This window comes from Mitsuaria sp. BK037, assembly GCF_014193045.1.
Classification (GTDB): Bacteria; Pseudomonadota; Gammaproteobacteria; order Burkholderiales; family Burkholderiaceae_C; genus Roseateles.
In genome coordinates, this window is record NZ_JACHYS010000001.1 from 170,002 (window position 1) to 400,134 (window position 230,133).

Annotated in this window: 188 protein-coding genes, 8 tRNA genes and 1 pseudogene (2 of these 197 cut by a window edge); 131 read left to right on the forward strand and 66 right to left on the reverse strand. The window is 69.2% G+C overall.

Features of this window, described 5'->3' with window-relative positions:
• The 9 genes from FHT37_RS00750 to FHT37_RS00790 all read left to right on the forward strand — a co-directional run.
• Positions 1-963: the 3' portion of an acyl-CoA dehydrogenase gene (locus FHT37_RS00750; protein WP_183478497.1), read on the forward strand. It extends 855 nt beyond the left edge of the window; the window shows 963 of its 1,818 coding nt (coding positions 856-1,818); its start codon lies off the left edge, out of view; it ends in the stop codon at positions 961-963.
• Positions 964-1,052: 89 nt separating this feature from the next.
• Positions 1,053-1,844, forward strand: a complete 792-nt coding sequence (locus FHT37_RS00755) for an SDR family oxidoreductase (RefSeq protein WP_091722601.1) — start codon at positions 1,053-1,055, stop codon at positions 1,842-1,844.
• A gap of 47 nt (positions 1,845-1,891) precedes the next feature.
• Entirely contained in the window at positions 1,892-2,350 is a 459-nt protein-coding gene (locus FHT37_RS00760; protein ID WP_254783204.1) for a PaaI family thioesterase, read from the forward strand.
• Between the two features lie 71 nt (positions 2,351-2,421).
• The gene (locus FHT37_RS00765) at positions 2,422-3,441 is read left to right on the forward strand and encodes an NADP-dependent oxidoreductase (protein ID WP_091722604.1); all 1,020 of its coding nucleotides are present in this window, start codon (positions 2,422-2,424) and stop codon (positions 3,439-3,441) included.
• Positions 3,441-3,932, forward strand: coding sequence for a GNAT family N-acetyltransferase (locus FHT37_RS00770; protein WP_183478498.1), 492 nt, complete (start codon positions 3,441-3,443; stop codon positions 3,930-3,932). The genes FHT37_RS00765 and FHT37_RS00770 overlap by 1 nt, the downstream gene beginning before the upstream one ends.
• 43 nt (positions 3,933-3,975) lie before the next feature.
• On the forward strand, positions 3,976-4,899 hold the full coding sequence (locus FHT37_RS00775; protein WP_091722610.1) for a glutathione S-transferase family protein: 924 nt from the start codon (positions 3,976-3,978) through the stop codon (positions 4,897-4,899).
• A 51-nt stretch (positions 4,900-4,950) separates the two neighbouring features.
• Entirely contained in the window at positions 4,951-5,844 is an 894-nt protein-coding gene (locus FHT37_RS00780) for an SDR family oxidoreductase (RefSeq protein WP_183478499.1), read from the forward strand.
• Positions 5,845-5,949: 105 nt separating this feature from the next.
• Positions 5,950-7,674 carry an ATP-binding protein gene (locus FHT37_RS00785; RefSeq protein WP_183478500.1) on the forward strand — a complete coding sequence of 575 codons (1,725 nt, stop codon included), beginning with the start codon at positions 5,950-5,952 and terminating at the stop codon, positions 7,672-7,674.
• A gap of 139 nt (positions 7,675-7,813) precedes the next feature.
• Positions 7,814-9,085, forward strand: coding sequence for a TIGR03862 family flavoprotein (locus tag FHT37_RS00790; RefSeq protein ID WP_183478501.1), 1,272 nt, complete (start codon positions 7,814-7,816; stop codon positions 9,083-9,085).
• 179 nt (positions 9,086-9,264) lie between these two features.
• Here the strand turns inward: FHT37_RS00790 and FHT37_RS00795 are convergent, their stop codons facing one another.
• Positions 9,265-9,411 carry a hypothetical protein gene (locus tag FHT37_RS00795; RefSeq protein WP_175538184.1) on the reverse strand — a complete coding sequence of 49 codons (147 nt, stop codon included), beginning with the start codon at positions 9,409-9,411 and terminating at the stop codon, positions 9,265-9,267.
• Positions 9,412-9,648: 237 nt separating this feature from the next.
• On the opposite strand from FHT37_RS00795, the gene FHT37_RS00800 reads away from it, so the two are divergent.
• Entirely contained in the window at positions 9,649-10,761 is a 1,113-nt protein-coding gene (locus tag FHT37_RS00800) for an ATP-binding protein (RefSeq protein WP_183478502.1), read from the forward strand.
• A 17-nt stretch (positions 10,762-10,778) separates the two neighbouring features.
• On the opposite strand, the gene FHT37_RS00805 is transcribed toward FHT37_RS00800, so the two are convergent.
• The 3 genes from FHT37_RS00805 to FHT37_RS00815 all read right to left on the reverse strand — a co-directional run bounded on the left by FHT37_RS00805 (position 10,779) and on the right by FHT37_RS00815 (position 14,801).
• The gene (locus FHT37_RS00805) at positions 10,779-10,991 is read right to left on the reverse strand and encodes a cold-shock protein (protein WP_091722629.1); all 213 of its coding nucleotides are present in this window, start codon (positions 10,989-10,991) and stop codon (positions 10,779-10,781) included.
• A gap of 301 nt (positions 10,992-11,292) precedes the next feature.
• Positions 11,293-12,903, reverse strand: coding sequence for a M20/M25/M40 family metallo-hydrolase (locus tag FHT37_RS00810; RefSeq protein ID WP_183478503.1), 1,611 nt, complete (start codon positions 12,901-12,903; stop codon positions 11,293-11,295).
• A gap of 74 nt (positions 12,904-12,977) precedes the next feature.
• Positions 12,978-14,801, reverse strand: a complete 1,824-nt coding sequence (locus FHT37_RS00815; protein ID WP_255489461.1) for a M4 family metallopeptidase — start codon at positions 14,799-14,801, stop codon at positions 12,978-12,980.
• A gap of 407 nt (positions 14,802-15,208) precedes the next feature.
• Between FHT37_RS00815 and FHT37_RS00820 the strand changes: the two genes are divergently transcribed.
• From FHT37_RS00820 to FHT37_RS00880, 13 genes are all read left to right on the forward strand, one after another.
• Positions 15,209-16,942 (forward strand): acyl-CoA dehydrogenase family protein, encoded by a 1,734-nt coding sequence (locus FHT37_RS00820; protein WP_255489463.1) that lies wholly within the window; start codon positions 15,209-15,211, stop codon positions 16,940-16,942.
• Between the two features lie 53 nt (positions 16,943-16,995).
• Entirely contained in the window at positions 16,996-19,326 is a 2,331-nt protein-coding gene (locus FHT37_RS00825) for a Tex family protein (RefSeq protein ID WP_183478504.1), read from the forward strand.
• A gap of 246 nt (positions 19,327-19,572) precedes the next feature.
• Positions 19,573-21,768: a TonB-dependent siderophore receptor gene (locus FHT37_RS00830; RefSeq protein WP_183478505.1), complete on the forward strand. Its 2,196-nt coding sequence runs from the start codon at positions 19,573-19,575 to the stop codon at positions 21,766-21,768.
• A gap of 70 nt (positions 21,769-21,838) precedes the next feature.
• Positions 21,839-22,921 carry a patatin-like phospholipase family protein gene (locus tag FHT37_RS00835; protein WP_091722648.1) on the forward strand — a complete coding sequence of 361 codons (1,083 nt, stop codon included), beginning with the start codon at positions 21,839-21,841 and terminating at the stop codon, positions 22,919-22,921.
• A 202-nt stretch (positions 22,922-23,123) separates the two neighbouring features.
• Positions 23,124-25,049, forward strand: coding sequence for a threonine--tRNA ligase (gene thrS / locus FHT37_RS00840; RefSeq protein WP_147240695.1), 1,926 nt, complete (start codon positions 23,124-23,126; stop codon positions 25,047-25,049).
• A gap of 67 nt (positions 25,050-25,116) precedes the next feature.
• Positions 25,117-25,665, forward strand: coding sequence for a translation initiation factor IF-3 (infC, locus tag FHT37_RS00845; protein WP_217648428.1), 549 nt, complete (start codon positions 25,117-25,119; stop codon positions 25,663-25,665).
• Between the two features lie 206 nt (positions 25,666-25,871).
• A complete protein-coding gene (gene rpmI / locus FHT37_RS00850; RefSeq protein WP_091722658.1) occupies positions 25,872-26,075 on the forward strand; it encodes a 50S ribosomal protein L35 in 204 nt (67 codons plus the stop codon).
• A gap of 26 nt (positions 26,076-26,101) precedes the next feature.
• A complete protein-coding gene (gene rplT / locus FHT37_RS00855; RefSeq protein WP_058934277.1) occupies positions 26,102-26,458 on the forward strand; it encodes a 50S ribosomal protein L20 in 357 nt (118 codons plus the stop codon).
• Between the two features lie 197 nt (positions 26,459-26,655).
• On the forward strand, positions 26,656-27,693 hold the full coding sequence (gene pheS, locus FHT37_RS00860) for a phenylalanine--tRNA ligase subunit alpha (RefSeq protein ID WP_067062294.1): 1,038 nt from the start codon (positions 26,656-26,658) through the stop codon (positions 27,691-27,693).
• 39 nt (positions 27,694-27,732) lie between these two features.
• A complete protein-coding gene (gene pheT / locus FHT37_RS00865; RefSeq protein WP_183478506.1) occupies positions 27,733-30,156 on the forward strand; it encodes a phenylalanine--tRNA ligase subunit beta in 2,424 nt (807 codons plus the stop codon).
• A 19-nt stretch (positions 30,157-30,175) separates the two neighbouring features.
• Positions 30,176-30,541 (forward strand): integration host factor subunit alpha, encoded by a 366-nt coding sequence (locus tag FHT37_RS00870; RefSeq protein ID WP_091722666.1) that lies wholly within the window; start codon positions 30,176-30,178, stop codon positions 30,539-30,541.
• Positions 30,542-30,581: 40 nt separating this feature from the next.
• Positions 30,582-31,043 carry a MerR family transcriptional regulator gene (locus FHT37_RS00875; protein ID WP_091722670.1) on the forward strand — a complete coding sequence of 154 codons (462 nt, stop codon included), beginning with the start codon at positions 30,582-30,584 and terminating at the stop codon, positions 31,041-31,043.
• A 34-nt stretch (positions 31,044-31,077) separates the two neighbouring features.
• A tRNA-Pro gene (locus FHT37_RS00880) sits at positions 31,078-31,154 on the forward strand.
• Here the strand turns inward: FHT37_RS00880 and FHT37_RS00885 are convergent.
• A complete protein-coding gene (locus tag FHT37_RS00885) occupies positions 31,155-32,450 on the reverse strand; it encodes an acyltransferase family protein (RefSeq protein ID WP_183478507.1) in 1,296 nt (431 codons plus the stop codon).
• Positions 32,451-32,584: 134 nt separating this feature from the next.
• Here FHT37_RS00885 and FHT37_RS00890 point away from each other — a divergent pair, with 134 nt between their 5' ends.
• The 5 genes from FHT37_RS00890 to FHT37_RS00910 all read left to right on the forward strand — a co-directional run bounded on the left by FHT37_RS00890 (position 32,585) and on the right by FHT37_RS00910 (position 37,205).
• On the forward strand, positions 32,585-33,475 hold the full coding sequence (locus FHT37_RS00890; protein ID WP_183478508.1) for a LytTR family DNA-binding domain-containing protein: 891 nt from the start codon (positions 32,585-32,587) through the stop codon (positions 33,473-33,475).
• Between the two features lie 63 nt (positions 33,476-33,538).
• On the forward strand, positions 33,539-34,696 hold the full coding sequence (locus FHT37_RS00895) for an ABC transporter permease (RefSeq protein WP_091722681.1): 1,158 nt from the start codon (positions 33,539-33,541) through the stop codon (positions 34,694-34,696).
• The gene (locus FHT37_RS00900) at positions 34,693-35,559 is read left to right on the forward strand and encodes an ABC transporter ATP-binding protein (protein WP_091722684.1); all 867 of its coding nucleotides are present in this window, start codon (positions 34,693-34,695) and stop codon (positions 35,557-35,559) included. The genes FHT37_RS00895 and FHT37_RS00900 overlap by 4 nt, the downstream gene beginning before the upstream one ends.
• 54 nt (positions 35,560-35,613) lie before the next feature.
• Positions 35,614-36,576 carry an MlaD family protein gene (locus FHT37_RS00905; protein ID WP_183478509.1) on the forward strand — a complete coding sequence of 321 codons (963 nt, stop codon included), beginning with the start codon at positions 35,614-35,616 and terminating at the stop codon, positions 36,574-36,576.
• Positions 36,573-37,205 (forward strand): ABC-type transport auxiliary lipoprotein family protein, encoded by a 633-nt coding sequence (locus FHT37_RS00910; RefSeq protein ID WP_183478510.1) that lies wholly within the window; start codon positions 36,573-36,575, stop codon positions 37,203-37,205. Before FHT37_RS00905 ends, FHT37_RS00910 begins: the two co-directional genes overlap by 4 nt.
• Before the next feature lie 87 nt (positions 37,206-37,292).
• Here the strand turns inward: FHT37_RS00910 and FHT37_RS00915 are convergent, their stop codons facing one another.
• The 4 genes from FHT37_RS00915 to FHT37_RS00930 form a co-directional block, all read right to left on the reverse strand.
• The gene (locus FHT37_RS00915; RefSeq protein WP_183478511.1) at positions 37,293-38,147 is read right to left on the reverse strand and encodes a J domain-containing protein; all 855 of its coding nucleotides are present in this window, start codon (positions 38,145-38,147) and stop codon (positions 37,293-37,295) included.
• A 137-nt stretch (positions 38,148-38,284) separates the two neighbouring features.
• Positions 38,285-40,480, reverse strand: a complete 2,196-nt coding sequence (locus tag FHT37_RS00920; protein WP_183478512.1) for a sodium-translocating pyrophosphatase — start codon at positions 40,478-40,480, stop codon at positions 38,285-38,287.
• Positions 40,481-40,790: 310 nt separating this feature from the next.
• A complete protein-coding gene (locus FHT37_RS00925; protein ID WP_183478513.1) occupies positions 40,791-42,008 on the reverse strand; it encodes a citrate synthase family protein in 1,218 nt (405 codons plus the stop codon).
• Positions 42,005-42,184, reverse strand: a complete 180-nt coding sequence (locus FHT37_RS00930) for a hypothetical protein (protein WP_221210939.1) — start codon at positions 42,182-42,184, stop codon at positions 42,005-42,007. Before FHT37_RS00930 ends, FHT37_RS00925 begins: the two co-directional genes overlap by 4 nt.
• A gap of 65 nt (positions 42,185-42,249) precedes the next feature.
• Here FHT37_RS00930 and FHT37_RS00935 point away from each other — a divergent pair, with 65 nt between their 5' ends.
• The 5 genes from FHT37_RS00935 to FHT37_RS00955 all read left to right on the forward strand — a co-directional run bounded on the left by FHT37_RS00935 (position 42,250) and on the right by FHT37_RS00955 (position 47,044).
• Entirely contained in the window at positions 42,250-43,245 is a 996-nt protein-coding gene (locus tag FHT37_RS00935; protein WP_409072686.1) for a Bug family tripartite tricarboxylate transporter substrate binding protein, read from the forward strand.
• A gap of 61 nt (positions 43,246-43,306) precedes the next feature.
• The gene (locus FHT37_RS00940; RefSeq protein ID WP_183478515.1) at positions 43,307-44,260 is read left to right on the forward strand and encodes a 2-hydroxyacid dehydrogenase; all 954 of its coding nucleotides are present in this window, start codon (positions 43,307-43,309) and stop codon (positions 44,258-44,260) included.
• 132 nt (positions 44,261-44,392) lie between these two features.
• On the forward strand, positions 44,393-44,932 hold the full coding sequence (gene ppa / locus FHT37_RS00945; protein WP_091722714.1) for an inorganic diphosphatase: 540 nt from the start codon (positions 44,393-44,395) through the stop codon (positions 44,930-44,932).
• Positions 44,933-45,086: 154 nt separating this feature from the next.
• Positions 45,087-46,415 (forward strand): ATP/GTP-binding protein, encoded by a 1,329-nt coding sequence (locus FHT37_RS00950; protein ID WP_255489464.1) that lies wholly within the window; start codon positions 45,087-45,089, stop codon positions 46,413-46,415.
• Complete coding sequence (locus tag FHT37_RS00955) at positions 46,412-47,044, forward strand: RloB family protein (protein WP_183478516.1); 633 nt, start codon at positions 46,412-46,414, stop codon at positions 47,042-47,044. The genes FHT37_RS00950 and FHT37_RS00955 overlap by 4 nt, the downstream gene beginning before the upstream one ends.
• 5 nt (positions 47,045-47,049) lie before the next feature.
• Here FHT37_RS00955 and FHT37_RS00960 read toward each other — a convergent pair whose 3' ends face one another.
• A complete protein-coding gene (locus FHT37_RS00960; RefSeq protein WP_409072687.1) occupies positions 47,050-48,291 on the reverse strand; it encodes a GNAT family N-acetyltransferase in 1,242 nt (413 codons plus the stop codon).
• A 127-nt stretch (positions 48,292-48,418) separates the two neighbouring features.
• Here FHT37_RS00960 and FHT37_RS00965 point away from each other — a divergent pair, with 127 nt between their 5' ends.
• Positions 48,419-50,515, forward strand: coding sequence for an NAD(+) synthase (locus tag FHT37_RS00965; protein ID WP_183478518.1), 2,097 nt, complete (start codon positions 48,419-48,421; stop codon positions 50,513-50,515).
• Positions 50,516-50,623: 108 nt separating this feature from the next.
• Entirely contained in the window at positions 50,624-50,962 is a 339-nt protein-coding gene (locus FHT37_RS00970; protein WP_091722727.1) for a P-II family nitrogen regulator, read from the forward strand.
• Positions 50,963-51,057: 95 nt separating this feature from the next.
• On the opposite strand, the gene FHT37_RS00975 is transcribed toward FHT37_RS00970, so the two are convergent.
• The 5 genes from FHT37_RS00975 to FHT37_RS00995 are packed head-to-tail and all read right to left on the reverse strand — an operon-like array spanning position 51,058 to position 53,948.
• Positions 51,058-51,435 carry a diacylglycerol kinase gene (locus tag FHT37_RS00975; protein WP_099861024.1) on the reverse strand — a complete coding sequence of 126 codons (378 nt, stop codon included), beginning with the start codon at positions 51,433-51,435 and terminating at the stop codon, positions 51,058-51,060.
• Positions 51,436-51,454: 19 nt separating this feature from the next.
• Positions 51,455-52,009, reverse strand: a complete 555-nt coding sequence (locus FHT37_RS00980) for an RDD family protein (RefSeq protein WP_091722732.1) — start codon at positions 52,007-52,009, stop codon at positions 51,455-51,457.
• Positions 52,010-52,018: 9 nt separating this feature from the next.
• On the reverse strand, positions 52,019-52,858 hold the full coding sequence (locus tag FHT37_RS00985) for a DUF3106 domain-containing protein (RefSeq protein WP_141225220.1): 840 nt from the start codon (positions 52,856-52,858) through the stop codon (positions 52,019-52,021).
• An 8-nt stretch (positions 52,859-52,866) separates the two neighbouring features.
• The gene (locus FHT37_RS00990; RefSeq protein WP_091722742.1) at positions 52,867-53,385 is read right to left on the reverse strand and encodes a DUF3619 family protein; all 519 of its coding nucleotides are present in this window, start codon (positions 53,383-53,385) and stop codon (positions 52,867-52,869) included.
• Positions 53,382-53,948, reverse strand: a complete 567-nt coding sequence (locus FHT37_RS00995; protein WP_091722747.1) for an RNA polymerase sigma factor — start codon at positions 53,946-53,948, stop codon at positions 53,382-53,384. Before FHT37_RS00995 ends, FHT37_RS00990 begins: the two co-directional genes overlap by 4 nt.
• Positions 53,949-54,207: 259 nt before the next feature.
• Here FHT37_RS00995 and FHT37_RS01000 point away from each other — a divergent pair, with 259 nt between their 5' ends.
• The 7 genes from FHT37_RS01000 to pbpG all read left to right on the forward strand — a co-directional run bounded on the left by FHT37_RS01000 (position 54,208) and on the right by pbpG (position 63,591).
• Positions 54,208-56,004, forward strand: a complete 1,797-nt coding sequence (locus tag FHT37_RS01000) for an acetolactate synthase 3 catalytic subunit (RefSeq protein ID WP_183478519.1) — start codon at positions 54,208-54,210, stop codon at positions 56,002-56,004.
• Between the two features lie 175 nt (positions 56,005-56,179).
• The gene (ilvN, locus tag FHT37_RS01005) at positions 56,180-56,671 is read left to right on the forward strand and encodes an acetolactate synthase small subunit (RefSeq protein ID WP_091722753.1); all 492 of its coding nucleotides are present in this window, start codon (positions 56,180-56,182) and stop codon (positions 56,669-56,671) included.
• Between the two features lie 53 nt (positions 56,672-56,724).
• Positions 56,725-57,741 carry a ketol-acid reductoisomerase gene (gene ilvC, locus FHT37_RS01010; protein WP_091722757.1) on the forward strand — a complete coding sequence of 339 codons (1,017 nt, stop codon included), beginning with the start codon at positions 56,725-56,727 and terminating at the stop codon, positions 57,739-57,741.
• Positions 57,742-57,939: 198 nt separating this feature from the next.
• Complete coding sequence (gene pssA / locus FHT37_RS01015; RefSeq protein WP_091722762.1) at positions 57,940-58,788, forward strand: CDP-diacylglycerol--serine O-phosphatidyltransferase; 849 nt, start codon at positions 57,940-57,942, stop codon at positions 58,786-58,788.
• 276 nt (positions 58,789-59,064) lie between these two features.
• Positions 59,065-60,750, forward strand: coding sequence for a 2-isopropylmalate synthase (gene leuA, locus FHT37_RS01020; protein WP_183478520.1), 1,686 nt, complete (start codon positions 59,065-59,067; stop codon positions 60,748-60,750).
• An 85-nt stretch (positions 60,751-60,835) separates the two neighbouring features.
• Positions 60,836-62,377, forward strand: a complete 1,542-nt coding sequence (locus FHT37_RS01025) for a 2-isopropylmalate synthase (protein WP_091722769.1) — start codon at positions 60,836-60,838, stop codon at positions 62,375-62,377.
• Positions 62,378-62,559: 182 nt separating this feature from the next.
• On the forward strand, positions 62,560-63,591 hold the full coding sequence (gene pbpG, locus FHT37_RS01030) for a D-alanyl-D-alanine endopeptidase (RefSeq protein WP_183481124.1): 1,032 nt from the start codon (positions 62,560-62,562) through the stop codon (positions 63,589-63,591).
• Between the two features lie 96 nt (positions 63,592-63,687).
• On the opposite strand, the gene FHT37_RS01035 is transcribed toward pbpG, so the two are convergent.
• The 4 genes from FHT37_RS01035 to hpnC form a co-directional block, all read right to left on the reverse strand.
• Positions 63,688-64,455, reverse strand: a complete 768-nt coding sequence (locus tag FHT37_RS01035; protein ID WP_091722774.1) for an IclR family transcriptional regulator — start codon at positions 64,453-64,455, stop codon at positions 63,688-63,690.
• 120 nt (positions 64,456-64,575) lie between these two features.
• The gene (gene hpnE / locus FHT37_RS01040; RefSeq protein WP_183478521.1) at positions 64,576-65,859 is read right to left on the reverse strand and encodes a hydroxysqualene dehydroxylase HpnE; all 1,284 of its coding nucleotides are present in this window, start codon (positions 65,857-65,859) and stop codon (positions 64,576-64,578) included.
• Between the two features lies 1 nt (position 65,860).
• Positions 65,861-66,763 (reverse strand): presqualene diphosphate synthase HpnD, encoded by a 903-nt coding sequence (gene hpnD / locus FHT37_RS01045; RefSeq protein ID WP_091722780.1) that lies wholly within the window; start codon positions 66,761-66,763, stop codon positions 65,861-65,863.
• Positions 66,760-67,632 (reverse strand): squalene synthase HpnC, encoded by an 873-nt coding sequence (gene hpnC / locus FHT37_RS01050; protein WP_183478522.1) that lies wholly within the window; start codon positions 67,630-67,632, stop codon positions 66,760-66,762. Before hpnC ends, hpnD begins: the two co-directional genes overlap by 4 nt.
• Positions 67,633-67,862: 230 nt before the next feature.
• Between hpnC and FHT37_RS01055 the strand changes: the two genes are divergently transcribed.
• From FHT37_RS01055 to FHT37_RS01115, 13 genes are all read left to right on the forward strand, one after another.
• A complete protein-coding gene (locus tag FHT37_RS01055) occupies positions 67,863-69,083 on the forward strand; it encodes an efflux RND transporter periplasmic adaptor subunit (RefSeq protein WP_310739706.1) in 1,221 nt (406 codons plus the stop codon).
• A gap of 16 nt (positions 69,084-69,099) precedes the next feature.
• A complete protein-coding gene (locus tag FHT37_RS01060) occupies positions 69,100-72,240 on the forward strand; it encodes an efflux RND transporter permease subunit (protein ID WP_091722792.1) in 3,141 nt (1,046 codons plus the stop codon).
• 222 nt (positions 72,241-72,462) lie between these two features.
• Positions 72,463-72,549, forward strand: a tRNA-Leu gene (locus FHT37_RS01065).
• 26 nt (positions 72,550-72,575) lie between these two features.
• On the forward strand, positions 72,576-73,886 hold the full coding sequence (gene tig / locus FHT37_RS01070) for a trigger factor (RefSeq protein WP_183478524.1): 1,311 nt from the start codon (positions 72,576-72,578) through the stop codon (positions 73,884-73,886).
• 222 nt (positions 73,887-74,108) lie between these two features.
• Complete coding sequence (gene clpP, locus FHT37_RS01075) at positions 74,109-74,717, forward strand: ATP-dependent Clp endopeptidase proteolytic subunit ClpP (RefSeq protein ID WP_091722797.1); 609 nt, start codon at positions 74,109-74,111, stop codon at positions 74,715-74,717.
• Between the two features lie 303 nt (positions 74,718-75,020).
• Positions 75,021-76,289: an ATP-dependent Clp protease ATP-binding subunit ClpX gene (gene clpX / locus FHT37_RS01080; protein WP_091722800.1), complete on the forward strand. Its 1,269-nt coding sequence runs from the start codon at positions 75,021-75,023 to the stop codon at positions 76,287-76,289.
• A 130-nt stretch (positions 76,290-76,419) separates the two neighbouring features.
• Complete coding sequence (lon, locus tag FHT37_RS01085) at positions 76,420-78,846, forward strand: endopeptidase La (protein WP_091722803.1); 2,427 nt, start codon at positions 76,420-76,422, stop codon at positions 78,844-78,846.
• Positions 78,847-79,107: 261 nt separating this feature from the next.
• Positions 79,108-79,183: transfer RNA gene (locus FHT37_RS01090), tRNA-Gly, on the forward strand.
• A gap of 92 nt (positions 79,184-79,275) precedes the next feature.
• Positions 79,276-79,349: transfer RNA gene (locus FHT37_RS01095), tRNA-Cys, on the forward strand.
• Between the two features lie 13 nt (positions 79,350-79,362).
• Positions 79,363-79,438 (forward strand) — tRNA-Gly (locus FHT37_RS01100).
• A 47-nt stretch (positions 79,439-79,485) separates the two neighbouring features.
• Positions 79,486-79,561, forward strand: a tRNA-Gly gene (locus FHT37_RS01105).
• A 104-nt stretch (positions 79,562-79,665) separates the two neighbouring features.
• Positions 79,666-79,753 (forward strand) — tRNA-Leu (locus FHT37_RS01110).
• A 28-nt stretch (positions 79,754-79,781) separates the two neighbouring features.
• Positions 79,782-81,074: an MFS transporter gene (locus FHT37_RS01115; protein ID WP_183478525.1), complete on the forward strand. Its 1,293-nt coding sequence runs from the start codon at positions 79,782-79,784 to the stop codon at positions 81,072-81,074.
• A gap of 21 nt (positions 81,075-81,095) precedes the next feature.
• Here FHT37_RS01115 and murI read toward each other — a convergent pair whose 3' ends face one another.
• Positions 81,096-81,938 (reverse strand): glutamate racemase, encoded by an 843-nt coding sequence (murI, locus tag FHT37_RS01120; protein ID WP_255489465.1) that lies wholly within the window; start codon positions 81,936-81,938, stop codon positions 81,096-81,098.
• A gap of 269 nt (positions 81,939-82,207) precedes the next feature.
• Between murI and FHT37_RS01125 the strand changes: the two genes are divergently transcribed.
• The 5 genes from FHT37_RS01125 (at position 82,208) to FHT37_RS01145 (ending at position 89,641) form a co-directional block, all read left to right on the forward strand.
• Positions 82,208-82,957 (forward strand): electron transfer flavoprotein subunit beta/FixA family protein, encoded by a 750-nt coding sequence (locus FHT37_RS01125; RefSeq protein WP_147241667.1) that lies wholly within the window; start codon positions 82,208-82,210, stop codon positions 82,955-82,957.
• A 28-nt stretch (positions 82,958-82,985) separates the two neighbouring features.
• Entirely contained in the window at positions 82,986-83,915 is a 930-nt protein-coding gene (locus tag FHT37_RS01130; RefSeq protein WP_183478527.1) for an electron transfer flavoprotein subunit alpha/FixB family protein, read from the forward strand.
• 99 nt (positions 83,916-84,014) lie between these two features.
• Positions 84,015-85,808, forward strand: a complete 1,794-nt coding sequence (locus tag FHT37_RS01135) for an acyl-CoA dehydrogenase (RefSeq protein WP_147241665.1) — start codon at positions 84,015-84,017, stop codon at positions 85,806-85,808.
• A gap of 108 nt (positions 85,809-85,916) precedes the next feature.
• A complete protein-coding gene (locus FHT37_RS01140) occupies positions 85,917-86,870 on the forward strand; it encodes a nitronate monooxygenase family protein (RefSeq protein ID WP_091722823.1) in 954 nt (317 codons plus the stop codon).
• Between the two features lie 320 nt (positions 86,871-87,190).
• Complete coding sequence (locus FHT37_RS01145) at positions 87,191-89,641, forward strand: response regulator (protein WP_183478528.1); 2,451 nt, start codon at positions 87,191-87,193, stop codon at positions 89,639-89,641.
• A gap of 154 nt (positions 89,642-89,795) precedes the next feature.
• Here FHT37_RS01145 and FHT37_RS01150 read toward each other — a convergent pair whose 3' ends face one another.
• The 3 genes from FHT37_RS01150 to FHT37_RS01160 form a co-directional block, all read right to left on the reverse strand.
• Positions 89,796-91,418, reverse strand: a complete 1,623-nt coding sequence (locus FHT37_RS01150; protein WP_183478529.1) for an ABC transporter substrate-binding protein — start codon at positions 91,416-91,418, stop codon at positions 89,796-89,798.
• A gap of 177 nt (positions 91,419-91,595) precedes the next feature.
• Entirely contained in the window at positions 91,596-93,227 is a 1,632-nt protein-coding gene (locus FHT37_RS01155; RefSeq protein WP_183478530.1) for an ABC transporter substrate-binding protein, read from the reverse strand.
• 71 nt (positions 93,228-93,298) lie between these two features.
• Entirely contained in the window at positions 93,299-93,670 is a 372-nt protein-coding gene (locus tag FHT37_RS01160; RefSeq protein ID WP_183478531.1) for a hypothetical protein, read from the reverse strand.
• Positions 93,671-93,833: 163 nt separating this feature from the next.
• Between FHT37_RS01160 and FHT37_RS01165 the strand changes: the two genes are divergently transcribed.
• The gene (locus tag FHT37_RS01165) at positions 93,834-94,961 is read left to right on the forward strand and encodes a branched-chain amino acid ABC transporter substrate-binding protein (RefSeq protein WP_183478532.1); all 1,128 of its coding nucleotides are present in this window, start codon (positions 93,834-93,836) and stop codon (positions 94,959-94,961) included.
• 60 nt (positions 94,962-95,021) lie between these two features.
• Here FHT37_RS01165 and FHT37_RS01170 read toward each other — a convergent pair whose 3' ends face one another.
• A complete protein-coding gene (locus FHT37_RS01170) occupies positions 95,022-95,864 on the reverse strand; it encodes an isopenicillin N synthase family oxygenase (protein WP_183478533.1) in 843 nt (280 codons plus the stop codon).
• 344 nt (positions 95,865-96,208) lie between these two features.
• On the opposite strand from FHT37_RS01170, the gene FHT37_RS01175 reads away from it, so the two are divergent.
• The 5 genes from FHT37_RS01175 to FHT37_RS01195 all read left to right on the forward strand — a co-directional run bounded on the left by FHT37_RS01175 (position 96,209) and on the right by FHT37_RS01195 (position 103,957).
• Positions 96,209-99,061 carry a 2-oxoglutarate dehydrogenase E1 component gene (locus FHT37_RS01175; RefSeq protein WP_183478534.1) on the forward strand — a complete coding sequence of 951 codons (2,853 nt, stop codon included), beginning with the start codon at positions 96,209-96,211 and terminating at the stop codon, positions 99,059-99,061.
• A gap of 118 nt (positions 99,062-99,179) precedes the next feature.
• Entirely contained in the window at positions 99,180-100,445 is a 1,266-nt protein-coding gene (gene odhB / locus FHT37_RS01180) for a 2-oxoglutarate dehydrogenase complex dihydrolipoyllysine-residue succinyltransferase (protein WP_183478535.1), read from the forward strand.
• A gap of 18 nt (positions 100,446-100,463) precedes the next feature.
• On the forward strand, positions 100,464-101,891 hold the full coding sequence (gene lpdA / locus FHT37_RS01185) for a dihydrolipoyl dehydrogenase (RefSeq protein WP_183478536.1): 1,428 nt from the start codon (positions 100,464-100,466) through the stop codon (positions 101,889-101,891).
• A gap of 135 nt (positions 101,892-102,026) precedes the next feature.
• Entirely contained in the window at positions 102,027-103,127 is a 1,101-nt protein-coding gene (zapE, locus tag FHT37_RS01190; RefSeq protein ID WP_099864239.1) for a cell division protein ZapE, read from the forward strand.
• Positions 103,128-103,231: 104 nt separating this feature from the next.
• Entirely contained in the window at positions 103,232-103,957 is a 726-nt protein-coding gene (locus FHT37_RS01195) for a hypothetical protein (protein WP_141225221.1), read from the forward strand.
• A 63-nt stretch (positions 103,958-104,020) separates the two neighbouring features.
• Here FHT37_RS01195 and FHT37_RS01200 read toward each other — a convergent pair whose 3' ends face one another.
• Entirely contained in the window at positions 104,021-104,788 is a 768-nt protein-coding gene (locus FHT37_RS01200) for a PP2C family serine/threonine-protein phosphatase (protein WP_091722870.1), read from the reverse strand.
• Positions 104,789-104,840: 52 nt separating this feature from the next.
• Between FHT37_RS01200 and FHT37_RS01205 the strand changes: the two genes are divergently transcribed.
• Positions 104,841-105,095, forward strand: coding sequence for a YdcH family protein (locus tag FHT37_RS01205; RefSeq protein WP_091722875.1), 255 nt, complete (start codon positions 104,841-104,843; stop codon positions 105,093-105,095).
• Complete coding sequence (locus FHT37_RS01210) at positions 105,082-107,190, forward strand: ATP-dependent DNA helicase (RefSeq protein ID WP_254783211.1); 2,109 nt, start codon at positions 105,082-105,084, stop codon at positions 107,188-107,190. The genes FHT37_RS01205 and FHT37_RS01210 overlap by 14 nt, the downstream gene beginning before the upstream one ends.
• A gap of 197 nt (positions 107,191-107,387) precedes the next feature.
• Here FHT37_RS01210 and FHT37_RS01215 read toward each other — a convergent pair whose 3' ends face one another.
• Entirely contained in the window at positions 107,388-108,170 is a 783-nt protein-coding gene (locus tag FHT37_RS01215) for an outer membrane protein assembly factor BamD (RefSeq protein WP_091725042.1), read from the reverse strand.
• A 142-nt stretch (positions 108,171-108,312) separates the two neighbouring features.
• Between FHT37_RS01215 and FHT37_RS01220 the strand changes: the two genes are divergently transcribed.
• From FHT37_RS01220 to FHT37_RS01315, 20 genes are all read left to right on the forward strand, one after another.
• Positions 108,313-109,371, forward strand: coding sequence for an RluA family pseudouridine synthase (locus tag FHT37_RS01220; protein WP_183478537.1), 1,059 nt, complete (start codon positions 108,313-108,315; stop codon positions 109,369-109,371).
• A gap of 286 nt (positions 109,372-109,657) precedes the next feature.
• Positions 109,658-110,539, forward strand: coding sequence for an SMC-Scp complex subunit ScpB (gene scpB / locus FHT37_RS01225; protein ID WP_147241414.1), 882 nt, complete (start codon positions 109,658-109,660; stop codon positions 110,537-110,539).
• A 50-nt stretch (positions 110,540-110,589) separates the two neighbouring features.
• Positions 110,590-112,677 carry a pseudouridine synthase gene (locus FHT37_RS01230; protein WP_183478538.1) on the forward strand — a complete coding sequence of 696 codons (2,088 nt, stop codon included), beginning with the start codon at positions 110,590-110,592 and terminating at the stop codon, positions 112,675-112,677.
• A gap of 121 nt (positions 112,678-112,798) precedes the next feature.
• Positions 112,799-113,224 carry a nucleoside-diphosphate kinase gene (ndk, locus tag FHT37_RS01235; protein ID WP_091722894.1) on the forward strand — a complete coding sequence of 142 codons (426 nt, stop codon included), beginning with the start codon at positions 112,799-112,801 and terminating at the stop codon, positions 113,222-113,224.
• 57 nt (positions 113,225-113,281) lie between these two features.
• Positions 113,282-114,472: a 23S rRNA (adenine(2503)-C(2))-methyltransferase RlmN gene (gene rlmN / locus FHT37_RS01240; protein ID WP_183478539.1), complete on the forward strand. Its 1,191-nt coding sequence runs from the start codon at positions 113,282-113,284 to the stop codon at positions 114,470-114,472.
• Complete coding sequence (gene pilW / locus FHT37_RS01245) at positions 114,469-115,290, forward strand: type IV pilus biogenesis/stability protein PilW (protein WP_147240549.1); 822 nt, start codon at positions 114,469-114,471, stop codon at positions 115,288-115,290. Before rlmN ends, pilW begins: the two co-directional genes overlap by 4 nt.
• Before the next feature lie 10 nt (positions 115,291-115,300).
• Positions 115,301-116,359, forward strand: coding sequence for a RodZ domain-containing protein (locus FHT37_RS01250; RefSeq protein ID WP_183478540.1), 1,059 nt, complete (start codon positions 115,301-115,303; stop codon positions 116,357-116,359).
• Between the two features lie 55 nt (positions 116,360-116,414).
• Entirely contained in the window at positions 116,415-117,716 is a 1,302-nt protein-coding gene (ispG, locus tag FHT37_RS01255; RefSeq protein ID WP_183481127.1) for a flavodoxin-dependent (E)-4-hydroxy-3-methylbut-2-enyl-diphosphate synthase, read from the forward strand.
• Positions 117,713-119,020 (forward strand): histidine--tRNA ligase, encoded by a 1,308-nt coding sequence (hisS, locus tag FHT37_RS01260; protein WP_183478541.1) that lies wholly within the window; start codon positions 117,713-117,715, stop codon positions 119,018-119,020. Before ispG ends, hisS begins: the two co-directional genes overlap by 4 nt.
• A 121-nt stretch (positions 119,021-119,141) precedes the next feature.
• Complete coding sequence (locus FHT37_RS01265) at positions 119,142-119,816, forward strand: tetratricopeptide repeat protein (RefSeq protein ID WP_091722909.1); 675 nt, start codon at positions 119,142-119,144, stop codon at positions 119,814-119,816.
• Entirely contained in the window at positions 119,813-120,958 is a 1,146-nt protein-coding gene (gene bamB / locus FHT37_RS01270; RefSeq protein ID WP_183478542.1) for an outer membrane protein assembly factor BamB, read from the forward strand. The genes FHT37_RS01265 and bamB overlap by 4 nt, the downstream gene beginning before the upstream one ends.
• 1 nt (position 120,959) lies before the next feature.
• A complete protein-coding gene (der, locus tag FHT37_RS01275; protein WP_091722919.1) occupies positions 120,960-122,309 on the forward strand; it encodes a ribosome biogenesis GTPase Der in 1,350 nt (449 codons plus the stop codon).
• A 79-nt stretch (positions 122,310-122,388) separates the two neighbouring features.
• Positions 122,389-122,631 carry an RNA chaperone Hfq gene (gene hfq / locus FHT37_RS01280; protein ID WP_091722923.1) on the forward strand — a complete coding sequence of 81 codons (243 nt, stop codon included), beginning with the start codon at positions 122,389-122,391 and terminating at the stop codon, positions 122,629-122,631.
• A 6-nt stretch (positions 122,632-122,637) separates the two neighbouring features.
• Positions 122,638-123,978, forward strand: a complete 1,341-nt coding sequence (hflX, locus tag FHT37_RS01285) for a GTPase HflX (RefSeq protein ID WP_221210941.1) — start codon at positions 122,638-122,640, stop codon at positions 123,976-123,978.
• Between the two features lie 143 nt (positions 123,979-124,121).
• Positions 124,122-125,315 carry an FtsH protease activity modulator HflK gene (hflK, locus tag FHT37_RS01290; protein WP_254783385.1) on the forward strand — a complete coding sequence of 398 codons (1,194 nt, stop codon included), beginning with the start codon at positions 124,122-124,124 and terminating at the stop codon, positions 125,313-125,315.
• Between the two features lie 20 nt (positions 125,316-125,335).
• Positions 125,336-126,232 (forward strand): protease modulator HflC, encoded by an 897-nt coding sequence (gene hflC / locus FHT37_RS01295; protein ID WP_091722930.1) that lies wholly within the window; start codon positions 125,336-125,338, stop codon positions 126,230-126,232.
• 73 nt (positions 126,233-126,305) lie between these two features.
• A complete protein-coding gene (locus tag FHT37_RS01300; protein ID WP_099861754.1) occupies positions 126,306-126,491 on the forward strand; it encodes a DUF2065 domain-containing protein in 186 nt (61 codons plus the stop codon).
• Positions 126,492-126,653: 162 nt separating this feature from the next.
• Positions 126,654-127,817, forward strand: coding sequence for an ATP phosphoribosyltransferase regulatory subunit (locus tag FHT37_RS01305; RefSeq protein ID WP_091722937.1), 1,164 nt, complete (start codon positions 126,654-126,656; stop codon positions 127,815-127,817).
• Between the two features lie 52 nt (positions 127,818-127,869).
• Complete coding sequence (locus FHT37_RS01310) at positions 127,870-129,207, forward strand: adenylosuccinate synthase (RefSeq protein WP_183478543.1); 1,338 nt, start codon at positions 127,870-127,872, stop codon at positions 129,205-129,207.
• A 71-nt stretch (positions 129,208-129,278) separates the two neighbouring features.
• Positions 129,279-129,800 carry a phosphoribosyltransferase gene (locus tag FHT37_RS01315; protein ID WP_091722945.1) on the forward strand — a complete coding sequence of 174 codons (522 nt, stop codon included), beginning with the start codon at positions 129,279-129,281 and terminating at the stop codon, positions 129,798-129,800.
• Positions 129,801-130,016: 216 nt separating this feature from the next.
• Here FHT37_RS01315 and FHT37_RS01320 read toward each other — a convergent pair.
• Positions 130,017-130,101: transfer RNA gene (locus FHT37_RS01320), tRNA-Leu, on the reverse strand.
• Positions 130,102-130,221: 120 nt separating this feature from the next.
• Between FHT37_RS01320 and rnr the strand changes: the two genes are divergently transcribed.
• Positions 130,222-132,669, forward strand: coding sequence for a ribonuclease R (gene rnr, locus FHT37_RS01325; protein ID WP_409072700.1), 2,448 nt, complete (start codon positions 130,222-130,224; stop codon positions 132,667-132,669).
• Positions 132,670-132,743: 74 nt separating this feature from the next.
• Here rnr and FHT37_RS01330 read toward each other — a convergent pair whose 3' ends face one another.
• The 3 genes from FHT37_RS01330 to FHT37_RS01340 all read right to left on the reverse strand — a co-directional run bounded on the left by FHT37_RS01330 (position 132,744) and on the right by FHT37_RS01340 (position 136,908).
• Positions 132,744-134,270 carry an NAD(P)H-hydrate dehydratase gene (locus FHT37_RS01330; RefSeq protein WP_183478544.1) on the reverse strand — a complete coding sequence of 509 codons (1,527 nt, stop codon included), beginning with the start codon at positions 134,268-134,270 and terminating at the stop codon, positions 132,744-132,746.
• Positions 134,271-134,345: 75 nt separating this feature from the next.
• Positions 134,346-135,551 (reverse strand): FAD-dependent oxidoreductase, encoded by a 1,206-nt coding sequence (locus tag FHT37_RS01335; protein WP_183478545.1) that lies wholly within the window; start codon positions 135,549-135,551, stop codon positions 134,346-134,348.
• A 1-nt stretch (position 135,552) separates the two neighbouring features.
• Positions 135,553-136,908: an amidase gene (locus FHT37_RS01340; protein WP_183478546.1), complete on the reverse strand. Its 1,356-nt coding sequence runs from the start codon at positions 136,906-136,908 to the stop codon at positions 135,553-135,555.
• 204 nt (positions 136,909-137,112) lie between these two features.
• On the opposite strand from FHT37_RS01340, the gene rpsB reads away from it, so the two are divergent.
• The 16 genes from rpsB (at position 137,113) to FHT37_RS01420 (ending at position 152,400) form a co-directional block, all read left to right on the forward strand.
• A complete protein-coding gene (gene rpsB / locus FHT37_RS01345; protein WP_091722962.1) occupies positions 137,113-137,859 on the forward strand; it encodes a 30S ribosomal protein S2 in 747 nt (248 codons plus the stop codon).
• Between the two features lie 118 nt (positions 137,860-137,977).
• A complete protein-coding gene (tsf, locus tag FHT37_RS01350; protein ID WP_091722965.1) occupies positions 137,978-138,874 on the forward strand; it encodes a translation elongation factor Ts in 897 nt (298 codons plus the stop codon).
• Positions 138,875-138,981: 107 nt separating this feature from the next.
• Positions 138,982-139,692 carry a UMP kinase gene (gene pyrH / locus FHT37_RS01355; RefSeq protein WP_091722969.1) on the forward strand — a complete coding sequence of 237 codons (711 nt, stop codon included), beginning with the start codon at positions 138,982-138,984 and terminating at the stop codon, positions 139,690-139,692.
• A gap of 94 nt (positions 139,693-139,786) precedes the next feature.
• Complete coding sequence (gene frr / locus FHT37_RS01360; RefSeq protein ID WP_091722973.1) at positions 139,787-140,347, forward strand: ribosome recycling factor; 561 nt, start codon at positions 139,787-139,789, stop codon at positions 140,345-140,347.
• Positions 140,348-140,360: 13 nt separating this feature from the next.
• The gene (gene uppS / locus FHT37_RS01365; RefSeq protein ID WP_255511904.1) at positions 140,361-141,092 is read left to right on the forward strand and encodes a polyprenyl diphosphate synthase; all 732 of its coding nucleotides are present in this window, start codon (positions 140,361-140,363) and stop codon (positions 141,090-141,092) included.
• Between the two features lies 1 nt (position 141,093).
• Complete coding sequence (locus tag FHT37_RS01370; protein WP_147241941.1) at positions 141,094-141,927, forward strand: phosphatidate cytidylyltransferase; 834 nt, start codon at positions 141,094-141,096, stop codon at positions 141,925-141,927.
• A gap of 19 nt (positions 141,928-141,946) precedes the next feature.
• Entirely contained in the window at positions 141,947-143,155 is a 1,209-nt protein-coding gene (ispC, locus tag FHT37_RS01375; RefSeq protein ID WP_183478547.1) for a 1-deoxy-D-xylulose-5-phosphate reductoisomerase, read from the forward strand.
• A 54-nt stretch (positions 143,156-143,209) separates the two neighbouring features.
• Positions 143,210-144,580 (forward strand): RIP metalloprotease RseP, encoded by a 1,371-nt coding sequence (gene rseP, locus FHT37_RS01380; RefSeq protein WP_183478548.1) that lies wholly within the window; start codon positions 143,210-143,212, stop codon positions 144,578-144,580.
• 9 nt (positions 144,581-144,589) lie between these two features.
• Positions 144,590-146,893: an outer membrane protein assembly factor BamA gene (gene bamA / locus FHT37_RS01385; protein WP_091722986.1), complete on the forward strand. Its 2,304-nt coding sequence runs from the start codon at positions 144,590-144,592 to the stop codon at positions 146,891-146,893.
• Positions 146,893-147,402 (forward strand): OmpH family outer membrane protein, encoded by a 510-nt coding sequence (locus tag FHT37_RS01390; RefSeq protein WP_091722990.1) that lies wholly within the window; start codon positions 146,893-146,895, stop codon positions 147,400-147,402. Before bamA ends, FHT37_RS01390 begins: the two co-directional genes overlap by 1 nt.
• Positions 147,403-147,404: 2 nt before the next feature.
• On the forward strand, positions 147,405-148,466 hold the full coding sequence (lpxD, locus tag FHT37_RS01395) for a UDP-3-O-(3-hydroxymyristoyl)glucosamine N-acyltransferase (RefSeq protein ID WP_183478549.1): 1,062 nt from the start codon (positions 147,405-147,407) through the stop codon (positions 148,464-148,466).
• Positions 148,463-148,918 carry a 3-hydroxyacyl-ACP dehydratase FabZ gene (fabZ, locus tag FHT37_RS01400; RefSeq protein ID WP_091722999.1) on the forward strand — a complete coding sequence of 152 codons (456 nt, stop codon included), beginning with the start codon at positions 148,463-148,465 and terminating at the stop codon, positions 148,916-148,918. The genes lpxD and fabZ overlap by 4 nt, the downstream gene beginning before the upstream one ends.
• A 38-nt stretch (positions 148,919-148,956) precedes the next feature.
• Complete coding sequence (gene lpxA, locus FHT37_RS01405; protein WP_091723002.1) at positions 148,957-149,748, forward strand: acyl-ACP--UDP-N-acetylglucosamine O-acyltransferase; 792 nt, start codon at positions 148,957-148,959, stop codon at positions 149,746-149,748.
• 18 nt (positions 149,749-149,766) lie between these two features.
• Positions 149,767-150,912: a lipid-A-disaccharide synthase gene (gene lpxB / locus FHT37_RS01410; protein ID WP_183478550.1), complete on the forward strand. Its 1,146-nt coding sequence runs from the start codon at positions 149,767-149,769 to the stop codon at positions 150,910-150,912.
• Positions 150,884-151,549: a ribonuclease HII gene (gene rnhB / locus FHT37_RS01415; protein WP_091723010.1), complete on the forward strand. Its 666-nt coding sequence runs from the start codon at positions 150,884-150,886 to the stop codon at positions 151,547-151,549. Before lpxB ends, rnhB begins: the two co-directional genes overlap by 29 nt.
• A 77-nt stretch (positions 151,550-151,626) precedes the next feature.
• Entirely contained in the window at positions 151,627-152,400 is a 774-nt protein-coding gene (locus FHT37_RS01420) for an RNA methyltransferase (RefSeq protein ID WP_183478551.1), read from the forward strand.
• 31 nt (positions 152,401-152,431) lie between these two features.
• Here the strand turns inward: FHT37_RS01420 and FHT37_RS01425 are convergent, their stop codons facing one another.
• Complete coding sequence (locus FHT37_RS01425; protein WP_183478552.1) at positions 152,432-153,325, reverse strand: EamA family transporter; 894 nt, start codon at positions 153,323-153,325, stop codon at positions 152,432-152,434.
• A 15-nt stretch (positions 153,326-153,340) separates the two neighbouring features.
• The gene (locus tag FHT37_RS01430) at positions 153,341-154,162 is read right to left on the reverse strand and encodes a pyruvate, water dikinase regulatory protein (protein WP_091723022.1); all 822 of its coding nucleotides are present in this window, start codon (positions 154,160-154,162) and stop codon (positions 153,341-153,343) included.
• Between the two features lie 311 nt (positions 154,163-154,473).
• On the opposite strand from FHT37_RS01430, the gene ppsA reads away from it, so the two are divergent.
• The 8 genes and pseudogenes from ppsA to FHT37_RS01470 all read left to right on the forward strand — a co-directional run.
• Positions 154,474-156,885, forward strand: coding sequence for a phosphoenolpyruvate synthase (ppsA, locus tag FHT37_RS01435; RefSeq protein WP_091723027.1), 2,412 nt, complete (start codon positions 154,474-154,476; stop codon positions 156,883-156,885).
• Between the two features lie 224 nt (positions 156,886-157,109).
• Entirely contained in the window at positions 157,110-159,188 is a 2,079-nt protein-coding gene (locus FHT37_RS01440; protein WP_091723030.1) for a sodium:solute symporter family protein, read from the forward strand.
• Between the two features lie 169 nt (positions 159,189-159,357).
• Positions 159,358-159,720, forward strand: a complete 363-nt coding sequence (rpsF, locus tag FHT37_RS01445) for a 30S ribosomal protein S6 (protein ID WP_091723036.1) — start codon at positions 159,358-159,360, stop codon at positions 159,718-159,720.
• A 57-nt stretch (positions 159,721-159,777) separates the two neighbouring features.
• Positions 159,778-160,062 (forward strand): primosomal replication protein N, encoded by a 285-nt coding sequence (priB, locus tag FHT37_RS01450; protein ID WP_091723040.1) that lies wholly within the window; start codon positions 159,778-159,780, stop codon positions 160,060-160,062.
• A gap of 64 nt (positions 160,063-160,126) precedes the next feature.
• Positions 160,127-160,417, forward strand: a complete 291-nt coding sequence (rpsR, locus tag FHT37_RS01455) for a 30S ribosomal protein S18 (RefSeq protein WP_067062534.1) — start codon at positions 160,127-160,129, stop codon at positions 160,415-160,417.
• 12 nt (positions 160,418-160,429) lie between these two features.
• On the forward strand, positions 160,430-160,882 hold the full coding sequence (gene rplI, locus FHT37_RS01460; RefSeq protein WP_091723044.1) for a 50S ribosomal protein L9: 453 nt from the start codon (positions 160,430-160,432) through the stop codon (positions 160,880-160,882).
• 200 nt (positions 160,883-161,082) lie between these two features.
• Positions 161,083-162,504 carry a replicative DNA helicase gene (gene dnaB / locus FHT37_RS01465; RefSeq protein WP_091723049.1) on the forward strand — a complete coding sequence of 474 codons (1,422 nt, stop codon included), beginning with the start codon at positions 161,083-161,085 and terminating at the stop codon, positions 162,502-162,504.
• Positions 162,505-162,648: 144 nt separating this feature from the next.
• Positions 162,649-163,857 (forward strand): annotated as a pseudogene (locus FHT37_RS01470) (alpha-L-fucosidase); the annotation flags it as partial.
• A 432-nt stretch (positions 163,858-164,289) separates the two neighbouring features.
• Here the strand turns inward: FHT37_RS01470 and FHT37_RS01475 are convergent.
• The 4 genes from FHT37_RS01475 to FHT37_RS01490 form a co-directional block, all read right to left on the reverse strand.
• Positions 164,290-166,386 (reverse strand): glycoside hydrolase family 2 protein, encoded by a 2,097-nt coding sequence (locus FHT37_RS01475; RefSeq protein ID WP_183478554.1) that lies wholly within the window; start codon positions 166,384-166,386, stop codon positions 164,290-164,292.
• A gap of 71 nt (positions 166,387-166,457) precedes the next feature.
• On the reverse strand, positions 166,458-167,042 hold the full coding sequence (locus FHT37_RS01480; RefSeq protein WP_183478555.1) for a hypothetical protein: 585 nt from the start codon (positions 167,040-167,042) through the stop codon (positions 166,458-166,460).
• Positions 167,039-167,704 (reverse strand): response regulator, encoded by a 666-nt coding sequence (locus FHT37_RS01485; protein WP_183478556.1) that lies wholly within the window; start codon positions 167,702-167,704, stop codon positions 167,039-167,041. The genes FHT37_RS01480 and FHT37_RS01485 overlap by 4 nt, the downstream gene beginning before the upstream one ends.
• 214 nt (positions 167,705-167,918) lie before the next feature.
• The gene (locus FHT37_RS01490; protein ID WP_183478557.1) at positions 167,919-169,604 is read right to left on the reverse strand and encodes a UDP-N-acetylglucosamine-peptide N-acetylglucosaminyltransferase; all 1,686 of its coding nucleotides are present in this window, start codon (positions 169,602-169,604) and stop codon (positions 167,919-167,921) included.
• A 95-nt stretch (positions 169,605-169,699) separates the two neighbouring features.
• Between FHT37_RS01490 and FHT37_RS01495 the strand changes: the two genes are divergently transcribed.
• Positions 169,700-170,818: a PA0069 family radical SAM protein gene (locus FHT37_RS01495; protein WP_183478558.1), complete on the forward strand. Its 1,119-nt coding sequence runs from the start codon at positions 169,700-169,702 to the stop codon at positions 170,816-170,818.
• A gap of 46 nt (positions 170,819-170,864) precedes the next feature.
• Here FHT37_RS01495 and FHT37_RS01500 read toward each other — a convergent pair whose 3' ends face one another.
• The 8 genes from FHT37_RS01500 to FHT37_RS01535 all read right to left on the reverse strand — a co-directional run bounded on the left by FHT37_RS01500 (position 170,865) and on the right by FHT37_RS01535 (position 181,502).
• Positions 170,865-172,493 carry a phosphoethanolamine transferase gene (locus tag FHT37_RS01500; protein WP_183478559.1) on the reverse strand — a complete coding sequence of 543 codons (1,629 nt, stop codon included), beginning with the start codon at positions 172,491-172,493 and terminating at the stop codon, positions 170,865-170,867.
• A 177-nt stretch (positions 172,494-172,670) separates the two neighbouring features.
• Entirely contained in the window at positions 172,671-174,299 is a 1,629-nt protein-coding gene (locus FHT37_RS01505) for a response regulator (protein ID WP_183478560.1), read from the reverse strand.
• 211 nt (positions 174,300-174,510) lie between these two features.
• Positions 174,511-175,656, reverse strand: coding sequence for a molecular chaperone DnaJ (gene dnaJ / locus FHT37_RS01510; protein ID WP_091723150.1), 1,146 nt, complete (start codon positions 175,654-175,656; stop codon positions 174,511-174,513).
• Positions 175,657-175,772: 116 nt separating this feature from the next.
• Positions 175,773-177,755 (reverse strand): molecular chaperone DnaK, encoded by a 1,983-nt coding sequence (gene dnaK, locus FHT37_RS01515; RefSeq protein ID WP_147241582.1) that lies wholly within the window; start codon positions 177,753-177,755, stop codon positions 175,773-175,775.
• A gap of 146 nt (positions 177,756-177,901) precedes the next feature.
• Positions 177,902-178,444 (reverse strand): nucleotide exchange factor GrpE, encoded by a 543-nt coding sequence (gene grpE / locus FHT37_RS01520; protein WP_183478561.1) that lies wholly within the window; start codon positions 178,442-178,444, stop codon positions 177,902-177,904.
• Between the two features lie 311 nt (positions 178,445-178,755).
• A complete protein-coding gene (locus tag FHT37_RS01525) occupies positions 178,756-179,187 on the reverse strand; it encodes an RNA-binding S4 domain-containing protein (RefSeq protein WP_147242248.1) in 432 nt (143 codons plus the stop codon).
• Between the two features lie 16 nt (positions 179,188-179,203).
• Complete coding sequence (locus FHT37_RS01530; RefSeq protein WP_091725062.1) at positions 179,204-180,634, reverse strand: sensor histidine kinase; 1,431 nt, start codon at positions 180,632-180,634, stop codon at positions 179,204-179,206.
• Positions 180,635-180,809: 175 nt separating this feature from the next.
• Complete coding sequence (locus FHT37_RS01535; protein ID WP_183478562.1) at positions 180,810-181,502, reverse strand: response regulator transcription factor; 693 nt, start codon at positions 181,500-181,502, stop codon at positions 180,810-180,812.
• Between the two features lie 155 nt (positions 181,503-181,657).
• Here FHT37_RS01535 and FHT37_RS01540 point away from each other — a divergent pair, with 155 nt between their 5' ends.
• Genes FHT37_RS01540 through FHT37_RS01550 form a run of 3 tightly spaced genes read left to right on the forward strand, consistent with a single transcriptional unit; the run spans position 181,658 to position 184,772 of the window.
• On the forward strand, positions 181,658-182,626 hold the full coding sequence (locus FHT37_RS01540) for a tripartite tricarboxylate transporter substrate binding protein (protein WP_183478563.1): 969 nt from the start codon (positions 181,658-181,660) through the stop codon (positions 182,624-182,626).
• Positions 182,627-182,642: 16 nt separating this feature from the next.
• Positions 182,643-183,233 (forward strand): tripartite tricarboxylate transporter TctB family protein, encoded by a 591-nt coding sequence (locus FHT37_RS01545; RefSeq protein WP_183478564.1) that lies wholly within the window; start codon positions 182,643-182,645, stop codon positions 183,231-183,233.
• An 18-nt stretch (positions 183,234-183,251) separates the two neighbouring features.
• A complete protein-coding gene (locus FHT37_RS01550) occupies positions 183,252-184,772 on the forward strand; it encodes a tripartite tricarboxylate transporter permease (protein WP_091723168.1) in 1,521 nt (506 codons plus the stop codon).
• A 138-nt stretch (positions 184,773-184,910) separates the two neighbouring features.
• Here FHT37_RS01550 and hemH read toward each other — a convergent pair whose 3' ends face one another.
• The 8 genes from hemH to argA form a co-directional block, all read right to left on the reverse strand.
• On the reverse strand, positions 184,911-186,011 hold the full coding sequence (hemH, locus tag FHT37_RS01555; RefSeq protein WP_183478565.1) for a ferrochelatase: 1,101 nt from the start codon (positions 186,009-186,011) through the stop codon (positions 184,911-184,913).
• A gap of 60 nt (positions 186,012-186,071) precedes the next feature.
• Positions 186,072-187,013, reverse strand: a complete 942-nt coding sequence (locus FHT37_RS01560; RefSeq protein ID WP_183478566.1) for an adenylate/guanylate cyclase domain-containing protein — start codon at positions 187,011-187,013, stop codon at positions 186,072-186,074.
• A 268-nt stretch (positions 187,014-187,281) separates the two neighbouring features.
• On the reverse strand, positions 187,282-189,510 hold the full coding sequence (gene rpoD / locus FHT37_RS01565; RefSeq protein WP_091723176.1) for an RNA polymerase sigma factor RpoD: 2,229 nt from the start codon (positions 189,508-189,510) through the stop codon (positions 187,282-187,284).
• Between the two features lie 431 nt (positions 189,511-189,941).
• Complete coding sequence (gene dnaG / locus FHT37_RS01570; protein WP_147241534.1) at positions 189,942-192,020, reverse strand: DNA primase; 2,079 nt, start codon at positions 192,018-192,020, stop codon at positions 189,942-189,944.
• A gap of 9 nt (positions 192,021-192,029) precedes the next feature.
• A complete protein-coding gene (locus FHT37_RS01575; protein WP_183478567.1) occupies positions 192,030-194,582 on the reverse strand; it encodes a bifunctional diguanylate cyclase/phosphodiesterase in 2,553 nt (850 codons plus the stop codon).
• 339 nt (positions 194,583-194,921) lie between these two features.
• Entirely contained in the window at positions 194,922-195,224 is a 303-nt protein-coding gene (locus tag FHT37_RS01580) for an H-NS family nucleoid-associated regulatory protein (protein ID WP_091723182.1), read from the reverse strand.
• A gap of 258 nt (positions 195,225-195,482) precedes the next feature.
• A complete protein-coding gene (locus FHT37_RS01585; protein ID WP_091723184.1) occupies positions 195,483-195,755 on the reverse strand; it encodes an oxidative damage protection protein in 273 nt (90 codons plus the stop codon).
• Between the two features lie 69 nt (positions 195,756-195,824).
• Positions 195,825-197,165 (reverse strand): amino-acid N-acetyltransferase, encoded by a 1,341-nt coding sequence (gene argA / locus FHT37_RS01590; protein WP_091723187.1) that lies wholly within the window; start codon positions 197,163-197,165, stop codon positions 195,825-195,827.
• A 111-nt stretch (positions 197,166-197,276) separates the two neighbouring features.
• Between argA and FHT37_RS01595 the strand changes: the two genes are divergently transcribed.
• From FHT37_RS01595 to FHT37_RS01620, 6 genes are all read left to right on the forward strand, one after another.
• Complete coding sequence (locus FHT37_RS01595) at positions 197,277-197,687, forward strand: VOC family protein (protein ID WP_091723190.1); 411 nt, start codon at positions 197,277-197,279, stop codon at positions 197,685-197,687.
• A 42-nt stretch (positions 197,688-197,729) separates the two neighbouring features.
• Positions 197,730-201,782 carry an ATP-dependent RNA helicase HrpA gene (hrpA, locus tag FHT37_RS01600; RefSeq protein WP_183478568.1) on the forward strand — a complete coding sequence of 1,351 codons (4,053 nt, stop codon included), beginning with the start codon at positions 197,730-197,732 and terminating at the stop codon, positions 201,780-201,782.
• A 106-nt stretch (positions 201,783-201,888) separates the two neighbouring features.
• On the forward strand, positions 201,889-203,823 hold the full coding sequence (locus FHT37_RS01605; RefSeq protein ID WP_183478569.1) for a serine/threonine-protein kinase: 1,935 nt from the start codon (positions 201,889-201,891) through the stop codon (positions 203,821-203,823).
• Complete coding sequence (locus FHT37_RS01610) at positions 203,820-206,219, forward strand: serine/threonine protein kinase (protein ID WP_255489466.1); 2,400 nt, start codon at positions 203,820-203,822, stop codon at positions 206,217-206,219. The genes FHT37_RS01605 and FHT37_RS01610 overlap by 4 nt, the downstream gene beginning before the upstream one ends.
• A gap of 194 nt (positions 206,220-206,413) precedes the next feature.
• Positions 206,414-207,274 carry a hypothetical protein gene (locus FHT37_RS01615; RefSeq protein WP_183478570.1) on the forward strand — a complete coding sequence of 287 codons (861 nt, stop codon included), beginning with the start codon at positions 206,414-206,416 and terminating at the stop codon, positions 207,272-207,274.
• A 186-nt stretch (positions 207,275-207,460) separates the two neighbouring features.
• The gene (locus FHT37_RS01620) at positions 207,461-208,255 is read left to right on the forward strand and encodes a hypothetical protein (RefSeq protein WP_183478571.1); all 795 of its coding nucleotides are present in this window, start codon (positions 207,461-207,463) and stop codon (positions 208,253-208,255) included.
• A gap of 131 nt (positions 208,256-208,386) precedes the next feature.
• On the opposite strand, the gene FHT37_RS01625 is transcribed toward FHT37_RS01620, so the two are convergent.
• On the reverse strand, positions 208,387-208,611 hold the full coding sequence (locus tag FHT37_RS01625) for a YXWGXW repeat-containing protein (RefSeq protein ID WP_141225235.1): 225 nt from the start codon (positions 208,609-208,611) through the stop codon (positions 208,387-208,389).
• A gap of 121 nt (positions 208,612-208,732) precedes the next feature.
• Here FHT37_RS01625 and FHT37_RS01630 point away from each other — a divergent pair, with 121 nt between their 5' ends.
• The 3 genes from FHT37_RS01630 (at position 208,733) to FHT37_RS01640 (ending at position 212,669) form a co-directional block, all read left to right on the forward strand.
• Complete coding sequence (locus tag FHT37_RS01630) at positions 208,733-209,401, forward strand: glutathione S-transferase family protein (RefSeq protein WP_183478572.1); 669 nt, start codon at positions 208,733-208,735, stop codon at positions 209,399-209,401.
• Positions 209,402-209,490: 89 nt separating this feature from the next.
• Positions 209,491-210,429 carry a peptidoglycan-binding protein gene (locus tag FHT37_RS01635; RefSeq protein ID WP_221210942.1) on the forward strand — a complete coding sequence of 313 codons (939 nt, stop codon included), beginning with the start codon at positions 209,491-209,493 and terminating at the stop codon, positions 210,427-210,429.
• 308 nt (positions 210,430-210,737) lie between these two features.
• A complete protein-coding gene (locus FHT37_RS01640; RefSeq protein ID WP_183478573.1) occupies positions 210,738-212,669 on the forward strand; it encodes a DEAD/DEAH box helicase in 1,932 nt (643 codons plus the stop codon).
• Between the two features lie 58 nt (positions 212,670-212,727).
• Here the strand turns inward: FHT37_RS01640 and rpoZ are convergent, their stop codons facing one another.
• Both rpoZ and gmk read right to left on the reverse strand, forming a co-directional pair.
• Positions 212,728-212,931: a DNA-directed RNA polymerase subunit omega gene (gene rpoZ / locus FHT37_RS01645; protein WP_058936171.1), complete on the reverse strand. Its 204-nt coding sequence runs from the start codon at positions 212,929-212,931 to the stop codon at positions 212,728-212,730.
• A 22-nt stretch (positions 212,932-212,953) separates the two neighbouring features.
• Positions 212,954-213,577 (reverse strand): guanylate kinase, encoded by a 624-nt coding sequence (gene gmk / locus FHT37_RS01650; protein ID WP_183478574.1) that lies wholly within the window; start codon positions 213,575-213,577, stop codon positions 212,954-212,956.
• Between the two features lie 120 nt (positions 213,578-213,697).
• Between gmk and FHT37_RS01655 the strand changes: the two genes are divergently transcribed.
• Complete coding sequence (locus tag FHT37_RS01655; RefSeq protein WP_183478575.1) at positions 213,698-214,255, forward strand: DNA-3-methyladenine glycosylase; 558 nt, start codon at positions 213,698-213,700, stop codon at positions 214,253-214,255.
• Positions 214,256-214,465: 210 nt separating this feature from the next.
• Here the strand turns inward: FHT37_RS01655 and FHT37_RS01660 are convergent, their stop codons facing one another.
• A complete protein-coding gene (locus FHT37_RS01660; RefSeq protein WP_221210943.1) occupies positions 214,466-215,791 on the reverse strand; it encodes an outer membrane protein transport protein in 1,326 nt (441 codons plus the stop codon).
• A gap of 201 nt (positions 215,792-215,992) precedes the next feature.
• On the opposite strand from FHT37_RS01660, the gene FHT37_RS01665 reads away from it, so the two are divergent.
• Both FHT37_RS01665 and FHT37_RS01670 read left to right on the forward strand, forming a co-directional pair.
• The gene (locus FHT37_RS01665; RefSeq protein ID WP_183478576.1) at positions 215,993-216,577 is read left to right on the forward strand and encodes a TetR/AcrR family transcriptional regulator; all 585 of its coding nucleotides are present in this window, start codon (positions 215,993-215,995) and stop codon (positions 216,575-216,577) included.
• A gap of 305 nt (positions 216,578-216,882) precedes the next feature.
• The gene (locus FHT37_RS01670; protein WP_183478577.1) at positions 216,883-217,524 is read left to right on the forward strand and encodes a response regulator transcription factor; all 642 of its coding nucleotides are present in this window, start codon (positions 216,883-216,885) and stop codon (positions 217,522-217,524) included.
• Positions 217,525-217,528: 4 nt separating this feature from the next.
• Here the strand turns inward: FHT37_RS01670 and FHT37_RS25090 are convergent, their stop codons facing one another.
• From FHT37_RS25090 to FHT37_RS01700, 6 genes are all read right to left on the reverse strand, one after another.
• Positions 217,529-218,635: a collagen-like protein gene (locus FHT37_RS25090; RefSeq protein WP_221210944.1), complete on the reverse strand. Its 1,107-nt coding sequence runs from the start codon at positions 218,633-218,635 to the stop codon at positions 217,529-217,531.
• 19 nt (positions 218,636-218,654) lie between these two features.
• The gene (locus FHT37_RS01680) at positions 218,655-219,194 is read right to left on the reverse strand and encodes a hypothetical protein (RefSeq protein WP_183478578.1); all 540 of its coding nucleotides are present in this window, start codon (positions 219,192-219,194) and stop codon (positions 218,655-218,657) included.
• A 50-nt stretch (positions 219,195-219,244) separates the two neighbouring features.
• Positions 219,245-219,661, reverse strand: a complete 417-nt coding sequence (locus tag FHT37_RS25095) for a hypothetical protein (protein ID WP_221210945.1) — start codon at positions 219,659-219,661, stop codon at positions 219,245-219,247.
• Positions 219,662-219,733: 72 nt separating this feature from the next.
• Positions 219,734-220,345, reverse strand: a complete 612-nt coding sequence (locus FHT37_RS01690; RefSeq protein WP_183478579.1) for a DUF2589 domain-containing protein — start codon at positions 220,343-220,345, stop codon at positions 219,734-219,736.
• Positions 220,346-220,456: 111 nt separating this feature from the next.
• Positions 220,457-220,975 (reverse strand): DUF2589 domain-containing protein, encoded by a 519-nt coding sequence (locus FHT37_RS01695; protein ID WP_183478580.1) that lies wholly within the window; start codon positions 220,973-220,975, stop codon positions 220,457-220,459.
• Positions 220,976-221,056: 81 nt separating this feature from the next.
• Positions 221,057-221,587 (reverse strand): glycoside hydrolase family 108 protein, encoded by a 531-nt coding sequence (locus FHT37_RS01700; protein ID WP_183478581.1) that lies wholly within the window; start codon positions 221,585-221,587, stop codon positions 221,057-221,059.
• 278 nt (positions 221,588-221,865) lie between these two features.
• On the opposite strand from FHT37_RS01700, the gene FHT37_RS01705 reads away from it, so the two are divergent.
• Positions 221,866-222,312: a hypothetical protein gene (locus tag FHT37_RS01705; protein ID WP_183478582.1), complete on the forward strand. Its 447-nt coding sequence runs from the start codon at positions 221,866-221,868 to the stop codon at positions 222,310-222,312.
• 309 nt (positions 222,313-222,621) lie between these two features.
• The gene (locus tag FHT37_RS01710; protein WP_183478583.1) at positions 222,622-223,275 is read left to right on the forward strand and encodes a hypothetical protein; all 654 of its coding nucleotides are present in this window, start codon (positions 222,622-222,624) and stop codon (positions 223,273-223,275) included.
• Positions 223,276-223,280: 5 nt separating this feature from the next.
• Here FHT37_RS01710 and FHT37_RS01715 read toward each other — a convergent pair whose 3' ends face one another.
• The 4 genes in view from FHT37_RS01715 to FHT37_RS01730 are tightly spaced (at most 41 nt apart) and all read right to left on the reverse strand, a layout consistent with a single transcriptional unit that may run on beyond the window.
• A complete protein-coding gene (locus FHT37_RS01715; protein WP_255489467.1) occupies positions 223,281-224,402 on the reverse strand; it encodes a Wadjet anti-phage system protein JetD domain-containing protein in 1,122 nt (373 codons plus the stop codon).
• 41 nt (positions 224,403-224,443) lie between these two features.
• Positions 224,444-228,070: an SbcC/MukB-like Walker B domain-containing protein gene (locus FHT37_RS01720; protein WP_183478584.1), complete on the reverse strand. Its 3,627-nt coding sequence runs from the start codon at positions 228,068-228,070 to the stop codon at positions 224,444-224,446.
• Complete coding sequence (locus tag FHT37_RS01725) at positions 228,067-228,759, reverse strand: DUF4194 domain-containing protein (RefSeq protein WP_183478585.1); 693 nt, start codon at positions 228,757-228,759, stop codon at positions 228,067-228,069. The genes FHT37_RS01720 and FHT37_RS01725 overlap by 4 nt, the downstream gene beginning before the upstream one ends.
• Positions 228,756-230,133, reverse strand: the 3' portion of a protein-coding gene (locus FHT37_RS01730; RefSeq protein WP_183478586.1) for a Wadjet anti-phage system protein JetA family protein. The gene runs 59 nt beyond the window's last position; only the last 1,378 of its 1,437 coding nucleotides appear in the window; its start codon lies beyond the right edge, outside the window — the gene reads right to left on this strand; it ends in the stop codon at positions 228,756-228,758. The genes FHT37_RS01725 and FHT37_RS01730 overlap by 4 nt, the downstream gene beginning before the upstream one ends.

Genomic DNA, 230,133 nt, shown 5'->3' on the forward strand with positions numbered 1-230,133 from the left:
CGGCGCGGCGCGATCGGTTACCTCGTCGGCCAGCCGGGCGAGGGCCTGCGCTGCATGTTCCACATGATGAATGAGGCCCGCATCGGCGTCGGCCTCGGCGCGGTGATGCTGGGCTATGCCGGCTACGAGGCCAGCCTCGATTACGCGCGCCAGCGCCCGCAGGGCCGGCCGATGACGGCGGCCGGCAAGGACGCGGCCCAGCCGCAGCGGCCGATCATCGAGCACGCCGACGTCAAGCGCATGCTGCTGGCGCAGAAGAGCTATGTCGAGGGCGGGCTGGCGCTGGAGCTGTTCTGCGCGCGTCTCGTCGACGAGCAGCACACCGGCAGCGCCGACGAGTCCGCGGCCGCGAAGCGGCTGCTGGAGGTGCTCATCCCCATCGCCAAGAGCTGGCCCAGCGAGTGGTGCCTGGAGGCCAACTCGCTGGCGATCCAGGTGCTGGGGGGCTACGGCTACACCCGCGATTTCCCGGTGGAGCAGTACTGGCGCGACAACCGCCTGAACATGATCCACGAGGGCACGCACGGCATCCAGGCGCTGGACCTGCTGGGCCGCAAGGTGGTGATGGACGGCGGCCAGGCGCTGATGGCGCTGGCCACGCGCATCAGCGACACCGCGCAGCGCGCCGGCCAGGTGCCGGGGCTGGCGGAGGCCGCCAATGAACTCGGCGCGGCGCTGGCCGCGGTCGGCGGCGCGACGAAGAAGGCCTGGTCCACCGGGGAGCCGGAGGAGGCGCTGGCCAATGCCACGCCCTACCTGCAGGCCTTCGGGCACGCGGTGCTGGCGTGGATCTGGCTGGACGTGGTGCTCGCGCTCGAAGGGCGGGACGACGACTTCGCCCAGGGCAAGCGCGCCGCGCAGCGCTATTTCTTCGCCTACGAGTTGCCCAAGGTCACGGCCTGGCTGGGCGTGGTCGCGCGGCGCGAGGCGCTCACGCGCGAGATGCGCGACGCCTGGTTCTGAGCGCCGCCGCCGCCGACCGGCCGGGCGATCAACGACGACATCGACATCGACGACGACATCAACGACCTCAAGACATCAAGGAGACGACGATGAGCAGCAAGGTGCAGGACCTCTTCGACCTGAGCGGCCAGGTGGCGCTGGTGACCGGTGGCTCGCGCGGGCTGGGTTTGCAGATCGCCGAGGCGCTGGGCGAGGCCGGCGCGACGCTGATGCTGAGCTCGCGCAAGGCGGCCGACCTCGAGGAGGCCGCGGCGCACCTGAAGGCGCGCGGCATCGACGCGCAATGGATCGCCGCCGACGCGTCCGATGAGGCGCAGGCGCGCGGCATCGTCGAGCAGACGATGGCCAGGCTCGGCAAGATCGACATCCTCGTGAACAACGCCGGCGCCACCTGGGGCGCGCCGGCCGAGGACCATCCGGTCGAGGCCTGGGACAAGGTGATGGACCTGAACATCCGCAGCCTGTTCGTGATGAGCCAGGAAGTGGCGCGGCGCAGCATGATCCCGCGCAAGTCGGGCCGCATCATCAACGTGGCCTCGATCGCGGGCCTGGGCGGCAACAGCGGGATGATGAAGACCATCGCCTACAACACCAGCAAGGGCGCGGCGGTGAACTTCACCCGCGCGCTGGCCGGCGAGTGGGGCGTGCACGGCATCACCGTCAACGCGCTGGCGCCGGGCTTCTTCCCGAGCAAGATGACCAAGGGCCTGATGGCCGCGATCGGCGAGGACAAGCTCGCCGAGCACGCGCCGCTCAAGCGCATCGGCGATGATGAGGACCTCAAGGGCGCCGCCCTGCTGTTCGCGAGCCGCGCCGGAAAGCACATCACCGGGCAGATCCTCGCCGTCGACGGTGGCGTCTCCGCCGTCCACGGCAGCTGAATGGCTCCGCCCCCTACGCGCATCGCGCGCTGTGATTCGAGGTTGTCGTGACTGAAGAGCCGCCGCTGAAATTTCCCGTCCACATCCCCTTCGTCCAGCAGCTGGGCTTCGAGCTCGTGCGCATCGACGAGGGTGAGGCGGAGCTGCGGGTCGACATCCGCGAGCTCCACCTGAACTCGTGGGAGGTGGCGCACGGCGGCGTGCTGATGACGCTGCTGGACGTGGCCATGGCCCATGCGGCGCGCAGCGCCCACCGCGACCAGCCGGGCTTCGGCCCCGGCGTGGTGACGGTGGAGATGAAGACCAGCTTCATGCGCCCCGGCGAGGGCGCGCTGCGCGCGGTGGGCCGGCTGCTGCACCGCTCGACGACGATGGCCTTCTGCGACGGCTCGGTCTACGGCGAGGACGGCCGGCTCTGCGCCCATTCCACCGGCACCTTCAAGTACCTCAAGGCGCTGCCCGGCAAGGGCCGCAGCCTCAAGGCGCTGCAGCGCACCGAGGGCTGAGCGCCCGACGGCCCGGCGGCGATCCCCGTTCAACCGACCCCTTCCGATTTCCCGCTCACGAGGAGAAACGCATGAGCACGACGAACCGCCAGATCCTGCTGGCCTCCCGCCCCACCGGTGAACCCGGCACCGACAACTTCAAGCTGGTCAGCACGCCGGTGCCGACCGTGGCCGACGGCCAGGTGCTGGTGCGCAACCATTACCTCAGCCTGGATCCCTACATGCGCGGCCGCATGAACGAGGGCAAGAGCTACGCGACGCCGCAGCCGCTGGGCGAGGTGATGATCGGCGGCACCGTCGGCGAGGTCGTTGAATCCCGCAACGCGCACTTCGCGGTGGGCGACAAGGTCGTGGGCATGGGCGGCTGGCAGGAGTACCAGCTGGTCGACGCCAACCAGCGCGGCGTGCTGCAGAAGGTGGACACGACCCACGTGCCGCTGTCGGCCTACCTGGGCGCGGTCGGCATGCCCGGCGTGACCGGCTGGTACGGGCTGGTGAAGATCATCGATCCGAAGCCGGGCGAGACCGTCGTCGTCAGCGCCGCCAGCGGCGCGGTGGGCGGCGCGGTCGGCCAGCTGGCCAAGGTCCGCGGCGCGCGCGCGGTCGGCATCGCCGGCGGCGCGGACAAGTGCCGCTATGTCGTCGAGGAACTCGGCTTCGACGCCTGCATCGACTACAAGCAGCATGGCGACGTGAAGTCGCTGTCCGCCGCGCTGAAGGGGGAGTGCCCGGACGGCATCGACGGCTACTTCGAGAACGTCGGCGGCATGATCCTCGACGCCGTGATGCACCGCGCCAACCCGTTCAGCCGCGTCGCCATGTGCGGCATGATCGCCGGCTACAACGGCGAGCCGATCCCGATGAGCGCGCCGCAGCTGATCCTGGTGAACCGGATGAAGATCGAGGGCTTCATCGTCTCCGAGCACATGGCCGTCTGGCCCGAGGCGCTCAAGGAGCTTGGCACCCTGGTGGCCACCGGCAAGCTCAAGTACCGCGAGAGCGTCGCGCAAGGCCTGGACAGCGCGCCCGAGGCCTTCCTGGGCCTGCTCAAGGGCCGCAACTTCGGCAAGCAGCTGGTGAAGCTGATCTGATGGCCGGGCCGCGCTGGATCTGCCAGTCCTTCGACGAGCTGGGCACGCGCGGCCTGTACCGCGCGCTGCGCCTGCGCTCGGAGGTGTTCGTCATCGAGCAGCGTTGCGTCTACCTCGATCCGGACGGGCTGGACGAGCACGCCTGGCACCTGCAGGGGTTGGCCCCGGGCGCCGAGGGCGCCGATGGCATCCATGGCGCCGAGGTGCTCGTCGCCTACGCGCGCCTGCTGCCGCCTGAGATCGGCAACGGCAGCGCGCGCATCGGTCGCGTGATCACCGCGCAGGCGGCGCGCGGCGGCGGCCTGGGCCGCGCGCTGATGAGCCAGGCGGTGGCCGAGTGCCAGCGGCTGTGGCCGGGCCGGCCGATCGAGCTCGGCGCCCAGGCCCACCTGCGCGACTTCTACGGCAGCTTCGGCTTCCATGCGATCTCGGACGTCTATGACGAGGACGGGATTCCCCACGTCGACATGCGCCGCGACGCCGCCGCCTGACGCGGGCTGACGCGGCCGCACCCCCTGACCCAGGAGTGTTCCCATGAGCGATCTGATCCTGCATCACTACAGCAGCTCCCCGTTCGCCGAGAAGGCGCGCTTGATGCTGGGCCTGAAGGGCCTGGCCTGGCAGTCGGTGACGGTGCCGATGATGCTGCCCAAGCCCGACGTGGTGGCGCTGACCGGCGGCTATCGCCGCACGCCCTTCCTCCAGGTCGGCGCCGACATCTACTGCGACACGGCGCTGATCGCCGAGGTGCTGGAGGCGCGGCAGCCGTCGCCCAGTCTGTTCCCGGCCGCGGTGGCCGGCCAGGCGCGCATGCTGGCGCAGTGGGCCGACACCGACCTGTTCTGGACCGCGCTGCCCTATGCGATGCAGCCGGCTGGCGCGACGGCGCTGTTCGCCGGGGCGCCGCCGGACATGCTCAAGCTGTTCGTCGCCGACCGCAAGGCGATGAGCGAGGGCATGCCCCAGGTGCGAGGTGCCGACGCCGGCGCCGCGCTGACGCAGTACCTGGGCTGGCTGTCGCAGATGCTGGCCGACGGCCGGCCCTGGCTGCTCGGCGACGCGCCGTGCATCGCCGACCTGAGCGTCTACCACCCGCTCTGGTTCGTCACCAGGACCGGGCCGCTCGCCGACATCCTGGCGCCGCATGAGGCCCTGCGCGCCTGGATGGGCCGCGTGGCCGCGATCGGCCATGGCGAGCGGGCCGGCAAGCTCGACGGCGCGGAGGCGATCGCGCTGGCGCGGACCTCGCGGCCGCAGCCGATGCAGGTCGAGCCCGGGTTGGGCTTCGAAGCGGGCCAGCCGGTGACGGTCACGCCCTACGACTACGCCCGCGACGCGGTCGCCGGCACGCTGGTCGGCCTGAGCTGCCGCACGGTGACGGTGGCGCGCGAGGACGAGCGCGCCGGCCGCGTGCAGGTCCACTTCCCGCGCATCCGCTACACGCTGAAGCAGGCGTAGCCCGTTCGGCCCGGTCGGCGACCTCACAACGATCCAGAAGGAGACAAGCGCATGAAGGACTACCAAGGCAAGACGGCGGTGATCACCGGCGCGGGCTCGGGCTTCGGCCTGGAGGTCGCGCGGCTCGCGGCGGCCCGGGGCATGAACCTGGTGCTGTGCGACGTGCAGCAGGACGCGCTCGACAAGGCCGCGTCGGAGTTCGCGGCCCATCCGGTGCTGGCGCGGCGCGTGGACGTCGCCAAGGCCGACCAGATGGAGGCGCTGGCCGCCGCGGTGCAGGAGCGTTTCGGCGCGCCGAATTTCGTGTTCAACAACGCCGGCGTCGGCTCCGGCGGGTTGATCTGGGAGAACGCGCTGGCGGACTGGGACTGGGTCCTGGGCGTCAACCTGATGGGCGTGGTGCACGGCGTGCGCCTGTTCACGCCGATGATGCTGGCCGCCGCGGCCAAGGACCCGGCCTGGCAGGGGCACATCGTCAACACGGCGTCGATGGCCGGCATGCTGAATCCGCCCAACATGGGCGTCTACAACGTGTCCAAGCACGCGGTGGTGTCGCTCAGCGAGACGCTGTACCAGGACCTGGCGCTGGTCACCGACCAGGTACGCGCCTCGGTGCTGTGCCCCTACTTCGTGCCGACCGGCATCACGCAGAGCCACCGCAACCGGCCGGGCGAACTGGGCGCCGACAAGCCCACCCGCAGCCAGCTGATCTCGCAGGCGATGACCGACAAGGCGGTCAGCGCCGGCAAGCTGACGGCGGCGGACGTGGCGCGCATGGTGTTCGAGGCCATGGACGAGGAGCGCTTCTACATCTTCAGCCACCCGCAGGCGCTCAAGGCCGTGCAGACGCGGTTGGAGGACGTGATGCAGCTGCGCAATCCGACCGACCCGTTCCAGGACAAGCCGGAGATCGGCGCGCGGCTGCGGGAGTCGCTGCGCGGCTGAGGGCCTGGGCAGCCCGAACGGCCCCTGACAGATCTGACAGGGACCACCCCTGGATGCGGGAGCGCCGGGACCCTGCGGCGAAGAGGCCGGGCCCACAATCCGCCCGTGGTCCCGCATTTCCTTCCCCGATGCCTGCGCGCGCCGCCGCGCCTGCTGCCGATGCTGGCGGTGGTGGTCGCGGCGTGGCTGGCGCTGGCGGGGCAGGGCCATGCCGACCCGCGCGACTGGCTCACCGCCGAGGAACGCGCCTGGGTGGCGCAGCATCCGGTGCTGCGCGTGGGCGGCTCGGCGAGCTACGGCCCCTTCACCTACGTCGATGAGGACGGGCACATTACCGGCCTGTCGCTGGACTACGCGCGGCGCCTGTCGGAGCTGACCGGGCTGCGTTTCGAGTTCCAGCCGCCGCAGACCTTCGCCGAGAACCTGGACGACCTGGCCAGCGGCGAGCTCGACGTGCAGATGTCGATGCGCGAGACGCCCGAGCGGGCGCAGCGCTTCGGCTTCACGCGGCCCTACATCACGGTGCCGGCGGTGCTGATACGGCGCGCCGGCGCGAGCGGCGACCCGCTGCGGCCCGGCGAGCCGGTGGCGGTGGCGCGCGGCTACGCGGTGGCGGAGTTCCTGCGGGACCGCTACGCGACCAATCCCCTGCAGGTGGAGATCGACGACCGCACCGTGCTGCGCCGGCTGGCCGGCGGCGAGGTCGGCGCCGCGGTGATGGACCTGGCCGGCGCGACCTACCTGATGCGGCGCGACGGCATCGGCAACCTGCGGGTGGTGGAGGACATCGGCTTCGCCTACGGGCTGGGCATCGGCTACCGGCGCGACTGGCCGATGCTGGGCCGCATCCTGGACAAGGCGCTGACGCGCATCGGCGACGACGAGCGGCAGGCGATCGCGGACCGCTGGATCACGCAGGACACGGCGGCGATGCGCTGGCAGCGCCGGGCGCTGTGGGGCGGCGGGGTCGCGCTGGCGCTGGTGCTGCTGGGGCTGGGCCTCACGCTGCTCTGGAACCGGGCGTTGCAGCGCCAGGTGCGGCTGCGTGGCGAGCTGCTGCAGCGCGAGCTCGGCGAGCGCATGCGGCTGCAGGACGCCGACCGGGCCCGCGAGCTGGCCGAGGTGACCAGCCGCACCAAGAGCGAGTTCCTCTCCCAGGCCAGCCATGAGCTGCGCACGCCGCTCAACGCGGTGCTGGGCTTCAGCCAGCTGCTGGCGCACGATCCGCAGCGGCCGCTCGACGAGACGCAGCGCGCGCGCCTGCGGCACATCGACGAGGCGGCCAAGCACCTGCTGGTGCTGATCGAGGACATGATGACGCTGTCGCGGGTCGAGGCGAACACGCTGACCGTGCAGTCGCTGCCGCTGCAGGCCGGGCCGCTGCTGCGGCGGGTGGTGGAGCTGGCGCAGCCGGCGGCGCAGGCCGCGGGCGTGGACCTGCGGATCGGCCTGACGCCGGAGGAGGACAGCACGCTGCCGATGGTCCAGGCCGATCCCATCCGGCTCGAGCAGGTGCTGCACAACCTGATCTCCAACGCGATCAAGTACAACCGGCGCGGCGGCTGGGTCCAGGTGCGCGCGAGCGCGGAGCCGCGCGGCTTCCGCATCGAGGTGGAGGACAACGGCATCGGCCTGAGCGTCGAGCAGCGGGCGCAGCTCTTCCAGCCCTTCAACCGGCTCGGGCGCGAGGAGCAGCCCGGCCATGGCATCGGGCTGGTGATCTGCAAGCAGCTGATGGACCGGATGGGCGGGCGCATCCTGGTCGACAGCGAGACCGGGCAGGGGTCCCGGTTCACGCTGGAGCTGCCGGCGGTGCCGGGCGTGGCCTGACAACGCCCGCACCACCGCACCGCCGCACCGCCGCGCCACTGCGCCACCGCATCGCTGCACAGCGGCGTTGGCTCATCGCGGCATCGCCGCACCGGCGCGGTCTGGCACACTGCGCGCCCTGCGCAGTACCCTCCCGACCATGCCCAATACTTCCTCTTCCCGCCGCGCCATCGTCATCGGCGGCGGCCCCGCCGGCCTGATGGCCGCGGAACGCCTGGCGCTCGCCGGTGTGTCGGTCGACCTCTACGACGCCATGGCGTCCGTCGGGCGCAAGTTCCTGCTCGCGGGCAAGGGCGGTCTCAACCTGACCCACTCGGAAGCGCGGCCCGACTTCGATACCCGCTACTACGAACGCCAGGCCGGCGTCGCCGCCTGGCTCGACCGCTTCGACGGCGAGGCGCTGCGGGCCTGGACGCAGGGACTCGGCGTCGAGACCTTCGTCGGCAGCTCGGGGCGTGTCTTTCCCAAGGACCTGAAGGCCGCGCCGCTGCTGCGCGCCTGGCTGTCGCGGCTGCGCGGGCAGGGCGTGCGCTTCCACATGCGGCATCGCTGGCTCGGCTGGGACGAGGCCGGCGGGGTGCGCCTGCGCTCGCCGGACGGCGAATCGACCGCGACCGCCGATGCGATCGTGCTGGCGCTGGGCGGCGCCTCCTGGCCCCAGCTGGGATCGGACGGCCAATGGGCGCCGCTGCTGGCGCAGGCCGGCGCGGCGGTGGCGCCGCTGCGCGCGGCCAACTGCGGCTTCGACCTCGGCGCGCCGCGCGAGGGCGCGGCGAGCGGCTGGTCGCCGTTCTTCGCCGAGCGCTTCGCGGGCCAGCCGGTCAAGCCGGTCGCGCTGAGCGCCGAGGGTGTGGACGGCCAGCGCTTCTCGCGCCAGGGCGAGTTCGTGGTGACCGCCTCCGGCATCGAAGGCTCGCTCGTTTATGCCGCATCCGCGCTGCTGCGCGAGCGCATCGCGCGCGATGGCGAGGCGCTCGTCCACCTCGACCTGCTGCCCGGCCGCGACGCGGCCTGGGTGGCGGAGCAGGTCGCCCATCCGCGCGGATCGCGCTCGATGTCCTCGCACCTGAAGAGCCGGCTGAACATCGAGGGCCTGAAGGCCGGCCTGCTGCACGAGGTGCTGACGAAGGAGGCCTACGCCGACGCGGCGGTGCTGGCGCGCACGCTCAAGGCGCTGCCGCTGCGCCTGGTGGCCGCTCGCCCGGTGGCCGAGGCCATCAGCACCGCGGGTGGCGTGACGCTGGAGTCGCTGGACGAGCGGCTGATGCTGAAGACCCGTCCCGGCGTGTTCCTCGCCGGCGAGATGCTGGACTGGGAGGCGCCGACCGGCGGCTACCTGCTGACGGCGTCGATGGCCAGCGGCGTCGTCGCGGGCGAGGGCGCCGCCGCGTTCCTGGCTAGCGGGGCGTGATCGTCGGCGGCTGAAGGGGCGCCGAGCCCCTCTGTCCGCCGGGTTGCCGAGCGGACGGGTCAGCCACCGGGCCGCCGTGTGGCGTGGACGGCACGCGGGGAAGCGTGCTGCCCGCCCGGGTCCTGGCCCGCCAGCCGTGGGCGGGCCCGAGGTGGGCCTTGGACGGGCCCGAGGCGGCCTCAGCCCGCCTTGTTCTTCAGCTTGCCCTTGGGCATCACGGACGTGACGGGCGCGACCGGACGGTCGGAGGATGTCTCCCGGGGGGCGCCGGTGTCCTTCTTGGGCTTCTTGTTGGCCTTGTCGTTGCGTTGCTCGCCTTTTGGCATGTCGTGGGCTCCTTCTTCAGCGGTCGTTGTCGTTCTGCGATCGTCGCCGCGCACGCAGGCAGGCCGGGCTGCGGCGACCGGCGCACTCTACTACCGCCAAGGCCGGTCCGCGCAGGCCTCGCGCGCGGCGCGACGCGACGCGCCGCCGGCTGCCGAGGCGTCAGCGCTTTGCGTTACCCTCTGCGCTCGGCGCGACCCGCTGGTGCGGGCTGTCCAGGCGCCGCCAGGGAGGATGGAATGGACGCAGCACCCGCGACGGGCGGACGCACCGTCCTGCTCGTCGACGACGATCACTCGCATCGCTACGCGCTCCGGCGCCGGCTGGAGCTGGCCGGATTCGCCGTCATCGAGGCCGCCGACGGGACCGCGGCGCTGCGGCTGGCGACCGGCGTGGACGCGATCATCCTCGACGTCCTGCTGCCCGACATCAGCGGCTACGAGGTTTGTCGCCAGCTCCGCGCGGGGGAGTCCGGCGCGGGGGTGCCTATCGTGCTGGTGTCCGGCGTCTACATCGCCGAGGACGACCAGGTCCGCGGCCTGCAAGGCGGCGCGGATGCATACCTCACGCGGCCGGTCGACGACGAGGTGCTGATCGCCAACCTGCATGCGCTGCTGCGCCAGCGCGACACGCTGCGGGCGCTGTCCGAGGCGCTCGAGCAGAAGCGGCGCGACGAGGAACGGGCACGCGACCTGTTCCTCGCGATCCTGGGCCACGACCTGCGCAATCCCCTCGACGCCATCGCCATGAGCAGCGAGCTGTTGGCGCGCGCGCCGGTCTCGGCGTCGACGACCCAGAAGATGGCCGCGCGCATCACCGCCGCTGCCCGGCGCATGGCGCACATGCTGGACGACATCCAGGACTACGCGCGCAGCCAGCTCGACGCGGAACTGCTGCTGCGGCGCGCGCCGCAGCGCCTGGGCGCGCTGGCCTCGGCCGCGATCGACGAGGTGCGCGGCGCCTATCCAGGCATCACGGTTGATGCCGTGCTGGAGACGTCGGATGAAGGCTGGTGGGATGGTGACCGGTTGGCGCGGGTCATCGCCAACCTGCTCCGCAATGCGGTGGAGCATGGGGCCGTGGGGCGGCCCATCGTCGTGCGCACCGAGGCTCGGGGCGCGTGGCGCCACCTGTCGGTGCGCAATGAAGGTGCGCCGATCCCGGACGAGGTCCGGGCCGGGCTGTTCGAGCCGCTGGTGCGCGGTGGGGCGCAGGCGCCCGCCGCGGGCAACATGGGCCTGGGGCTCTTCGTGTGCCGCGTGATCGTCGAGGCACACGGCGGGCGCATCGTGGTGGAGACCGGTGCCGCGGGCACCGAGTTCCGCATCGAGCTGCCCGCGCAGCCGTCCTGAGGGACGGCGCGGTCCGCTCAGATCACGCGGATGTTGGAGGCTTGCGGGCCCTTGGGGCCGTCCTTCGGCTCGAACTCGACCTTCGCGCCTTCGGCGAGGGTGCGGAAGCCGCCGGAGCTCTGGATCTCGCTGTGGTGGGCGAACAGGTCCTTGGAGCCGTCGGTCGGGGTGATGAAGCCGAAGCCCTTGTCGTCGCTGAACCACTTCACGGTGCCGGTCTTGGTCGTCATGGTGTTTCCTTTTTTGAAGAAGATGAACGGAGATACCCGGCACGCGGGCGCGCGCCGGGACAGACACACTCAAGAACCGTCAGCGGGGGGAATGCTGGGCAGGCCACGCGCGCGGGATCCGGGAGGACCGGCGGGGCTGCGGAAGAAGACCTCTGAAGAAAGGCCTTGCGCGAATCTATCGCGGCACTCTAGCACGCGCGGCTGACGGCCGGCCGGTGCAAAGTCGCACCGGCCGGCCGCTCGTGGCGCCGCGACCGCAGCCGCGGAGCGCCGCCGGATCACCGCTGGAGCGCGTCCCGCCTCACTGCGGTCGGTAGGTCACCTTCAGTTGGTAGTTGCCCGCCGAGTAGCCGTAGACCAGCACGTAGACATCGCCGTTGGCCGTCATCGTGACGCTGCAACCTTCGGTCGAGCTGGACCCGTCCGACTTGCAGGTGTAGCTGGACGTCGTCGGCACCGCGCCCTTGCGCACGTACAGGTCGATGTCGCCGGTGCCGGTGGTGCTGGCCGCGAGCGCGCCCCCGCTGGCCACCTTGAACGGTCCGAAGCTGCGGCTCTGGCCGCGCGTCAGGCTGCCGCTGAAGTTCTCGGTCCGGTCCACCGGCGGCGGCGTGCCCGGCCCGTCGCTGCCCAGCTCCACCGCATAGGCCGCGGCCATGCGCGCGAACTTCAGCGCATGGTCGGCCTGGCTGCCCATGTTGGCGTAGGTGTCGTTGGCGGTGTGGATGTAGGGGTTGGAACTGCTCATGCCGGCCTCGAAGGGCATGCTCGCGAAGTAGCCCTTGGCATTCCACGACGCATGGTCCGAGCAGGCGTAGCCGCAGCGGTCGGTCCCCACCCGCAGCGTCGGCAGGTAGGTCGCGATCACGTTGGACAGGAAGGTGTTCTGCCCGCTGTCGGTGTAATCGCTGAACAGGTAGATGTCGTTGGCCGCGCCCTTGTAGTTGGTCATGTCCAGCTGCAGCACGCCCACCACGTTGACGCCCGCCGCGGCGAAGCTGTTGGCGATCTCCTGCGAGCCGCGCAGGCCGACCTCCTCGGCGGCGTAGGCCATGAACTTGATCGTGCGGCGCGGCTTGTAGTTGGCCTGCACCAGGGCGCGCAGCACCTCGGTCAGGCTGGCCACGCCGGAGGCGTCGTCGTCGGCGCCGGGCGCGCGCATGGTCTCGCCCGAGCCGCCGGACTGGTTGATCGAGTCCAGGTGCGCGCCCATCACGATGACCTCGCTGCCGTTGTCGGTGCCCTGGATGGTGGCGATCACCGACTTCTGCGCCCAGTTCGGATGGCTGAACTGCTCGACGCTGATGTCGGTGCGACCGCCCGCCAGCGTCGTCCACTTCTGCCGCAGCCAGTTCGAGGCGGCGACGCCGCTGCTGCTGGTGTAGTAGCGGTTGGTGTTGGCGGACAGGTCGACGATGGTCTGCCCGATGTTGCTGGCCTGCATCTGCGACAGGATGGGCGTCACGACCGACTGCTGGTCGATCACGTAGCTGGGCCGCGAGGCCACCAGCGCCGCCGCCAGGCGCTGCGCGCCCACCGGCGTGCTGTGGCGCTGCAGCGAGGCCAGGCCCGCTTCCCGCGTCGGGTGGTACATGTAGCCGCCGCAGCGCTTGAGCTCCTCGTGGATCGAGTGGCTCAGCGAGGCGAGCACGTCCTCGTCGACCTCGACCAGGTGCAGGCCCTCGTTGCGCACGGCGCGCGCGGAGGCGGAGGCGCTGGCGGCCGCGAGCGCCGAGCCGTCCTGCGCCGCATCGGCCTGGACGCTGGCGACCGCGCGCGCGGCCGGACGGTGTTTCTGCAACTGGGCCAGCGCGGCGTCGCCGAGGCTGATCCAGACCTTCTCGCCCGCATGGGCCGGCGTGAGCGCGGCCATGCCGACGCACAGCGCGCTGAGGATGAAGAACTGACGCATGGATGGTTTCTCCAGGAATGGCGAAGCCGGCGCGCCGCACGAAGGCGGCGCGCCGGAGTCGGTTCAGGCGGGGATCAGTAAGTGGCGACCAGCGAGGTGCTCGTCACCGTCGCGTACGCGCTCAGCAGCACGTAGTAGGTGCCCGCGGTCGGCGACGAGAAGGTGATGGTCTCGGCATTGGTCGAGCCGATCGAGCGCTTGTCGTAGCTGGTGGTGGTCGGCGCGGAACCGCGCTTGACGTACAGGTCGCCATCGCCCGATCCGCCCGAGAGCTTGATCGTCAGCGTCGTGCGGCCCGCCGGCACGGCGATGCTGTACAGCTTGGTCGCGCCCTTGGCCAGCGAGATGCCGGTCACCGGCACGCCGGTGGTCAGCGGCGTCGCGGTCGGCGGCGGCGTGGTGCCGCTGCAGCTCACCCCCACGGTGGCGAAAGCCGCCGTCACGTCGGCCATCGCATAGCCGCGGTCGGTGGCCGCCTTCTCCACGCCGCAGGCACCCTGGTTGAAGGTGCTGTTGGCGGTCCAGTACAGGCGGTTGGCGTCGACCATGACCTCGAAGGCCTTGCGCGTGTTCCAGCCCGGCTTGTTGGCCAGCAGGTAGAACGCGCGGTTGTAGACGCCGCTCGAGTAGTGCACGTCCATGCCGCTGCGGTAGTTGGACGCATGGCCGATGGAGCTGCCATCGCGCGTGGGATCGTCGAAGTAGCGCAGCGCGCCGCTGCCCTTGAAGATCTGCGCGCCCACCAGCCAGTCGTTGCTGCCGTTGTTGCGGTAGTACTCGGCGGCTTCGCCGGCCATGTCGGAGAAGGCCTCGTTCATGCCGCCGGACTGGCCGGAGTACACCAGGCCCGAGTTCTGCTCGGTGAAGCCGTGGCTCACCTCGTGCGCCGACACGTCCAGCGAGACCAGCGGGTAGAAGGTGGTGCGGCCGTCGCCGAAGCTCATCGCCGTGCCGTCCCAGAACGCGTTCTCGTAGTTGCTGCCGTAGTGGACCCGCATGTACAGCGTGCCGGTCAGGGGCCGCAGGTTGAACCAGTCCCGGTACATGTTGAAGATCACGTTGCCGAAGAAGTGGGCATCGTTCAGCGGCGAGTAGGCGCCGTTGATCTGCTTGTACTCGTTGCGCGAGCAGGTGAACTGGAAGGGCGTGTTGCTGGCGCTGGTGCTGCCGTTGAGGTTGACCGTGATCACGTTGCCGGAATTCATCTGGCAGGTGTCGGTGACCTGCAGCGCCGGGTAGTCGGTGCCGTATTCGTAGCGGCCGGTCTTGGTGTTGCCGCCGGGGCCGGTGGCGTCACGGTGGGCCAGGCCTTCCCAGCGCTCCAGCACCGCGCCGGTGGTGGCGTCGATCATGAAGTGCGGGCGGCTGGGCTCCTGGCGGTCATGCCGCATGAAGGACACCAGGTAGAACAGCTGCGCCTTGCCGTTGGCATTGAGCCGGACGTACAGCTTGGACTGCTCGTTCTCGGTCAGCACCGCATTGACGGCACCCTTGGCCTGGGCCAGCGCGCCCTGCGCGGTCAGGCCGGGCTGCACCGTGTTCAGGTCCTGCTGGATGTTGGTCAGCAGGCTGCCGGAGTAGCGCGAGGTGCCGGCGTTGGTGTCGCGGTGCTCCACGACGCCTTCGCCCCAGACGGGCACGCCCTGGTGGTACTGCTGGTGACGGGTGACGACCTTGCCGCTGGGGTAGGTCTGGCTGCGCACGGCCTGCAGGTCGCTGGCCGCGAGTCCCAGCGCGGTGCCCGCGTTCTGGGGAGCGCTCGACGCGCGCAGGGTGGTGTTCACCGGAGACTGGTCGTCGAGCAGGACGCGATCCGCCGCCAGGGCCTGGCAGGCGGCGGTAGCCGCGGCGGCCATGATGCTGACGCGCAGGAAACGCTGGATGAATGCCTGTGTCATATCGCCTCTTTCTTACGTGATGGATCGGTGAGATCTCCCGAAGAAATGGCCGGACTCGCTCGGGTGGGAACGGGACGGCCTCCTCTGTTCGCGGCCCGTGGTGAGGCCGTTCCAGATGTTCTTGGAGGTGCGGCAGGCGCCGCGTCCCGAGGTGTCGCCGGTTGCCTCGGAGGGCCCGAGGTCGTGGTCTTGCTGTGGCTGGTCCGGACGACTGCGCGAATGTAGGGGCTCCGGCGTCCGCGATGGCCTGTCAGGACTGACATCCGGTGTAACCCTTGCAACAAGCGGGATGGGCACGCCGGTGGCTGGCGTGCGCGCGATAGGCGAGGATGGCCCCCGCCGCGACCCCGATCCAGAGGACACGCCAGGAACCGGGGACCATTCAGCTTTTGCAGGAGACGCCCACCATGTCGCCCATGGACACGACACCCACTGCGCCCGGCGCCCCCGATGTCCCCACCGCCGCAGGTCCCGCTGCCGCCGCCGGGGCCACGGGCTGGCGCACCCACGAGGTCACCAACCAGGTCGACGAACTGGCCGGGCATTCGCCGCTGGCCATCGACCCGGCGCTGCGCGAGGCGCTCGCGCGTGCCGGCGCGGACGCCTTCGTGCCGGGCCTGGCGGAGTACGCGAGCTGGCTCGGCCGTCCCGAGACCCAGGCCATCGCCGAGCGCATCAACCGGGTGACGCCGACGCTGGAGAGCTTCGACAAGCGCGGCCGGCGCATCGACCGCGTCGAGTTCGATCCCGGCTGGCATGCGCTGCTCGCCGCCTACCGGCGGGCGGACCTGGTCGCGATGCCGCTGCGCGACGAACGCCCCGGCCGCTGGGCGGCCTGGGCCGCGGGCTTCTACCTGCACGGGCAGATCGAGGCCGGCACGCTCTGCCCGGCGACGATGACGCAGGCCAGCATCCCGGTGCTGCGGCGCGAGCCGGCGCTGTGGGCGGCGCTGCGCGAGCAGCTCCTGAGCACCGACTACGACGGCCGCGACCTGCCGCTGGCGGACAAGCGCTCGATCTGGCTGGGCATGGGCATGACGGAGAAGCAGGGCGGCTCCGACGTGCGCGCCAACACGACCCGCGCCGAGCCGGTGGGCGCCGGCGGCCGCGGCGCCGACTACCGGCTCACCGGGCACAAGTGGTTCTTCTCCGCGCCGATGTGCGACGCCCATCTGGTCGTGGCCAAGACACCGGACGGCGCGCCGGGCTGCTTCTTCGTGCCGCGCTGGCGCCCGGACGGCACGAAGAACGCGGTCCACATCCAGCGCCTCAAGGACAAGGTCGGCAACCGCAGCAATAGCAGCTCCGAGGTCGAGTTCCAGGACGCCCACGGCGTGCTGATGGGCGAGGAGGGCCGCGGCATCCCGACCATCATCGAGATGGCGACCTACACGCGGCTGAACTGCGTCGTCGGCAGCGCGGCGATGCTGCGCCAGGCGCTGGTGCAGGCGCTGCACTACGCGCGCCACCGCAGCGCCTTCGGCAGGCGCCTGGCGGCGCAGCCGCTGATGCGGGCGGTGCTGGTGGACCTGGCGCTGGAGAGCGAAGCGGCGATGCAGCTGAGCCTGCGGCTGGCGCAGGCCTTCGAGCGCCAGGACGATCCCGGCGAGCGCACCTGGATGCGGCTGGTGACGCCGGCGGCGAAGTTCTGGGTCTGCAAGCGCGCCGTCGAGCTGACCGGCGAGGCGATGGAGGTGCTCGGCGGCAACGGCTACATCGACGACGGCGTCATGGGCCGGCTCTACCGCGAGGCGCCGGTCAACTCGATCTGGGAGGGCTCGGGCAACGTGATGTGCCTGGACGTGATGCGCGCCGTCGCCCGCGACCCGCAGGCCTTCCTCGCGCTGCTGGACGGGCTGGACGAGGCGCTGCGCGACGACGCGCCGGCGCGCGCGGAGCTGGATGCGCTGCGGGCGATGCTCGCCACGCCGCCGGACCAGCTGGAGGCGCTGGGCCGCCGCTTCGCGTCGCGGCTGGTGCTGCTGGCGCAGGCGGCGCTGCTGCGGGCGCATGCGCCGGCCTTCGTTGCCGACGCCTTCATCGCGAGCCGTTTCGATCCGCATTGGGGCGCGGTGGCGGGGGCGCTCGACCTGGGCGGCCTCGATGCCGACGCGGTGCTGCACAGGGCCTTCCCGGCGTGACCTAAACTCGCGCGCTTTCGTTGCTTTCCCGGGCCTTCGGCCCCGTCGCTGTTTTGGACAAGATCCTCCTCCAGATTGCCGCCGAGCTGAAGGTTCGCCCGGCCCAGGTCAACGCCGCCGTGGAGCTGCTCGACGGCGGGGCCACCGTCCCGTTCATCGCCCGCTATCGCAAGGAAGCCACCGACGGCCTCGACGACATCCAGTTGCGCGAGCTGGAAGCCCGATTGAGCTACCTGCGCGAGCTCGAGGACCGCCGCGAGGCGGTGCTCAAGTCCATCGAGGAGCAGGGCAAGCTGACGCCGGAGCTGGCCGCCGCCATCGCCGCGGCGCCGACCAAGCAGGAGCTCGAGGACCTCTACCTCCCCTACAAGCAGAAGCGCCGCACCAAGGGCCTGATCGCCCGCGAGGCTGGCCTGGAGCCGCTGGCCGACAAGCTCTTCGCCGATCCGTCGCTGGATCCGATGACCGAGGCGGCGGCCTTCCTCAATCCCGATGCCGGCTTCGCCGATGCCTACGCGGTGCTGGACGGCGTGCGCGACCTGCTGTCCGAGCGCTGGGCCGAGGACGCCGTGCTGATCGGCAAGCTGCGCGAATGGCTGTGGGAGGAGGGCCTGTTCAAGTCGAAGCTGATGGACGGCAAGGACGAGAACAACCCCGACATCTCCAAGTTCCGCGACTACTTCGACTACGCCGAGCCGATCCGCACCGTGCCCTCGCACCGCGCGCTGGCCGTCTTCCGCGGCCGCACGCAGGAGTTCCTCGACGCCAAGCTGGCGCTCGACGAAGAGCTGGTGCCCGGTCAGCCCTCGCTGGCCGAAGGCCGCATCGCGCGCCACCTCGGCTGGAGCCACGCCAAGCGCGCCGGCGATGAGCTGATCCGCAAGACCGTCGCCTGGACCTGGAAGGTCAAGCTGTCGCTGAGCCTGGAGCGCGACCTGTTCGCCCGCCTGCGCGAGGAGGCCGAGAAGGTCGCGACCAAGGTCTTCGCCGAGAACCTGCGCGACCTGCTGCTGGCCGCACCGGCCGGCAAGCGCGTCGTGATGGGCCTGGACCCCGGCATCCGCACCGGCGTGAAGGTCGCCGTGGTCAGCGACACCGGCCGCGTGCTCGACACCTCGACCGTCTATCCGCACGAGCCCAAGCGCGACTGGGAAGGCTCGATCCACACGCTGGGCCGGCTGTGCGCCACGCACGGCGTCAACCTGATCGCGATCGGCAATGGCACCGCCTCGCGCGAGACCGACAAGCTCGCCGCCGACCTGATCAAGCGCATCCAGTCGATGTCGCCGGAGACGGTGATCGAGAAGGTCGTCGTCAGCGAGGCCGGCGCGTCGGTGTACTCGGCGTCGGAATTCGCGTCCAAGGAGCTGCCCGATCTCGACGTCTCGCTGCGCGGCGCCGTGTCGATCGCGCGCCGCCTGCAGGACCCGCTGGCGGAGCTGGTGAAGATCGATCCGAAGTCCATCGGCGTCGGCCAGTACCAGCACGACGTCAACCAGAGCGAACTCGCGCGCACGCTGGACGCGGTGGTCGAGGACTGCGTGAACTCGGTGGGCGTCGACCTGAACACCGCGTCCGCGCCGCTGCTGTCGCGCGTGTCCGGCCTCTCGGCCGGCGTGGCCGCCTCCATCGTGCGCTGGCGCGATGCCAACGGCGCGTTCCGCAACCGGCAGCAACTGCTCGACGTCACCGGCCTGGGGCCCAAGACCTTCGAGCAGGCGGCCGGCTTCCTGCGCATCCGCGACGGCGACAACCCACTGGACGTGAGCGGCGTGCACCCCGAGACCTATCCGGTGGTGGAACGCATCCTCGCCAAGGTCGAGCGCCCGATCACCGACGTGATGGGCAAGTCCGACGTGATCCGCGCGCTGAAGCCGGAGGCCTTCGCCGACGAGCGCTTCGGCGCGATCACGGTGAAGGACATCCTCGGCGAGCTGGAGAAGCCCGGCCGCGACCCGCGTCCGGACTTCAAGGTCGCGCGCTTCAACGACGGCGTCGAGGACATCAAGGACCTGAAGGAGGGCATGGTGCTGGAGGGCACGGTGTCCAACGTGGCGCAGTTCGGCGCCTTCGTCGACCTGGGCGTGCACCAGGACGGCCTGGTCCACGTCAGCCAACTGGCCAACAAGTTCGTCAACGATGCCCGCGAGGTCGTGAAGACCGGCGACATCGTCAAGGTCAAGGTGCTGGAGGTCGACCTGGCCCGCAAGCGCATCTCGCTGACGATGAAGCTGGACGCACAGGCGCCGCGCGGCGGCGCGAAGGCGGACAACAGCTTCCGCCCCGCCGGTCGCAACGAGCGCCAGGGCGGCGGTCGCCCGCAGCAGGCCGCGCAGCCGCAGGGCGGCGCCATGGCCGCGGCCTTCGCCAAGCTCAAGCGCTGATCCGCGGCGGGCGAGGAGACCGGGCGCTGTTCGCCCCGGCCCCGCCGCCGTGGCGACTCCCGCCGCGCCGGGGCCGGCCGGCCATGCCGTCCGCGGCGTCGAATCGCGTTTGATCCCACATTTTTCGCGGCCGGTCGCAGCCGAGGTGTCAGAACGGGCGGCGTGCAGCTACGCTGCGCGCCGTTTACCGTCAATGACAAAAGTCGACACATCGCCATCGTGTCGACACGAATCTCGGGAGCCCCCTTGAAGACCCACGCCATCGCCAGGGCCTGTGCCCTTGTCTGCCTGACCGTCGCCCTGCCCGCGGTGTCCGCCTGGGCCCAGGAAGCGCCCCCGGGCATGGGCAACGAGCCGGCCGCGGGCCGCCGCCTGGATCGCGTCGAGATCACCGGCCGCGCCAACGATTCGGACCTGCGCCGCCGCGCGCCGGTGGCCAAGCAGGTCTACGGGCGCGAGGAGCTGGACCGCTACGGCGACACCAGCGTGGCCGACGTGCTCAAGCGGCTGCCCGGCGTCAACGTGGCCGACGGCGCCCCCCGCATGCGCGGCCTGGGCTCGGGCTACACGCTGATCCTGATCAACGGCGATCCGGCGCCCCCGGGCTTCAAGCTGGACCAGCTGGATCCGGCGCAGGTCGAGCGCATCGAGGTCACCAAGGGCCCCAGCGCCGACCAGAGCGCACAGGCCGTGGCCGGCGCGATCAACATCATCCTGAAGGAGGCGCCGCGCGTGTCGCAGCGCGACCTGCGCATCGGCGCCGGCTACAACATCAACCATCCGGTCCCCTCGGCCACCTTCACCTTCGGCGAGCGCTTCGGGCCGGTCTCGCTGTCGGTGCCGGTGTCCGCCTTCCAGTGGCTGCAGGAGATGCGTTCCTCGACCGAGCGCAACGGCACCGACCTGAACGACCAGCCGGTCGTCGCCGCGCAGCACGGCAAGATGCGCAACTGGGGCCACGCCTTCAACTCCGCGCCGCGCGCGACCTGGAAGATCAGCGACGACGAGAGCGTGTCGCTGCAGGGCTTCGCGCAGAAGGGCTGGTGGAACAACTCGGTCCGCCTGGTGCCGGACGGCCAGTACAAGACACCGCGCCTGGATGACGACAGCGACAACCAGGGCGTCTGGCAGATGCTGCGCGCCAACCTGCAATGGAACAACCGCTTCAGCGAGACGCAGAAGTGGGAGCTCAAGGCCGGCGTGCAGGATGCGAAGAACCACATCGAGAACCACACGCTGAACGCGGCCGCGCCGGTGGACGCGGTGATCGACAGCCGCGACCGCAGCCTGACCCAGGCCGGCAAGTACAGCCAGATCCTGGGCGACGAGCACACGGTGACACTGGGCTGGGACTTCGAGTTCCGCAAGCGCGACGAGATCCGCGACACCACCGTGGCCGGCGGCGAGCAGCTGCCGGCGCTCAACGGCGAGAACTTCGGCGCGCGCATCCGCCGCCAGGCCTTCTTCATCCAGGACGAGTGGGAGATCAACCCGCAGTGGTCGACCTACTTCGGCCTGCGCCATGAGCGCATCGTCACCACCAGCCGCGGCGTCGCGACCGATGCGCGCAACAGCTCCAGCGTGCTGTCGCCGCTGTGGCACCTGACCTACAAGCTGGACCCGAAGGCGCGCGACATGATCCGCGCCAGCCTGACGCGCAGCTACAAGGCGCCGGAGCTGACGCAGATGCTGGGCCGCTACACGCTGAACAGCAAGTTCCCCGACCCCGGCCAGGCCAACGACGAACTCAATCCCGACCGCGTCGGCAATCCGGGCCTCAAGCCGGAACTCGCCACCGGCCTGGACATCGCCTACGAGAAGTACCTGAGCGGCGGCAGTCTCTTCAGCGTCGGCCTGTTCCACCGCAACATCAGCCAGTTGATCCGCAACGTCGTGACGCTGGATCCGGCCAGCGCGCTGGTGCCGGTGCCGCGCTACGTGATCCGCCCGACCAACTTCTCCAGCGCCACCACCAGCGGCATCGAGCTGGAGCTCAAGGGCCGCGCCGGCGAGCTGTTCCCGTCGCTGTTCGAGGCCAGGACGCCGCTGAACCTGCGCAGCTCGTTCAGCGTCTACCGCTCGCGGGTGAAGGCCGTGTCCGGGCCGGACAATCGCCTGGACCAGCAGCAGCCCTGGACCGCCAACCTGGGCTTCGACTACCGCTTCAGCGGCGTGCCGGTCACCACCGGCGCCAACCTGAACTACACGCCGGTCTACACGGTCCGCCAGACCGACCGCCAGCAGGTCGAGTTCTCGCGCAACCGCGGCCTGGACGTCTTCGCCCAATGGATGGTCAACCCCAAGACCTCGGTCCGCTTCTCGGCCAATAATCTCTTCCCGCTCGACGCGCGGGCCGAGACCACGCTGGCCAATGGCGACTACTACGCCACCGGCCGCAGCCTCAAGCCCTGGTTCCAGCTCAACCTGGAAATGAAGCTCTGAGCCTGACGATCAGGCGAGGAGCGACCGGCCGCGTCGGGTGTCGTTGCCCCATGAAAGGACGAACCGCCCGATGCAGGCCTTGCAGATCCTCGCCGGACCCCGTGCGCGCCAACGGCTGCGCGACCATGGCCTGCGCGCCGCCGACGTGCGCGCCGTGCCCGGCGCGGCCGGCGGCCCCAAGGGGCTGATCCTCAGCGCGCTCGACGCCCATCTGTTCGGGGAGTTCCTCCCGTCCGGCGGCCAGGAGGTGCACCTGCTGGGCGCCTCGATCGGCGCCTGGCGCATGGCCACCGCCTGCCTGAGCCGCGACGCCGCCGGTTGCCGCGCCGAGTTCGAGCGCCTCGCCCACGACTACGCCCACCAGGACTACGAGTCCGAGCCCGGCAAGCGCCCGAGCGCCGCGACCGTCACCCGCGCCTTCTCGCAGAAGCTGGCCGAGATCTTCGGCGGGCGCGAGGCCGAGGTGCTCGCCCATCCCCAGTTCCGGCTGCATGTGTTCACCTCGCGCGGGAAACATGTGCTCGGGCGGGAAGGGCGGCTGCGCACGCCGCTGGGCTACCTCGGCGCCTTCGCGGCCAATGCGATGTCGCGCCGCGCGATGGGCGCCTGGCTGGAGCGGGTGGTGTTCTCCGACAAGCGCTCGCCGCTGCCGATGCCGCTCGCCGATTACCGCAGCCATCAGGTCGCGCTGGACGCCGGCAACCTCAAGCCCAGCCTGCTGGCGAGCTGCTCCATCCCGTTCTGGCTGCAGGCCGTGCACGACATCGAAGGCGCGCCCGCCGGCGCCTACTGGGACGGCGGCATCACCGACTACCACCTGCACCTGAACTACGCGGCGATGGTGGGCGACGGCATCGCGCTCTATCCGCATTTCCAGTCGAGCGTGATTCCCGGATGGCTGGACAAGGCGCTCAAGCACCGGCACCGCACCAGCGCCTTCCTCGACAACGTCGTGCTGCTGACGCCCAACCCCGAGTGGGTGAAGACGCTGCCCAATGGCAAGCTGCCCGACCGCAACGACTTCCAGCGCTACCTGAACGACGTGCCGGGCCGCGCCCGCGACTGGCTGCGCGCGGTGCGCGAGGGCGAGCGCCTGCGCGACGAATTCCAGGAGGCCTGCAGCCGCCCGTCGCTCGACATCCAGGCGCTCTGAGCTACACTGCCGCCTTCATTTCTTTTTCCAACAAGGACCGGGAAAGGCGAATCGGTTATGACACCGCGGACTAGCACCTCCACTGCGAAGGTTTGAGCGGCCGCGGCTCGTCACGTCTTTTCCCCTGCTGTCCGGAAACAGTCAGCACCCCAGATCAAGCGCGGCAAGTGGCCGCGCTTTTTGTTTTCTGGAGTACCCGAACATGTCCCAAATTTCCATCCAACTGCCCGACGGTTCCAAGCGCGAGTTCCCGCAGCCGGTGACCGTCGCCGAGGTGGCCGCCTCGATCGGCACGGGCCTGGCCAAGGCCGCGCTGGCCGGCCGCGTCGGCGCGGGCGAGAACGCCCGGCTCGTCGACACGAGCTTCCTCATCGACCAGGACACGCAGCTGGCCATCGTCACGGACAAGGATCCGGACGGGCTGGAGGTGATCCGCCACTCGACGGCCCACCTGCTGGCCTACGCGGTCAAGGAGCTGTTCCCCGACGCCCAGGTCACGATCGGCCCGGTCATCGAACACGGCTTCTATTACGACTTCTCCTACAAGCGTCCGTTCACGCCCGAGGACCTCGCGGCGATCGAGGCCAAGATGGCCGAGCTCGCGAAAAAGGACGAGAAGGTGACGCGCTCGGTGCTGCCGCGCGACGAGGCGGTGCAGTACTTCAAGGGCATCGGCGAGGCCTACAAGGCCGAGATCATCGAGAGCATCCCGGCCGACCAGGACGTGTCGCTCTACGCCGAGGGCGGCTTCACCGACCTGTGCCGCGGCCCGCACGTCCCGTCCACCGGCAAGCTCAAGTTCTTCAAGCTGATGAAGGTGGCGGGCGCCTACTGGCGCGGCGACCACCGCAACGAGCAGCTCCAGCGCATCTACGGCACGGCCTGGGCGACGAAGGACGACCTGGCCAACTACCTGCGCATGCTCGAGGAAGCCGAGAAGCGCGACCACCGCAAGCTCGGCAAGGAGCTGGAGCTCTTCCACATCGACGAGCACGCGCCGGGCGTGGTGTTCTGGCATCCCAAGGGCTGGACGGTGTGGCAGGAAGTCGAGCAGTACATGCGCCGCGTGTACCGCGACAACGGCTACCAGGAAGTGAAGGGCCCGCAGCTGCTCGACAAGACGCTGTGGGAGGCCACGGGCCACTGGGACAAGTACCGCGACAACATGTTCACGACGGAATCGGAGAAGCGCGATTACGCGCTCAAGCCGATGAACTGTCCCGGTCACATCCTGATCTTCAAGCACGGCATCAAGAGCTACCGCGATCTGCCGCTGCGCTTCGGCGAGTTCGGCCAGTGCCATCGCAACGAGCCCACGGGCGGCCTGCACGGCATCATGCGCGTGCGCGGCTTCACGCAGGACGACGGCCACATCTTCTGCACGGAAGACCAGATCCTGGCCGAATGCGTGGCGTACACGGCACTGTTGCAGAAGGTCTACAAGGACTTCGGTTTCGAGAACATCATCTACAAGGTCGCGACGCGCCCCGAGGCGCGCATCGGCTCCGATGAGGTCTGGGACAAGGCCGAGTTCGCGCTGATGGAGTCGCTGCGCGCCTCCGGCGTGGAATTCATCATCGCCCCCGGCGATGGCGCCTTCTACGGTCCGAAGATCGAATACACGCTCAAGGACGCGATCGGCCGCCAGTGGCAGTGCGGCACGATGCAGGTCGACTTCTCGATGCCGGGCCGCCTGGGTGCCGAGTACGTCGGCGAGGACGGCGAGCGCCGCACGCCCGTGATGCTGCATCGCGCGATCGTCGGCAGCCTGGAGCGTTTCATCGGCATCCTGATCGAGCAGCACGCCGGCGCGCTGCCCGTCTGGCTGGCGCCGACGCAGGTGGTTGTCGCGAATATCACGGACGCCCAGGCGGATTACGTTTCAGACATTGTGAAATCGCTGCAAAAACAAGGGCTTAGGGTCCAGGCCGATTTGCGCAATGAAAAGATCACGTATAAAATCCGCGAGCATTCGCTGCAAAAAGTCCCGTTCATCCTCGTCGTCGGCGACAAGGAAAAGGCGAACGGCGCGGTTGCAGTGCGCGCCCGAGGCAACCAGGATCTGGGCGTGATGTCGCTGGAGGACTTCGTCTCGAAGCTCTCGACGGCCATCGCGGACAAAGCCTGAGTCGGGCGCTTTTTGCGTTTATTGATCTCTTCGGACCCTTGCCAAGGCCCGTTTAAAGGTAACCACCATCGCTACTTTTGCTGACCGTCGTGCGATTCCGGAGCGCAAGCACCGCCTGAACCGCGAAATCACCGCTTCCGAAGTCCGTCTGAATGGCCCGGAGAACGAGCCGATCGGCATCGTCTCGATCCAGGAAGCGCTCCGGATGGCCGGTGACCTGGACGTCGATCTGGTTGAGATTGCCGCGACAGCGGTCCCGCCGGTCTGCCGGTTGATGGACTACGGCAAGTTCAAGTACCAGGAGCAGAAGCGCGCGGCGGAAGCCAAGTCCAAGCAGAAGGTCATCGAGGTCAAGGAAGTCAAGTTCCGTCCGGGCACGGACGAAGGCGACTACCAGATCAAGATGCGCAACCTGCGCCGCTTCATCGCGGAGGACGGCGACAAGGGCAAAGTCACGCTGCGCTACCGCGGTCGCGAGATCACCCACCAGGACATCGGCATGCGCATGCTCGAACGCATCCGCGATGAACTGGCGGACGTGGCGGTGGTGGAGCACATGCCCAAGCTCGAAGGTCGTCAGATGATCATGGTGCTGGCGCCGAAGAAGCGCAGCTGATGCGCCGGGCCGGCCCGCGGGTCGGCCCTCACCTCGCAAGGGGTGCAAACAGAACCGGGCTGCGGCCCGGTTCTGTTTGCAAGGCGTTGTTCTTGCAGACCTGGCCTGTCGATCTGGTCGTCGACAGGCTCATTAGTCTCCTGCAGGCCAGGCAAGTACTCCGGAACCCGGGGTCGCCTGCAGGGACGCACATAGAAGGAGCAGTCATGCCCAAGATGAAGACCAAGAGCAGCGCGAAAAAGCGTTTTCGCGTTCGTCCGGGTGGCACCGTCAAGCGCGGTCAGGCGTTCAAGCGCCACATCCTGACCAAGAAGACCACGAAGAACAAGCGCCAGCTGCGTGGCGCCACGACCGTGCATGAGACCAACATGGGCCACATCGCCGCGATGCTGCCCACCGCTGGTCTGTAATCCAGCAGTAGACAAGGAGATACAACATGCCTCGCGTCAAACGTGGTGTCACCGCACGTGCTCGTCACAAGAAGGTCCTGGCTCTGGCCAAGGGCTTCCGTGGTCGTCGCAAGAACGTCTTCCGCATCGCCAAGCAGGCGGTGATGAAGGCGGGCCAGTACGCCTACCGTGACCGCCGTGCCAAGAAGCGCGTGTTCCGCCAGCTGTGGATTGCCCGTATCAACGCGGCAAGCCGTGGCCTGGGTCTGAGCTACAGCAAGTTCGTGGCCGGCCTGAAGAAGGCCCAGATCGACATCGACCGCAAGGTCCTGGCCGATCTCGCCGTCAACGATCCTGCTGGTTTTGCCAGCATCTTCGCCAAGGTGAAGGCCGCTCTGGCTTAATTGCCAAGGTCCGTTTGCGGGTGCTCGCCCGTGGACGGACTGGCAACTCCGGCGTTGCCGGAGTCGCCCTTTTCAAAGGCCGACACCCTGGTGTTCGGCCTTTTTTCATTCCGGCGCGGTGGTGCGATGTTCGCCATTTCACTGTCGCGCCCTTCGATTTCCGCCAACGACGCCAGATGCCGCATCGGCGCCCCGCGATGAACGACCTCGATCAACTGCTGCAACAGGCCACCGGCGATTTCGCCGCCGCCACGACTCCCGCTGACCTGGAGAACGCCAAGGCCCGCTTCCTGGGCAAGACCGGCCAGGTCACCGAGCTGATGAAGGGCATGGCCGCGCTGTCCGTCGAGGAGAAGAAGACCCGCGGCGCGCAGATCAACCAGCTCAAGCAGGGCATCGAGGCCGCGCTGACCGCGCGTCGCCAGGCGCTGGCGGATGCCGAACTCGAGAAGCAGCTCAAGGCCGAGGCGCTGGACGTGACGCTGCCCGGTCGCCAGCGCGGCACCGGCGGCCTGCACCCGATCACGCGGGCGATGGAGCGCATCGAGGCCATCTTCGGCTCGATGGGCTTCGACGTGGCCGACGGCCCGGAAATCGAGAACGACTGGTTCAACTTCACCGCGCTGAACACGCCCGAGGACCATCCGGCCCGCTCGATGCATGACACCTTCTACATCGAAGGGGGCCATGTCTTGCGCACGCACACCAGCCCGATGCAGATCCGCTACGCGGTGCAGCACGTCAAGAAGCATCGTGCGCTGATTGACGCCGGCCAGCCGATGCCCGAGATCCGCGTGATCGCGCCGGGCCGCACCTACCGCGTCGACAGCGACGCGACGCATTCGCCGATGTTCCACCAGGTCGAGGGCCTGTGGGTCGGCGAGAACATCAGCTTCAAGGACCTCAAGTCCGTCTACGTGAACTTCATGCAGCAGTTCTTCGAGACGACGGACATGGAGATCCGTTTCCGCCCCAGCTACTTCCCGTTCACCGAGCCCAGCGCCGAGATCGACATGATGTTCGGCTCCGGTCCGCTCAAGGGCCGCTGGCTGGAGGTGTCGGGCTCGGGCCAGGTGCACCCGCAGGTGATCCGCAACATGGGCCTCGATCCCGAGCGCTACATCGGCTTCGCCTTCGGCTCGGGCATCGACCGCCTGGCCATGCTGCGCTACGGCGTCAATGACCTGCGCCTGTTCTTCGACGGCGACCTGCGCTTCCTGTCGCAGTTCAAGTAAGCACGGCTGTCAGTCGCCTAGAGAGCAAGAGAGAAACACATGCAATTCCCTGAGAGCTGGCTGCGGGCCTTCTGCAATCCCGCGCTGAACACGCAAGAACTGGCCGAGCTGCTGACCATGTCCGGCCTGGAGGTCGAAGAGCTGCGCCCGGTGGCGCCGCCGTTCCACGGCATCGTCGTGGCGGAGATCGTCGAAGCCTTGCAGCATCCCGACGCGGACCGCCTGCGCGTGTGCAAGGTCAACGCCGGCGGCCCCGAGCTGCTGCAGATCGTCTGCGGCGCGCCGAACGCGCGCGTGGGCATCCGCGTGCCGCTGGCCACGATCGGCGCCGAGCTGCCCCCGGGCGAGGACGGCAAGCCCTTCAAGATCGGCAAGGGCAAGCTGCGCGGCGTCGAGAGCTTCGGCATGCTGTGCTCGGCCCGCGAGCTGAAGCTGTCCGAGGACCATGGCGGCCTGCTCGAGCTGGCCGCGGACGCGCCGCTGGGCGAGGACATCCGCAAGCACCTGAACCTGGACGACACGCTGTTCACGCTGAAGCTGACGCCGAACCTGGCGCACGCGCTGAGCGTCTACGGCATCGCCCGTGAAGTGGCCGCACTGACCGGCGCGCCGCTGATCGCGCCGGAGATCCAGCCCGCCGCCGTCGCCAACGACGCCAAGCTGCCGGTGCGCATCGAGGCGCCGGACCTGTGCGGACGCTTCTCGGGCCGCGTGATCCGCAACGTCGACACGAAGGCCAAGACCCCGCAGTGGATGGTCGACCGCCTGGCCCGCTGCGGCCAGCGCTCGGTGTCGCCGCTGGTGGACATCTCGAACTACGTGATGTTCGAGCTGGGCCGCCCGTCCCACATCTTCGACCTGGACAAGATCCATGGCGAACTGATCGTGCGCTGGGGCAGGAAGGGGGAGCAGCTCAAGCTGCTCAACGGCAACACCATCGAGGTCGACGAGCAGGTCGGCGTGATCGCCGATCGCGAGGAGGTCGAGTCGCTGGCCGGCATCATGGGCGGCGACGCCACCGCCGTCTCCGACGACACGAAGCACATCTATGTCGAGGCCGCGTTCTGGTGGCCGAAGGCGGTGATGGGGCGCTCGCGCCGCTACAACTTCTCGACCGACGCCGGCCATCGCTTCGAGCGCGGCGTCGATCCGGCCGGCACCGTCGATCACATCGAGCGCATCACGCAGCTGATCCTGTCCATCTGCGGCGGCCCGGAAACGACGTGCGGCCCGATGGACGACCAGACCACGCAACTGCCCGAGCGCAAGCCGGTCGCGCTGCGCGTCGAGCGCGCCGCCAAGGTCATCGGCATGCCGGTCACGCAGGCCGACTGCGAAGGCGTGTTCCAGCGCCTGGGTCTGGCGTTCACGTCGGCGCCGGGCGTGATCACGGTGACGCCGCCGTCGTTCCGCTTCGACCTGCAGATCGAGGAGGACCTGATCGAGGAAGTCATCCGCGTGCTGGGTTATCCGAAGCTGCCGTCGACGCCGCCGCTGGCGCCGGTGGTCGGCAAGGTGCGCACCGAATCGCGCCGCGCGACGCACGCGCTGCGTCACGCGATGGCCGGCCTGGGTTACTTCGAGACCATCAACTTCAGCTTCGTCGAGGCGCGCTGGGAGCAGGAGCTCGCCGGCAACGCCAACCCGATCCAGCTGCTGAACCCGATCGCCGCGCCGCTGGCGGTGATGCGCACCTCGCTCATGGGCTCCCTCGTGCAGGTGTTGCGCAACAACCTGTCGCGCAAGGCGCCGCGCGTGCGCGTGTTCGAGATCGGCCGCGTGTTCCTGCGCGACGCCTCGGTGCAGGAAAGCGACACCACGATCGCCGGCATCGCGCAGCCGATGCGCCTGGCCGGCCTGGCCTGGGGGCCGGCGGACCAGCAGCAATGGGCGCAGAAGGACCGCGCCGTCGACTTCTTCGATGTGAAGGGCGACCTGGAAGCGCTGTTCGCGCCGCGCGCGCTGAGCTTCGAAGCGGCTGCCCATCCCGCGCTGCATCCGGGCCGCAGCGCCCGTGTGCTGCTGGACGGTGTCGAGATCGGCGTGATCGGCGAGCTGCATCCGAAGTGGCGCCAGGGCTACGAACTGCCGTCGGCGCCGGTGCTGTTCGAGCTGTCGCTGGACGCGGTGCTGGCGCGCACGCTGCCGCAGGGCCAGGGCGTGCCGCGCCTGCAGGCGGTGCAACGCGATCTGGCGCTGATCGTCAATGAGCAGGTGACCTATGCCTCCCTCATGCGGGCGATCGAATCCAGCGGCGAAGCCCTGGTACGCTCGGCGCGTCTGTTCGACGTCTTCAAGCCCGCCCAGCCGACGGCGGAGCTGCAGGCGGGCGAACGCAGCCTGGCCGTGCGCCTGGAGCTGCTCGATGACGAGAACACGCTGACCGACGAACGCATCGAGCAGGCGGTGGCGAAGGTGGTGACGCAGCTGGGCGAACGCCTGGGCGCGCGCCTGCGGGGCTGAGGGGGAGGGGAGGATGTCGATGAACGATGACGATCTGAAGGAGCAGGCGCGGGTGCTGCTCGGCAGCCTGGAGACGCCCACGCTGACCAAGGCCGAGCTGGCGGAACTGCTGTTCGACAAGCTCGGCCTGAACAAGCGCGAGTCCAAGGACATGGTCGAGGCCTTCTTCGACATCATTCATCAGAGCCTGTCCAGCGGCCGCGAGGTGAAGCTGTCGGGCTTCGGCAACTTCAACATCCGGCGCAAGGCGCCCAGACCCGGCCGCAACCCGCGCACCGGCGAAGCGATCCCCATCAAGGCCCGCAACGTCGTGACGTTTCATGCGAGTCACAAATTGAAAGAAGCGGTCCAGGGCAACACGCCGACGGGCAGTGACTTCGAGTAGAGTCTGACCCTTCCCGCCGCCGCCGGAGCCGCTGATCCCCATGGACGTCCAGCTTCCCGCCATTCCCGCCAAGCGCTACTTCACCATCGGTGAGGTGAGCGAGCTGTGCGGCGTGAAGCCCTATGTCCTGCGTTACTGGGAACAGGAATTCACGCAGCTCAAGCCGATGAAGCGGCGGGGCAACCGGCGCTATTACCAGCACCATGAGGTGCTGCTCATCCGCCGCATCCGCGATCTGCTCTACGACCAGGGCTTCACGATCAGCGGCGCGCGCAATCAATTGACCGATGCCGGCAGCCATGCCGCCAACGCGCAGGAGTTCCGCGCGGAAGCGCTTGCATCGGCGCAGCTCGAGGCCTACCGCGATCACCGCGAAGCGTCGCGCGCGCTCGCCGCGGACTTCGCCGACGGCGCGGCGCACACCACGGTGTCGCTCGAGAAGCTGACGCTGGAGCAGGTGCGCGACGAGCTGTTGGCGATTCGAGAGAGTTTGCTTGCATGAGCCGCAAAATTGCGTATAGAATCTGAGGCTTCGTCGGGGTGTAGCGCAGCCTGGTAGCGCACTTGCATGGGGTGCAAGGGGTCGCGAGTTCGAATCCCGCCACCCCGACCATTAATAAGAAGAATCGGAAAGCCCGGTACCGCAAGGTGCCGGGCTTTTTGCTTTCCGGCGCTTGCGCTTTGAAGGGACCAAGGGCCCCAGACCCATCCAAGGCCGCAGCGCGTTCACGCGCATCGCCACGAGCGCGGCGAGCAGGCAGCCGAGCGCGGTGATCGCCACCAGCGCGAACGCTTCCAGCGCCAGCGGCCAGTGCAGCGGCGCCAGCAGGTGGCCCGCGATGACCGTCACCGTCTGGTGGACCAAATAGAACGGGAACACCGCCAGCGTCAGCCAGCGCAGCATTGGCGAATCGCGCTCGGCGAACCACTGCCGGCCGAAGCCCATCACTGCCACGATCGGCAGCCACTGCTTGCCGGCGTTGAGCGCGCGCAGCGCCATCAACAGCGCGTCCGGGAAATCCTCGCCATGGGCCTGGCGCCACGCGCTCCTGATCGCTTCCGAGAGCCCCTGCACGGCGATGTAGCCCAGCAGCGCCGCCCAGCGCCAGCGGCGCGCGGCGGCCCAGGCGCCGTGCCGGTCGTCGCGCGACCCGAACAGCGCAAAGCCCAGCAGGAACATCGCGGCGTACACGCCATGCTGGTAGCCGTCGTGGAGCAGGTCGTGGGTGGTGGGGAAGCGCTCGAGCAGGTGCTGGCGCAGCAGCGCGAAGACCAGCCAGGGGACCCAGAGCAGCCGGCCGCCGGCCACCAGCCGCCCCCATGCCGGATGCGCGAGCACTCGGCGCCCCCCGGGCAGCATCAGCGCCAGCAGCACCAGCACGGTGTAGGTCCAGAGGTAGGGCAGGAACCAGAGGTGGTTCCAGGTCGGCAGCGCCAGGCAGTCGTCGCCGCGGCAGAAGCCGTGATACGCCTGGAAATAGAGCTTCAGGAAATCCAGGTAGCTGCCGCTGTAATGGAGCTTCTCGACCACCTCGAGGTAGGCCTGCGGCGGCACGATCACCGCCATCCCGAACAGCAGCGGCAGCAGCAGGCGCTGGCTGCGCGTGGCGAGCAGCGCGCCGGGGCGGTCGGCGCGTTCCGCCATCAAGGCGGTCGCCGCGCCCGAGATCACGAACAGCAGCGACATCCGCCAGGGGTTGAGCCACAGCATCCAGGCCTCGAGCGCCGGGACGAGCCGCGGCGACTTCACATGCCAATCCCAGCTCACGTAGAACATGCCCGAGTGGTAGAGGATGAGCAGCGCGAAGGCGATCACGCGCAGCCAGTCCAGCTCGGTCAGGCGGGACGATCCAAGGGGCGCTCCGAGGGGCGACCCCGTTCGGGGGAGGGCGAGGGAGGGGGTGTTCATGGCGACCAGCATCGGTGCCGGGGCCGGGCGCGGCGCCGGAATGTGACGAGCCGCCCCCGCGCGGTGACGATCCGCCCCGTCCCAGGGGCGGCGATCGGCCGCCACCGCGCCGCGCCCGCCTACACTGCGCCGCCATGACCGAGGACAAGTGGCTGCGGCTGTACCTGACCCATCGGCGCTGGGCGGAGCGCGGCGCATGGGCCTTGCTGCTGCTCGGCTCCGCGATCGCCAACACGATCACCACCAACCTCGACATCCGTCGCGCCGGCCTCGCCTTCGAGGCCTGGGAGCCGGCGGTCTGGGAGTTCTCCAGCGCCATCCTCTGGCTGATCCTGATTCCCTGGATCCTGCGCGCCGCCGACACCCGGCCGCTGCGCTGGGGCCAGCTGCGCCGCCATCTGCCATGGCACCTGCTGTTCGCGCTGATCACCAGCCTGGCGCATGTCCTGGGCATGGTGGCGCTGCGCAAACTGGCCTATGCGACGCAGGACGCGCATTACGACTTCGGCGACTGGCCGCTCGAGCTGGTCTACGAGGCCCTCAAGGACGTGCGCAGCTATGCCTTCATCCTGCTGATCGCCAGCGCCTACCGCTTGTTCGTCTGGCGCTGGCAGGGGGAAGCGAGCGTGCCAGTCCCCGCCCCCGACAGCGGGCCCGCACCGGCGCCCAGCAGCGAGCCCGCGGCTGCGCCCGCCGCGCTGCCCGAGCGCCTGCTGGTGAAGAAGCTCGGCAACGAATTCCTGTTGCCGGTGGACGAGATCGAGTGGGTGCAGGCCTGCGGCAACTACGTCAACCTGCATCGCCAGTCCCACGACTATCCGCTGCGCAGCAGCCTGGGCGCGTTCGAGCAGCGCCTCGATCCGGCGGTCTTCGTGCGGGTCCATCGCAGCTACCTGGTGCGGCTGCGGCTGATCGAGGCCATCGAGCCCACCGAGTCCGGCGATGCTCACCTGCGCCTGCGCGACGGCAGCCGCGTGCCCTGCAGCCGCACCTATCTGGAGCGGCTGCGGCAGCGTCTTGTCTGACGGGGCGATCTCCTGTCCGCCGAGTTCACCGGACCGCCCCCGCGCGGCTATGCTCTGACCCCAATGGACGCCCCCCTGGATTCCCCCGCCGCCGCCGACCCGTCGCCGCGCCTGCTGCGCGAGCCCGGTGAAGGCGGCCGCGTGCGGGCGCGGCTGGAGGGCGACTGGACGCTGCTCGCGCTGCGCGAGCGGGTCGAGGCGCTGCGGGGCGAGCTTGGCGAGGTGCCGACCGCGAACGTTTCCTGGGACCTGAGCGCGGTGCGGCGGCTCGATCCGACCGGCGCGCTGCTGCTGTGGCAGGCCTGGGGGCGCCGCCAGCCCGAGGACCTGCGATGGCCGCCAGCGCCGATGAAGGACATGTTCCAGGCGCTGTTCGCGCGCCTGGGCAGCAAGCAGGGCAAGCCGGCGCGACCGCCGCGGATCCAGAACGTCCGCCAGTTCGGGCAAGGCCTGCTGAACCTGGCGAGCCACCTGCTCGACGCGGTCGCGCTGCTGGGGCAGGTGACCCGCGACCTGGGCACGCTGGCGCGCCATCCCAACCTGATCGCGTGGAAGGACATCTCCGCGCACCTGTACCGCAGCGGCGCGCAGGCGCTGGGCATCACCGCGCTGGTGGGCGTGCTGGTGGGCATCACGCTGTCCTACCTGACCGCCAAGCAGCTGCAGAGCTATGGCGCCGACATCTACGTCATCAACATCCTGGGCATCAGCGTCTGGCGCGAGCTCGGACCGCTGCTGGCGGCCATCCTGGTGGCCGGGCGCAGCGGCTCGGCGATGACCGCGCAGCTGGGCGTGATGCGGGTGACGCAGGAGCTGGACGCGCTGTCGGTGATGGGCATCTCCCACACGATCCGACTGGTGCTGCCCAAGATGGCGGCGCTGGCACTGTCCTTGCCCCTGGTGATGACCTGGACCAGCTGCATGGTGCTGCTGGGCGGCATGGTGGCCGCGCGGGCGACGCTGGGGCTGGACTACGTGCAGTTCCTGCAGGGCCTGCCCGCCGCGGTGCCGGTGGCCAACCTGTGGCTGGGGCTGTCCAAGTCCGCGGTGTTCGGGCTGATGATCGCGTTCGTCGCCTGCCACTTCGGCCTGCGGATCAAGCCCAACAGCGAAAGCCTGGGGACCGGCACCACCGATTCGGTGGTGAGCGCGATCACCGTGGTCATCATCGTGGATGCGATCTTCGCGGTGATGTTCTCCGACGTGGGACTGAAGCAATGAACGAGTGCATCGAACCCGGTCCGGCCGAAGCGGTCGACGCGCTGGAGGTCCAGGCCGGCGATCCCGTGATCGAGGTGCGCCACGTGGGCACGGTGCTCGGCGGCGTGCGCATCCACAAGGACCTGAACCTGACCGTCACGGCCGGCGAGGTGCTGGGCATCATCGGCGGCTCGGGCAGCGGCAAGACCACGCTGCTGCGCCTGATGCTGGGCCTGGAGCGCCCCAGCGAGGGCGAGGTGCTGGTCTTCGGCCAGAAGCTGGGCAAGTGCGAGGCGACCGACCTGGCGCGGGTGCGGCACCGCTGGGGCGTGCTGTTCCAGCAGGGCGCGCTGTTCTCCGCGCTGACCGTGTTCGACAACATCGCGCTGCCGCTGCGCGAGCTCAAGAGCCTGCCCAAGGACCTGATCGCGGAGCTGGTGATGACCAAGCTCCAGCAGGTCGGCCTGAAGCCGGAGGACGGCATCAAGATGCCGGCCGAGCTTTCGGGCGGCATGGTCAAGCGGGTGTCGCTGGCGCGCTCGCTGATCATGGATCCGCAGCTGCTCTTCCTGGACGAGCCGACCGCGGGCCTGGACCCGGCGAGCTCCAAGGGCTTCGTGCAGCTGATCGAGAGCCTCAAGCGCGAGATGGCGCTGACGGTGGTGATGGTCACCCACGACGTGGACACGCTGTTCGCGATCGCCGACCGCGTGGCGGTGCTCGCGGACCAGCACCTGATCGCGCACGGCCCGCTGGAGCAGGTGGTGAACCAGCCGCATCCGTTCATCCGCAACTTCTTCCTCGGGCATGCGGAGCGCTGCGCCGCGGACAACCTGCGCAGTTACCGCGACGCGCTGCATCACCGGGACGAGCTGGCCGCCTGAACGCGGGGGCGGTGGGCTTCACCAGGACAACGACAAGAGGAATCGGGCGGGCACATGGAAAACAAGGCGCATGCATTGGCCACCGGGCTGTTCGTGCTGCTGCTGGGCGCGGTGCTGGTGGTGATCGTGCTGTGGTTCCGCGGCGACCGCGGCGACACGCAGACCTTCACCGTGGTCGCCGCCTCCGGCGTGCCGGGGCTCAACGTCAAGGCGCCGGTGAAGCTGCGCGGCGTGCAGATCGGCAAGGTGGATTCGATCCGCTTCGACCCGGCGCAGCCGCGCCAGATCCTTGTCGACATCGAGGTGGACTCGGACGCGCCGATCGCGCCGGGCACGCAGGCCAAGCTCGGTTACCAGGGCATCACCGGGCTGTCCTTCATCGACCTGGACGACGGCAGGGAGCCAGCGGATCCGCGGCAGAGCGTGCTGCAGACGCGGCGCATCCCGCTGGCGCCCGGTTTCCTCGACCAGCTGCAGGACGTCGGCCCGAAGCTGGCGGCCAGCGCGCTGGCGACGATGGACCGGATCCAGAAGGTGCTCAGCGACAGCAACCAGCAGCAGCTGTCGCAGACGCTGGCCCACCTGAACGAGGCCTCGGGCGAGCTCAACGCGCTGGTCAGGGAACTGCGCCCGACCGCGCAGGCGCTGCCCGCGCTGGTGAAGAACGCCGACGGGCTGGTGGTCGCCGGGCGCAGCACCCTGGGCAGCGTGGACACGCTCGCGAAGCAGGGCGGCGCGCTGGTCGACGAATACAAGGGCAAGGCCGTCGCGATCGACCAACTGGGCGATGCGGCCGCGCAGCTGCAGCGCACGCTCCGGCGCGTGGAGCTGTCGCTGGTCGGCTCGGCGGACAAGCCGCGCCAGCGCGCGGTGCTGGACGACCTGTCGCAGGCCGCGCGGGCCCTGGAGCGCGCGGCGCAGAACATCGGCGACCAGCCGCAAAGCCTGATCCTCGGGCCCCGACCCGCGGAACCCGGCCCCGGCGAATCCGGCTTCGAGGCGGGAGCGAAGAAATGATCGAACGCGAAGAACTTCCCCGCACCGGCGGCGTGCGCCGCGCCTGGACGATCGGCGCCGCCGCGCTGGCCGTCGTGCTGATGGCCGCCTGCGGCAGTCGCGCGCCGGCGCCGACGCAGCGGGACCTCGGTCCCGTCCCCGCCTGGCCGGCGCAGGCGCCGCTGGCCAAGCGCGTCGAGCTGCAGGCGGTGACCGCGCCGGAGACCCTGCAGGGCACCGGCATCGCTTACCGGCTCGCGGACGCCGACCCGTACGCGCGGCGCGTCTATCGCGACTCGCGCTGGGCGGCGCCGCTGCCGGTGCTGGTGGCCACGCGGCTGCGCCAGCAGATCGCGCGCGCGCCGGTCGCGCCGGGCGCCGACCCGCAAGTGGTGATCGGCATCACGCTGGAGCTGGAGGAAAGCCTGCAGAGCTTCTCCAGCGCGTCGCGCAGCGAGGTGCAGGTGCGACTGATGGCGACGGCGGAGGACGGATCGCAGCGCGCGTTCGACCGCACCGAGCCGGCGGGCGGCAATGCCGAGGGCGCCGTGAAGGCGACCGCGGCGGCGGTGGATGCGCTGGCGCCGGAGATCGCGACGTGGGCGGCGAGCCTGTCGCCGCGGCCCACGCCGGCACGCGGCCGCCGCTGAGCCTCGCGCAACCCCATCCGCGGAGCGGGAGGGCGCAAGCGGAGCAAGCGCTCGCCGGCGCCCCGTTCCGCTTCGCGGGGAAAAGGCTCAGACCGCCGCGATGCCGCCGCCCAGGCGCTGCTGGCGCTGGCGCAGGAAGGCTTCGGCCATGCTGGACTCGGGCTGCAGGCGCTGCCCGATGTAGAGCTCCTGGCGGCGCTCGGTAATCTGGGCGCGCAGGCGGTTGGCCATGATGGCCAGCGGGTCGAGGCCCTTTTTCTCGGCGCGCTCGATCGATTCGCCGAGCGCATGCATCGTGTGGTTCTTGAGCAGGGCGGTATGGGCCTGCACCACGCGCAGGCGGCCTTGTACCGCGCGCTCCGCGTTGCGCAGCCATTCCATGACCGCGTCAGCGTCGCCGCCGCGCACCTTCACCAGGCTCTCGCCCGCGGCCAGCAGCAGCGCTTCCAGCCGCGCTCGATCGCCGCTCGCGTAGGCCTCGTTGACCTCGGCCATCTTGCGTTCGCGCCGGGCGCGCTCGGCATCGTCCGGCGCCAGGTCTGGATGTAGCCGCTTCGCGGCGCGGCGGTAGAGCGTCTTGAGCGGCGGCGGGCCGACCTGGACCAGGCCGCCCTCGGGCTCCGCCGGCAAGGGCGCGCCGGCGGGCAGCACCGGCAACTGCGGCATCGCGGTGGCGCGGGGGGATTCGGGCGGGCGGGTGTCCAGGCCGTTGCGGGCCAGTGCCTCGTGCAGGTAGCGCATCGCGCAGTAGAGCTGCGATTCCAGCGCGTCCAGCTCCATGTAGAGCGGCCCCAGCGCGGCGACGTAGCGGTCGACGAAACGCTGCATCCGCTGCCGGCACTCGGCGTAGTCGGCTTCCTGCGAAGCCAGGAAGCGCTGGAGCTCGACCAGTTGCTCGCGGCGGCGTTCGAATTCGCGCGGCGTGATGGCCTGGCTGAGCATGTTGAGCGGAGTCCCTGGACGATGGCGGTATGAGCGCCGATTCTGCCGCGAGCGCCTGAGCGCCGAAAGCGCAAACAGCCCCTCGCGGGGCTGTTTTTCTCAGCGTTTTCACGGGGGCGCGTGCGGCCCCCGCCCCGTCAGGGCGTGGAGGCCGCGCTGGCCGCTTCCATCGGGCCGCTGGCGACGGCTTCGGGCACTGCGGGAGGCGTCGCGGTATCCGCCGCCGGCGCGCTGGCCGCGGGCGGCACATGGGCGCCGGCCGCCGGGCCGCCGACACCGACCGCCGGCAGCAGCGGCACGATCAGCAGCGCGACGATGTTGATGATCTTGATCAACGGGTTGACCGCCGGGCCGGCCGTGTCCTTGTAGGGATCGCCGACCGTGTCGCCGGTCACCGCGGCCTTGTGGGCGTCGCTGCCCTTGCCGCCGTGGTGGCCGTCCTCGATGTACTTCTTGGCGTTGTCCCAGGCGCCGCCGCCGGTGCACATCGAGATCGCCACGAACAGCCCGGTGACGATGGTGCCCATCAGCAGGCCGCCCAGCGCGGCGGGTCCGAGCACCAGGCCGACGACGATGGGCACGACCACCGGCAGCAGCGAGGGCACGATCATCTCCTTGATCGCCGCCGCGGTGAGCATGTCCACCGCGCGGCCGTACTCGGGCTTGCCGGTGCCTTCCATGATCCCCTTGATGTCGCGGAACTGGCGCCGCACTTCCTCGACCACCGAGCCGGCCGCGCGGCCCACCGCCTCCATCGCCATCGCGCCGAAGAGGTAGGGGATCAGGCCGCCGATGAACAGCCCCACGATCACCATGTGGTTGCTCAGGTCGAAGCTGACGCTCAGGCCCTGCTGCTCCAGCGCATGGGTGTAGTCGGCGAAGAGCACCAGCGCCGCCAGGCCCGCCGAGCCGATCGCGTAGCCCTTGGTCACCGCCTTGGTCGTGTTGCCGACGGCGTCCAGCGGGTCCGTGATGTCGCGCACGCTGTCGGGCAGCTCGGCCATCTCGGCGATGCCGCCGGCGTTGTCGGTGATCGGCCCGTAGGCGTCCAGCGCCACCACGATGCCGGCCATGCTCAGCATCGCCGTTGCCGCGATCGCGATGCCGTACAGCCCCGCCAGCTTGAACGCGACCAGGATCGCGACGCAGACGAACAGCACCGGCCAGGCCGTCGAGCGCATCGACACGCCCAGCCCCGCGATGATGTTGGTGCCGTGGCCGGTGGTCGAGGCCTGGGCCACGTGCTGGACCGGCTTGTAGTCGGTGCCGGTGTAGTACTCGGTGATCCACACCATCGCCGCGGTCAGCAGCAGGCCGACCAGGCAGGAGAAGAAGAGGGCGCTCGCGCCGATGGTCTGGCCGCCCGGCAGCGTCAGGTCCTGCGGGAACAGTGCGCGGGTGATGAACCAGAACGCGATCGCCGACAGCACGCCGGCCACCACCAGGCCCTTGTAGAGCGCCGGCATCACGTTCTTCATGCCGGGGCTGGCCTTGACGAAGCCGCAGCCGATGATGGACGCGATGATCGACGCGCCGCCCAGCACCAGCGGGTAGATCAGCGCCGCGATCGACATGCCGCCGAAGGTCAGCGCGCCCAGCGCCATCGTCGCGATCAGCGTGACCGCGTAGGTCTCGAACAGGTCGGCCGCCATGCCGGCGCAGTCGCCGACGTTGTCTCCCACGTTGTCGGCGATCACGGCGGGATTGCGCGGGTCATCCTCGGGGATGCCCGCCTCGACCTTGCCCACCAGGTCGGCGCCGACGTCGGCGCCCTTGGTGAAGATGCCGCCGCCCAGCCGCGCGAAGATCGAGATCAGCGACGAGCCGAAGGCCAGGCCCAGCAGCGGCTTGAGCGTCTGGCTGTCGGCGTGGGTGCCGTTCTGGCTGACCCACATGAAGAACAGGCCCACGCCCAGCAGGCCCAGGCCGACCACCAGCATTCCGGTGATGGCACCGCCCTTGAAGGCGACATTGAGCGCCGGCGCCATGCCCTGCGTCGCCGCCTGCGCGGTGCGCACGTTGGCGCGCACCGAGACGTTCATGCCGATGAAGCCGCAGGCCCCGGACAGCACCGCGCCGACCAGGAAACCGAGGGCGGTCTTCCAGTCCAGCGCCACGCCGATCAGCACGCCCAGCACCACGCCGGCGATGGCGATGGTGCGGTACTGGCGCGCCAGGTAGGCCGCGGCGCCTTGCTGGATCGCCCCGGCGATCTCCTGCATGCGCGGGTTGCCGGCATCCTGGCTCAGGATCCAGCTGCGTTGGATAAAGCCGTAGAACACCGCCGCCAGCCCGCAGGCCAGCGCGAAGTACAGCGCCAAACTCGTCGACATGTGTGTGTCTCCTCTCGCTGATCGCCATCCTGTGAAGACGTTCCATCCAGCGGGCGCCGGGCCTGCGCGCACGCAACAGCAACAGTCCGTCGACCCATGCTAAGGCCGTGAATACCGCATGGCATGAGCGTTTACCAGCGGATCACAGGGCTTTGCAAGGCGGGTGTCAGGCTTTGCGGGATGGGCACGCCGGAGCCGGGGCAAGGACTGGCCCCGGGCACGGCCCGTGCCCTGTCGGTAGCCTTTACGCGGCCTTCATCGGTCGCGCGGTGTTGTCACCGTCGGCGACGCGCCGTCATGCCTGGCGCCGTCACCGTTTCCGGCGCGCCTTGCGCGGGTCGGGCGCCTGGGCCGCGCTCGGGCCGATGTAGCGACCGCGCGGACGGATCACCGAATCGACGGCCAGCTGCTCCATCGCATGCGCGAGCAGGCCCACGCTGCGCGCGATCGCGAAGATCGCGAACGCCGCGTCGGCGGGCAGCCGGTAGCGCGCGACCAGCGCCGCGAGCGCCACGTCCATCGACGGCGGCAGGCCGGTGAGCGTCACCACACGCTCGATCAGGCGCGCGATCGCGGCCGGCGGCTTGAACTCGTCCATCAGCGCCGCGGCGCGCGGGTCGCCGTCCGGATAGATGGGGTGGCCGAAGCCGGGCAGCGGCATCGCGGCGGCGAGGTAGCGGTCCACCACCGCGTCGGCGCCTTCGCGCTCGACCTCGTCGAACAGCGCGCGCACGCGCCCGGAAGCGTCGCCATGCAGCGGACCGGAGAAGGTGGTCAGGCCCGCGAGCAGGCAGGCCGGCAACGAGGCGCCGGTCGACGCGGTGATGCGGGCGGAAAACGCGGAGCTGGTGATCTCGTGGTCGGCGGCGAGCACCAGCGTCTTGCGCAGCAGCGCGGCAACGGGCTTCGGCAATCCCCAGCCGCGCGCGAGGCGCTCATGCAGCGGCCGGTCGTCCTCCTCCGAGGCGCCGAACGCGATCGCTAGGCGGCCCACCAGGCTGGCGGCCTCGTCGACCAGCACGCGCGGCAGGCGGCCGCGCGTCGAGTGCCCGGTCGCGGTCAGCGCGGCCAGCTCGGCGAACGCCCGGGCCCGGCCCACGGGCAGCGCGGCCACCACGTCCAGCGCCGACGCGGCCGGCGATCCCGGCACGCCCACGGGACTCGGGAAGCCGGGCGCCTCCTCGAGGTTCCACAGCAGTTGCGCGGCGTCCTCCAGCGTCGCCGTCGCTGCGAGCTCCACGACGTCGACACCGCGGTAGAAGGGCCGCCCGCCGGAGAAGGTCGAGATCGCCGTCGGCAGGCTGGGCTCGGCGCCGAACAGCGTCGTGGCCGCGAGCGTCTCGCGCGTGCGCCCGGTCTCCTTGCGCCGCAGCAGCGCCTTCACGTCCTCGGCGCGGTAGAGGCTGCGGCGCGAGTCGGCCGGATCGGGGCTGACGCCGATCCGGCCCCGGCTGACGTAGGCGTAGATCGTCTGCGCGCGCACGTCGAGGGCGTCGCGCGCTTCGTCCAGGGTCATCCAGGTGGTCATGCGGGGCTGGGGATCGCGTCGTCGATGTCGTCAATGTAATCGTCAACATCAGGCGTGTCCAAGCGCTCGCGTCGAGACACACGCCGTCTTTTCATCGGCACCAGCGATTTGAATTGATCTTGATGATCAATATTGACGATGCGGTGGCGGACCCGCAGCATGAGTCCACGCGACATCGACGAGGGTCGTTCAGAAATCCTCGCGGTGCCGACCTCATGCCCACCCCCACGGAGACAACCGCATGACCCGCATGAACCCCGCGCGCCGCCTGGCCGCGCTGACCCTCCTGAGTTCGGCCAGCCTGGCATCGCTCCCCGCCTGGGCGCAGAGCCCGGCGGCCGCTGCCAGCGCCTATCCGTCCAAGCCGATCACGATCGTGGTCGGCTCCAGTCCCGGCAGCACCACCGATGGCCTGGCCCGCGCGATCGGCGCGGAGATCACCGCCGCCACCAAGGTGCCGGTGGTCGTCGAGAACAAGGCCGGCGCCAGTGGCGGCATCGCGGCCCAGGCGGTGGCGCGGTCGGCGGCGGATGGCTACACGCTGTTCATCACCACCAACACGACCCAGGCCGCCAATCCCCACCTGTTCCGCAAGCTGGCCTACGACCCGGTGAAGGACTTCGCGCCGGTGGGCGCGCTGGTCAAGGGCTATCTGCTGCTGGTGACGCATCCGCGGGTGGCCGCCCGCAACGTCACCGAGCTCAGCGCGATCGCGAAGCAGCAGTCATTGACCTTCGGCGCGGGCAGTTCGTCGGCGCGCGTCGCGGCGGAGCTGTTCCAGCAGATGACGAAGACCCAGCTGACCTATGTGCCGTACAAGGCCAATCCGCAGGCGATGGTCGACCTGGTCGGCGGCCAGGTGGACCTGATGATCGTGGACCTCACCACTAGCCTGCCGCAGGTCAAGGCCGGCAAGCTGAAGGCGCTGGGCGTGAGCAGTCCGCGGCGCTCCCCGCTGGTGCCGGACCTGCCGACGATCGCCGAGGCCGGCCTGCCCGGCTACGAGATCAGCTACTGGAACGCGGTGTACGCGCCCGCCGGCACGCCCGCGCCGGTGGTCGAGCGCATCAACGCCTTGATGCAGAAGGCCATGACTGCCGAGCCGGTGCGACGCTTCGTCGAGCAGAACGGCATGGAGCCCTTCACCTCGACGCCGGCCGAGCTGGCGAGCTTCCAGGCGGCCGAGTACCGGCGCTGGGGCGCCGTCATCAAGGCCGCCGGCATCCAGCCCGAATGAGCCGCGCGGCCCGGCCGCCCGTCCCGCATCGCCTCCCATCCGCCATCCTGAAGAGAGCGCCATGAAGCCGCACATCCTGCAACTGAACCCCATCCTCGTGCCGTCGATCAATGCGCGGCTGGACGAGCTGTACACGATGCACCGCCTGTTCGAGCAGGCCGACCCCGATGCCTACATCGCGACGCACGGCGCCGCGATGCGCGGCGTGATCACGGGCGGCCACACCGGCATCTCGAGGTCGCTGATGGAGCGGCTGCCGGCGCTGGAGGTGGTCGCGGTGAACGGCGTCGGCACCGACGCGGTCGACCTGGCCTACGCCCGGTCGCGCGGCCTGCCGGTGACCGGCACTTTCGGCGCGCTGACCGAAGACGTCGCCGACATGGCGCTGGGCCTGCTGCTGGCGACCTGCCGCCACCTCGGCGCTGTCGACCGCTTCGTGCGCGGCGGCCTGTGGCCGAAGTTCCCGCAGCCGGGCGCGCTGCCGCTGGCACGCCGCGTCAGCGGCATGCGGGTTGGCATCGTCGGGCTGGGGCGCGTCGGCCGGGCGGTGGCGGAGCGCGTCGGCGCCTTCGGCTGCCCGGTGCGCTACACCGACCTGAAGGAGATCCCCGGCGTGGCCTGGGCCTTCGAGGCCGACCTGGTGCAGCTCGCCCGCGACAGCGACGCGCTGATCGTCTGCGCCGCCGCCGACCAGGCGCGCGACCTGATCGACGCGGCGGTGCTGGACGCACTGGGCCCGCGCGGCTTCCTGATCAACGTCGCGCGCGGCCGGCTGGTGAAGGAGGCGGACCTGGTCCGCGCGCTGCAGGAGCGGCGCATCGCCGGTGCCGGCCTGGACGTCTTCGCGGACGAGCCCAACGTGCCGCCGGCGATGCTGGACATGGACAACGTCATGCTGCAGGCCCACCGCGCCAGCGCCACCGAGGAGACGCGCGCGGCGATGGGACAGATGGTGCTGGACAGCCTGGCCCAGGCGCTGGCCGGCGAGCGGCCGGCGCACAGTCTCACCACCTGAGGTGGCGCGACGGGACGCCCCAACGGGCGACCGTCCCCGCCGTGATGGGGGAGGGCGTCAGGGCCGGTTCAGGCGACCCTCTAGAATCGCGGTTTTCCCGGATTCCTCCGGATTCACTCGCCGTCCACCACCATGAGCCTGCACAAAGTCACCCCCGGCGCGAAGGCGCCCGAGCAGTTCAACGTCGTCATCGAGATCCCGATGAACGCTGACCCGATCAAGTACGAGGTCGACAAGGAAAGCGGCGCGCTGTTCGTCGACCGCTTCATGACGACGGCCATGCATTACCCCTGCAACTACGGCTACATCCCGCAGACGCTGGCCGATGACGGCGATCCGGTGGACGTGCTGGTGATCACGCCGTTCCCGCTGACCCCCGGCGTGGTGGTGACCTGCCGCGCCATCGGCGTGCTGCAGATGGACGACGAAGCCGGCGGCGACGCCAAGCTGCTGGCCGTGCCGACGACCAAGATCCTGCCGATCTACGAGCACTGGACCAAGCCCGAGGACATCAACCAGATGCGCCTGAAGGCGATCCAGCACTTCTTCGAGCACTACAAGGACCTGGAAGCCGGCAAGTGGGTGAAGGTCAAGGGCTGGGAAGGCCCCGAGGCCGCCAAGAAGGAAATCACCGACGGCCTGGCCAACTACGCGAAGGCGCAGCAGGGCTGAGGCAAACATCGGCGACCGGACGGCTCGCTGTCCGGCCCCGCACAAGTGACAAAAGCGCCCCGAGGGGCGCTTTGTCGTTTCTGACGCGCCTTTAGCCGGCGCTGGTGTCCAATCTTGATGGCGAATTGCAGAAAAATTGCACTTTGACTCATGGTTGGCGTACATTCATCGCTGGTTCGGCGAGAAGCTGCGGGAAAACCGTATGTTGATTGAATTCACTGTCGAGAACTTTCGGTCGATCCACCAGCCGGTCACGCTCTCCATGGTGGCCGCGCCCCGGTTGCAAAAGCGGGGCAACGTGGTCCCTGCCGGAATACTCGACGAGAAGAGCTTCCCTCCCTTGCTGAAGGCCGCGGCCATCTACGGGCCGAATGCGTCGGGCAAGAGCACCTTGATGTTGGCCTTCCGGGCCTTGTTCGACATGGTCGAACGTTCGCCGTCGGCAGACCTTCGCAAATTGCCGGCCGCCCCGTTCCGGTTTGACAAGGATGCCCATTCCCGACCGTCTCGCTTCGAGATCAATTTCATCCACGAAGGGATTCGCTTCGGATATGAAGTGGCGATCTCTGCCGAACGTGTCCATCGTGAAGTGCTGACGCGATATCGCCGGGGAAAAGGCTGCAGGCTCTATGACCGCCGCCTGATGGACGGGCAAGAGGTCTACGAGTTCGGGGAGCAACTGGAGGGCGGCCACGCGCTCGCGAATGTGTGGCGTAGTCTGACGGGCCCGCAGACACTGTTTCTCGCCCAAGCGGTTGCCAACAGCAGTGCTGAACTCACGCAATTGCGCGTTCCGTTCTCCTGGCTCCGGCGCATGTATGTCTCAGGCATTGGCGGCATGCAGGCCATGGCGCACATGTCGCAGCACATGATTGCGCAGTCTTCAAAGTTCGCAGAGTTCGTGACGGGATTTCTGTCCGACGTCGACGTCCCGGTCACGGACATCTCAGCGAAGCCGGTCGTGGCCGGCTCGGCGTCCCACGACCTGACGGACCTGGATCCAAAGACTCGTCGCGATCGATTCGCGCAGATCAGTTCCCTGGATGTCGAGACCACGCTGACGCACCGCACGGCGCTGGGCACGGCCAAATTCGACTTCGAGGAAGAGTCCAGCGGGACGCAGAATCTTCTCGGCTTCGCCTTCCCGTGGCTGGTGTTTGGGGAACATCTCCATCCCGATGCGTTTGACTTCTGCTTCATCGACGAGTTCGACAGCAGCCTTCACCCCAAGGTCGTGGCGGAACTCGTAAGGCGACACATCGAGCGGGCTCATCCGACACAACTGGTGTTCACGACGCATGACACGCATCTCATGGATGCGAAGCTGCTTCGGCGAGATCAGTTCTGGCTCACGGAGCGTGATGAAACGGGCGCGACGCAATTGCGCTGCGTTCATGACTTCGAAGGGCGCGAGGGGGAAGACATCGAGAAGCGCTATTACGAAGGCCGGTACCGGTCGTTGCCATTCATCCGAGGCCAATGACGATGACGCGCGATGCAGGCTCTTTCAAGCGCGGCGGACCAAGGCTCCGGCAGGCCGTGGCGCTGGTGATTTGCGAGGACGCGCGCTCATCCCGGGAATACTTGATCGACGCGAAAGCGCACTTCCGCGCAGTCGCGGAGATCGAGGTGATTCACAGCGGCCATACCGATCCTCTCGGAATCGTCCGCACCGCGATCTCCAGGTCGAAAAAGTACGACACCGTGCTGTGCGTCATCGATAGGGACACCCACGATCAAAGGAACTTTGGCCAGGCCCAGCGGGAAGCGGCAGCTAGCGGGAAGGTCCAGGTCTTCACGTCCTACCCTTGTTGCGAGTACTGGCTGCTGCTTCACTTCCAGTACGTCCGAGCGCCCTATCAGCAGCAGGGAAAGCGCTCACCGGCTGATTGCGCACTCCGCCATTTGAGGGAGCAGCCGGAGATGGCGGACTATGCCAAGGGCAGCGTCAAAGGACTGTTCGACAAGCTGCTGCCGCGGTTGGCGGCTGCTTGCCGGCATGCCGAGCGTTCCATGGCAGATGCGGAAGCTGACGCCGAGAAGAATCCGAGTACCTCGATGCATCAAGTCATCGCGAGCTTCAAGCGGCTTGGCAAACCCCAGCCGATCTGAGGCTCTCAATCGGGGCGTTCGAGCTCCGGTGCGGCCTTGAACGGCTGATGCCGCTCCAGCTCGTCGATGTACTCGTCCATCGCCTGGCCCTCGCGCTGGAGGAAATCGGCGACCGCCTCCCGGAACTGCGGATGCGCCAGCCAGTGCGCCGAATGCGTCGCCACCGGCATCAGTCCGCGCGCCATCTTGTGCTCGCCCTGCGCGCCGCCTTCGAAGCGCCGCCAGCCGTTCTCCAGGCACCAGGCCAGCGGCTGGTAGTAGCAGGCGTCGAAATGCAGGTGGGGGATGTAGCGCGTCGAGCCCCAGTAGCGCCCATACGCGGCGCGCTGCGATTCGTCGATCGCCACCAGCGAGGCCGCGACGCGCTCGCCCTGATCGTCGCGGGCCACGAACATCAGCCAGTGCGCCGGCATGTCCGTCGCCATGCGCGCGAAGAAGTCGCGGGTCAGGTAGGGCTTGTTGCGGTGCGCCAGGTAGGTGAGCGTGTAGCACTCGTAGAAGAAGTCCCAGTCCGCCGCCGTGATCGCGGCGCCGCGCAGGGTCTCGAAGCGGATGCCGGCCTCGGCGACCCTGCGCCGTTCCTGCTGGATCTTCTTTCGCTTCTCGCGCTGCAGCGTCGCGAGGTAGTCGGCGAAGGCGCGCGGCTCGCCGTCCCCCGTCCAGTGGAACTGCACCTGCTGCCGCGCCAGCCAGTCGTCGCCGGTGAGCGCGCGCTGGTCCTGCTCGTCACCGAAGAGCACATGCACCGACGACAGTTCGGAGCGCGCCGTCAGCGCGCGCAGCGCCTTCACCAGCCAGGCGCGGGCTGCGTCGTCGCGGGCCAGCAGCCGGCTGCCGGGCACCGGCGTGAAGGGCACGGCGACCAGCAGCTTGGGGTAGTAGGGGAGGCCGTGGCGCTCGTAGGCATCGGCCCAGGCCCAGTCGAAGACGTACTCCCCATAGGAGTGCCCCTTGAGGTAGGCCGGGCAGGCGGCGATCAGCCTGTCGCCCTCCCACACGCTGAGGAACTGCGCCTGCCAGCCCTTGCTCGCCACCGCCGAGCCTGACGCCTGCATCGCCTCGAGGTACTCGAGCTTCATGAAGGGCGACGGCCAGGGGGAGGCCGCCAGCAGCGCGTTCCATTGGTCGCGCGGCAGCGCGGCGGGATCGTCGTCGACCCGGATCAGCGGCTGTGCGGCGTGTGGCGTCTCGGCAGCGGTGCGACCGACGGCCGGGCCCGGCGCGGCGTCCGCGTCCGGCGCGGCCACGGGGGAGGACCGCGGGGGACGCGCGGGCGAGGATGGGGGGAACGGGGAGGGGGGCGAGGGCGCGGTCATGCGCGGCAAATCTTAGGGGCAAGCTCAAAGCCCTCGCTTTGATGGCAGGATGAGCCCCATGCAAGCGACGACGCCTTCCACCCCAAGCGCGGCCGCCCACGCCGGCCCGTCCTTCGACAACCTCTACACCCATGACTTCGCCCGCGTCGCGGTCGGCGTGCCGCTGTGCCGCGTCGCCGATCCGGCCTTCAACGGCGAGCAGACGGCGCAGCTGCTGCGCGAGGCGGCGGCCGACGGCGCCGCGATCGCCGCGTTCCCGGAACTGGGACTGGCCGCCTACACCAGCGACGACCTCTTCCATCAGCGCCCGCTGCTCGACGGCTGCGAGGCCGCGCTGGCGCATCTGCTGGCCGTCTCGAAGGACCTGCCCACGGTGGCGATCGTCGGCCTGCCGCTGCGCGTCGAGCACCGCTTGTTCAACTGCGCCGTCGTGTTCCAGCGCGGCCGCCTGCTGGCGGTGCTGCCCAAGACCTACCTGCCGAACTACGGCGAGTTCTACGAGGCCCGCCAGTTCAACGCCGCCGACGAGGCGATCTCCGAGGAGATCACGCTGCTCGGCCAGCGGGTGGCCTTCGGGACCCGCATCGTGATCGCCGCCAGCGACCTGCCGCTGCTGCGCCTGCATGTCGAGATCTGCGAGGACGTCTGGACGCCGATCCCGCCGTCGTCCTATGCGGCGCTCGCCGGTGCGACGGTGCTGGTCAACCTGTCGGCCTCCAACATCACGGTCGGCAAGTCGGGCTATCGGCACCAACTGGTCGGTCAGCAGTCGGCCCGCTGCCTGGCGGCCTATGTCTACAGTTCGGCCGGCGCCGGCGAGTCCAGCACCGACCTGGCCTGGGACGGCCAGGCGCTGGTCTACGAGAACGGCAGCTTCCTCGCCGAGAGCGAACGCTTCCAGCGCCGCTCGCAGCTGGTGGCGGCGGATGTCGACCTCGAACGGCTGTCGCGCGAGCGCATGCGGCAGACCAGCTTCGGCGACTCGGTGCGCCACCACGCGCCGCTGCTGAAGGGCTTCCGCACCGTCGAGTTCGAACTGGGCCTGGACCGCGCGCAGCCGCTGCCGCTGCGCCGCCGCGTCGAGCGCTTCCCGTATGTGCCCGCCGATCGGCAGCGCCGCGACGAGCGCTGCAACGAGGTTTTCCATATCCAGGTCCAGGCGCTGGTGCAGCGGCTGGTCTCGAGCGGCATCCACAAGCTGGTCGTCGGCATCTCGGGCGGGCTGGACTCGACGCATGCGCTGCTGGTCGCCGCGCGCGCGATGGACCAGATGGGCTGGCCGCGGTCCAACATCCTGGGCGTCACGATGCCGGGCTTCGCGACGGGCAGCCGTACGCGGGACCAGGCGCTGCGCCTGATGCGGGAGATCGGCTGCGAGGCCCGCGAGATCGATATCCGCCCCAGCTGCGAGCAGATGCTCAAGGACCTCGGCCACCCGTATGCGAAGGGCGAGCCGGTCTACGACGTCACCTTCGAGAACGTCCAGGCCGGCGAGCGCACCAGCCATCTGTTCCGGCTGGCCAACCACACCGGCGCGCTGGTGCTGGGCACGGGCGATCTCAGCGAGCTTGCGCTGGGCTGGTGCACCTACGGCGTGGGCGACCACATGTCGCACTACAACGTGAATGCCTCGGTGCCCAAGACGCTGATCCAATACCTGGTGCGCTGGGTCGCGGAGACCGAGCAGCTCGGCCATGCCGGGCGTGATGTGCTGCTCGACATTCTCGGCACCGAGATCAGCCCGGAGCTGGTGCCGCAGGACGCGGCCGCCGAGGGGTCCGGCCTGCAGAGCACCGAGGACCGGATCGGCCGCTACGAGCTGCAGGATTTCAACCTGTTCTACACGATCCGCCATGGCTACTCGCCCACGAAGATCGCGTTCCTGGCGCGGCACGCGTGGGGCGACCGGGCGCGTGGCGACTGGCCCGACGGCGAGCATGTGCGGCGCAATGAATACCCGCTGGCGGAGATCAAGCGGGTGTTGCGGATCTTCGTGAGCCGCTTCTTCCGCGGCAGCCAGTTCAAGCGCAGCTGCGTGCCCAACGCGCCCAAGGTCGGCAGCGGCGGATCGTTGTCGCCGCGTGGGGACTGGCGAGCGCCGAGCGATTCCGAGCCGGCGGTCTGGCTCGCGGACCTGGACCGCATCCCGGATTGACGGAGCGGGCGATGTCTCCCTTCTTCAACCGAGGGGGCCATCCCAAAAGATCCGTGCTTAAATCACAGCCAGTCTTGCCTGCCAGAAACCCTCTCTCGGAGCCTCGTGATGAAACAGATCACCGCCATCATCAAACCGTTCAAGCTCGACGAAGTGCGTGAAGCGCTGGCCGAGGTCGGCGCCTCCGGCCTGACGGTCACCGAAGTGAAGGGCTTCGGCCGCCAGAAGGGACACACCGAGCTGTATCGCGGCGCCGAGTACGTGGTCGACTTCCTGCCCAAGGTGAAGGTCGAGGTGGTGGTGAAGGACGACGAGGTCGACCGCTGCATCGATGCCATCCTGAAGGCCGCCAAGACCGGCAAGATCGGCGACGGCAAGATCTTCGTCACCGCCGTCGAGCAGGTCATCCGCATCCGCACCGGCGAACAGGACGAAGCGGCGGTCTGACCGTCCGGGCCCGTCGCGGTCCCCTGAATGAAGAAAGGGCGGGGCGCCGATCGGCGTCCCGCCCTTGTTCATTTCGCGCGCTGGATCGGAGCGCCTCAGCGCAGGTGCTGCCAGATCGCCGCGAGCCAGATCCCGCCGGCCAGCACCAGCGACAGCAGCACGGCGGCGCTGGCGATGTCCTTGGCGCGCTTGCTGAGCTCGTGGAGCTCGAAGGAGACGCGGTCGATCGCCGCCTCGACCGCCGAATTGAGCAGCTCGACGATCAGCACCAGGATCAGCGACCCCAGCAGCAGCGCGACCTGCACCCAGTCCCGGCCCAGCCAGAACGCCAGCGGCGTGCCGATGATCGTCAGCCAGGTTTCCTGGCGGAAGGCGCTTTCGCCGACGTAGGCGGCGCGCAGTCCGGCCCAGGAGTAGCCGGCGGCGTGCAGGATGCGGTCCAGGCCGGTGCGGCCCTTGTGGGGATTGCTCATCGTCGGGAGGGGCAGGGGATCAGGAATCGGCCGGCTGCGGCGCGGCGCGCTTCTTTGCGCGTGGTGGCGGCAGCTGCGTGACCAGGCGCGTGCCGCAGATGACGTCGTGCAGGAACTGCCGCTGTGGATGCAGCCGCGCCAGCAGCAGGTAGCCCGCCACACCAGCGAACATCGCGCCGAAGATGGCGCCGGTGCTTCGGTCCAGTCCCAGCAGGTGGACGCTGGCCAGTGCCGGCAGGAACCACAGCCAGGCGGCAAGGTAGCGCGCCGTGGCGCGCGCCTGCGTGAGCGGTCGGCCCTGGGCGTCGACGACCCGCAGGTGCCAGGCGCGCATCGCAACCGTCTGGCCGCCGCGCGACCAGAACCAGATGAAGTAGATGCCCAGGATCAGGAACAGGAAGGCTTGCAGGCCCTGTGTGCCGACCAGCGCGTTGCGCTGCTGGGTGAGCGTCGAATACAGCCAGCCGGCGATGAAGACGACGCCGAACAGGACGACGCCTTCATAGATGAAGGACGCGAGGCGGCGCATCAGGCCGGGCGGTGCGTCGCCGCCGGCAGCGGGTGCGGAGGTCATCCGGCGAGTTTAGCGGCTGGCCCCGGTGCGGCGAGGCAGCAGCGTGTGCGGGTCGAGACCGGCTTCGCTCGGGGCGCGCAGCGGGCGGCCGGGCGCCGCGCTGGCGCCGGGCAGCGGTGGATCGGCGCGCTGCGTCATCAGCACCGTCGTCGCGCCGGGCAGCGCCTGGACGATGGTGGGGCCGGTGACGGCGGTCAGCGGCGCGCGCTGGATCGGCGCCTTGGCGCGATGAGAGACGGCGGAAGCCGGCGCCTCACGGCCGGCGGCCGAGGCCTTTTCGGCCGCGCGTTCGGCCAGGCGCTGGCGCTTCTCGGCGGGCAGGGCCTGATAGGCGTCCCACTTCTCGCGCAGCTTCGATTCCTGCTCGGGTGCGCGCAGTTCGCCGGCATGCTGGTAGCCGATGCGCGCGCGTTGGCGCTCGGCGGGCGACATGCGGGTCCACTCCACCATCCGTTCGCGCAGCCGGTGTTGCTGCTCGGTGGGGAGCGTCGGATAGCGGGCGGCGATTTCCAGCCACTTGCCCTTGCGGGCGCCGTCGAGCTGGTCCCACTCCTTCGACAGGGGTGCGAGGGCTTCCTTCTGGGAAGCGCTCAGCGACGCCCAGTTCACATTGGCGACCAGCACACCGGGAGCGGTGGCGCGCGCGGCAGCAGACGCGTGCGACGTGGGCGCGGATGCGGAAAGAGAAGTGGGGGCTGGCGCGGGGGCGGGGCCCTCCTGCGCCGATGCAGCGACACAGCCGAGCGCCGCGCAGAGCGCGATCGTCGTCAGGCGACGCATCGTCGAGAAATCAGGGAAAACGCCGAGAGGGCCGATGAGAGCCGAAGAGAGGCGGAACGATCTGGCCACGCGCCGCCTCACTGCGACGATTTCGCTTCGTCGGACTTCTCGCCTTCCTCGGGGCTGTTGGCGTTGCTCGGGTCGTTCGGCGCCTCGTTGAGGTATTCGCGGAAACCCGGATCGCTGTACGCCGCCGGCGGGAGCGGCTTGGAGAGCATCTCGGTGTCGAGTTCGGCCGCGCTGCGGATCTGCTCGTACCACTGGCTGTGCTGGATCAGCAGCAAGCCCCCCAGCAGCAGCGCCAGCGGCAGCAGCGCCGCGGCCTTGCGCCAGCGCGGGGTCTTCTCGCCACCGCCCAGCGCGAGCGTGCCGTTGCCCACATGGCGCGTTTCGGAAGCGGCCTGAGTCGGCGCGGCGGCGCGCGCGGCCATGGCCTTGGCGAGCGCCTGCTCACGCGCGAAGCGCAATCTCTCCTGGATGTCGCCGGACAGGGTCTCGCTCTGCTCGGTCAAACCCGCGGCCACCCGGAGGCCGAAACGGGTCACGCGCGCTTCCGCCTCCAGCGGCAGCGGCGTTCCTGGCGTGTTCTTCTTCATAGCGAGATTCCCTTGGCTTTCAGCGTTTTGGCCAGCGCATGCACGGCGCGGGAGCAGTGTGTCTTGACGCTGCCCTCCGAGCAACCCATGACCGCCGCCGTTTCGGCAACGTCGAGTTCTTCCCAGTAACGCAGGAGGAAGGCTTCCCGTTGACGCGCGGGCAATGCTGCAACTTCCTGTTCGATGGCGGCCAGCACTTGAACGCGCGAGACCTCGTCCGCGGCGGACAGCGCCCCCATCGAGCCTTCCTGCGTCTCCAGCATTTCCAGCAGGTCGAAGTCCTCGCCGGACTCGCCCCCCTCGAAATCCGACAGGTTGCTGAAGACGGCGTTGCGGACCTTCTGACGCCGGAACCAATCCATCGTCGCGTTCGACAGGATGCGCTGGAACAGCAGCGGCAACTCCGCCGCCGGCCGATCGAAGTATTTCTCCGCCAACCGGATCATGGCGTCCTGGACGATGTCCAGTGCGGCGTCCTCGTCTCGCACCATGTACACCGTGCGCTTGAAGGCACGCCGGTCGACGGTCTTGAGAAAGTCGTTGAGTTCTTTGTCTGTGGCCAATGGGCTGGCGCCGGAAAGGGCGGTCGGGCAGGCAAAACGGCGCGGATTATCGCACCAGCGCTACAGATCGCCACCGCCGACCGGTCGTGCGCGGGTTTGCGTGCATAATCGGCCCCTCGCACACCGCAGTTTTTGTCTCAAGTAGGCCGCCCGACCACGGCGCCCCTGTTTTTGACGCGACGTTTCAAGTCCGCTTCACAAGAGCGCGAGGAGAAGCACCGATGGTTTTTCGTCAGAGAAAATCTCAGAGGTTCGACATATGGACATGTCTGCCGCGGACATCAAACGTGCAGCGATCACGGAAGCTCGCTCACAACCGCACCCCCATTCCGTCAGTTCCGGCCAGGAACTGAATGGCTCCGAAATCCTGGTTCAGAGTCTTCAAGCCGAAGGCGTGAAGTTCCTCTGGGGCTATCCAGGCGGTGCCGTCCTCTACATCTACGACGCGCTCTACAAGCAGGACGCCATCCAGCACGTGCTGGTCCGTCATGAGCAGGCCGCCGTGCACGCGGCCGACGGCTACGCCCGGGCGACCGGCGAAGTCGGCGTCGCGCTGGTGACCTCGGGTCCCGGCGTCACGAACGCGATCACCGGCATCGCGACGGCGTACATGGACTCGATCCCGATGGTGATCATCACCGGTCAGGTCCCCACGCCCGCCATCGGCCTGGACGCCTTCCAGGAGTGCGACACCGTCGGCATCACGCGCCCGATCGTCAAGCACAACTTCCTGGTCAAGGACGTCCGCGATCTCGCCACGACGCTGAAGAAGGCCTTCCACATCGCGCGCACCGGCCGGCCCGGTCCGGTCGTGGTGGACATTCCGAAGGACGTCTCGCTCAATCGCACCGCGTTCCATTACCCGGAGCGCGTGGAGATGCGCTCCTACAACCCGGTGAAGAAGGGCCACAGCGGCCAGATCCGCAAGGCGGTCCAGCTGCTGATGGGCGCCAAGCGTCCCTATATCTATACCGGTGGCGGCGTGATCCTGGGCGAGGCCACGGCCGAACTGCGCCAGCTGGTGGAACTGCTTGGCTATCCCTGCACCAACACGCTGATGGGCCTGGGCGCGATGCCCGGCACCGATCCGCGCTTCCTCGGCATGCTGGGCATGCACGGCACCTACGAGGCCAACATGACGATGCAGCACTGCGACGTGCTGCTCGCCGTGGGTGCCCGCTTCGACGACCGCGTGATCGGCAACCCGAAGCACTTCTCGTCGGTCGACCGCAAGATCATCCACATCGACATCGATCCCTCGTCGATCTCCAAGCGCGTGCGCGTGGACATCCCGATCGTGGGCGACGTCAAGGACGTGCTGCAGGAACTGATCGCGCAGATCAAGGAAGCGCAGGCGCGGCCCGACGCGGACTCGATCAACGCCTGGTGGAGCCAGATCAACGACTGGCGCAAGCGCGACTGCCTCGCCTACAAGCAGTCCAGCGACGTCATCAAGCCACAGCAGGTCGTCGAGACGCTGTGGAAGCTGACCCGCGATCGCGACGCCTACATCACCTCCGATGTCGGCCAGCACCAGATGTGGGCCGCCCAGTTCTATCGCTTCAACGAGCCGCGCCGCTGGATCAACTCCGGTGGACTGGGCACGATGGGCGTGGGGCTGCCCTATGCGATGGGCATCAAGCTGGCCAAGCCGGAGGCGGACGTGTTCTGCATCACCGGCGAGGGCAGCATCCAGATGAACATCCAGGAGCTGTCCACCTGCCAGCAGTACAAGACGCCTGTGAAGGTGGTCTCGCTGAACAACCGCTACCTGGGCATGGTGCGGCAGTGGCAGGAGCTGGACTACGGCAAGCGCTACTCGCACAGCTACATGGATGCGCTGCCTGACTTCGTCAAGCTGGCCGAGTCCTATGGGCATGTGGGCCTGCTGGTGGAGAGACCCTCGGATGTCGAGCCCGCGCTGCGCGAGGCGATGCGCTTGAAGGACCGCACCGTCTTCCTGGACGTGCGCACCGACCCGACCGAGAACGTCTGGCCGATGGTCCAGGCGGGCAAGGGCATCTCCGAAATGCTGCTGGGGTCCGAGGACCTCTGAGACCGCTGATGGCTCGAAGCCGTCCGGCGTGACGCGCGTTACCGCGCGCGTCGCGGCCGGCGGCGGAAAGCCGGATGCGCTCGGAGCGATCCGGCCCATTCCCTGAATCGAAGAGCGTGGCCAAGGGCCGTCCGGTTACCGCCGGCGGTCTGAAGAGCGCGAAGGACGAGATTCCATGAAACACATCATTGCTTTGCTCATCGAGAACGAGCCGGGCGCGCTGTCGCGCGTCGTGGCGCTGTTCTCCGCCCGCGGCTACAACATCGAGAGCCTGACCGTGGCGCCGACCGAGGACCCCTCGCTGTCGCGCATGACCATCGTGACCAGCGGCAGCGACGACGTGATCGAGCAGATCACCAAGCACCTGAACCGGCTGATCGAGGTCGTCAAGGTCGTCGACCTGACCGAAGGCCGCTACATCGAGCGCGAGCTCATGCTGATCAAGGTGCGCGCCGTCGGCAAGGAGCGCGAGGAGCTCAAGCGCACCTCGGACATCTTCCGCGGCCACGTCATCGACGTCACCGAGAAGACCTACACCATCGAACTGACCGGCGACGCCGGCAAGCTCGACGCCTTCATCGACGCGATCGACCGCACGGCGATCCTCGAGACGGTGCGCACCGGCACCAGCGGCATCGGCCGCGGCGAACGGATCCTGCGCGTCTGAACGCGCGCTTCACTGAACCACCCCCTGTACTGATTTCCCCCGGAGAGACCACCATGAACGTGTACTACGACAAGGACGCCGACCTCAGCCTGATCAAGGGCAAGAACGTCACCATCATCGGCTACGGCTCACAAGGCCATGCCCATGCCCAGAACCTGAACGAGAGCGGCGTGAAGGTCACCGTGGGTCTGCGCCGCGGCGGCGCGTCCTGGGCCAAGGCCGAAGGCGCCGGCCTGAAGGTCGCCGAGATCGCCGAGGCGGTGAAGGCGGCCGACGTGGTCATGATCCTGCTGCCGGACGAGCAGATCGCCGACGTCTACAAGAAGGACGTGGAACCCAACATCAAGCAGGGCGCGTCGCTGGCCTTCGCCCACGGCTTCAACGTCCATTACGGCCAGGTGCAGCCGCGCGAAGACCTGGACGTGTGGATGGTCGCTCCGAAGGCGCCGGGCCACACCGTGCGCAACACCTACCGCCAGGGCGGCGGCGTGCCGCACCTGATCGCGGTCTACGCCGACAAGACCGGCAAGGCGCGCGACCTGGCCCTGAGCTATGCGGCGGCCAACGGTGGCGGCAAGGCCGGCATCATCCAGACCTCGTTCCGCGAAGAGACCGAGACCGACCTGTTTGGCGAGCAGGCCGTGCTGTGCGGCGGCGCCGTCGAGCTGATCAAGGCCGGCTTCGAGACGCTGACCGAAGCCGGTTACGCGCCCGAGATGGCCTACTTCGAGTGCCTGCATGAACTGAAGCTGATCGTCGACCTGATCTATGAAGGCGGCATCGGCAACATGAACTACTCGATCTCCAACAACGCGGAGTACGGCGAGTACGTCACCGGCCCGCGCGTGGTGACCGAGGCGACCAAGGACGCGATGCGCCAGTGCCTGAAGGACATCCAGACCGGCGAGTACGCCAAGTCCTTCATCCTGGAGAACAAGGCCGGCGCCCCGACGCTGATCAGCCGCCGCCGCCTGACCGCCGAGCACCCGATCGAGCAGGTCGGCGAACAGCTGCGCGCGATGATGCCCTGGATCAAGGCCAACAAGCTGGTCGACAAGTCCAAGAACTGATCGCCTGATCAACACCTCGACAGCCCGGCCTGCGCAAGCAGCCCGGGCTGTTTGCCTTCGGGCCGCGCACCGGCAGAGCGTTTCGCCGGCTGTTTCTCTTCCAAGCGGCACCCGTGGCGTGGCTTTGCCAGGCCACCGGGGGCGCCCCCTTGAGGGGGCCGGCGCAAGCCGGTAGGGGGTGGGTTATCCTCCCGGCCCATGAATTCGACTCAGAACAAGAACGTGGACCTGCTCGACGAGGACGAGCCCGACGTCCTCGACGCCCCGCAGCGCCCGCGCCACAAGGGCATCTACCTGCTGCCCAACCTGTTCACCCTGGCCGCGCTGTTCAGCGGTTTCTATGCCGTGGTGATGGGCATCGGCGGGCGCTTCGAGCAGTCCGTCTACGGCATCTTCGCGGCCATGGTGCTCGACAGCCTGGACGGCCGCGTCGCGCGCATGACCAACACGCAGAGCACCTTCGGCGAGCAGATGGACTCGCTGTCCGACATGGTGTCCTTCGGCGCGGCGCCGGCGCTGATCATGTATTCCTGGGCGCTGCAGGGACTGGGCAAGTGGGGCTGGTTCGCCGCCTTCGTCTACATCGCTGGCGCGGCGCTGCGGCTGGCGCGCTTCAACACCAACATCGCCGTCGTGGACCGCCGCTTCTTCCAGGGCGTGCCCAGTCCCGCCGCGGCCGCGCTGGTGATGAGCCTGATCTGGGCGCTGGACAGCGCCGGCTACAAGGACATCCACCGCGATCCGGCGCTGGCCTGGCTGGCCTTCGGCTTCACGCTCTATGCGGGCCTCACGATGGTGACCAACGCGCCGTTCTACAGCTTCAAGGACATCACCTTCAAGCGCTCGGTGCCTTTCATCGTGCTGGTGGTGATCATGCTGGCCATCGCGGCGATCAACATCGATCCGCCGCGGGTGCTGTTCGGCGTCTTCTGCGCCTATGGCATCTCGGGCTACGTCGTCTACGCGGTGCGGCGCGCCAAGGGCAAGCCGGCCAGCGTGATCGCGATGTCGACCGACGAGCCCGATGAAGCAGGCCTTCACCGATAGCGAACGCTTGCGGCGCGTGCATTCGCCCATTCGCGTTGACGCCCGCCGCGCCGCGCCCCTATATTCGACGCCCATGACGTTCGTGTCCGCCTCCACCAGTCAAGCCTTCGGGCTGTCGCTGCTACTACTAGCTGAACCTCGGGTTCGCTAGATCGCGCACGTCCGTCCATCCAGACGCTCATCCCAGATCAACGGCCCGAATGCAACTCGCAGCGGGCCGTTTCTGTTTCTGGAGAGTCTGCGAGTTGCGCCCCTGAACCCACCAGGAACGCTCCCATGCTCAAGCAACCGCAGACCAAGTACCGCGCCTTCGCCCCCATCGCCCTCCCGGACCGTCGCTGGCCCGACGCGCAGATCACGAAGGCGCCGCTGTGGCTGAGCACCGACCTGCGCGACGGCAACCAGGCGCTGATCGAGCCGATGGATCCCGAGCGCAAGCTGCGCATGTTCCAGATGCTGGTGAAGATCGGCTTCAAGGAGATCGAGGTGGGCTTCCCCTCGGCCTCGCAGACGGATTTCGATTTCGTCCGCATGCTGATCGAGGACGGCCACATTCCTGACGACGTGACCATCCAGGTCCTGACGCAGGCCCGCCAGCCGCTGATCGAGCGCACCTTCGAATCGCTGGTCGGCGTGCCGCGCGCGGTCGTCCATCTCTACAACGCGGTTGCGCCGGTGATGCGCCGCGTCGTGCTGAACATGAGCGAGGACGAGATCGTCGAGCTGGCCGTGACCCACACGGCGATGATCCGCGAACTGGCCGCGAAGCAGCCGGAGACGGACTTCCGCTTCGAGTACTCGCCGGAGATGTTCTCGGGCACCGAGCTGGCCTTCTCCAAGCGCGTCGTCGACGCCGTGACCGCGGCCTGGGGACCGACGCCCGAGCGCAAGATCATCATCAACCTGCCGACCACCGTCGAGCATTCGACGCCCAACATCTACGCCGACATGATCGAGTGGATGGGCCGGAACATCGAACGCCGCGACAGCGTGATCCTGTCGGTCCATCCGCACAACGATCGCGGCACCGGCACCGCCGCCGCCGAGCTGGCACTGATGGCCGGCGCCGACCGCGTCGAGGGCTGCCTGTTCGGTAACGGCGAGCGCACCGGCAACCTGGACCTGGTCAACGTCGCGCTCAACCTGTACACGCAGGGCGTGCATCCGGGGCTGGATTTCTCCGACATCGACGAAGTCCGCCGCTGCGTCGAGCATTGCAACCAGATTCCCGTCCATCCGCGCCATCCGTATGTGGGCGAACTGGTCTACACCTCGTTCTCGGGCTCGCACCAGGACGCGATCAAGAAGGCCTTCGCCGCCCGCAAGGACGGCGACGTCTGGGAGATCCCCTACCTGCCCATCGACCCCAAGGACCTGGGCCGTAGCTACGAGGCGGTGATCCGCGTCAACAGCCAGTCGGGCAAGGGCGGCATCTCCTACCTGCTCGAGGCCGAATACGGCATCGAGCTGCCGCGCCGCCTGCAGATCGAATTCAGCCAGATCGTCCAGGGCGTGATGGACACGAACGGCAAGGAACTCGGCGCGGCCGACCTCTGGCGCATCTTCGACCGCGAATACGGCGTCAGGCAGGCGCCGGCGCTGCATCCGCAGATCGACACCGGCGAGGATGGCCAGACCCGCGTGCAGGCGCAGGCCGACCTGTGCGTGCGCATGGTCCGGATCGACGGCCAGGGCAAGGGCCCGATCGATGCCTTCGTCGAGGGCCTGAACAAGCTGCTCAAGACCCAGGTCCGGGTGCTCGACTACCACGAGCATGCGATGGGCAGCGGCGCCGATGCGCAGGCCGTGGCCTACCTGGAGCTGCGGGTCGGCGAGGCCACGCTGTTCGGCGTCGGCATGGACGGCAACATCGCCTCGGCGTCGCTGAAGGCGATCGTCTCGGGCCTGCGCCGCGCCTCGCAGCGCGGCGTGCTCAAGCTCGCCGACCGCATCGCGGCCTGAGCCGCCGGGGCCCGCCGGCCGCCTAAACTCGCTGACCGGGACCCGGACCACCGGGTCCGCCCCCGCCACCGCAAGGAAGCCTCCCATGTCCGACCAACTGATCATCTTCGACACCACCCTGCGCGACGGTGAGCAGTCGCCCGGCGCGTCCATGACCAAGGACGAGAAGCTGCGCATCGCGCGGCAGCTGGAGCGGCTGAAGGTGGACGTGATCGAGGCCGGCTTCGCGGCCGCCAGCCATGGCGACTTCGAGGCGGTCAAGGCGATCGCCGACGCGATCCGCGACAGCACCGTCTGCTCGCTGGCGCGGGCCAACGATCGCGACATCGCCCGCGCCGCCGAGGCGCTGAAGGGCGCGGCGCGTTCGCGCATCCACACCTTCATCGCCACCAGCGAACTCCACATGGAGAAGAAGCTGCGCATGACCCGCGAGCAGGTGCTGGAGCAGGCGATCCAGGCGGTGCGCTTCGCCCGCAACCTGACCGACGACATCGAGTTCTCGCCCGAGGACGGCTACCGCTCCGATCCGGAGTTCCTGGCCCGCGTCGTCGAGGCGGTGATCCGCGAGGGTGCCCGCACGATCAACATCCCGGACACCGTCGGCTACGCGATCCCCGAGCTCTACGGCCAGTTCATCAAGACGCTGCGCGAGCGCGTGCCCAACTCGGACCAGGCGATCTGGAGCGTCCACTGCCACAACGACCTGGGCATGGCGGTGGCCAACTCGCTGGCCGGGGTGAAGATCGGCGGCGCGCGCCAAGTGGAGTGCACGATCAACGGCCTGGGTGAGCGCGCCGGCAACTGCTCGCTGGAGGAGGTCGTGATGGCGGTGAAGACCCGCCGCGACTATTTCGGCCTGGACGTGCGGGTCGATCCCTCGCAGATCGTGGCGGCGTCCCGGATGGTGTCGCAGACCACCGGCTTCGTGATCCAGCCCAACAAGGCGGTGGTCGGTGCCAATGCCTTCGCGCATGCCTCGGGCATCCACCAGGACGGCGTGCTCAAGGCCCGCGACACCTACGAGATCATGCGCGCCGAGGACGTGGGCTGGAGCGCCAACAAGATCGTGCTGGGCAAGCTCTCGGGGCGCAACGCCTTCAAGCAGCGCTTGCAGGAACTGGGCGTGGAGCTGGCGTCCGAGGCGGAGATCAATGCCGCCTTCGTTCGCTTCAAGGACCTGGCCGACCGCAAGGCCGAGATCTTCGACGAGGACATCATCGCGCTGGTGATGGACGAGTCGGTCACGCAGGACCAGGAGCACTACCGGCTGGTGGCGCTGGCGCAGCGCTCCGAAACCGGTGAACGCCCGCAGGCGCAGGTCGTTTTCGCCGCCGGCGAGACCGAGTACCGCACCGAGAGCGACGGCAACGGCCCGGTCGACGCGGTGCTCAAGGCGATCGAGAGCAAGGTCGGAAGTGGGGCGGAAATGCTGCTGTATTCGGTCAGCGCGATCACCAGCGGGAGCACAGAATCCCAGGGCGAAGTGACGGTGCGCCTGCAGCATGCCGGACGCGTGGTGAACGGCGTGGGGGCAGACCCCGATATCGTCGTCGCCTCCGCGAAAGCATATTTGAGCGCTCTGAACAAGCTTCAAAGCAAAACGGAGCGGGTCGCCGCCCAAGGTTGACAGGACAGCGCACGCCGGCCGCCCGGCCGCGTCGGATGGCACGGATTCGGGCACTTTAAGAGCCTGCGTTAAGTCATTGATCTTGCCGGTCTTTCAGCGATCCCCTAAACTCGCGCCCACTTCTGGGGACTGGATTGAAGACCATTGCGACATTGCTGTCTGGTGCCGCGCTCAGCGGCGTCATGTTGCTGACGGGCCTGACCGCCAGTCTCGTGCCGGTTCAACCGGCGCAGGCGGCCACGGCGTCGTCCTCCAAAGCCAAGGTGAAGAGCGTGCGCAAGGCCAAACCGGCCCCGCGCTCTCCCCGCAAGGTGGCCGCCCGCGCGGCGGCACCGGCCCGGGAAGTGGCCCTGTCCAAACCGTCCTTCGGGACGATGTACGGGCTGCATGACACCGAGGACCCCCTCGACCTGAAATCCAGCGTCGCCTATGTCGTCGACCAGGACACCAACGAGGTCCTGTTCTCGAAGAACCCGTCGGCCGTCCTGCCGATCGCGTCCATCACCAAGCTGATGACCGCGCTGCTGGTGGTCGAGGCCAACCAGTCGCTCGACGAGAAGCTCGAGATCACCGAGGAGGACAAGGACACCGAGAAGTTCACCGGGTCGCGCCTGGCCATCGGCACCGAACTGACCCGCGGCGAACTGCTGCACCTGGCGCTGATGTCCTCGGAGAACCGCGCGGCCCATGCGCTCGGGCGCAACTACCCGGGCGGCCTGGAGGCCTTCGTCGCGGCGATGAACGCCAAGGCGCGCGCGCTGGGCATGATGGACACCCATTACGTCGAGCCCACCGGCCTGTCCAGCCGCAACCAGTCCAGCGCGGCCGACCTCGCCAAGCTGGTCAAGGTCGCTCACGCTTTCCCGCTGATCCGCGAGCTGTCGACCTCGTCCGAATACACCGTGGCCCTGGGCCGCCGGCAGGTCCGCTTCGGCACCACCAATGGCCTCGTCCGCAAGGGCGACTGGGACATCGGCCTGCAGAAGACCGGCTTCATCAATGAAGCGGGGCAGTGCCTGGTCATGCAGGCCCAACTGGCCGGACGCAAGCTGATCATGGTGTTCCTGGACTCCGCCGGGAAATACTCCCGGATCGGCGACGCTGAACGCGTCCGCAAGTGGCTGACCGGTGCCGCCTCGCCGCTGGCGGGCGTGGCGACGGCCCCCGCCGCCGCGACGACTGCGGCCGTGATCCCGGCGGTGTCGGCGAAGTAATCGCCGGAGCGCCCCGGAGCAAGCTGCCTCCGGCTGAATGCAGAAGCGGACCCTCGGGTCCGCTTTTTCGTGGTCGCGCGCGGGGTCGCGCGGAATTCAGCCGCGGAAGCCCAGCGCGGCGGAGATCCGCGTCGCCGTCTCTTTCAGGCGCGGCAGCCAGCCTTCCTCGAGCCGGTCCGCGGGCGCGGAGATCGACAGCCCCGCCACCAGCTTGCCCTGGTCGTCGTAGATGCCGGCGGCCATGCAGCGCACGCCCAGCTCGAGCTCCTCGTCGTCGCGTGCGACGCCGCGCTGGCGGACCAGCGCCATCTCGCGCTCGAGCTGGCTGATGTCGGTCAGGCTGTTGCGGGTGTGGCCCGACAGGCCGGTGCGGGTCGCGTAGGCGCGCACCCGCTGGGGATCGTCGCTCGCCAGGAAGAGCTTGCCGACCGAGGTCAGGTGCAGCGGTGCCCGGCCGCCGACCGCGCGCACGACCTGCATGCCGCTGCGCTCGGAATAGGTCCGCTCGATGTAGACGATCTCGTCGCCCTGGCGCACCGACAGGTTGACCGGCTGATGGGTCAGCTTGTGCAGCTCGCGCATCGGGCCGATGGCCGCCTCGCGGACGTCCAGCCGCGCCTTGACCAGGTTGCCCAGTTCCAGCAGCCGCATGCCGAGCCGATAGCTGCCGGCCTCCGGGCGGTCGACGAAGCGACCCAGCGCCAGGTCGTTCAGGATGCGGTGGGCGGTGGAGGGATGCAGGCCGGTGGTTTCGCTGATCAACTTCAGCGACACCGGATCCTGGTGCTGGGCCAGGACGTCCAGCAGCGCGAAGGTGCGCTCGAGGACCTGGATCGCGGGGGTCTGGAGCTCCTTGGACTTCATGGCGGACGATTGTGAAGGATTTCGCTCAGGTTTTGCATGGCGAAACCGAGAGCCGCATCTAGCGGGCGCATTCCGTCGCTTTTGCCCATCAGCGGTGCGTGGCGCCGCGATGAATCCCCCTCAGGAGGTGGCGTCAGTCCCGGATTGCCGCATTGCGGAACGGGCTGCGGTGATCCCGCTGCGCACGGCGCCTTCCAGCGTCGCCGGATAGGGGCCGGCCAGGTAGTCACCGGCGGCCCACAGCGCCGGCGCGATCGGCGCCTCGGGACGAATGCGACCTGGCGTGCAGGCGAAGGTCGCGCGCTTCTCGCTGAGCACGCGGACCAGCCTCGGCGCACGCTGCCAGGGCAGGTGCCGGATGGCCTGTTCGAGCGCTGCGGCCCCGGTCGCTTCCAGGCCTCGTTCGACCCAGGGCGCCGCGCCGCTGATGACCAGGCTGAACAGCCCGGGATGCTGGCCCAGCTGGCCCAGGTCGAAGGCGAACTGCGCCGGCTCGGTGGCGGATTCGCGCAGCGCGACCATCGGCGCGGGCAGCGCCGAGCCGGCGCTTTCCAGGTAGACGGTCACGATGGGCTGGAACTCGAAGGCGCCGGCGATGGCGCTCCAGCGCGGCGCGAGGTCGCGGGTGAGCCGGGCCGCCTCCACCGAACTGCAGGCCACGACGACGGCATCGGCCGGCTCGCCGTCGACCAGCCAGCCGCGCCCCGATGCCTCCACCCTTTGAACGCGCTGCGTGCGGAGCTGGGCGCCTCGCGCCAGCAGCCAGTCGCGTGCCGGTGTCGGCAGCAGGGCGCTCAGGCCGCGCCGTGGCAGCAGCAGGTCCGCGCTCCCTGGGCCGCTGAACAGGGCGTCCTTCAGCACGCGCAGGAAGACCTGCGCACTCGCTTGCGACGCCGGGGTGTTCAGGGCGGCGACGCACAGCGGATCGATCAGGTCGTCGCGGACCGCGCGCGGCAGGCGGGCGCAGAGCTCGGCCACCGTGAGCGCCGGGTCGCAGCGGAAGCCGCGCATCGTCCAGCCGCTGCTCGCCATCAGGAACCGCATCCGGTCGGGCCAGGACCAGGCCGCACAGCCCAGCACCCCGCGCAGGAAGGCGAGCGTGGGCAGGCCGGCGGGCAGGGTGAGGGTTTCGCGGTCGGGATAGCGCAGCCGCAGCGGCATGCGCAGCAGGTCCGCCTCGGGGTCGGCGCCGACGCGGCGCATCAGCGCCAGCGATGCCGTGTAGGCGCCGATCAGGATGTGCTGGCCGTTGTCCAGCGCCGGCTCGCTGCCTTCGAGGCTGCGCGCCCGGCCGCCGAGCGTCGGCGCCATCTCGAACAGCGTGACGGCGGCGCCCAGCGAGACCGCCTCCACGGCTGCAGCCAAGCCGGCCCAGCCGCCGCCGATGACGGCGATGCGGGTCACCTCAGCGCCCGCGCCAGTTGGTCTTCATCGCGATCCACAGCTTGCGCAGCGGCGTCAGCGCGATGCGTTGCTGCAGGACCTGGAACTGCTCGGCCTCGATCTCGCGCAGCAGCGTGCGGTAGATGTTGGCCATCATGACGCCGGGCTTCTGCGCCTTGCGGTCGGCCTCGGGCAGCAGCGCCATGGCCTCGTCGTAGAGGCGGTGCGCGCGTTCGGCCTGGAACTTCATCAGCGCCAGGAAACGGTCGCTGTAGCCCCAGGGCGCGTCGCGCTTGAGGATCTCGTGGGCCTTGACGTCAAACTGCTGCAGCTCGCTCACCGGCAGGTAGATGCGACCGCGGCGCGCGTCGTCGCCGACGTCGCGGATGATGTTGGTCAGCTGCATCGCCAGGCCCAGCTTGTGGGCGTAGGCGATGGTCTGGGCGTCGGTGCGGCCGAAGATGCCCGACGCCACCTCGCCCACCACGCCCGCCACCAGGTGGCAATAGCGCTGCAGGCCGGCGAAGTCCAGGTAGCGCGTCTGCTCCAGGTCCATCTGGCAGCCGTCGATGACGGCCAGCAGGTGCTCGACGCGGATGTCGTAGTCCTTCACGTGCGGCAGCAGCGCCTTCATCGCCGGGTGCGAGGGCTGGCCGTTGAAGGCGCTCATGACTTCCTTGCGCCACCAGGCCAGCTTGGTCGCGGCCACGCCGGGATCCGAGACCTCGTCGACGACATCGTCGACCTCGCGGCAGAACGCGTAGAACGCGGTGATCGCCGCGCGCCGCGGCGGCGGCAGGAAGAGGAAGGCGTAATAGAAGCTCGAGCCGCTGGCGGCGGCCTTCTGCTGGACGTACTGCTCCGGCGTGGAGGCGGCGCCGGCGCTGGCCGTCGCATCGGGGGTCTTGTCGGTCTTGGTGCTCATCGCGCCGTCCCTTCGCGGCGGGTGTTGCTGGGGGTCGCATTCATCGTCAGCGCGCGCCACAGCAACAGGGGCGCGTCGGCGGCGCTGACGGTGGGGCGCCGCAGCAGGGCGGCGAAGCGCATCGCCTGCAGCCTGTCGAGAATGCGAAGGCCGCCTTGTACCACCAAGCGCAGCTCCCAGCCGGCCCGGCCCGGGATCCGGTGGACCAGCGGCGCCCCGTCCGCCATCAGCGCGCGGGCCCAGGCGCAGAGCTCGGCGATCAGCGCCCGCGCCGCCGGACTGTCGCGCAGGGACAGCAGGTCCTGTCCCTCGACGCCGTGACGCCGGCGGTCCTCCAGCGGCGCGTAGATCCGGCCGCGCGGACCGTCGACGGTGAAGTCCTGCCAGAAATTGATCAGCTGCAGCGCCGAGCAGATCGCGTCCGATTGCCTCAGCGCGTCGGCGTCGTCGATGCCGTACAGGTGCAGCAGCAGCCGCCCGACCGGGTTGGCGGAGCGCCGGCAGTAGTCCAGCAGTTCGGCGCGGGTGGCGTAGTCGGTCTTGACCAGGTCCTGCTCGAAGGCGTCGAGGAGGTCCTCCAGCAAGGGCAGCGGCAGCCGATGCTCGGCGATCGCCCGCGCCAGCGGCGCGAACACCCGCGCGGCCCAGCGCGGGGAGGGCGCCCGGCCCGCCGCCACCGCGCGCAGGTCTGCGCGGTAATCGGCGAGGTCGCGCAGTCGCTGGACGGCGCTGGCGTCGCCTTCGTCGGCGAGGTCGTCGGCGGTGCGCGCGAAGCCGTAGATCGCCATGATCGCGGGACGCAGCGCCGGCGGACACAGCCAGGAAGCGACAGGAAAGTTTTCGTAGTGCTCTATGCTCACGGCCGGCATTCTCCGCTGAGCGGCGATGCCGTTTCCGACAACCTGACGCCCCGATCCCCGCGCCGTTCCCCGGGAACGTCAAGAACCGCAGTACACGAGCAGTACCCCGGCGAACCGTACGCCGTCGGTTTGACACGTCCGGACACGCTGAATACATTACTGACCGGTCAGTCAGTTACTCCGGTGCCCCGCAGGGGCGCCGCGGCTTTGTCGAGGTGTTCATGCCCCAACGGTCTCTTGTGTCCCTGCCCGCCGCCGCGCCCGGCCTGGCGTCCCTCGCGCCGTCCGGGCGTGCCGTTTCCGGAACCTGGGTTGCCGGAACCTGGGGCCGCGCGCTGACCGGCGGCCTGGCGGCGATCGCCGTCGTGGTCCTCGCGGCCTGCGGCAAGCAGGCGCCGCCGCCGGAGCCCGACCGCTACGTGCGCACGCTGGTGCTGACGCCGCAATCGGCCGGCCTGCAGCGCGAGTTCGCCGCCGAAGTCCGTGCCCGCGTCGAGTCGCGGCTGTCCTTCCGCGTCGCCGGCAAGATCCTGGAGCGCCGCGTGGACCTGGGCTCGGTGGTGAAGCCGGGCCAGACGCTGGCGCGCATCGACAGCTCGGACCTGGTGCTCGCGCAGGAGGCGGCCAAGGCCTCGGTGCTGGCGGCCCGGGTGAACCGCGACCAGCTCGGCGCCGATTACCGGCGCTACATCGACCTGCACCGGCAGGGCTTCATCAGCGCCGCCGAACTGGACCGCCGCGATGCCGCGTTCAAGGCCGCGCAGGCGCAATATGAATCGGCGCGCGCGCAATCGGACGTGCAGCGCAACCAAGCGCAGTACTCCAGCCTGGTGGCGGACGCGCCCGGCGTCGTCACCGGCATCGATGCCGAGCCCGGCATGGTCGTGGCCGCCGGCACGCCGGTGGTGCGCGTGGCCAACGACGGCCCGCGGGACATCGTCTTCTCCGTGTCCGAGGACCAGGTCGCGCTGGTGCGCGCCGCCGCGGCGCGGCCCGACGGGCTGAAGGTGCGCCTGTGGACCGACACCAAGGCCGAACCGCAGCCGATCAAGCTGCGCGAGTTGGCCGCGGCCGCCGATCCGGTGACGCGGACCTTCCTGGTGAAGGCCGAACTCAACGACCAGAACGTCCGCCTGGGCCAGACCGCCACGGTGATCCTGACCGGCACGCCCTCGGATAACGCGATCAAGCTGCCGCTGAGCGCGGTGATGGAATCGCAAGGCAAGAGCGCCGTGCTGCTGCTGGACCCCAAGACCATGACCGTGCAGCCCCGGCCGGTGACCGTCGTCGGTGCGGAAGGCAACGAGCTGGTGGTGCAGGGCCTGGCGCCCGGTATGGAGATCGTGGCCGCCGGCGGCCATGTGCTGACGCCCGGCCAGAAGGTCAAGCGCTTCCGCCCGCCGGGCACGCCGGTCGAGGGCTCGCCTTCGCCCGCGCCGTCCGCCGCCGCGTCTCGCTGATCCTCGGGAGCGCTGAATGAGCAACCCGAGCCGCGCCGGTTTCAACCTCTCGCGCTGGGCGCTGGAGCATGCCCCGCTGACGCGCTACCTGATGGTGGTGCTGATGGTGCTGGGCTTCGCCGCCTACTTCCAGCTGGGCCAGGACGAAGACCCCCCGTTCACCTTCCGCGCGATGGTCGTGCAGGCCTACTGGCCCGGCGCGACGCCGCAGCAGATGGCCGAGCAGGTCACCGACAAGATCGAGCGCACCCTGCAGGAGGTGCCGCATGCCGACAAGATCCGCAGCTACACCAAGCCGGGGGAGTCGCTGACCATCTTCCAGGTGAAGGACAACACTTCGCCGGGCGAGGTGCCCCAGCTCTGGTACACGGTCCGCAAGAAGATCGGCGACCTCAAGCCCACCTTGCCGCAGGGCGTGCTGGGGCCGTTCTTCAACGACGAGTTCGGCGACGTCTACGGCTCCATCTTCGCGCTGTCCTCCGACGGCGGCTTCTCGATCGAGGAGTTGCGCCAGCAGGCCGAGGCGGTGCGCTCCGAGCTGCTGCGCGTGCAGGACGTGGCCAAGGTCGACCTCTTCGGCGTGCAGGCCGAGAAGCTGTTCATCGAGATCTCGCAGAAGCGCCTGGCCGAACTGGGCCTGGACTTCAACCAGGTGGTCTCGCAGCTCAACGCGCAGAACGCGGTCGAGAGCGCCGGCGTCATGGACGCCAGCAGCGCCAACGTGCAGATCCGCATCGAGGGCCAGCTCAATTCCGTCCAGGCGCTGAGCGACTTCCCGATCCGTGGCACCAACCCGACCACCGGCGCCGCCAGCAGCCTGCGCCTGGGCGACATCGCCACGGTGCGCCGCGGTTATGTCGACCCGGCCACGACGATGGTGCGCTTCAACGGCAAGCAGGTCGTGGCCCTGGGCGTGTCGATGGGCAAGGGCGGCGACATCATCGCGCTGGGCAAGGCGCTGCAGGCCACCGTCAAGCGGCTGCAGCAGCAACTGCCCGCCGGCATCACGCTGCAGCAGATCCAGGACCAGCCCGCCGCGGTGAAGACCTCCGTCGGCGAGTTTGTCCACGTGCTGATCGAGGCCGTCATCGTCGTGCTGGGCGTGAGCTTCATCAGCCTGGGCCTGCACACCAAGCCGCTGCGCATCGACGTGTGGCCGGGCCTGGTGGTCGGCATCACCATCCCGCTGGTGCTGGCCATCACCTTCGTGGTGATGCTGTATGCCGGCGTGGGGCTGCACAAGATCTCGCTCGGTTCGCTGATCATCGCGCTCGGCCTGCTGGTCGACGACGCCATCATCGCGGTCGAGATGATGGTGCGCAAGCTGGAGGAGGGCTACGACAAGATGCATGCGGCGACGTATGCCTACGACGCCACCGCCAAGCCGATGCTCACCGGCACGCTGATCACCGCGGTGGGTTTCCTGCCCATCGGCCTGGCCAAGTCCACCGTCGGGGAATACACCTTCGCGATCTTCGCGGTGACCGCCGCGGCGCTGGTGATCTCGTGGATCGTCTCGGTCTACTTCGTGCCCTACCTGGGCGCGCTGCTGCTCAAGACCCGCGCCGGCCATGAAGGCGAGGCCCACGAGGTCTTCGACACGCCGTTCTACAACCGCTTCCGCCGTTGGGTCGCGTGGTGCGTCTACCACCGCTGGAAGACCATCGGCCTGACCATCCTGGTGTTCGTGCTGGGCCTGGCCGGCATGGGCAAGGTGCAGCAGCAGTTCTTCCCGGATTCGAGCCGGCCGGAGATCCTGGTCGACCTGTGGCTGCCCGAGGGCGCCACGATCGAGCAGAGCAACGTCGTGGCCAAGCGCTTCGAGGCCCGCATGGCCAAGGAGCCGCTGGTGGGCAGCATCGCGACCTGGGTGGGCTCGGGCGTGCCGCGCTTCTACCTGCCGCTGGACCAGATCCTGCCCAACACCAACGTCAGCCAGGCCATCATCCTGCCCAAGACGCCGGCCGACCGCGAGACCCTGCGCCACAAGCTGCCGCAGATCCTGGCCGAGGAGTTCTCCGAGGTGCGCGGCCGCGTGAAGCTGCTGCCCAACGGGCCGCCGGTGCCGTATCCGGTGCAGTTCCGCATCGCCGGCGACGATCCCGCGCAGCTGCGGATCTACGCCGATCGCGCCAAGGAACAGATGCGCGCCAACCCCAACATGGTGGGCGTCAACGACAACTGGAACGAGGCCATCAAGGTCCTGCGCCTGCAAGTCGACCAGGACAAGGCGCGGGCGCTGGGCGTGACCAGCCAGAGCATCGCGCAGGCGGCGCGCATCCTGGTGTCGGGCACGACGGTGTCGCAGTACCGCGAGGCCGACCGGCTGATCGACATCGTCCTGCGCCAGCCGGTGCAGGAGCGCGACACGCTGTCGGAGCTCGCCAACGCCTACGTGCCCACCGCCTCGGGCCGCTCGGTGCCGCTGACGCAGATCGCCAAGCCGCAGTTCACCTGGGAGCCTGGCGTGATGCACCGCGAGAGCCGCCAGTTCGCGATCACCGTGCAGGGCGACGTCATCGAGGGCCTGCAGGGCGCGACGGTGACCAGCCAGCTCTGGCCCGCGCTCGACGCGATGCAGAAGGAGATGCCGCCCGGCTACTCGATCTCGATCGCCGGCGCGGTCGAGGAAAGCAGCAAGGGCACCGGCTCGATCGCCGCCGGCGTGCCGATCATGCTGTTCATCACCTTCACGCTGCTGATGCTGCAGCTGCACAGCTTCTCGCGGGCGATGCTGGCCTTCCTGACCGGCTTCCTGGGCATCGCCGGCGTGTCGGCCGCGCTGCTGCTGCTGAACCGGCCCTTCGGTTTCGTCGCGCTGCTGGGCGTCATTGCGCTGATGGGCATGATCCAGCGGAACTCCGTCATCCTGATCGACCAGATCGAGCAGGACCGCGGCCGCGGCGTGCCACCGGCGCAGGCCATCGTGGAGTCCGCCGTGCGACGGCTGCGTCCGATCGCGCTGACCGCCGCCGCCGCGGTGCTGGCGATGGTGCCGCTGTCGCGCAGCGTGTTCTGGGGGCCGATGGCGGTGGCCATCATGGGCGGCCTGATCGTCGCCACCGTGCTGACGCTGCTGGCGCTGCCGGCGATGTACGCGGCCTGGTTCCGCGTCGAGCGCGACAAGGACGCCGGCATCGCCCCGTCGACGCATTGAACCGGCGAGGCCGGAGGCCCCCAGGCCTCCGGCCTTCGGGGGTTAACCCCCGCCCGGGAGGGGCGGGGGCGGCCGTGGGAATCGGCTGAATCCTTGATTACAATCGCCGGTTTTCCGGATCGCGGACGGCAGGGCCCTGGGCTCTTCTCTCGCATCTCCGAATTACCAAGGGCCCGCCGCGCAGGACTGCGCGCAGCGATCGCGACGAGCCCCCATCACCCGGCGCGGGTGGCGAAATTGGTAGACGCACCAGGTTTAGGTCCTGACGCCTTCACGGGCGTGCCGGTTCGAGTCCGGCCCCGCGCACCACACTTCCAACTGATTCCGAGTCCACTATGGCTGTCACCGTCGAAACTCTCGAAAAGCTCGAACGCCGCATCACGCTCACGCTGGCGGCCGCTGACATCAACACCGAGGTCGAGTCCCGCCTGAAGAAGCTGGCCCGCACCGTCAAGGCCGACGGCTTCCGCCCCGGCAAGGTGCCGATGTCCTTCGTGGCGCAGCGCTACGGCGCGCAGGTGCAGTACGAGGTCGTGAACGACAAGCTGGGCGAGGCCTTCACCGTCGCCGCCAACGAAGCCAAGCTGCGCGTGGCCGGCATGCCCACCATCGCCCAGAAGGACACGGCCGCCGAAGGCGAACTGGCCTTCGACGCGACCTTCGAGATCTACCCGGAAGTGAAGATCGCCGACCTGGCCGAGGCCGAGATCGAGCGCGTCGCCGCCGACGTGACCGATGAAGCCATCGACAAGACCGTCGAGATCCTGCGCAAGCAGCGCCGCTCGTTCGCCCAGCGCGGCGCGGCGGACGTGGCCGCCGACGGCGACCGCGTGACCATCGACTTCGAAGGCAAGATCGACGGCGAGCCTTTCGCTGGCGGCAAGGCCGACGGCTTCCAGTTCCTGCTGGGCGAAGGCCAGATGCTCGAGGCCTTCGAGAAGGCCGTGCGCGGCATGAAGGCGGGCGAGTCCAAGACCTTCCCGCTGGCCTTCCCGGCCGATTACCACGGCAAGGACGTCGCCGGCAAGGAAGCCGACTTCCTGGTCACGGTCAAGAAGATCGAGGCCCAGCACCTGCCCGAAGTGAACGAGGCCTTCGCCAAGGCCCTGGGCATCAAGGAAGGCACGGTCGAAGCGCTGCGCGCCGACATCAAGAAGAACCTCGAGCGTGAAGTGAAGTTCCGCGTGCTGGCCAAGAACAAGGGCGCCGCGATGGACGCGCTGGTCGGCAAGGCCGAACTGGACGTGCCCAAGGCGCTGGTCGCCGGCGAAGCCGAGCGCATGGTCGCCAACGCCCGCGAGGACCTGAAGAAGCGCGGCATCAAGGACGCCGACAAGGCCCCGATCCCCGCCGAGCTGTTCAACGAGCAGGCCGAGAAGCGCGTGCGCCTGGGTCTGGTCGTGGCCGAGCTGGTCCGTTCGCAGAACCTGCAGGCCAAGCCCGAGCAACTGCAGGCCCACATCGAGGAAATCTCGCAGAGCTACGAGAAGCCGGCGGAAGTCGTGCGCTGGTACCTGTCGGACCGCGAGCGCATGGCCGAGGTCGAAGCCGTCGTGATCGAGAACAACGTCACCGACTTCATCCTGGGCAAGGCCAAGGTCACCGACAAGCAGCTGCCCTTCGATGAGCTGATGGCCACGGCCTGATCGGCCGGCTCGACGCCATCTGGCGCGGGCTTTCCCGGCATCGCCCTTGATTCACCGGGAACTCATCGCCAAGTAAGGCGCCTGGCCGCGAGGCCGGCGCCTTTTTCTTTCCCCGGCGCAGCCGCCGGCGCGATCCCGCTTCGACGGGGCCGCGCGGCGGCAAGGGGATGGAGCGCACGACATAATGGTTTGTCGTGATCTCGAACCAATTCAGAGGATTTCATGAGCGCGCTTGAAACCAGCAACCTGGGCATGGTGCCCATCGTCATCGAACAGTCGGGCCGCGGCGAGCGCGCCTACGACATCTACAGCCGCCTGCTGCGCGAGCGCATCGTCTTCCTGGTCGGCCCGGTGAATGACGCCGTCGCCAACCTCGTCGTCGCGCAGCTGCTGTTCCTGGAAAGCGAGAACCCGGACAAGGAGATCTCGCTGTACATCAACTCGCCGGGCGGCAGTGTCTCGGCGGGCATGTCGATCTACGACACGATGCAGTTCATCAAGCCGCAGGTCTCGACGCTGTGCATGGGCATGGCGGCCTCGATGGGCGCCTTCCTGCTGGCCGCGGGCGAGAAGGGCAAGCGCTTCGCGCTGCCGAACTCCAAGATCATGATCCACCAGCCGCTGGGCGGCGCGCAGGGCCAGGCCACGGACATCGAGATCCATGCCCGCGAGATCCTCAAGACCCGCGAACAGCTCAACCGCATCCTGGCCGAGCGCACCGGCCAGAGCCTGGAGAAGATCCAGGCCGACACCGAGCGGGACTATTTCATGTCGGCCGCCGAGGCGTCGACCTATGGCCTGATCGACCAGGTCATCGAGAAGCGTCCCTGATCGCGACGCGGGATTCAGTCCGCCGCGGTGTCCCGTGGTGGTCGTGGGCCGCGGCCCGGATCCCGCACCATGCGCTTCCTGACGCCGGCGGCGGCGTTCTCCCGTGGAATCCGCTGCCCGGCGATGCCACCGGGAACTGCCGCCGCGGTGCAGCAACTGACCGCCGGTCGAGCGCGCCAACTGACCACTCTTAGGGGCTTTTATCCCCCCAAGGGTGGTGCCGGCAATTGAACTATCATCAATGCAGGCACTTGCCTGTATTCCCCGCAGCCCTCCAGCAGCCCCAGCCCCAGCAGCACTCCCATGGCCGAGAAAAAAGGCAATTCCAGCGAAAAAGTCTTGTACTGCTCCTTCTGCGGCAAGAGCCAGCACGAGGTCAAGAAGCTGATCGCGGGCCCGTCGGTGTTCATCTGCGACGAATGCATCGAGCTGTGCAACGACATCATCCGTGACGAGGTCCCGGCCGAGGCCGCGGCCGGCGGTCGCGCGAGCAAGTCGGACCTGCCCGTGCCCAGCGAGATCAAGACGACGCTGGACCAGTACGTGATCGGCCAGGACGTCGCCAAGCGCACGCTCTCCGTCGCGGTCTACAACCATTACAAGCGGCTGCGCCACGCGGCCGACACCAAGGACGGCGTCGAGCTGTCCAAGAGCAACATCCTGCTGATCGGGCCGACCGGCTCGGGCAAGACGCTGCTGGCCCAGACCCTGGCCCGCGTGCTGAATGTGCCCTTCGTGATCGCCGATGCGACGACGCTGACCGAAGCCGGTTATGTCGGCGAGGACGTCGAGAACATCATCCAGAAGCTGCTCCAGAACTGCAATTACGACGTCGAGCGCGCCCAGCGCGGCATCGTCTACATCGACGAGATCGACAAGATCAGCCGCAAGGCGGACAACCCCTCCATCACCCGCGACGTGTCGGGCGAGGGCGTCCAGCAGGCGCTGCTGAAGCTGGTCGAAGGCACGATGGCGTCGGTCCCCCCGCAGGGCGGCCGCAAGCATCCGAACCAGGACTTCCTCCAGATCGACACGACCAACATCCTGTTCATCTGCGGCGGCGCGTTCGACGGCCTCGAGAAGGTCATCCAGAACCGCTCGGAGAAGTCGGGCATCGGCTTCGGCGCCTCGGTCAAGAGCAAGAGCGAGAAGAAGGTCGGCGAACTCTTCCGTGAAGTGGAACCGGGCGACCTGATCAAGTTCGGCCTGATCCCCGAGCTGGTGGGCCGCCTGCCGGTGATCGCCACGCTCGGCGAGCTGACCGAGGACGCGCTGGTGCAAATCCTGACCGAGCCGCGCAACGCGCTGGTCAAGCAGTACCAGCAGCTGTTCTCGATGGACGGCGTCGAACTGGAAGTGCGGCCGTCGGCGCTGAGCGCCGTCGCGCGCAAGGCCCTGGCCCGCAAGACGGGCGCCCGCGGCCTGCGTTCGATCGTCGAGCACGCGCTGATCGACACCATGTTCGAATTGCCTTCGCTGGACAGCGTCGCCAAAGTCGTGCTGGACGAGCACAACATCGACGAGGACACCAAGCCGTTGCTGGTCTATCGCGAAACCAAGGCGAGCGCCTGAGGTCGCGATCACACGCCGGGCGATCTGCTTGCCATGACCCCTTGTGGAAGGCAATTGCTCAAAGGCTATTGAACGGCACCTTGTAATTGGTAGCTCGGGCCCTAGATGGGCCTGAGAAAGAGAGGTTTTCATGTCCGGTCATCCGATCCTCCCCGCGGAACCCATCACGCTGCCGCTGCTGCCGCTGCGCGACGTGGTCGTCTTCCCGCACATGGTGATCCCGCTCTTCGTGGGCCGTCCCAAGTCCATCAAGGCCTTGGAAGCGGCGATGGAAGCAGGGCGCCAGATCATGCTGGTCGCGCAGAAGGCCGCCGGCAAGGACGAGCCCAAGCCCGACGACATGTTCGAGATGGGCTGCGTCTCCAGCATCCTGCAGATGCTGAAGCTGCCCGACGGCACGGTGAAGGTGCTGGTCGAGGGCCTGCAGCGCGCCACGACCAACAAGATCGAGGACGGCGAGGAGCACTTCACCGCCGAGGTCCTGCCGATCCCGCCGGAAGCCGACGACCAGCCCGAGGTCGAGGCGCTGCGCCGCGCGGTGACGCAGCAGTTCGACCAGTACGTCAAGCTGAACAAGAAGATTCCGCCCGAGATCCTGACGTCCATCGCCGGCATTGATGACGCCGGTCGCCTGGCCGACACGATCGCCGCGCACCTGCCGCTCAAGCTCGACGCCAAGCAGTCGGTGCTGGACCTGTCCGAAGTGGGCAAGCGGCTGGAGAAGCTGCTGGACCTGCTCGAGCACGAGGTCGACATCCTCCAGGTCGAGAAGCGCATCCGTGGCCGCGTCAAGCGCCAGATGGAGAAGTCGCAGCGCGAGTACTACCTGAACGAACAGGTCAAGGCCATCCAGAAGGAACTGGGCGACGGCGAGGAAGGCGCCGACATGGAGGAGCTGGAGAAGAAGATCCAGGCTGCTCGCATGCCGAAGGAAGCGCGCAAGAAGGCCGAGGCGGAGCTCAAGAAGCTCAAGCTGATGTCGCCGATGTCCGCCGAAGCGACCGTCGTGCGCAACTACATCGACACGCTGGTCAACCTGCCGTGGTCGAAGAAGACCAAGATCAAGCACGACCTGGCCAATGCCGAGGCCGTGCTGAACGAGGACCACTACGGCCTGGACAAGGTCAAGGAACGCATCCTTGAATACCTCGCGGTGCAGCAGCGCGTGGACAAGGTCAAGGCGCCGATCCTGTGCCTGGTCGGGCCTCCTGGCGTGGGCAAGACCTCGCTGGGGCAGTCGGTGGCGCGCGCCACGGGCCGCAAGTTCGTCCGCATGGCGCTGGGCGGCGTGCGCGACGAGGCCGAGATCCGCGGTCACCGCCGCACCTACATCGGCTCGATGCCGGGCAAGGTGCTGCAGAGCCTGTCCAAGGTCGGCACGCGCAATCCGCTGTTCCTGCTCGACGAGATCGACAAGCTGGGCATGGACTTCCGCGGCGACCCGTCGTCGGCGCTGCTGGAGGTGCTGGACCCCGAGCAGAACCACACCTTCGCGGACCACTACATCGAGGTCGACTATGACCTGAGCGATGTGATGTTCGTGGCGACGTCGAACTCGCTGAACATCCCGCCGGCGCTTCTGGACCGGATGGAGGTCATCCGCCTGTCGGGTTACACCGAGGACGAGAAGGTCAACATTGCCCAGCGCTACCTGCTGCCCAAGCAACGCGGCAACAACGGCGTGAAGGAAGAGGAACTCGAGGTCACCGAGGATGCGATCCGCGGCGTGATCCGCTACTACACGCGGGAAGCCGGCGTGCGTTCGCTCGAACGCGAGGTCTCGAAGATCTGCCGCAAGGTCGTCAAGGGCCTGCAGCTCAAGACCTTCACCGGCAAGGTGGTGGTCACCGAGGACAACCTCAACGAGTTCCTGGGCGTGCGCAAGTACGACTTTGGCCGCGCCGAGAAGAAGAACCAGGTCGGCCAGGTGGTCGGTCTGGCGTGGACGGAAGTGGGCGGCGACCTGCTGACCATCGAAGCCACCGCGATGCCGGGCAAGGGCAACATCATCCGCACCGGCTCGCTGGGCGACGTGATGAAGGAATCGGTCGAGGCGGCACGCACGGTGGTGCGGTCGCGGGCGCGCCGCCTGGGCATCAAGGACGAGCTCTTCGAGAAGCGCGACGTGCACATCCACGTGCCCGATGGCGCGACGCCGAAGGACGGCCCGAGCGCGGGCGCCGCGATGACGACGGCCTTCGTGTCGGCGCTGACCGGCATTCCGGTGCGTGCGGACGTGGCGATGACCGGTGAGATCACGCTGCGCGGCGAGGTGACGGCGATCGGTGGCCTGAAGGAGAAGCTCCTGGCGGCCCACCGGGGCGGCATCAAGACCGTGATGATTCCGGAAGAGAACGTCAAGGACCTGCAGGACATTCCCGAGAACGTGAAGAACCAGCTGGAGATCGTCCCGGTCCGCTGGATCGACCGCGTGCTGGAAGTGGCGCTGGAGGCTTATCCGCAGGCGCTGCCGGACGAGGAGGCGGCAACGCCTCCGGCCGAGAAGGTCGCGGAGACCAAGCCGGCCGACGCGACCGGCGATTCGCTGAAGCATTGACCGGCGCTCGTTCGCGAGCCTGATGACAGCGGCGCCTTCGGGCGCCGTTGTTCATTCCGCCGCGCGGGCGGCGAGGGGACCGGTGACGGTCGGGTGAATCGTCCTGGTGTTTGGGCGATCTTCATAAAGAAGTCGCCGAACTCTTGCGAGCGGGTGAAAAACCGTTCTATACTCTCGGCTTCAGCGCAAACGGTGCTGCGACGACAAGGCGAATCGCAAGAGACGCCACGAAGTTGAAGCAGGCAGTGCGTTGAAGACCATGCGGGAATAGCTCAGTTGGTAGAGCGCAACCTTGCCAAGGTTGAGGTCGCGAGTTCGAGCCTCGTTTCCCGCTCCAGGTATTCAAAGGATGGAAGCTCCGGCTTCCATTTTTTATCGGAATCGGACACACCAAATCCGGTTTCAACAGAATCCCGTCCAGGGTTCTGGGGCGCGATAGCAAAGCGGTTATGCCCCGGATTGCAAATCCGGTCAGTCCGGTTCGACTCCGGATCGCGCCTCCAAAGAATGGACATTGCGGGAATAGCTCAGTTGGTAGAGCGCAACCTTGCCAAGGTTGAGGTCGCGAGTTCGAGCCTCGTTTCCCGCTCCACACGACACCAAAGGTCGGTGGGGTGATTCACTCCGCTGCCCTGCGATGCGGGAATAGCTCAGTTGGTAGAGCGCAACCTTGCCAAGGTTGAGGTCGCGAGTTCGAGCCTCGTTTCCCGCTCCAAAAATCTCGAAAAGGGAAGCCTCCGTGGCTTCCCTTTTTTCTTGCCCGGTGGCCCCGATAATGCCCGGTCACTACGACATGGAACTCCGCTCGGAGCCGCCGTGGCCTGGATGGTGAAATCGGTAGACACAGCGGACTTAAAATCCGCCGCCCTCAACCGGCGTACGGGTTCGAGTCCCGTTCCAGGCACCACGCGCATCGCAACGAGCGGTCGCATCGCATGGGCATGTTTGCGCAGGAACTGTTGAACCCGGGCGTTCGCAAACGCGAGGTCCTCGGCTGGTCGATGTACGACTTCGCCAACTCGGGCTACACGACTGTCGTCCTGACCGCCGTCTACAACGCCTATTTCGTCGGCGTGATCGCCCAAGGCCAACCGTCGGCGACGCTGCTCTGGACCGTGCTGATCGCGATTTCCAGCTTCCTGGTGATGGTGACGATGCCCGGGCTGGGCGCCTGGGCCGACGCGCACGGCGCGAAGAAGAAGCTGCTGGGCTTCTGCACCGGCGGTTGCGTGCTCTCGACCGCGGCGCTCGCGGTTTTCGGACCCGATCAGCTGTGGTGGGCGGCGATCGCCGTCGTGCTCTCCAATGTCTTCTTTTCCTATGGCGAATCGCTGATCGCGGCGTTCCTGCCCGAGCTCGCGAGACGCGACGCGCTGGGTCGCGTGTCCGGCTGGGGCTGGGCCTTCGGTTATCTGGGCGGCATGCTCGCGCTGGGGCTGTGCCTGGGTTATGTGCTGGGCGCTCAAGCGCGCGGCGACACCGCCAGCCACTTCGTGCCGGTCACGATGCTCATCACTGCGGGCCTCTACCTGCTGGCCGCGCTGCCCACCTTCCTGTTGCTGCGCGAGCGCGCCGATCCGTGCGCGACACGCCGGGCCGCGCGCATGGGTTCCGGCCTCTCGCAGCTGTGGGCGTCGTGGCAGCGCGCTCGTGCCTATCCGGACTTCCTGCGCCTGCTGGCCTGCGGTACCAGCTACCAGGCCGGCATCGCCGTCGTCATCGCGCTGGCCGCCGTCTACGCCGAGCAGGCGCTCGGCTTCACCCAGGCGCAGACGATGACCCTGGTGTTCCTGGTCAACATCGCTTCGGCTGTCGGCGCGTTCGTGTTCGGTTATTACGAGGACCGCATCGGCCATCAGCCGGCGCTCGCGATCACGCTCGTCGGCTGGATGATCATGGCGCTGCTGGCCTTCCTGGCGACCACCGCCTGGCTGTTCTGGATCGCCGCGGTGATCGCGGGCCTGTGCATGGGATCGAGCCAGTCCTGCGGCCGCGCCCTGGCCGGCGCACTCGCGCCGCATGACCGGCTGGCCGAATTCTTCGGCCTGTGGACCTTCGCCACGCGACTGGCCGCGATCATCGGGCCGCTGACCTACGGCGCGGTCACCGTGCTGACGGCGGGCAACCACCGGCTCGCGATCCTGTCCACCGGGGTGTTCTTCGTGCTGGGCTACTGGCTGCTGCGGCGCGTGGACATGACGAGAGGCCTCTCGCGCGCACTGGTCTGAGCACCTCGACGGCGCCCGGCTTCAAGCCGTGGCGCGCGCGGCGACGATGTCACGCCAGCCCAGCGCCTCGCGGGCCAGATGCTGCAGCGGCGCGGGATCGCCGGTGCTCTCGAGCACCACGCGCCCCGTCCCCGTCGATGCCAGCCCCAGTCCTTCCCAGACCCGACGGGCCTGGCGCGCGACCGCGTCTTCGATGTTGAGCAAGCGCACCTCCTCGCCCAGCGCCGCCTGGATGCGCGACTGCACGAGCGGATAGTGCGTGCAGCCGAGCAGCACCGTGTCGACGCCGGCCGCGCGCAGCGGCGCGCAGAAGCGCTCGATCAGCGCACCGAGTGCGTCGCTGCCCAGGTCGCCTTGCTCGATCAGGGTGACCAGGCCCGGACAGGGCTGGCTGATGAGCTCGACGTCGCCCGCATGCGCGGCGACCAGCTGCTCGAAGCGTCGACTCGCGATCGTGGCGGTCGTCGCCATCACGCCGATGCGGCCGTTGCGGGTCGCCGCGACGGCGGGCTTCACGCCCGGTTCGATGCCGACGACCGGCCAGTCGGGCCAGCGGTCCCGCATCGCCTGCACCGCGTGCGCGGTGGCGGTGTTGCAGGCCACGACCGCCATCCGCGCGCCGACCTCGCGCAGGCGTTCGGCCACGCGCACGCTGCGATCGACGATGTATTCGCTGCTGCGGTCGCCGTAAGGCGCGTGCGCGGTGTCGGCGAGGTAGTGCAGCGGCACCTCGGGCAGCTGCTCCCGCAGCGCCTTCAGCACCGTCAACCCGCCCACGCCGGAATCGAAGACCCCGATGCAGGGGACGCGCGGCTCGCGTTCGAGGGAGTCGGCGGGGGCGGTGGCGGAGGGCGCTGAACTCAAGATCGTCATCGTGGGGGTGGCGTGTCGGGAGCGGAGTCTAGAGGGATTCCCTCATTCCCGGCCTCCACCCGCTTGGCAGCCGTGAATCGATGGCTAGAATAGAACGATCGTTCGTTTTATTTTCGAGCCGGCGCCGAGGCGGTGCTCGCGGGTCCACGGAGATTCCGGGACGGGAGCAGGGGCGCATGACGGCTGGGAGACACGGGGGCGCCCCGGGGCTCCCATAGAATCGAATTAACGTTAACGTCAATCCAGCTTGGAGTGCTTCGATGAAGGTATTGGTCCCCGTCAAACGAGTCGTCGATTACAACGTCAAGGTGCGCGTCAAGAGTGACGGAACCGGCGTGGACATCGCCAACGTGAAGATGTCCATGAACCCGTTCGACGAGATCGCCGTCGAAGAAGCCGTCCGCCTGAAGGAGAAGGGCGTGGTCACCGAGGTGATCGCCGTGTCCTGCGGCGTCACGCAATGCCAGGAAACGCTGCGCACCGCGATGGCCATCGGCGCCGACCGCGCCATCCTCGTCGAGACCGACGCCGAACTGCAGCCGCTGGCCGTGGCCAAGCTGCTGAAGGCGCTGGTCGACAAGGAACAGCCGCAGCTGGTGATCCTGGGCAAGCAGGCCATCGACGACGACTGCAACCAGACCGGCCAGATGCTGGCCGCGCTGACGGGACTGCCGCAGGGCACCTTCGCGTCGAAGGTGGAAGTGGCCGACGGCAAGGTCAACGTGACGCGCGAAGTCGACGGCGGCCTGGAGACCGTGTCGCTGACGCTGCCGGCGGTCGTGACGACCGACCTGCGCCTGAACGAGCCGCGCTACGTGACGCTGCCCAACATCATGAAGGCCAAGAAGAAGCCGCTGGACGTGGTCAAGCCGGCCGACCTGGGCGTGGACGTGGCGCCGCGCATCAAGACGCTGTCGGTGGCCGAGCCGCCCAAGCGCAGCGCCGGCATCAAGGTGCCGGACGTGGCCACGCTGGTCACGAAGCTGAAGACCGAGGCCAAGGTCATCTGAGCCCCAGAACAAGATTCGGAGATAAGACATGACCATCCTCGTCATCGCTGAACACGACAACGCCTCGCTCAAGGGCGCCACCCACCACGTCGTCACCGCCGCCGCCGCCATCGGTGGCGACGTGCACGTGCTGGTCGCCGGCTCGAACGCCGGCGCCGCCGCGCAGGCCGCCGCCAAGATTTCGGGCGTCGCCAAGGTGCTGCACGCCGACGGCGCCCAGTTCGCCGACGGCCTGGCCGAGAACGTCGCCGCGCAGGTGATCGCCATCGCCAAGGACTACTCGCACGTCCTGTTCCCGGCCACCGCTGCCGGCAAGAACGTCGCACCGCGCGTGGCCGCGCTGCTGGACGTGGGCCAGGTGAGCGACATCACCAAGGTCGTCTCGGCCGACACCTTCGAGCGTCCGATCTACGCCGGCAACGCGATCGCGACCGTGCAGTCGACCGACGCGGTCAAGGTGATCACCGTCCGCACGACCGGTTTCGACTCCGCCGCCGAAGGCGGCAGCGCCGCGGTCGAATCGCTGACGGCCGTGGCCGACAGCGGCAAGAGCAGCTTCGTCGGCCGCGAGGTGACGAAGAGCGACCGCCCCGAGCTGACCGCCGCCAAGATCATCGTGTCCGGTGGCCGCGCGCTGGGCAGCAGCGACAAGTTCAATGAAGTGCTGACCCCGCTGGCCGACAAGCTGAATGCCGCGCTGGGTGCTTCGCGCGCCGCGGTGGACGCGGGCTACGCGCCCAACGACTGGCAGGTCGGCCAGACCGGCAAGATCGTCGCGCCGCAGCTGTACATCGCCGCCGGCATCTCGGGCGCGATCCAGCATCTGGCCGGCATGAAGGACTCCAAGGTGATCGTGGCGATCAACAAGGATCCGGAAGCGCCGATCTTCTCCGTCGCCGATTACGGCCTGGAAGCCGACCTGTTCACGGCGGTGCCGGAACTGGTCAAGGCCCTGTAATCGATCGCTGAGCACCGCGACCGCATCGAACGGTCGCAGACAAGACCAAGGGCGCCCGCCGACGACGCGCGGCGCCCTTTTTTCATCCGGAGACACCCCATGACCTACCGCGCCCCGATCAAGGACATGCTGTTCGACATGCAGGCCCTGGCCGGCTTGCAGACGCTGTCCGAGCAGATTCCCGCGTTCGCCGACCATGGCCTGGACACCGCGCAGGCGGTGCTCGAGGAATCGGCCAAGCTCAACGAGGACGTCATCGCCCCGCTGAACGTGGAAGGCGACAAGAACCCCTCGTACTGGAAGAACGGCGAGGTCTTCGCGACGCCCGGCTTCAAGGAGGCGTTCAAGCAGTACGTCGAGGGTGGCTGGCAGGGGCTGCAGCATCCGGAGGCTTATGGCGGCCAGGGTCTGCCCAAGACGATCGGCGCGGCTTGCGGCGAAATCGTGCAGGCGGCCAACGTCAGCTTCGCGCTGTGCCCGTTGCTGACCGATGGCGCGATCGAGGCGCTGCTGGTGGCGGGCTCGGAGGCGCAGAAGCAGACCTTCATCCCCAAGCTGATCTCCGGCGAGTGGACCGGCACGATGAACCTGACCGAGCCGCAGGCGGGCTCGGACCTGGCGATGGTGCGCACGCGCGCCGAGCCGCAGGGCGACGGCACCTACAAGATCTTCGGCACCAAGATCTTCATCACCTGGGGCGAGCACGACATGGCGGACAACATCGTCCACCTGGTGCTGGCCCGCGTGCCGGGCGCGCCGGAAGGCGTGAAGGGCATCAGCCTGTTCCTGGTGCCCAAGTTCCTGGTCAACGCGGACGGCTCGCTGGGCGCGCGCAATGACGCGCACTGCGTGTCGATCGAGCACAAGCTCGGCATCAAGGCCAGCCCGACCGCGGTGCTGCAGTTCGGCGATCACGGCGGCGCGATCGGCACGCTGATCGGCGAGGAGAACCGCGGCCTCGAGTACATGTTCATCATGATGAACGCGGCCCGCTTCGGCGTGGGCGTGCAGGGCATCGCGGTGGCGGATCGCGCCTATCAGAAGGCGGTCGAGTACGCGAAGGACCGCGTGCAGTCGCGCCCGGTGGATGGCTCGTCGAAGGACGCGGCCGCGATCATCCACCACCCCGACGTGCGCCGCATGCTGATGACGCAGCGCGCGCTGGTCGAGGGCTGCCGCGCGATGGCGATCGATGCCGCCGCGGCCTACGACATGGCGCATCACCACGAGGACGCCGAGACCCGCCAGCAGGCGCAGGCCTTCTACGAATTCATGGTGCCGCTGGTCAAGGGCTACAGCACCGAGATGAGCCTGGAGGTGACCTCGCTGGGCGTGCAGGTGCACGGCGGCATGGGCTTCATCGAGGAAACCGGCGCGGCGCAGTATTACCGCGACGCGCGCATCCTGCCGATCTACGAAGGCACGACCGCGATCCAGGCCAACGACTTGGTGGGCCGCAAGACGGTGCGCGACGGCGGCGCGTTCGCGCGTTCGGTCGCTGCGCAGGTCGAGGAGACCGAAGGCGCGCTGGCCGCCAGTGGCAGCGCCGACGCGCTGGCGGTGCGGGCGCAGCTCGCGGCGGCGCGCGCGGCCTTCGTCGACGTCGTCGATTTCATCGCCGCCAACGGCAAGGCCAATCCGAATGCCGCCTTCGCCGGCTCGGTGCCCTACCTGATGGTGGGCGGCAACCTGATGGCCGGCTGGCAACTGGCGCGCTCGCTGCTGGCGGCGCAGGAGCTCAAGGCCGCCGGCCAGGACGTCGCCTTCATGGACGCCAAGATCGCCACCGCGCGCTTCTACGCCGAGCACATCCTGCCGCGCTGCGCCGCGCAGCGCGATGCCGTGGTGAACGGCGCGGGCAGCGTGATGGCGCTGCCGGTCGACGCCTTCTGAGCCGCGTCCCGACCTGATCTCGACGTCCCCGGCGCGACGCGCTCCCGCGCGCGCCGGGGCCACCATGGACGGCAACGATCCGTCGACTTGACCCGAGGAGATTCCGAGGTGGCACTTCCCCCGCTGTTCAACACCCTGCGCCTGCCGGTGATCGGCTCGCCGCTGTTCATCATCAGCAATCCGAAGCTGGTGATCGCGCAATGCAAGGCCGGCATCGTCGGCTCGATGCCGGCGCTCAACGCGCGCCCGGCCGAGCTGCTCGAAGATTGGCTGGCCGAGATCACCGAGACCCTGGCCGCGCATGACCGCGCGCATCCGGAGTCGCCGGCCGCGCCGTTCGCGATCAACCAGATCGTGCACAAGAGCAATGACCGGCTCGAGCACGACATGGCCCTGTGCGCCAAGTACAAGGTGCCCATCGTGATCACCTCGCTGGGCGCGCGCGAGGACGTCAACGCGGCGGTGCATGGCTGGGGCGGCATCGTGCTGCACGACATCATCAACAACAAGTTCGCGCGCAAGGCCATCGAGAAGGGCGCCGACGGCCTGATCGCGGTGGCGGCGGGCGCCGGCGGCCATGCGGGCGTCAAGAGCCCGTTCGCGCTGATCCAGGAGATCCGCGAGTGGTTCGACGGTCCGCTGGCGCTGTCGGGCTCGATGGCCAGCGGCGACGCGATCCTGGCGGCGCAGGCGATGGGCGCGGACCTGGCCTACATCGGCTCAGCCTTCATCGCGACCGAGGAGGCGCGTGCCGCCGACGAGTACAAGCAGATGATCGTCGAGAGCAACAGCGACGACATCGTCTACAGCAACCTGTTCACCGGCGTGCACGGCAACTACCTGAAGGGTTCGATCGTGAAGGCGGGGCTCGATCCGGAGAACCTGCCCGAGAGCGATCCGACGAAGATGAACTTCGGCGGCAACGGCGCGAAGGCGTGGAAGGATGTGTGGGGCAGCGGCCAGGGCATCGGCGCGATCCGCGAGGTGCTGCCGGCCGGCGAGCTGGTCGCGCGCTTCGGCCGCGAATACGCGGCGGCACGCCAGCGCCTGGCGCTGGGCTGAGTCCCCGCGCGGCGAGTCGCTCGCCCAACCCTGCGCCAGCGCTGCCGGCGCCCTTGAAGAACGCCCCGCCTGCGGGGCGTTCGCCATTGGGGGAATGCGGCGTCCTCGCGCGCGCCCTTGCGCTCCCCAGGGGGATCGGCCAACATCGACGCAAAGTCGATCGGGCATGCCTTCAGGGAGGCAGCGTGGGCGAAGTCGAGGCACAGCGCGCCGCGGCCAGCGGCGTCGCATTGGACGGGGACGAGGCCGGTGATCCGGCCCCTTCCTTTCTTGCGATCCAGCCAGCGGGCCGTCGGGCGCGCCTGCGCGCGTTCGCGACGATGGGGCTGTCCCTGGGCGTCTGCCTGGCGCTGGCGCCATTCGCGAAGCTGCAGCTGCCGGCCGTGGCGGCCTTCATCCCGTTGTACGAGGCGGCACTGGTCCTCAACGACCTGATCACCGCGGCGCTGCTCTATGGCCAATGGCGGATCACGCGCCTGCGCGCGCTGGCGGTGCTGGCCAGCGGCTACCTGTTCACGGCCACCATCACCATCGGCCACGCACTCTCCTTCCCCGGTCTGTTCGCGCCCGGCGGCGTGCTGGGCGCCGGGCCGCAATCGACGGCCTGGATCTACATGTTCTGGCATGGCGGCTTTCCGCTCTTCGTGGTCGTCTATGCCTGGATGCGCCGCAGGACGCCGGCGCCCCGCGCCAGCGCCAGCGCCGATGCCGATGCCGATGCCGATGCCGATGGCGAGCGACGCACCGCGGTGCTCGCGACCGCGGCGGCGCTGGTCCTCGGCGTCGGCCTGACGGCGCTGGCGACCGCCGGCCACGCGCTGTTGCCGGCGATCATGAGCGGCAACCGCTACACGCCGGCGATGCTGGTGACGGTCGGCACCGTGTGGGTCCTGTGCATCGCCGCGCTGCTGGCGCTGCTGCCGCGGCGGCGCGACGCCAGCATGCTGGACCTGGGCCTGATGGTGGTGATGGTGGCCTGGCTGTGCGACATCGCCCTGTCGGCCATGCTCAACGGCGGCCGCTACGACCTGGGCTTCTACGCGGGCCGCATCTACGGCCTGCTGGCCTGCAGCGCGGTGCTGGCGGAACTGCTGTTCGAGAACGCCGTGCTGTACGCGCGCCTGGCGCAGGCGCATGGCCGCGAGCGGCAACGCGCCGCGGAGCTGGCGCTGGCGCGCGACGAGGCGCAGCGGGCCAACGCGTCCAAGAGCCTGTTCCTGGCCAGCATGAGCCACGAGATCCGCACCCCGATGAATGCCGTGATCGGGCTGACCCATCTGGCGCTGCAGGGCCCGCTCGAAGGCCGGCAGCGCGACTATGTCGCCAAGGCCCACACCTCGTCGAAGGCGCTGCTCGCGCTGCTGAACGAGATCCTGGACTACTCCAAGGTCGAGGCCGGCAAGATCAGCCTGGAGGCCGAGGAATTCGGCATCGAGGAGGTGGTGGAGAACGTCGGCGAGCTGTTCTCGGCGCGGCTGGAGGAGACCGGCCTGGACCTGGTCTTCGACATCGACCGGGAGGTGCCGCCGCGTGTCGTCGGCGATGCCTTCCGGCTGACGCAGGTGCTGAACAACCTGGTCGGCAACGCGATCAAGTTCACGCCGCGCGGCGAGATCGTGATCCGCGTGGAGTTGATCGAGCGCACGCCCGAGCGCGTCGGCCTGCGGCTGGCGGTGCGCGACACCGGCATCGGCATGAGCCGCGAGACCCGCGAGCGGCTCTTCGAGGCCTTCGCGCAGGGCGAGTCCGGCACCGCGCGCCGCTTCGGCGGCACCGGCCTGGGGCTGGCGATCTGCCGGCGCCTGGTGGCGCTGATGGGCGGCGAGATCGCCGTCGACAGCGAGCTGGGGAGCGGCTCGACCTTCCGCTTCAGCGCCTGGTTCGGACTGACGGCGGCGGGTGAACCGCGGCGCGACCTGCATCGGATCCGGGGCATGCGCGCGCTGGTGATGGACGGACCGCCGACCGAGCGCGAGGCCTGGATCAGCATGCTGTCGAGCTGGCGCTTCCAGGTGAGCGCGGCGGCTTTCGTCGACGACGCGGTCTTCAAGTTCCAGCGCGCCGCGAGCCACGAGCTGCCGTATGAGCTGCTGGTGCTGGACGGCAAGACCGGCGCCGCGGCGGTGCTCGAGAAAGTGGAGACGCTCTGCGCCGAGCGGGGCCTGCCGACGCCGCGCGTGCTGGTGCTGACGGGGCAGCATCACGTCGATGCGCTCGAGCGCGAGCTCGGGCCGCGCGAGGGCCTGCAGGTGCTGGTCAAGCCGGTGACGCCGTCCCGGCTGTTCGAGGCGATCGTGCGACTGCAGCATGGCACCGAGGCACCGCGGATCGCGCGCCCGCTGGAGAAGACGCTGGACGAGGCGCTGCGGTCCTTGCGGGGCGCGCAGGTGCTGCTGGTCGAGGACGACCCGGTCAACCAGCAGGTGGCGCAGGCCTTCCTGGAACTGGGCGGCCTGGCGGTGACGATTGCCGGCAACGGGCTGCAGGCGGTGGACCTGGTCCGCGAGCGCGCTTTCGACCTGGTGCTGATGGACATGCAGATGCCGGAGATGAGCGGCATCGAGGCCACCCGCTGCATCCGGCTGCTGCCGCAGGGCGAGGGCCTGCCGATCGTCGCGATGACGGCGGCGGCGATGGACGAGGATCGCCAGGCCTGCCTGGCGGCGGGCATGGACGCCCACATCGGCAAGCCGATCGTGCCGGCCGAGCTGGTGGAAGTGCTGCTGAAATGGGCCCAGCCACCGAGCCGGGTCGCTGACGGCGTGGCGTGACGACGCCCATCCTGCTACAGGGTGGACGGCGACCGAGGCGAGGGGACGAACGACCGGCAGTCGGGCGAGCTGCGCGTTGCGGGCGCTCCCCGGCTGTGCCGCAGGCCGCGGCCTGATCCCACGAGGCGGCGACAGGCGCCGCCGCCTTCGGCGCTCACTTGATCGTCGTGAACCGCGCTTCCGGCCGGTCGTCGGAGCGGTGGGGCGTCGTGACGTTCTTCTTCATCGCCCACGGACGCACCTGGTGGTGCAGCGGGATGAAGAACACCTCGTCGCGGATGCGCACCAGGCCCTCCTTCAGCAGCGCGTTGCGCTTGGACACGTCGCCTTCGACCTTCGCGGCGTCGATGATCTGGTCGAGCTTGGCGTCGCTCAGCCGGAAGTAGTTGCCGCTGCCGTCCGCGCCACCGACCCGCGTGCGCGCCAGCGACTGCATCGTGTACAGCGCGTCATAGGTGGGCACGCCCCAGCCGTACAGGAACAGCGGGTACTCGAAGGCCTGCAGCTTCGGGCTGAAGGTGCTGAACGACTCGGTCTGCAGGCGCGCCTTGATGCCGACCTTGCTCCACATCGACACCACCGCCAGGCAGATCTCCTCGTCGTTGACGTAGCGGTTGTTGGGGCAGTTCATCGGCACTTCGAAGCCGCCTGGATAACCGGCGTCGGCCAGCAGCTTGCGGGCGCGCTCGGCGTCCACCTTGGTCGGCACGTCGATGTCCGGCGCATTGCCGTTGACGCCCGGCGCGACCATGATGCCGGCGGGCACCGACAGGCCACGCATCGTCGCGCGCTTGATCGCCTCGCGGTCGATGGCCAGCGACATCGCCTCCCGCACCCGCTTGTCCTTGAACGGGTTCTTGCCGGTGATGTTGCTGCCCTTGAGCTGCTCGCTGCCCTGGTCCATGCCGATGAAGATCGTGCGGGTCTCGCTGCCTTCCAGCACCGTCAGCTTGCCGTCGGCCTTCAGGCGGCCCACGTCCTGCGTCGGGATGTCGGACAGCAGGTCCACGTCGCCCGACAGCAGCGCCGCGACGCGCGTGGGGTCGGACTTGATCGGCGTGTAGATCACCTCGTCGACATTGGTCGCGTTCTTCGCGTCCCACCAGTCCTTGTTCTGGACCATCGTGATGCGCTGGTCCGGCTGCCAGCCGGTGATCCGGTACGGGCCGGTGCCGTTGGCGTTGCGCGTGGCGAAGGTCTCTTCCTTGGCCTTGAAGTCGGGCAGGTTGATCGCCTTGTTCTTCTCCGCCCAGGTCTTGCTCATGATGCGGAAGTCGACGAACTGCCGCAGCACGATCGGATTGGGCGCCGACAGGATCACGTCGACGGTGTGGCTGTCGACCTTCTTGATGTCGGCCACGCCGGCCACGAACGGATGCATCGTGCCCACCGGCTGCTTGATGCGGTGGAAGGAGAACACCACGTCGTCGGCGGTGAACGGCGAACCGTCATGGAACTTGACGCCCTTGCGCAGCTCGAAGCGCCAGCTCGTGGGGCCGGTCTGCGTCCACTTGGTGGCCAGCGCGGGCTCGACCTGGTACTGGCGGTCGTACCTGGTCAGGCCCTCGTAGGCATGCATCGAGATCGCGTTGGTGGTGCTGTGGTTCTGCGAATGCGGGTCCAGCGTGAGCACGTCGTTCTGCGCGGCCCAGCGCAGCGGGGCGGCGAGCGCCTCGTGGGCGGCCAGGGCCGCGCCCATCAGGGCGGCGGCCCCGACGGCGGCGGCGGACAGCAACAGGCGCGCGGACCGGATCGGTCCGATGGATTTCCTCGACATGAGCGGTAGCTCCCTTGGCAACGTCGTTAAGCAAACGTGAAGTCGCCTGGATACTAGCCGTCGGGACCCGGTCCGGGAGCGAGGTCCACCCTGGGGATTGCCCCAGGGCCGGACCGGAAAACCCAGCCCCGCGGCCGGTCCTTCAGTCCGCGCGCCGGCCCTTCGGCGGCGGGCCGCTCACTTGATCGTCGTGAAGCGCGCCTCGGGCCGATCGTTGGAGCGGTGCAGCGTCTGCAGGTTGGCGCGCATCGCCCACGGCCGCACCTGGTGGTGCAGCGGGATGAAGAGGTATTGATCGCGGATCAGCACCAGGCCGTCGCGCAGCAGCGCGTCGCGCTTGGCGGTGTCGCTTTCGCTCTTCGCGGCGTCGATCAGCTTGTCGAGCGCGGGATCGCTGACCTTGGAGAAATTGAAGCTGCCATCCGCGCCGCCGCTGCGGGTGCGCGCCAACGCCTGCATCGCATACAGCGCGTCGCGCGTGGACACGCCCCAGCCCAGCATGTACAGCGGGGCCTCGAAGCGCTGGAACAGCTGGCTGTGTTGCGACATCGGCTGCGCGGTCAGCCGCGCGGTGATGCCGATCTTGCTCCACATCGACACGACGGCCAGGCAGACCTTCTCGTCGTTGACGTAGCGGTTGTTGGGGCAGTTCAGCGGGACCTCGAAGCCGCTGGGGTAGCCGGCATCGGCGAGCAGCTTCTTCGCCTTGGCGACGTCGGGCGCGCGAGGCTTGTCCAGCGCCGCGTCGTAGCCGTGCACGCCGGGCGCGACCATCAGCGCCGCCGGCACCGACAGCCCGCGCATGATGCTGCGCTTGATGGCTTCGCGGTCGATGGCCAGCGACAGCGCCTCGCGCACGCGCACGTCCTTGAAGGGGTTCTTGCCCTTGACCGACGCGTCGCGCAGTTCGTCGCTGCCCAGGTCCATCGCGAAGAAGATGGTGCGGGTCTCGGGACCGTCGATCGACTTGAGCTTGGCATCGGCCTTGAGCGCGCCGACGTCCTGCGTGGGCACGTCGGTCAGCAGGTCCACGTCGCCCGAGGTCAGCGCCGCGACGCGGGTCGGGTCCGACTTGATCGGGATGTAGCTGACCTCGGTGATGTTGCCCTTGTTCCTGTCCCACCAGCCCTTGTTGATGACCATCGAGACCTTCTGGTCGGGCTGCCACGAGGTGATCTCGTAGGGCCCGGTGCCGGCGGCGTGGCGGCTGGCGTAGTTCTCGTCCTTGGCCTTGTAATCGGCCATCTGCGTGGCCCGGTTCTTCTCGGACCAGGCCTTGCTCATGATGCGGAAGTCGACCAGGTTGCGCAGCAGGATGGGCTGCGGCGAGTCGAGGATCAGGTCGACCGTGAAGTCGTCGACCTTCCTGATTTCCTTGATGCCGGTGACGTAGATCTGCATCGTGCCCTGCGGCTGGCGGACGCGGTCGAAGCTGAAGACCACGTCGTCGGCGGTGAAGGGCGAGCCGTCGTGGAACTTCACGCCCTTGCGCAGCTCGAAGCGCACCTGCGTCGGGCTGATCGTCGTCCACTTCGTGGCCAGGCAGGGCTCGATCTCCCACTGCTCGTTGTAGCGGGTCAGGCCCTCGTAGGCATGCTGCAGGATGGCGCTGGTGGTGGTGTGGTCCTGCGAATGCGGATCCAGCGTCAGCACGTCGTTCTGCGCCGCCCAGCGCAGCGGCACCGCGTGGGCGGACGAGGCGGCGAGGGTGGCGGCAAGGGTGACGGCGGTCGTCGCGCCGAGCGCGATCGCCAGGGACAGCGCCGCGTGGGCGCGAGGCAAGCGCGGAGCGCTCGGCAGTCGAGTCATGGGGAACCTCCGATCGAGCCTGGACCAGGCGATGCGCGGACGATGCTATGCCCGGTGGGGCCGGGTGTTGCTTAGCGCTTCTCCGGAGGGGCGGTGTCGACAGGCGGATCGGTGTCGATCGCGGCGTCGCAGCCGATGCCGGCGGCGATCATGCGGCGCGCGTAGCGGCGGATCAGGCGGTTGACCAGTCCGTCCGGCTGCAATGTGCGCAGGCCCACATAGCGGCTCGGATGCACCAGCATGCCGCAGCGGTACTGGCGGTCGGCGTCGGACCACACCAGCGCGCGGCAGGCGCCTTCGCGCTTGAGGTTCACCAGCATGCCGAGCGGGCAGGGCTCGGCCAGGCAGCACACGCCGCAGCCGTTGCAGGGCGCGCCGACGGCGGGCTTGGGCGGGGCCTCGGGCTGGATCCAGATGACGCTGCCGGAGAGGGGGCGGACCATGCGCCACTGTAGACGTGCCGCGTGCGTGAGGGCGGTCGTCGTGTCGCGCACTTCGGTGCGGTTGTCGGCCGGTACCGGCGTCTTTACGTAGACTCGCGTTTCCCCTATCGGGGAAGACCCCTCCCGGGAATCGATCCCGGGAAGACCTTACCGAGGAAGACCCATGAAGAAGATCTCGTTGAAGTGGCTGGTGCTGGCCGCCGGCCTGGTGGCGCTGGGCGCCCAGGCGCAGGAGCGCGTGCGCATCGGTTTCATGAGCCCGATCACCGGCCCGCAGGCCGGCTACGGCACGGACAACCGCGACGGCGCCGCGTTGGCCATCAAGGAACTCAACGCCAAGGGCGTGAAGATCGGCGGCAAGCCGGTGATCTTCGAACTCGATGTCAACGACGACGTCGCCGACCCGCGCCAGGGCGTGCAGGTGGCGCAGGCGCTGGTGGACAAGAAGGTCCGCTTCGTGCTCGGCCCGTACAACTCGGGCGTGACCATGCCGGCCTCGCGGGTGTTCTCCGACGGCGGCGTCATCGTGCTGACGGTGGCCTCCAACCCGCGCATCACGCAGCAGCCCAACCAGTCCAACCTGTTCCGCATCGGCGCGACCGACAACCAGCTCGGCGCCAAGATGGCCGTCTATGCGGCGCAGGACCTGAAGGTCAAGACCGTCGCGGTCATCGACGACCGCACCGCCTACGGCCAGGGCGTCGCCCAGGAGTTCACCGCCCAGGCCAACAAGCTGGGCCTGAAGGTGGTGGCCAAGGAATTCACCAACGACAAGGCGACCGACTTCAGCAGCATCCTGACCGCCGTCAAGGCCGCCAAGCCGGACGCCGTGTTCTACGGCGGCTACTCCGCGCAGGGCGGCCCGATGCTGCGCCAGATGCGCGGCCTGGGCATCACCGCGCCGCTGCTGGGCGGCGACGGCATCTGCTCGACGGAGACCGCGACGCTGTCGCAGATCACGACCGAGCTGAACGCCTACTGCACCCAGGGCGGCGCGCTGATCGACCGCAGCGACAAGGGCAAGAAGTTCCTCGAGAAGTACAAGGCCGAGTTCAAGCGCGATCCGCTGACCTATGCGGCGGCCTTCTACGACGGCGCCTACCTGCTGGCCGGCGCGATGGAGGCGACGCAGTCCACCGATCCGAAGAAGGTCGGCGAGCACCTGGCCAAGTCGAGCTACGCGGGCGTGGCCGGCGAGTACGCGTATGACGACAAGCACGACTTGAAGTCGTCCGCCGTCACCGTGTTCACCTTCAAGGGCAAGGACGTCGTGCCGCTCAAGAGCCTGTGATCTCTGGCTCCCTCTCCCGCTTGCTGCGGGAGAGGGTAGGGGTGAGGATCAGCGTCCTTGTCAGGCCTTCACGCCTAGTTCCCGCAGCCGTTCCTCGAGGTACTCGTGGGCGGTGTAGCGGTCCGACAGGACGACGTCCTCACGCGGATGCAGGAACAGCGGCAGCGACACGCGGCTCTTCTTCGCGCCTTCGCCGGTCGGGTTGACCACGCGGTGCTGCGTCGACGGGTAGTAGCCCTGCGAGGCCTCCTGCAGCATGTCGCCGATGTTGATGATCAGCATGCCGAAGTCGCCGGGCACGTCGACCCACTCGCCATCCTTGCCCTGCACCTGCAGGCCCGGCTCGTTGGCCGCCGGCAGGATGGTCAGCAGGTTGATGTCGCCGTGCGCGGCCGCGCGCAGCGAGCCGGCCGGCTCGTTGCCCGTCAGCGGCGGATACCGCAGCACCCGCAGCAGCGTCAGCCGGCTGTCCTTGATCATGTTGGACAGCGGCTCGCGATAGTTCTTCGCGATCTCGGCCGGCGTGTGCTTCTCCACCCACGACAGCAGCTCCGCCGCCAGGTCGTTGGCGATGCGGTAGTAGCGCATCGCATCGTCCTTCAGCGACGCCGGAATCCGCCCCCATGGATAGATGTGGAAGTACTCCTTGATGTCCTTCTGCGTGTGGCCCTTGGCGGTCTCCGAGATCTCGGTGGAGAAGTAGCCGTCCTGCGTCTCCTTGGAGAACGCCAGCTCATGCTTCTCGGTGCCATTGAAATAGGCCAGCCAGTCCGCGTAGATCTTCTCGACCAGGTCCTGGGGCAGGGGGTGATTCACCAGGACGCCGAAGCCTGTCTCGTGCAGGGAGCGGGTGAATTGCTCGGCCGCATCCGCGGCGCGGTAGTCGACGACTCGAACTTGCATGTGGGATCTCCTGTGGTCCCGGGCTGTCCGCCATTCAATGTCGGGGCGGTACGCCAGCGCGAAGTCTACTTCTATGGGCTATTGCATCGCAAACGTTTGTATGGTTTGGGCCGCCGCTCGATTGATTCAAGTCATGGACAGCCCGCACAACAATTGGGCGAACCCGCAACAGCGGCGGTATCAGCGTGGTGCTACAGTCCTGCGCTTGTGACTTCAGGTCCTTCCCGTCCCCTTTTCTGGCAACAGCAAAGGCGGGTCGCAATCCGCCAACCGGTCAAGCCGTGTCGCGGAAGGTTTGTTAACCAGCCGATAGCTCCGGAAGCCGGGGCAGAGGTGAGCGAAAGATGATGCAGCAATACAGCTCGAACTCCTATCTGTTCGGGGGCAATGCTCCCTACGTCGAGGAGATGTACGAGCAGTACCTCGACAACCCGGGCGCCGTGCCCGACAACTGGCGCGCCTACTTCGACGCGCTGCAGCACGTCCCCGCGGTGGACGGCAGCGACAAGCGCGACGTGGCGCATGCGCCGGTGATCGAGTCCTTCGCGCAGCGCGCCAAGGCCAACGCCTTCAACAACCAAGTGTCCTCCGCCGAGCTCGAAGTGGCCGGCAAGCAGGTGCACGTCCAGTCGCTGATCGCCGCGTATCGCACGCTGGGCTCGCGCTGGGCCGACCTGGACCCGCTCAAGCGCACCGAGCGTCCCAAGATTCCCGAGCTGGATCCCGCGTCCTACGGCCTGACCGAGGCCGACATGGACCGCACCTTCAGCGCGACCAACACCTACTTCACCAAGGCCGAGCGCATGACCCTGCGCGAGATCGTGCAGGCCTTGCGTGACACCTACTGCGGCTCCGTTGGCGCCGAGTTCATGCACGTCACCGAGCCGACCGAGAAGCGCTGGTGGCAGGAACGCCTGGAGGCGATCCGCAGCAAGCCGACCTACACGGCCGAGAAGAAGCAGCAGATCCTGGAGCGCCTGACCGCCGCCGAAGGCCTGGAGCGCTACCTGCACACGAAGTACGTCGGCCAGAAGCGCTTCTCGCTGGAAGGCGGCGAGAGCTTCATCGCCTCGATGGACGAGCTGGTCAAGTGCGCCGGCGTCAAGGGCGTGCAGGAGATCGTGATCGGCATGGCCCACCGCGGCCGCCTGAACGTGCTGGTCAACACCCTGGGCAAGATGCCCAAGGACCTGTTCGCCGAGTTCGACCACACCGCCCCCGAGGACCTCCCGTCCGGCGACGTGAAGTACCACCAGGGCTTCTCCAGCGACGTGACCACCCCCGGCGGCCCGGTCCACCTGAGCCTGGCCTTCAACCCGTCGCACCTGGAGATCGTGAACCCGGTCGTCGAGGGCTCGGTCAAGGCCCGCATGGACCGCCGCGGCGACAAGACCGGCGAGCAGGTGCTGCCCGTGCTGGTGCACGGCGACGCGGCCTTCGCCGGCCAGGGCGTCGTGATGGAGACGCTGGCGCTGGCGCAGACGCGCGGCTACTACACCGGCGGCACGGTCCACATCGTCATCAACAACCAGATCGGTTTCACCACCAGCGACCCGCGCGATACGCGCTCGACGCTGTACTGCTCCGACGTCGTCAAGATGATCGAGGCCCCGGTGCTGCACGTGAACGGCGACGATCCGGAAGCGGTCGTGCTGTGCACGCAGCTGGCGCTGGAATACCGCCAGCAGTTCAAGAAGGACGTGGTCGTTGACATCGTCTGCTTCCGCAAGCTGGGCCACAACGAGCAGGACACGCCGGCGCTGACCCAGCCGCTGATGTACAAGAAGATCGGCCAGCACCCCGGCACGCGCAAGCTGTACGGCGAGAAGCTGGTGGCCCAGGGCGTCCTGGCCGCCGACGGTCCGGACGGCATGGTCAAGGCCTTCCGCGCCGCGATGGACGAAGGCCGTCACACCGTCGACCCGGTGCTGACCAACTTCAAGAGCAAGTACGCCACCGACTGGACCCCGTTCCTCGGCAAGAAGTGGACCGACAGCTGCGACACCGCGCTGCCGGTGGCCGAGTGGAAGCGCCTGTCCGAGAAGATCACCACGCTGCCGGCCGGCTTCAAGGCCCACACGCTGGTGGAGAAGGTCATCGCCGACCGCGCGGCCATGGGCCGCGGCGACATCAACGTGGACTGGGGCATGGGCGAGCACATGGCCTTCGCGTCGCTGGTGGCCTCGGGCTATCCGGTGCGCCTGTCCGGCGAGGACTGCGGCCGTGGCACCTTCACGCACCGCCACGCCGTGCTGCACGACCAGAACCGCGAGCGCTTCGACGAAGGCACCTACATCCCGCTGCAGAACGTCGCGGAAGGCCAGGCCCCGTTCGTCGTGATCGACTCGATCCTGTCGGAAGAGGCGGTGCTGGGCTTCGAGTACGGCTACGCCGCCGCCGATCCGCAGACGCTGACGATCTGGGAAGCCCAGTTCGGCGACTTCGTCAATGGCGCGCAGGTCGTCATCGACCAGTTCATCGCCTCCGGCGAAGTGAAGTGGGGCCGCGCCAACGGCCTGACGATGATGCTGCCGCACGGCTACGAAGGCCAGGGCCCCGAGCACAGCTCGGCCCGCCTGGAGCGCTTCATGCAGCTGGCCGCCGACAACAACATGCAGATCGTCCAGCCGACGAGCGCCTCGCAGATCTTCCATCTGCTGCGCCGCCAGATGCTGCGCATGTTCCGCAAGCCGCTGGTCATCCTGACGCCGAAGTCGCTGCTGCGCGCCAAGGACGCCACCTCGCCGGTGAGCGAGTTCACCAAGGGTGAGTTCCGCACCGTGATCGGCGAAGTGAACGCCGAGATCGACGCCAGCAAGGTCAAGCGCGTGATCGCCTGCTCGGGCAAGGTCGCCTACGACCTGATGAAGGCCCGCGGCGAGAAGAAGGACGTCGCGATCGTGCGCGTGGAACAGCTGTATCCGTTCCCGCACAAGGCTTTCGCGGCCGAACTCAAGAAGTACCCGAACCTGGCCGAGATCGTGTGGTGCCAGGACGAGCCGCAGAACCAGGGCGCCTGGTTCTTCGTCCAGCACTACATCCACGAGAACATGGCCGACGGCCAGAAGCTCGGTTACGCCGGTCGTCCCGCATCGGCCTCGCCGGCGGTCGGCTACGCCCACCTGCACCAGGAGCAGCAGAAGGCGCTGCTGGAGCAGGCCTTCGGCAAGCTGAAGGGTTTCGTGCTGACCAAGTGAGTCATTGCGGACGCCAAGCGCCGCAATGACACCGGCGCCGTGCGCCGCCCTCGGGGGCGGCCCGGCGACCGGCAGGCGCAAGGCTCCGGTTTACTGAAAAACCGAGAGAACAAACATCATGGCAATCGTTGAAGTCAAAGTCCCCCAGCTGTCCGAGTCGGTCGCCGAAGCGACCCTGCTGCAATGGAAGAAGAAGCCCGGCGAAGCCGTGGCCATCGATGAAATCCTGATCGAGATCGAGACCGACAAGGTCGTGCTCGAAGTGCCGGCGCCGTCCGCCGGCGTGCTGGCCGAGCTGGTTGTCGGCGACGGCGGCACGGTGACCTCGGACCAGGTCATCGCCAAGATCGACTCCGAAGGCAAGGCCGGCGCCGCCGCGCCCGCCGCTGCCGCTCCGGCACCCGCCGCCGCGGCTCCCGCGCCGGCTGCCGCCGCCGCGTCGTCGGACAGCAAGGCCGGCGTCGCGATGCCGGCCGCCGCCAAGCTGATGGCCGACAACAACCTGGCTGCCGGCTCGGTCGCCGGCACCGGCAAGGACGGCCGCGTGACCAAGGGCGACGTGCTGGGCGCGATCGAAGGCGGCGCCAAGCCGGCCGCGATCCCCGCTCCGGTGCAGGCCCCGACCGCTCCCGCCGCCAAGCCGCTGCCGGCCGTGGCCGCCCCGGCCACCGTCAACCTGGGCGACCGCCCGGAACAGCGCGTGCCGATGAGCCGCCTGCGCGCCCGCATCGCCGAGCGCCTGCTGCAGTCGCAATCGACCAACGCCATCCTGACCACGTTCAACGAAGTGAACATGGCCCCGGTGATGGAGCTGCGCAAGAAGTTCCAGGACAGCTTCACCAAGGAACACGGCACGAAGCTGGGCTTCATGAGCTTCTTCGTCAAAGCCGCGGTCCACGCGCTGAAGAAGTACCCGGTGCTGAACGCCTCGGTCGACGGCAATGACATCGTCTACCACGGCTACTTCGACATCGGCATCGCCGTCGGCTCGCCGCGCGGCCTGGTCGTGCCCATCCTGCGCAACGCGGACCAGATGAGCTTCGCCGACATCGAGAAGAAGATCGCCGAGTTCGGCAAGAAGGCCCAGGAAGGCAAGCTCGGCATCGAAGAGATGACTGGCGGCACCTTCTCGATCTCCAACGGCGGCACCTTCGGCTCGATGCTGTCGACGCCGATCATCAACCCGCCGCAGTCGGCCATCCTGGGCGTGCACGCGACCAAGGACCGCGCCGTCGTCGAGAACGGCCAGATCGTGATCCGCCCGATCAACTACCTGGCGATGTCCTACGACCACCGCATCATCGACGGCCGCGAAGCCGTGCTGGGCCTGGTCGCGATGAAGGATGCGCTGGAAGATCCGGCCCGTCTGCTGTTCGATCTGTAATCCGAGGACGACCACGACATGAGCAAGCAATTCGACGTCGTCGTCATCGGCGGCGGTCCCGGCGGCTACATCGCGGCGATCCGCGCGGCGCAGTTGGGCTTCAACGCGGCCTGCATCGACGAGTGGAAGAACGACAAGGGCGGTCCCGCTCCCGGCGGCACCTGCACCAACGTCGGCTGCATCCCGTCCAAGGCGCTGCTGCAGTCCAGCGAGCACTTCGAGCACGCCGGCCACGGCTTCGCCGACCACGGCATCTCGATGAGCGACCTGAAGATCGACATCGCCAAGATGATCGGCCGCAAGGACACCGTCGTGAAGCAGAACAACGACGGCATCCTCTACCTGTTCAAGAAGAACAAGGTCACGTTCTTCCACGGCCGCGGCTCCTTCGTGGCCGCCAAGGACGGCGCCTACGAGATCAAGGTCGCCGGCGCCGCCGAGGAGACCATCACGGCCAAGCACGTGATCGTCGCCACCGGCTCCAACGCCCGCCAGCTGCCGGGTGCCCCGTTCGACGAGACCAACATCCTGTCCAACGACGGCGCGCTGCGCATCCCGGCCGTGCCCAAGAAGCTGGGCGTGATCGGCTCCGGCGTCATCGGCCTGGAAATGGGCTCGGTGTGGCGCCGCCTGGGCGCGGAAGTGACGATCCTGGAAGCGCTGCCCGCCTTCCTGGGCGCCGCCGACGAGTCCGTCGCCAAGGAAGCCGCCAAGGTCTTCAAGAAGCAGGGCCTGAACATCGAGCTGGGCGTGAAGATCACCTCCGTCGAGAACGGCAAGTCCGGCGTGACGGTGAAGTACACGGACGCCAAGGGCGCCGAGCAGACGCTGGCGGTGGACAAGCTGATCGTCTCGATCGGCCGCGTCGCCAACACCATCGGCCTGAACCCGGAAGCCGTCGGCCTGAAGCTCGATGAGCGCGGCGCGGTGGTCGTCGACGACGAGTGCAAGACCAACCTGCCCAATGTCTGGGCGATCGGTGACGTCGTGCGCGGCCCGATGCTGGCGCACAAGGCGGAAGAAGAGGGCGTCGCGGTCGCCGAGCGCATTGCCGGCCAGCACGGTCACGTCAACTTCAACACCATCCCGTGGGTGATCTACACCAGCCCCGAGATCGCGTGGGTCGGCCGCACCGAGCAGCAGCTCAAGGCGGACGGCGTGGCCTACAAGGCGGGCCAGTTCCCGTTCCTGGCCAACGGCCGCGCGCGCGCGCTGGGCGACACGACCGGCTTCGTCAAGTTCCTGGCCGACGCCAAGACCGACGAGATCCTGGGCGTGCACATCATCGGCCCGATGGCCTCGGAGCTGATCTCCGAAGCCGTGGTGGCGATGGAGTTCAAGGCCTCGGCCGAGGACATCGCCCGCATCTGCCACGCCCACCCGTCGCTGAGCGAAGCGACCAAGGAAGCGGCCCTGGCCGTGGACAAGCGCACGCTGAACTTCTGAGCCCAGGCTCGAAGCGCCACGGACGCGCAGGAGAGGGGCGGCGCGAGTCGCCCCTTTTTTCTTGCGCCGACGTGCGCGGGTCTTCCGCCCGAATGCCCGAACGCGATCCCGATCCCGTGACCTGAACTCCGCCGCATGACCACCGTCACCGAGCTCTACCACCAGACCCTGGCCGAACGCGGCTACACCGCCGACCCGGCCCAGCTGCGCGCCGTGGCCGCGCTGCAGCGCTGCCAGGACGAATGGGCCGCCTACAAGGCGCGGCGCTCCAACGCGGTGACCAAGCTGCTGGTGCGCCCGCCGCTGCCGCGCGGGGTCTACATGTTCGGCGGTGTCGGCCGCGGCAAGAGCTTCCTGATGGACTGCTTCTTCCAGGCGGTGCCGCTGACGCGCAAGACGCGGCTGCACTTCCACGAGTTCATGCGCGAGGTCCACCGTGAGCTGCAGGAACTCAAGGGCATCCAGGATCCGCTGGACGAGCTGGGCAAGCGCATCGCGCGGCGCTTCCGGCTGATCTGCTTCGACGAGTTCCATGTCGCCGACGTCACCGACGCGATGATCCTGTACCGCCTGCTGGATGCGCTGTTCAAGAACCGCGTGTCCATCGTGACGACGTCCAACTTCCATCCCGACGGCCTTTATCCCAACGGCCTGCATCGCGACCGCATCCTGCCGGCGATCGAGTTGCTCAAAGCCAACCTGGAAGTCATCAACGTCGACAACGGCACCGACTACCGGCAGCGCTCGCTGGAGCATGTCGAGCTCTATCACACGCCGCTGAACGCGGACACCGAAGGCGCGCTGACGGCCGCCTTCGAGTCGCTGGCCGAGGCGCGCGACGAGGATCCCGTGCTGCACATCGAGCACCGCGAGATCCGCTCCCGGCGTCGCGCCGGCGGCGTGGTGTGGTTCGACTTCGCCGAGCTCTGCGGCGGCCCCCGCTCGCAGAACGACTACCTGGAGCTGGCGACGCAGTTCCACACGCTGATCCTGTCCAACGTGCCGGCCATGCCGCCGCGGCTGGCCAGCGAGGCGCGCCGCTTCACGCTGCTGGTGGACGTCCTGTACGACCGCCGCGTGAAGCTGATCATCTCGGCGGCGGTGCCGGCCGAGCAGCTCTACACCGAAGGCCCGCTCGCGCACGAGTTCCCGCGCACCGTGTCGCGGCTGCAGGAGATGCAGTCCAAGGAGTACCTCGAACTCGAGCGGCGCGAGGTCGACACGCGCCTGACCTGAGCGCGCGTCCGCGGGCTGCCGTCGCCTCGCCGACCGGGGATGTAGGGAAGTCACGGGCGGCGGCTTCGCCGGCGGGGGCGCCAGCGGATGCGATGATCGCGCCCATGACTTTCCGCTTCGTTCTCGCCGCCGCGTCCAGGGCGCCGATCGCGCTGAATGCGCTGATTGCGCTGATTGCGCCGATCTCGCTGATCTCGCTGATCTCGTTGTGTGCCGTGTCCCCGGTCGCTGTGGCCGCGGACATGACCCGTGCCGAGATCGATGCCGCGCGCGCCCGGATCGAGCAGGCCTACCAGTCCCGGGTGAAGGAGTGCAACCAGCGCTTCGTCGTGACCGGCTGCCTGGAAGAGGCGCGGGACGAACGCATCCGCCAGCTGCGGCCGCTGGACCGGGTCGAGCACCAGGTCAATGCGGAGGAGCGTCAGCGCCGCAGCGCCGCGGCCCGTGAGCGGGTCCAGGAGAAGGAACGCGAGGCGGCCCAGGACGAGGCGCGCCGCAAGACCGAATCGGTGCGGGAAGCGGTGCAGCCGGCCTCGGCGCCGGCGGTCCCGGGCGCGCGCACGCCGCGCGCGAATCCCGAGCTGCATCAGCGCCGCGAGGCCCAGCAGGCGGCGGAAGCCAAGGCCGACGCCGCCAAGCGCCGAGAGGCCGCCGCCGAGCGCCGCCAGAAGGCGCAGGAGCGTCAGCGCAAGGCCGGCGAGCTCCAGGTCCGGCAGGCGGAGAAGGCGGCATCCGCCGCCTCCGCGCCGGCGGGCAAGAACAGCAAGCCGCCGGCGGCGCATCTGCCGACGCCGTCGGCCTCGGATATCCGCGCGCTGCCCAAGCGCTGAACGCGCCGGGGCGGGGGCAAGGCGGGAGAGGCACGAGCGCCGCGGAGCGGCGCCGAGCGGGCGTTACTCGAGCGGATCCAGCCGCACGATGGCCAGCGACAGGTTGTCGCCGGTGCCCTTGGCGCGCTGGCGCGCCTTGTTGACCAGCAGTTCGGCGCCGTCGCGCGGCGGCAGGCTGTGCATCACCGTGCCCAGCTCGGCCGGGCTGAAGTAGTGCCACAGGCCGTCGCTGCAGGCCATCAGGCTGTCGCCGTGCTCCAGGCGCTCGATGAAGGACTCGACGGGCGTCGGTTCCTGCACCGTGCCCAGGCAGGCGGTCAGCAGGTTCGACTGCGGATGCACCAGCGCCTCGTCCTCGGTGATCTGGCCCTCGTCCACCAGGCGCTGGACGTAGGACTGGTCCAGCGAGCGCGTGACCATGTTGGGGCCGCGGAAGTGGTAGAGGCGGGAATCGCCGGTGTGGATCCAGAAGCAGCGGCGGTCGGCCGTCAGCAGGTAGGCGGCCAGGGTGCTGTGCGGCTCCTCCTCGGCCGAGATCGCCGTCAGGCGGATCATCAGGTGAGATTCGGAGACGATCTGGCGCAGCAGCTCGGCCTCGTCCTCCTCGCCGGGGACGAAGCGCTCGAACAGCTGCTGGGCGGTCAGGATGACCTGGTCCGCGGCCTTGCGGCCGCCGCTCTTGCCGCCCATGCCGTCGGCGACGATGCCGAGCACGCAGCCGCTCTGGCGGGGATGGGCGATGACCTGGACCTGATCCTGCTGGTACAGACGATCGCCGCGATGGATGCCGGTGGCGGCGCTGAGGCGAAAGCCTGGGGTAGTGCGACTCATCCCAAAACTATAATCGTGCGGCTCGGCGTTCCGGCCGGGTGGTTCCCCGTTTATGGATGAACAACTTCACTCTCCAGCCCGACGTCTGATCGAACTGCGCATCGCGCATGCCGAGCTGGATGGCCGCATCGACGCGTTGATCGGCGCCTCCACGCTGCGCGTGATCGACATCGGCGGCGCAGGCGCCGGCATCGCCGTGCCGCCGGTCGACGAACTCACGCTGCGCCGGCTGAAGAAGCAGCGCCTGGCCCTGCGCGACGAGATCGCGCGGCTCGAGCGGGCCAGTGATCCCGATGAGCCGGCCTGACCCTCACGAACCCGACACCGACGACTCGACCGACGCCCTGATGGCGGATGCCCCCTGGGGCGCCGCCGAGGCGTCGCCGGCGCTGGCGGCCTCGCGTGCCCGCGCGGCGGCCGAGGAGCTGCGGCCGGGCGAGCTTGAGCAATCGGTGGTCGCCGCCTTCGACACCGGCGGTCCGCTGTCGCGCCACGACCCGGCTTATGCGCCGCGCGAGCCGCAGCAGCGCATGGCGCTGGCCGTCGCGCAGGCGATCGCCGGGCGCGACACGCTGGTCGTCGAGGCGGGGACCGGCGTCGGCAAGACCTTCGCGTACCTGGTGCCGGCGCTGCTCAGCGGCGGCCGCACCTTGATCAGCACCGCGACCAAGAGCCTGCAGGACCAGCTCTTCATGCGCGATCTGCCGCGGCTGCTCGACACCTTCGCCTTGCCGCTGCGCGCCGCGTTGCTGAAGGGGCGAGGGAGTTACCTCTGCTTGCACCGACTGCAGCAGGCGCGCCACAGCGCGGAGCTGCCGGATCGACGGGCGGTCGCGCAGCTCGCGCGCATCGAGCGCTGGGCGCTGAGCACCCACACCGGCGACTTCGCCGAGATCGACGGCCTGGACGAGCGCTCGCCGGTGATCCCGATCGTCAGCTCGACGCGCGACAACTGCCTGGGCACCGATTGCCCGTCCTACCGCGAATGCCACGTCGTGAAGGCGCGGCGCGAAGCGATGGAGGCGGATCTTGTCGTCGTCAACCATCACCTGTTCTTCGCCGACCTGGTCCTGCGCGACAGCGGCGTCGCGGAGTTGCTGCCCAGCGTCGAGGTCGCGATCTTCGACGAGGCGCATCAGCTGCCCGAGGCGGGCCTGAACTTCCTGGGCCGGATGCTGGGCAGCGCGCAGCTGTTCGACTTCGGACGCGACCTGCTGGCGCAGGGGCTCGCGCATGCGCGGGGACTGCAGGAATGGCAGGCGATCGCTGGCGGCGTCGAACGCGCCGCGCGCGCACTGAGGCTGGCCTGCGCCGGCGGACGCGAGCTGCGTGGTGTGCTGAAGCTGCGCTGGAATGAATGCGAGGGCCGGACGGAGTTCGATGCGGCGCTGGGCGAGGTGGCGCGGGCGGTCGAGCTCAGCGTCGACGCGCTGGCGACGGTCATGGAGGTCGGGCCGGACCTGGCGCGGCTGCATGAGCGCGCGGTCGAGCTCTACAAGACGGCGCAGCTGTTCGCACGCGCGCCGGATCCTGGCGCGGTGCGCTGGGTGGATGTCGGCACGCACCAGGTGCGCCTGATCGAATCGCCGCTGGACATCCGCGAGGCGATGCAGGAGGCGCTCGCGAGCACGCCCAAGGCGTGGATCTTCACCTCGGCCACCTTGGGCGAGGACGATGCGCTCAGCTGGTTCACCGAGCCAGCGGGTCTCGGCGAGGCGCGCACCTTGCGCGTGGGCAGTCCGTTCGACTACGCGGCGCACGCGCGGCTCTACGTGCCGCGGCATTTCCCCAAACCGTCCGAGCCGGATCATGGCGAATCGGTCGGCTGGCTGGGGGCGCGGCTGGCGGCGCGGCTGGGTGGGCGCACCTTCATCCTGACGACGACTTTGCGCCAGTTGCAGACGGTGGCCGAGGTCTTGCGCCAGCGTTTCGAGGAGGGCGGGCACCGCATCGAGGTGCTGGTCCAGGGCAGCATGCCGAAGCGGCAGTTGCTGCAGCAGTTCATCGACCAGCCGGCGTCGGTGCTGGTGGGCTCGGCGAGCTTCTGGGAGGGCATCGACGTGCCGGGCGACGCCTTGCAGTGCGTGCTGATCGACAAGCTGCCGTTCCCGCCGCCGAACGATCCGCTGGTCGAGGCGCGCGTAGCGCGGCTGGAGTCCGAAGGTCGCAACCCCTTCATGGAGTACTTCGTCGCCGAGGCCGCGATTGCCTTGAAGCAGGGCGCTGGCCGTCTCATCCGAACGGAGTCCGACCGTGGCTTGCTGGTGGTCTGCGACCCGCGGCTGGCCGGCTCGCACTACGGCAAGCGCCTGCGCGAGGCGCTACCCCCGATGACGCAGGTCCCCGACGAGGCCGCCGCGCAGGCGTGGCTCGCCGAACTCAAGACTTCTCACGACCGCTGACGGCGTCAGCCCTCAAGAGAGACGTCCGCCGGCAAGCGGAAAAAGAAAAGCCCGCTAGCGAGCGGGCTTCGAGCATTCTTTGCCAACGCTTGGATCTGGTGGCCAGACGCCCGCCAGACTAGGCGCGAGGGGCCGCCGCATAGCAGCGCTATGCAAGGCCCCGAGCAACGACGTCTGGCGGGTGTCTGGCCACCAGATCACCAGATTTGCCACCAGGCTTTGTCCTTTTGTTTCGCTTTTCCGGTCGTCAGATAGGAGCTATCCGGGAAGCTCGCCACGAGCACGCGGCGGGTGTCGTCGCGCAGCTGGGTCATGCCGAGCTTGTCGTAGCTCTGCATCATCAGGAACAGGGCTTCCTCGAGCGCCGGCGCGTACTGGAACTCCATCAACGCGGCCTGACCGCGATTGGCCGCCGCGAGATAAGCGCCGCGGTTGTAGTAGTAGCGCGCCACATGCACCTCATACGCCGCGAGGCTGTTGGTGATGTAGTCGATGCGGATGCGGGCGTCCTCGGAGTACTTCGACTCGGGGAACTGCTCGACCAGCTGCTTGAATGCCTGCATCGAGTCGCGCGCCGCCTGCTGGTCGCGTTCCGAGATGTCCTGGCGCGCGATGCGGCCGAACAGGCCGAGGTCGTCGTTGAAGTTGACCAGGCCCTTCATGTACAGCGCGTAGTCCAGCGCCGGGCTGGACGGGTTGAGCTTGATGAAGCGGTCCAGCACCGTCACGGCCTGCACGCGTTCGCCGCTCTTGTAGTTGGCCCAGGCCAGGTCCAGCTGCGCCTGCTGGCCCAGCGTCGTGCCGGCGGCGCGGCCTTCGATGCGTTCCAGCGTCTTGATCGCCCGGTCGTACGAGCCGGAGAGCATGTCCTCCTTGGCCTCTGCGTACAATTTCTCCAGGTTGGCCTGGGAATTCGGGTCCTCCTTGGGGGCCGACGAACAGGCCGCCAGTCCCAGCACGGCGGCAGTCGCGGCGGTCATCGCGGCGCAGCGCCACGCGGCGCGCCAGGTCCCGGACAGCCCGACAGATTCCGCGGTCCGGCGGCGCAACACCCAAGTCTCGATCATGGTCCACAGGGCGCGCGCGACGGCGGCCCTCATCTGAAATTGGAGCGGCGATTATATGGTTCAGGTCGGCCACGACCCGGCGCCCGAGGGCAGGCTTTACCCGCGCGATGACTCGGGCGAGCCCCCGGGCGGCGAGGGCATCGACGACGCCCAGGACGTCGGCCTCGACGCGCCCGAACGCCGCGAGGCCGAGGCCGGTCGCGACCAGCTCGCGCTGCGCCTGGACAAGTGGCTGGTGCAGCTGGCGCCGGAGTTCTCGCGCAGCCACCTGCAGGGCCTGATCGAGCGCGGCTGCGTCACGCTGGACGGGCAGCTCGTCACCCAGGCGTCGCGCAAGCCCAAGCTGGGCCAGCGCCTGGCCGTCGACCTGGTGCCCACCGAGGAGGCGCTCGCCTTCCGCGCCGAGCCGCTGGACCTGGACATCGTCTTCGAGGATGAGCACCTGCTCGCGGTGAACAAGCCCGCCGGCCTGGTCGTCCATCCGGCGGCGGGCAACTGGTCCGGGACGCTGATGAATGGCCTGCTGGCGCATCACGCCAAGGCCGCGATGCTGCCGCGCGCGGGCATCGTGCACCGCCTGGACAAGGACACCTCCGGGCTGATGGTCGTCGGCAAGACGCTGCCGGCGGTGACCGCGCTGGTGCGGATGATCGCGGCGCGCGAGGTCCATCGCGAATACCTCGCCCTGGTCCACGGCCGCACGCCGGACGAATGGATCGTCGAGGCGCCGATCGGGCGCGATCCCCAGTCGCGCACCCGCATGGCGGTGGTTGGCGGCGGCAAGCCGGCGCGCACCGACTTCTTCAAGCTGGCCGAGGGGCAGTGGCAGGACGCCCGCGGCCTGGAACGGACCGTCTCCGCGCTGCATTGCGTGCTGCACTCCGGCCGCACGCACCAGATCCGCGTGCACGCCTCGCATCGCGGCCATCCGCTGGTGTCCGACGCGCTGTACGGCGGCGCCGAGGCCCTGGGCGTGCCGCGGCAGGCGCTGCATGCGGCGCGGCTCGGTTTCGAGCATCCGCTCACCGGCGCGCCGATGCGCTTCGAGGCCCCGTTGCCGCCGGAGCTGGCGTCGGGCTGGCGCGTCGCGGGTTTGCCCGATCCGACGTTCTGAGAGGAGTCCGCGCGCCCGCGCTACAATGCCGACCAATTCTTGCGCGAGAACGTGCGCAAGACGGCGGCGGGGCGGCAGTCGACCCCGTCCGCAGCGCAGGCCGCGGACCGACGCGGCGTCCGTCCCACCGGCCGGGACCGTCCACTGAACGGCGGCCGATGGAGCGAAGAGCTCCCAAGCAAGCAGATCGAACCCGTCCAGCGCGGCCCGTTGCCGCCGCTGGCGCCCAAGATGGCGAAACACACCGATTTGACCGGTCCCGAGGCCGGCGTCATGAGCTGAGCCCATGGACACGCAGGAGGCCAAACGGGTCCTGGAGACGGCGCTGCTGTGCGCGCAGGCGCCGCTGACGCTGCGCGAGATGCGTTCGCTGTTCGTGGACGAGCTCAATGCGGACAGCGTGCGGTCGCTGCTCGACGAGTTGCTGCGCGAGTGGGAAGGGCGGGGCGTCGAGCTGGTCGCGCTGTCCTCCGGCTGGCGCTTCCAGAGCCGGCCCGAGATGCGCGAGCATCTGGACCGGCTGAATCCGGAGAAGCCGCCGAAGTATTCGCGGGCGGTGCTGGAGACGCTGGCGATCATCGCCTACCGTCAACCGGTGACCCGCGGCGACATCGAGGACATCCGCGGCGTGATGGTGGCGGCGCCGATCATCAAGCAGCTCGAGGACCGCAACTGGATCGAGGTCATCGGGCATCGCGAGGCGCCGGGTCGTCCGGCGCTGTTCGCGACGACGAAGCAGTTCCTCGACGACCTGGGGCTGCACTCGCTGGAGCAACTGCCGGCGTTGATCCAGGGCGGCGACCCGACGCCGATCGCCGGGGCGCTGCAGGGCTCGCTGCTCGAGGAGCCGCCCGGCGACGCGGTCGTTGAAGTCGAGCCGGACGGCGCCACCCCGGTGGCCCTGATGGCGGCGGAATCGGCTGGCGTTGAATCGACGGCCGAGGAGTCGATGGCCGACGAATCGACGGCCGACGAATCGAAAGTCGCTGAATCGACGGCGACCGAATCGACGATCGCCGTGGAGGCTGCGGCCGAAGCCGACGATCAGGCATCCGAAGTGCCGGAAGCGGCGGCGCAGGCCGCCATCGAAGACGAATCCAAGCCGGCCGCCTCGCGCGAGCCGGGTGAAGAACCACCGGCCGGGGCGGTCAACCCCGAGCCCACTTGAACGCCCCGGGAAGGGGCCGTGTCCACCGCTGACAAGGTGCAAGCCGACACATGAATTCCAACGAAATCGACGATTCCAAGCCCGACACGCTGACCGCCGCCGCGGACACGCCGTCCGAGGCGCCCGCGAAGCCCAAGCGCACCCGCAAGGCGGCCGCGGCCCCGACGGAGGCTGCCGAGCCCGGCGCCGCGCCCGTGGCCGAGGAGACCCCGAAGCCGCGTGCGCGCCGAAAGACGGCCGCGGCCGTCGACGCGCCGGCTGAGACGGCCCCCGCGGGCGCTGCGGCAGAGACCGCCGAAGCGCCCGCCGCTGACGCCGAGGCGCCCAAGCCCAAGCGCCGCACGACGAAAAAGGCCGTTGAGGCGGCCGAGGCCGCTCCCGCCGCCGGCGCCGAGGCGTCCGCCGCTGTGATGGCCGAGCCGATCCGTCACCTGCCGGTCGCGACCGTCGAGGTGTCGCCGGCACCGGTGTCGCCGGTCGCGGAAGCGGTCGGTGAGCTGGTGTCGCCCGAGACGCGCGGCGCCGGCCCCGTGGGCGGTGACGCCGCCGATGGCGACGCGGGTGGCGATCGTGAAGGGCGTGGCCGCAACCGCCGCCGTCGTGGTCGCGATCGTGATCGCGAGCCCCGCGAGGGTCAGCAGGCGCGGGCCCAGGAGTCCGGCCAGCGCCCCGCGCGCGCGCCGCAAGGCGAGGGCGCTGAAGGTGCCGCCGATCCGGTCGACGACGCCCAGCTGCAGGCCGAGGCCCAGGCGCGCTTCGACGCGCTGGTGTCCGGTGCCTTCGACGCGGATGTCGAAGGCGACGGCGACGTGGCGGAGACGGGCGCGGCGGAAGTCGAGGCCTCCGCCGACGAGGGCGAGACCGGCACCGACGGCCAGCCCGGCAAGCGCGTGCTCGCGCCCGATGCCGATGCGCCCAAGCTGCAGAAGGTGCTGGCGCAGGCGGGCGTCGGCTCCCGCCGCGACATCGAGGACATGATCGCCAAGGGCCAGATCACGGTGAATGGCGAGGTCGCCCATGTCGGCCAGCGCATCTCCTACGGCGACCGCGTCGCGGTGGCCGGCAAGCCGATCAAGGTCCGCATCGCCCCCGTGGCGCCGCGCATCCTGGCGTACCACAAGCCGGTCGGCGAGGTCGTCACCTTCAACGACCCCGAGGGCCGTCCCACCGTCTTCCGCAACCTGCCGCGCCTGCCGCAGGGCAAGTGGCAGTCGGTCGGCCGCCTGGACCTGAACACCGAAGGCCTGCTGCTGTTCACCAACTCCGGCGAACTGGCCAACCAGCTGATGCACCCGCGCTTCGGCGTCGAGCGCGAGTACGCGGTGCGCGTGCTGGGCTCGCTGAGCAAGGATCAGAAGGACAAGCTGCTGACCGGCGTCGACGTCGACGGTCAGCAGGCCAGCTTCAAGAGCATCGAGGACGGCGGCGGCGAAGGCGTGAACCGCTGGTATCGCGTCGTCATCACCGAAGGCCGCAACCGCGAGGTCCGCAAGCTGTTCGAGAGCGTCGGCCTGGCCGTCAGCCGCCTGATCCGCATCCGCTACGGCACCGTCGTGCTGCCGCGCGGCCTGCGCCGCGGCGTCTACATCGAACTGGGCGACGCCGATGTCCGCGTCATCCGCCAGCTGGCCGGCAACGAGCCGCGCCCGCCGCGCAACAACGACCGCGCCGAGCGTCGCGACAAGCGCCGCAGCGGCAACAGCGGCGGTCCGCGCCCGAGCCGTCCGGAGCCCTCGCGCCAGGAGCAGCGCGGCGAACAGCGCGCCCACCAGCCGCAGCGCCAGCAGCAACAGCAGCAGGAGCGCGAACGCGATCGCCGCCCCCGCAACGAGGACGATGACGACTTCATCCCGAAGCACATCAATCCGCTGGAGCAGACCTTCGACCGTCGCTTCGCCACCGGCAGCAAGCGCATCCCGCAAGGCTTCGGCAAGGGCGGCAGCGATGCGGGCGACCATGGCCGCGGCGGCAACCAGCGCGGCCCGGGCGGCGAGCGCATTCCGGATCCGATGAAGACCTCGATGGGCTACATCGGCGCCGACGCCTTCATCAACCGGGGCGGCAATCGCGGTGGTCGCCGCGGTGGTGGCGGCGGGGGTGGTGGGGGTGGCGGCGGCGGCGGCCGCGGTCGCCGCTGAGCGGGTCAGCCTGCTCGTCGCCCCCGGCGACCCCGTCCGATGACGGGTTGTCACCTGGGGGCTTGACTTCAAGCATTACAATGCCGGGTTTTGCCAAGCCCAAGATTTTCAAGGAAAAGACATGGCCATCGAACGCACCCTCTCCATCATCAAGCCCGATGCCGTGGCCAAGAACGTCATCGGCCAGATCTACTCCCGCTTTGAAGGCGCCGGCCTGAAGATCATCGCCTCGAAGCAGAAGCAGCTGTCGCGCGCCGAAGCCGAAGCGTTCTACGCCGTGCACAAGGCCCGCCCGTTCTTCAACGACCTGGTGAACTTCATGATCTCCGGCCCGGTCCAGATCCAGGTGCTGGAAGGCGAAGGCGCCATCCTGAAGAATCGCGACCTGATGGGCGCCACCGACCCGAAGAAGGCCGAGAAGGGCACCATCCGCGCCGACTTCGCCGACAGCATCGACGCCAACGCGGTGCACGGCTCCGACGCCCCCGAAACCGCCGCCGTGGAAGTCGCCTTCTTCTTCTCCGGCCTGGAAATCAACGCCCGCTGAACCGGGCCAAGCCTCTGACCTCCGGGCCACGAGGCCCTTGAGAAAGAGGAACGCATGATGGACGCGGTCAACCTGCTCGGATTCGATCTGCAAGGCCTGGCCGCGTACTGCGAGCAGCTGGGGGAGAAGCGCTTTCGCGCGACCCAGCTGTTCCGCTGGATCCATCAGAAGGGCGCATCGGACTTCGCCCAGATGTCCGACCTGGCCAAGTCGCTGCGCGACAAGCTGGCCGGGCGCGCCCACATCACCGCGCTGCCGGTGATCTCCGAACACGTCTCTGCCGACGGCACCATCAAGTGGTTGTTCGACGTCGGCCAGGGCAACGCCGTCGAGGCGGTCTACATCCCCGAGGACGACCGGGCCACGCTGTGCATCTCCAGCCAGGCCGGCTGCGCCGTGGGCTGCCGCTTCTGCTCGACCGGCCATCAGGGCTTCAGCCGCAACCTGGAGACCTGGGAAATCATCGCCCAGCTCTGGCATGCCGAGCACACGCTGCGCCAGCGCCTGGGCAAGGACGAACGCATCATCTCCAACGTCGTGATGATGGGCATGGGCGAGCCGCTGCAGAACTACGCCGCGCTGGTCCCGGCGCTGCGGATGATGCTCGACGACCATGGCTACGGCCTGTCGCGCCGACGGGTGACGGTGTCGACCTCGGGCGTGGTGCCGATGATCGACCGCCTGCGCGAGGACGCGCCGGTGGCGCTGGCCGTCTCGCTGCACGCGCCCAACGACCCGCTGCGCGACCAGCTGGTGCCGCTCAACCGCAAGTACCCGATCGCGGAACTGCTGGCGAGCTGCAACGCCTACCTGGACAAGGCGCCGCGCGACTTCATCACGTTCGAGTACTGCATGCTCCACGAGGTGAACGACGCGCCGGAGCAGGCCCGCGAGCTGATCGCGCTGCTCAAGGGCAAGGTGCCCTGCAAGCTGAACCTGATCCCGTTCAATCCCTTCCCCGCGTCGGGCCTGAAGCGCAGCTCGAACGAGCGCGTCAAGGCCTTCGCCGACCTGCTCATCCAGGCCGGCATCGTGACCACCGTCCGCAAGACGCGCGGCGACGATATCGATGCCGCCTGCGGCCAGTTGGCCGGCGAAGTGCAGGACCGGACCCGCGTCCATCTGCGCATGGTGCGCGCGCCCGTGGTGGTACAGCGGGACGCGGCATCGGCCGGCGCGGCGGCCCCGGCGCCGGCGGCGACTTCCTCCCCCGTCATTCCCGTCACTCCCACAGGCCCACGTCCATGACCGTTCCGTCGCCCGGCTCCGTCTTTCCGCGTCGTTCCGCCCGGACCTTGTCCGTCGTGTTGCTGATCGCCGCGGCCCTGGCCGGGTGCGCGACGACCTCGCCGCAGCAGCAGCAACCGCGGACCGAGAGCGACAAGACGGACAACGACCGCCGGGCCCAGGTGCGGCTGGAGCTGGCCAGCGGCTACTTCGCCCGCGGCCAGTACGAGACCGCGCTGGACGAGGTCAAGCTGGCGATGGCCGCCAAGCCCGACCTGCCCGAGGCGATCAGCCTGCGCAGCCTGATCTACGCCGCGATGGGCGAGTACGCGATGGCCGAGGACGGCTTCAAGCAGCTGCTGGCCCGCGACCGCAACAACGGCGACACGCTGCACAACTACGGCTGGTTCCTGTGCCAGCGCCAGCGTTATGCCGAGGCCTACCAGCAGTTCGAGGCCGCCGTGGCGCTGCCGGCCTATCGCACGCCCGCGCGTACGCTGCTGGCCTGGGGCGCCTGCGAGGCCCGCGAGGGCCGGCTGGTGCCGGCGCAGGCCCACCTGTCCAAGGCCTTCGAGGCCGAGCCCGGCAATCCGACCATCGCGCTGAACCTGGGCGAGGTGCTGTACCGCCAGGGCGAATACGAACGGGCGCGCTTCTACGCCCGCCGCGTCAACAGCAATGTGGAACAGGCGAACGCGGCCAGCCTCTGGCTGGAGCTGCGCATCGAGCGCCGCCTGGGCAACGCGGCCAACATGGAAGACCTCGGTCAGCAACTGCGGCGCAAGTATCCGCAGGCGGCCGAGACGCAGGCATTGAACAACGGTCGATTCGATGAATGAGGGACATCGCATGACTCCGACGGCCGCCGACGAGGCGACGCCCGCAGCCGCATCCGCTGCGCCATCCACCTTCGGCCCCAGTTCCGCCGGCGCCGCGCTGCGGCGCGCGCGCGAGGCGCGGGGCCTGCACATCGCCGCCCTGGCCGCGACGCTGAAGGTGCCGCAATCCAAGCTGGAGGCCCTCGAGGCCGACCGCTACCACGAGCTGCCCGACGCGACCTTCGCCCGGGCGCTGGCGCGCTCGATGTGCCGCGTGCTGAAGATCGAGGCGGCGCCGGTGCTGGCGATGCTGCCCAGCAGCGGCGCCGAGGCCTCGCTGGACCGCGTCACGCCGGGCCTGAACCAGCCGTTCCGCGAGCGCTCGGTGAGCCAGGAGCCGATGCTCTCGGCCGAGCTGCTGAAGCGCCCGGCGGTGCTCGGCGTGGGCGTGCTGCTGGTCGCCGCGGTGGCCGTGTACGCGATCCCGTCGAGCTGGATCGAGCAGGTGACGGCGCGGTTCCGATCGGCGCCCGACGCCTCGACCACCACCGCGACCCCCGGCCCGGGCAGCGCCGTCGGCACCGCCCCGGTCGCGACCGACAGCCCCCCGACCAACATCGAAGCCCCGGTGGTGAGCGCCTCCGAGGCCGCGCCGCAGTCCACCGCCAGCGTGCCGACGCTGCCGCCGCAGACCTCCGGCGCCGCGACGCCGATCACGGCGCCGGCCGCCACGCCGTCCCCCGCGCCGGCGACGACGCAGGCCGCCGCCACGACGCCGCCGGCCGCCTCCACCGCCGCTTCAGTCGCCGCAGGGGCCGGCCAGCCGATCCAGGCCGGCGCGCCCGCGCCGGGCACCTCCCCGCTGAAGGTCCGCGCCAGCGCCGAGTCCTGGGTCGAGGTCGTCGACGCCAAGGGCCAGGTGCTGCTGTCCCGGCTGCTGCGTCCGGGCGATCTGGTCGACGTCCACGGCGTCGCGCCGCTGAGATTGCGCGTGGGCAACGTGTCCGGCACGGAATTGGTGTTCCGCGGCCAGCCGGTGGACCTCGCCGCCCGGGCGCGCGACAACGTCGCCCGGCTTGAACTGAACTGAACCCGGACCGACGGGCGCCCCGCCAGCCGTACCCCTTTCGCAAGAGCGCCGCATGATGGACAAGCCAGACACTCCCGATTTCGCCGCCGCCGACCTGTCGGACCTGATCGCCGCCGCCGCGCCCGCCGCGCGCCGCTCGCGCCAGGCCCAGGTGCGCTGGGGCAGCCGCATCGTCACCATCGGTGGCGACGCGCCGGTGCGCGTCCAGTCGATGACCAACACCGACACGGTCGACGTCATCGAAACCGCCATCCAGGTCAAGGAACTGGCGCAGGCGGGCTCGGAGCTGGTCCGCATCACCGTCAACACGCCCGAGGCCGCCGACGCCGTGCCGCACATCCGCGAGCAGCTCGACCGCATGGGCATCGACGTGCCGCTGGTGGGCGACTTCCACTACAACGGCCACCGCCTGCTGACCGAGCATCCGGCCATGGCGCAGGCGCTGTCCAAGTACCGGATCAATCCCGGCAATGTCGGCAAGGGCGACAAGAAGGACCGCCAGTTCGCGCAGATGATCGAGGCCGCGATCCAGTACGACAAGGTCGTGCGCATCGGCGTCAACTGGGGCAGCCTGGACCAGGAACTGCTCGCCCAGATGATGGACGACAACGCCAGGCGCGCGCAGCCCTGGGACGGCAAGCAGGTCATGTACCAGGCGCTGATCCAGTCGGCGCTGTCGTCGGCGTCCTATGCCCGCGAGCTGGGCATGAATCCGGACAACATCATCATCAGCTGCAAGGTCAGCGGCGTGCAGGATCTGATCTCGGTCTACCGTGCGCTGAGCAAGCGCTGCGACTACGCGCTGCACCTGGGCCTGACCGAAGCCGGCATGGGCACCAAGGGCACGGTGGCCTCGGCCGCGGCGCTGTCGGTGCTGCTGCAGGAAGGCATCGGCGACACGATCCGCGTCTCGCTGACACCGCAGCCCGGCGAGTCGCGCACGCAGGAAGTGGTCGTCGCGCTGGAGATCCTGCAGTCGCTGGGCCTGCGCGCGTTCAACCCGAGCGTCACCGCATGCCCCGGCTGCGGCCGCACCACCAGCACCACCTTCCAGGAACTGGCCAAGCAGATCGACGATTTCCTGCGCGCCCAGATGCCGGTCTGGCGCGAGAAGTACCCCGGCGTCGAGAACATGAAGGTGGCCGTGATGGGCTGCATCGTCAACGGCCCGGGCGAGAGCAAGCATGCCGACATCGGCATCAGCCTGCCGGGCAACGGCGAGGCGCCGGCGGCGCCCGTCTTCATCGACGGCGAGAAGGCGCTGACCCTGCGCGGCGACAACATCGCCGGCGAGTTCCACGCCCTGGTCGAGACCTACATCGAAAAGCGCTACGGCGCGAGCACCACCACCGCATGAGCAAGAACATCCAGGCCGTGAAGGGGATGAACGACATCCTCCCGGCCAGCGTCGACCGCAAGGACAGGCTGCCGAGCAGCCAGCTGTGGAGCTGGTTCGAGACCACGCTACGCGGCGTGCTGCAGCGCTACGGCTACCAGTACATGCTGACCCCGATCGTCGAGCCGACCGCGCTGTTCGTGCGCGGCCTGGGCGAGGTGACCGACATCGTCGAGAAGGAGATGTACTCCTTCACCGACAGCATGAACGGCGACCAGCTGACGCTGCGCCCCGAGGCCACCGCCGGCATCGTGCGCGCGATGGTCGAGCACAACGCGCTGTACAACGGCCCGCTGCGCCTGTGGACGCTGGGCCCGATGTTCCGCCACGAGCGCCCGCAGAAGGGCCGCTACCGCCAGTTCAACCAGCTGGACGTCGAGGCGCTGGGCTTCGCCGGCCCGGACGTGGACGCCGAGATCATCCTGATGGTCCGCCGCCTATGGCAGGAACTGGGCCTGGTGGTCGGCCAGCATGTGCGCCTGGAGCTGAACTCGCTGGGCCAGCCGGAGGAGCGCGCCGCGCACCGCGCCGCGCTGATCGCCTACCTGGAAGGCCATGCCGACAAGCTCGACGAGGACGGCAAGCGCCGCCTGCACAGCAATCCGCTGCGCATCCTCGACACCAAGAACCCGGCGATGCAGGACGTGGTCGAGGCCGCGCCCAAGCTGATGGACTTCCTGGGCGAGGCCAGCCTGGCGCACTTCAACGCGGTGCGCGCGATCCTCGACGCGGCCGGCCTGGAATACCGCATCAACACGCGCCTGGTGCGCGGCATGGACTACTACAACCTGACCGTGTTCGAGTGGGTCACCGACCAGCTCGGCTCGCAGGGCACGGTCTGCGGTGGCGGTCGCTACGACGGGCTGTTCGAGCAGCTCGGCGGCAAGCCCACGCCCGCGGTCGGCTTCGGCCTGGGCATCGAGCGGCTGCTGCTGCTGATCGACGAGCTGGGCCTGGCGGTGCCGTCCTCGGCGCCGGATGCCTACGCGATCCTGCCCGACGCCTCGGCGCTCGCCCAGGCCATGCCGGTGCTGGAAGCGCTGCGCGCCGAAGGCGTCGCGGTGCAGATGCATGCCGGCGGCGGCTCGTTCAAGTCGCAGTTCAAGAAGGCCGACGCCTCGGGCGCCCGCTTCGCGCTGGTGTTCGGCGCCGATGAACTCGCCCGGGGCGAGGTCGCGGTCAAGCCCCTGCGCGGCGACGGCGAGCAGGTGACACGTCCGCTTAACACGGCGGCTGCGTGGGCAGCCGATCTGCGCACCGCATAATCGCGGCTTCGCCGGGGTGCCCGAGGAGGGCGCCGCCGGCCGCATTCAGCAACTTCCCCCAGCCGGCCGACGCTCGCGCCGGGCCGGCTTCGACCCTCAACCGACGGACCCACACTCGCACATGGCGGCTCATCTCGATCTCGAAGAACAGGAACAGCTGGAGCAGCTCAAGGCGTTCTGGAAGCGCTGGGGCAATGCGATCACCTGGCTGCTGACGCTGGTGCTGGTGGCCTACGCCGGCTGGACCGGCTGGAACTACTGGCAGCGCAACGAGGCCGCCAAGGCCGGCGCGATGTTCAGCGAGCTGGAACGCGCGGTCCAGGCCGGCGACCTGGGCAAGGGCGCGGCCGTCTTCGGCACGCTGAAGCAGGACTTCGCCTCCACCGGCTACACGGCGCAGGCCGCGCTGATGACCGCCAAGCTGCAGCTGGACAAGGAGAAGGCCGACGACGCGCGCGCCACGCTGACCTGGGCGGTGGCCAATGCCAAGGGCGAGGCCTACCGCGACCTGGCCCGCCTGAGACTGGCGGCGCTGCAGATGGACGCCAAGCAGTACGACGAAGCCGCCAAGACGCTGGACGGCGTCAAGAGCGCCGACTTCGCGCCGCTGGCCGCCGACCGCCGCGGCGACCTGGCGCTGCTGCAGAACAAGCCCGATGTCGCCAAGACCGAGTTCAAGAAGGCGTATGACGGCATGGACAAGCAGCTGGACTACCGCCGCCTGCTGGAAGTGAAGTTGGCCAGCCTGGGTGTGGCGGTGGGTGGCGATGCCGCCGCCGCGGGAGCCGCGCAATGACGGCCCGCGTCACCCTGGGCGCGCTGAGCCGGGCGCTGCTGCTGGGCGGCGTCGCGATGACGCTGGGCGCCTGCTCGCTGTTCAGCAGCTCGAACGCGCCCAAGCCGGCGCCGCTGGAGAACATCACCCCGTCGGCGCAGGCCCGCGTGGCCTGGGAAGCGCGGGTGGACAGCGTCAAGTTCCCGCTGACCATCACCGCGGTGAACGACCGCTTCGTCGTGGGCGGGTCGGACGGCGTGATCAGCGCGATCTCCGCCACCGACGGCACCACGCTGTGGCGCGCCGACATCGGCAAGGGCCTGAGCGCCGGCGTCGGCAGCGATGGCCGCTTCGCCGCCGCCGTGACGCGCGAGAACGAGCTGGTCGTCACCGAGGGCGACAGGATCCTGTGGCGCAAGACGCTGACGACCCCGGTGATCACCGCGCCGTTCGTTGCCGGCGAGCGCGTGTTCGTGCTGACGCTGGACCGCGCGGTGCTGGCCTTCGACGCGGCCGATGGTCGTCGCCTGTGGGAGCTGCGCCGTCCGGGCGAGCCGCTGACGCTGCAGCAGGCCGGCGTGATCGGCGCCTACCAGAACACGCTGCTGGTGGGGCAGGGCTCCCGCCTGGCGGGTGTCGACCCGACCCGCGGCCTGTTGATGTGGGAAGCGACCATCGCCAACCCGCGCGGCACCAACGAGGTCGAGCGCCTGGCCGACCTGGTCGGCCCGATGGCCCGCGACAACGAGGTGTTCTGCGCCCGCGCGTTCCAGTCGGCCGTCGCCTGCGTCAACGGCGAGCGCGGCAACACCATCTGGACCCGCAACAACGCCGGCCTGCGCGGCGTGGGGGCCGACGCGACGATCGTCGTCGGTGGCGACGCCTCGGACCGGCTGACCGCCTGGGGCACCCGCAGCGGCGACGTCGTCTGGACCGCCGACCAATTCCAGAACCGCAAGCTCAGCGCGCCGCTGGTGACCGACAAGTCGGTCATCGTCGGCGACAGCGAGGGCTATGTGCACTTCCTGTCCAAGGACAAGGGCCAGACCGTGCAGCGCCTGCAGACCGACAGCTCCGGCATCGCCGCGGCGCCGGTGCAGCTCGGCGGCACGGTGCTGGTCGCCACCCGCAGCGGACGCCTGTTCGCGCTGCGCCAAGACTGATATGAAACCTGTGATTGCCCTGGTGGGCCGCCCCAACGTGGGCAAGTCCACGCTGTTCAACCGGATGACGAAGAGCCGCGACGCCATCGTCGCGGACTTCGCCGGTCTCACGCGCGATCGCCATTACGGCGACGGGCGCCTGGGCGATCGCGAGTTCATCGTCATCGACACCGGCGGCTTCGAGCCCGACAGCTCCACCGGCATCGTCAAGGAGATGGCCAAGCAGACCCGCCAGGCCGTGGCCGAGGCGGATGCCGTCATCTTCGTGCTGGACGTGCGCACCGGCCTGGCCGGCCAGGACCAGGACATCGGCCGCTACCTGCGCCAGTGCAACAAGCGCGTCTTCGTCGCGGTCAACAAGGCCGAGGGCATGAGCGACAGCCCGCTGCTGGCCGAGTTCCATGAACTGGGCATGGGCGAGCCGCATCCGGTCTCGGCCGCGCACGGGCAGGGCATCCGCTCGCTGCTGGAAGCCGTGCTGGACAGCTTCGAGGCGCCCGCCGAGGACGAGGCCTTCGAAGGCGAGGGCGCGGAAGAGGACGAGTCCAAGGCGATCCGCCTGGCGGTCGCCGGCCGGCCCAACGTCGGCAAGAGCACGCTGATCAACACCTGGCTGGGCGAGGAACGCCTGGTGGCGTTCGACATGCCGGGCACGACGCGCGACGCCATCAGCGTCGACTTCGAGCGCAACGGCCAGAAGTTCAAGCTGATCGACACCGCCGGCCTGCGCCGCAAGGGCAAGGTGTTCGAGGCGATCGAAAAGTTCTCGGTCGTCAAGACGCTGCAGGCGATCGCCGACGCCAACGTGGTGCTGCTGCTGATCGACGCGACGCAGGGCGTCACCGACCAGGATGCCCACATCGCCGGCTACGTCCTGGACAGCGGCCGCGCCGTGGTGGTGGCGATCAACAAGTGGGACGCGATCGACAGCTACCAGCGCGAAACCATCGAACGCCAGATCCTGACCCGTCTTGGATTCCTGCGCTTCGCCCCCATCCTGAAGATTTCCGCGCTGAAGCGGCAGGGCCTGGGCCCGCTGTGGAAGGCGCTGGCGGATGCCTATTCGTCGGCCTATCGCAAGATGACGACGCCGGTGCTGACCCGTCTCATCCAGGAGGCGGTGCAGCACCAGCAACCGCAGCGGGCGGGGATCTCGCGTCCGAAGCTGCGCTACGCGCACCAGGGCGGGATGAATCCCCCGATCGTCGTCATTCACGGGAATGCGCTGGACGGCGTCAGCGACGTCTACAAGCGCTACCTGGAAGGGCGCATCCGCGACCACTACAAGCTGGTGGGCACGCCGCTGCGGATCGAGTTGCGGTCCTCGAAGAACCCGTTCGCCGAAACCTGAGCGCGCGGTCGTCCGGGGAAACCCGGTGCTGTGATAAGGTCCGGGCTTCCAACACCACTCTCACAACACGGAGCATATCGTGAGCAACAAAGGACAACTCTTGCAAGACCCCTTCCTGAACCTGCTGCGCAAGGAGCATGTTCCTGTGAGCATCTACCTCGTGAACGGCATCAAGCTGCAAGGCCACATCGAGTCCTTTGACCAGTACGTGGTGCTGCTGCGCAATACGGTGACGCAGATGGTCTACAAGCACGCCATCTCCACGGTGGTCCCCGGCCGCGCCGTGAACTTCCACGCCGGCGAGAGCAACGACGCCAGCTGACGCTGATTGACCAAACAAGACCCCACCCATTCGACGCCGCCCCCCGAGGCGGCGCGCGCCATTCTGGTGGGGGTCGATCTGGGCCGCGACGTGGCCTTCGACCCCACCCTCGACGAACTCGCGCTGCTGGCCGAATCGGCCGGTGACACACCGGTCGCCCGGATCGTCGCCAAGCGCAAGGCGCCCGACGCGGCGCTGTTCGTCGGGTCCGGCAAGGCCGACGAGATCAAGCTGATGGTGGACGCGCTGGGCGCGCACACCGTGCTGTTCGACCAGGCCATCTCCCCCGCCCAACAACGCAACCTGGAACGCCACCTCGGCGTGCCCGTGGCCGACCGCACCGCGCTGATCCTGGAGATCTTCGCCGCGCGCGCCCAGAGCTTCGAGGGCAAGCTGCAGGTCGAGCTGGCGCGGCTCCAGTACCTCGCCACGCGCCTGGTGCGCCGCTGGAGCCACCTGGAGCGCCAGAGCGGCGGTATCGGCATGCGCGGCGGCCCCGGCGAGCGCCAGATCGAACTGGACCGCCGGATGATCGACGACCGCATCAAGTCGATCAAGGAACGCCTCAAGAAGGTCGAGCGCCAGCGCTCCACGCAGCGCCGCGCCCGCGCCCGCAACGGGGTGTTCCGCGTCTCGCTGGTGGGCTACACCAATGCCGGCAAGAGCACGCTGTTCAATGCCCTGACCAAGGCCAGGACCTACGCGGCCAACCAGCTCTTCGCCACGCTGGACACGACGACGCGTTCGCTCTACCTCGAGGAGGCGGGCACCAGCGTCTCGTTGTCCGACACCGTCGGCTTCATCCGCGACCTGCCGCACAAGCTGGTCGAGGCGTTCAAGGCCACGCTGCAGGAGGCCGCGGATGCCGACCTGCTGCTGCACGTGGTCGACGCCGCCAGCCCGGTGCTGACCGAGCAGATGGAGGAGGTCGAGCGGGTGCTCGCCGAGATCGGCGCGCAGCACATTCCGCAGATCCTCGTCTACAACAAGCTGGACCTGCTCGAGCCCACGCAGCGCCCGCGCCAGCTGCAGGACTGGCTGACGCGCATCGGCGGCGAGCACGGCGGCCAGCGCCTGCCCCGCGTCTTCGTGAGCGCGGCGCAGGGCGAGGGTCTGGACGAACTGCGCGCGATGATCGCCTCGCTGATGCAGGCCGAGCCGGTGCCCGAGTACGCCGGCCTGGCGCTCGAGGACGCCGACGGGGCCGACGGGAATGATGATTCCGCGGTCTCCGGAAAACCGGCGTCGACTGACGGAGATGACGGTGACGACGACGCCTTGAACGATCAAGACCTGACCCAAGCTCGGACAGACCCGCAGGATGATCCGCAGGGACGTACAGGCTGAGAGCGCTGCGCAATGCCCGATACTCGCAACAAGACTTCCTCATCAGGATGCGTATGAATCAAGACGATCGCCTGTCCGCCGCTGGCGGCGGACGTGGCCCGCAGGGTGGAGCCGGTGGCCTGCGCCGCTGGGTGGGGCTCTGGATGAGCAATGGCCGCAACGAAGGCCCGCCCGACCTGGACGAGCTGTGGCGCGATTTCAACCGCAAGCTCTCGCGCCTGTTCGGCGGCCGCGGCGGCAATGACGGCAACGGTCCGGCGGGCAGCGGCGGCGGTGGCCCGCAGCCCGACATGAAGGGCGCCGGCATCGGCGTTGGCCTGGTGGTCGGCGTGGTGGTGCTGGGCTGGCTGGCCAGCGGCGTGTTCATCGTCCAGGAAGGTCAGCAGGGCGTCATCACGTCCTTCGGCAAGTACAGCCGCACCGTCGATGCCGGCATCCAGTACCGCCTGCCGTATCCGTTCCAGGCGCACGAGGTGGTGTCGTTCACGCAGCTGCAGTCCGTCGAGGTCGGCCGCAATTCGGTCGGCCAGGCATCGGGCCTGCGGGATTCGTCGATGCTGACGCAGGACGAGAACATCATCGACATCCGCTTCACCGTGCAGTACCGGCTGAAGGATGCGCGCGACTACCTCTTCGAGAACTTCAACACCGACGAGGCCGTCAACCAGGCGTCCGAGTCCGCGGTGCGCGAGATCGTCGGCCGCAGCAACATGGACTCGGTGCTGTACGAGCAGCGCGACGCGATCGCGATCGACCTGGCCAAGTCCATCCAGGCGCAGCTGGACCGGCTCAAGACTGGCATCCAGATCGTCAACGTCAACGTCAGCAGCGTGCAGCCGCCCGAGCAGGTGCAGGCCGCCTTCGACGATGCCTTCCGCGCCAACGCCGACCGCGAGCGCCTGAAGAACGAAGGCGAGGCCTATGCCAACGACGTGATCCCCCGCGCGCAGGGCCAGGCGGCCCGCCTGCGCGAGGATGCTGAGGCCTACCGCGCCCGCGTCGTCTCGTTCGCCGAGGGTGACGCGCAGCGCTTCAAGTCGGTGCTGGCCGAGTACCAGAAGGCGCCGGCCGTCACCCGCGACCGCCTCTACATCGACACGATGCAGCAGGTCTATTCCCGCGTGACCAAGGTGATGGTGGACGCCAGGAGCGGTTCCAACCTGCTGTACCTGCCGCTGGACAAGCTGATGCAGCAGACGCAGCCCGGCGGCACGGTCACGACCACGGCGCCCACGCCGGTGGTGCCGACCGATCCGGCGACCTCGGGCGCCTCGTCGCTGGGCAGCGATCCGCGCTCGCGCGACAGCATGCGCAGCCGCGACCGCGACGGCCGTTGATCGACAGGGAGCCCACAACAATGAATCGCATCGTCTCCGTCGTCGTCGGCCTGTTGATCCTGTTCATGATCGCCAGCTCGACGCTGTTCGTCGTCGACCAGCGCCAGTTCGCGGTCGTCTATTCGCTGGGCGAGATCAAGGAAGTGATCACCGAGCCCGGCCTGAAGTTCAAGCTGCCGCCGCCGCTGCAGAACGTGGTCTTCCTGGACCGCCGCGTGCAGACGCTGGACGCGGCCGATCCGCGCCCCATCTTCACCGCCGAGAAGAAGAGCCTGGTCATCGACTGGCTGGTGAAGTGGCGCATCGTCGACTCGCGCCAGTACATCCGCAACAGCGGCACGCAGTTGCGCAACCTGGAAACCCGCCTGAGCCCGATCGTGCAGGCCGCGCTCAACGAGGAAGTGACCAAGCGCACCGTGCGCGCGGTGCTGGCCACCGAGCGCGAGAAGGTCATGCAGGACGTGCGCAAGCGCCTCGAGGAAGAAGCCAAGCAGTTCGGCATCGAGATCGTCGATGTGCGGGTCAAGCGGGTCGACTTCGCCGCCAACATCACCGAGTCGGTCTACAACCGCATGAAGTCGGAACGCGCCCGCGTCGCCAACGAACTGCGTTCGACCGGCGCGGCCGAGGGCGAGAAGATCAAGGCCGATGCCGACAAGCAGCGCGAGATCATCACCGCCGAGGCCTACCGCGACGCGCAGAAGATCATGGGCGAGGGCGATGCCAAGGCGTCGGCGCTGTACTCGGAATCCTTCGGTCGCGATCCCCAGTTCGCGCAGTTCTATCGCTCGCTGGATGCGTACCAGCGCTCGTTCAAGGGCAAGGGCGACGTGATGGTGCTGGACCCGTCGAGCCAGTTCTTCAACACGATGCGCACCGGCGGCCCGGGCGCGCCGGCGGCGGCTCCGAAGAAGTGATCCCGGGCGGGCCGGTCGGCCCGCCCGTTCGCCATCGAACTGGCCGGCGACAGCCGGGGAGGGCGGTCCCGTCATGAGCGGCGACAAGTGGCTGGCGGCGCTGGCGCTGCTGCTGATCATGGAAGGGCTGATGCCGTTCCTCAATCCCGGCGCCTGGCGGCAGCTGTTCGCCCGGCTGTTGGCGATGAGCGACGGGCAGCTGAGGTTCCTCGGGCTGGCCAGTCTCGTCTGCGGCGCGCTGCTGCTGTTGCTGCTTTGACGCGCTCCCGAAGCGCCCGAAGCATCCCAAATGGGCAGCCCGTCACGAAGGCTCGGTGAATCGTTGGCGAATCCGCGCCGGGCCCCCGCGTGAGGGGCTCGGAGGTCGAGGTTCGCCGCGACCCCGGTACAATGCCGTTTTTAACCCCCTCCCTGAACGTCCATGGCCTCTGCTTGGCTGCTGCCCGAGCACATTGCTGACGTCCTGCCCTCCCAGGCCCGCCGCATCGAAGAACTGCGCCGCGAGTTGCTGGACATGGCGCGGACCTACGGTTGCGAGCTGGTGATGCCTCCGATGCTGGAGCATCTCGACTCGCTGCTTTCCGGCACCGGTCAGGCGCTGGACCTCAAGACCTTCAAGCTCGTCGACCAGCTCTCCGGTCGCAGCCTGGGCCTGCGCGCCGACACCACGCCGCAGGTCGCGCGCATCGATGCCCACCTCCTGAACCGCGCCGGCGTGACGCGCCTGTGCTACTGCGGTCCGGTGCTGCACACCCGCGCCGAAGGCCTGACTGCGACGCGCGAGCCGCTGCAGTTCGGCGTCGAGATCTACGGCCATGCCGGGCTCGAGGCCGACCTGGAGGCGCAGGAACTGGCCATCGACGCGATGCAGCGCGCCGGCCTGACGCAGCTGGTGCTGGACCTCGGCGACGCGCGCCTGGTGCGTGGCGTGCTGGGCGATCACGCCTTGAGCGAGGACCGCCTGAATGCGCTGGTGGCCGCCATGGCCGCCAAGGACGCGGCCGGCGTGGCGGCGTTCTCCAACGAACTCCCGGACGACGTCGTCACCGCGCTGCAGACGCTGCTGCGCCTGTACGGCGGTGTCGAGGTGCTGGCCGACGCGCGCCGCGCGCTGCCGGCCAATGCGCTGGTCACGGCTGCGCTGGACGACCTGGAGTGGTTGATCCGTCACCTGCGCGCGGCCTATCCCGACGTGCGCATCGGCGTGGACCTCGCCGACCTGCCGGGCTTCGGCTACTACAGCGGCGTGCGTTTCGCGCTGTACGCGGTGGGCGGCACCGATGCCGTCCTGCGCGGCGGCCGCTACGACGAGGTGGGGGCGGTCTTCGGCCGTCGCCGTCCGGCGGTCGGCTTCAGCCTGGACCTGAAGACGCTGGTGGGGCTGATTCCCGCCACCTCGCTGCGGGCCGCGGTGCGTGCCCCCTGGGGCGAGGATCCCGACCTGCGCGCGGCCGTCCGTCGCCTGCGCGAGCAGGGCGAAACCGTGGTCTGCGTGCTGCCGGGCCACGAACAAGAGAACGACGAGTTCGAATGCGACCGCGAGCTGGTTCAGGCCGGCGGTCAATGGGTGCTGCGATCGCTCTGAGCGACGCGATCGGCCCCCCCACCCCTCAATCTCAAATCATCGGAAGAACGTCATGCAAAGCAGTGAGATCGCGCGCGGCCGCAACGTGGTGGTCGTCGGCACCCAGTGGGGTGACGAAGGCAAGGGCAAGGTCGTCGACTGGCTGACCGATCACGCCCAGGGCGTGGTGCGCTTCCAGGGCGGTCACAACGCCGGCCACACGCTGGTCATCAAGGGCGTGAAGACGGCGCTGCAGCTGATCCCCTCGGGCATCATGCGCGACGGCGTCGCCTGCTACATCGGCAACGGCGTGGTGCTGGATCCGACCCACCTGCTGTCGGAGATCGAGCGCCTGGAGAAGGCCGGCGTCGAGGTGCGTTCGCGCCTGTACATCAGCGAGTCCTGCCCGCTGATCCTGCCCTTCCACGTCGAGGTCGACCGCGCCCGCGAGGCGCTGCGCGAGAGCAGCGGCAGCGGCAAGATCGGCACGACCGGCAAGGGCATCGGCCCGGCCTACGAAGACAAGGTCGCCCGCCGCGCGCTGCGTGTGCAGGACCTGAAGCATCCGGAGCGTTTCGCCAAGAAGCTCAAGGAACTGATCGATCTGCACAACGTCGCGCTGACCGGCTACCTGAATGCGAAGGCGCTGGAGTTCCAGCCGATCTTCGACCATGCGATGGCGCTGGCGGAGCAGATCAAGCCGATGATGGCCGACGTCGGCTACATGCTGCACAAGGCGCATCTGCGCGGCGACAACATCCTGTTCGAAGGCGCGCAGGGCACGCTGCTGGACATCGACCACGGCACCTATCCGTATGTCACCTCGAGCAACTGCGTTGCCGGCAACGCCGCCGCGGGCGCGGGTGTGGGGCCGCAGATGCTGCATTACATGCTGGGCATCACGAAGGCCTATGCGACCCGCGTCGGTTCGGGCCCGTTCCCGACCGAGCTGGACTGGGAAACGCCCGGCACGGTGGGTCACCACCTGTCGACGGTCGGCCAGGAGCGCGGCACGGTCACCGGCCGTGCGCGCCGCTGCGGCTGGATCGATGCCGCCGCGCTGAAGCGCTCGATCATCATCAACGGCATCAGCGGCCTGTGCCTGACGAAGCTGGACGTGCTCGACGGCCTGGCTGAGATCAACATGTGCGTGGGCTATGAGCTCGACGGCAAGCAGCTCGACATCCTGCCGCTGGACGGCGACGAGATCGCCGCGTGCAAGCCCATCTACGAAGTCTTCCCCGGCTGGACCGAATCGACCTTCGGCATCACCCGCTGGGAGCAACTGCCGGAGAACGCGCGCAACTACCTGAAGCGCGTGGAAGCGGTGATCGGCGCGCCGATCGCCATGGTGTCCACCGGCCCCGACCGCGACCACACCATCCTGCTGCAGCACCCGTTCCAGGGTTGAGCGATCGCTCGAGCCCTGTTGTATTCCGTCTTATCCAGACCTGATCCATTCTTCGCTGAGGAGCCTCCCCCATGCTGACCGACGACGGCAAACATCTGTACGTGTCCTGGGATGAATACCATTTGCTGATCGAACGCCTGGCGCTGAAGGTGCACGCCTCCGGCTGGGAGTTCGACCAGATCCTGTGCCTGGCGCGTGGCGGCATGCGCCCGGGGGATGTGCTGTCGCGGGTGTTCGACAAGCCGCTGGGCATCATGTCGACCAGCTCTTATCGGGCCGAGGCGGGGACGATCCAGGGGCGGTTGGATATCGCCAAGTACATCACCATGCCCAAGGGTGAACTGGCCGGGAGAGTGCTGCTGGTGGACGACCTGGCGGACTCTGGCGTGACGCTGAAGGCGGTCGTGGAGCGGCTGCGGGGCATGCCGGCCATCAGCGAGCTGCGCTCGGCGGTGATCTGGACGAAGAGCGTGTCGGAGTACACGCCCGACTATTACGTCGAAATGCTGGAAACCAGCCCGTGGATCCATCAGCCGTTCGAGGATTACGACGCGCTGCGGCCAGATGCGCTGGCGAAGAAATTCGCGATCTGATGAGGGAAGGGCTGACGGATGTCGGCCCTTTTCGTTTGGGATTGCTGCGCGGGCGCCGCGCTCGCTGCCACCGCCGGAGAGGACTCGGTCACGCTTCGCGCGACCCCGGTTTGGACCAACGGTCCAAACCATTCGAGTCCTCCCGTGATGTCCACCGGACATCACTTCCTGGGCGGAAAAATGAGAAAAGCCGGCTCATGGCCGGCTTTTCAGAATTGGTGCCCAGGAGAGGACTCGAACCTCCACGGAGTTACCCGCTAGTACCTGAAACTAGTGCGTCTACCAATTCCGCCACCTGGGCAAGGTCAAAAGCCAACTTCTCGAAAAACTCAGCTCAAGCGACTTTGCAGTATTCTTGAGCCTTCAGTTTCTTCGAAACGCCAAACGGCTTCTGCGTTTCAGGAAAGACAAGGATTCTATTATCAAAAACTTCAAGAACGCAAGCCCCCAGAGCCATCCGCTGATGGGGGAGATCGAAGGCACGGTGCAAGGTCACCGGGATGGGCACGGATTCCTGATGCCCGACGACGGCCAGCCCGACGTTTACCTCTCCTCGCAGGAAATGCACGCCGTGATGCACGGCGACCGCTTGCGGGTGCGCGTTGTGCGCTTCGACAAGCGCAACCGCCCCGAAGGCCGCGTGCTGGAGATCCTGGAGCGCCGCAAGAAGCCCATCATCGGCCGGCTGCTGCTGGAGTCCGGCATCTGGCTCGTCGCGCCCGAAGACAAGCGTTATGGCCAGGACATCCTGGTCCCGAAGAACGCGATCGCCAACGCCACCGCCGGCCAGATCGTCGCGGTCGAGCTGACCGAACCGCCGTCGCTGTACTCGCAGCCGGTCGGCCGGGTGACCGAAGTGCTGGGCGAGATCGACGACCCCGGCATGGAGATCGAGATCGCCGTGCGCAAGTACGAGGTCCCGCACGCCTTCAGCGCCGACACGCTGCAGCAGGCCGCGAAGCTGCCGGACCGCGTCCGCGCGGTCGACATGAAGCACCGCATCGACCTGCGCGACGTGGCGCTGGTGACCATCGACGGCGAGGACGCGCGCGACTTCGACGACGCCGTCTATTGCGAACCCCACAAGCAGGGCAGAGGCAAGACCGCCTTCAAGGGCTGGCGCCTGCTGGTGGCGATCGCCGACGTCAGCCATTACGTCAAGCCCGGCGAGCCGCTGGACCGCGACGCCTATGAGCGCGCGACCTCGGTCTACTTCCCTCGCCGCGTGATCCCCATGCTGCCGGAGAAGCTCTCCAACGGGCTGTGCTCGCTGAATCCGGAGCAGGACCGCCTGTCCATGGTCTGCGACATGCTGGTCACCGAGGCCGGCGAACTGCACGCCTACCAGTTCTATCCCGCGGTCATCAACTCGCATGCGCGCTTCACCTACACCGAGGTGGCGGCGATCCTGGGCAACACCCATGGCCCCGAGGCCCACAAGCGCCAGGCGCTGGTGCCGCACCTGCTGCACCTGCACGAGGTCTACCGCGCGCTGCTGTCGCAGCGGGCCAAGCGCGGCGCGGTGGACTTCGAGACCACCGAGACCCAGATCGTCTGCGACGACAACGGCCGCATCGAGAAGATCGTGCCGCGCACCCGCAACGAGGCGCACCGGCTGATCGAGGAGGCGATGCTCGCCGCCAACGTCTGCGCGGCCGACTTCATCGCCGGCGGCAAGCACGCGTCTCTGTATCGCGTCCACGAGGGCCCGACGCCCGAGAAGCGCGGCACGCTGCAGGCCTACCTGCGCGCGCTGGGCATCGGCATGGGCATCAGCGACGATCCCACGCCGGGCGAATTCCAGGCGATCGCGCAGGCGACCAAGGACCGTCCCGACGCCCAGCAGATCCACACGATGCTGTTGCGCTCGATGCAGCAGGCGATCTACACGCCGTTCAACTCGGGCCACTTCGGCCTCGCGTACCAGGCCTACACGCACTTCACCAGCCCGATCCGGCGTTATCCGGACCTGCTGGTGCACCGCGTGATCAAGGCCCTGCTCGGCACGAAGAAGTACGCCCTGGACGCGCACAAGATGGAAGCGGCCAATCCGCTGCCGAAGCGACCGGGCAAGGCCGCGCCGAAGATCCCGAACCCGGGCCTGGCGTCGACCGAGCTCGAGCGCTGGGAGGTGGTCGGCGCGCACTGCAGCGCCAACGAGCGCCGCGCCGACGAGGCCTCCCGCGATGTCGAGGCCTGGCTGAAGTGCCGCTACATGCGCGACCACCTGGGCGAGGAGTTCGCCGGCACCGTCAGCGCGGTGACGAGCTTCGGCCTGTTCGTGCAGCTCGACGCGATGTACGTCGAGGGCCTGATCCACATCACCGAGCTCGGTGGCGAGTACTTCCGCTTCGACGAGGTCCGCCAGGAACTGCGGGGCGAGCGCACCGGCATTCGTTATGCCACCGGCGCGCGCGTGCAGGTGCAGGTCAGCCGCGTCGACCTGGACGGCCGCAAGATCGACTTCCGCCTGGTGCGCGAGCAGGACGAGCACCGCCTGCTGCGCGGCGCCCACCGCGACAAGTTCGGCGACAAGCGGGGTGACGGCAAGGGGCCGGCGCGCAAGCAGGACAAGCGCGCCGAGCAGCGTGCCCGGCGTGAAGCCGCGGCCGCGCCCGCCGCGACGGTCGAGCCGATGCCGCTGCCGCCGCCGGACCCGCCCACGGCGGTCGATGCGCTCGAGCGCATCGAGCAGGCCGACCGCGTGCTGAAGGCCGAGCGCCGCAAGTCGGAACGCGCGACCAAGGGCGCGTCGGCGCATCCGGTCAAGGCGGCCAAGCGCACGGCGCGCGGCGCGGCGAAGTCGGTCGCCGCGAAGGGCAGCGGCGCCCCCGCGGCCAAGACGACGCGTCGCAAGCGAGGCGCCTGACGGAAGATCACCCGCTTCGAGCGGGACGACACGAGGCCTGGCATTGCCAGGCCTTCGTCGTTGTGGGCGCGCGGCTACGCTGCCCGGGCGTGCAGCGCGGCCATCGCGGCCACGAGGTCTGCGGCGAGCATCGGGCCGGCGTGGCCTTCCGCGGCGGCACCGTGCCAGGCGACGGCCGCCGTGGCGAGATCGTGTGGCGAGACCTCCGGCGACTGCGCCCACATGCCGCCGATCCAGCCGGCCAGCACATCGCCGCTGCCCGCCGTCGCCAGCGCCGACGAGCCGGTGCTGTTGATCGATAAGGGCTGCGCCGCCGAAGCGACGACGCTGCCCGAGCCCTTCAGCACTACCGTCGCGCCGAAGCGCTGAGCGAGCTGCGCGGCGGCCGCGAGCCGGTCGGCCTGCACGTCGGCGGCTGACGTCAGTCCGAGCAGGCGGGCGGCTTCCAGCGGATGGGGCGTCAGGAGGGTCGACCAGCCATGGGCGGCGCGACGGCGCAGCGAGGCCTGCAGCGATTCATCGCCGGCCACGAGGTTGAGCGCGTCGGCATCGAGCACGACGTGGCGTGCGCCATGCAGCACGGTCGAGAGCGCCGGCGCGATCGCCGTCCCGCCGCCGCAGCCGCACACCGCGACGACGTCCCGCCAGGCTTCGGCGGGAGCGCTCCAGCGCGCGAAGTCCCAATGCATCAGCTCCGGCCGCGCCGGCCAGGCCAGGCCGTCGTCATCGGGCAGCGCCGCGTAGACACGCCCGGCGCCGGCCGCGAGCGCGGACGTGGCCGCGAGCCACGCGGCGCCGCGCATCGTCGGCGCCCCGCCGAGCACGACCACGTCGCCATGCCGCCCCTTGTGGCTCGAGGCCGACCGGCGGAAATCGCGCTGCCAGCGCGCGATGCGCTCACGGCCGAAGAGCGTGGCGGGCGCTTGCGCGACGGCGCCCTCGGCCGGCGCCTCGCCGAGGTCATCGAACCACAGGCGCCCGGCGAGCGCGCGCCCTTCGCCGGTGAACAGCCCGGTCTTGAGTGTCAGGAAGGTCAGCGTGTGGTCGGCCTCGACCACGTCGGCGCCCAGCGGCTGGCCCGTGCGCGCGTCGAGCCCGCTCGGCAGGTCCACGGAAAGCACCAGGGCGCCAGCACTGCGCAAGGCGGCGATGGCCTGGATCGCTTCGACGAACGCGCCGTCGGGCGCGCGGTTCGCGCCAAGGCCGAGGAGGGCATCGATGACCAAGTCGGCATCGTGTGGCAGCGGGGCGAGGTCGGTGAGCGGCGTCAAGCCAGCGGCACGAGCGCCGTCGAGCGCATGGGCCGCATCGGTGCCCGGGCGCGGTTCAGCCCCGATGAGACGCAGGTCGACGCGCCATCCGCGTGCCGCGAGATGCCGGGCCGCGATGAGGCCGTCGCCGCCGTTGTTGCCGGGGCCGGCGATGACGACGGCGTGGCGGCCGAGCGGTCGCAGCGCCAGCGCGAGTCGGGCGACCGCCAGGCCGGCTCGTTCGATCAGCGTGTGGGGCGGGTGGCAAGAGAGCGCGGCCGACTCGATGCGTCGACTCGACGCCGCATCGTGCAAGGGCTGCGCGAGGGAGAGGGGGAGGACGGGCCGCATGGCGCCGACTCTAGCGCTTCGGGCCCCGCGGAGCGTGGCGAGGCCGGGCGCCGCCAGACGCTTCCGCGTCGATGGTCAGCGCAGCCGGCCGGGCTCCAGCAGCGCGGCGTCGATGCCCGGGTCCTGCTTCGCCAGCCGGGCCGAGATCAATTGCGCCGCGGCGCCGGCCATGGTCCAGCCATGCTCGCCGTGGCCGATGTTGAGCCAGACGCCGGGCAGGCCCGACTCGCCGATCAGCGGCAGCTCGTCGGGCAGCAGCAGCCGCGCGGTCTTCCAGCGCTGTTGTCCGCCGGCCAGCAGCGCGCCGGGGAACCAGTCATGCGCCGCCTGGTGCAACGCGCCCATCGACTGGCCGTCGGGCTGCGACGAGGCGCCGCCGAGCTCATTGGCGCCGCCCACGCGCACGCGCTGCCCCAGCCGGGTGAGGCTGACGCCGAGGCTCATGTCGACCACGGTGGCGCGCGGCCCCAGGTCCGGGTGCGCTTCCAGCTGCCGCAGCGGTGCCGTGATCGTGTGGGTGTGGACCGTCCCCCAGGGCAGCTTCAGGCCCTGCGCCGCGAGCAGCGGCGCCGCGCCCTTGCCCGCGCACACCAGCACCGCGTTCACGCGCACCGGCTCGCCGGCCGCGACGTGCACCGCGGGCGAGCTGCCCGGCTCGACGCGCAGCACGTCGGTGTTGAAGTGCCAGCGCACGCCCAGCCGCTGTGCCTCCACCCGCAGCGCCTGGCTGAACTGGCGCGCGTTGGCGGCCTCGTCCTGCGTCAGCAGGATGCCGCCGTGCAGCGGCGTTTCGGCGTTGAGTCCGGGTTCCTGCGCGCGGCATCCCTCGGCATCGAGCTCACGATGCGGCACCTGCCGCTCCTGCAGCCGGGCGAGCAGCGCCGCCGCGGCCTTGTAGTCCTTGGCGCTGCGCCACAGCAGCAGCACGCCGGCCTCGCGCTCGACCTCCATCTGGAGTTCACGTCGCCACACCGCCATCACCGCCTGCCCGCGCAGCGCCAGCGCGTGCAGCGCCTCGGGCATCGCCTGCGCGCCGCGCGCACGACCGGCGCGCCAGTGGGCGAAGCGCCAGCCGATCTGGCCCGGCTTGCCGCGCCAGCGCAGCGGCGCGTTCGCCCGCGCGGCCATCAGGCCCGGCGCGATGAGCCCCGGCGGCGCGAAGCTCGCGCCGGTCGCGACGGTGGTGTCGCGCTCGAAGACCTGGACCTCGTGCCCTTGCAGCGCGAGTTCGTAGGCGCTGGTCACGCCGGCCAGGCCGGCGCCGATGATGGCGATCCGCATCTCAGCGCGCTCCCGCCGCCAGGGCCGCTTCGACGCGCGCGGCCGCGCCGAGCACGGCGGCGTCGCGCGACGCCGGCGCCCACAGCATCAGGCCGACCGGCAGCTCGCCTGGGCGCTCGCACGGGATCGAGATCGCGCAGCCGTCGAGCAGGTTCACGACGGCGGTGTTGCGCAGCAGGCGCGCGTTGGTGGCAAAGAACAGGTCGTCGCTGTGCAGCAAGGGGGCGATCTCCGGGGCTTGCAGGGGAACGGTGGGGCTGAGGAAGACATCGATGCCCTGCATCGAGGTCTTCATGTCGTGGATCCAGCGCTGGCGCGCGTCGAGCAGCGCCTGGTAGGCGTCGGGCGCGATCGACGCGCCGCGGCGGATGCGCAGCGCGACGCGCGGGTCGTAGCGGTCGCCGCGTTCGGCGAGGCGCGCATGGTGCCACGCCCAGGCCTCGGCGGCGGTGATGCCGCCCTGGGTTTGCAGTTCCGCCACACGGGGCAGGGCGGGCAGCGCGCGTTCCTCGATGCGCGCGCCGGCCGATCGCAGCGTCGCCAGGGCGCGCTCGAAGGCGCTCGCGATCGCCGGCTCCAGCTCGTCCTGCATGAAGGTCGGCGTGATCGCGAATCGCCAGGCCGACAGCGGGCGCGCGTCGATCTCTAGCGGAGCGCCGCTCAGCACCGAATCGAGCAGCGCCGCGTCCCTCACCGAGCGCGTGATCGCGCCGGCCGTGTCCAGCGACGGCGAGAGCGGCAGGCAGCCGCCCAGCGGCACCCGCCGCGCCGTGCCCTTGAAGCCCACCAGACCCTGCAGCGCGGCCGGGATGCGCAGCGAGCCGCCGGTGTCCGAGCCGAGCGCGGCCCACGCCGCGCCCGCCGCGACGCTGACCGCGCCGCCGGAGGTCGAGCCGCCGGGGATGCGGTCCAGGCCGTCGAGGGCGTGTGTCACCGGATTGCGGGGCGTGCCGTGGTGCGGATTGATGCCGACGCCGGAGAAGGCGAACTCGCTCAGATGGGTGTGGCCGACCAGCGCCGCGCCGGCGGCGCGCAGCCGGGCCACGGCCGGGGCGTCGCGGGTGGCGGGCGGGGCGTCGTCCATCGCGGCGGAGGCTGCCGTGGTCGGCATGCCGGCGACGTCGAACAGGTCCTTCACCGAGACCGCCAGGCCGCCCAGCGGCGGGCGAGGCTCGCCGCGGGCCGCCGCTGCGTCGCTGGCCTGGGCGGCGGCGAGGGCCTCCGCGTCGAAGCGTCGCAGGAAGACGTGCTCGCAGGCCGGGGTGTTGGCGCGGGCCAGGTTGGTGGCGAGCAGGGCGGCGGCCGACTGGCGGCCCTCGCGCAGGGACGCCAGCGCGTCGGTCAAGTCGATCGGCATGCCAAAACGGGTTATACTCTTCGGGTTTTTGCCGGACGACCCAGCCAAGGGGGCTGGAATCCGGCGGGAACGCGGTGTGCAGGCGGAGGATCCAAGTCCTTGTCGCACATCGCAAATTCGCGGATCCGGCGAATCAAGGTGTTGCAACGTACAAGCAGACGTCGCAATTCGTGCCGGATTCTAGAACCAACCTTCGGAGTACTTATGTCCGTCACGATGCGTGAGATGCTGGAAGCCGGCGTCCATTTCGGTCACCAAACCCGCTTCTGGAACCCCAAGATGGCCCCGTATATCTACGGCCATCGCAACAAGATCCACATCATCAACCTCGAGAAGACGCTGCCCGCGTTCGAGGAAGCCCTGAAGTTCGTGCGCCAGCTCGCTGCCAAGCGCGGCACGATCCTGATGGTCGGCACCAAGCGCCAGGCCCGTGACATCGTCGCCGCCGAAGCCGAGCGCGCCGGCGTGCCCAGCGTGAACCAGCGTTGGCTGGGCGGCACGCTGACCAACTTCAAGACGGTCAAGACCTCGCTGAAGAAGCTCAAGGACATGCAGAGCCAGATCGACGCCGGCACCCAGCCCGCGATCAAGAAGGAAGCCCTGATGTTCCAGCGCGACATCAGTAAGCTGGAAAAGAACATCGGCGGCATCCAGGACATGGCCGCGCTGCCTGACGCCCTGTTCGTCATCGACGTCGGCTACCACAAGATCGCCGTCGCCGAAGCCAAGAAGCTGGGCATCCCGGTCATCGGCGTCGTCGACACCAACCACTCGCCCGAAGGCATCGACTACGTCATCCCCGGCAACGACGACTCGGCCAAGGCTGTCGCCCTGTACGCCAAGGCCGTCGCCGACGCCGTGCTGGAAGGCCGTGCCAACTCGACGAACGAAGTCGTCCAGGCCGTCGCCGCCGAAGGCGACGAGTTCGTGGAAGTGAACGAAGGCGCCTGATCCAGGCCCGAAGCCCTCAAGGGACATGACAAGGGGGCTGATTCAGCCCCCTTCGTCCAACCAGATTCAGAATTCCGCGGCGCCGGGTCGTTCCGGGCCGCGACACACGGAGATTGAAATGGCAGCAATTACCGCAAGCATGGTCGCCGAGCTGCGCGCCCGCACCGACTCCCCGATGATGGAGTGCAAGAAGGCCCTGACCGAGGCCGACGGCGACATGACCCGCGCGGAAGAGATCCTGCGCGTCAAGCTGGGCAACAAGGCCGGCAAGGCCGCCTCGCGCATCACCGCCGAAGGCGTCGTCGCCGCCGCGGTGAAGGGTGCCGCCGGTGCCGTCATCGAAGTCAACTGCGAAACCGACTTCGTTTCCAAGAACGACGCCTTCCTGGCCTTCGTGAACGCGCTGGCCGGCCTGGTCGCCGAGAACAATCCCGCCGACATCGCCGCCCTGTCCGCCCTGCCGCTGTCGCAGGAAGGCTTCGGCCCGACGGTCGAGGACGTGCGCAAGGGCCTGATCGGCAAGATCGGCGAGAACATGACGATCCGCCGCTTCAAGCGCTACGAAGGCGCCAAGCTGGCGTCCTACCTGCACGGCACCCGCATCGGCGTGATCGTCGAGTTCGAGGGTGACGAAGTCGCCGCCAAGGACGTCGCGATGCACGTCGCCGCGATGAAGCCGGCTGCGCTGTCGTCCGCCGAAGTCCCGGCCGAGCTGGTCGAGAAGGAGCGCAAGATCGCCGCCGAGAAGGCCGCCGAATCCGGCAAGCCGGCCGAGATCGTCGCCAAGATGGTCGAGGGCTCGGTGCAGAAGTTCCTGAAGGAAGTCTCGCTGCTGGACCAGGTCTTCGTGAAGGCCGCCGACGGCAAGCAGACCGTCGCCCAGATGCTTAAGGAGAAGGCCACGACGGTGAAGTCGTTCACCCTGTACGTGGTGGGCGAGGGCATCGAGAAGAAGGTCGACGACTTCGCCGCCGAAGTGGCTGCCCAGGTGGCGGCCGCGAGCAAGCAGCAATAAGCATCGCGACTCAAAAAGGGCGCCTCTGGCGCCCTTTACACTTGTGCGCTTGCGCATGCAGGCGCACGCACGACACTCTCTCTATCGGCTGTATTGACGAGGTAACAATGCCCGCCCACAAACGCATCCTGCTCAAGCTTTCCGGTGAAGCCCTGATGGGCGACGACTCCTACGGCATCAACCGCGCGACCATCGTGCGCATGGTCCAGGAAATCCAGGAAGTGACGAAGCTCGGCGTCGAAGTCGCGGTCGTCATCGGCGGCGGGAACATCTTCCGCGGCGTGGCGGGTGGCTCGGTGGGCATGGACCGCGCGACGGCCGACTACATGGGCATGCTGGCGACGGTGATGAACTCGCTGGCCCTGGCCGACACGATGCGCCAGGAAGGCATGACCGCCCGCGTCATGTCGGCGATCGCGATCGAGCAGGTCGTCGAGCCTTACGTGCGCCCCAAGGCGCTGCAGTATCTGGAAGAGGGCAAGGTCGTCGTGTTCGCCGCCGGCACCGGCAACCCCTTCTTCACGACCGACACGGCCGCCGCGCTGCGCGGCGCGGAAGTGGGCGCCGAGATCATGCTCAAGGCGACCAAGGTGGACGGCGTCTACACCGCCGACCCGAAGAAGGACCCGACCGCGACGCGCTACGCCCGCATCACCTTCGACGAGGCCATCAGCAAGAACCTGCAAGTCCTGGACGCGACCGCGTTCGCGCTGTGCCGTGACCAGAAGCTCCCCATCAAGGTGTTCTCGATCTTCAAGCCGGGCGCGCTCAAGCGCGTCGTGATGGGAGAGGACGAAGGCACCCTGGTGCACGTCTGAGGCGGCTCGCGCGTTGGAGTCCGGATCGCCGCTCCACCGGGAGCGGATCCTGCTCCGCCGATCCCGCTCGACCCTTTGATCCGAGGAAAAGAACATGAGCATCGCCGACATCAAGAAGAACGTCGAAGCCAAGATGGCCAAGTCCGTCGAGGCCTACAAGAACGAACTGCAGAAGATCCGCACCGGTCGCGCCCACCCCGGCCTGCTGGACCAGGTGCACGTGGACTACTACGGCTCGATGGTGCCGATCTCGCAGGTGGCCAACGTCACGCTGCTGGACGCCCGCACGGTCAGCGTGCAGCCCTGGGAGAAGGGCATGGGCCAGAAGATCGAGAAGGCCATCCGCGAATCCGACCTGGGCCTGAACCCGTCGTCGCAGGGCGACCTGATCCGCGTGCCGATGCCGCCGCTGTCGGAAGAGCGCCGCCGCGATCTGGTGAAGGTCGCCAAGGGCGCCGCCGAGGATGCCAAGGTCGCCGTGCGCAACCTGCGCCGCGACGCCAACGAGCAGGCCAAGAAGATGGCCAAGGACAAGCTCATCACCGAGGACGACGAGCGTCGCAGCCAGGACGAGGTCCAGAAGCTGACCGACCGCGTCGTCAACGAGATCGACAAGCTGCTCTCGGCCAAGGAAGCCGAGATCATGGCCGTCTGATCGTCGCGTCCTTGTGAGCGCCGACAGCAAGGCGGGTGTGCCCCGCCATGTGGCCATCGTCATGGATGGCAACGGTCGATGGGCGAAGAAGCGCTTCCTGCCGCGCTTCTTCGGCCACAAGCAGGGCGTGGACGCCCTGGTGCGCGTGGTGCAGGCCTGCATCGACCGCGACATCGAGTACCTCACCGTCTTTGCCTTCTCCAGCGAGAACTGGAAGCGGCCCAGCGACGAGGTGTCCGGCCTGATGGGCCTGGTGCTGGCGGCGGTGTCCCGCTACCTGGCGCGCATGGGCGCGATGGGCGTGCGCATCCGCATCGTCGGCGACCGCGAGGCGGTGTCCGACAAGCTGCGGGCCGCCTGGGCCGAGGCCGAGAACTCGACCGCCCACAACAGCAAGCTGACGCTGAACGTCGCGTTCAACTACGGTGGCCGCTGGGACATCGTCCAGGCCTGCCGCAAGGCGATGGAGGCCGGCGTGCAACCGGCCGAGTTGACCGAGGCGAAGCTCTCCGAGTTCATGGCGATGAGCTATGCACCGGACCCCGACCTGTTCATCCGCACCGGCGGCGAGCTGCGCATCAGCAACTTCATGCTCTGGCAGACCGCCTACACCGAGTTCGTGTTCTCCGATTGCCTGTGGCCGGAGTTTGGCGAAGCGCAACTGGACGAGGCGATCGCCGCGTTCCGGGCGCGCGACCGCCGCTTCGGTGGCGTCAACGTGCCGGGCGTTGCCCAGGAGGCTTGAAATGCTGCTTCAGCGCGTGATCACGGCCCTGGTCCTGCTCGCGATCCTGTTGCCGGCGCTGTTCGCGTCGAACCCGATGTGGTTCGCGCTGCTGACGCTGGTCATGATCGCGGCGGCCGGGTGGGAATGGTCGCGGCTGAACGGCAAGCCCGGCGCTCCGGCGCTCGTGTTCGGCGCCGCGCTGGCGGCGGCCTGCGCGGCGACGTTCTACGTCGTCGGCTTCCAGGTGCCGGCTTGGTGCTGGTGGCTGGCGGGCGGGCTGTGGGTGCTCGGCGGCGTGCGCGCGCTGGCCGTCGGCGTGGCCGGCTGGCCCAGACTGTCGCCGGCGCTGCGGCTGCTCCTCGGGGCGGTGCTGCTATGGGCGGCCTGGCTGGCGCTGGTCGTCGCGCGCCAGCGCGGCATCAATTTCCTGTTGTCGGCGATGTGCCTGGTCTGGATGGCCGACGTCGCCGCCTACTTCGCCGGCAAGACCTTCGGCCGTCGCAAGCTGGCGCCGGCGATCAGCCCGGGCAAAAGCTGGGAAGGCGCGATCGGCGGCCTGGTCGGCGTCATCGTCCTGGGCGTCGTCTGGGTGCATGTGATCGACCTGCGCCTGCCGGTGGATTCCCCCTCGATGTACACCGTGCTGGTGCAGCGGCTGGGCCTGGTGTCGCTGCTGGCGCTGGTCTTCCTGTCGGCGATGAGCGTCGTCGGCGACCTGTTCGAATCCTTGGTCAAGCGGGCCGCCGGCGCCAAGGACAGCAGCCAGCTGCTGCCCGGCCATGGCGGCGTGCTCGACCGTGTCGACGCGCTGCTGCCGGTCCTGCCGCTGGCGCTGGCGCTGACCTCCCTCTGATACCGCGGATTTCCCAGCGATGAGCTCCACCTTCCAACGTCCGCAGCAGGTCTGCGTGCTGGGATCCACCGGATCGATCGGCACCAGCACGCTGGACGTGATCGCGCGTCATCCCGACCGCTACCGCGTCTTCGCGCTGTCGGCGATGAGTCGCGTCGACGAACTGGCGGCCCAATGCCTGCAGCATCAGCCGCGTTTCGCTGTGCTGCCGGATGCCGCGCTGGCGGCGCAGCTGCGCGCGAGACTGCGCGAAGCCGGCTCGCGCACCGAGGTGCTGGACGGCATGGCCGCGCTCAGCGAGATCGCCGCCCACCCCGAGGTGGACGCGGTGATGGCGGCGATCGTCGGCGCGGCCGGACTGCCGCCAGCGATGGCCGCGGCGCGCGCGGGCAAGCGGCTGCTGCTGGCCAACAAGGAAGCCATCGTGCTCGGCGGCGCGCTGTTCATGCAGGCGGTCGAGCAGGGCGGCGCCACGCTGCTGCCGGTGGACTCGGAGCACTCGGCGATCTTCCAGTGCCTGCCCGAGGACCGGTCGACCTGGTCCCGGCGCATCGACCACATCGTGCTCACCGCGTCCGGCGGTCCGTTCCGCCAGCGTGATCCGGCCTCGCTCGCCGATGTCACGCCGGAGCAGGCCTGTGCGCATCCGAACTGGGTGATGGGCCGCAAGATCTCGGTGGACTCGGCCACGATGATGAACAAGGCGCTCGAGGTCATCGAGGCGCGCTGGCTCTTCAACCTCAAGCCCGAGCAGATCAAGGTCCTGATCCACCCGCAGAGCATCGTGCACTCGATGGTGGTCTGCCGCGACCACTCGGTGCTGGCGCAGCTCGGCACGCCCGACATGCGGGTGCCCATCGCCTATGCGCTGGCCTTCCCCGAGCGCGTCGAGTCGGGCGCCGGGCTGCTGGACCTGCTCAAGACGCCCAGCCTGGCCTTCGAGGAGGCGGACGCGGTCCGCTTCCCCGGCCTGCACCTGTCGTGGCAGGCGCTGCGCGCGGCCGAGGGCAGCACCGCGGTCCTGAACGCGGCCAACGAGGAGGCGGTGGCCGCCTTCCTGGACCGCCAGCTGCGCTTCGATCACATCTGCCGCATCAACCGCGACGCGCTCGAGGCGGTGATGCCGCAGGCCGGCGAGGTCGACAGCGTCGAAGGCCTGCTGGCGCTCGATGCCCGGGCCCGCCGGCACGCCCGGCAGCGGATCGCGGCGCTTGCCGCCGCGGTCTGACCCTTCCGTCACCGGTCGCCACACCGATCCCGCCTTCGATCCAGGACGCCCGCGATGCTCTCCCAAGTCCTCTATTTCCTCGTCACGCTGGGCATCCTGATCGTGATCCACGAGTGGGGTCACTATCGCGTCGCCCGCGCTTGCGGCGTCAAGGTGCTGCGCTTCTCGGTCGGGTTCGGCCGCGTGCTGCTGCGTCGGCGCAAGTCGCCGGACAGCACCGAGTTCACGCTCAGCGCCATCCCGCTCGGCGGCTATGTCCGCATGCTCGATGAAAGCGACGGCCCGGTGGCGCCGGGCGAGCAGTCGCAGGCCTTCAATCGCAAATCCCTGTGGCAGCGCGCGGCCATCGTCGCCGCGGGCCCGGCCGCCAACCTGATCCTGGCGGTGCTGCTGTTCGCGGTGGTCGGCTGGATCGGGCGCGAGGAGCCCAAGGCGCTGCTCGGTTCGCCGGTGGCCGGAGGCTTGGCCGAGCGTGCCGGCCTGCGCGCCGGCGACCTGGTGCAGGCCTGGTCCTCCGATGGCGAGGACTGGGAGGACGTGCGATCGATGCCGGACTTCGGCTGGCAGCTGGCGCAGGCGGTGGCCGACAAGCGGCCGCTGCTGCTGAGCGTCAGCGACGCGGCCGGCCATGGCCGCCGCACGGTCCGGCTGGAGACAGACACCCTGGAGAGCCGCGACTTCGACGAGAAGACCATGGGCCGCATCGGCCTGGGCGGCGTGTTCGTCGAGCCGGTGCTGGGGCGCATGGTCCCGGGCGAGCCCGCCGAGGCCGCCGGCCTGCTGCCCGGGGATCGCGTGCTGCGTGTCAATGACGAGCCGGTGCCGGATGTCGCCTGGTTCATCCAGCGCGTGCGCCGCGCGGTGGTCGACAACCAGGCGGAGCCGCTCAGACTGCAGGTCCTTCGCGACGGCCAGCAACTCGAGCGGGTGGTCACGCCGCGCGTCGAGATCGCCAGCGACCAGCGCGTCGCGCGCATCGGCGCCGGCTTCGATGCCCGGCCGGCGCTGGTCACCGTGCACTACGGCCCCGTCGAATCGGTGAGGCAAGGCCTGACCCGGACCTGGGAACTCAGCGCGCTGACGGTGAAGACGCTGGGTCGCATGTTGGTGGGTGAAGCTTCGGTAAAGAACCTCAGCGGCCCCCTCACGATCGCCAAGGCCGCGGACCAGTCGGCGAGCCTCGGGCTGACGGCGTTCCTGAGTTTCCTCGCGGCGGTCAGCGTGAGCCTCGGGGTGCTGAACCTCCTGCCGCTGCCGATGCTCGATGGCGGACACCTGATGTATTATCTTTTCGAGGGTTTGAGCGGCCGCCCTGTCTCTGAGTGGTGGCACAAGCAGCTGCAACGTGCAGGCATCGCCGTCGTGCTGCTGATGATGAGCCTGGCCCTTTTCAACGATCTGACCCGCACGCTGGGTCTGCACTGAAGCTTCCGCATGTCCCGATTCCTGCCCGACGCCCTGCGCCCCCACGTGATCCAACTGGCGGTGCTGGCCACCGCGCTGCACGCCGGTTCCGCCTGGGCCGCCGAACCGTTCGTACTCAAGGACATCCGCGTCGAAGGCCTGCAGCGTACCGACCCGGGCACGGTCTTCGCGGCGCTGCCCTTCCGCATCGGTGACACCTACAACGACGAGAAGGGCGCCGCCGCGCTGCGTGCGCTGTTCGCGACCGGCCTGTTCAAGGACGTGCGGATCAACCTCGACACCGATGCGGTCGTCATCGTGATCGAGGAACGCCCGATCATCGCCAACGTCAGCTTCGTTGGCCTCAAGGAGTTCGACACCGAGGCCCTGACCAAGTCGCTGAAGGACGTGGGCATCGGCGAAGGCAAGCCCTTCGACAAGGCGCTGGCCGACCGCGCCGAGCAGGAGCTCAAGCGGCAATACCTGACCCGCTCGCTGTACGGCGCCGAGGTCACGACGACGATCACCCCGATCGAGCGCAACCGCGTCAACGTCAGCTTCTCGGTGACCGAGGGCGAGCCGGCCAAGATCGCCGAGATCCGCATCCTCGGCAACAAGGTCTTCAGCGAGAGCACGCTGACCGGCCTGCTCGAGCAGACCACCTCCGGCTGGCTGACCTGGTACACCAAGACCGACCGCTATTCCCGCGCCAAGCTGAACGCCGACCTGGAGACGATCCGCTCGTACTACCTGAACCGCGGCTACCTGGAGTTCAACGTCGAGTCGACGCAGGTCACGATCTCGCCGGACAAGCAGAGCATCAGCGTCGCGATCACGATCAGCGAAGGCCAGCCCTACACCGTCAACGGCATCAAGCTCGAAGGCGACTTCCTCGGACGCGAAGAGGAGTTCAAGCGCCTGGTCGCGCTCAAGCCGGGCCAGCCCTACAACGGTGAGGCGGTGGCGCAGACGACGCGCAACTTCCAGGACCTGTACGGCACCTTCGGTTATGCCTTCGCCCGCGTCGAGAGCCGGCCCGAGATCGACCGCGCCACTGGCCAGGTCACCGTCACGCTGGTGGGCGAGCCGCAGCGCCGCGTCTACGTGCGCCGCGTGCTGATCTCCGGGAACACGCGCACCCGCGACGAGGTCATCCGCCGCGAGTTCCGCCAGTTCGAATCGTCCTGGTACGACGGCGCGCGCATCAAGGCCTCGCGCGATCGCGTCGAGCGGCTGGGCTACTTCAAGGACGTCACCATCGACACGACCGAGGTGCCGGGCTCGCCCGACCAGGTCGACGTCACCCTGACGGTGACGGAGCGTCCGACCGGCAACATCCAGATCGGCGCCGGCTACTCGAGCGCGAGCAAGCTGTCGCTGTCCGGCTCGATCTCGCAGGAGAACGTGTTCGGCTCCGGCAACTACCTGGGCATCCAGGTCAACACCGCCAGCACCGGTCGCTCGCTGGGCGTGACGACGGTGGACCCGTACTTCACCGTCGACGGCGTGTCGCGCGCGATCGACGTGTTCTACCGCACCGTCAAGCCGATCAACAACCTGGGCGAGGAATACGAGTTCGCCTCGTACGGCGGCTCGGTCAAGTTCGGCGTGCCGTTCTCGGAAGACGACACGGTGTTCTTCGGCATCGGCTACGAGACCACGCGCATCACGACGCGCACCGGCCTGCCCAACAGCTACTGGCTGTTCCGCGAGCAGTTCGGCGCCTCGGCGATGTCCATCCCGCTGACGATCGGCTGGAAGAAGGACAACCGTGACTCGGTGATCACGCCGACCGCCGGTGCGATGAAGCGCGTCAACCTGGAAATGAGCCCGGTCGGCGACTCGCGCTACACGATCGCCAACCTGCAGTACCAGGAGTTCTTCCCGCTGGGCCGCAAGTTCTCGCTGATGATCAACGGCGAATTCGCCTACGGCAAGGGCCTGGGCGGCCGGCCGTATCCGATCTTCAAGAACTTCTACGGCGGTGGCCTGGGTTCGGTGCGGGTGTTCGAGCCCGGCACGCTGGGTCCGGTCGACGTCACCGGTTCCTACACCGGCGGCAACCGCAAGTTCAACCTGAACACCGAGTTCTACGTCCCGGTGCCGGGCTCCGGCAACGACAAGAGCTTCCGCCTGTTCGGCTTCCTCGACGCCGGCAATGTCTGGGGGCAGGACGAGAAGCTGGACTTCCAGGACGTCCGGGCCTCGGCCGGCGTGGGCATCAGCTGGCTGTCGCCGATGGGCCCGCTGCGCCTGAGCTACGGCTCGCCGATCCGCAAGAAGTCCACGGATAGAATCGAGCGATTCCAATTCCAGATCGGGACTGCATTCTGATGAAGAGCAAGCTGTCGCAGATCGTCGCCACCGTCCTGTTGGCGGGTGCGACGACCCTGGGCGCGCAAGCCCAGGAAGTCAAGATCGGCTACGTCAACAGCGAGCGGATCCTGCGCGAGACCAACCTGGCCAAGGCCGCCGAGACCAAGCTGCAGGCCGAGTTCAGCCGCCGCGAAAAGGCCCTGCTGGACCTGGAGACCAAGCTGCGCGGCGCCGCCGAGAAGCTCGACAAGGACAGCCCCGCGCTGAGCGAAGCCGAACGGGGCCGCCGCCAGCGGGAGCTGATCGAGCAGGACCGCGACCTGCAGCGCAAGCGCCGGGAGTTCAACGAGGACGTTGCTCAGCGCAAGAACGAGGAACTCTCCGCGGTGATCGAGAAAGCCAACAAGGTCATCAAGAAGATCTTCGAGGATGACAAGTACGACCTGATCGTTCAGGATGCGATCCATGCCAGCCCCCGCGTGGACATCACGAAGAAGGTGATCGACCAGCTCAACGCACAGAAGTGACCATGAAACAGCTTGTGGTCTCGGATCTGATCGCCGCCTTGGGCGGCGATCTTGTTGGTGCCTCCGATGTGGCGATCGGCACGATCGCGCCCCTGGAGGAAGCCGGCGCGGACGCGATCGCCTTCCTCTCGAATCCGAAGTACGAATCGCAGCTCGCCACGACCGGCGCGGCCTGCGTGATCGTGTCGCCCAAGCTGGCCGAGGCCGCCGCGGCGCGCCGGGGGGATGGCTCGACCGCCTGCTGCATCGTCGCGCCGGATCCCTACCTCTATTTCGCCCGCCTGACCCAGTGGTGGGCCGCGAACATGCGCAAGCCGCGCGCGGCGCCGGCCATCCATCCGACGGCCACCGTCGCGGCGGATGCGACCCTGGGCCGCGACGTCGAGGTCGGCCCGCATGCGGTGATCGAATCCGGCGCGGTGCTGGGCGACGGCGCCCGCATCGGCGCGCACGCCATCGTCGAACAGGACGCCCGCGTCGGCGCGCACACGCGCCTGGCGCCCCATGTGGTGTTCGGCCATGACTGCGTGATCGGTGCCCACTCGCTGGTGCACAGCGGCGTGGTGATCGGCGCCGACGGTTTCGGCTTCGCGCCCACCAAGGGCGCCGCCGGCGTCGAGTGGGTGAAGATCGAGCAGCTCGGCGCGGTGCGCATCGGCGACGGCGTCGAGATCGGCGCCAATACCTGCATCGACCGCGGCGCGCTGGGCGACACGGTGATCGCCGACGGCGTGATCATCGACAACCTGGTCCAGATCGCCCACAACGTGAAGATCGGCCGCGGCACGGCCATCGCCGGCGCCGTGGCGATCGCGGGCAGCGCCGAGATCGGCGCGAACTGCATCGTGGCCGGCGCGGCGCGCATCAACGGCCACATCAAGATCACCGACGGCGTGCAGATCGGCCCGACGGCCAACATCAGCAACAGCATCGACAAGGCCGGCGCCTACGCCGGCATGTGGCCCTTCGAGGACGCCGCGTCCTGGCAGAAGAACGCCGCCGCGCTGCGCGGGCTCTATGAGCTGCGCCAGCGCGTGCGAGCCCTGGAAAAGAAGACGACATGAACGAGACCCGCATCGACATCCACGGCATCCTCGAGAAGCTGCCCCATCGCTACCCGATCCTGCTGGTGGACCGCGTCCTGGAGGTGGAGAAGGGCGTGCGCATCCGCGCGATCAAGAACGTCAGCATCAACGAGCCCTTCTTCCTGGGCCACTTCCCGCACCGGCCGGTGATGCCGGGCGTGCTGATCCTGGAAGCGCTGGCGCAGGCCGCGACGCTGCTGGCGGTGGAGAGCTACAACTTCACGCTGGACGAGAACCATGTCGTGTACTTCGCCGGCATCGACAACGCCCGCTTCAAGCGCCCGGTGGAGCCGGGCGACCAGTTGATCCTGGAAGTGACGCTGGACCGCGCCAAGGCCGGCATCTACAAGTTCGGCGCCAAGGCGCTGGTGGGCACCGACATCGTGGCCGAGGCCGGCCTGATGTGCACGATGCGCAAGCTGGACTGCTGATCCGGCGTCCGCCCCGTTTCCGCAGCCTCCTCACGCCCATGGCCCAGATCCATCCCACCGCCATCGTCGATCCGAAGGCGCAGCTCGACGACACTGTCCAGGTCGGTCCCTACGCGGTGATCGGCCCCGAGGTGCGCATCGGCGCGGGCACGCGCATCGGTCCGCACACCGTCGTCGAGGGCAGGACCACGATCGGCCGCGACAACGTCATCTTCCAGTTCGCGTCGATCGGCGCGATGCCGCAGGACATGAGCCATGGCGGCGAGGTGACGGAGCTGGTGATCGGCGATCGCAACACGATCCGCGAGTTCTGCACCTTCAACACCGGCACCTTCAAGGAGCAGGGCGTCACCCGCGTCGGCTCGGACAACTGGATCATGGCCTACGTGCATCTGGCGCATGACGTGATCGTCGGCGACCACTGCGTGCTGGCCAACAACGCCACGCTGGCCGGCCACGTCCATGTCGGCGACTGGGCGACCATCGGCGGCCTGACCGGCGTCCACCAGTTCGTGCATGTCGGCGCGCACGCGATGATCGGCTTCCAGGGGCATGTCGCGCAGGACGTCGCCCCGTACATGACCGTCGACGGCAATCCGCTGACGGTGCGGGCGGTCAACCTCACCGGGCTGCGCCGCCGCGGCTTCAGCAATGACCGGCTGGGCGTGATCCGCCAGGTCCACAAGCTGCTGTTCCGCGACGGCACGACGCTGGAGCAGTCGGTGGCCAACCTGGAGGCGCTCAAGCAAGGCCAGGACGCGGAGTCCATCCGCGACATCCAGGTGATGCTGGACTTCCTGGCCGGCGCCAAGCGCGGCCTCGTCCGCTGATCGGCCCGGACGCCTGACATGACCTCCACGGATCCTCGACTGGGCCTGGTGGCCGGCGAGGCCTCCGGGGACCTGCTCGCGAGCCTGCTGCTGCAGGGCTTGAAGGCGCGCTGGCCGGACCTGACCGCCGCGGGCATCGGCGGGCCGAAGATGCAGGCGCAGGGCTTCGACGCCTGGTGGCCCAGCCACAAGCTGTCGATCTTCGGCTACTGGGACGCGATCAAGAACATCCGCGAGCTGCTGACGATCCGCCGCCAGCTCGGGGATCGGCTGCTGGCGGAGCGCCCGTCGGTGTTCGTCGGCGTCGACGCGCCGGACTTCAATTTCGGCCTGGAGCAGCGGCTGCGCGAAGCCGGCATCAAGACCGTGCACTTCGTCTGCCCGTCGATCTGGGCCTGGCGCGCGGAGCGCGTCACCACGATCAAGCGCAGCGCGGACCACGTGCTGTGCCTGTTCCCGTTCGAGCCCGAGATCCTGGCCAAGGCCGGCATCCCGGCGACCTACGTCGGCCACCCGCTCGCGGACCAGATCCCGCTGGAGCCGCCCCGCGAGGATGCCCGCGCCGCGCTCGGTCTGGCGGAGGGCGACACGGTCGTCGCGATCCTGCCGGGCAGCCGCCGCAGCGAGCTGACCTACATCGGCCCGCCGCTGCTGCAGGCGGCCCAGCGGATGCTGCAGGCGCGGCCGGCGCTGCGCTTCGTGATCCCGATCGCGCCGGGGTTGCGGCCGATGGTCGAGGCGCTGATGGCCGAGCATGGCCAGGGCCTGCCGATGACGCTGGTGGACGGCCGCGCGCAGGACGCGCTGGCCGCCTGCGACCTGACGCTGGTCGCCAGCGGCACCGCGACGCTGGAGGCGGCACTGCTCAAGCGCCCGATGGTGATCGCCTACAAGCTGCACTGGTTCAATGCCTGGCGGATGAAGGGCAAGGCGCTGTTGCCGTGGGTGGGCTTGCCCAACGTGCTGGCGCGTGAGACGCTGGTGCCGGAATGCCTGCAGGACGAGTGCACCGGCGAGCGCATCGCCCGCGAGGGCCTGGCGTGGCTGGACGACGCGCCCCGGCGCGAGCGGCTGCGCGAGCGCTTCCTCGAGATCCACCAACAGCTGCGCTGCAACACCGCGCGAAGGGCCGGCGATGCGATCGCGAAAATCCTCGGCGCCTGAACGTCCGACGCAGCTCGGCCTGGAATGGGCCGGCGAGGGCCTGCTGTGCGGCGTCGACGAGGCGGGGCGGGGCCCGCTGGCCGGACCGGTGGTCGCGGCGGCGGTGATCCTCGACGACCAGAGTCCGATCAAGGGCTTGAACGACTCGAAGGTGCTGAGCGAGAAGAAGCGCGAGCAGCTCTTCGACGAGATCCGTGCCAAGGCGCTGTGCTTCTGCATCGCGGAGGCGACGGTCGAGGAGATCGACCGCATCAACATCCTGCAGGCGACGATGCTGGCGATGCGCCGCGCGGTCGAGGGCCTGCGGCTGAAGCCCGGGCGCGTCCAGGTGGACGGCAACCGGCTGCCGGTGCTGCGCATCCCGGCCGAGGCGATCGTCCGGGGCGATGCGCTGGTGCCGGCGATCTCGGCGGCGTCCATCCTGGCCAAGGTGCACCGCGACCGCTTCTGCCTGCAGATGCACGAGCAGCATCCGCAGTACGGCTTCGACAGCCACAAGGGCTACGGCACGCGCGAGCACCTCGAGGCGCTGCGTGTGCATGGCGCGACGGTCTGGCATCGGCAGAGCTTCGCGCCGGTGCGGTCGCTCGACCTGAGCGACATGCGCCTGGCGGTCGACGCCGCGGCGCTGGACTGAGCGCATCCCGCCGCGCGAACGCTCCTCCCGGAGCGCGCGCGGCCCCGTTCGTTGGATCACTTTGAAGAAGGCGCCGCATGAGCTGGCAGTCGATCACCGCCCGAGACAACCCCCACCTGCAGCGCCTGCGCAAGCTGGCGCAGGACGGCGGCGCCTACCGCAAGCTCGGCGGCGTGTGGCTGGAGGGCGACCACCTGGCGCGCGCCGCGGTGCAGCGCGGCGTGCGGCCGGCGCTGGCGCTGATCACCGACGTGGCGGCGGCCGACGAGGCGCTGCGCGCGCTGGCCGACGCGGCGCCGAAGGTGCTGGTCGTCTCGCCGGCGCTGTTCAAGACGGTGTCGGGGCTGGAGTCGCCGGCGCAGATCGGCTTCGAACTGGCGTTGCCGGCGCAGCCGCGCATCGACGCCGGGGCGGATTCCGTCGTGCTGGACAGGCTGCAGGACGCGGGCAACGTGGGCACGATCCTGCGCAGCGCCGCGGCGCTCGGGTTCCGGCAAATGCTCGCGCTGAAGGGCACGGCGGCGCTGTGGTCGCCCAAGGTGCTGCGCGCGGGCATGGGCGCGCATTTCGGGCTGAGCTTGATCGAGGGGCTGGCTGTCGAGGACCTCGACGCGCTGAAGGTGCCGCTGCTGGCGACCAGCTCGCACGCCGATGCGCTGCTGCATCAGGCCGAGCTGCCGAACCCCTGCGCCTGGGTCATGGGCCACGAAGGGCAGGGCGTCGGCGAGGCGTTGATGCGGCGCTGCGCCCTGCGCGTCGGCATCCCACAGCCCGGCGGCGAGGAGTCGCTGAACGTCGCGAGCGCGGCGTCGATCTGTCTCTACGAATCCGCCAGGCGGCGGCTGGGCTGAAGGTCCGCGTGAGGCGAGGGCCGGAGGGTGGTCAACGCGCCACCGCCAGCGCCGCCACGCCAAGCGCGATGAGCGCCGCCCCGGCGATGCGCCAGCCACGTTCGCCCTCGCCGAGCAATTGCCCGCCGATCAGCGCGGCGAACAGCATCGACAGCTCCCGCGCCGGCGCCACGCGCGACAAGGGCGCCAGCTTCATCGCGTAGAGCACCAGGATGTAGGCCGCCGGTGAGCCGATGGCTACCACCAGCGCATGCTTCCACTGCCGGCGCAGCGCCGGCAGGAATCCCGCCCGATCGCGCAGCACCGCCGGCAGGCTGACCGGCACCCGCAGCAGGTTGCAGAAATAGTCGTAGAGGATGGGCGACAGCGCCAGGACCTTCACCGCGTAGCCGTCGATCACGCTGTAGGCGGCGATGGTCGCGCCGGTCAGCGCGCCCCACGCGATGCCCAACTTGCGTCTGCGCTGCCGCTCAGGATCGGCGCTCGCCGCGTCCTTGGCGAAGAAAGCGGGCCCCGCCGCCATCAGCAGGATGCCGCCGACCACGCCCGCCAGGCCCAGCGCGCCGCCCAGCCCCAGATGCTCGCCCAGCAGCAGCACGGCCACGAGCGAGGACAGCAGCGGTCCGCTGCCGCGCGCGACCGGATAGACCACCGTCATGTCCGCCGCGCGATAACCGGCGAGCAGCGCGTTGAAGTAGGCCAGGTGAACGACGGCGCTCGCGGCCGTGGCGGTCCATGCCTGCCAGCCCCAACCGGGCAGCTCGTCGAGCCCGACCACGAAGACGGCCGGCAGCCACAGCAGGCTGACGCCAAGCGCCGTCATGCAGGCGAAGTGATGGTTGCCCTGCGCCTTCTTCGCGGCGAAGTTCCACAGCGCGTGGATCAGCGCCGCCGCGACGACCAGGGCCAGCGCGGAAGCCGGCATCCGTCGTCGCCGGGCTCAATACATCAGCCGGTCCGGGCGGATGTCGCGAAGGATCGTCGTCGCGATCTCCTCGATCGACTTGTGCGTCGACGACAGCCAGTTGATCCCGGCCTTCTTCATCATCGTCTCCGCCTCGCGGACCTCGTAATGGCAGTTCATCAGGTCGGCGTACTTGCTGCCCGGGCGGCGCTCGTTGCGCACCTGCGCCAGGCGCTCCGGATCGATCGTCAGGCCGAAACACTTCTTCTTGTGGGGCACCAGCAGCGAAGGCAGATGACCGCGCTCGAAGTCCTCGGGAATCAGCGGGTAGTTGGCCGCCTTGATGCCGTGCTGCATCGCCAGGTACAGCGAGGTGGGCGTCTTGCCGCAGCGGCTCACGCCGACCAGGATCACGTCCGCCGAATCGAGGTTGCGCGCGGACTGGCCATCGTCATGCGCCAGCGAGAAATTGATCGCCTCGATCCGGTCGTGGTACTCCTGGCTCTTGGCGACATCGGAGAAACGCCCGACGCGGTGGCTGGACTTGATGCGGAATTCATCCTCCAGCGGCGCGATGAAGGTCCCGAACATGTCCATCACCAGGCCCTTGCACTCCTGTCGCACCACGTTGAGCACCTCGCGGTTCACCAGCGTGGCGAAGACGATGGGGCGCACGCCTTCGCGCTCGCCGGTCTCGTTGATCTCCTGCACCAGCTGGTGCGCCTTCTCGCCGCTGTCGATGAACGGGCGGCGCACATGGCGGGCCTTGACCGAGAACTGCGCCAGGATGGAGTTACCGAAGGTTTCGGCGGTGATGCCGGTGCCATCCGAGACGAAGTAGACGGTGTGCTGGGTCATGTCAGGCCTTTGAAACCGGTCGGGGAGCCTTCGCGGAAGCGGGCACGCCGCGTGCCGAAGCGAGAAGTTTCGCCGGTGGATCTCACCGGCCCGGCCCCGAACGAGGGCTTACATCATAGATCGGCCTCCCACTAGAATCGCCCGCAACTTGCCCCTGCCCACCGCATGAACGCCACGCCGCGACGCCCACAAGAATCGACAAGACCTGTCGTGCGCCGTGCCATGCCCGTCTCCCTCGAAGCCGCCGGCCGCGCCGGCCCGCTCGGGAGCGCGCGGGGAGCCCCGGTTTCTCAACATCACGGAGTTTTCCCATGTCTGATGCACGCTTCGAGGCGACCGCCCTGGTGGTACCCTTCGAGAAACTGAGGATGACCGACGTCGAGTCGGTGGGCGGCAAGAACGCCTCGCTCGGCGAAATGATCTCGCAGCTGGCCCAGTCCGGCGTGCGGGTCCCCGGCGGCTTCGCGACCACCGCGCATGCCTTCCGCGACTTCCTCAAGCACGAGGGCCTGGATGCCCGCATCCAGCGTCGCCTGGCCGACCTGAACACCGACGACGTGCGCGCCCTGGCCGCCGCCGGCGCCGAGATCCGCGGCTGGGTCGAGGCCCAGCCTTTCCCGGCCGACCTGGAAGCGGCCATCCGCGCCGAATTCGAGCGCCTGACCGCTGGCAACCCGGACGCGTCCTTCGCCGTGCGCTCGTCCGCGACCGCCGAGGACCTGCCCGACGCCTCCTTCGCCGGCCAGCAGGAGACCTTCCTGAACGTCGTCGGCATCGAGGACGTGCTGCACAAGATGAAGGAAGTCTTCGCGTCGCTCTACAACGACCGCGCGATCAGCTACCGCGTGCACAAGGGCTTCGCCCACGCGGACGTGGCGCTGTCGGCGGGTGTGCAGCGCATGGTGCGCTCCGACCTGGGCGCCGCCGGCGTCATGTTCACCATCGACACCGAGTCCGGCTTCAAGGACGTCGTCTTCATCACCTCCAGCTACGGCCTGGGCGAGACGGTGGTGCAGGGCGCGGTCAACCCCGACGAGTTCTACGTCCACAAGCCGGCGCTGCAGCGCGGCAAGTTCGCGCTGATCCGCCGCAACCTCGGCTCCAAGCTGATCCAGATGACCTTCTCGACCCCGGAAGAGAAGGCGGCCAGCGGCAAGCTGGTCAAGACGGTGGAGGTCGAGGTCGAGCAGCGCAACCGCTACTCGCTCAATGACGACGACGTCATCGAACTGGCCAGGTACGCGCTGATCATCGAGCAGCACTACGGCCGCCCGATGGACATCGAGTGGGGCAAGGACGGCAACGACGGCAAGCTCTACATCCTGCAGGCGCGCCCGGAGACGGTGAAGAGCCAGGCCGAAGGCCAGGTCGAGCAGCGCTTCAAGCTCAAGGGCCAGGGCACGGTGCTGGCCGAAGGCCGCGCGATCGGCCAGAAGATCGGCACCGGCCCGGTGCGGCTGGTCGACAGCGTGGCGGAGATGGAACGGGTGCAGCCCGGCGACGTGCTGGTCACCGACATGACCGACCCGAACTGGGAACCGGTCATGAAGCGCGCCAGCGCCATCGTCACCAACCGCGGCGGCCGCACCTGCCACGCGGCCATCATCGCGCGCGAGCTGGGCATCCCGGCGGTGGTGGGCTGCGGTGACGCGACCGACAAGCTCAAGGACGGCCAACTGGTGACCGTGGCCTGCTCCGAGGGCGACACCGGCTTCATCTACGACGGCCTGCTCGAGACCGAGGTCAGCGAGGTGCACCGCGGCGAGATGCCCTACAGCCCGGTGAAGATCATGATGAACGTCGGCAATCCGCAGCTGGCCTTCAACTTCGCGCAGATGCCCAACAGCGGCGTCGGCCTGGCGCGCCTCGAGTTCATCATCAACAACAACATCGGCGTCCACCCGAAGGCGATCCTGGACTATCCGAACATCGACAACGACCTGAAGAAGGCGGTCGAGTCGGTGGCCCGCGGCCATGCGTCGCCGCGCGCCTTCTACGTCGACAAGCTGGCCGAGGGCATCGCGACCATCGCCGCCGCGTTCTGGCCGCAGCCGGTGATCGTGCGTCTGTCCGACTTCAAGAGCAACGAGTACCGCAAGCTGATCGGCGGCTCGCGCTACGAGCCGGACGAAGAGAACCCGATGCTGGGCTTCCGTGGCGCGTCGCGCTACATCTCGGGCGAGTTCCAGGACGCGTTCGCGATGGAATGCGAGGCGCTCAAGCGGGTGCGCAACGACATGGGTCTGACCAACGTCGAGATCATGGTGCCCTTCGTCCGCACCGTCAGGCAGGCCGAGAAGGTCGTGGCGATGCTGGCCGAGCGCGGCCTGAAGCGCGCGGCCGCGGGCGGCCAGGATGGCCTGCGGGTCATCATGATGTGCGAGGTCCCGAGCAACGCCATCCTGGCCGAGCAGTTCCTGGAGCATTTCGACGGCATGTCGATCGGTTCCAACGACCTGACGCAGCTGACGCTGGGCCTGGACCGCGATTCCGGCCTGGAGTTGCTGTCGGGCGACTTCGACGAACGCGACCCGGCGGTCAAGGCAATGATCTCGCGCGCCATCACGGCGTGCCGCGCCACCGGCAAGTACATCGGCATCTGCGGCCAGGGTCCCAGCGATCATCCTGACTTCGCCGAATGGCTGGCTGCCGAGGGCATCGTGTCGCTGTCCCTGAACCCGGACACCGTCGTCGACACCTGGCAGCGCCTCGCCAAGCGCTGACCCCACCGCACCCCACCCACGGCCCGCAAGGGCCGTTTTTCATGGCAGTCCCCACTCCCAATCCGTGGCAGGACGACAGTGATGGGGGACGGCAGGTCGCGGGGTTTTGGCGCTCGCCGCCAAGGCCCCGCGACCTGGCGGCCAGCGCGCCGCCCGACGCAGTGAAGCAGGACCTGGGAAGTTGTGGATGTGCCTCCCCGCCAAGCCGGCGATGATCCCCACCCATGTCCACGCCCCCGTCCGACGCCGCGTTCCGCCGCCGGCTCCATCGCAACTACGGTGCCTACACGATCGGCTTCGTGCTGCTTGTTGGCGCGCTGGGCGTGCTGGAGCGGATGGGCATGCCCAAGCAGTGGCTGGGTTTTTCCTTCCTGCTGCTGACGGTGCTGGTCTACGCCGGCATTGGCGTCTTCAGCCGCACCACTGACCCGGTCGAGTATTACGTTGCCGGCCGGCGCGTCCCGGCGTTTTACAACGGCATGGCCGCGGGCGCCGACTGGATGAGTGCGGCGAGTTTCCTCGGCATGGCGGGCAGCCTGTACCTGGCGGGTTACGGCGGCCTGGCCTTCGTCCTGGGATGGACCGGCGGCTTCTGCCTGGTCGCGCTGCTGCTGGCGCCGTACCTGCGCCGTTTCGGCGGCTTCACCGTGCCGGACTTCCTTGCCGCCCGCTTCGAGAGTCGCGGGCTGCGCGTGATGGGCGCGGCGGCGGCGGTGCTGGTGTCGTTCATCTACCTGGTCGCGCAGATCTACGCGATCGGCCTGATCACCACCCGGCTGACGGGCCTGACCTTCGAGATCGGCCTGTTCGTCGGCCTGGGCGGCGTGCTGGTGTGCTCCTTCCTCGGCGGCATGCGGGCCGTGACCTGGACCCAGGTGGCGCAGTACATCATCATGATCCTGGCCTACGTGGTGCCGGTGATGTGGCTGTCCACGCAGCAGACCGGCTTCCCGCTGCCGCAGTTCACCGCGGGCGGCGAGGTCCGCGAGATCACCGCGCGCGAGCAGCAACTGCTGCACGATCCGAAGGAACTGCAGGTCAGAGGCCTGCACGAGCAGCGCGCGAAGGACTTCCAGCAGCTGATCGCCGGCCTGCCGCAGTCGCTCGACGCCGAGCGCCAGCGCGTCTCGCAGGTGATCGCCCGGCTGAAGGCCGAGGATGCGCCGCTGGCGCAGATCCAGGCGGCTGAGAAAGTCCGTGCCGCGCTGCCGCGCACCGAGGCCGAGGCCCGAGAGCTGTGGCAGCGCGCCGTGGTCGCCAACCACCAGCGGGCCGAGCCGCTGGCCGGCATGCCGCCGCATGCGCGCCCCTTCGCCGGCGATCCCGACGGCACGCCGGCGGAGCAGGAGGCCTACTCGCTGTCGCGGCGCAACTTTCTGGCGCTGGTGCTGGTGCTGATGGTCGGCACCGCCGGCCTGCCGCACATCCTGACCCGTTACTACACGGTGCCGACGGTGGCGGAGGCCCGCACCTCGGTGGCCTGGACGCTGTTCTTCATCGCGCTGCTCTACCTGTTCGCGCCGGCGCTGGCGGTGATGCTCAAGCACGAGGTGCTGCATCAGCTCGTGGGGACGCCGATCGCCGAGCTACCGGGCTGGATGAAGCAATGGATGCGGGTCGATCCCGGCCTGCTGAGCATCCAGGACATCAACCAGGACGGGATCCTGCAGCTCGGCGAGCTGAAGCTGGGTGGCGATGTCGTCATGCTGATGACGCCGGAGCTGGCCGGGCTGCCGCATGTGCTGGCCGCGATGGTGGCGGCCGGCGCGCTGGCCGCGGCGCTGTCGACCGCGGACGGGCTGCTGCTGACGATCTCCAGCGCGCTGTCCCACGACGTCTACTACCGGGTCATGAATCCGCGCGCATCGATGACGCAGCGGGTGACCATCTCGAAGGCGCTGCTGCTGGCCACCGCGCTGACGGCCGCGGCGGTGGCCGCGCAGAAGCCGGCGGACATTTTGCTGCTGGTGTCGGCGGCGTTCTCGTTGTCGGGCTCGACGCTGGTGCCGGTGCTGGTCGCGGGCATCTTCTGGAAACGGGCCAACAAGCAGGGCGCCGCCGCCGGCATGCTGGTCGGGCTGGGGGTGACGCTGTATTACATGGTCGGCGCGCACGCCGGGCTGCGCCAGGCGCTGGGCCTGGGCGGCGAGCCGCAGCTCTGGTGGGGCATCCAGCCGATGGCCGCGGCGCTGTTCGGCCTGCCGGCGGGCGTGGCGGCGCTGGTGGCGGTCAGCCTGCTGACCCCGCCGCCCTCGTCGACGGCCCGGGCGCTGCAGGGGCGGGTGACGGGCGCCGCGCCCTGAATCCGTCCCGCCCGCAGCCTGACGCTGGACGGCGACCCCCGGGCTCGACTAGAATCCGCGATTCCCTTGCCGGGCCCAGGAGTTGACGCTGGGGTCCGGCTTTCAGGCCAAGGGCAGGGCATCTCTTGATGCCGGTGCCGGCGGTCGTTGAAACCCATAAGGAGTTCACATGCGTCACTATGAGATCGTTCTGCTGATCCATCCGGATCAAAGCGAACAAGTTCCGGCGATGCTGGAGCGCTACAAGGGCCTGGTCACCAACGGTGGTGGCAAGGTGCATCGCGTGGAAGACTGGGGCCGCCGTCAGCTGGCCTACATGATCCAGAAGCTGGCCAAGGCGCATTACCTGTGCCTGAACATCGAGTGCAGCAAGGAAGTCCTGGCTGAAATCGAAACCGGCTTCCGCTTCAACGACGCCGTGCTGCGTCACCTGACCGTCGTCAAGGACAAGGCCGAGACGAACCCGTCGGTGATGATGAAGGCCGTCGAGCGCGAAGAAGCCCGCAAGGCTCCGCAAGAAGCGTCCGCCTGAGCTGACAGGCGCGACTCCCTGACGTTCTCGTAATCCTGCCCGCCGATCCGCGCACGCATGAACCGACTGGTGCTGCAGGCGCAGATCCTCGAGAAAGCGGCTCTCCGATACACCCCCGCCGGGCTCCCCGCCCTGGACCTGATGCTCAAGCATGAGTCCATGGCCGACGAAGCCGGCGCTCCGCGCAAGATCGCGCTGGAGATCAAGGCGGTGGCCATCGGCGAGATCGTGAAGCGGGTGCAGGCGCTGGACCTGGCGGAGAAGACGGTGTTCACCGGCTTCCTCTCGGCCCAGCGGCAAGGTCGGGGCACGGTGTTTCACATCACCGGCCTGGACGCCTGACAAGGATTGAAGAGAGCGGCACGTCGCGCGATTCGTTTACATCTGGATAGATCAAGAGGTCACTATGCCCCCGCCACGTGGTAAAGGTCGGTTCTCCAAGGACCGCAAGCCCAAGCGCAACCAACAATCGCTGCTGTTCCGGCGCAAGCGTTTCTGCCGCTTCACCGTCGCCGGTGTCGAGCAGATCGACTACAAGGACGTCGACGTCCTGCGCGACTTCATCAGCGAAAACGGCAAGATCGTTCCCGCTCGCCTGACCGGCACGCGCGCGTTCTTCCAGCGTCAGCTGTCGGTGTGCATCAAGCGCGCCCGCTACCTGGCCCTGCTGCCCTACAGCGACCAGCACAAGGTCTAAGGAGTCCACCCCATGCAAGTCATCCTGCTGGAAAAAGTGGCCAACCTGGGCAACCTCGGCGACGTCGTCAAGGTCAAGGACGGCTACGCCCGCAACTTCCTGATCCCGACCCGTCAAGCGCGCCGCGCCACGGAAGCCGCGATCAAGGAATTCGAAGCCAAGCGCGCCGAACTGGAAAAGGTCGCCGCCGAGAAGCTGGCCGCCGCGCAAGCCCTGGGCGAGAAGATCGCCGGCACCACCGTCACCATCTCGCAGAAGGCCGGCGTTGACGGTCGTCTGTTCGGTTCGGTGACCAACGCCGACATCGCCGAAGCGCTGACCAAGGCCGGCACGGCCATCGTCAAGTCGCAGGTGCGCCTGCCCAACGGTCCGCTGAAGACCGTCGGCGAGTTCCCCGTCTCCGTCGCTCCGCACACCGACGTGGTGGCGGAAGTGACCGTGAAGGTCGTCGCCGAAGTCGAGTAATCGCTCGATACATCCGGCGGGCGCTCTGAGCGTCCACCGGACATTCCCCAGCTTTGCAGCGCCGCCAGGGGCTGCAACGATGGAGGAAGGCCCAAAGAAAGCCGACAGCTGCGAAGCCGTCGGCTTTCTGCTTTTTCGAGGCGGCGAAACCCACAGCCGGCCCACACGCTATCAATAGCTCATCCACAGGCTTGTCCACAATGTCCGCGATCTTCACCACGCCCGGGTCCGGTGCCAGCGACAGCGAAATCGCGCGATTGCGCGTGCCGCCGAACTCGGTGGAGGCCGAGCAGAGCGTGCTCGGCGGCCTGCTGATCGACAACACCGCCTGGGACAAGGCGGCGGACACGCTCAGCGACACCGACTTCTACCGCTACGAGCACAAGCAGATCTACGCCGCGATCGGCAAGCTGGTGAATGCCGGCAAGCCGGCGGACGTGGTGACCGTGTTCGAGGAACTGACCTCGGTCGGCAAGGCCGAGGAGTGCGGCGGCCTGGCCTACCTGAATGCGTTGGCGCAGGGCGTGCCCAGTGCCGCCAACCTGCGCCGTTACGCCGAGATCGTTCGCGAGCGGGCGATCCTGCGCAAGCTGGTGGCCACCTCCGACGAGATCGCCACCGCCGCCCTGAATCCCGCCGGCCGCGCGGTCAACGAGATCCTGGACGAGGCCGAAGGCAAGATCTTCCGCATCAACGAGGAAGGCTCGCGCGGCGGCACCGGTTTCCAGAGCATGGACCGGCTGATGGTCGAGCTGATGGACCGCGTCAACGAGCTGGCCGAGCAGGGCGCCGAGGACGTCACCGGCGTGCGCACCGGCTTCTACGACCTGGACCGCATGACGGCCGGCCTGCAGCGCGGCGACCTGATCATCCTGGCGGCGCGGCCGTCGATGGGCAAGACCGCGTTCGCGATCAACATCGGCGAGGCGGTGGCCATCAACGAGGGCCTGCCGGTCATCATCTATTCGATGGAAATGGGCGCGGCGCAGCTGGCGCTGCGGATGGTCGGCTCGATCGGCCGCATCGACCAGAGCAACCTGCGCACCGGCCGCCTGAAGGACGATGAATGGGGCCGCCTGGCCGAGGCGGTCGACAAGCTCGGCAACGCGCCGATCTACATCGATGAAAGCCCCGGCCTCTCGCCCAGCGAAGTGCGCGCCAGAGCGCGGCGCCAGGCGCGGATCTCGGGCCAGATCGGCCTGATCATCATCGACTACCTGCAGCTGATGAGCGGCAACGGCGGCGGCTCCGAGGAGAACCGCGCGACGGTGGTGGGCGAGATCTCGCGGGGCTTGAAAGCGCTGGCCAAGGAGCTGCGCTGCCCGGTGATCGCGCTGTCGCAGCTCAACCGCTCGGTGGAAACGCGGCCGGACAAGCGGCCGATGATGTCCGACCTGCGCGAGTCGGGCGCCATCGAGCAGGACGCGGACATCATCATGTTCATCTACCGCGACGAGTACTACACCAAGGACGAGTGCAAGGAGCCGGGCGTCGCGGAGATCATCATCGCCAAGCAGCGTAACGGCCCGGTCGGCACGGTGAAGCTGGCCTTCGCGCGACAGAACACCAAGTTCGAGAACCTCGCGCCGGGCTACGTCAGCCCGGGAGGCGACGAGTACTGATCCTCACACCCGCTCGGGCACGGGCCGGGCATCGCATCCGTAAAGATGTGGTAAGACCAGATGAATATCGTTATTCTCTGGTAAGACCGCTCGCGCTTTGCTTTTGCCTGCCGGTCTTGGAACCCCACATTTACCGGAGTCCCTGTGTCTGATCTGAGCAAACGCGCTTTCATTGCCACCCCGCTGCTGGCCGCCGCCGGATTGGGCGTCGCCCGCCTGGCCCAGGCCCAGGGCAGCGAGCGCCCGGCGCCCGCGCCGTACACGCCGCCGCCCCTGGCGCAAGGTCCGTTCACCGCCGCGGTCGATTCCCTGCGCGCGTCGACGGTGCCGACCTGGTTCCGCGACGCCAAGCTCGGCATCTGGTCGCATTGGGGGCCGCAGGCCGTCCCCGGCCAGGGCGACTGGTACGCCCGCTTCATGTACGTGCCCGGCCACCCGCATTACGACCATCACGTCAAGACCTATGGCCATCCGTCGGAGGTCGGCTACAAGGACCTGCTCAAGCTGTGGAAGGCCGAGCGCTTCGAGCCCGACGCGCTGATGGATCGCTACGTGGCCGCCGGGGCCAAGTACTTCGTGTCGATGGGCGTGCACCACGACAACTTCGATCTGTGGAACTCCAGGCACCACCGCTGGAACGCCACCCAGGTCGGTCCCATGCGCGATGTGGTGGGCGACTGGTCCCGCGCCGCGCGCAAGCGCGGGCTCCGCTTCGGCGTATCCGAGCATCTGGGCGCCAGCCACAACTGGTGGTGGACCAGCCACCAGTGCGACCAGTTCTGGCCCAAGCTCGGCGTGGCCTACGACGGCGCCAAGCCCGAGAACGCCGACCTCTACCACGAGCCGCACAACACGCCTTACCTCAACCGCGGCGGCGACTGGTACACGACCAATCCGAAGTTCCACGAGATCTGGTACCGCCGCATCATCGACCTGATCGACAGCCACCAGCCCGACCTGCTGTATTCGGACGGCGGCATCCCGTTCGGCGCCGTGGGCCGCGCCGCGATCGCGCACCTGTTCAACACCTCGGTGCGCCGCAACGGCGAGATGCAGGCCGTCTACAACCACAAGGCCCTGGGGTCCGGCGAGTTCATCCGCGAGATCGGCGTGCAGGACGTCGAGCGCGGCGTGCTCGAGGGCATCAACGCGCTGCCCTGGCAGACCGACACCTCCAACGGCGACTGGTTCTTCTCCGAGCACGATCGCTACAAGACGCCGGCGCAGGTGCTGACCATGCTGTGCGACATCGTCAGCAAGAACGGCAACATGCTGCTCAACGTGGTGCAGCGGGCCGACGGCACGCTCCCGCCCGAATCGGACCGGCTGTTGACCGAGATGGCGGCGTGGATGGCGGTCAACGCGCCGGCGATCCACGGCACGCGGCCGTGGAAGGTGCATGGCGAAGGCCCGACCGAAGCCGCCGGCGGCGCCTTCAAGGAAGACACCGCCTACACGGCGCAGGACCTGCGCTTCACCACCCGGGACGGCGCGCTGTACGCCTTGACGCTGGGCGAGCCCAAGGGCCAGGTGAACATCGTGTCGCTGCGCACCGGCAATGCGCAGGAGTCCCGCCCGGTCCGTCGGGTCGAGCTGCTGGGCGCGGGCGCCGTGCGCTTCCGCCAGACCGCCCAGGCCTTGCAGGTCGAAGTGCCGGAGCGTCTGCCCAGCCGGCATGTCAGCGCGCTGCGCATCGCCTTCGCCTGACCGTCCACGAGCTTCCCCGGCACCGGCACGCACGCGACAGCGCGGCAACGGTCCCGGGGCTTGGGCGGCTTGCCGCGCTCAGCGGGCGGGGCCGCCGACCTCTCCGGTCTCTCCGCTCTTTCCGGTCTCCCCGGTCTTTGCGGTCTCTCCGAGCTTCCCGATCTCCCACTCGACGCCGTCGGCGCTGCCCCGGTCGTCGGTGACCTTGAGCACGGCGCGGCCCGCCTCGAGCACCGCGCCGGGCCAGCGGGCGATGCGGTCCACCACGTCCACCGTGCCCATCCCCTTGCCATTGACCTCCAGCGTCGCCTGGCGCGCATTGCTGTAGGCCTTGATGTCGACCAGGCCCGCGGGCCGTTGGACGAGGCGCTTGCTGGTCAGGTGCAGCACCGGCTGCCTGCTCCACCAGGCGCGCATCAGGTGATAGGCGTCCTTCAGGTGGCGCCGGTCGTAGCTGACCAGTCCCTTGTCATTGCGACCGGTGGTGTCGCCCTCGTGGCGGTTCGCCGCGGCATGGTCGAAGCCCAGCCAGATGAAGCTGCCCCACAGGAAGGGCCGCCGGGCGACCTCGGCCGCATAGGTTTCGTGGAACAGCGCCTGGTACTGCTCGGGATGCCAGCGCCCGCCCGGCTCGGGGCGACGCGGCGGGTCCTCCTGCTGGACGACGCTGGCGCCCGCGCCGAACTCGCCCAGGCCGATGGGCTTGTCCGGCATACGGGCGTGCAGCTTGTCGGCCCAGGGGCCGATGTCCTTGAACTCGCCGTCGTACCAGCCCCAATAGCGGTTGTAGGACGCCAGGTCCGTCTGCAGCGCCATCGGATGGTCATCCGGCGCGCAGCAGTGGGCATAGGTGGTCAGCCGCGAGGGATCCTCCTGCTTGGCCAGCGCATGCAAGTCGGCCAGCAGGGCGCGGATGGGCTCGTCGCTGCGGTAGACCTCGTTGCCCACGCCCCAGACGGCGACCGAGGCGTGATGGCGGTTCTGGCGGATCAGCTCCCGCAGCTGGGCCTGGATGTTGTCGCGGAACGCGGTGGTCTCGGCCATCAGGGCATTCAGCGGGATCTCGGTCCACACCACCAGGCCGAGCTGGTCGGCTCGCTCGTAGGTGTAGGCGGGGTGCTGGTAGTGGACCAGGCGCAGGCCGGTGAGGCCCAGGTCCATCAGGAGGCGCAGGTCCTCGTCGATCTCCGCGGGGCCCACCGCCACGCCGCGGCCGGGGCGGCCGGCGTGGAAGTAGTTGACGCCATGCAGCGGGTAGGGCTTGCCGTTGAGCAGGAAACCGCGCTGCGGGTCGACGCCGAACTGGCGCAGGCCCACCGGCAGCTGCACCGTGTCGGCCACGCTGCGGGCGTCTATCAGCTCGGCGCTGAGGCGGTAGAGATACGGGTCGGCGATCCCCTGCCACAGGTGGGGCTGCCGCACGTCGAGCGTCGCCGTCGCCGTGATCGGCGCGCCGGGCGCGAGCCGCAGCGATTGCGACTGCTGCGCCACGGATCGCCCCGCGGCATCACGCAGCGTCAATCGCAGCTGGCGCTCGACCGGCTGGTCGCCGTCGTTGCGCAGCTGCACCTGCACCTGGAGGCGCGCCCGCTCGGCGCTCAGTTGCTCGATGTCCACGCGTACCCCGGGGCCGCCATGGTCCAGCAACTCGATGTGGGCCCGCGGGGTCTCGATGAGGCGCACCGGCCGGATCAGTCCGCCGAAGACGGTGAAGTCGCCCGCCAGCGGCGCCACGTGCGGCAGCTTGCCGTTGTCGACGCGCACGGCGACCACGTTGGGCCCCGGCCGCAGCAGCGCCGTGATGTCGAAGCGGAAGCGCGCATAGCCGCCCTCGTGGCGACCGGCGTGGCGGCCGTTGACCCACACGTCGGCGGCCAGCGTCGCGGCGTCGAACTCCAGGAAGCGACGCGTCGCGCCGCCGGGCGCCACATCCAGGCTGCGGCGGTACCAGGCGGCGCCGCGGTAGGGGCTGCCGCCGGTCTCGCCATCGGGCACGTTGTAGGTGTGCGGCAGGGCGACGGTGGACCAGGCGGCATCGTCGAAGTCCGGCGCCTCGGCGCCCGCCACGTCGGCGCGCTGGAAGCGCCAGGCGCTCTCCAGCGCGGTGGTCACGCGGGCGGCCTGAGCGTGCAGGGCAAACAGGCTGAGCGCCAAGGCAAGCAGGGAGCGAAGCATCGTCAACGGGCCCGGAAGTTGGGAAGCGCGCCACCTCGAACGCTGCGAGGCGAGTTAATGCGGCGACCGAACTAATGTAGGGGCGAGCGCGTGTCGTGGCCATTGGCGAAAACACGCCCGTGGCGGCGTGCTGCGCATCGCGCTACGGCAACGGCAGCCGCACCTCGACCTGCAGGCCGCGGCCGCCGGCCGCCTCGGCCAACACGATGCGGCCGCCATGGCCCGCCACGACCGAGCGCGCGAGCGTTGCGGGACCGGTACAGCACCTGCGTCCCGCGCGTGACCAGGATGGCGGGCTGGCGCTCGGGCGAGGTGTCGTATTCCTCCACGATGGACGCGTGCAGCAGGTCCAGCGCCTGCCGGCGCCGCTCGGGCGTGCTGCCGGTGTCGTCAGCGATCGCCAGGATGGTCGGGTAGATCTGCTTCGACTGGAGCAGCAGGAAGGCGCGCCCGCCCTGGTGCAGCAGATAGGCGATGCCCAGCACCCACAGCAGCATCAGAAGCGCCAGTTGGGCCACCAGCAGGCGCCGCACCAGGCTGGGCCGGACCACGGCGAGCAGTGCCTCGCGCAGGCCCCGGCCCACGCGGACGAGGACAAGGACGAGGGCGGCCCGCGGCCCCGGCGGCGGGGGCAGGCGGAAGGACGACGCGGTCATCGCGTCTCCTGGTCGATCACGTAGCCCACGCCGCGCACCGTCCGCACCCAGCCGTCGCCGATCTTGCGGCGCAGGTTGGCCATGTGCACGTCCAGCGCGTTGCTCGCGTTGCCCGGGCCGCCGGGCAGCACCTGCTCCTCCAGCGTGCGCCGCGTGACGATGCGGCCGGCCCGCATCATCAGCAGCCGCAGCAGCTCGTATTCGCTGACGGTCAGCTCCACCGGCTGGTCCTCGACGCTGACCCGGCGCGTGGGCATGTGCAGCTGCAGTCCGCGCAGCGACAGCAACTCGCCGTCGAAGCCGTAGCTGCGGCGCGCCAGCGCGCGGATGCGGGACAGCAGCTCGGCCAGCTCGAAGGGCTTGACCAGGTAGTCGTCGGCGCCGGAATCCAGGCCGTTGAGCCGGTCCTGCAGCGCATCGCGCGCGCTCAGGATCAGCACCGGCAGCGACCCGTGCTCGCGCCGCAGCCGCGCGAGCAGCTGCAGCCCGTCGCCGTCGGGCAGGCCCAGGTCCAGCAGCACCAGGTCGCAGGGCTGCTGCGACAGCTGGTGCCAGGCGGCGGCGATCTGGCGGGTCCACACGACGTCCATGCCCTGGTCGGTCAGCGCGATGCGCACGCCATTGCCGAGGTCGAGGTCGTCCTCGATCAGGAGAATCTTCATGGCCGGCATTGGACCAGTCCGCGAAGCCTCCGCGCCGCCGCCGGCGCGGCGCTTCATCGATTCTTCATGTGGCCCACAGCCCGGCTTCATGGCGCCGGTCAACGTCACCGGCGCTTGTGGATGACGACGACGGTGACGGTGATGGCCGAGACCGAGACAGCCTCCGCGACCGAGGCCGGATCGAGATGGTGACGGCGAAAGGCTGCGGCTACGGCTACGGTCTGCGAGCGTCCGCGGCGTCGCCGGCTGGCGCGACCGGGACGGACACGGCCGGCAGGGCCTCGGGCGGCAGGCCAGCCACGGCGCGCGCCCACATGCGCCGGTAGAGCGCTTCCAGGTCGCGCGCGAAGGCGCGTGAATCGATCCACGGCCGGATCGGCGGCTTGGGCCCGGTCGCGAGCGCGCAGGCGCGTTCCACGTAGTCATCGAGCGTCTCGCAGACCAGCTCCGGCAGGCCGGCCTCGGCGAGCAGGCTCTCCGCCACGCGCGACGCGAAGCCGTCCCCGCGCAGCGTCACGACCGGCACGCCGGCCGCGAGCGCATCGCTGGTCGTCGTGTGGCCGTTGTAGGGCCAGGTGTCGAGCGCCAGGTCCGCGGCGGCCAGCCGGTTCCAGTGCGCGGCCATGTCCACCGGCGGCATGAACACCAGGCGCTCGGGCGCGATGCCGTGCCGCGCCGCTTCCTCGCGCAGCCGCGCATCCGCCTGCTCGCCGCCGCTGAGCTGCCACAGCAGCGCCGAGGGCAGGCGATGCAGCAGCACCATCCAGGCTTCGAAGATCGGCGGCAGGACCTTGTGCACCACGTTCGCCGACAGCAGCACGATCGCGTCCTCGGGCAGGCCCAGCGCGGCGCGCGGCGTCGGCACGATGCGGCGCGTCGCGTCGCCGGGCTGGTAGCAGCGCGGCAGCTGCGCGATGCGCTCGCTGTAGAACGGCGCGTCGGCCAGCGGCGTCACGATCGGGTCGCCGATGACGTAGTCGATGTAATCCGCGCCGCAGGTGCCAGGAAAGCCCAGCCACGCGACCTGCACCGGCGCCGGCCGCGCGGCCAGCGCGGTGAAGCGGCTGCCGGCCGTGTGGCCCTTGAGGTCGACCGCGATGTCCACGCCCTCGGCGCGCATGCGCGCGGCGATGCCGGCCGCGTCGAGCGCGCCCACGTCGATGAAGCGGTCGCAGGCGGCGCGCACGCGCTGCTGCAGCGGCGAGCCGTCGTCCGGTCCATGCGAGAACAGCAGCACCTCGAAGCCCGCGCGGTCGCGGCACTCGAGCACCTCCACCATCAGCGCGGCCGTCGCGTGGGCATGGAAGTCGCCGGAGAGGTAGCCGATGCGCAGCCGCGGCTTGTCGACCGCCCGCGCCGGCGGCAGGGACGCGATGCCGCGGCTCAGGAAACGCGTGCTCAGGCGCGCGACCTTGAGCAGGTCGGCCGGCGCGTGGGGCAGGGCGGCCAGCGCGAAGGGCACGCCGAACTCGTCGTCCGCCGCCTCGGGCTTGGTGCGCAGCGCCGCGTGCAGCGCCTGCAGGTTGGCGTCGAAGTCGTCCCAGCGCGCGCATTGCTGGTCGCCATGGGCCTGGTAGGCCTGCGCCATGACGCTGTCGGGACGCAGCGCGGCCACGGTGCGGAAGCACTCCGCCGCCTCGGTCTTCATCTGCAGCGTCTGCAGCGCGAAGGCGAGCTGCAGGTAGGCATCGATGTCGTCGATCTTCAGCGCCAGGGCCTGCATCAGCGGGCCGATCGCCGCCTGCGTCTGGCCGCTGCGCCGCAGCGACTCGCCCAGGTAGCGCTGCAGCGGGTTGGACGCGACGTGGGCATGCGGCGCGAGCAGCGCGGCCGCCTCGGCGTGGCGGCCGCGGCCCATCTCGTGGAGGGCGGCGCGCAGCAGGTCTTCGAGGGCATCCATGGGCGGCGATTATGTCGGCCGCGGCGATGCCGACGGGCCTCGGCGGATGTCGACGGGCACTGGCAATCCGGCCGATTACTGTATAAATTGACAGCATGCCGCAAGACACCAAGATCGCCAGGCCGCCGCTGTACATCCAGGCCGATGCCCTGAAGGGCCGGGGCAGCGGCTGGGCCATGCCGCACCGCTTCGAGTCGCGCGAGCGCGAACAGTACGACGACGGCTGGGGCACGCTGGACCAGACGGCGCTCGAGGAGCACGTCGCGCCCAGGACCGAGATCATCGAGGAGCAGGCCCGCAAGATCCTCAGCGGCAACCAGTCGCCGGACATCGGCTTCGATCTCTCGATCAATCCCTACCGCGGCTGCGAGCACGGCTGCATCTACTGCTTCGCGCGGCCGACGCACAGCTACCTGAACCTGTCGCCGGGCCTGGACTTCGAGACCCGGATCATCGCGAAGGTCAACGCCGCCGAGCGGCTGCGCGAGGCGCTGGCCTCGCCCGCCTACCAGCCGGCGCCGCTGGTGCTGGGCACGGCCACCGACGCCTACCAGCCGATCGAGCGCAAGCTGCGCATCACCCGCGCGGTCGTGGAGGTGCTGACCGAGGCGCGGCATCCGTTCTCGGTGGTGACCAAGTCCAGCGGCATCGAGCGTGACCTCGACCTGATCGTGCCGATGGCGCTCAAGCGGCAGGTGTCGGTCTACCTGTCGGTGACCTCGCTGGACCCGGCGCTGTCGCGCATCCTGGAGCCCCGCGCCGCCTCGCCGCAGCGGCGGCTGCAGACCATCAAGGCGCTGGCCGAGGCCGGCGTGCCGGTGGGGGTGAGCGTGTCGCCGGTGATCCCCTTCCTCAACGAGCCCGAACTGGAGCGCATCCTCGAGGCGGCCGCGGAGGCCGGTGCGACCAAGGCCTTCAGCATCCCGCTGCGGCTGCCCTGGGAGGTGGCGCCACTGTTCCACGACTGGCTGCGGCTGCACCAGCCGGACAAGGCCGCGCGCATCATGGCGCGGCTGCGCGACATGCGCGGCGGCAAGGACAACGATCCGCGCTTCGGCACGCGCTTCACCGGCGAAGGGATCTGGGCCGAACTGCTGCAGCAGCGGCTGCGCAAGGCCTCCCAGCGCCTGGGCCTGGGCCGCGAGCGGCACCAGTTCGACTTCAGCGAGTTCAGACCCCCCTCGAAGCTGGAGGGGCAGCAGTCCTTGTTCTGACGGGCCTGAGGGGCTTGACGGGCTCGAGGGCCTGACGGACGGTCGATCAGCCGCCGCGCCGGCAGGCGCCGACCCAGTCCCAGTCCTTGCGGTAGACCGAGGTCTGCACGCCGCTCAGGCTCAGCACCGTGTGGTACAGCCCGTCGTGGGACATCGGCGTGTCGCGGCGCTGGGTGAGGCAGGCCTCGTCCAGGCGCTGCGACTGGCGCGTCTGTGCCGGCAGCCACAGGATCAGCGGCACATGCTTCTGCTGCTTGGGCGCCAGCGCATAGGGCATGCCGTGGAGGAACAGGTTGTTCTCGCCCAGCGACTCGCCGTGGTCCGACACGTACAGCAGGCTCGGATCGAAGCGCGACTGCTGGGTGGCCAGCCAGTCGATCGCCTTGGCCAGCACGTGGTCGGTGTACGCGATCGTGTTGTCGTAGGCATTGCGCACCTCCTCCAGCGGGCACTGCTGCAGCGCGTTGCTGCGGCACTCCGGCTGGAAGGGCTTGCGCTCGGCCGGTGTGCGCAGGTAATACGCCGGTCCATGGCTGCCCATCTGGTGCAGCACCAGCACCACGCCGCGCGCGACGCGCTGCGGATCCAGCGCGGCGATGCGCGCGTCCAGGTCGTGCAGCATCGCCTCGTCCAGGCATTCGCCGTCGGGGCGGCACAGGCCGGCGGGCAGGGGATGGTCGGCGCGGGCGGGATTGATGGCCTGCGCATTGGGCACGCGGTCGCAGATGCCCTTGCAGCCCGACTGGTTGTCCAGCCACAGCACCGCCAGCCCCGCGCGCTGCAGCACGTCCAGCAGCGTCTCCTGGTTGCCCGGGTGGTCGACATACGCCTCGCGGCCGAGCTGCGAGAACATGCAGGGCAGCGAGGCCGCCGTCGACGTGCCGCAGGACGCGACCTCGCGGTAGCTCAGCACCGGCTTGCCCGAGAGCTCCGGGTTGGTCGGCCGGCCGTAGCCGTTGAGCTGGAAGTTCTCCGAGCGCGCCGTCTCGCCCACCACCAGCAGCACCAGCGGCGGCCGCGCACCGGCGGGCCGGGGCGTCAGCGTCGCGTCCGCGGCGACGATCTCCGGCGGGCCCTTGGGTTTCTTCTGTTTCTGGACGACCAGCGCGGCGCTGGCCCAGATCGCGTTGATCGGGCTGACCATCTTGGTCAGCACCTTGTGGTTGCGCAGGGTCGAGGCCAGCTCCGCGGTGCGGGTCGCCGCCAGGCCCACGCCCAGCGCCAGCGCCAGCGCGACGCTGGCCAGGTTCCAGCCGAGCCGCTGGTACCAGCGCCGGTCGGTCAGCCGCTGGCGCCAGAGCCAGAGCAGCGGCAGCAGCGCGATCACCGCCACATGCGCCGCCAGGCCCCAGCCCATCAGGTCGCGGGTCTCGCGCACGTCGGTCTGCAGCGCGTTGGTGATCATCGCGCTGTCGATGACCACGCCGTAGCTGCCGATGAAGTAGGCCAGCGGCGCGGTCAGCAGCAGCATCAGCGTGAGCAGCGGCTTCACCGCCGCGCGCCAGGCCAGCAGGCTGAAGCAGGCCGCCAGCACCAGGACCACGATGCCGGCGAAGACGACGACGAACAACTGGCCCGACGGGCCGGCGTAGTCGGACATGCCGCTCATGCGCTGCCACAGCGGCCAGTTGCCGAGCACGCCGATCCAGAGCGCAGCCAGCCAGGTCAGGGTCAACGGGGAACGTGTGCGCGGAGCGCCGGCCTGGCGCGATCGCGAGGTCGAGGAATCGGAAAACGGCATCTTGCTTGTGTCAGGCCGGCATGATCAAACCGGCCCTTGTAGTGGTCCCACCTGAAGATCTCCTGAAGCCTCGCCCTGCGTCATGCCGCGGTGCGGCCACTGGACCGGCCTTCATCCCCGCAAGGCCATGCCGCCGGCGGCACGGGCCGCCTTCAGCCCCTGGCCGCTGGCCTGCACGTAGCGGCGTTGCAGGTCCTCGATGCGAGGCGCCAGCGCGCTGGGATCGCTCATTCTGTCGCGGTAGCGCTTGAGCACCAGCGCCGCCATGTCGATCAGCTTGGCGTTCAGCGTCAGCCCGCCTTGCTCGACCAGCAGCTGCACCCCGGCCTGCGCGTCGCCACGCATCGCCTGGCGCATCGCGGTTTCCGAGATCGCGAAGACGCGGGCATTGGCCTCGCGCATCAGCCGTGAACTGGGCTCGTGGCCCTCGGCCATGGCGAGCATCACCTCGGTCGCCGACTTGGAGCTGCAAAAGCGCAGCCCGAGCTGGCTCATCAGCAGGTCCATCTCGCTGAGCTCGATGTCCTGCCGCGCCATGCGCACCCACAGGGCGATCAGCAGGCAGGCGGCTTCCAGGTCGAAGGCCTCGTCCGCGGCGCGGCGCGCGAAGTCGCGCGCCAGCTGCAGCGCATCGGCGAGCCGGCGTTCCATCAGCAGCCGCAGCCCCTGCAGCAGCACGTCGAAGCGCTGCAGCCGGACGTCTCGCGGCGCGCGTTCGATGCCCTGCGCCAGGGCGTCGGCGGCGTACTTCAGTCCCTTGCCGTCCTTCGCGTCGAAGCGCATCAGCGCGAGCAGGGCCAGGCTGTGCCAGTCGAAGAGCTTGGAGCGCAGCCCCTGCGCGAGGCTGCGTTCCAGCATCTTGAGCGCCTCGTCGCGCTGGCCGGCATAGAAGGCCAGCGTGCCGCAATGCTGCTGGCGCAGCAGGCATCCCGGCGTCAGCGTCGCGGCGGTGCGGTAGGTGGCGAGCGCGGCGTCGATCTCGCCTTGCTCCATCTGCACCCGGCCCATCAGGTCGTAGCTGTCGGCCTGGTCGGGCATGTCGCCGATCAGCGTCTCCAGCGTGCGGCGCGCGGCGCTCAGGTTGCCGCTGGCCACCTCGGTGCGCGCCACGCCCAGCCGGGCCCAGGGCACGGTGCGCGCGGCGATGATCGCCTCGTACAGCTCGCGCGCCTCGGCGTGGCGCTCCAGGCGCAGCAGCAGTTCGGCGCCGATGCGCGCGGCATAGAGCCAGTAGGTCGCCTTCTGCTGGAAGCGCTCCAGGCAGAGGTCAACGGCGCGGTCGAAGTCGCGGGCGTCGATGGCGTCGAAGATCGCCTTCAGCTCCAGCTTGCGGTGCCGCGCGTTGGCCAGGCGGTCGGCCAGCGCGGCGCTGGTGTAGGGCTTGACGAGGTAGGCATCGAGCGCCGCCTCGGCCGCCTCGGCGACCTTCGCGTAGGAGGCCTCGCCGGTGACCATGACGAAGACGGTGGCGTAGGGCAGCAGCTGCTCGCGCCGCAGCTCATCGAGCAGGTCCTGGCCGGAGAGCTCCGAGCCGTCGAAGTAGTAGTCGCACAGGACGATGTCGTAGGGCTGCGTCTCGAGGATGACGCGGGCGTCGCGCACCCGCGTGGCTTGGCGCACGTGCCCGACGCCGAGTTCGCGCAGCTGGGCGGTCATCAGGCTGCGCGAGGTCGCGTTGCCGTCGATGACCAGCGCCTGCGTCTTGGACAAGGGGCTGGACAAGGCGTTGGCGAGCGTCATGGCCGCCGTCCTGCAGGCGTGGCGGGCGCCCATGTGAAAAAGCCCGCCTCCGAAGAGAGCGGGCCGGCAGCACTCCAACGATGTGTGCGAATGTCGTCAACCACGAGGCGGATTGTCCGCCCGGCGATCGCCGCCGGCTCCCCGGGTTTGCGTGGGGGCCGCGGCTTGAATTCCCAATCCGGACGTGAACTTGCACGCCGCTGTTGGTGGCTTACTTGAAGAGGTCCTTGACGCGGTCCGTCCAGCTCTTCGCGTTCGGCGAGTGGCGCTCGCCGCCGTCGCGCAGGCTCTTGTCCAGCTCCTTCAGCAGCTTGCGCTGGTGCTCGGTGAGCTTGACCGGCGTCTCGATGCTGATGTGGCAGTACAGGTCGCCGGGATAGCTCGAGCGCACGCCCTTGATGCCCTTGCCGCGCAGGCGGAAGGTCTTGCCGTGCTGCGTGCCCTCGGGCAGTTCGATCTCGGCCTTGCCGCCCAGCGTCGGCACTTCGATCGAGCCGCCCAGCGCCGCGGTCGTCATCGACACCGGCATCGTGCAGTGCAGGTCGTCGCCGTCGCGCTCGAAGATGTCGTGCTGCTTGATGCGGATCTCGATGTAGAGATCGCCAGACGGCCCGCCGTTGACGCCCGGCTCGCCGTTGCCGGCGGAGCGGATGCGCATGCCTTCGTTGATGCCGGCGGGGATCTTGACTTCCAGCGTCTTGGTCTTCTTGATCTTGCCGGCGCCGTTGCAGGTGGTGCAGGGCTCCGGAATGATCTTGCCGGTGCCGTGGCAGTGCGGGCAGGTCTGCTGGATGCTGAAGAAGCCCTGGCGCATGTGCACCGTGCCGCTGCCGCCGCAGGAGCCGCAGGTCTTGGCGCTGGTGCCGGGCTTGGCGCCGCTGCCGTGGCAGGTGTCGCAGCCTTCCCAGGACGGGATGCGGATCTGCGTCTCCTTGCCGCGCGCGGCTTCCTCCAGCGTGATCTCCATCGCGTAGCTCAGGTCGCTGCCGCGATAGACCTGCTGGCCGCCGCCCTGGCGCCGGCCGCCGCCCTGCTGACCGAACAGGTCGCCGAAGATGTCGCCGAAGGCCTCGGCGAAGCCGCCGAAGCCTTCCGCGCCCGGGCCGCCGCGGAAGCCCTGGTTGGGGTCCACGCCCGCGTGGCCGTACTGGTCGTAGGCCGCGCGCTTCTGGCCGTCGGACAGCATCTCGTAGGCCTCCTTGGCCTCCTTGAACTTGTCCTCGGCGTCCTTGGCACCTTCGCCCTGATTGCGGTCAGGGTGGTACTTCATCGCCAGCTTGCGATACGCCTTCTTGATGTCGTCTTCGCTGGCGTTCTTCGCGACGCCTAGGACTTCGTAATAGTCACGCTTTGCCATGGATCTTCCTGGGGGCCTCAAACCAAAACGCCGCGCGAGGCTGGCGGCCCCGCGCGGCGGCTGTCAGGCGACAGCGGTTGCCGATCGCGGCGCCGACCGGGGTCGGCGCGCACGGCTTACTTCGAGTCCTTGACTTCCTTGAACTCGGCGTCCACGACGTTGTCGTCGGCCGGCTTGGACGAGGACTGCGCGGCCGCCTCGGCGTGGTCCGCACCCGCCGCACCCGCCGCACCAGTGGCGCCCGCGGCACCGGCCGCCGCCTGGGCCGCCTGCGCGTCGGCGTACATCTTCTCGCCCAGCTTCTGGCTGGAGGTCATCAGCGCTTCGGTCTTGGCGTCGATGTCGGCCTTGTCCTCGCCCTTGATGGCTTCTTCCAGGTCCTTGATCGCGGCCTCGATCTTTTCCTTCTCGCCGGCGTCCAGCTTGTCGCCATGCTCGGCCAGCGACTTCTGCACCGAGTGCACCAGGCCGTCGGCCTGGTTCTTGGCCTGCACCAGCTCGACCTTCTTCTTGTCCTCGGCGGCGTTGGCCTCGGCGTCCTTCACCATCTTCTCGATCTCGGCCTCGGACAGGCCGGAGTTCGCCTTGATGGTGATCTTGTTTTCCTTGCCGGTGCCCTTGTCCTTGGCGCCGACGTGCAGGATGCCGTTGGCGTCGATGTCGAAGCTCACCTCGATCTGCGGCACGCCGCGCGGCGCCGGCGGGATGCCTTCCAGGTTGAACTCGCCCAGGCTCTTGTTGGCCTGCGCCATCTCGCGCTCGCCCTGGTAGACCTTGATGGTCACCGCAGGCTGGCTGTCCTCGGCGGTCGAGAAGGTCTGGCTGAACTTGGTCGGGATGGTCGTGTTCTTCTTGATCATCTTGGTCATCACGCCGCCCAGGGTCTCGATGCCCAGGCTCAGCGGGGTGACGTCCAGCAGCAGCACGTCGGTGCGCTCGCCGCCCAGGACCTGGCCCTGGATCGCGGCGCCCACGGCCACCGCCTCATCGGGGTTCACGTCCTTGCGCGGGTCCTTGCCGAAGAACTCCTTGACCTTCTCCTGCACCTTGGGCATGCGGGACATGCCGCCGACCAGGATGACGTCGTCGATCTCGCTCACCGACACGCCGGCGTCCTTGATCGCGGTGCGGCAGGGGGCGATGGTGCGCTCGATCAGCTCGTCCACCAGCGACTCCAGCTTGGCGCGGGTCAGCTTGATGTTCAGGTGCTTCGGACCGGTGGCGTCGGCCGTGATGTAGGGCAGGTTGACGTCGGTCTGCGAGGAGTTGGACAGCTCGATCTTGGCCTTCTCGGCCGCTTCCTTCAGGCGCTGCAGCGCCAACACGTCCTTGGTCAGGTCGACGCCTTGCTCCTTTTTGAACTCGGCAATGATGTAGTCGATGATGCGCTGGTCGAAGTCCTCGCCGCCCAGGAAGGTGTCGCCGTTGGTGGACAGCACCTCGAACTGCTTCTCGCCGTCGACGTCGGCGATCTCGATGATCGAGATGTCGAAGGTGCCGCCGCCCAGGTCGAACACCGCGATCTTGCGGTCGCCCGCGCCGTGCTTGTCCAGGCCGAAGGCCAGCGCCGCGGCGGTGGGCTCGTTGATGATGCGCTTGACGTCCAGGCCGGCGATGCGGCCGGCGTCCTTGGTCGCCTGGCGCTGCGCGTCGTTGAAGTAGGCCGGGACGGTGATGACCGCCTCGGTCACTTCCTCGCCGAGGTAGTCCTCGGCGGTCTTCTTCATCTTGCGCAGCACTTCCGCGGAGACCTGCGGCGGCGCCAGCTTCTTGCCGCGCACTTCCACCCACGCGTCGCCGTTGTCGGCCGCGGCGATGGTGTAGGGCATCAGGTCGATGTCCTTCTGGACTTCCTTCTCCGAGAACTTGCGGCCGATCAGGCGCTTGACCGCGTACAGGGTGTTCTTCGGGTTGGTCACCGCCTGGCGCTTGGCCGAGGCGCCGACCAGCACCTCGCCGTCTTCCTGGTACGCAATGATCGACGGGGTGGTGCGGGCGCCTTCCGCGTTCTCGATGACGCGGGTGGTGTTGCCTTCCATCACCGCCACGCACGAGTTGGTCGTGCCCAGGTCGATGCCGATGATCTTCTTCTTAGCCATGTGGTGCTCCTGAATAGGGAAAAACTGGCGGAACGGTCAGCGTGGGAGGCTCGGTGGAGCGAGCGGCTGAAACAACGTTCCGGGATGCTGCTGATCTGTGGATAACTTCGCCGGGTTCAAGGGCCCCGATCGATTTTTCGCTGTGCTTATTTGGGGGCGGACACGGTGACCAGCGCCGGGCGCAGCACACGGTCGGCGATCAGGAAGCCCTTCTGCAGCACGGTCACGACCGTGTTCGGATCCTGCTCTGCCGGGACCATCGAGATCGCCTGGTGCTGGTGGGGGTCGAACTTGGTACCGGCGGCCGGATTGATCTCCAGCACCTTGTTGCGCTCCAGCGCGGACTGCAGCTGGCGCAGCGTGGCGTGCACGCCCTCGAGCACCTGCTCGACGCTGGCGTCCGGGCGGGCGATGGCGGCGGTCAGGCTGTCCACCACCGGCAGCATCGCGTCGGCGAAGCCCTCGACCGCGAACTTGCGGGCCTTGGCGGTGTCTTCCTCGCCGCGGCGGCGGGTGTTCTCAACTTCGGCCTTGGCGCGCAGATAGGCGTCGGACATCTCGGCCAGGCGGCGTTCGGTGTCGGCGAGCTTGGCCTCCAGCGTCTCGGGCACCGAGGCGGCGGCCGCGGCGGCAGCTTGCTGGGTCAGTTCGTCCAGCGTCGGGTCGGGTTGTTGGTTGTCAGTCGTCATGGTTGGATGGCCCCAAAGCGGAGCCCGACTTCTCTTCGGAAGGGGACCGGCGTCGGTGGGAGCCAGTCTGCGTCGGGCGACCCGCCGCATCTGGGGCCCATGGCCGGAACTTCAAGAGGGGGATTTTGGCATCGGTGCGCGGGCAAGCCGGGGGCCTGCTAGCGGCGCTTCTTACTGCGGAGGTCGGGGCGTTGGCCGCCATGGCTTGGGGCCCCGGCGGCCAGCGCCGAAACCCCAAGCCATGCCGTCCCCAACCCCTGTCGTCCTTTCACGGTTTTGCGACCGGGGACTTCGGGGGAGGGGACCGGCGGTCATTCGTCGATGCTGGCGCTCCAGCGGTCGTCCCACTCGGCCAGCTTGCGGCGGTCGTGCTTGGTCGGGCGGCCCTGGACGATGGTGTCGGCCGGCTCGGGGGCCAGGCGGCGCGCCTCGGCCGCGCGCTCGCGGGCGGCGATGCTGTCCGGCGTCTCCTCGTACAGCGTCTGGGCGACCGGCGCCGGACCGCGGACGCTGCTGAGACCGAGCACCTTGACCTCGCGGGCCACCACGCCCTGGCGCAGTTGCACCATGTCGCCGGGACGCAGTTCGCGCGAGGCCTTCACCGCCTGGCCGTTGACGGTCACGCGGCCCTTGCCGATCTCCTCGACGGCGATCGAGCGGGTCTTGTAGAAGCGGGCGGCCCAGAGCCACTTGTCCAGGCGCAGGCTGGTCAGCTCGGAGGAGGAACGGTGGGAGGCAGGCATCAGGGGGCGGATTGTCCTACGCCGGACCGGCGTCGGTCGATGCTGCCGCCGGCAGCCGCACCACGGCGTCCAGGCCCTCGATGACCCCGTCGCGCTCGCGGTTGTCCAGCGCCAGCGTGCCGCCCAGCGAGCCGACGATCTCCCGGCAGATCGCCAGCCCCAGTCCCGAGCCGCCATTGGGCCCGGCCGCGAAGGGCTGGCCGAGCTTGGCCCGCAGCGACGCCGGGATGCCGGGCCCGCTGTCGCCGATGCGCAGCTCGACGACGCCGGCCGTCGCGCCGCTGCCGTCGGCCTCGCGACCGCGCAGCGTCACCGCGACCGCCAATCGGCCGCCGCGCGGGCAGTGCCGCAGCGCGTTGTGCAGCAGGTTGCGGGCGAGCTCGCGCAGCGCCCAGGCATGGCCGCGCACCGGCGCGGGCTCGGTGGACAGCTCGAAGTCCAGTTCGGCGTCGGCGATCAGCGGGGCCAGGTCCAGCGCCACCTCGCGCACCGTCGCCGCCAGGTCCAGCCGTGGCGGATCGCCCTGCTGGCGCAGCTGCTCGACCTTGGCCAGCGCCAGCATCTGGTTGGCCAGCGCGGTCGCGCCGTCGACGGTGGCGCCGATCTCGTCGATCGCCTGCGCCGCCGGCACGTCGCCGCGCCGGGCCGACTGCACCTGCGCCTTGAGCACCGCCAGCGGCGTGCGCAGCTGGTGCGAGGTGTCGCGCACGAAGCGCTTCTGGTGGGCGAGCAGCCCGGCCTGGCGGTGCCAGGCCTCGTTGATCGCGGCCACCAGCGGCGCGAGTTCCGCCGGCACGCCCGGCATCGGGATGGGATCGATGTCGTCGTCGGCGCGCGCGGCGATCGTGCGGCTGAGCGCCCGCACCGGCCGCGTCGCGAAGAGCACCACGCCCCACACCACGATCGCGATCACCGCCAGCAGCGCCGCCTGACGCCACAGCGTCGAGACCAGCACCTGGCGCGCCAGCGTGCGGCGGATCTCCAGGGTCTCGGCGACCTGGATCGTGGCCACGCCCAGGCCGGCCGCGCCCGCCACCGGCTGCTTCAGCACCGCGATGCGCACCGGCTCGCCCTGGTAGACGTCGTCGTAGAAATCGACCAGCGCCGCGTAGGCGCCGCGGTCGGGCAGCCTGCCGTGCCAGGCGGGCAGGTCGTCGAAGCCCGACACCCATTCGCCCTGGAAGCCGGTGACGCGATAGAACATGCGGCTGCGGTTGTCCGCCTCGAAGGCCTCGAGCGCCGCGTAGGGCACCTCGGAGACGAGCCGCGGCGCGTCGGGCGAGCCCTGCACGTCGAGCTGCTCGCCGATGGTCTTGGCCGAGGCCAGCAGCGTGCGGTCGTAGGCGGTGTCGATGGCGCGCCGCGCGTCCTGGTAGAGCCGGTGCGCATTGGCGCCGATCAGCAGCCCCACCGGCACCAGGATGCCCAGCAGCAGCCGGCTGCGCATCGAGCTCAGCCCGCGTCCGCGTCGCCGCGGCCACGGTCGCGCTGCCCAGGTCCGGGGCTCGCCGCTCGCGCGGTCGCCCGCCGCGCTGCTCGAGCCCTCGATGCCGCGCGCGCCTGCCGCGTCGCGCTTGACCTCCACGCCGCTCACGTCGCTCACGCCCCGCACCTCGCGCCGTTCAGTCGGGCGCCTTCAGCAGGTAGCCCAGTCCCCGCAGCGTGACCAGCCGGGCGCCGTCCGCGGGCAGCCGCTTGCGCAGCCGGTAGGCGACGACCTCGACCGCGTCGGGCTGCACGTCCAGGTCGTCGGCGAAGACGATCTCGGTGAGCCGTTCCTTGGCCACCGCCTGGCCCGGTCGCGCCAGCAGCGCGCGCAGCAGCGCGGCCTCGCGCGGCGGCAGGTCCAGCGGCAGGCCCAGGTGGTAGATCGCGCCGCTGTCGGCGTCCACGCGCAGGCCGCAGAAGGCCTCGTCGTCGTGCGCGCCCGCAATCGCCGGCGCACCGCCCGCGCCGCGGCTGCGGCGGGCGAGGGCGCGCACCCGGGCCTCGAGTTCATCCAGGTCGAAGGGCTTGGGCATGTAGTCGTCGGCGCCCAGGTTCAGGCCGAGGATGCGGTCGCCCACGGTGCCGCGCGCGGTCAGGATGATCACCGGCGTGGCCAGGTGCGCGGCGCGCGCGGCCGAGAGCAGTTCCAGGCCGTCGATGTCGGGCAGCGACAGGTCCAGCAGCACCACGTCCGGCGGCTGCGCGCGCCAGCGCTCCAGGGCCGGCCGGCCCTCGGAGAAGCCCAGCACCTGGATGCCGCGGCGCTCGAACGAGCGGGCCACCGTGGTCTGCAGCGCGGCGTTGTCCTCGACGAAAAGCAACCTCATGATCGGCAGTGTCCGCCAGCGGCCGCGCGGCCGCCGCTCAGGGTCAACCCTGAGCTTCCCGACAGCCGAATGAAAGCCGCCATGTGCACGATGCGCGGCACAACGACATCGGGCGCGCGCTCTGCCCCGGCGTCGACAACCAAGGAGACACGAGCATGCGTCGAGACCAGTTCCTCAAGTCCGCGGCCGCCTTCGCCGCGCTGGGCGCCACGGGCGCGCTGCCGCTGGGCGCGCAGGCCGCCGCGGCGCTGAAGATCCTCGTGCCCGCCAACCCGGGCGGCGGCTGGGACATCACCGGTCGCGCGCTGGGCAAGGCCCTGCAGGACGCCGGCGCCGCCGGCGCGGTGACCTTCGAGAACAAGGGCGGCGCCGCCGGCGCCATCGGCCTGGCGCAGTTCGTCAACGCCGCCAAGGGCGACCCGAACGCGATGATGGTCATGGGCGCCGTGATGCTGGGCGGCCTGATCACCAGCAAGCAGCCGGTGACGCTGACGCAGGCCACGCCGATCGCGCGCCTGACCAGCGAATACAACGTCTTCGTGCTGCCGGCCAACTCGCCCTTCAAGACGATGAAGGACGTGGTCGAGGCGCTGAAGAAGGACCCCGGCTCGGTGAAGTGGGGCGGCGGTTCGCGCGGCGCCACCGAGCACATCGCCGCAGCCATGCTGGCCCGCGAGGTCGGCGTCGACGCGACCAAGGTCAACTACGTCGCCTTCCGCGGCGGCGGCGAGGCGGTGGCCGCGATCCTGGGCGGCAACGTCTCCATCGGCGGCAGCGGCTACAGCGAGTTCCAGCCCTACATCGAGAGCGGCAAGATGCGCCCGATCGCGATCACCGCGCCGCAGCGCATCAAGGGCCTGGACATCCCGACGATGAAGGAGCTCGGCTACAACGTCGAGATCGGCAACTGGCGCGGCGTCTACGGCGCGCCCGGCATCACGCCGCAGCAGCGCCAGGCGCTGATCGACATGGTCGTCAAGGCGACCAAGTCCAAGGCCTGGACCGAGGCGCTGGAGAAGAACGGCTGGACGCCGGCCGTGCTGACCGGCAAGGCCTTCGAGGACTTCGTCGACGCCGAGTTCGCGTCGCTGCGCGCGATCATGCACAAGTCCGGCATGGTCTGATCCCGGGAGGCCCGCCATGTCCGATTCCTCCTCCAAGGCCGTGGCCGGCCACCCGACCGCCACCGTGCCCGGCGCGGCGCCCTCGGCGCCGGATGTCGTCGACACCACCCCGCATCCGCTGTACCAGACCCTGGTCGGCGTGGGCGCGGTCGTCGTCGGCGCGGTGATGACCATCGGCGCCGCCGCCATCCCCGGTGACGCCGGTTACGGCGGCGTCGGTCCCAACGCGCTGCCGTGGTTCGTCGCGGTGGTGCTGATCGTCTGCGGCGCCTGGCTGGTGTGGGAGTCCCGCACCGGCGGCTTCCGCCAGATGGAGCCGCCCTCGGGCGCACCGCGCGCCGACTGGGTGTCGGCCGCCTGGGTCGCCGGCGCGGTCATCGCCAACGCGGCGCTGATCACCACGATCGGCTTCGTGCTCGCCTGCACGCTGTGCTTCGTACTGGCCGTGCGCGGCCTGCGCCGCGCCGAGGGCAAGGGCCACGGCGGCGCGCGCCAGCTCCTCATCGACGTCGTCACCGGGCTGCTGATCGCCGCGCCGGTGTTCTGGCTCTTCAACAAGCTGCTCGCCCTCAACCTGCCGGCCCTCACCGCCGGCGGCTGGCTCTGAGCCTCCTGGAGTCCTGACATGCAAGACCTCTGGACCCACCTGATGGGCGGCTTCGCCACGGCCGCCTCGGGCGCGAACCTGATGTGGGCCTTCATCGGCTGCGCGCTGGGCACCGCCATCGGCGTGCTGCCCGGCCTCGGCCCGGCCGTGACCGTGGCGATGCTGCTGCCCATCACCGCGCAGGTCGACCCGACCGCGTCGATGATCTTCTTCGCCGGCATCTACTACGGCGCGATGTACGGCGGCTCGACGACCTCCATCCTGCTCAACACCCCCGGCGAGACCGGCACCATGGTGACCGCGCTGGAGGGCTTCAAGATGGCCCGCCACGGCCGCGCCGGCGCGGCGCTGGCCACCGCGGCGATCGGTTCGTTCTTCGCCGGCACCATCGCCACCGTGCTGGTCACGCTGTTCGCGCCGGTGCTGGCGGACTTCGCCGTGACGCTGGGCCCGCCGGAGTACTTCTGCCTGATGCTGCTGGCCTTCACCACCGTCAGCGCGGTGCTGGGGCAGAGCACGCTGCGCGGCATGACGGCGCTGTTCATCGGGCTGGCGATGGGCCTGGTCGGCCAGGACCAGATCACCGGCCAGATCCGCTACACCGCCGGCGTGCCCGAGTTCCTGGACGGCATCGAGACGGTGCTGGTCGCGGTCGGCCTGTTCGCGGTGGGCGAGACGCTCTACGTCGCGCTCTACGAGGGGCGCAGCAACCTGATGATGAACACCATGGGTCGCGTGCACATGACGCGCCTGGAGTGGAAACGCTCGATCCCGGCCTGGATCCGCGGCACCGGGCTGGGCTTCCCGTTCGGCGTCATCCCGGCGGGCGGCACCGAGATCCCGACCTTCCTGAGCTACGCGACCGAGCGCAAGCTGTCCAAGCACAAGGAAGAGTTCGGCACCACCGGCGCGATCGAAGGCGTGGCCGGGCCCGAGGCGGCCAACAACGCGGCGGTGACCGGCACGCTGGTGCCGCTGCTGACGCTGGGCATCCCGACCTCGGTGACGGCGGCCATCCTGCTGTCGGCGCTGCAGAACTACGGCATCCAGGCCGGGCCGCAGCTGTTCACCACCTCGTCGGCGCTGGTGTGGGCGCTGATCGCGTCGCTGTACATCGGCAACGTGATGCTGCTGGTGCTGAACCTGCCGCTGGTGGGCCTGTGGGTGAAGCTGCTGCGCATCCCGCGCGCGCCGCTGTACGCCGGCATCCTGATCTTCGCGACCGTGGGCGTGTACGGCATGCGCCAGAGCGCCTTCGACCTGTACCTGATGCTGGCCATCGGCGCGATGGGCGTGGTGATGCGGCGCTTCGACTTCCCGACCGCGCCGGTCGTCGTCGGCATGATCCTGGGCCCGCTGGCCGAGGCGCACCTGCGCAACGGCGTGGCCATCGGCGGCGGCCACTGGGGCGTCTTCTTCGAGCGGCCGTTGTCGGCGGGGCTGCTGGCCGTCGTGGTGATCGTGCTGCTGCTGCCGCGCGCGCTGAAGTGGCTGGGCGCGCGCAAGGCGCGCCAGCAGGCGGCGACCGCGCTCGGCTGAGCGCCGCGCCGGACGCGCGAAGGGCCCCCGCGGGGGCCCTTCTTCATTGGCGCTTCATCGGGACCTTGTCGGCCGGCCGCACGATGGGACGGCGTCGGCATGACGCCCTCGTGGCAGAGGCGCGACCGCGCGCCGTCGTCAGCGAGCGGCGCCGGCGGCCGTGGCGGCCTGGCGCTGGCGGGCGAGGGCGGCGGCCTGCGCCTCGTCGGGGACGACGGTCGTCGGCCAGCCCTGCAGGTGCTGGGTCGCGATCGCCGCGAGCGCGCGGATGTGGGCCGGGCGATCGTTCAGGCAGGGGATGTAGCTGAAGCGCTGGCCGCCGCTGTGCAGGAAGGCCTCGCGCGCTTCCATGTCGATCTCTTCCAGCGTCTCGATGCAGTCCGCCGAGAAGCCGGGGCAGACCACGTCGACCGACTTCAGCCCGCGCCCGGCCAGCTCTCGCAGCGTGGGCTCGGTGTAAGGCTCCAGCCAGCGCGCCTTGCCGAAGCGACTCTGGAAACTCACCTTGTACTGGGCGTCGGACAGCCCCAGCGCCTCGGCCAGCAGGCGGCCGGTCTTCAGGCACTCGCAGTGGTAGGGGTCGCCCAGCGCCAGCGTGCGCGCGGGCATGCCGTGGAAGCTCATCAGCAGCAGCTCGCCGCGGCCCTCGGCCTTCCAGTGGGCGCGCACGCTGTCGGCCAGCGCGGCGATGTAGCGCGGGTCGTCGTGGTAGCGGTTGACGAAGCGGAACTCCGGCAGGTGGCGATGCGCCAGCGACCAGCGCGCCACGTCGTCGACGACGCTGGCGGTGGTCGCGCCCGAGTACTGCGGATAGGCCGGCAGCACCAGCACCCGCGTGGCGCCCTCGGCGCGCAGCGCGTCGAGCTGCGACGCGATCGACGGGTTGCCGTAGCGCATCGCCGGCAGCACCTTGACGCGGTGGCCCTGCTCGCCGAGCTGGCCCTGCAGCAGCGCGGCCTGCTTCTTCGTCCAGACCAGCAGCGGCGAGCCGTCCTTGGTCCAGATGCTGGCGTACTTCTTCGCCGACTTGGCCGGCCGGGTGCGCAGGATCACGCCGTGCAGGATCGGCCACCAGGCGGCTCTCGGGATCTCGATGACGCGCGGGTCGGACAGGAACTGCGCCAGGTAGCGGCGCGTGGCCTCGGGCGTGGGCGCGTCGGGCGTGCCCAGGTTGACCAGCAGCAGGCCGATCGTCGGCGCGCGCCCATGGACGTGGTCGGGTTCGGGACGGAAGCTCATCCGGCGAGGAGAAGGAAGGACAGGGAAGGGCGGCGGTCGTGCTGCGGTCGGGCGGCGCGCTCAGAGGCCGCCGCGGCGCATCAGCATCGGCGAGGCGGCCTCGGCCAGGTGCAGTACCTCGAAGCGCACGGTCGGCGCCTGCGTCTCGGACGGCGGCCCGCCCAGGCCGATCGCGCCCGCGCCGTGCAGCGTGCAGGAGCCGCGGCGCAGGCTCAGCGTCTGGCCGCCGGCGCCGAAGCGCACGAAGGTGCCGTTGTAGCTCAGGTCGGTGAGGCTGAAGCTGCTGCCTTGCCAGTCGATGCGGGCATGCGAGCGGCTGACGCGGACGTCGGTGATGCAGTAGGTCGCCTGCGTGCTGCGGCCCAGCACGATGGGCATCTCCTCGATGTCGAAGACGCGGTCCAGGTCCTGCCAGACCAGGCGGATGCCTTCGGGCGCGGCGCTGCGGACGATCTCGCCGAACTGCGTCGCCGCCGCGTCGCCGCGGCCCTGGTCCAGCACGTAGATGTGGACCGGCTCGGCACGGCCGCGCACGCTGATGTGGTCCAGGCTGCGGAAGCGCGACTTCTGTGCGCTGGTCAGGCCGTGCACCACCTCGGCGGTGACGACGGTCTCGCCATCGCCGGCATGGTCCAGCAAGCGGGCCGCGACGTTGACCGCGTCGCCGAAGCAGTCGCCGTGGATCTCGACCACCTCGCCGCGCGCCAGCGCGATCTGCAGGTGGGTGTGGCGCAGCCGCTCGCTGCGGGCCGAAGTCTTGACCAGCAGCTCCTGCATCCGCATCGCGGCCTTGATGCCGTCGCGCGGGTTGTCGAAGGCGGCCATCAGGCCGTCGCCCAGGGTCTTGATGATGTCGCCGCGGTTCTCGTCGACCGCCTGGCCGATCAGCGCGACCGTCTGCGTCACCAGCCCCGAGGCCTCCGCGTTGCCCAGGGTCTCGAACAGCGCCGTGCTGCCGCGCAGGTCGGCAAACAGGACGGAGCGCTCGCGGATCTGGGTCATCGGCCTTGTTGGAGCTGAGGTGTGAAGGAAGTCTCAGTGTAGCCGCGCCACCCTCGGCGCCGCGTGGTGATTAGCCCTCGCCTCGGGGGCCTGTCGGCCCGGGTGCGACACCTCTCCCCCGACGGGCGGGCGAATGCCGGAGCACGCCCGGGGCGACAGCGCCTGGTCATGAAAAAACCGGCCAGCGTCCGAAGACGGTGGCCGGTCGATGAGGCAAACCCGGTGCCCGAAGTTCGACAGCCGTCTGGCCGCCGAAGGGGCGGGGGATTTACAAGTTGTCCAGGTAGGTGCGCAGCTTGTCCGAGCGGCTCGGATGCTTGAGCTTGCGGATCGCCTTGGCTTCGATCTGGCGGATGCGCTCGCGGGTGACGTCGAACTGCTTGCCGACTTCCTCCAGCGTGTGGTCCGTGCTCATCTCGATGCCGAAGCGCATGCGCAGCACCTTCGCTTCGCGCGGGGTCAGGCTGTCGAGGATGTCCTTCACCACCTCGCGCAGGCCGGCCTGCATGGCGGCTTCGATCGGCGCGGTGTTGTTGGTGTCCTCGATGAAGTCGCCCAGGTGGCTGTCGTCGTCGTCCCCGATCGGCGTTTCCATGGAGATCGGCTCCTTGGCGATCTTCATGATCTTGCGGATCTTGTCCTCCGGCATCTCCATCTTCTCGGCCAGCGTCGGCGCGTCCGGCTCGAAGCCGAACTCCTGCAGATGCTGGCGCGAGATGCGGTTCATCTTGTTGATCGTCTCGATCATGTGAACCGGGATGCGGATGGTGCGGGCCTGGTCCGCGATCGAGCGCGTGATGGCCTGACGGATCCACCACGTCGCGTAGGTCGAGAACTTGTAGCCGCGGCGATATTCGAACTTGTCCACCGCCTTCATCAGGCCGATGTTGCCTTCCTGGATCAGGTCCAGGAATTGCAGCCCGCGGTTGGTGTACTTCTTGGCGATCGAGATGACCAGGCGCAGGTTGGCCTCGATCATTTCCTTCTTCGCGTCGCGCGAGGCCTTCTCGCCCTCGTTCATCCGCTTGTTGATGCCCTTGAGGTCATCCAGCGGCACCACCGCCTTGCCCTGGATGTCGATCAGCTTCTGCTGCAACTCCTGGATGGCCGGCAGGTTGCGCGACATGATGTTCGCGTACGGCTTGCCCGAGGCCACTTCCTTCTCGGCCCACTGCAGGTTCAGCACGTTGGGCGGGAAGGTCTTGATGAAGTGGTCCTGCGGCATGCCGCACTTGTCCACGACGATCTTGCGGATCTCGCGCTCGAAGCGGCGCACGTCGTCGACCTGCGAGCGCAGGATGTCGCACAGCTTCTCGATGGTCTTGACGGTGAAGCGGATCGTCATCAGCTCGGCGCTGATGGCCGCCTGGGCCTTGTTGTAGTTGGCCGACTTGTAGCCGTCCTTCTCGAAGGCCTTGCGCATCTTGTCGAAGTTGGACGCGAGCGAGTCCAGCTTCACCAGCGCCGCGTTCTTCAGCTCTTCCAGCTTCTTGGTCAGGGCCTTGGAGCCGCCGGCGCCGTCGTCGTCGTCCTCTTCGTCGAACTCGTCGAAGTCCTCTTCGGCGACGTAGTCGTCCGCCTCGTCATCGGAGACGAAGCCGTCCACGGCTTCCGAGATCTGCATCTCGCCGGCGCGGATCTTGGCGGCCATGGCCAGGATCTCGGCGATGGTCGTCGGGGAGGCGCTGATCGCCAGCATCATGGCCTGCAGGCCGCCTTCGATGCGCTTGGCGATCTCGATCTCGCCCTCGCGGGTCAGCAGCTCGACGGTGCCCATCTCGCGCATGTACATGCGCACCGGGTCGGTCGTGCGGCCGAATTCGGAGTCGACGGTCGACAGCGCGGCTTCCGCGGCTTCTTCCGCTTCCTCCTCGGTGGCCGTCGGGGAGGTCGAGCCCTGGATCAGCAGCGTGGCGGCGTCGGGTGCCTGCTCGTACACGGCGATGCCCATGTCGTTGAGCATCGACACGATCGCCTCGAGGATTTCCTCGTTGATCAGCTTCTCGGGCAGGTGGTCGTTGATTTCCTGATGCGTCAGGAAACCCCGCGTCTTGCCCATCTTGATGAGGGTCTTGAGCTCCTGGCGGCGCTTGGCGACTTCCTCTTCGGTCAGCGCGGTCTCGTCCAGGCCGAACTCGCGCATGAGCGCGCGCTCCTTGGCGCGGCTGACCTTCATGCGCAGCGGCTTGGCCTTGGGCTTGTCCTCGCCCAGCTCCTCGACCTCGGCGGTCTCGACTTCCGCGTCGGCCTCGCCGTCGCCCTCGACCTCGCCGTCGGCGTCCGCGTCGCCGAAGTCCTCGTCCTCTTCCTCGACCTTGGCCTTGCCGGCGGGTTTCTTCGACTCGGTCTCGGCCTTGGGCTTGCGGCCGCGCTTGGGCTTGTCATCGGCCGAAGCGGTGGCGGTCTTGGTGGTCTTGGCGGCGGCCTTCGCGGCCGGCTTCTTGACTTCTTCGGTTTCTGCGGCGGCGGCCTTGGACGCGGTCTTTTTGGCGGTCATGCAGTTCCTCGGTGGCTCGGGGCCAGTAGGTGAATGCGGGGAAATTCGCGGTGATGCAGGCAATGCAAACGGCCACCTGCGTCGCCGGCGCCCACAAACTCCCGGCACTTGCGGGCTATGCGGCGCGACGAGCCCAGGCGGCTCGAACTCGTGCCCTGGACGACAGGTCGGGACGACCCGACCGCCATTCAAGGCTTGGCGCGTGAAGGCTAGCGTGAACCGTTGAAGTTGCAGCCCAGGCGGTAAAGGTTGGCCACTTTGAATATGAACCCAGGGTCAGCTGGGGGGCCGGGGACCGGTTGGCGCTGCGGTCACTCTTGACGCGCGAAAACCCTTGATTATCTGCGAAATCGGTTGTTTGGTCAAAAAGGCGGATTCAACCGCCCCGAAGAGCGCCCATGGAACGCCCATAGAACGCCCATAGAACGCCCTCAAACCGCCTTCAGGTCGCGGATCTGCCGCTGCAGCGACTGGAAGCGCGCCATGTCCGGCTGCGGACTGCGGGCGATCCGGTCGGCGTCCGCCTGCAGCTTGCCGATCCACAGCTTGCGCAGGGTTTCGCGGAATTCCGCCTCGAGGTGCTCGTCGCCGGGCGGGGCGGTCAGCGGGCCGCCGCTGACGCGCTGGGCGAGGTCCATCAGGTCCGCTTCCTGCAGCGCGACCTGCAGCACCGCCCAGGGCGTCGGGCCGTTGTCGACCAGGAAGCGCTCGAGCCAGGCGATCAGCTGCCCATGTTCGCCGGGCAGTTCATGCAGCAGCTGCAGGTCCTGTTCGCCGATCTGGTGCCAGAGCTCGCCGTGCAGCAGCAGCATCCGGACCGCGAGGTTCATCGGCGCCGGCGGCAGCTCCAGCGGCATGCCGATGGTCGGGTCCTGGTCGCGCTTGCGCCACTCGCCCTTGCCGCTCCACTTGCCTTTGCCGCCCTTGCCCTTGAAGTCGCCCTTGGGTTCCCACTTGCGCTGGGGCTGGCCCGGCGGCGGTCCGCCGGACGCGACGCCCGCGTCGACATCGTGCGGGATGTGGACCTCGTCCGGTCCATGCGAGCCCTCGTCGCCGTAGGCCGAGGCGGGGATGTCGAAGTAGGGGTCGTCGTGGACGCCGTCCGTCGACGGAGCGGCCGCGCGCGCGGCCGGTCTCGGCGCGGGCGCCGCGGCGGGACGCTCCGCGCGCGGGCGAGTGCCCGGCGCGGCCGGCGGCAGCGCGTTGGCCCACAGCGCCTGCAGTTCCGCGTCCGGCAGCTGTGCGCGCCGTGCCAGCTCGCCCAGCAGCTGGCGCTTGAGCAGCCCATCGGGCAGCGCTGCCCACAGCGGCTTGGCGACGCTGAGCATCCTCGCGCGGCCCTCGGGCGTGCCGAGGTCGCAGCCGTCGGCGGCGGTCTCCATCAGCTGGCGCGACAGCGGCACGGCGCCCTCGACGCAGCGCTCGAAGGCGTCGGCTCCCAGCTCCCGGACATACGAATCGGGGTCGTGTTCGGTCGGCAGGAAGAGGAACTTGATCGTCCGCGTCTCGTTGGCGTGGGGCAGGGCGGCCTCGAGCGCCCGACCCGCGGCGCGTCGGCCGGCGGCGTCGCCGTCGAAGCTGAACACCACCGACTCGGTGAAGCGGAACAGCTTCTGCACATGGTCCTGCGTGCAGGCCGTGCCCAGCGTCGCCACCGCGTTGCCGAAGCCGTGCTGCGCCAGCGCCACGACGTCCATGTAGCCCTCGACCACCAGCGCATAGCCGCGCCGGCGCATCGCGGGCCGGGCCTCGTAGAGGCCGTACAGCTCCTTGCCCTTGTGGAAGACCGGCGTCTCCGGGGAATTCAGGTACTTGGGCTCGCCCTTGTCGAGCACGCGCCCGCCGAAGCCGATGACCTCGCCCAGCACGTTGCGGATGGGGAACATCACCCGGTCGCGGAAGCGGTCGTAGCGGCGCTGCTCGGCCTCGCTCTTGCCGGGGTCGTCCTGGAGGATGACCAGGCCGGTCTCGACCAGCAGCGGGTCGTCGTAGGACGGGAAGGCGCTGGCCAGCGAGCGCCATCCATCGGGCGCGTAGCCCAGGCCGAACTGCAGCGCGATCTGGCCGGTGAGGCCGCGGCCCTTGAGGTATTCGATCGCGCGCGGGTTGCCCTTGAGCTGCTGGCGGTAGTGCTGGCCGGCCTTGGCCAGGATCTCGGTGAGCGTGGCCTGGCGCTGCTTCTGCGCCTTTTCCTGCTCGCGCTGCTGGGGGCTGCGGTCGTCCTCGGGCACCTGCATGCCGGCCTGCTGGGCCAGGTCCCTGACCGCGTCGATGAAGCCGATGCCCAGGTGCTCCATCAGGAAACCGACGGCGTTGCCGTGCTGGCCGCAGCCGAAGCAGTGGAAGGTCTGGCGCGAGGGGCTGACGGTGAAGCTCGGGGTCTTCTCGCCGTGGAACGGGCACAGGCCCTTGTGGTTGATGCCGGCCTTCTTGAGGTCGACATGGCGGCCCACGATGTCGACGATGTCGACGCGGGCCAGGAGGTCCTGAATAAAGCCGGGCGGGATCACCGCAGAAGTTTAAGTGATGGCCTGCGGCGGCTTTTCGCGGCCGCGGGCGACGGCGCCGCGCTGCCGCGCCCAGTCCAGCAGCGCCTGCGGCGGCAGCGGCTCGCACAGGCCGCTGCCCTGGCCGACGCGGCAGCCCATCTCGACCAGCGCCCGCGCATGCGCCGCCGATTCGACGCCCTCGGCCACGAGTTCGCAGCCGAACTGCCCGGCCAGCGCGATCACGCCCTGCACCAGCGCCCGGTCTTGCGGGTCGACCAGCATGGTCTGGACGAAGGAGCGGTCGATCTTCAGCTGGTCCAGCGGCAACTGCTTGAGCACCGACAGCGTCGCGTAGCCGGTGCCGAAGTCGTCCATCGCCAGCCACAGGCCCAGGCGCTTGCAGTCGGTGAGCAGGCGGCGCGCCAGCACGACGTCGTCAAGCGCGCTGGACTCGAGCAGCTCCAGCACCAGCCGCTGCGGCGGGACTTCCGGATGGCGGGCCAGCAGGGCGGCCAGCCGCGCCGGGAAATCCGGCGCCGCCAGATGACGCGGGCTGATGTTGACGCTGAGCGTGAGCTCGAGGCCTTCGGCCTGCCAGCGCCCGCATTGCGCGAGCGCCTGTTCCAGCACCCAGTGCCCGAGCGCGGCGGCCATGCCGCTGCGCTCCACCGACGGCAGGAAGGCCGCCGGCGCCAGCAGCCCGCGCTGCGGGTGATGCCAGCGCAGCAGCGCCTCGGCGCCCAGCAGCTCGCCGGTGACGAGGTCCAGCTTGGGCTGGTAGTGGAGGCACAGCTCGCCGGCCTCCAGCGCCTGCTGCACGCGCAGCGCGGCCTGGGCCTGCGCCTCGCGGCTGCGGCGCTTCTCGACGTCGAAGAACTGCACGCCGTCGCGGCCGCTGCGCTTGACGCGGTACAGCGCATGGGCGGCATGGCGCATCAGGGTCTCGGCTTCGCCGCCATCCTGCGGGTACAGCGTCGCGCCGACGCTCGCGCTCAGCCGCAGCACGTCGCCGGGCGTGCCCGCCGCGCTGCCGAAGGTGTCGTCGTCGCGGGCGTCCCCGTCCTCGTCCCTGTCCCTGTCCAAGCCCATGGCCGAGGTCGGCATTTCCTCGGTCACCGAAGCGGCGTCGGCCGAGGCGTGATCTGGCGATGCGTCGATCGGCCGGCGCACCACCTGGACGAGGCGGTCCAGCGCCAGCTGCGCCTCCGCGGCGCTCTGCACGCGCAGCAGCAGGCCGAACTCGTCGCCGCCGAGCCGGGCCACCTCGTCGGACCATTGCGGCTGCTGGCGCAGCGCCGTCGTCAGCCGACGAGCGAGCTCGCGCAGCGCCTGGTCCGCGCGCGCGGCGCCATGGCGGCGGTTGAACGCGGCGAAGCCATCCAGGTCCAGCCGCGCGATGCACAGCATCGAGCCGGGCCCGACATCGCGACTGGCCTGCAGTGCGGCCTGCAGGCGGCGCTGGAACTCCTGCTCGTTGGGGAGGCCGGTCAGCAGGTCGAAGCGGCCGATCCGCTCCAGCGCCTGCTGCCGCTGCAGGTCCTGGGTGAGGTCGCTGAGCGCCAGCACGCGGTAGCGCGGCGGGCCCTCGGGCTCCGGGATCGAGGACACGGTGAGCCGCAGCGTGCGCGGCGGGCCGCCGGCGGCGCGGACCTTCACCAGTCCCTGCCAGTGGCCGGCCGGATCGGCCAGCGCCTCGGCGATCGCGTCGAGGTCGTGGCCGCTGCGATGCAGCTGCGCCGCCTCCATCGGCAGCGCCGGCCGGCCCAGCAGCCGGCGGCGCAGCATCTCGGCGGTGTCGGGCGAGGGGCCGTCGTCCTCGATGACCAGGCCCGTCGGGGCCTCGAGCAGCTCGCCCATCAGCGCCCAGTAGGCCGGGTTGGCGTCGAGCAGCCGGTGGTCGAGGTCGGTGATCGCCAGGCCTTCGTGCAGGTGCTGGAACAGGCCGCTGCTCAGGCGCTGGCGTTCCTCGGCGGTGCGGCGCCACTGGATGTCCTGCAGGCTGGCCAGCACCCGCCGGGCGTGGCCGCGCGGATCGCGGCGCACGACGCGCAGCCGCAACTCGTGCCACACCCAGTCGCCGTCGTCGCCGGGCAGGCGCAGCGGATGGTGCAGCGCATCGGCCGCGCCTGCGGCGTCAGGGCGCCCGGCCGAGGCGCGCTCGAGCGCCGGGCCGCGCAGCAGCGCCGGCAGCAATTCCTCGAGCTTCATCCGGTCGACCGCATGGACCCGATCCAGCCAGGCCAGCGGCGCGGCCGGATCCGGCGGTCCGAGGCGCGCCTCCCAACCGGCCGAGGCGGCGATCGATCCGCCCGGGATCCATTGCGCCAGCGACAGGCCGGCGCTGTCGATCTTGGTGCGCCATTCGCGGCGCTCGTCGAGCGCGCGGCGACGTTCCATCCGGCCCTGCAGGACGACGCCCAGTCCCAGCAGCGGCAACAGCCACCAGGCGACCGCGCGCCAGGCGGGCCACCAGGCGCCCGCCAGCAGCAGCGCCAGGGTGGCGGCGACCAGCAGCGCCGTCGGGACGGACGCGGGCAGGCGGCGCGGCGCTGCGGGCAGCGCCCAGCCAGCGTGGGCGGACATGTCGGACTTCAAGGCGGCAGCGGCTCAGGAGGGGCGCGCCGCGCGCGGGTCGCGCGCGGAATCGGGCGGGATGCTAGCCGTGGCCTTGTCGCGGACGGTCAGCGCATTCCCTGCCGCGGTGGGCGCGCCCCCCGGAATGGGGGTGGCTGGCCCCCAAAGACGCGGAGCCGGCACGGCGCGGGCAGAAGCGCCGTCGGAAATGCAGCGGGGAATGAAAAAAGAATGCAGCCGGGGGAATGCCCTGGGAAGGGCGGCAGGAAAAGCGACTCCGAAAAGCGGCTCCGAAAAGCAGAAAGCCACCCGAAGGTGGCTTTCAAGCGGGGCCTGAAACGGCGGGCGTCAGATCACGAAATCTTCCAGCTTGGCGCCGCCGGAGATCGCGGCCTTGAGCCACTTGGGTTGCAGACCGCGGCCGCTCCAGGTTTCGCCAGTCGCCTGGTTGCGGTACTTGGCCGCCACCTTGGACGACTTCGCCGTACCGGTCTTGGCCGCGCGCGCGGTCAGGTCGGCGACCGACAGGCCGTATTCCTGCATCAGCGACTTGACCTTGGCGATCGCGTCGGAACGCTCACGTTCCTGGGTTTCGGCGATTTGCTGTTCGAGGGCGGCCCGCTGGGCCAGGAGGTCTTTGAGCGATGCCATTTATGCAATTCCTCGCGTAGTTCAACAGCTCCCCGGAAAGGGATTGCCGCATTATAGGCAGGGAATCGAGTATCACCGCAAGGGGGTAAATGCCCGGTTCTCGGGCTGTCCCGCATTTCCTGGGGATTTCAGCGCCGGTCTGTCAAAAATCGTGTCGGCCGTGGCACGAATTGGGGAGGGAAGTCCCCCGGGCGTGGGCGGGAAATGCCCTAAACCGGGGAGTGGCGGTGCATCCCGGGATGCACCGCCGCGGGGAAATCAGGCCGTCGGCGGCACATATCCGGCGGGTTGTTCCGCGCCGCCGCCGAAGAAGAACTGCTCCATCTGCCGCGCGAGGTATTGGCGCGCGCGCTGGTCCGCCAGATTCAGGCGGTTTTCGTTGACCAGCATGGTCTGGTGCTTCATCCAGGCCGCCCAGGCTTCCTTGGAGACGTTCTCATAGATGCGCTTGCCGAGTTCGCCGGGATAGACGGGAAAGTCCATGCCTTCGGCTTCCTTCTTCAGATAAACGCATTGCACGGTGCGGGCCATATCAAACCTCGATGTTCAGAAAGTGGGGGGAAGGGACGTCGCCGGGCGGGTTGCGCCGGCGGCGCCGGGTCAGCTGAGTTTCTTGACCAGGACCTGCGAGCGGCGGTCCCAGTTGTATTTGCGCTTGCGTTCCTCGGGCAGCCAGTTCGGGTCGACCGGCTGGAATCCGCGCTTGATGAACCAGTGCATGGTGCGCGTGGTCAGCACGAAGATGCTGGTCAGGCCCATCGCCTTGGCGCGCTGCTCGATGCGCTTGAGGATGCGCTCGCCATCGCCTTGGCCCTGCACGGCGCTGGACACGGTGAGGGCGGCCATTTCGGCGGTGCGCGCTTCCTGGTAGGGATGCAGCGCCGCACAGCCGAATATCACGCCGTCGTGCTCGATGACGGTATAGGACTCGATGTCGCGCTCGATTTCGCTGCGCTCGCGCTTGACCAGCGTGCCATCGCGCTCGAACGGTTCGATCAGCGCGATCAGGCTGCCGATATCGTCGTGGGTCGCTTCCCGCAGGCTTTCGAGTTTCTCGTCGACCACCATCGTGCCGATGCCGTCGTGGGTATAGACCTCCTGCAGGATCGCGCCGTCGACGGCGAAAGGCAGGATGTGCGAGCGCTCGACGCCCGATTCGCAAGCCTTCACGCAGTACTTCAGGTAGAAACCGACGTCGGTCGGCTGCGTCGGCGGCGGCAGTTTCGCGATCAGGCGTTTGGCGTCGGCCAGCGCGAGTTCCGTGTCGATCGCGCTTTCCGGATCGTCGGGGTTTTCGCGCACGCCCTCGACCTCGGTCATGAACAGCAGCTTGTCGGCCTGCAGCGCGATCGCGGTTTCGGTCGCGACGTCCTCCATCATCAGATTGAAGGCGTCCCCGGTGGGCGAGAAACCGAAAGGCGACATCAGCACGATGGCGCCGATATCGATGGCGCGCTGGATCGCGGCGGCATCGACGCGGCGCACGATGCCGGAGTGCTTGAAATCAACGCCGTCGACGATGCCCACGGGGCGCGCGGTCAGGAAATTGCCCGATACGACGCGCACCGTGGAATTGGCCATCGGGGTGTTGGGCAGGCCTTGGGAAAACGCCGCCTCGATTTCGAAGCGCAATTGGCCGGCGGCTTCCTGGGCGCTGTCCAGCGCGATGCCATCGGTGATGCGCATGCCGTGGCTGTATTGCGGCTGGTGGCCCTTGAGCGCGAGCTGCTCGTTGACCTGCGGGCGGAATCCGTGGACCAGCACGATCTTGATGCCCATCGCATGCATGATGGCCAGGTCCTGGACGAAGCTGTTGAGCTTGCCGGCCGCGATCATTTCCCCGGTCATCCCGACGACGAAGGTTTCTCCGCGATACGCATGGATATAAGGGGCCACCGCGCGAAACCACGGCACGAAGGTATGGGGGAAGACCAGGCTCATGGGCGCGGATTGTGCAACAGGCTGTCCCCCCAACGCGGCGGGAAGGTCACTTGCGGGACACCGTCCGGCGGCGGAGCATGGCGCCTCCACAACACCCCCCGGAGCGAGACGATGGAAGTCTTCAAGACCCATGGCGCCTTCAGCTGGTCGGAGCTGCTGACCACCGATCCGAAGAAGGCCTCGGAGTTCTACGGCAAGCTGTTCGGTTGGAAGATCGACGTGATGCCGATGCCCGGCGGGCCAGCGGAGGCGCCGCCGTATTACCTGATCAAGACCGCCAAGGGCGGGGACGACGCGATCGGCGGGTTGATGGCCTGTCCGCAGCAGGGCATGCCGCCGGCCTGGGGCGTGTACGTGACCGTCGACAACGTCGACGAGACGGTCGCGCAGGCCAAGGCGATGGGGGGCAAGGTGCTGATGGAGATCATGGAGGTGCCCACCGTGGGACGGATGGCGACGCTCCAGGATCCGCAAGGGGCAGTGATCAACGTGATCACCTACGCCGAGATGCCACCAGCCTGACGACCGGCTCCCGCTTGCGGGGCGCGAGATAATCCGCGCCCCGTGAGTCAGAACACCAACGCCCCCGCCCCGGCGGCTCCGAAGACGGATCGCGCCCCGCGTCCGCCGCGCCGCCCGCGCCAGCAGGCCGCTCCTCGGCCTCCCGCTCCCGCCAACCCGATCCCGCCGATCGAGTTCCCCGAATCGCTGCCCGTCTCCGGCCGCCGCGAGGAGATCATGCGGGCGCTCGCCGAGCACCAGGTCGTGATCGTCTGCGGCGAGACCGGCTCGGGCAAGACCACGCAGTTGCCCAAGATCGCGCTGGCCATGGGCCGCGGACGCGGCAACGGCGGCGGCCTGATCGGCCATACGCAGCCGCGCCGCATCGCCGCCTCCAGCGTCGCCAAGCGCATCGCCGAGGAGCTCAAGTCGCCGCTGGGCGACGTGGTCGGCTACAAGGTCCGCTTCCAGGACCGGCTGCAGCCCGGCGCCTCGGTCAAGCTGATGACCGACGGCATCCTGCTGGCCGAGACCCAGACCGATCCGCTGCTCAGCGCCTACGACACGCTGATCATCGACGAGGCCCACGAACGCAGCCTCAACATCGACTTCCTGCTCGGCTACCTGCGCGAGATCCTGCCGCGCCGGCCCGACCTGAAGGTCATCGTGACCTCGGCGACCATCGATGCGGACCGCTTCGCGCAGCACTTCGCGTCGGCCAAGGGACCCGCGCCGGTGCTGATGGTCTCCGGCCGGCTGTTCCCGGTCGAGCAGCGCTACCGCCCCTTCGAGGAGTCCCGCGAGTACGACGTCAACGACGCGATCTGCGACGCGGTCGACGAGCTCTGGCGCGAAGGGCGCGGTGACGTGCTGGTCTTCCTGCCCGGCGAGCGCGAGATCCGCGAGGCCGCCGAGGCGCTGCGCAAGCACCACCCGCCCGGCGTGGAGGTGCTGCCGCTGTTCGCGCGTCTGTCCGAGCAGGAGCAGAACCGCGTCTTCCAGCCGCATGGCCAGCCGCGCATCGTGCTGGCGACCAACGTCGCCGAGACCTCGCTGACCGTGCCCGGCATCCGCTACGTGATCGATCCCGGCCTGGCGCGCGTCAAGCGCTACAGCTACCGCAACAAGGTCGAGCAGCTGCAGATCGAGAACATCAGCCAGGCCGCCGCCAACCAGCGCGCCGGCCGCTGCGGCCGCGTCAGCAACGGCATCTGCGTGCGGCTCTACGAGGAGAAGGACTTCCTCGGCCGGCCGCGCTTCACCGATCCGGAAATCCTGCGCAGCTCGCTGGCCGGCGTGATCCTGCGGATGAAGGCGCTGCGCCTGGGCCAGGTCGAGGACTTCCCCTTCATCGAGCCGCCGCCGCGCAAGGCCATCGCCGACGGCTACCAACTGCTCAACGAACTGGGCGCCGTCGACGAGCGCAACGAGCTCACGCCAATGGGCCTCGAACTGTCCAAGCTGCCGCTGGACCCGCGCGTGGGCCGCATGATCCTGGAGGCGCGCAAGCGCGACGCGCTCAGCGAGATCCTGATCATCGCCAGCGCGCTGTCCGGCCAGGATGTGCGCGACCGCCCGGCCGAGCAACAGCAGCAGGCCGACGAGAAGCACAAGAAGTTCGACGACGAGAAGTCGGAGTTCATGGGCTATCTGAAGCTGTGGAAGTGGCTCGGCGACGCGCGGGGAGGGGAAGGGGAGCACAAGCTCTCCGTCCGCAAGCAGGAGCAGCTGCTGCGCGACAACTTCGTCAGCCCGCGCCGCGTGCGCGAGTGGCGCGACATCTACTCGCAGCTGCACACCGTGGTGGCCGAGCACGGCTGGCGCCTGAACGGCGCGCCGGCGACCTACGAGCAGGTCCACCTGTCGATGCTCGCGGGCCTGCTGGGCAACATCGGCGTCAAGGCCGATGACGACGACTGGTACCTGGGCGCGCGCGGCATCAAGTTCTGGCGCCATCCCGGCGCGCACCTGAGCAAGAAGCCGGGCCGCTGGATCGTCGCGGCGGAGCTGGTGGACACGACGCGGCTGTTCGGCCGCGGCATCGCCGCGATCGAGCCGCAATGGCTGCCGGGCATCGCCGGCCATCTGATCAAGACCCAGCTGCTGGAGCCGCACTGGGAGAAGAAGGCGGCCGAGGTCGTGGCGCTGGAGCGCGCGACGCTCTACGGCATCGTGCTCTACAACAACAAGCGGGTGAACTTCGGCCGCATCGACGCCGCCGCCGCGCGCGAGATCTTCATCCGCGAGGCGCTGGTCAATGGCGACTGGGAAACGCGGCTGCCCTTCCTGGCGCACAACCAGAAGCAGATCGCCAAGGTCGAGGAGCTGGAGCACAAGTCGCGCCGGCAGGACGTGCTGGTCGACGACGAGCTGATCCACGCCTTCTACGACCAGCAGCTGCCGGCTGACGTGTACTCGGGCGCGACGCTGGAGAAGTGGTACCGCGAGGCCAGCAAGGCCGATCCCAAGCTGCTGCACCTGAGCCGCGACGAGCTGATGCGGCACGAGGCCGCCGGCGTCACCAGCAATGCGTTCCCGAAGACGATCCGGCTGGGCGGCGTCGATTGCACGGCGACCTACCTGCATCAGCCCGGCGACGCGCGCGACGGCCTGACCGTCACCGTGCCGATCTACGCCTTGAACCAGGTCAGCGACGAGCGCGCCGACTGGCTGGTGCCCGGCATGCTCGAGGCCAAGGTCACCGCGCTGCTCAAGAGCCTGCATCAGAAGCCGCGCGCCCGGTTGACGCCGCTGCCCGAGTTCGTCGCCGAGTTCGTCGAGCTGTATCCCTTCGCCCAGGGCAACCTGGTCGAGGTGCTGCTCAAGGCGGTGAAGGAGCGCACGCAGCTGGCGGTCCAGCGCAACGACTTCAAGCTCGAGCAGGTGCCCGCTCACCTGTTCATGAACCTGCGCGTCGTCGACGAGCACGGCCGCCAGCTTGGCCAAGGCCGCAACCTGGCCACGCTCAAGGCGGAACTCGGCGGCCAGGCCCGCTCCGCCTTCCAGGCCCTCGCCGCGCTGAAGCTGCAATCCTCGAACCCGTCGACCGACACCGCCACCAGCGCCGATGCCCGCACCGACGCCGGCGCAGGCACGGCCGCAGGCGCTGGCGCTGGCGCGGGTCTGAACTCCCTCTCCCGCTCGCGGGAGAGGGCAGGGGTGAGGGCAGCGGTCGCCGAAGGCCCCACATCTTCCCCAGATGCCCAACCCTCTCGCGGCATCAAGGCGACGGTGGCTCCGCCGCCCAAGCCCGCCGCTGAAGCGACGAAAACCTTCACTGCCTGGACCTTCGGCGAGCTCCCCGAGTTGATGGAGATCCGCAAGGGCGCCCAGACCCTGATCGGCTTCCCGGCGCTGATCGACAAGGGCGCGCACGTCGAGATCGAGGTCTTCGACGAACCCGAGCTCGCCGCCGCGAAGCACCGCGCCGGCCTGCGCCGCCTGATCGCGCTGCAGCTCAAGGAGCCGCTGAAGTACCTCGAGAAGAACATCCCCGACCTGACGCAGATGGCGGTCGCCTACATGAGCCTGGGCACCGCCGAGGAGCTGCGGGACCAGATCGTCGCTGTCGCCCTGGACCGCGCCTTCCTCGCCGACCCGCTCCCCACCGATGAATTCAGCTTCAAGGCCCGCGTCGAGGAAGGCCGCGCGCGCCTGAACCTGATCGCTCAGGAAGTGGCGCGGCTGGCGTTCAACGTCCTGATCGAGTACCAGGGCGCGCTGCGCAAGCTCAAGGACACCCGCTCGGCCTCCAAGGAAGTCGTCGATGACATCCAGTCCCAGCTGCAGCGCCTGATGCCCAAGCGCTTCGTGCTGCAGACGCCCTGGAGCCAGCTGCAGCACTTCCCGCGCTACCTCAAGGCGATCACGCTGCGCCTGGACAAGCTGCGCGCGGACGCGGCGCGCGACGCCAAGCTGCTGTCGGAGCTGCGGCCGCTGGAGCAGCGCTGGTCGCGACGCGTGGCGGAACTCAAGGGCACGCCGGATGCCCGGATCGACGATTTCAGGTGGCAGCTGGAGGAGCTGCGGGTGAGCCTTTTCGCACAGGAACTGAGAACGCCGCAGCCGGTGAGCGTCAAGCGCCTGGAAAAGGTGTGGTCCCAGTTACAAAACTGAGCGGAGAATCGCCCCTACTTCTCCAGGCGAGGACATCGGGTTTTCGGTCCAATCCAAGCTACAAAAGGTCCGTGGCCCCCGCACCACCGGGTGTCGCTCATCGCTCGTGTCTGACAACAACACAACATCCACCGCCGCCCCGATGCGGCGCTTCGGCCGCTTCGAGCTGCGCGCGCTCCTGCACAAGAGCCAGCGCTCGATGCTGTGGGTGGTGTTCGACCCGGCGTCGGGCCAGGACATGTACCTGATGATGCCGCGCGAGAAGCCCAACAGCGAGGCGGCGATGCTGCACTGGCTGAAGACGGTGGACGGGGCCTCGCGGATCCATCATCCCAACCTGGCGCACGTCATCGAGACCGGCCGCGTCGATCCCTGGCCCTATGTCGCCTACGACCGCGCGCTGGGCGAGACGCTTGAGGAGCGCCTGGCCCGCGGCGGCCCGCCGCTGCCGCTGGACGCGGCCGGCTGGGCCGCGCAGGCGCTCGAGGGCCTGGCCTTCGCCCACGAGGCCGGCCATGCGCACCGCGACATCCAGCTCGCCCACCTCGTCGTCGACGGCGCCAACCATGTGCGCGTGCTGGGCCTGGAAGTGGCGCAGGAGATCGTCCCCGCGAGCGCCGACTTCAACGCCGCCACCCGGCGCGCGGTGCGCGAGGCGGCCGAGGAGGATGTCGTCAGCATCGGCCTGGTGCTGCACCGGCTGCTCACCGGCAAGCCGGTGCTCGACGAGCCCGACCTGCAGGCCGTGCTGCAGCGCATGCAGCCGCAGGGCCACGAACTGGTGCGCCTGGGCTGGGAAACCCCGTATCCGATCCCCGAGCCGCTGCGCGCGATCGTCAACCGTGCCAGCGACCGCCAGACGCGCCAGCGTTATCACCTGGCGCGCAGCTTCTGGCGCGCACTGGACGGCTGGCGCCAGTCGGCCGAGCAGGACGACGGCGGCCCGATCGCGCTGCTCAAGGACAAGATGCAGCGCTTCGGCCATCTGCCCAGCACCTCGACGCGGCTGGTGACGACGGTGGCCTCGTCCTCGATGGAATCGCAGCACGGCAGCCAGCTCGCCGCGATGGCGCTCAAGGACATGGCGCTGTCGCTGGAGCTGATCCGGCGCGTCAACAACGCGCTGCGGCAGCAGGGCCCGACCAGCGGCGGCACGGTGCTGAACCTGCAGCGCGCGATCGCGATGCTGGGCCTGAACGGGCTGGAGGACGCGGCCCGCGCGCTCAAGCCCTGGCCCGGTCCGATGAACGACGGCCAGGCGCAGTTCATGCAGAGCGTGATGCGCCGCGTGCAGCGGGCCGGTCAGGTGGCGCAGGCGCTGCGGCCGGCGGGCTATGACGGCGAGGTCGTGTATCTGATCTCGCTGATGCAGAACCTGGGCCGGCTGCTGGTGCAGTACCACTTCCCGGACGACGCGCAGCAGATCCGCCAGCTGCAGGTGGCGCCCGAGGCGACCGAGGACAACCCCAATCCGCGCGGCATGAACGAGCAATCGGCCGCCTACGCGGTGCTGGGCTGCGACCTGGAAAGCCTGGGCCTGGCGGTGGCCCGCTACTGGGGCCTGGGCGACGAGCTGCAGCACATGATGCGCCGCCAGCCGCAGGAGGCGCCGGTGCGCCATGCCGATGGCGACATCGAGCTGCTGCGCCTGACCTGCAGCCTGGCCAACGAGCTGGTGGATGCGCTAGCCGCGCCGGAGCGCAAGCGGCAGGCGGCGATCGAGCTGGCGACGCGGCGTTATGCGCGCGCGCTCGGCCTGGGCTTGCGGGAGATCTACGACGCGCTCGGCGCCAGCGGCGCGATCGCCGACGCCGGCGACAGCGGCCTGGGCGCGATGACCGATCCGTCGATCGGCGCGGCCGCGACCGCGGCGCCGCGCTCCCGGCTGCGGGAGCGCGCTGAATCGGGCGCCCCGGCGAGCGTGCCGGCGGCGGCTCCGTCCGCCGGGGCGGCGCCCTCGGCCACCGCGCCGGCCTCGTCGTCCCTGACGACGCCCCCGACAGGGACGCGCATGCCCGAGCCCGGCAAGGACCGCCCATGACCGCCATGCCGCCCGCCGTCGGGCGCTTCAAGCCGCTGCGCAGCCTGGGGCAGGGCGCCCAGGCCACGGTGTGGCTGGCTCATGATCCGCGGCTGGACCGCGAGGTGGCGCTGAAGGTGCTGACGCAGGCGGTGGACCGCGCCAGCGTCGATGCCTGGCTGCATGAGGCGCGCGCGGTCAGCCGCTTGACGCATCCCAACATCGTGCCGGTCTTCGAGGCCGACATCGAGGCGGGCCAGACCTACATGGTCTTCGAGTACGTGCCCGGCGGCACGCTGACCGAGCGCCTGCGCCAGCGCGGCCGCCTGCCCGCGCGCGAGGCGGTGACGCTGATGCTGGGCATCCTGGACGGGCTGCACGCGGCCCATCAGGCCGGCGTCGTGCACCGCGACCTGAAGCCGTCCAACATCCTGATCGACTCGACCGGCCGGCCCAAGGTGATGGACTTCGGCATCGCCGGGCGGGTGGCCGCCGGCGGCGCCGCGGCCAGGCCCAACCGCATCGTCGGCACGCCGGGCTACATCTCGCCGGAGGCGGCGCGGGGCGATGCGCCCTCGCCGGTGATGGACGTGTTCGCGGCGGCCGTGATGCTCAGCGAGATGCTGTCCGGCCAGCGCCTGAACTACGACCCCGATCCGTGGCGCGCGGTGCGCCGCGCGATGGAGCAGACCCTGGACCCGCCCGCGGACCTGGGCCCGGACAGCGACGACGCGCTGCGCGCCGTGCTGCTGCGCGGCTTGGCGCGCGAGTCGGCGCAGCGCTGGTCCGATGCCAAGGCCTTCCACGACGCGCTGGCCGCCTGGCTGCATCCCGCCGGCGAGGCCCCCGATGCGGGCGAGGGCGGCAACGCGACGCTGGAGTTCCTGCTGCGCCGCATGCGCCATCGCAGCGACTTCCCGGCGATGGCCGATTCGGTGGCGCGCATCCAGCGCATGACGCAGTCGGAGAACGAGAGCCTCACCACGCTCTCCAACGAGATCCTCAAGGACGTCGCGCTGACCAACAAGCTGCTGCGGCTGGTCAACACGGTGCAGTTCAGCCACGCCGGCGGCGGGCACATCAGCACGGTGTCGCGCGCGGTGGCGCTGGTGGGCTTCGGCGGCATCCGCAACCTGGCGCTGTCGCTGGTGCTGCTGGAGCGCATGGAGAACAAGCATCACGCGCAGCGCCTCAAGGAGGAATTCCTGCGCGCGCTGATGGCGGGCTCGCTGGCGCGCGAGCTGTGCCTGGTGCCGCGCGAGAACGAGGAGTCCTTCCTCGCGACGATGTTCCAGGGGCTGGGTCGTCTGCTGGCCGAGTTCTACCTGCCCGAGGAAGCGCAGCAGGTGCGCCGCGTCGTGCGGCCCGAACGCGGCATGGGCGAGCAGGCCGCGCCGCCGATGAGCGAGGCGGCGGCCTCGGCGCAGGTGCTGGGGCTGAGCTACGAGAGCCTCGGGCTGGGCGTGGCGCGGCAGTGGGGCTTCCCCGACAGCCTGCAGCGCAGCATGCAGCGGCCCGACGGCGACGCGCCGGCGCGGCTGGTCGAGCATTCGACGGACCGCATGCGCTGGCTGGGCCGCGCCAGCAACGACGTGGCCGACGTGATCCTGAACAGCGATCCGGCCGAGGCCCATGCCAAGGTGCGCGCGATGGCGCAGCGCTACGCACGCGCGCTGGGCGTCGAGGCCAAGGCCTTCGAGGCCGCGGCCGACCAGGCGCGGCAGCGGTTGACGCAGCTGGCGCAGGCGATGGACATCAAGCTGGCGAAGAACTCGCCCGCGCAGCGGCTGCTGGCGCCGCTGACGCCGTCGGCGGAGGATTCGCTGTCGCCGCACCAGCTGCAGGCGACGATGGTCGAGGGGGCGCCGGCGGGCGGCGTCATCTCGGCGGAGCAGGCGGCGGCGACGCTGGCCGCCGGCATCCAGGACATCACCAACGCCATGGTCGAGAGCTTCAAGCTCAACGAGATCCTGCGGATGATCCTGGAGACGATGTACCGCGGGCTGGGGTTCCGGCGGGTGATCTTCTGCCTGCGTGATCCCAAGACCGAGACGCTGACCGGCCGCTTCGGCCTGGGCGAGGGTGTCGAGGCGGTGGTGCCGAGCTTCCGCGTGCCGCTGCGGGTCATGCCCGGCATGCCGGCCGACCTGTTCACGGCCATCTGCACCAAGGGCGTGGACACCCTGATCGCGGATGCCTCGCAACCCAAGATCGCCGAGCGGCTGCCGGCGTGGTTCCTGAGCGGCGCGAAGGCGCACAGCTTCCTGATCCTGCCGATGGCGCTGCGCGGCGCGCCCTTCGCGATGATCTACGCGGACAAGCCCGAGCCGGGCAGCGTGGTGCTCGACGAGAAGCAGCTCTCGCTGCTGCGCACGCTGCGCAACCAGGCCGTGATGGCCTTCAAGCAGGCGAACTGAGCCCGGCCCGCTTCGCGGGGGGGCACCGCCGCCGTTCGTGAGCGGCTTCACGGATCGTCCTTCCGGACAGGGCCGCGCCCCGCGAAACCTTGATATTTCCGGCCGAACCGCGCTGCCGGGCCCTCATGGCTTGTCACTGACGCGCCGCCATGCATCAGCCATGGCGACGACAGTCATCCATGAAGGGAAATCCAATGAAGCACGAATTGAAGAAGACGCTGGTCCTGCTGCCGCTGGTGGCCGCGCTGGCGGCCTGTGGCGGCGGCGGGGGCGACAGCAGCCCCGTCGACACGACCCGGAGCGCGGACGGCGCGGGCGCGGGCACCGGCCAGCCGGCCACCGACGGCGACACCAAGGACACGCCCACCACGCCTGCGGTGGTAGAGCTGTTCCACATCTCGCCTCGTGGCACGACCGCGCGCTACCTGCTGCTCGGCACCAGCCTGCAATCCACCGGGGCGCTGGAGACCCTCGAGCAGCAGCCGACGGGCGGCGTCGTGGCGATGAACGCCCACACGCTGACGGGCCCGGACCTGTCGGTGGCGGACATCGCCGGCGACGAGACCTTCGCGCAGGGCCGGTGGGCCAAGGGCACGGCGCTGGCCGCCGGCAGCACCTCGACCCTGGGGGGCGCGCGCAACGCCGCCTACCACTACGTCGTGCACCTCCCCGCGACCCATCTCCCTGCCGGCGGCACGCTCCGGTGCGATGCCGGCACGTTCACGCGGCCCACGGTCATCAGCAACCCCTCGGCGCCGGCGCTTGGTGTCGCGACGGGGTCGGCCGCGCTGAGCTTCAACGACGCGGGCGCTGTGGTCGACGTGTCGCTCACCGCGACCGCCGGTCACCGCACCGGCACGGTGTCGACGACCGGACGAACGATCGCACCCGGCGCCTCAGCCGTCACCGGGAACTTCTTCAGCCAGGGCGACGGGATGATGCTGACGCTGGGCGACAGCGGCAACGGCAAGTTCCGCATCATCGCGGCCTATGAAGTGACGGCGGGCGGCGATGCGGCCTATCGCGGCATCGCCACCTTCCTCTGCGCGCGATGACCCGCCGGGCGGGCCCCGTCGGCCCGCCTGCTCGATCGAAGCCGCGCGAGCATCGCCTTTGACATTTCCCTTCATTCCGCGCTCCAGGCGAGCGAGCAGCCCTCTTCATTCCGCGACTAACCGCCGCGCTGTGCATCCGCACGGCGACCACGAACATCAACGATTGGAGATCTCATGAAAGCTGGAATGACGAAAGCCCTGGCGGTGCTGCCGCTGATCGCGGCATTGGCGGCCTGCGGCGGCGGTGGTGGAGATTCGGGGACGGCCACGCCCGCGGGACTGCAGGGCACCGGCGATACCAGCCGCCCCAAGGTGAAGGCGGCTTTCGTGAAGGGCGCGACGGCGCGTTACCTGATGATCAGTTCGTCCGCGCAGAACGCGGGCCGGCTCGAGACCATCGAGCAGCAGACGACGGGCGAGGTCATCACGATGAACGGCAACGCGCTCAGCGGCATCGACCGCGCGATCGCGGACGTCGCCGGCGACGTGTCCTTCGCCATCGGACGCTGGACCCACGGATCGACCGTGATCGGCAGCAGCACGAAGACGCTTGGCGCGACCGGCACCGCCGTCCATTACGCGGTGTACAACGCGCCGGACGCGTTCCCCACGAGCGGGAGCTTCTCCTGCGACGCGGGCCAGTTCACCGTGCCCACCCTGGACGTCGCCCCCGGCACCGAGGTCGGGCAGGCCAAGGGCTCGGCCTCGCTGAGCTTCGACGCCTCGGGCGCGCAGCTGGATGCGTCGATCACCGTGACGCTGGCCGACGGCAGCGCCGGCACGGAATCCGCCACCGGTCGCAAGCTGAACTCGCCGACGACGATCACCTACACCGGCGGCATGCTGGGCGGCTCGTCCGGCCTGCAGCTCACCATGGCGCAGGGCCTGGATGCCAGCAAGCAGGCGGTGATCGTCGGGTATGTGGTGAAGGTCGGCGCGAGCAAGTACCGCGGCGTCGCGATCTTCAACTGCTCGAAGTGAGCTCGAAGTGAGCTCGAAGTGACCCCAAAGTGAGCCCGATGAGGCGGCGCCCGTGAGGGACGCCGCCACTGACGAAGCCGGCCTTGAGCCGGCTTCGTCGTTCGAGGGAGACAGGAAAGAGGGACGAGGGCTCAGCGGCGGGGGCCGTAATGACCCGGGATCCAGCGCCGGCCTCCGCCTCGCGTGTCCCAGTAGCCATCGATCCAGATCGTGCCGGTGACGGGCACGACTTCCGTATAGCCGGGGCCCCGGTCGTAGCCGTAATAACGATGCGCCGGGACCACGACGCAGCCGGTCAGGCTCGCGGCCAGCGGCGCGGCGGCCAGGGCGAGCAGCAAGGGACGAAATGTGCGCATGGGGAACCTCCAGCAGGTCTGCATGCGTTTGAGAACGTATCGCCGCGGTGCCCCGCTGACGCGCCGGGCGGGACATTACCGGCCCGACAACAAGTAACGGCGCGTGCCATAGACTGCGCCGATGCTGACCGTCCACCACCTCAACAACTCCCGCTCGCAGCGGGTCCTGTGGCTGCTCGAGGAACTCGGGCTTCCCTACGAGATCAAGCCCTACCAGCGCGATCACAGGACGATGCTCGCGCCGCCCGAGCTGCGCGCCGTGCATCCGCTGGGCAAGTCGCCGGTGATCAGCGACGGGGGCCTGGTGATCGCCGAGTCCGGCGCGATCCTGGAATACCTCGTCGACCGCTACGGCGAAGGCCGCTTCAAGCCGGCCGCCGGCACGCCCGAGGCGCTGCGCTACCGCTACTGGATGCATTACGCCGAGGGCTCGGCGATGCCGCCGCTGCTCCTCAAGCTGGTCTTCGACCGCATCGAACGCGCGCCCGTGCCGTTCTTCGTGAAGCCGATCGCCCGGGGCATCGCGGCGAAGGCCAAGGCGAGCTTCGTCCAGCCGCAGATTGACAACCACATGAACTACCTGGAAGCGGAACTCGGTCGAAGCCCCTGGTTCGCCGGCGCGGACTTCAGCGCTGCCGACGTGCAGATGAGCTTCCCGCTGGAGGCCGCGGCGCAGCGTGGCGGCGCTGTGGCACGGCAGCCGCGCATCACCGAATTCCTCCAGCGCATCCATGCCCGGCCCGCCTACCAGCGGGCGCTCGAGCGCGGCGGTCCCTACGCGCTGGCCTGAGCGGGCGGTCATCCCCTGGATGACGGATGCGCGGGGGAGGGGCGGGTGCCAGACTGCCGCCGTCCGGGTCCCCCCGGCGGGAGTGCGCCATGTCCTTCCTCACGCCCTCGCAGATCCGCACCGCCCAGGCGATCGTCAATCTCTTCGAGACCGGTCATGTGCTGGGCGACTACGGCCAGGTGACCGTGCTGGAGGGCGATCCGGGGCGGCTGACCTATGGCCGCTCGCAGACGACCCTGGGGTCGGGCAAGCTGGTCGAGCTGCTGCGACAGTACGCCGGCAACCCGGGCGCGCAGTTCGGGGCCGAGATCGGCGACTGGCTGCCGGCCCTGGCGGCGGCCGGTGCGGCGCTCGACACCGACCAGCGCCTGCACAACCTCCTGCGCGCCTGCGCTGACGACCCGGTGATGCGCGAGACGCAGGACCTCTTCTTCGACGAGCACTTCTGGCAGCCCGCCGCACGTGCGGCCGGGAAGCTGGGCATCGTGTCGGCGCTGGGCACGGCGGTGGTCTACGACAGCTTCGTGCACGGCTCCTGGGCGCGGATCCGCGCGGCCACCGATGCGCAGGTCGGCGCGACCGCGCAGGCGGGCGAGCAGGCCTGGATCGACGCCTACGTGCGGGTGCGCCGCCAATGGCTGGCCACGCACAGCATCGCGATCCTGCGCGGCACGGTCTACCGGATGGATGCGTTCCGGCGGCTGATCGACCTCGGCCAATGGGGCCTGCCCCTGCCGCTGGTGGTGCGCGGCGCCGAGATCTCGATGACGACGCTCAACGGCACGCCGCCCGGCTGCTACGACGGGCCGGCGCCCGGCAGCCGCGCGCTGTCGGTCCAGGCGCCACTGCAGCGCGGGCTCGACGTGCGGCGGGTGCAGCTCGCGCTGTCCGGGCTGGGCGCGGACATCAAGGCGGATGGCGTCTTCGGTGGCGCCTCGATGCGCTGCGTGCAGGAGGTGCAACGCGCGCGTGGCCTGCCGGCGACCGGCGTGGCCGACATCGCCTTCATCGGCGCGCTGCTCGGCTGAGGCGCGTCGCCATGCGCGCGCCGGCCGATCCGTCGCTGCGTCCGCGGGCCGGTCGGCCTCGGCGACGGTCCTGCGTGGCGCGTCCCGTGCCGCCCCGTCGCGCCGACGCGCGCCGGCGAGCACGGCCCGCGGTGGCGACCGCGTCTTCGGGTCGCCGAGCGGGGTGGCCGCGCTCGGCGGCGGGTCGACCCGCACGCCGGCCGTCACCGTGCCGGAGGAGCCGTCCGTCCCGCTCGTCACGATGGCGGCCGCTATAGTCCCGCCTCCTCCGCATTCCTGCCGGCGTCCGCCGGTGACCGTCGCCGTCCATGCCCATCGCCGACATCCGCGCGGCGATCGAGGCCGAACTGGCCGCGACGCCCGAGTTCTACGACTTCCGCGTGCTCCGCAGCGAGCCGGAAGGTGCGTGCTGGCGGGTGACGCTCGAGGCGGGCTACGTCTACGCCGAGGGCCAGCGGCCCGGGCAGGCGTCGGCGCAGACGTTGCTCGACGAGCGGCTGGAGGGCGCGTCCGCTTGGTGGGGTGCGCCGGCCAAGGGCGGCGCGAGCGTGCGGGCGGTGGTGGTCGAGGACGACCAGCTCGTGCTGCAGGACGCGAGCGCGCCGCCGCCGGGAGAGGGGCACCTGATCCGGATCTATCCGCCGCGCTTCCTGCAGGCCGTGGCCGACGCCTGGGGCGATGACGCCTGGGCGCGCCGCGCCGCGGACTGCTGGCCGGGCCTGTCCGCGCCCGCGGCCCATCCGGCCGGACCGCGCCTGGACGGCTCGCCGTTCCGCTGGTTGCGGCCGGCGCAGCGACAGGCGCTCGGCTTGGTTGCCTTCGAGGATGCCTTCCTGTGGGGACCGCCCGGCACCGGCAAGACGACGACGCTGGGCGTGCTGGTCGCCGAGTACCTGGACCGTTGCCCCGCGGCGCGGGTGCTGCTGCTGTCGACCACCAACCAGGCGGTCGACCTGGCGACGCTGGCGGTGGACAAGGCGCTCCAGAAGGGCCGCCGCGAGGCCTTGCGCGGGACGATCCGCCGGCTCGGCGCGCGCTTCGATGCCCAGGCCTATGCCGGTCGCGAGCACTTGATCCCGGCGCCCGGCACCCCGTCGCAGCAGGTGCTGCGGCAATGCCGGCTCGCCACGATGACGACGACGCGCGCGGTCTTCACGCTGAAGACGCTGCGCGACCTCGCATCACCCGATGCGCCGCCGGAAACGTCGACGGCGATGCCTCCCTTCGACCTGGTGGTCTTCGACGAGGCGAGTCAGGTCAGCCTGGCCCATGCGCTCGCGCTGATGCCGCTGGGGCGGGCGCGCCTCTTCGCCGGCGATCCGCGGCAGCTGTCGCCGGTGCTGCGCGGCGACGACCGGCTGGCGCGGCTCTGGCTGGGGCGGTCGCCGTTCGCGGCCCTGCCCGGCGGCGGGCAGGGCGGGGCCGCGGTGGCGATGCTCGACGAGCAGTCGCGCATGGCGCCCCCGATCGGCGCGCTGGTGAGCGACCTGTTCTACGACGGCGCGCTGCGCGTGGCCGAGGAGGCGTTGGCGTCGGCGGACTGGCTGGCCGCGCGCTCGCGCGCGCTGGGGGACATCCCGGCGGAGGTCCATGTGGCGGTGCGGCGCGTGACGCGGGAAGGCGGCTGGTCCGCGAAGGACCGCGGGCCGATCCGAAGGGAGTCGGCCGACGCGATCGCGGCCACCATCGCCGAGGCGCTGGCCAGCGGCGCCTGGGCGCCGCACGAGCTCATCGTGCTCACGCCCTTCCGAGCGCAGCGCGCGCTGATCCGGCAGCGCCTGGCGGCGGCGGGCGTCGACGACGGGGTGCGGGTCAGCACCGTGCACCGCGCGCAGGGCAGTGAAGCGCCGGTGGTGTTCTTCGATCCGGCCGACGGGACCCAGCCCTTCCTGCGCACGGACGAGGCGCGGCGCCTGCTCAACGTCGCGCTGAGCCGCGCGCAGGCGAAGGTGGTGATCTACCTGTCGCCGGCGGACCTGACGAACGAGGTGCTCGCGCCCATCGTCCAGCGCCTGCGGCTGGCCGGCGATGCGCGCGAGGCCGTGCCGCTGTCGACGCTCGCCCGGGCGGCGGACTTTCCCTTCAACACGCGCGGATTGCGGATCGCCGCGGGACGGCTGGTCGGCGAGGTCGATCGCATCGCCGCGGACGGCGCCCGCTTCTGGGTCATCCACGAGAAGAGCGGCAACGCGGTGGAGATCGATGCGGCGTTCTGGCGGGAGCGGGCGAGGCCGGTGTGAGCGCCCCATGAAAAACGCCCCGCGAGCGGGGCGTTTCGATCCAGCGGTCGGCCGGGGATCAGACCGGCACGCGGCGCAGCATTTCCACGCCGACGTCGCCGTTGGCGACTTCGCGCAGCGCGGTCACGCCGGGCTTGTTCTTCGACTCCAGCTTCGGCGCGTGGCCTTGGCTCAGCATGCGGGCGCGATAGGTCGCGGCGAGCACCAGCTGGAAGCGGTTCGGGATCTTGGTCAGGCAGTCTTCGACGGTGATGCGGGCCATGCGGGTTCCTGAGGGGACGGGGTTACTCGATGAGGTCGAGCGCGCGGAACACGGTCGACCGGTTGCGGCGCTGGGTCGCGTATTTTAGCCGCTGCGCCTGGACGATGGCCTTCAGGTCGAAAAGCGCCGTCTCGAAGACGGCATTGATGACCACGAAATCGAAGTGTTTCGCCTGCGCGACTTCCTCCCGGGCGGTCTGCATCCGCTTGGCGATCACCGCTTCCTCGGTGTCGCCGCGCCGGACCAGGCGCTGCTTCAGTTCCTCCCAGCTCGGCGGCAGGATGAAGATCAGCACCGCATGCGGGAACAGCTGCTTGATCTGCAGCGCACCCTGGTAGTCGATCTCCAGCACGACGTCGTCGCCATGCGAGATGCGCGCCTCGATCGCCGCGCGGGAGGTGCCGTAGAGGTTGTCGTGGACCTGCGCCCATTCGAAGAACTCGCCGCGGTCGACCATGGTCCGGAATTCCTCCGGGGTGACGAACAGGTATTCGCGGCCGTGCTGTTCCTGGCCGCGCGGCGCGCGCGAGGTGTGCGAGACGGAGACGCTCAGCTTGGCGTCCAGTTCCAGCAGCGCCTTGACGAGGCTGGATTTGCCGGCACCGCTGGGGGCGGCGACAACGAAGAGATTGCCCGGGTATTCCATCGCGCGATTTTATAGAGGACGGCGTGAAGGCCTCGACAGGCCGCCCGGCGGCGGGCCGCGGCGACCGCGCACTCGTTCACGCCGCCGCAGGCGCGGGCGCCGATCCGCAATACTGGCGCGATGCAGCAGATCGATTTCATGGAGAGCCCGGTCCTCGTGGCGCGGCAGCTCATCGGGTGGACGGTGCTGGTGGACGGTGTCGGCGGCGTCATCGTCGAGACCGAGGCCTATGACCAGGACGACGAGGCCTCCCATTGCTTCGTCGGCCTGACGCCGCGCAACGCGGCGATGTTCGGCCCGCCGGGGCATGCGTACGTGTACCGGAGCTACGGCCTGCACTGGTGCCTGAACTTCGTGTGCCGTCCCGAGGGCCACGGCGCCGGCGTGCTGATCCGCGCGCTCGAACCGACGCATGGCATCGACCGCATGGCCGAACGGCGCGGCACCGCGGTGCCGCGCCTGCTCGCCTCGGGGCCGGGGCGGGTCGGGGAGGCCCTGGGCATCGATCGCTCGCTGGGCGGGGCCTCGCTCGACGCCCCGCCGTTTCAACTGCTGCCGCCGTCGCGCCAGGCCGAGGTGCTTTGCGGGACCCGCATCGGCATCAGCAAGGCGGTCGATCGCCCCTGGCGTTTTGTCGCGGCGGGCTCGCGCTTCCTCAGCAAGCCGATGAAGGGGTAGGGCCCCGCACGCGCGTGGGAGGTCTTCATTGACCCAGAAAAAACACCCCGGACGTTGCCGTCCGGGGTGAATGAGTTGCGTGTGAGGGGACTCGCACGACAACCCCTGGAACTGCCTGTCCGCGTCGCTTCAGTCGGGCGCGCCGATGCTTTCGCCTGACGACTGCTTGAAACGCGAGCGGAAGGACCTCGAGAGCGAGGGCCGCTCCCTTCAGAAGCTGTACTGCGCGGACACCGCCAGGATGTCGCTGCCGACCTTGTAGGTCCCTTGCAGCGTGCTGGCAGAAGGCGAGGTGAGATTGACGCTGGTGTCCTTGATGAAGAGGTGGGTGAAGCCGATGCTGTAGGCGAGCTGCTTGCTTGCGCGCCAGGTCGCGCCGAGCGACAACCACCTGCGGCTCACATCGGGAACGCGCACATCCCGCACGGCATCGGTGACCGGCGTCTGGTCGTAGGCGAAGCCGCCTCGGAGGGTCCAGCCGTCGTTCAGCTTGTACTCGGCTCCCACCGAGTAGAACGACGAGTCGCGGTAGCCGAAGTCCAGCGTCTGATTCGGCAGGTTCGACGCGAAGTCCAGCACGACCTTGTCGAACTTGCTCCACTCGGTACGGGAGTAGTCGGCCATCACCGTCCATTGATCGTTCAGCCGCTGGCTGAGGCTGAGCGTCCACGAGGCAGGCATCGTCAGCTCGGTATTGACGGTGGTGTTGACGAAAGTGTTCGGTGCCGCGACGGAGAGCACGGCGTTCGCGGCCGCCGGGATCGTGAAGGTGACGTCCGCGCGCTTGGCCTTGTGCTTGACCTCCGAGCGATAGGCCAGGCCGATCGTGGTGCCTTCAGCGGGACGCAGCAGCGCGCCCAGGGTATAGCCCACTTCGGTGTTGTCTCCCTTGACGTCCAGATAGCCGTCCGCGCTGGTGGGCAGGAACCCGGGGACACGGGAGGCTGCCAACTGGGCGCCGAAGTCCACCGCGTTGCGGAGCTCGACATCCAGGCGTTCGGCGAATACCGAGACCCCGAGGGACAGCGCCTCGTTGACCTTGTAGGAGCCGGACACGCCAGCGTCGATGACCTTCAGCGAGGTCTTGACGCCCTGGTAGCGGCCGACCCAGCCATCGTCGTACTCGGTCTTGAATCCAAAGGGAGCGGTCACCGAGAAACCCAGATGGATCCGGTCCGTCAACGGCGAGTGGAAGTACAGCGACGGAATCGCCGCGGTCTGTCCCGCGTCGCCGCCATTGCCGCCGGAAAGCGGGCGTCCGAGCGCATCGCGGCCTGCGCCATTGAACTTGGCCGAGTAGTTCACGACCGCCGCATCCGCCTGGAAAAGGCGCCCGTCGAGCAGGGCCATGGCGGCGGGGTTGTTCGCGATCACGGAGGCATCGCCGCCTTCGCTGATCGAGCCCGCGAAAGCCCGACCTTGACCCGCCGCGCTTTGTTCCTTCAGCTTGAAGGCCGCGGCATGGCCCAGGGTGGCACAGGCCATCCCGGTGACGAACACGAGCATCGACTGCCGGTGATTCTTGCGGAACATCATCTTCTCGGTCTCCTCTTGCAGGGCTTCCCAGCCCGTCGATTGATGGGTAGATGCGCCCGATCAGCGCATTGAATGTTGAGCGTAATATAAAACGGCGGACCACGGGTTGGGGAGCTCAGTCCAATCCGAACCGTATGATTTCCGAGAACTGCGGGCTGGTCTGCGGGACCAGCGGACCGCACTCGAATGGTTGAGGGGGCTATGCGCTACGACTCGGAACACAAACAACGCACCCGCGAGAGGGTCGTGGCCGCGGCCGCGAGGGCGGTGCGGCTGCACGGCCCCGACAACATCGGGATCGCGGCGCTGATGTCCCAGGCCGGGCTCACCCATGGCGGCTTCTATGCGCACTTCGGATCCAAGGACGAGTTGATCCAGGAGGCGATCACCTTGATGTTCGAGGAGAGCGCCAGCACCCTGGAGGAATGCCTGGAGGGACTGTCCGCCGACGCAGGGTTGGCGGCCCTCATCGACCGCTACCTGAGCCGGGAGCACCTGGAGCAGCGAGACGCGGGGTGTCCCATGGCGGCGCTCGCCAGCGACCTGCCGCGCATGTCGTCCCCCGTTCGAGAAGCCTTCGAGCAAGGCGTGAAGAAGGCGTTGGAGGCCCTGGCCGCGTTGCTCCAGGAAGTCGGCTACGAACAGCCCCGGGAGCTCGCCCGCTCCGTCCAGATGGAGATGGTCGGGGCCCTCACCTTGGCGAGGGCCGTCCCGAACCCGAGCTTCGCCATGAAGGTGCTTGAGAGTTCCCGAGCCCAGATCCGCGCGCGTCTGCAGCTGCATTGACGCTCGTGCGCGTCCGGCCCGGACAAGCGACGATGCGCTCGCCCTGGCGGCACGCGGCCTGCAGGCCAAGTCGCGAGGTCGCAACGCCCATCCTGCAAGACATTACAGTTGCGCGCGCCCGATCTCCCACCCGCTCTGCGCCTTGCCTCGCGCAGCTATCGGGCCGCGGTCGCGCACCGAGGCGCGTCTCGGTGAATCGCTGACCTCATTCGCGGTATCGCCTCGATTGCGGAGCCTCCCAATCCTGTTTGCAATCGCCCACGTAGCCCATGTCGCAGGGCTCGATTCACAGGGAGAAAACAAGCATGCGAACTCGATTGATGGTGATCGCGCGTCATCAACTGCTGCGGGAGGCCCTGGCCTCCCTGATCCAGGAACAGGGCGGGCAGGAACTGGTGGCCCAGGCGGGCGACGGCCAGGAGGCGGTCCGGCTGGCCGTGCGGCTGCGCCCGGAAGTGGTGCTGATGGACATGGAGCTGCCCGGGCTCAATTGCGTCGACACGACGCAGCGCATCGTGGCGGCATCGCCCTCCACCCGCGTGCTCTGCCTGGCCGACGAGGAACCGCCGCATCGCATGCGCGCGGCGCTCGACGCCGGCGCCAGCGGCATCCTCGCCAAGGACAGCGGCGTGGATGAGCTGGTGCGCGCGATCGGTGCGCTCGGACGGCGCCAGTTCTACCTGAGCCCCTCATTGACCGAGGCCGCCGTCATCGCCTGCGCTCATCCGGCGGCCGCGCCCAGCGCCTTCGTCCGGCTCACGCCCAAGGAGCGCGAGATCGTGCAACTGCTCGCCGAAGGGCTGTCCACCAAGCACATCGCCGCGCAGCTCGGCGTCAGTCAGAAGACGGTGGCCTCGCACCGCGAGCACGCGGTCAACAAGCTCGGACTGCGCGGCCTGGCCGACATCACCCGCTACGCCATCCGGGAGGGACTCGCCCGTCCGTGACCGCTCAGGCACCGGGCCGGTCCGGCACGCCTGGCGTGCCCGGTTCGCCCGGCGTTCCGGGAGTTCCGGATGCGCCGGGTTCGTCCGGCGGGGCGGCCGCGCCGGACGCTGGCGCCCCCGCCAGCAGCTCGTCCAGCATCGCCGACAGCCGTTGCCGCGCCGCGTCGTCCGGCGCGGCCGCCAGCAGCTCGCCCTGCACGCCCATCAGCTGCCGAGCCAGCGTCAGCCGCGTCTGCATCGCCGACTGCCGCGCCTCGGCCTGCGAGTGGGTCCGCGTCTGCTCGACCAGTTGCTGGCGATCGGTGTCGAACATCGAGTCCACCGTGTCCACCAGACGTTGCAGCACCCGGTGGGTGAGGCGCGCGGAGAAGCCGCCCAGCAGCGCCAGCAGCGGGCGCTGCAGCGAGCCCGCGTTGTTCACGCTGTCCATCGGGATGAGCACCGCCAGCATCAGGCCCGACACCAGGCCCAGCCCGATGCGGATCCAGTACGAGGCGTCGTACAGCGGGTCGTAGGTGGCCCGCGAGACGTAGGTCTGGGCGGTGAACAGCGCCTGGAAGGTCGCGCCCAGGCCCGCGGCGGTCAGCAGCAGGGTGGTCACGGCCACCTGCTGGAACCCGTTGAGCGCCAGCAGGTCGGACGACAGCGCGGGCCCGTCGATCAGCGGCGACTGCGCGACCACCATGAACGCGACCAGGCAGCCGAAGGCCGCCAGCGTCAGCCAGCGCACGTTGCGCATCGGACCGAGCAGCGGCAGCGCGTCCGTGTCGCGCGCGGCGTGCATCAGCCGCAAGGTGCCCGGCCGCGCGGGCGCGACCAGCGCGGCCAGCCGCGCGTGGACCCGCGACAGCGTCTCCGGATCGCCCGCCGAGGGGGGCCGCGCGGCGGCGCCCGGCGCCGGCGCGTCGTCGCCCGGGCTCAGCGCCTCGAGCGCCGTGCGCATCAGCGCGGGCGGGACTTCCCGCCCCGTCGCCAGCGCGTGGCGCAGCATCGCGGTGATCTCGGCGCGCAGCTGCGCCAGCACCTGCAGGCGGTCCTGCGGCGCCGCCCCGGCGGGACCGGCCGCGCCGGATGCCGGGGAGGGCGTTGCGATGGCGGGCGGGCCGGCCACGGCCGTCAGCGCCGGGCGCTCATGGCGACCGCTTGGCCGGGGCCGCCGGCGCGACGAGGACCGGGCTGCCGGACGGGGCCTGGTCCTCGTACGAGTAGCCCGGCTGGCCGCCGGCCAGCGGCCGCAGCAACACGCGCCTGGCCTTGCCGCCGACGCTGGAGCAGTAGGCGGCCATGCCGCCCGAAGCCGTCCCGGCGACCGAGGCCGTGTACAGATGCCCCGCCTCCGGGACGTAGCCGTTGTACGCCAGCACGACGTGACAGCGGAGCTGCTCCTCATAGTGGACGTCGTAGCCGCCTTTGGCCTGCGGCGTGAGCGTCACCGGCACCAGCCGCGGCAGTTCGCCCGGCTTGGTCTTGAGCGTCATCCGGCCGGTGAGGGTTGCCGCCGGCGGATCCTCCGCGGCGGCGGACGCCGGCTGCGCCCAGGCGCCTGCGGGCAGCAACGGCGCGAACAGCAGCACCAGCGCGCCGGCCAGCGAGACGGACACCGAGACCGCGTAGGCGGCTGGCGCGAAACGTCCCGGGGCGGGACGGCGATTCTTCCGGAAAGCGATCATGGGATCTCCTGGGCCGCGTATCGCGGCAGTGTTGAAGACAGGGGTTGAAGTCAGGCCGGATCGGCCACGTCGGTCGAGGGCAGGTCGGTCGAGGGAACGTCGGTGACCTCACCGGGCTCCGCGGCGGAGCCGGCCCGGGACGCGCCGGCGGCCGCGGGCGCGGGCTCGTCGTGCGGCGCCGGGGCGGCCGCGGCGCTCGCCTGGCGCGGCGGCTTGGGCGCCGGCTTGCGCGCGAAGCCGACGTGATAGGCCATCCACTCGAGCACGACCTGGTGGTCGCCGATGCGCACCAGCGTGAAGCTGCGCTCCACCGCCAGCAGCGTGCCGCGCGGATGCGAGGCGCCGGACAGGCAGTCGTTGAGCTCCTCCATCTGGGCCTCGGTCTCCTCGCGCGTGCACAGCCGCGCGGGGTTGTCGCTCCCCACGACGAGGCGCTTGATGTACTTGACGTTGCTTTGATCGAACATGACGGCTCCGAGGGGCAGGCCCGCCCGCGCCCGGGCGCGGACGGACCTGCGTGGCGGGCGCTCGGGCCCGGGTCAGACGGCGGTCGGCGCGCCGACCTTGCGCGGCGCCACGGCGGACTGCAGGATGTCCATCACCCGCGCCAGGCCCTCGGGCATGCCGTCGTCAACGGCGTGGACCTCGACGTGGTACTTGGCCGAGTTGTCCGAGCTGCGCGTGTTCTCCTTGTGCGAGGACACCGAGCCGCTCACCGTCACCGACGCCTTGAAGGGGCCGAAGCCCACGCTGGCCGTGCCGGAGGCGGAGGCCTGCGCGCTGCTTTGCTCCTTGGACGCGAAGGACGACTTCACTTCCATGTCGAAGACGATGTCCACCTTGGTGATGCTCAGGTTGGGCACCTTGACGATGGCCAGCAGCGGCACGCTGAGTTCCACCTGCTCCTCGTAGAAGGTGCCGTCGGCGCTGTTGGTGTTGGCCGTGGGCCGCTTGAAGTTGAAGTTGACCTGGCGGGTCGCGCCCGGATTGCCGCTGGCGTCGGCGTCGAAACCGACGGTCTGGATGAAGTCGGCGGTCGCCTTGGCGAGCCGGATCTGCGCGTCGCAGGCGGCCGTCAGCGGCGAACCGATGAGTTCGCCCATGGGCAGACCCTTGTACTGGTCGGCGATGTTGACGAGATCGGAAGGCATTCAGTTCTCCTTGAATCGGCAGGGTCACGACGGCGCCACAACCGTTGCGGCGCCGGCATCGGCGGTGCCGTCCGCCGATCCATGGCGGGCCGGCGGCGGGCCGGCCTGGCCTCATAGCGTTTGCTGCGTGTCGAAGACGCCCTGCACCTGGTTGAGCTGGCCGACCAGGCGCGCGTGGCCTTCGGTGGGCTCGCAGCCCTCGACGCGCAGCACCACGTGCGCGGTGCTGCGCCGGCCCACGAGCGGGCCGCGGGTGTGGACCTGCACGCTCTTGCGCGCGGCGCCGGCCGAGCCCTGCCAGTCGCTGCCGGTGGCCGTGGGGCGGGCGCCGGGCAGCGCGTCGTCGGACAGCGCGCCCAGGTCGACGTCGAAGCGCATCTCGACGTCCTTGATCTTGAGCGCGTTGGCCGGCACCAGGCCGAGCAGCGGCGCGCGGTAGAGGTCCTCGGTGCCGGGCTCGGCGTCGGGCTGCATCGACGGCAGCCGCATGACGACGGTGCGCGGGCGGTTGTCCTCGTCGAAGTACTGGCCGAGCTTGGCGATCTGGTGCTGCTCGATGCGGTCCTGGGCATCGATGACGGCGCCGGCGAGCGCCTCGATGAGTTCCTTCAAGTCGACACGTGAGCTCATGGGAGGGTCCTTCCCTGCGGAATGGTTGGAGGTCGGTGGTGGAGGGCGGCGCGCGCGGGCGCGGTGCCGCGGGGCTCGGCGTCAGAGCACGGGGAAGGCGTTGACGCGGTTGAGCCAGCCCTTGAGGAACTTGCGCAGGTCGGGCTGCCGGGCGGCCAGGCGCTCGTAGTAGGCGATGCGGCGCGCGCGCAGGGCGCGGTAGGCGTCGGTGGGGTCGATGCGCTGCAGCGCCTGCGCGGTCTGCGGGCCCCAGGCGCCATCGGGCTTGATGGCGGCGCCGCGCTCGGCCAGCAGCTCCTGCAGCTCGCGGATCGCGTGGCCGCCGGCGTTGACGTGGAAGTCCACCAGCATCTCCGCCAGCGGCTGCAGCGCGATGGTGTCGGCGTCGACGGCGTCCCAGTACTTGAGCTTGTAGAGGCGGCCCGCGTCCGCCTGGCTCAGCCGCTTGAGCGCGTCGAGGCTGGTGTCGGTGAAGCCCGCCGACGGCCCCAGGCCCTGGAAGGTCTTGAGCGTGATGCCCATGTTGGTCGGACCGCCCGGGTCCTTGGGGTCGTTGACGTAGCCGCCCTCGAAGCGGAGCAGGGTCGGCAGGTACTGGTTGAAATCGGCCATGTCATGGCACCTCAGGGTTGGGATCGACGAAGGTCCGGACCGGGGCGGCCGGCAGCGCCGGAAGACCCGGCGGCATGGCGTCATCGTTGGCAGGTGCGCGCGACAGGGGCAGCGGCGGGATGCCGCGAGCGCGTGGTGGGAATGGCCGAGAAGGCCTCGGCAACTTGGAGGGCGTGTGTGGGAGGGGCGCCGATTTCGCACGTGGGCGCGGCGGCATCGAATGAGGGCGCATCCGGAGCCGGATGCGTTCTCTTCCACCTCATTCAAGGAGAAACACCATGCCCACACTTGTGAACATCACCGCAGCCACCCCGACCGCCGTGCAGATCTGGGGCTTTCACGGCAGATGCACGGTCGATCACGTGGCCAAGGCGGTGGAAACCATCGCCGCGGGGCTGCGCGGCGAGGGACACACGATCCACATCATGTCCGGCACCCACGGCCGCTGCAAAGGCCAGGTCGGCGCCGTCGCGAAGCGCGAGGAGAAGTTCGCCGTCGAGGATCGGGCCCTGGCCAATCCGACGACGGCGGACGGCAAGACGGTGCGGCTGGACGTGCACGACTTCAACACCGCCGACCTGTCGGACCCCGACCTGTCGGATGTGGGCCCGGATGGGGTGGCGATGCATAAGCTGAACGCGGAGATCGCCGCCTCCAAGACGGGCGCTGACAGCAACAACACTTTCCTGCTGGCGTATTGCTGCAGCGCGGGCACGCCCTCCTGACCACCGTCGGCTCACGCTGCTCCCGGGGCCGTGCGCACGTCGGCCGCTGTTCCATCATGAGCGGCGGCCGGTCGCGTTCCGAGGCGAGAGCAATTCCAGCAAACGACCTTCGAGCGCGCCCATCGCGAGCCCCCAAGAATGTGCGCCGGCCACTGCTACCCGCCTCGCTGTCACTCGTTGACGCGTCGTTGCAGCTCAGCGGCTGGACACAAGTGCTGAAATGCCGAACTATCGCGGGCGCAGAGTTCCGAGGGGATTGGACATGGTCCTGGGATTGAACCCGCGTTCGTTTACTGAGGTGCTGCTCGCGTGCACGCCATCAGCGAGTTCCTGAGAGATCAGGCTGCAGCCCTCCGGCGCATCGCCGGTGCGACGCGCGGCGACATGAATGTCGAGGACGTCAAGCAGGAGGCTTGGCTCGTTGCGGCCGACATTGAGCAGCGCCGCGGTTACCCGGTTGACTTCAGCGATCCTGGCGATCAGGACTCCGTGCTGAAGTGGCTCTACTGCAAGCTCGTGAAGTTTGCCGAGAAGCAGATGCGCTGCGCCATTCGCATCGACAAGGACTGGGACCAGGAAGACGCCGACGTTGCGGCAGGTGCCTTGGCGCGCTTGCTCACCTCGCCACTGGATTCCGACCCATTGGTTCGACTGCAGCAAGCCGAGGACGAGGTCGACTATTCGAAGATCGTCCGGCACAGTTACTCGGAGGCGTCGGCCTACGTGCTGCTGCTAATGAGGTTTGACTGGGACGTCGAGGCACTCGCCTCAGACTTGCGAGTCGCCGTCCAGACCTTGCGCAAGCGCTTGAAGTCGTGCGGCATCAGGGCCAAGGTTCAACCGTCGCTCTTCGATGGTCTGGCTGTCATCGATCCCGCTTTCGAGCCACGTCGAGCCCGTCGATTCAGTATCCGCCGCTTTGTCGAGGCAGTCGTCCACCAGCGATGCTGGCGCTTCGGCTGAACGGCCTATGTCAAGCCGAACGCCTCTTGGTCGACGAAGCGGCCATGCAGGCGCATCGCCGGCAGCAATTCCTGGTCGGCGTAGCCGCAACCCGTCTCGCCGGGGTCGACCTGCAGACCCTTGGATGCCTGATCCGGCAGATGCCCGCCTTGGGGCAGCAAGCGCGTCAGGGCGCGATAACCAGGGTGCCAGGCGCCCGCGCCGGGGAAGACCTCGCGCAGGCTGGCAAGGATCTGCATGCCCGCGAAGTCGAGGTCACCGAAGAAGCTGACAGGCACCTGCGCCGCACCGAAGAGCCAGGACTCGACGGCTGACAGGTCCCCTCCGGCCGATGGCATGCGCAGATACAGGCGAGAACCCGAACGCGAGCGCAGCCGCCGTGCGCTGCCGCGGAAGCCGGCGGCATAGACGAGCAGGCTGCGGTCCCAGGCGGGAGCACGCATGTCAGCCATGTGCTCGAAGGTCACGAGGTTCTCGACGAAGAGCACGTCCGTGAAGCTGCCGTCGCCTGGCAGCGCCAGCAGGAGCTGTATCGGCGGTTCGGAGAACTGCCCCGGGACGGCGCCCAGCAGGCGCAGCAGCTCATCCCGGCTGTCCAACAGCTTGGATCGCCCCTGAAACACGCGGGCGGACGCCTCGCGCAGCGCCATGGACCGCCCAGAGCGGCACAGGCCGATCAACGCGGACAGGCTGCGCGTGGCCTCGTCAAGCGAAAGCCCTTCCAACTGCGTCATCGGGTTGCGTGCCAGGTAGTCGAGGACCATCCGCGGGTCGTTGGGCACGATCGACGTTGATGCCGCCGCGGTTGCCCATTGCATCGCGAGATGCTCCAGCCACTGCCGCTGCCAGCGCAAGGCCTGGGGCGTGTAGCCGGCCCAAGCGGCCAACTCATCGAAATTGCGAAGCTCGAGTCTTGGCTTGCGATCGGTGAAGCTGGAGAACGCGCGCGGCGGCTCGATCTGCAGGCCGACCCAACCTGTTTCGCAGAGGTCATCCAGCAGCATGATCAGCAGCTGCAACTGGTCGGCGTGGGCCGCGGCGTGCAGTTCGGGTGCGGTCTTGCGGTCCAGGGGCAGGCGCACGGGGCCTTGACCGGTACTGCGCTCGGCCTTGGCGAGCAGAGCCATGGCCAAACGCTGGATGAACGGGTGGACCGCAAGCATTGCCGTCATACCCGATTCGCATCCCAATCCTTGCGGGCGGTCTCGCGGGCCTGTGCCGCGTGTGCGTCCCACAGGCGCGCCAAGGCATCACGGTGCAGTGTCTTTTCCTGTACCTCGCTGATAAACAGCTCCTGACCGTCTCGCCGCGCTAGCACCTTGGAGAAGGTGAACTCCTTCTCGAACTCCGGTTTCACCGCGCCGGACTTCGAGGTCGGCATCGCAACGACCAGTTGGAGACCCAGCGTGCGCGACAGGAATTGCAGCACGCTGCGTGAACGCGACTCGTCCATCTTCGAGAACGCCTCGTCGCTGAGCATCAGCCGCAGTGCCGGGGCCTCGCGCCGTTCCCGCCCGAAGTGGCCCAGTGCATGGGCAAGCACCGCCGAGCGCACGACGTAGAACGGGGTCTCCAGTTCGCCGCCTGAGCCCGTGCCCCAGGTGGAGAGCCGGGTCGTGCCGACCGGGCTGGTGCGCATGATGTCGTATCGGCGGTAGTTGCGGTAGTCGGCAATCTCCTTGAGCGCTCGTTCGCTGGCGCCCTGGTCGTTGGCCAGCAGCAGGCGGCGAATCTCCTGCGCGGTGGCGCGTTGCTCGTCGCTGAGACGGGTCGACTCGAAGATCGAGCCGCGATCATGTTCCAGCCCTTCCACCGCGCCTTCGACCGCGTCGAAGAATTCGCACACCTTCTGCATGCGAGGGATCCAGTCCCATTCCAGCTCGAAGCTGTCGTTGCCGAAGCGGATGCCCTTGAGGTGGCGGTTGAGCCGGGACAGCGTGTTGGCCCCCTGTTTCACATCGTCGCGCACCTTGAAGCAGAAGCTGCTGGTGAAGACGTGGTTGAAGCTCGCTTCAGCCTCCTGCAGAGACCGAGCGTTGTCGGCCAGGCCGATGGCGCGCTGCCGCCGGGATTGCTCCGCGATGGCGTTTCGGGTCTGGAAGACGGGCGGCAGCAGTTCCTCGATGCGGTCGATGCTGCGCGGCGGGTCGCTCCAGGCGAAGCGCTCGCTGTCATCGCGCGCGCCGCTCAGGTAGGCGGCAACCGCCTGCTGAAGCTCGCGAAGCGTGCGCGGCAGGTTCTCGCGCAGCGTCTGCACGCGGTGACGCAGGGCGTCCAGGCTGGTCTCCGCCTCGGCTGCCAGCGTATGGGCATCGGCGATCAGTTGAGCTTCGGTGGCCAGCTCCGGCGTGGCGCCGGCGAAGCGAGCGGCCCACACGGTGGCGTTCGTCACCGCGATCTCCAGCTCCGGCAGCCGTTGATCGAGCGCTCCCTCACGGCGAAGCAGATCTGCCATCTCTTTCTTCCCGGCGCCGATCTGCTCCACTTCTTCGTCGCGCTGGTGCTTGATCTCGTCAATCTTCTTGCCCAGTGAAACTCGTTCGGCTTCCAACCCTTCGATGGAAGACAAGTCCAGCGCCTTCAGCGCCTGTTCGGCAGTTGCATGCTGCGCTTGGCTCTCGAGCACGGCCAGCAGCAGAGGCGACAACGGCGTGAAGGCCGCACCGCTGAACATGCGCGCGACGGCCTTCAAGGACTGGTCGAGCACCTGCAGTGCCCGCATGTCGCGCGCCAGCCGCGAGAGTTCCTCCTCGCACCACTGGCGCCGGCGTTGCCGCGCCGCTTCGCCGAAAGCGAGGTCGCTGTCCGGCGCGCGGCAGGAGAACATGCCGTAGCCCCGGCTGCCCAGGCCTTGCTCCATCAGGCCCTGCGGGGTGCGGGCGAGTTCTTCTTCGCTGTCGACCTTGCGCACGCGGCCGTACTGCGCCATCAGGAAGGCGTTGGCGACAGGATGCTTGCACACCAGCTCGTGCAGCACGGCGCGGGCTTCGAGCTGGCGGCCTTCGGTGTCTTCCATGGCCTTGCGGCCTTGCACGACCTTGGGCGAGCGCACGGGGAAGCGCTGCTTCACGAGCCGTGCACAGCGCGCCTCGTGCCCCGCCTCGACGATGATCGCGAAGCGGTCGCCACCCATGTAGCCCTCGATGGCGTTCTGCCACGTGCTGCCGGACCGCGGTTCCACCAACTGGGCCAGCAGGTGCGGGCGAGCCTGCGGCAGCTCGCGCTCGATCAGAGCCACGGCCTCGTGGGTGTCGCGCGGGGCCACGCTGCGACCGGCCTGCAGCTGTCGCAGCTCCGCGTCGCGCTGCTCCGCCTCGTCCTTCAAGTTCTTCATGCGCGCACCCGCATCGGCGAGCGCCTGCACGACGGCCGCCTGCACCGACCCGTCGCCCTCGTGGATGCCGCGTTGCAAGGTTGCCAGGCTGGCGTCGAAGGCTTCCAGCTCGAAGGCGGGCAGTTCCACATCGAGCTGGGCCGGGCGAGCGTAGGCCCGGCCCATGTCCGGCCACGGTTTCAGCACACTTGAAGCGGCCGGTCGCAGCGTCTGCACGGCGTCGCCCAGCGCAGGCACGGTCGACAAGTCGAGCGCCAGCAACTGCTCCAACTGCGACGCCATGGCGCCGATGCCGCGCGCCGCCTCCTGCACGCGGGTCCAGTGCAGGCGGAACTGGTCGGATTGCAGTCGGATCTGGTTCTCCAGCGTGTCCTTCTTCTGGGCCACCTCGCTGCCCGACAGGCGCTGCTTCACCGCACCGAGTTGCTCGCGCAGCTCGGTGTCCTGGGCGTCGAGCGAGGCCAGCCTCTCGGCTGACTGGCCTTGCCTTCTTTCCTGCATCGCAATCTGACGCTTCACCGAGGCCAGTTCGTCGTGCGCCTCGCTGTGCATGCGCAGCGCGTGGGCGATCGTGGTGACGACGAAGCGGCGAGCTTCCTCGAGCACGGCGTCGGCCCGCTCGCCGGCGGCGTCGAGCCGATCGAGGTTGGCCTGCAGGCGCTCCGCTTCGGCTTTCAGTCCAGCGATGGAACGCATCAACTCGCGCATCTTGTCGAGATCGCGGCTGAAGTCGTGCGGCTCCAGGATCTCGTCACGCACCAGGTCGTTGACGTTGCCCAGTTCCTTGTAGGCCATGGCCTTGACGATGGACTTGGCCGCGCGCACGGCTTCGTTCTCGCCCACCGCCGTCTTGCCCATCAAGGCGCCGTAGAGGTGCTGCAGATAGCCGCCTTTGTCGGGGAAGCGCTGGACCACGGTTTCCTTGCCGGCTTGCAGACGGTGCTGCAACTGCAGATACAACTCCTTGAGCGGCAGTGGCGCATCACCCAGGGCTTCTCCGCCGCGCCGCGCCAGATCCTTCAGCGACAAGGCGCGGCGCACGATGAAGAACTGGGGCTGGCCCTGCAGCACGGCTCGCCGGCCCTCTTCAAAGGCCTCCACGCCGACTAGTGCCGTGAAAGGAGGCGCCTGCTCCTCCGAGCTCTCCGAGGGCTCGAACACGATCCCCACGTAGCTGGTCGAGCGCGTGCGCAGGAACACGCCGTCGGCCTGCTGGCCCAGGGCATAGGCCGCCAGCGTGCGCGGCTCCTTGCCGCCGCGACGGCTCTGCGTGGATTCGTCCTGGCCGATGTTGAACTGCACCAGGTGCTGGTGCGCGGCCGTCAGCAGGGTCTGGATGGCGTCGAGCAGCGTGGACTTGCCCGACCCTGATTCGCCGGTGAGCAGCACGGTGTCGGCGAAGACCCATTCGCGGTCTTCGAGCGAACCCCAATGCCACGTCAGGAGCCGGCCGATCTTCACGGTGAATCGTCCTGATGCGGCGCGGCCGGTGCCGCTGACGCCGGCACCTTGCGGCCGGCCAGCCGCAGTGCGTCGTCCATTGCTTCATCGCTCACGAAGCTCATGACAGGCCGCAACACCGCGAGGCCCATCTGCATGTCGCCAGCATCGTCGCCCTCCACGAAGTGAACGACACGGTGCTTGCGCAGGTCGCGCAGCAGCGCCATGCGCTCGGTGGCCGAGTTCGGCAGCCGGTGCGCGAGCAGCGATACGACGGCCTGCGACAGCTCCTCGAGGCTGATGGCCAGCCGTTCGTCAACCAGTGGCCGCCGGCCGGTGAGCGCTTCGGTGTAGAGAAAGCGCAAGGCGATGACCGCGGCCACGAAGTCGCGCGACAGGCGGGCGCGCAACCGCTTGACGCCATCTTCGTCATCCTCGCCGCCACCTTCGCCCGGTGGGTACAGGCGCAGCAGCCTGGCGTCGGGATCGTGCACCAGCACGAAACCCATGCAGCCGAACCATTCGCGCAGCAACTGCTCGCACTGCAACGCGTCGTCGTAGTGCCGAGCATCGGGCTGCGAGTAGTCGCGCCAGATCACGCCGGTGGCCAGCAGCCGACCGGCCAGTTCTGAAAAACGGGCCGGCTTTACATTGCCGGCGCCTTCGGTGGCAAGCCGTTGTTCGATGAAATGAGCGAGCGATTGCGTCATCGGGACGGGGGTTCGGAAGCGTCGATGGCCGGCGCATCCAGCACATAGTTGTCCGCCGCGAAGAACTCGTTGCGCAGCTGCTCGCCGGTCCTGCGTGCGCGCACGCGCAGCTGGCGACCTTCAGTCGAACGCGCTGCCCCTACGGCGTGCAGCACGCGCACGGCATCCGCTGCATTCTCGACGGGCAGGGTGTCCAGGGCGATAGGACCTCGCTCCAGCAGGGGCAGCAGGCCGCGCAGCACATCGCGGTCGCTGAAGGTGAACGCCGCGGCCTCAGCGCGCCGCAGGACGGCGGATAGCCGGCTCTCGTCATCCACTACGAGCGGCGATTGCACGGCATGGCCTGCCTCGCGGTCACGCACCGTCCAGCGAAGCACACCGCCAGGCAACCGGGTCTCGCTGGTCGCCAGGCGCTCCCCCAGTGCATCCAGCAGGGCCTCGCGCTGCGTTTGCGGCCGCTCCTTCAGCCAGGCCATCGTGCGGCCCAGCGCCGATTCGGCGCCATAGTCCAGCGACAGCGCTTGCCGCAGCAGGCTGGTGAAGCGGCGCACGTAGTTGTTCATTTCCGAGCGCAGCATCGGCAGCTTGAGGCTGCACGCCGCTTCGACCATGTTCTCGATGCGGTCGCACAGCCACAGCAGCGGGCTGCGCCCTTGTACTTCCTGCTCCAGCCACGGAGCTCGCTGAAGCAGGTGGCCATCGGCCAGAGCGCGCAGTTCGCCGTCCAGTGCGCGCACCTGGTCCAGTGCCTCGATGATCTGGCCCCGGTGGCGCTCGGCCGAGTCAGCCACCAGGCGCACCGCGTACTCGCGCATGAAGCGCTTTTCGATGAAGTCGTTGAACTCGTCCCATGCGACCTTCTGCGCCAGGGCCTCGCGAGTGAGGCTCTGAATGAGATGGCGGAAGTACTCGATGTCGTCTTGCAGATCCTGCACAACGCGGCTGGCGAATTCCTGAGCATCCAGCAGTTCGTCTGCGTCTCGCGTGGCGATGAAAGCGGCCAGCGCCTTGCGCGCCGAGCGCATGTTGCGCTGGCGCGTCTTGGTGCGTGAGTCGTCGAGGTTGGCGAAGGTTTCGCTGAAGGCCCTGCCGGCGCGGCTGAGCTTGAGCGTGGGCTTGAGATCGATGGGGTCGCGGTAGTCCTCCAGCCAGCCATGCTCCTTGAGTTTGCGCAGCAGTTCGCCTGCGTAGGCGCGTTCTTCCTCAGGCCGCACCGGTTGTCCGGTGTCGGAGGCCAGTGCGCGCAGCTTGGGATCGGCGAGGGCACGCAGGATGACTTCGAGCACGATGTCGCGGGTCAGCGTTTCTGCATAGTCGGCGTTGGCCCCGTGCACCCGCTCATGCAGCGCGCGCAGGACGGCCGCACAGAGCTCG

Bases quoted from the DNA above. Each gene is read 5' to 3' on its own strand.
- FHT37_RS01610 (WP_255489466.1), top strand. From the start codon at position 203,820: ATGACCGCCATGCCGCCCGCCGTCGGGCGCTTCAAGCCGCTGCGCAGC.
- FHT37_RS00930 (WP_221210939.1), bottom strand. From the start codon at position 42,184: ATGTCGCGTGGACTCATGCTGCGGGTCCGCCACCGCATCGTCAATATT.
- FHT37_RS01475 (WP_183478554.1), bottom strand. From the start codon at position 166,386: ATGCTTCGCTCCCTGCTTGCCTTGGCGCTCAGCCTGTTTGCCCTGCAC.
- clpX (WP_091722800.1), top strand. From the start codon at position 75,021: ATGGCCGAGAAAAAAGGCAATTCCAGCGAAAAAGTCTTGTACTGCTCC.
- FHT37_RS01690 (WP_183478579.1), bottom strand. From the start codon at position 220,345: ATGCCTTCCGATCTCGTCAACATCGCCGACCAGTACAAGGGTCTGCCC.
- FHT37_RS01725 (WP_183478585.1), bottom strand. From the start codon at position 228,759: ATGACGCAATCGCTCGCTCATTTCATCGAACAACGGCTTGCCACCGAA.
- ndk (WP_091722894.1), top strand. From the start codon at position 112,799: ATGGCCATCGAACGCACCCTCTCCATCATCAAGCCCGATGCCGTGGCC.
- ilvN (WP_091722753.1), top strand. From the start codon at position 56,180: ATGAAACACATCATTGCTTTGCTCATCGAGAACGAGCCGGGCGCGCTG.
- tig (WP_183478524.1), top strand. From the start codon at position 72,576: ATGGCTGTCACCGTCGAAACTCTCGAAAAGCTCGAACGCCGCATCACG.
- rplI (WP_091723044.1), top strand. From the start codon at position 160,430: ATGCAAGTCATCCTGCTGGAAAAAGTGGCCAACCTGGGCAACCTCGGC.
- FHT37_RS01390 (WP_091722990.1), top strand. From the start codon at position 146,893: ATGAAGAGCAAGCTGTCGCAGATCGTCGCCACCGTCCTGTTGGCGGGT.
- FHT37_RS00770 (WP_183478498.1), top strand. From the start codon at position 3,441: ATGGCCGGGCCGCGCTGGATCTGCCAGTCCTTCGACGAGCTGGGCACG.
- FHT37_RS00775 (WP_091722610.1), top strand. From the start codon at position 3,976: ATGAGCGATCTGATCCTGCATCACTACAGCAGCTCCCCGTTCGCCGAG.
- FHT37_RS01525 (WP_147242248.1), bottom strand. From the start codon at position 179,187: ATGCCTGCCTCCCACCGTTCCTCCTCCGAGCTGACCAGCCTGCGCCTG.
- lpxD (WP_183478549.1), top strand. From the start codon at position 147,405: ATGAAACAGCTTGTGGTCTCGGATCTGATCGCCGCCTTGGGCGGCGAT.
- clpP (WP_091722797.1), top strand. From the start codon at position 74,109: ATGAGCGCGCTTGAAACCAGCAACCTGGGCATGGTGCCCATCGTCATC.
- hisS (WP_183478541.1), top strand. From the start codon at position 117,713: ATGAGCAAGAACATCCAGGCCGTGAAGGGGATGAACGACATCCTCCCG.
- lon (WP_091722803.1), top strand. From the start codon at position 76,420: ATGTCCGGTCATCCGATCCTCCCCGCGGAACCCATCACGCTGCCGCTG.
- FHT37_RS00900 (WP_091722684.1), top strand. From the start codon at position 34,693: ATGAACGAGTGCATCGAACCCGGTCCGGCCGAAGCGGTCGACGCGCTG.
- FHT37_RS01210 (WP_254783211.1), top strand. From the start codon at position 105,082: ATGAGCCGGCCTGACCCTCACGAACCCGACACCGACGACTCGACCGAC.
- FHT37_RS01335 (WP_183478545.1), bottom strand. From the start codon at position 135,551: ATGCGGATCGCCATCATCGGCGCCGGCCTGGCCGGCGTGACCAGCGCC.
- FHT37_RS00800 (WP_183478502.1), top strand. From the start codon at position 9,649: ATGGACGCAGCACCCGCGACGGGCGGACGCACCGTCCTGCTCGTCGAC.
- FHT37_RS00890 (WP_183478508.1), top strand. From the start codon at position 32,585: ATGACCGAGGACAAGTGGCTGCGGCTGTACCTGACCCATCGGCGCTGG.
- FHT37_RS01575 (WP_183478567.1), bottom strand. From the start codon at position 194,582: ATGTCCGCCCACGCTGGCTGGGCGCTGCCCGCAGCGCCGCGCCGCCTG.
- ppa (WP_091722714.1), top strand. From the start codon at position 44,393: ATGAGCCTGCACAAAGTCACCCCCGGCGCGAAGGCGCCCGAGCAGTTC.
- pheT (WP_183478506.1), top strand. From the start codon at position 27,733: ATGCAATTCCCTGAGAGCTGGCTGCGGGCCTTCTGCAATCCCGCGCTG.
- FHT37_RS01130 (WP_183478527.1), top strand. From the start codon at position 82,986: ATGACCATCCTCGTCATCGCTGAACACGACAACGCCTCGCTCAAGGGC.
- tsf (WP_091722965.1), top strand. From the start codon at position 137,978: ATGGCAGCAATTACCGCAAGCATGGTCGCCGAGCTGCGCGCCCGCACC.
- FHT37_RS01135 (WP_147241665.1), top strand. From the start codon at position 84,015: ATGACCTACCGCGCCCCGATCAAGGACATGCTGTTCGACATGCAGGCC.
- FHT37_RS01250 (WP_183478540.1), top strand. From the start codon at position 115,301: ATGACTCCGACGGCCGCCGACGAGGCGACGCCCGCAGCCGCATCCGCT.
- FHT37_RS01230 (WP_183478538.1), top strand. From the start codon at position 110,590: ATGAATTCCAACGAAATCGACGATTCCAAGCCCGACACGCTGACCGCC.
- FHT37_RS01205 (WP_091722875.1), top strand. From the start codon at position 104,841: ATGGATGAACAACTTCACTCTCCAGCCCGACGTCTGATCGAACTGCGC.
- ispG (WP_183481127.1), top strand. From the start codon at position 116,415: ATGGACAAGCCAGACACTCCCGATTTCGCCGCCGCCGACCTGTCGGAC.
- hpnD (WP_091722780.1), bottom strand. From the start codon at position 66,763: ATGAGCACCAAGACCGACAAGACCCCCGATGCGACGGCCAGCGCCGGC.
- FHT37_RS01155 (WP_183478530.1), bottom strand. From the start codon at position 93,227: ATGACTCGACTGCCGAGCGCTCCGCGCTTGCCTCGCGCCCACGCGGCG.
- FHT37_RS01300 (WP_099861754.1), top strand. From the start codon at position 126,306: ATGAGCGGCGACAAGTGGCTGGCGGCGCTGGCGCTGCTGCTGATCATG.
- FHT37_RS00870 (WP_091722666.1), top strand. From the start codon at position 30,176: ATGAACGATGACGATCTGAAGGAGCAGGCGCGGGTGCTGCTCGGCAGC.
- FHT37_RS01660 (WP_221210943.1), bottom strand. From the start codon at position 215,791: ATGATGTTCCGCAAGAATCACCGGCAGTCGATGCTCGTGTTCGTCACC.
- FHT37_RS00835 (WP_091722648.1), top strand. From the start codon at position 21,839: ATGCAGGCCTTGCAGATCCTCGCCGGACCCCGTGCGCGCCAACGGCTG.
- FHT37_RS01635 (WP_221210942.1), top strand. From the start codon at position 209,491: ATGTCCTTCCTCACGCCCTCGCAGATCCGCACCGCCCAGGCGATCGTC.
- FHT37_RS00940 (WP_183478515.1), top strand. From the start codon at position 43,307: ATGAAGCCGCACATCCTGCAACTGAACCCCATCCTCGTGCCGTCGATC.
- FHT37_RS01340 (WP_183478546.1), bottom strand. From the start codon at position 136,908: ATGCCGATCGACTTGACCGACGCGCTGGCGTCCCTGCGCGAGGGCCGC.
- FHT37_RS01175 (WP_183478534.1), top strand. From the start codon at position 96,209: ATGATGCAGCAATACAGCTCGAACTCCTATCTGTTCGGGGGCAATGCT.
- FHT37_RS01115 (WP_183478525.1), top strand. From the start codon at position 79,782: ATGGGCATGTTTGCGCAGGAACTGTTGAACCCGGGCGTTCGCAAACGC.
- FHT37_RS01220 (WP_183478537.1), top strand. From the start codon at position 108,313: ATGGTTCAGGTCGGCCACGACCCGGCGCCCGAGGGCAGGCTTTACCCG.
- FHT37_RS01665 (WP_183478576.1), top strand. From the start codon at position 215,993: ATGCGCTACGACTCGGAACACAAACAACGCACCCGCGAGAGGGTCGTG.
- rpoD (WP_091723176.1), bottom strand. From the start codon at position 189,510: ATGACCGCCAAAAAGACCGCGTCCAAGGCCGCCGCCGCAGAAACCGAA.
- FHT37_RS01550 (WP_091723168.1), top strand. From the start codon at position 183,252: ATGCAAGACCTCTGGACCCACCTGATGGGCGGCTTCGCCACGGCCGCC.
- FHT37_RS01425 (WP_183478552.1), bottom strand. From the start codon at position 153,325: ATGCCGGCTTCCGCGCTGGCCCTGGTCGTCGCGGCGGCGCTGATCCAC.
- dnaK (WP_147241582.1), bottom strand. From the start codon at position 177,755: ATGGCTAAGAAGAAGATCATCGGCATCGACCTGGGCACGACCAACTCG.
- FHT37_RS00875 (WP_091722670.1), top strand. From the start codon at position 30,582: ATGGACGTCCAGCTTCCCGCCATTCCCGCCAAGCGCTACTTCACCATC.
- pyrH (WP_091722969.1), top strand. From the start codon at position 138,982: ATGCCCGCCCACAAACGCATCCTGCTCAAGCTTTCCGGTGAAGCCCTG.
- grpE (WP_183478561.1), bottom strand. From the start codon at position 178,444: ATGACGACTGACAACCAACAACCCGACCCGACGCTGGACGAACTGACC.
- FHT37_RS01695 (WP_183478580.1), bottom strand. From the start codon at position 220,975: ATGAGCTCACGTGTCGACTTGAAGGAACTCATCGAGGCGCTCGCCGGC.
- FHT37_RS01165 (WP_183478532.1), top strand. From the start codon at position 93,834: ATGAAGAAGATCTCGTTGAAGTGGCTGGTGCTGGCCGCCGGCCTGGTG.
- FHT37_RS01700 (WP_183478581.1), bottom strand. From the start codon at position 221,587: ATGGCCGATTTCAACCAGTACCTGCCGACCCTGCTCCGCTTCGAGGGC.
- FHT37_RS01145 (WP_183478528.1), top strand. From the start codon at position 87,191: ATGGGGCTGTCCCTGGGCGTCTGCCTGGCGCTGGCGCCATTCGCGAAG.
- FHT37_RS01625 (WP_141225235.1), bottom strand. From the start codon at position 208,611: ATGCGCACATTTCGTCCCTTGCTGCTCGCCCTGGCCGCCGCGCCGCTG.
- priB (WP_091723040.1), top strand. From the start codon at position 159,778: ATGAACCGACTGGTGCTGCAGGCGCAGATCCTCGAGAAAGCGGCTCTC.
- FHT37_RS01200 (WP_091722870.1), bottom strand. From the start codon at position 104,788: ATGAGTCGCACTACCCCAGGCTTTCGCCTCAGCGCCGCCACCGGCATC.
- rpoZ (WP_058936171.1), bottom strand. From the start codon at position 212,931: ATGGCCCGCATCACCGTCGAAGACTGCCTGACCAAGATCCCGAACCGC.
- rseP (WP_183478548.1), top strand. From the start codon at position 143,210: ATGCTCTCCCAAGTCCTCTATTTCCTCGTCACGCTGGGCATCCTGATC.
- FHT37_RS01670 (WP_183478577.1), top strand. From the start codon at position 216,883: ATGCGAACTCGATTGATGGTGATCGCGCGTCATCAACTGCTGCGGGAG.
- dnaB (WP_091723049.1), top strand. From the start codon at position 161,083: ATGTCCGCGATCTTCACCACGCCCGGGTCCGGTGCCAGCGACAGCGAA.
- FHT37_RS00935 (WP_409072686.1), top strand. From the start codon at position 42,250: ATGACCCGCATGAACCCCGCGCGCCGCCTGGCCGCGCTGACCCTCCTG.
- FHT37_RS00810 (WP_183478503.1), bottom strand. From the start codon at position 12,903: ATGCGTCAGTTCTTCATCCTCAGCGCGCTGTGCGTCGGCATGGCCGCG.
- odhB (WP_183478535.1), top strand. From the start codon at position 99,180: ATGGCAATCGTTGAAGTCAAAGTCCCCCAGCTGTCCGAGTCGGTCGCC.
- FHT37_RS01420 (WP_183478551.1), top strand. From the start codon at position 151,627: ATGAGCTGGCAGTCGATCACCGCCCGAGACAACCCCCACCTGCAGCGC.
- FHT37_RS01505 (WP_183478560.1), bottom strand. From the start codon at position 174,299: ATGACGCTCGCCAACGCCTTGTCCAGCCCCTTGTCCAAGACGCAGGCG.
- FHT37_RS00910 (WP_183478510.1), top strand. From the start codon at position 36,573: ATGATCGAACGCGAAGAACTTCCCCGCACCGGCGGCGTGCGCCGCGCC.
- rplT (WP_058934277.1), top strand. From the start codon at position 26,102: ATGCCTCGCGTCAAACGTGGTGTCACCGCACGTGCTCGTCACAAGAAG.
- gmk (WP_183478574.1), bottom strand. From the start codon at position 213,577: ATGGAATACCCGGGCAATCTCTTCGTTGTCGCCGCCCCCAGCGGTGCC.
- thrS (WP_147240695.1), top strand. From the start codon at position 23,124: ATGTCCCAAATTTCCATCCAACTGCCCGACGGTTCCAAGCGCGAGTTC.
- FHT37_RS00965 (WP_183478518.1), top strand. From the start codon at position 48,419: ATGCAAGCGACGACGCCTTCCACCCCAAGCGCGGCCGCCCACGCCGGC.
- ilvC (WP_091722757.1), top strand. From the start codon at position 56,725: ATGAACGTGTACTACGACAAGGACGCCGACCTCAGCCTGATCAAGGGC.
- FHT37_RS01330 (WP_183478544.1), bottom strand. From the start codon at position 134,270: ATGCGGCCCGTCCTCCCCCTCTCCCTCGCGCAGCCCTTGCACGATGCG.
- FHT37_RS00820 (WP_255489463.1), top strand. From the start codon at position 15,209: ATGTCGCCCATGGACACGACACCCACTGCGCCCGGCGCCCCCGATGTC.
- hpnC (WP_183478522.1), bottom strand. From the start codon at position 67,632: ATGCCGGCCGTGAGCATAGAGCACTACGAAAACTTTCCTGTCGCTTCC.
- FHT37_RS01170 (WP_183478533.1), bottom strand. From the start codon at position 95,864: ATGCAAGTTCGAGTCGTCGACTACCGCGCCGCGGATGCGGCCGAGCAA.
- FHT37_RS01215 (WP_091725042.1), bottom strand. From the start codon at position 108,170: ATGACCGCCGCGACTGCCGCCGTGCTGGGACTGGCGGCCTGTTCGTCG.
- FHT37_RS00955 (WP_183478516.1), top strand. From the start codon at position 46,412: ATGACGATGACGCGCGATGCAGGCTCTTTCAAGCGCGGCGGACCAAGG.
- FHT37_RS00755 (WP_091722601.1), top strand. From the start codon at position 1,053: ATGAGCAGCAAGGTGCAGGACCTCTTCGACCTGAGCGGCCAGGTGGCG.
- FHT37_RS00925 (WP_183478513.1), bottom strand. From the start codon at position 42,008: ATGACCACCTGGATGACCCTGGACGAAGCGCGCGACGCCCTCGACGTG.
- FHT37_RS01370 (WP_147241941.1), top strand. From the start codon at position 141,094: ATGCTGCTTCAGCGCGTGATCACGGCCCTGGTCCTGCTCGCGATCCTG.
- FHT37_RS01715 (WP_255489467.1), bottom strand. From the start codon at position 224,402: ATGGCTCTGCTCGCCAAGGCCGAGCGCAGTACCGGTCAAGGCCCCGTG.
- FHT37_RS00805 (WP_091722629.1), bottom strand. From the start codon at position 10,991: ATGACGACCAAGACCGGCACCGTGAAGTGGTTCAGCGACGACAAGGGC.
- FHT37_RS01495 (WP_183478558.1), top strand. From the start codon at position 169,700: ATGCCGCAAGACACCAAGATCGCCAGGCCGCCGCTGTACATCCAGGCC.
- FHT37_RS01305 (WP_091722937.1), top strand. From the start codon at position 126,654: ATGGCCTCTGCTTGGCTGCTGCCCGAGCACATTGCTGACGTCCTGCCC.
- rnhB (WP_091723010.1), top strand. From the start codon at position 150,884: ATGCGATCGCGAAAATCCTCGGCGCCTGAACGTCCGACGCAGCTCGGC.
- FHT37_RS01485 (WP_183478556.1), bottom strand. From the start codon at position 167,704: ATGAAGATTCTCCTGATCGAGGACGACCTCGACCTCGGCAATGGCGTG.
- FHT37_RS01480 (WP_183478555.1), bottom strand. From the start codon at position 167,042: ATGACCGCGTCGTCCTTCCGCCTGCCCCCGCCGCCGGGGCCGCGGGCC.
- FHT37_RS01000 (WP_183478519.1), top strand. From the start codon at position 54,208: ATGGACATGTCTGCCGCGGACATCAAACGTGCAGCGATCACGGAAGCT.
- FHT37_RS01615 (WP_183478570.1), top strand. From the start codon at position 206,414: ATGAAGCACGAATTGAAGAAGACGCTGGTCCTGCTGCCGCTGGTGGCC.
- FHT37_RS01705 (WP_183478582.1), top strand. From the start codon at position 221,866: ATGCCCACACTTGTGAACATCACCGCAGCCACCCCGACCGCCGTGCAG.
- FHT37_RS00905 (WP_183478509.1), top strand. From the start codon at position 35,614: ATGGAAAACAAGGCGCATGCATTGGCCACCGGGCTGTTCGTGCTGCTG.
- rlmN (WP_183478539.1), top strand. From the start codon at position 113,282: ATGGACGCGGTCAACCTGCTCGGATTCGATCTGCAAGGCCTGGCCGCG.
- FHT37_RS00780 (WP_183478499.1), top strand. From the start codon at position 4,951: ATGAAGGACTACCAAGGCAAGACGGCGGTGATCACCGGCGCGGGCTCG.
- FHT37_RS01585 (WP_091723184.1), bottom strand. From the start codon at position 195,755: ATGGCCCGCACCGTGCAATGCGTTTATCTGAAGAAGGAAGCCGAAGGC.
- FHT37_RS01490 (WP_183478557.1), bottom strand. From the start codon at position 169,604: ATGGATGCCCTCGAAGACCTGCTGCGCGCCGCCCTCCACGAGATGGGC.
- FHT37_RS25095 (WP_221210945.1), bottom strand. From the start codon at position 219,661: ATGTTCGATCAAAGCAACGTCAAGTACATCAAGCGCCTCGTCGTGGGG.
- fabZ (WP_091722999.1), top strand. From the start codon at position 148,463: ATGAACGAGACCCGCATCGACATCCACGGCATCCTCGAGAAGCTGCCC.
- FHT37_RS01125 (WP_147241667.1), top strand. From the start codon at position 82,208: ATGAAGGTATTGGTCCCCGTCAAACGAGTCGTCGATTACAACGTCAAG.
- hemH (WP_183478565.1), bottom strand. From the start codon at position 186,011: ATGAGCTTCCGTCCCGAACCCGACCACGTCCATGGGCGCGCGCCGACG.
- FHT37_RS01035 (WP_091722774.1), bottom strand. From the start codon at position 64,455: ATGAAGTCCAAGGAGCTCCAGACCCCCGCGATCCAGGTCCTCGAGCGC.
- ispC (WP_183478547.1), top strand. From the start codon at position 141,947: ATGAGCTCCACCTTCCAACGTCCGCAGCAGGTCTGCGTGCTGGGATCC.
- FHT37_RS01655 (WP_183478575.1), top strand. From the start codon at position 213,698: ATGCAGCAGATCGATTTCATGGAGAGCCCGGTCCTCGTGGCGCGGCAG.
- FHT37_RS00815 (WP_255489461.1), bottom strand. From the start codon at position 14,801: ATGACACAGGCATTCATCCAGCGTTTCCTGCGCGTCAGCATCATGGCC.
- FHT37_RS01310 (WP_183478543.1), top strand. From the start codon at position 127,870: ATGCAAAGCAGTGAGATCGCGCGCGGCCGCAACGTGGTGGTCGTCGGC.
- FHT37_RS00975 (WP_099861024.1), bottom strand. From the start codon at position 51,435: ATGAGCAATCCCCACAAGGGCCGCACCGGCCTGGACCGCATCCTGCAC.
- FHT37_RS01195 (WP_141225221.1), top strand. From the start codon at position 103,232: ATGACTTTCCGCTTCGTTCTCGCCGCCGCGTCCAGGGCGCCGATCGCG.
- FHT37_RS01595 (WP_091723190.1), top strand. From the start codon at position 197,277: ATGGAAGTCTTCAAGACCCATGGCGCCTTCAGCTGGTCGGAGCTGCTG.
- FHT37_RS01560 (WP_183478566.1), bottom strand. From the start codon at position 187,013: ATGACCCAGATCCGCGAGCGCTCCGTCCTGTTTGCCGACCTGCGCGGC.
- FHT37_RS01060 (WP_091722792.1), top strand. From the start codon at position 69,100: ATGAGCAACCCGAGCCGCGCCGGTTTCAACCTCTCGCGCTGGGCGCTG.
- zapE (WP_099864239.1), top strand. From the start codon at position 102,027: ATGACCACCGTCACCGAGCTCTACCACCAGACCCTGGCCGAACGCGGC.
- hflC (WP_091722930.1), top strand. From the start codon at position 125,336: ATGAATCGCATCGTCTCCGTCGTCGTCGGCCTGTTGATCCTGTTCATG.
- FHT37_RS01580 (WP_091723182.1), bottom strand. From the start codon at position 195,224: ATGGCATCGCTCAAAGACCTCCTGGCCCAGCGGGCCGCCCTCGAACAG.
- rpsB (WP_091722962.1), top strand. From the start codon at position 137,113: ATGTCCGTCACGATGCGTGAGATGCTGGAAGCCGGCGTCCATTTCGGT.
- hflK (WP_254783385.1), top strand. From the start codon at position 124,122: ATGAGCAATGGCCGCAACGAAGGCCCGCCCGACCTGGACGAGCTGTGG.
- FHT37_RS01265 (WP_091722909.1), top strand. From the start codon at position 119,142: ATGGCGGCTCATCTCGATCTCGAAGAACAGGAACAGCTGGAGCAGCTC.
- FHT37_RS00790 (WP_183478501.1), top strand. From the start codon at position 7,814: ATGCCCAATACTTCCTCTTCCCGCCGCGCCATCGTCATCGGCGGCGGC.
- FHT37_RS01025 (WP_091722769.1), top strand. From the start codon at position 60,836: ATGTCCGACCAACTGATCATCTTCGACACCACCCTGCGCGACGGTGAG.
- pbpG (WP_183481124.1), top strand. From the start codon at position 62,560: ATGTTGCTGACGGGCCTGACCGCCAGTCTCGTGCCGGTTCAACCGGCG.
- FHT37_RS01315 (WP_091722945.1), top strand. From the start codon at position 129,279: ATGCTGACCGACGACGGCAAACATCTGTACGTGTCCTGGGATGAATAC.
- pilW (WP_147240549.1), top strand. From the start codon at position 114,469: ATGACCGTTCCGTCGCCCGGCTCCGTCTTTCCGCGTCGTTCCGCCCGG.
- FHT37_RS01545 (WP_183478564.1), top strand. From the start codon at position 182,643: ATGTCCGATTCCTCCTCCAAGGCCGTGGCCGGCCACCCGACCGCCACC.
- FHT37_RS01680 (WP_183478578.1), bottom strand. From the start codon at position 219,194: ATGATCGCTTTCCGGAAGAATCGCCGTCCCGCCCCGGGACGTTTCGCG.
- FHT37_RS00970 (WP_091722727.1), top strand. From the start codon at position 50,624: ATGAAACAGATCACCGCCATCATCAAACCGTTCAAGCTCGACGAAGTG.
- pheS (WP_067062294.1), top strand. From the start codon at position 26,656: ATGAACGACCTCGATCAACTGCTGCAACAGGCCACCGGCGATTTCGCC.
- FHT37_RS00885 (WP_183478507.1), bottom strand. From the start codon at position 32,450: ATGAACACCCCCTCCCTCGCCCTCCCCCGAACGGGGTCGCCCCTCGGA.
- lpxB (WP_183478550.1), top strand. From the start codon at position 149,767: ATGACCTCCACGGATCCTCGACTGGGCCTGGTGGCCGGCGAGGCCTCC.
- FHT37_RS01630 (WP_183478572.1), top strand. From the start codon at position 208,733: ATGCTGACCGTCCACCACCTCAACAACTCCCGCTCGCAGCGGGTCCTG.
- bamB (WP_183478542.1), top strand. From the start codon at position 119,813: ATGACGGCCCGCGTCACCCTGGGCGCGCTGAGCCGGGCGCTGCTGCTG.
- FHT37_RS01430 (WP_091723022.1), bottom strand. From the start codon at position 154,162: ATGACCCAGCACACCGTCTACTTCGTCTCGGATGGCACCGGCATCACC.
- lpxA (WP_091723002.1), top strand. From the start codon at position 148,957: ATGGCCCAGATCCATCCCACCGCCATCGTCGATCCGAAGGCGCAGCTC.
- bamA (WP_091722986.1), top strand. From the start codon at position 144,590: ATGTCCCGATTCCTGCCCGACGCCCTGCGCCCCCACGTGATCCAACTG.
- der (WP_091722919.1), top strand. From the start codon at position 120,960: ATGAAACCTGTGATTGCCCTGGTGGGCCGCCCCAACGTGGGCAAGTCC.
- lpdA (WP_183478536.1), top strand. From the start codon at position 100,464: ATGAGCAAGCAATTCGACGTCGTCGTCATCGGCGGCGGTCCCGGCGGC.
- FHT37_RS01540 (WP_183478563.1), top strand. From the start codon at position 181,658: ATGCGTCGAGACCAGTTCCTCAAGTCCGCGGCCGCCTTCGCCGCGCTG.
- FHT37_RS00915 (WP_183478511.1), bottom strand. From the start codon at position 38,147: ATGCTCAGCCAGGCCATCACGCCGCGCGAATTCGAACGCCGCCGCGAG.
- leuA (WP_183478520.1), top strand. From the start codon at position 59,065: ATGCTCAAGCAACCGCAGACCAAGTACCGCGCCTTCGCCCCCATCGCC.
- FHT37_RS01535 (WP_183478562.1), bottom strand. From the start codon at position 181,502: ATGAGGTTGCTTTTCGTCGAGGACAACGCCGCGCTGCAGACCACGGTG.
- rpsF (WP_091723036.1), top strand. From the start codon at position 159,358: ATGCGTCACTATGAGATCGTTCTGCTGATCCATCCGGATCAAAGCGAA.
- frr (WP_091722973.1), top strand. From the start codon at position 139,787: ATGAGCATCGCCGACATCAAGAAGAACGTCGAAGCCAAGATGGCCAAG.
- FHT37_RS00765 (WP_091722604.1), top strand. From the start codon at position 2,422: ATGAGCACGACGAACCGCCAGATCCTGCTGGCCTCCCGCCCCACCGGT.
- FHT37_RS00980 (WP_091722732.1), bottom strand. From the start codon at position 52,009: ATGACCTCCGCACCCGCTGCCGGCGGCGACGCACCGCCCGGCCTGATG.
- FHT37_RS01640 (WP_183478573.1), top strand. From the start codon at position 210,738: ATGCCCATCGCCGACATCCGCGCGGCGATCGAGGCCGAACTGGCCGCG.
- pssA (WP_091722762.1), top strand. From the start codon at position 57,940: ATGAATTCGACTCAGAACAAGAACGTGGACCTGCTCGACGAGGACGAG.
- FHT37_RS00990 (WP_091722742.1), bottom strand. From the start codon at position 53,385: ATGAAGAAGAACACGCCAGGAACGCCGCTGCCGCTGGAGGCGGAAGCG.
- rpmI (WP_091722658.1), top strand. From the start codon at position 25,872: ATGCCCAAGATGAAGACCAAGAGCAGCGCGAAAAAGCGTTTTCGCGTT.
- FHT37_RS00920 (WP_183478512.1), bottom strand. From the start codon at position 40,480: ATGTCGACGAGTTTGGCGCTGTACTTCGCGCTGGCCTGCGGGCTGGCG.
- FHT37_RS01620 (WP_183478571.1), top strand. From the start codon at position 207,461: ATGACGAAAGCCCTGGCGGTGCTGCCGCTGATCGCGGCATTGGCGGCC.
- FHT37_RS01150 (WP_183478529.1), bottom strand. From the start codon at position 91,418: ATGTCGAGGAAATCCATCGGACCGATCCGGTCCGCGCGCCTGTTGCTG.
- ppsA (WP_091723027.1), top strand. From the start codon at position 154,474: ATGTCTGATGCACGCTTCGAGGCGACCGCCCTGGTGGTACCCTTCGAG.
- FHT37_RS01530 (WP_091725062.1), bottom strand. From the start codon at position 180,634: ATGCGCAGCCGGCTGCTGCTGGGCATCCTGGTGCCGGTGGGGCTGCTG.
- FHT37_RS00795 (WP_175538184.1), bottom strand. From the start codon at position 9,411: ATGCCAAAAGGCGAGCAACGCAACGACAAGGCCAACAAGAAGCCCAAG.
- dnaJ (WP_091723150.1), bottom strand. From the start codon at position 175,656: ATGGCAAAGCGTGACTATTACGAAGTCCTAGGCGTCGCGAAGAACGCC.
- argA (WP_091723187.1), bottom strand. From the start codon at position 197,165: ATGAGCCTGGTCTTCCCCCATACCTTCGTGCCGTGGTTTCGCGCGGTG.
- FHT37_RS00895 (WP_091722681.1), top strand. From the start codon at position 33,539: ATGGACGCCCCCCTGGATTCCCCCGCCGCCGCCGACCCGTCGCCGCGC.
- FHT37_RS01160 (WP_183478531.1), bottom strand. From the start codon at position 93,670: ATGGTCCGCCCCCTCTCCGGCAGCGTCATCTGGATCCAGCCCGAGGCC.
- scpB (WP_147241414.1), top strand. From the start codon at position 109,658: ATGGACACGCAGGAGGCCAAACGGGTCCTGGAGACGGCGCTGCTGTGC.
- rpsR (WP_067062534.1), top strand. From the start codon at position 160,127: ATGCCCCCGCCACGTGGTAAAGGTCGGTTCTCCAAGGACCGCAAGCCC.
- FHT37_RS01440 (WP_091723030.1), top strand. From the start codon at position 157,110: ATGTCCACGCCCCCGTCCGACGCCGCGTTCCGCCGCCGGCTCCATCGC.